Here is a 230686-nt window from a genome sequence, read left to right as displayed (position 1 = left end):
TTTTGTTCAGGTATATCTTGAGTTCCACAGATAAAATATATTTTTAATTGTGACGCTTTAAATTCCACCTAATCAACCTCTTCTTTTTTAACATATTTTTCACAAGTCTTATAATCGAGTAAATACATTTGATCTAATAATTCAGGTAAAAATGAACCCGGACCTTTTACTTTATCTTCACTTGCAGCAATTTCACCTGCTATATTATAAAAGCTTACTGCTTCGACAAGCGTTTCATGTTTAGGTTTAGTATTTCTGAATAAGAAACTCGCAATGATACCACCTAATAAACAACCTGCACCTGTAATTTTAGCTGACATAGATGAGCCATTTGAAAGTTTTGTCATTTTATTATCTTGCATCACAATATCATGTTCACCTGTAATTACTATAGCAGTTTGATATTTTTTATATGCATCATTTGCAATGTCTAATACATTTAATTCACTGTCTCCATCTGTACCTTTCATTGTTGTATTTGAATCGACTAGTGTTAAAATTTCAGAAGCATTTCCTTTGATTACAGATACATCCACTTCGTCTAAAAAGCGTTTACAAAAATCTTTTCTATACTGTGATGCTCCAACTGCGACTGGATCAAAAACAATAGGAGTTTCTAATTCGTTAGCAATTTTACCAATTTTTATTAAATCATCTTCATTATTATGTGTAAGAGTCCCAATATTTATGAGCAAACCACCCGCAACTTGATAGAAATCTCTCGCTTCTTCAGGTGCTTCACTCATTGCTGGACTTGCACCTATACTTAATAACCCATTAGCAGTAAAATTTTTTACAACATCATTGGTATAACAAACGATTAGTGGATTTTCATTTCTAAGTTTTTCTAAATTATTCATCATCTAACCCTTCTTTCTTAAGATATGCGAAGTGATTAACAGGGCCACGACCTTTACCTATCTCTGGTGTGTATTTGATACTTAATGAAATAAATTTTTTAGCTTTTTCTACCGCTTCATATATAGAGCGACCTTTGGCTAATTCTGCTGTTATTACTGCTGAAAATGTACAACCAGTACCATGTGTATGTTTAGTGTCAAAACGTTCATCTTCAAATGTATAAACACCATCTTGCGTAAACAGAAAATCTTTAGCATTATTTAAATCTGCAGAATGCCCGCCTTTAATAACTACGCCCTTACTTCCAATTTCATTAAGAAAGATATTACCTGCTTTACGTATATTTTCTTCTGTATCAATCTTGATACCAGTTATTTCTTCAGCTTCTGGTATATTTGGAGTAACGACATCTGCTAATGGCAATAAAGTATCTTGAAGTTTTTGTTTGGTTTCATCATCCATAAGAGAGTCTCCACTTTTAGCAAGCATAACTGGATCAATAACATATGGAATTTCGGGATATTGTCGTAAGTAACTTTGTACTAAATGCATTGTATCTTCAGTTGCAATCATTCCTGTTTTAATTGCATGAGGTAACTCATCATTAAATATACTTTCTAATTGTTCTTTTACCCATGATGTCTCAAGATTATGAATATGCTGAACCCCTAATGTATTTTGAGCGACAATATTAGTTATTGACGCCATGCCATACACACCACAAGAATGGAATGACTTAAGATCTGCCATAACACCTGCTCCACCTGTTGGGTCTGTACCAGCAATTGTTAAAGCTATTTTAGGCTTATTCATATTTATCACCTCGATAATTCCATTTTTCATCTATATAAGCCATATTGAAAAAGTTTCTCTCATGTAGTGTACTTTGCAAGAAGTTCTCTTTAATTTCATTTTTTTCATTTTCAGTACATTGTTGAGTTAAACGATCCATCAAGTCATCAAAGACACGGACTAATTCATCCATTTCTGTACTATAAAATTCAAACCAATCAACTGTTTTTTCATCACGATTTAAATTTTGATCTTGCATTGCTCTTTTAGCAATAACGGCATAAACATAAGGGCATGGCGCCATTGCAGCAATCGTATAAGCAGCGTTTTCATGTGCATAAGCATTATAATACATATGTTTGATGTAGTGATCTCCACTTGGTGGCCATACTTTTTCTTTAACAATTTCATCATATGGTTCATTTATGAAAGCAGCTAAAGATTCATGAGCGGCCACTTCACCTTCTAACATAAATTCTATTTGATCAACTAAAAATTTCACATCTTCTAATTCTGACATTTTAGGTATCAATAATGCATATAAATTAGCAAATTCCTTTAAATACGAAGCATCTGCACGTAAATACTGTCGAACGGCTTGTTTCGATAATTCACCATGCAATAAATCTTGAATAAAACCATCGTTGTAAATATCTTCAATAATTGGTTCTGCAGCTACCCTTAATTCTTTAGAAAAACTCATCACAAATTGCCTCCTTGAAATAAAAAACTACTTCCCAAATAGGAAAGTAGTTAATATCAAGGTTAATATGCGCCTTTAATAATAAATACTACTTTCCTACGTTGGTGCTAACCAAATCAGGTTGTAAGGGTCTGAATAAAATTCATCTCAGCCATAAGGCTCCCCTAGTAGTTTTCTTTTTAATTACTGTCATATATAACATTAGCAAAATAAATACATGAAATCAATTATCTAAAAGTTTCATTTATTAATTTAATAAAAATTCATAGACAATTGAAATTTCCACGTTTTTAAACTAAGTCATTTTTATGATAAAAAAATTCACCCTATCAAAATAGGGTGAAAGAAATATCTTATATTATGCAGTTACCCATTGGCTTGGGCCAGCTGTATCATATAATTTTTGAGCTGCAGCGTCTTGAACATGTTCAGGAGCACTTGAAGCTGGTTGACCTTGATATTCAGATGGAGCTACTGAATCCCAAGTTGATTGTAAGAATTGATACTTACCTGAAGCACCAGTTGATGGGTTTGTAGCATGAATGTCGCCACCTGATTCACGTTGAGCGATTTGTTTTAAGTGATCATTTACGTTTACTGATGAACCACTTGAAGCTTCGCTTGAGCTTGATTGATTATTTGAAGTAGTTTCTTGTTGTGGTTGTTGAGTTTGCTCAGTTTGTGGTGCTGAAACTTGTTCAGGTTGAGCTGATTTTGATTGTTGTTGATTGCTTACTTCTTGTGCAGAAGTTTCGTTAGTTGATGCTGAAGCTTGTTCACTTACATCTTGTTGTGGTTGAGCTTGAGTATTTGAAGCTTCAGTTGATTGACCAGATTGGTGATAATCCCATGAGAAGTTTGTACCATCTGATTCAAAGTGATAAGTGAAACCATTGTAATCGAATGTATAGTTATAAGCACCTTCTTGGATAGGGCTTTCGTTTAATGTTTGATCGTTTGATTGAGCTTTTTGAGCTAATTCTGCTTCATTAATATTTGCTTCGCTTGCGTGTGCGTCGTGTCCAGCATTACCTGCTACAACGCCTAATCCTACAGCTAGTGATGATGCAATAATTGTTTTTTTCATTATTAAAAAATCCTCCTAAAAGTGATTTGTTTTCTTTAACTAATTTACAAATACTACTGTAACATCCATAAATTCCTTGCAGGTTACAGCCAAATAAAAATGAAAGCTAGTTTTTTACGTGCGAATTACATTATATTTTAGTGTAATTTTAAATTTTATCCTTTATGAAAACTGCCATGACAGTTTATATAATACATGTGTCTGTGATGTGTTTGTAATACAATTGAAATCTATCAGATAATTCTGACGTGAATTGAATCAATTTTCCTGTATAAACTAATAAATAAACGACCTTTTTTAATATTAATTTAAAAAAGGTCGCTCGAGTATAATTGAAAGATGATAATTTATATTAAGATAGGATAAAGTATAAATAATTGGGAGTTATTGAATAATTAATGGATGTCTAACCTATATTAAAGAGTTCATTTGACTCTTCATCATATTCGTTAGAGAGGATATTGGATTCTTTTGCCTTAGAGGACATAAATTTAATTGTTTCTACATATGGTTCTGTTACAAAATGAGTCTGGTTATCTTTTTCATATTTTCGCGATCGCATTTGACCAGTTATTCCTACTAGTGAACCTTGATGTGTATATTTTTCAATGTTACTTGCAGTTTTGCCAAAAGCTTTACAATATAGATAATCGCATGCAATCTCATTATTTTGATCTTTATAATTTCTTTCAGTAGCTACACAAAAAGTTGCTACTTTATTACCGTCCTCCTTTTCATAAATTTGGGCATCTTTAGTAAGTCTGCCAACTATAACTATTTTGTTTAACATGTGTCACCTCCTCTTACCTATTATAATAATTATTTCTCTCATTACCGTCAAAATGCTATTTTTTCAAAATATATAGCTATTTACCCTTAATTTTTGATATATTTAAAGAAAATAATCAAAAATTGTATACTCCAATTAAAAATAAATCATTTTTTGTAAATATAAAACAAATGGGAAGTGACTTTATGAAGACATTTAAAGCTGTACGTTTTCAAATCGTAAGTGAAAACGGTGGTGTGACTGAATATGAGTTAGAAGATGGTGTCATTATTAATAAAGAAGGTAGTGGCACTGGTTGGTTACTAGAAATTGTAATTTCAAATGAACATTATCACACGTTTAAAGACTATATAGATAATGATAAATTATTAGATATTCGTGTCGTAATTACTAGACCTGCAAATGATCCTGCATTATTTGATGCCACTGTTAAAAGTGTTAAGCAATTTGATAAAACAATGTCAGTCGTATTTGAATGCCATATCTATACTTTACGTCAAGTTTATGCCGAAAGTTTATTAGAAGAACTTGTCGATGATGGATTAACTGGTGAAGAATTGAAAAAAACATTCAACCGTATGATGCAATCTAAACCTAAACTTAAAGATGAAAAATTTGAAAGATAATGACGCATATTAAAAGCCTACAGTCAGAATATCCTGATTGTAGGCTTTAGTTTATGATTTATTTTGCATCTTGTATTGCAAATGTTAGTTCACAACTACAAGCCAATTGGCCATCTACAGTTGCTTTTGCAGTTCCTTTACCAATTGGTCCTTTAATTTTAGTTATTTCTACTTCTAACATTAGTGTATCTCCTGGTGTAACCTGTCTTTTAAATCGACATTTATCAATACCTGCGAATAAAGCTATTTTACCTTTATTTTCTTCACTGTTTAACATTGCTACTGCACCAGTTTGAGCTAATGCTTCAGTAATTAATACACCAGGCATAACAGCGTAATCTGGAAAATGCCCTTGGAAGAATGGTTCATTACCTGAAACTTGTTTTAATCCAACGCAACGTTTACCTTCTTCGTATTCAACTACTCTATCTATTAATAAAAATGGTTGTCTATGAGGGATGATTTGTTTTATTTGATTATAATCGAAAATTGTTTCCATGATGTTTAAACCTCCATATTTGAATGAAAAATTAATTAATCATTAATGCGTTCGATATCTGCACCTAATGATTTTAATTTACCATGTAAGTCTACATAGCCTCTGTCTAAGTGTTTTAATTCAGTTACTTGTGTTGTTCCTTCTGCAACTAAACCAGCTAAAATTAATGCAGCAGCCGCTCTTAAATCAGTCGCTTTAACTTGTGCACCTTGAAGATTGCTTTTACCTTCAATTTTAGCACTTCTACCTTCTACATCGATGTTTGCATTCATTCTACGAAACTCAGCAACGTGCATAAATCTATTTTCAAACACTGTTTCTGTGATTACTTTGTGACCATTTGCAGTCAATAGTAAAGCCATCATTTGAGATTGCATATCTGTAGGGAATCCTGGATGTGGTAATGTTTTAACATCTACTGGGTTTAAATCTCCATCAGCAGATACTCGGATACCATCTTCTAAATATTCTAAGTTAACTCCCATTTCTTCAAGTTTATAAACTAAACTAGACATGTGTTCTTTGATTGCGTCACGTACAATGATGTCTCCACGAGTGATTGCGCCAGCGATTAATAATGTACCTGCTTCAATTCTATCTGGAATAATAGAATGTTCTACACCAGTTAAATGATCGACACCATGAATTGTAATCGTATCAGTACCTGCTCCAGTGATTTTACCGCCCATTTCATTGATATAATTAGCTAAGTCAACAATTTCTGGTTCTTTTGCAGCATTTTCTAATACTGTTTTTCCTGAAGCTAATGAAGCAGCCATGATTAGGTTTTGAGTACCGCCTACACTTGGAAAATCTAAATGTATAGAAGCACCTTTTAAACCATCTTTAGCATTTGCATAAATATTTCCATTTTCTAAATGAATTTCTGCACCTAATGCCTCGAATCCTTTAATATGTTGTTCAATTGGACGACTTCCAATTGCACATCCACCTGGTAAAGCCACTATTGCATGGCCTAAACGAGCTAATAAAGGTCCCATTACTAAGATACTTGCACGCATTTTACTCACATATTCATATGGTGCTTCTTCATTTAATGTATTAGTAGCATCAACTACTACCGCATTTTCTTCTTTTTTATACGTAACATCAGCATTTAAAGTTGATAATACGTTGTTTATAGTTTCTACATCGCTTAATGCTGGTACATTTACTAATTTACTAGTACCTTCTGAAGCTAATAATGAAGCTGTTAATACAGGTAAAACTGCATTTTTAGCACCTTCTACTTTAACTTCACCTTTTAGTTGGTTACCACCATTAATTACTATTTTATCCATCTTAAATCCTCCACTTAAATCTCCTAGTTATTTACATTTCCCTACTATATAAAATTTATCATTCAATAATATATTATATCCGTTTTTCATTATGAAAAAACTAAAAAAGAACTATTTCATTATATATTTTAATTGAGTGGAAAACTGTAACAAATCAATTATAAAATTACTAACACTAGTACCTAATAATATAGCAAAAAATATCATGCATATTTGAATTTGTTTCGTATAACCTTTTTTAAAAAATTGATCGAGGCGAATTGCATTTAATGCCCAGTAAGCTATACATATACATATCACATGTAAAATTAAATGTATTATCGCAAATTGTCCTAGATAATCCATATTTTACTCCTTAGAATTGATTACTGTATAACATTGTACATGAAATAACATAATAATGATACTACTATTAACTGCAAAAACAGAAGATTTGTATGTATATTAAAAGGCTTGGAAATACCTTAAATGGTGAATTTCCAAGCCTTTTATAATTTATTTAAGTTCAGCCACACGTAAACGGTTATTTGCACGTTCTAACGCTCTTTTGGCTCTATTTATGTCACTATTATCATCATTATCTAAATGTGATTCTGCTCTTGCTTTCGCTAATTTAGCTCTTTCAACATCGATTTCAGTAGCAGTTTCAGCTGTTTGGACAATAATTGATAGTTGATGTTGTCTAACTTCTACAAACCCATCACTAACAGCTACATATTCATTTCCATTATGAAAATTCACTTTTACGTAGCCAGTTTTTAATGCAGAAACGGTTGGAATGTGTCCATTCATCACACCCATTTCGCCAGCTGTAGTTTGTAAAACAGCTAGTTCTACATCATCTCGTTCATAGATAGAACCATTAGGAGTGACAATTTCTAGGCTTAATGTATTCATTATCCATACCTCCTAATTATTAGACTTCAACACCCATGTCTTTAGCCTTCGCAATTACATCTTGCATGCTACCTACTAAACGGAATGCATCTTCAGGAATATGATCATATTTACCTTCTAAGATATCTTTGAAATCAGCTACAGTTGTTTTAACTGGAACATAAGATCCTTTTTGACCAGTAAATTGTTCAGCAACGTGGAAGTTTTGTGATAAGAAGAATTGAATTCTACGTGCACGTTCTACTGTTTGTCTATCTTCTTCAGATAATTCATCCATACCTAGAATCGCAATAATATCTTGTAATTCTCTGTATTTTTGTAATGTAGATTGTACATCACGTGCAACTTCATAATGCTCTTGTCCAACTATTGAAGGTTCTAATGCTCTAGAAGTTGAAGCTAATGGGTCAACAGCTGGGTAGATACCCATTTCTGTTAATTTACGCTCTAAGTTTGTAGTTGAATCTAAGTGAGCAAATGCTGTTGCTGGTGCTGGGTCAGTATAGTCATCGGCTGGTACGAACACTGCTTGAATAGATGTTACAGAACCTTTATTTGTAGACGTAATACGTTCTTGTAATTGACCCATTTCTGTAGCAAGTGTAGGTTGGTAACCAACGGCTGAAGGCATACGACCTAATAACGCTGATACCTCTGAACCTGCTTGCGTAAATCTGAAAATGTTATCAATGAATAATAAAACGTCTTGTCCTTGTTCATCACGGAAGTATTCTGCCATTGTTAAACCAGATAAAGCAACACGCATACGTGCGCCAGGTGGTTCGTTCATTTGACCAAATACCATTGCTGTTTTCTTAATTACGCCACTATCGCTCATTTCATAGTATAAATCATTACCTTCACGAGTACGTTCACCAACACCCGCGAATACTGAAATACCACCATGTTCTTGAGCAATATTGTTAATTAATTCTTGAATTAATACTGTTTTACCTACTCCGGCACCACCGAATAATCCAACTTTACCACCTTTAATGTAAGGTGCTAATAAATCTACAACTTTAATACCTGTTTCAAGAATTTCTACTTCAGTAGATAATTCATCAAATCCAGGTGATTGTCTATGAATAGGATCACGACGAACTGAATCATCAAGTTTTTCTTCTAAGTCAATCGTGTCGCCTAGTACGTTAAACACTCTTCCTAGTGTTTCGTCACCAACAGGTACACTAATGTCTTTACCTGTATCTTTAACATCCATGCCTCTTTGAACACCATCAGTTGAATCCATTGCGATTGTACGAACAACGTCATCACCTAATTGTAGTGCAACTTCTAGTGTTAAGCTAACTGTTCCTTCTTCTTTTGGAACTTCAATAATAAGGGCATTATTAATATCAGGGACTTCGTTATGTTCAAAACGAACATCAATGACAGGACCCATAACTTGAGTTACACGGCCAATTCCCATGCTATTTTCCTCCTTTTAATTTTATTCAAGTGCTGCCGAACCACCAACAATTTCAGTGATTTGTTGTGTGATTGCTGCTTGTCTAGCTCTGTTATATTCTAATGATAAGTCATCAATAAGTTCTGTAGCATTATCAGAAGCATTTTTCATTGCAGTCATACGTGATGCATGCTCACTTGCTTTAGCATCTAAAATCGTACCATATATTAAACTTTCAACATATTGCGGTAAGATGACGCTTAAGATAGATTCTTTATCGGGTTCAAATTCATATGTAGACATATGACCATGACCTTGACTTGAATCTTCTTGAGATAATGGAAGAACCTTTTTAGTAGTAGGTTTATTTTCTAATACACTGACATAATGACTATAGTAAATATTCAATTCATCAATATTTTCTTCACTATATAAATCAATTGCGTGTTTTGCTAGCGCTTGAACAGATTTAAATGAAGGTTGGTCTGGTAGTTCAACTAATGAATTTTCTATTTCGTAGCCTCGTGTTTTAAGGAAGTCAACACCTTGTTGACCTAAAACAACAATGCTATATTCACTACTATCATTATGCTTTTCTTTGATGTCACTTATTAATTTTTTAAGAACGTTGGCACTATAAGCACCCGCTAATCCTTTATCACTTGTTATGACAAGATAACCACTACGTTTTACATCTCTTTGACGAAGCATAGGATGGTTTGAATTCTTGTTAGAACCAGCTACTGCTGTAATAGCATCTTGCATTTTATCCATATAAGGCTTGAATTGTTTAGTATTGTTTTCAGCTCTACGTAATTTAGAACTTGAAACCATGTTCATCGCCTTAGTGATTTGTTTCATCTTTTTGGTTGATTTTATACGTGTATCTATTTCTTTTAGAGAAGCCACTATCTCACCACCTTTAATTACTATTCTTTATTATTCTGATTTACTAAAGCTTTTTTTGAATTCGGTAATTGCAGAATCAAATTTATCAGCATCTGGTAAAGCACCAGTTTCTCTGATTTCAGAAAGTAATTCTGTCGCATTTGAAGCTGCCCAGTGGTTTAATTCATCCTCAAAACGAGTAATATCTTCAACAGGAATATCGTCTAAATATCCTTTAGTTAATGCAAAGATAATTAATACTTGGTTTTCTACAGGAAGTGGTTTATTTTGATCTTGTTTTAAGATTTCAACAGTACGTTTACCACGTTCTAATTTTTTAGCTGTGAATTCATCTAAATCAGAACCAAATTGAGCAAATGATTCTAATTCTCTATAAGAAGCAAGGTCTAAACGTAAAGTACCTGCTACTTTTTTCATCGCTTTAATTTGAGCAGAACCACCAACACGTGATACTGATTGTCCAGCGTTAATCGCAGGTCTTACACCTGAGAAGAATAAATCAGATTGTAAGAAAATTTGTCCATCAGTAATTGAAATAACGTTTGTTGGAACATAAGCTGAAATGTCTCCTGCTTGAGTTTCAATGATTGGTAACGCAGTAATAGATCCGCCACCTAAATCATCATTTAACTTAGCTGCTCTTTCAAGTAATCTACTATGTAGATAGAACACATCACCAGGGTATGCTTCACGGCCTGGAGGTCTACGTAATAATAATGAAAGTTCACGGTAAGCTGATGCTTGTTTAGTTAAATCATCATAAACGATTAAAACATGTTTACCGTTAAACATGAACTCTTCGCCCATTGTTACACCTGAATATGGCGCGATATATAATAATGGCGCTGGTTCAGCTGCTGATGCAGATACAACGATTGTATAATCTAAAGCGCCAGCTTGTCTTAATTTTTCTACATTGGCTCTTACAGTTGAATCTTTTTGACCAATAGCTACATAGATACAAATTGTATCTTCATTTTTTTGGTTTAAGATTGTATCAATTGCAACAGTTGTTTTACCTGTTTGACGGTCACCAATGATTAACTCACGTTGACCACGTCCAATTGGAACTAATGCATCGATAGCTTTAATACCAGTTTGTAATGGTTCATCAACTGATTTACGATCCATTACTCCAGTTGCTTTTTTCTCAACCGGTCTTGTTTTTGTTGCGTTGATAGGACCTTGTCCATCGATAGGTTGACCTAATGGATTTACTACTCGTCCAATTAGTTCGTCACCTACAGGTACTTCCATAATACGTCCTGTACGTTTAACTTCGTCACCTTCACTAATATCTGTGTATGGTCCTAAGATAACCACACCAACATTAGATTCTTCAAGGTTTTGTGCTAAACCGAGCACGCCGTTTTGGAATTCTACTAGCTCACCAGCCATAACGTCATTTAATCCGTGAATTAATGCGATACCATCACCAATTTGTAATACTGTACCAACATCTGTTACGGACATTTCTGACTCATAATTCTCAATTTGTGAGCGAAGTAATGCACTGATTTCTTCAGCTTTTATGGCCATCTATGTCACTCCTCTTTATTAATTAGTTTGCTCTTTTAAATTTACGTTGTAATTGAATAAGATCATTTTTAACACTGCCATCCATAACAGTCGTGCCGACCTTAACTCTAAAACCACCAATTAAATCTTGATTAATTTTAGTACTAACAATTACTTTAGATAAGTTTGTTTGTTGTTTAACTAGTTCAACGATTTTTGATATTTCTTCATCATTTAAATCATATGTTGATTCTATTAATGCGAAATCTTGATTGTTATGTTGATTATACTGTGATTGAAAAGCTTTAAAGACATCTTCAATGTGTGAAAGATGACGATTTTCCGCTAGCACTTTCAACATATTAACAATGTACTGATTAGCATTACCATAAACCTCATCTACAAAGTTTTGACGCTTTTGTAATGTAAGTTTAGGATTGCTATCAATGGCTTTTAAATCATTAATGTAATCGAATGAAGAATGGCTAATTGTTTCTAATTCTTCATAAATGCTATCCAATTGATTTGTATCTGCAGAAACATCAAACAATGCTTTTGCGTATTTGTCAGCGATTTTTGTCATTATTTATCGCCTGCCTCTTTTAGATAATTTTCAACTAATTCTTTTTGATCTTGCTCTGAAATTTCTTTTCTAAGAACTTTAGAAGCAATAAGAACTGATAATTCAGATACTTGGTTATTAATATCTGCAATGGCACGTTCTTTTTGACTATTAATTTCGCTTTGAGCAGTTTCAATCATGCCATTAGCTCTAACGTTTGCTTCATGAATGATTTCTTCATGTTGTTTACGTGCTTGAACTTTCGCATCTTCTAGAATTTTTTGAACTTCATCTTGAGTTTCTTTAAGTGTCTGTTTATTTTCTTCTTCAAGTTTTTGTGCATTTAACTTAGCTTGTTCCGCATCGTCGATATCTTTGTTGATATCACGTTCACGTTTATCCATTATTTCTTTTAATGGACCCCAAGCAAATTTTTTCAATAACGCTAATAGGATAATGAAAGTAACAATTTGAACTATCACTGTTCCCCATTCAACGCCTGAAGCTGCACCGATAACGAACATATTAGCTGTTGCAGTCACGGGATCATGACACTCCTTTCGTCAAAATAATCATTAAGCAATAAAAAATAAAACGAACGGCGAGAGTCTATTAGACTTCGCCTTAAATAAATGTCTTATCCAGCAAATGTCATGAATGCAATTACAACACCGATGATAGGTAAAGCCTCAACTAAACCAACACCAATGAACATAATACCCATTAATTGACCACGAGCTTCTGGTTGACGTGCTACACCTTCTACTGTTCTAGATACGATAAGACCGTTACCGATACCTGCACCTAATGCTGATAAACCAATTGCGATTGCCGCTGCGATTAAATTCATAATAAATTTTCCTCCTAAGATTGTATATAATTTTTAAATTTAGTGTCCATCTACCACTTTGTGTGACATGTAAACCATTGAAAGCATAATGAAGATATATGCTTGTATTGTACCTACAAAGATTGAGAATCCTTGCCAAACAATTAAACCAGGTATACTAATTATCCAACCCCATGCTGGTTCTTGGAAGAATAATCCAGCTAATAAGCTTAGTAATAGTTCACCTGCAAAGATATTACCATATAAACGTAGTCCAAGTGTTAATGTTGAAGTAAACTCTTCAAACACGTTTATAATTGCAAGTGGCCAAAACGGTTGAACATAACCTTTGAAATAATTCTTTGTACCACGCATTTTAATACCATAATAATGTGTTAATAGAATAACAGTAGTTGACAATGTCAATGTAACTGTTGCATCTGCGGTAGGTGATTTCCACCATAAGTAGTGATCTTTAGTTACTATTGCAAATGGTAAACCTAACATATTAGAAATGAAGATGTATAAAATTAATGTCACTGCTAAGAAGTGAAAATGTCCACCTTTTTTCCATGCCATATTACCTTCGATGATGCCTCTAACAAAGTCAAAAACCCATTCAATAAAGTTCTGTTTACCAGTTGGTCGTTTCTTTAAATTACGTGTACAAATAATTGCTAGTAAAAAAACGAGAACTGCTGTAATTAACACCATCATTACACTTGCCATGTTAAATACAAGGTCAAAACCGAAAATATCCAAACTTACTTTCGGGTCTTTATGATCCATATTCTCACCTCTTTCGTTTTAAATTTTACTCCCTATTAAGTAGAGGGCGACAGATGATTACGATATAAGAAATCATTAGCCCTATTAACACCCCAATGATATTGATGTGATCTTTAAAGAAAAACCATATTATACACACGACAATAGCCACTAAATATCTCCACATATTTCCTGTTGATATATGGTTTGACTCAGCTTTTTGTGCATGAAATAAATAAATCTCAAAGATGTATGTATTAACTAAAGATCCACATGTACCAATAATCAAACCTAATAAAAAAGGATGGGGTGAAAAGAGATACAATATACCTAATAATATCAATAAATAGAGATAATATTGTATATATTGTTTGAAAATGATGTAGAAACGACCCATTTGTTTGCCTCCGAGTGTCTTATACAATCATGTAAACCGTTCCACTCATACAATCTAAATGATAATATAGCGCCTACAACGGTGTCAATTCTATTCAAATTGTTGTTGAATTTTAAGCTAAAATTGTCACAAATTAGCCACATTTAAACGGTATACATCTTTTATTGTTTAAAATCTTTTGGTTTTTCACTTATTAAATCAAAATAATATTTGATATGATTTACAATTCTATCAGAAGCGCTTCCATCTCCATATGGATTATTTGCCTCACTCATACTCTTGTAAAGGTTTTTATCTTCTAACAATTTTTTGGTTTCTTTATAGACATTATTCATCGAAGTACCAACTACTTTTAATGTACCAGCTTCAACACCTTCAGGTCTCTCAGTATTATCTCTTAATACTAATACTGGTTTGTGTAATGAAGGGGCTTCTTCTTGAATCCCTCCAGAGTCTGTCAAAATGAGATGCGCTTGTTTAGCAAAATTGTGAAAATCTAAAACATCTAAAGGTTCAATAAGTTCTATTCTGTCATGGTTGCCTAAAATATGTTGTGCAATATCACGAACTTTAGGATTCATATGCACTGGATAAACAAATACGAGTGACTCATCTTCATCTACAAGCTTTCTAACAGCTTTAAAAATATGTTCCATTGGTTCACCAATGTTTTCGCGACGATGTGCAGTTAATAACAATATTCTTTTATTCTTATGTCTATTTAAAATGTCAGAATGATAATCGTCATTAACTGTATAATTTAATGCGTCAATCGCTGTATTACCAGTTACCACAACTGAGTTTATATCCTTACCTTCGTCAAGCAAATGTTTCCTAGCATTGAAAGTCGGTGCAAAATGAATGTCAGTTAGTACGCCTACCATTTGTCTATTCATTTCTTCTGGATAAGGTGAATATTTATCATAACTTCGTAATCCAGCCTCAACGTGACCTATTGGTACTTGATTATAAAACGCTGCTAGACTTCCTGAAAATGTAGTCGCTGTATCTCCGTGTACCAATACCATATTAGGTTTAACATGTTTGATGATAGATTCCAATTCAATCATTGATTTTGAAGTTATTTCTGAAAGTGTCTGTCCTTCTTTCATAATATTCAAATCATAATCAGGAACAATATCAAAAGTTTTTAATACAGCGTCTAGCATTTCTCTATGTTGAGCCGTAACAACCACACATACTTCCAACTGCTCATCGTTTTCAATTGCTTTAACTAGTGGCGCCATTTTAATAGCTTCCGGCCTAGTTCCAAATATAGTCATAATTTTTTTCTTCAAACGTATCTATCTCCGTTTTCAATATCTATTTCGTACCGAATAATCGATCTCCTGCGTCACCTAATCCAGGTGTAATATAAGCTTTGTCATTAAGTTTCTCATCTAATGCTGCAATATAAATATCAACATCATCATGAGCTTCTTTCATTTTTTCAACACCTTCTGGGGCAGCAATTAAGCACATGAAACGAATATTTTTAGCACCTTTGTTTTTCAATGAAGTAATAGCTTCAATTGCAGATGCTCCTGTTGCCAACATCGGATCCACAACGATGATTTCTCGTTCATCAATATCTTGAGGCATTTTAGAGAAGTATTCTACTGCTTTAAGTGTTTCAGGATCACGATATAAACCGATGTGCCCTACTCTTGCTGCAGGAACTAAACTTAAAATACCTTCAGTCATGCCTAGTCCAGCTCTTAAAATAGGTACAATTGCTAATTTTTTACCTGCTAAGCGTTTAGCTGTCATTTTAGTTACTGGAGTTTCAATTTCAACATCTTGTAACTCTAGATCTCTTGTAACTTCGTATGCCATAAGCATACCAACTTCATCTACTAGTTCTCTAAACTCTTTAGTTCCAGTACGAGCATCACGAATGTAACTCAATTTGTGTTGAATTAATGGATGATCAAATACATGTACTTTACTCATTTTCATTTCCTCCAATATTCTGTATATCCTTGTATTTTATTGATATAAAGGATATTTTTCAGTTAACGCTAAAACACGCGTTTTTGCTTCTTTTAATTTAGCTTCATCTTCATGATTTTTCAAAGCTAAACCAATAATTTTTGCTACTTCTTCAAATGCTTTTTCATCAAAACCACGAGTAGTGGCCGCTGGTGTTCCTAATCTAATACCACTTGTAACAAATGGCTTTTCTTGATCAAATGGAATAGTATTTTTATTGCAAGTAATGCCAACGCTATCAAGTGTTTCTTCTGCAACTTTACCAGTAATATTTACAGAACCTTTAACGTCTACAGCTACTAAGTGATTATCTGTACCACCTGAAACGATTCTAAATCCTTCTTTTGAAAGGGTATCCGCTAATGTTTGTGCATTTTTAATCACTTGCTTTTGATAAACTTTAAAATTATTGTCTAAAGCTTCACCAAATGCTACTGCTTTTGCTGCGATAACATGTTCTAAAGGCCCACCTTGAATACCAGGGAAAATCGTTTTATCAATTGCCTTTTTGTATTCTTCTTTACATAAAATCATGCCACCACGTGGTCCACGTAATGTTTTATGTGTTGTTGTAGTAACAAAGTCAGCATATTCAACTGGGTTTTGGTGTAAACCTGCAGCGACTAAGCCAGCAATATGAGCCATATCCACCATTAATTTAGCGCCAACTTCATCAGCTATTTCTTTAAATTTTTTGAAATCAATTTGACGTGAATAAGCAGATGCACCTGCGACAATTAATTTAGGTTTATGTTCAATTGCTAATCTACGTACTTCGTCATAATTAATAAGTTCTGTATCTTTATCTACACCATATTCGACAAAATTATAAGATTTACCACTAAAATTAACTGGTGAACCATGAGTTAAATGACCACCGTGACTTAAATTCATGCCTAAAACAGTATCTCCATATTCTAATGCTACTAAATAAACTGCCATATTAGCTTGAGAACCAGAGTGAGGCTGAACATTAACATGTTCTGCTCCAAATAATGCTTTAGCACGGTCGATTGCTACTGATTCTGTAACGTCTACAAATTCACAGCCACCATAATAACGACGGCCTGGATAACCTTCCGCATATTTATTAGTTAATACAGATCCTTGTGCTTCCATAACAGCTTCTGAAACAAAGTTTTCAGATGCAATTAACTCAATATTATTATTTTGTCTATTAAACTCTTTCTCAATAGCTTCAAAAATCACTTTATCTTGCTTTTCGATGTAAGACATATAATCCCCTTCTTTCAACTAATTAATTATATTTTGCACGTTCGCCACCAATTTTTTTAGGTCTTGATGTAGCAATAGTAACGATTGCTTCCCCCACTTGCTTAATACTAGTTCTAACTGGCACACAAACATGTTTAATGTGCATGCCTATTAATGTTTGACCAATATCTATACCTTTCGGAACTGAAATATGTTCAACAACAACTGGGTCTTCCATATGTTGATATGCGTATGTAGCTAAGCTACCACCTGCATGAACATCTGGTACAACTGTAACTTCTTCCATTGTTAGTGGATTAAAATCGGATCTTTCAATAGTGATTGCTCTATTAATATGCTCACACCCTTGAAATGCGAATGAAACACCTGTCTGTTGTTTCACTTTTTCTAACTCTTTAAATATTGATTCAGCCACTTCCATTGATCCAACAGAACCAATTCGCTGACCAATAACTTCAGAAGTTGAACAACCAATCAAGCATATCTCATTTTCATTAAAAAAGGACATTGCTTTTAATTCGTCTAACAACATTGAAAAATCTTGCATTTGAAACCCACCCCCTAAAAAAATAAAAAGGAACATAGCAAAATTGCTATACTCCCTTATTATAACGTATTTAAAGCGTAACATATACTAATTATATATAATTCTCTAACAGAACTTTTGGGTCGATTTTCATAATTAAGTCATAAATTTGGTTAAATGTTTGTTGATAAGTAAACTTGTCTCCACCATAAGGATCATAAATATCATCTACTTCCCCTACAAATTCACTCAAAGTAAATACATTTGGAAGAGCATCAGTACCATATTGAGACAATATAATGTCCTTATGCGATTTAGACATTGTTAGAATAATATTAGCATCTATATCTTCTCTAGAAAAACTCTGTGTTAATGAAGGTTGAGGCAAATCATTTTCATTTAATATTTCTTCAGATAACTTTGAAATAGGTTGTTGTTCCATAGCAAATATGCCTCTTGACTCAATGGTAATGTCTAATTTATTAAAAACTGATTGCGCAATACTTTCAGCCATGGGACTACGACAAGTATTACCAGTACATACAAATATTAATTTCATAAAGACACCTCATTAACAATTTGATTTCCAGCAGCTTTTAACATTCTATTCATGATAGCTTCAGTGTTATCACTTTTTTCAAAACCAAAAATATATGCTTGAACAATATCATTCCGCTGATCTATATCATGTAAAATACTATATAATAAATGATTTGCTTGTTTGATATCATCTTTATCTTCACATAATTTAATAAAAATAGATTCTTTAGGTAAATAATGACGTAAACTTTTAGGCACAACGAAAGCTGTTTGATTCCATTTATCATTATCTGAAATTTTCTGGCTTAATCCTTCAAGAATAGTTACCGGAGTATCTGGTGAATAGTGTTTATATTTCATACCAGGCGCGATAGGTTTAGCACTTTCATTAAAATCTGATTGTGCAATACTATGAGGTATAATTGTTTCAATCATAGATTGTGTAACTGATCCTGGACGTGCAATTCTAAAAGGATACTGTGTACAATCTAATACAGTGCTTTCTAATCCTTCTTCACTTTGATCACCATTTATAATGCCATCAATTCTTCCATTTAAATCATTGTATACATGATCAAAGGTTGTAGGAGATGGTCTGCCACTAATATTTGCACTTGGTGCAGCTATAGGCTTATCAATTAATTGTAATAACTCCCTACCAATTAAGTGGCTAGGCATTCTTACAGCAATAGAATTTAAACCTCCTGTTACTTTTTCACATAAATATCCTGATTTTAGAGGTAAGATAAATGATATAGGTCCCGGCCAAAAAGCATCCATTAATTGTCGTACTTTTGGGTCTAATTTATCAATGAAACGATCCATTTGAGAAATATCATGTATGTGTACAATTAACGGATTATCTGATGGTCTTCCTTTAGCTTGATATATTTTACTAACCGCTTCTTGATTAGTAGCATCAGCACCTAAACCATATACTGTCTCTGTTGGTAGTGCTACAAGACCACCATTTAACACGACATCTTTGATCTCTTTTATATATGGATATTGTTCGATATTTTTACTATATTCTCTTAAATCCCATATCTTAGTTTCCAATTTCAAATCACACCTCTTTCCCATAGTTAAATTAAAAATAAAAAGGAGTGGGATAGCTTTATGTCTTTCATTTTATACATGAAAGAATGCTCATTCCCACCCCATTAATAACGACGTTTAATATACATCAAGTTTTGATTAACCTTGCATATTTATATTAAAACGAATAAAAATAACAACGAAACTTATCTATTATCACTTTTATTTACCATTTTATTTCTAAAATTCTATCAAGTTGATTGATATCTTGATAAACTGCTACTTCTTTATCAGGATACATGTTATGAACGATTTCTTTTAAATTTTGCCCTTGGTTATAGCCAATTTCAAAAACAACATGTGCCTTTGGAAGTAACACTTTAGGTAAATCTTCTAATATAGACTTATAAATCGCATAACCTTCACTTTTAGCAAATAAAGCTTGATGCGGTTCATAATCGACAACTGTTTTAGACATATCTTTTACATCTTTCACATCGATGTATGGTGGATTAGAAATAAGGCCGTTTAGTTTAATGTTTTGTTCAATCAACGGTTTTAAAGCATTTCCCTGCATTAAATTAATATACACATCAAATTGTTCTGAGTTACTGCGTGCTACATCTAATGCATCCTCATATAAATCTGTAGCGATAACTTTTAAAGAAGGCTTTAACATTTTCAAACTAATGGCTATAACACCACTACCAGTACCAATATCAGCTATAGTATCGTCATTTTGACATAAATTTAAAAAGTGTAGCATGACTTCTTCTGTTTCTGGTCTTGGGATTAAACATTGATCAGAAACTTTAAAACGTTGTCCATAAAATGATTGAAAACCAACAATATATTGTATTGGTTCACCTAATAACATCCTTTGTAAATTCAATCCGAATTTAGCTTTATCAGCCTCAGACATCTCATCATTCATATGTATGAGATAATCTGTTCGTGTCCAATTAAATGTATCTAATAATAACCACTCAGCTCGTGTCTGTTCAAAACCCTTCTCTTTTGCTAAAGAAATAGCGTTTGCCAAATAATCTTTATAACTCACCATTGTTTAATTCTTTCAATTTATCTGTTTGTTCAGACAATGTTAAAGCATCAATAACTTCATCTAAATTTCCTTCCATGATTTGACTTAATTTTTGTAAAGTTAAGCCAATTCTATGGTCAGTTACACGGCTTTGAGGATAGTTATATGTTCTGATACGTTCTGAACGATCTCCTGTACCTACTGCTGATTTTCTTTGTGAAGCATATTTTTGTTGTTCTTCTTGTAACTTCATGTCATATAATCTTGCTTTTAATACTTTTAAAGCTTTTTCTCTGTTTTGTATTTGTGATTTTTCTGAAGAAGTAGCTATAATACCTGTTGGTAAGTGAGTAATACGTACTGCTGAATCGGTAGTATTGACGTGTTGTCCACCTGCACCACTAGAACGATACGTATCAATTTTCAAATCTTCATTTCTAACTTCAATTTCAACATCTTCTACTTCTGGCAATACTGCAACGGTTGCTGTGGAAGTATGAATTCTACCACCTGATTCTGTTTCAGGTACACGTTGAACACGGTGTGCGCCATTTTCAAATTTTAATTTACTATACGCACCATTACCTGATACTGAAAAACTAACTTCTTTATAACCGCCATGATCACTTTCAGAAGCTTCAACAATTTCAGTTTTGAAGTTATGCATTTCTGCGTACTTAGAATACATTCTCATTAAATCACCAGCAAAAATTGCCGCTTCATCCCCACCAGCTGCTGCTCTAATCTCAACGATAACATCTTTCTCATCATTAGGGTCTTTAGGAATTAGTAATAATTTAAGTTGTTCTTCCATTTCTGGTAATTCATTTTTCAATGTTGCACTTTCTTCTTTTAACATTTCAACTTCTTCTTTATCCGAAGTTTCATTCAACATTTCTTCAATATCACTTAATTCTTCTTTTTTGCTTTTGTAGCTTCTGTAAACATCTACAGTTTTTTGTAAATCTGCTTGTTCTTTAGAATATTTACGTAATTTATCTGAATCATTAACGACATCAGGGTCACTTAACATTTCATTTAATTGTTCATATCTTTCCTCTACAATTTCTAATTGATCAAACACTACATTTCCTCCTTCTCATTTTCACTTGGAGCCACTATGTGATGTGCTCTACATCTAGGTTCGTAACTTTCATTTGCACCGACTAGAATTATTGGATCATCTGCTTTAGCCGGTTGCCCATCTATGAGTCTTTGCGTTCTACTTGAAGGGCTACCACATACTGCACAAACAGCTTGTAATTTAGTCACGTGCTCACTTAAAGATAATAATTTAGGTATAGGTTCAAAGGGTTCTCCTCTAAAATCCATATCTAATCCGGCTACAATAACCCTGTGACCATTATCTGCAAGTTGTTGTATGATACTTACAATATTTTCATCGAAAAATTGAACTTCATCAATCCCTATAACATCTACGTGTGATACATCATGAATGAGTATTTCTCTAGCTGTTGCAATATTGATTGCTTCAATAGCATTTCCATTATGTGAAACTACCTTTTCTTTATGATAACGATCATCTATAGCTGGTTTAAAAACAATGACTTTCTGTTTAGCATAAATACCTCGTCTTAAACGACGAATAAGTTCTTCTGATTTACCACTAAACATACTTCCGGTAATACATTCGATCCATCCGGAATGATAAGTTTCATACATTAAACGTTCCACCTTTTTTCAAAACATAATCGCTTAATTATATCATATTTTGAAATTTCATAAATGCTATTTTAACAATTGATTCGTTAAATCATTTTTGAAAATTTGCTTATAACTTATTTACTGGACTGGCTTATTTAAATGTTATATTAACAATCATACTTTTTCACTCACTTTAAGTTATATATTAATTACGGTAAAAATGCATTATTAACATGATTGATTTCTCACTATAAAATAAAAAAACTGCCTACAAATCCATTACAATGGCGTAGACAGTCTAAACTTAAATTAGTTATTATTTGATTTAAGACCAAATTTTTTGTTGAAGCGTTCCACACGACCATCCGCAGCAGCGAATTTTTGACGTCCAGTATAGAATGGATGTGAATCAGAAGAAATATCTAAACGAATAACTGGGTATTCATTTCCATCTTCCCACTCCATTGTTTCTGAAGATGTTTTAGTAGAACCACTTAAAAATTTAAAATCTGTAGTAGTATCTAAAAAGATAACTTTATGATACTCAGGATGAATTCCTTGTTTCATTGTTTTCAGCTCCTTTGCCCTGAACCATCTGGAACAGAGTTATTTGTGAGTTTTTTACCCAATACTGTGTAATTATAATAGTATTTAATGTAAAACGCAACCCTTTGTAACATTAAATAATAGGTTTACCTGTTTTCGTACTTTCTTCAGCTGATTTTTGTAATTGTTCAAAGAAATCTTTATTATTTTTTGAACGTTTTAACTTACGAATAAATCTTTCTGTAAAATCAGTAGAATCAGTAAATAGATTTCGAAGTTGCCATAATGTATCTAGTTCTGCTTTGCTAATTAATAATTCTTCTTTACGAGTTGAGCTTCTACCAATATCAATGGCAGGGAAAATACGACGTTCAGATAATTTACGGTCTAGATGTAATTCCATATTTCCAGTTCCTTTGAACTCTTCATAAATCATATCGTCCATTCGTGAACCTGTATCTACTAGTGCTGTAGCTAAAATAGTTAAACTACCACCCGCTTCGATATTTCTAGCTGCACCAAAAAAGGCTTTAGGTTTGTGTAGTGAAGCTGGATCAAGACCACCAGATAAAGTACGACCACTTGGAGGAATAACTAAGTTATAAGCTCTAGCTAAACGTGTGATAGAATCCATTAAAATAATAACATCTTCACCAATTTCTACTAGACGCTTTGCTCTTTCTAATAATAGCTCTGCAACTTTAACATGATGTTGAGGTGGTTCATCAAACGTTGAATGTACAACTTCTGCAGATTCTACAGAACGTTCAATATCTGTAACCTCTTCGGGTCTTTCACCTACTAATAAAACAAATAATTTAGCATCTGGTTTATTTGTAATAATTGCGTTAGCTATTTCTTTTAGTAAGGATGTTTTACCAGCTTTTGGTGGCGCTACAATAAGACCACGTTGACCTAAACCAATAGGCGTAACTAAATCCATAATTCGTGTGGAATAATTCTTAGGTTCTGTTTCTAGTAAAATTCTTTCATCTGGATACAAAGGCGTCAACGCTTGGAAGTGAGGACGTTTTTTTACTTCTTCAGCATTATGATCGTTTACAAAGTCGACCTGTAACAAACCATAATATTTTTCATTATCTTTTGGCTTACGGACTTTTCCTGTTACTTTATCGCCTCTTTTTATTTCAAATCGACGAATTTGACTTGCTGAAATGTAGATGTCTTTTTCACCCTTAGAATAGTTTACAGTTCTTAAGAAACCATAACCATCGGGTTGGATATCATCTAAAATACCCTCCATATAATAATTGCCATCTTTCTCCATTTGAGCTTCCATGATAGCTAGTACAAGTTCTTTCTTATTTAATTTGCTGTAATTAGTTAATTTTAAAGATTTCGCTTTTTGAGTGAGTTCTTTTGTAGTGTTGTTCTTGTATAGTTCGTGGAAAGATTCATATTGAGGAGATGTTCGTTCTCTTTCAGGCATAGACTTGCACCCATTTCCTTATTTTTTGTGGTAAAAAGATGATGATAGAACAGTGAACGAAAATGATTTCAAAGTTTTTCGTTAATGTAATTCATTACCTTCTAAATACTAGAATAACTATAGCAAATTTTTAATTTAAATACAAAATGATTTTTTGAAAAGTTAATATAAAAATGCCAATGCACAAATATTCTTCAATATTGTACATTGGCGTAATTGATATTAAACTTTTTTCAGATTAAACTTTATTTATTTATAATAACCTGCGATTGATTTAACTTCTAAGAATTCTTCGATACCATAGTCGCCCCATTCACGACCTAATCCAGATTGTTTATAACCACCGAATGGTAGATCTGGTTTACGACCTGCTTCGTTAATTTCCACTGTACCAGCTTCAATTGAACGAGCCACTTTGTGTAATGTGTCTTTGTCGTTACCAATAACATATCCAGCTAAACCATATTTAGTATCATTTGCAATTTCAATAGCTTCGTCTAAATCGTTATAAGTGATAACTGACATTACTGGTCCAAAGATTTCTTCTTGAGCTATAGTCATATTATTATCTACATTGATGAAAATAGTTGGACGTGCGAAATATCCTTTTTCTAATCCTTCTGGTTTACCAGGACCACCATAGAATAATTCAGCACCTTCTTCAATACCTTTATCAATATATGATTGAACTTGATCAAATTGTTTTTTACTAATAATAGGACCAACTTGAGTACCTTCTTCTCTAGGGTTACCTACTTTAACAGAACTGAATTGTTCTTTAACCGCTTTTAAGAAGTCTTCTTTAATACTATTAGGTACTAAAACACGTGTACCTGCAGTACAAACTTGTCCTGTATTATTAACAACTTTACCAGTAGTTGCTTTAGCTGCGGCTTCAATATCTACATCGTCTAATACGATATATGGTGATTTACCACCAAGTTCTAGTGATACTTTTTTGAAGTCTTTAGCTGCTTTTTCCATAATTTTTGAACCTGTAGGACCAGAACCAGTAAATGACATCATTCTTACTTTTGGATGTTCACTAAGTGGATTACCTACACCTTCACCATCACCATTTACTAAGTTAAATACGCCTTTTGGCATACCTACTTTATCGAAAATTTCAGCTAAAATTACGGCTGCGAATGGTGTTTCTTCAGATGGTTTCAACACTACTGGACTACCTGCTGCAAAAGCTGCAGCTAGTTTAAGTGATGTTTGGTTTGTAGGGAAGTTCCAAGGTGTTACTAATCCTGACACACCAATCGCTTCTTTAACAACTAAATCATCACCACGACGTTCTTCAAATTCGAAATTATCTAAAGCGTCTCTTGCTGCTGTAAAATGGTTAAGACCCATTTGGTAGTGTACATTTTCAGAAACTGATAATGGTGCACCTAATTCATCAGTAATCGCTTGAATGATATCTTCTTTTCTATTTTCATATTCTTTAACGATTTTATCTAATAAATCTCTTCTATATTCAACCGTACTATGACGGAAATCTAAATATACATTATCAGCTGCTTCTACAGCTTTGTTAACATCTTCTTCATTACCTTTGGCTACTGAGCCAATAACTTCTTCAGTTGCAGGGTTAATTACATCTATTGTTTCACCGCTAGTACTATCAACCCATTCACCATTTATATATTGTTTAGTGAATTGTCTCATCAAACTTCACTCCTTAGAATTGTTATACAACTATTCTAACCACTTTTATTAAAAGTTAAACATATCTGCTCATCATATTAAATTGAACTTGATTTGTTTTGTTTTCACTTTTTTTAAAATTAAGTACCAAAAAAAGAGATAGAGACATAAAAGTTCAACACTTCAGACAAACAATCAATGCTTTCCGAAGCAGGATTTTTAACAAACACTTAATAATGTTGTTCTAATCCTAAACGTTTATGTCCCAATCTCTTTCAAAAATCAATCACACCATCAAATACTATATGCAATTAAGTATTTTAATGGTTTAGAAACTATACGTAGTACAATTTATAAGTACTATTTAACAGTTTCAGGTTCTGGTTCAAGATTTATATTATTTTGAGCCCATTCTTCAATTGGTTTTAAAGATGCGGCTAATGAACGTCCTTTATCAGTTAGTTCATAAATAATAGTAACCGGACTAGTAGAAATTATTCTTTTTTCTACTAAACCCCAATCTCCTAATTCAGTCAATTTTATACTTAGTGCACGAGGCGTGATTGTTTTTAAGTCTCTTTTCAAATCGGAAAAATGTGCAGATTGATCTTCACATCTTGATAAATAATTAATAATCAAGCCATTCCAACTGCGTCCTAAAATTTTAAAAGTTTCTTCTAAATAAGGACAAACTTCCATGATACTCACCTCTCACTCTAATATCTTAATACTAATGCACTTAAATAAGTGCTTATAATTTTAAGTATATTAATTATACCACATTTTTTAAATAGTTTCAGTCCAAATATCTGCACCTAATTGTTTTAAATGCTCAACGATTTGTGTATAGCCACGATAAATATGTTTCACATTATAAATAGTCGTTACACCTTCGGCAATTAAACCTGCTACTATTAAGCAAGCCCCTGCTCTTAGGTCACTTGCATATACTTCTGCTCCTTTAAGTTTTGAAGGTTTAATCGTCGCAGTACCATTATCTTTATTAATGTCCGCTCCCATATGTTGTAACTCCTCAACATGCTTAAATCTCTCAGGATAAATCGTATCAGTTACAAAAGATGGCCCTTTAGTCATAAATAATAAAGGTGTGATGGGTTGTTGTAAATCCGTTGCAAAACCAGGATATACTAATGTTTTAATATCAACGCTTTGGTAAGGTTCATTCTTTCTGATAATAACCTTTTCGTCGTTCAACTCAATATCGACACCCATTTCCTTTAATTTAGAAGTTAAAGCTTCTACGTGTCTTGGAACTATATTATTGATGACTACTTCTTCACCAGCAGCTGCTGCCATACACATATATGAGCCTGCTTCTATACGGTCAGGAATCACTTGATATTCAGTACCATGTAATGTATCAACACCAGTTATTTTAATTGTTGTTGTACCTGCTCCTTTAATTTGTGCTCCCATACTAATCAAGAAGTTAGCTACATCCACTACTTCTGGTTCTTTTGCTGCATTTTCTATAACCGTTTGCCCCTCTGCATGTACTGCAGCTAGCATAATATTAATAGTGGCACCAACACTTACCATATCTAAAAAGATATTTGCACCTTTTAATTGTTTAGCTTCAATTTTCATTGATGTATTACTTGATTCATCTATTTCAGCACCTAAAGCTTTAAATCCTTTTATATGCTGATCAATTGGACGGGGACCTAAAGGACATCCACCCGGAAGACCAATAACGCATTTTTTAAAACGGCCGAGCATCGCACCCATCATATAATATGAAGCTCTTAAAGATTCAACTTTGTTATTTGGAAGTGGCGCGTTTTCTATTTCAGTGGTATCAATATCTAATTTTTTACCATTTAATTTAGTTTTAATATTTAAATCTTCTAGCAAGCTTACAAGTGTTTCTACATCAGAGATTTGTGGTAATCCATCTAAATTTACTTGCCCTTGAGCTAATAAAGTAGCCGGAATAATTGCTACTGCACTATTTTTCGCACCACTTATCTCTACTTCACCATTAAGCTTCTTTCCACCTCTAATTTTGATTACTTCTTGAGCCATATTTTTATCTCCTTTGTTTCTATCGTTTATTAAAATTTCACATTATTTGCATTATAAAATAGTTTTACTTTATTTGTAAAATAGTTCATAAATATTAAAACATCATAGCCATTTTATTCAATATACACCAATAAATATGATTAAAATGTTATTTACTTTTACCTCATGCGATTTATTTGTTTTTATTTAAAAATGACGTTTGCCTTATAAAATACGTAATAATTATAGCATAAAAAACAAGCCATTAAACCTAAGTTTAATGGCTTGTTCATTGATATTAATTATTTAGCACGGTTTGAAGTACCGAATTCTTTAATTTTACCTTTAACTGTTGCTTTAATAGCTTCACGAGCAGGTCCTAAATATTTACGTGGATCGTAAACTTCAGAATCATTGTTTAATACATCGCGAACAGCTTTTGCTGAAGCAATTTGGTTTTCAGTGTTTACGTTAATTTTAGCTGTACCGTAAGGAATTGCTTTTTGAATGTCTTTAGTTGGGATACCAGTACCACCATGTAATACTAATGGTAATCCAGTTGATGCACCAATTTCTTCCATTTCTTTGAATCCTAATTTAGGTTCGCCTTTATATGGACCGTGAACTGAACCTAAAGCAGGTGCTAAAGTATCAATTCCAGTTTTTTCAACTAGTTCTTGACATTCTTTAGGGTCTGCGTAGATAACACCGTCAGCTACTACATCGTCTTCTTGTCCTCCAACAGTACCTAATTCAGCTTCTACTGATACGCCTCTTTCGTGAGCATATTCAACCACTTTAGAAGTGATTTCGATATTTTCTTCGAATGCACTATGTGAAGCGTCAATCATAACTGAAGTGAATCCAGCGTCGATAGCTTCTTTACATTTTTCAAAGCTTGAACCGTGGTCTAAATGGATTGCAACTGGTACTGTGATGTTTAAGTCATGCATTAATCCTTCTACCATTTTAACTACAGTGTAGAATCCGCTCATGTAACGAGCAGCACCTTCAGATACACCTAAAATAACTGGTGCATTTTCTTCTTGTGAAGCTTCTAAAATTGCTTGAGTGAATTCTAGGTTATTTAAGTTGTATTGACCAACTGCATAACCATTTTCTTTTGCATCGATTAACATTTCTTTCATTGAAACTAAAGGCATTATAGTTCCTCCTTGAGTGCTTATGCACGTATTTTTCAAACTCATTATAACAAACTTAATCCTTAATTGCATTCGAATAGATGATTTAAAATTTACAATTTTCACAATCCTTACTACATCTCATTTTGCAAACGTATACAATTAAAATTATTTTTAATCATTGCATTCAATGAGACGTTTATTTAAAATATTTTAATGAATAGAATGGAGGTTAATTATGTCAAAAATACTCAATACACAATTAATTGGCATCTTCGATAGGATCGAAAAACAGTCTTTAGATATACAAATGGGAGCTCAATGCTTAGTCCAAGCTATTGGTGGCGAAGGTCATGTATATATTAAAGGATATGAAGATTTAAAATTTTACGAAGACTTTATATTGAATAGTAATGAAAAATTAAAATCCAGTCGTGCATTAGCAGATTTAAAAAATATGAATGATTTAGATACGACTGATAGAGTATTTTTATTTTCTCCTACATACAACGATGACGTTGAAAAAGATGTTCAACAATTAATTGATTTAGATGTTGATTTCGTTCTTATATGTAATCGCCCAAAAAGCGATGACTTTCCAGAGCATTTAATGCATTTCATCAATTTATCTACCCCAAGACCTATCGTTTACACTGAAGACTACGATAAAATTGTTCAACCTCACCCTATCGCGTTTAACTACATTTATTACGACATTTATACACAAATGATCGAAATGACACGTGATTTAGAATTATAAAATATTTATCAAAAAAAACGCTGAACATAAAATTCTTCGACAAGTGAAAAAAGGTAATTTCTATTGAAATAATATAGAAATTACTTTTTTAGTATTTTAAATGTAAAGTTACTTATAAATACGTAGTATTTATGGCAAGACTCCTGAGGGAACAGTACTAGTTGAAGACCTTACAAATTCTCACAGATTTATCTGTGTAGTATTTCTGGCTGAAACTGTACCCTCGGAATGCGAAGCCATACAATACGAAGTATTGGGTATAAAGTAAGCACTAAGATGATTAAAATAAATCATCTTAGTGCTTTTATTTTGAGATTTATGTCCTGGCGTGTTTTTTGTATTATTTTTGTTGATGTTTTAATGATGCTTCAACAAAAGCTTTAAATATTGGTTGAGGTCTGTTAGGTCTTGATAAGAATTCTGGATGGAATTGACAAGCAATAAAGAAATCTTTTTCAGGAATTTCTACCATTTCTATTAATCTACCATCTGGACTAGTACCTGAGAATACCATGCCATTAGCTTCTAATTGTTCTCTATAATTATTGTTAAATTCGTATCTATGACGATGTCTTTCTTCAATATTATTTTCATTGTAAATAGAATGTGCTAACGTACCATCTTTAATTGCACATGGATATAAACCTAATCTTAATGTGCCACCTAAATCTTCAATATCTTTTTGTTCTGGTAATAAATCGATGATTGGATGTGGTGTACTTGGATCTAACTCTGCTGAATGTGCACCTTCTAAACCTAATACATTACGTGCAAATTCTACTGTAGCTAACTGCATACCTAAACAAATACCAAAATAAGGAACATTGTTTTCACGTGCATATTTAATAGCTGAAATTTTACCTTCACTTGCACGGAAACCAAATCCACCTGGTACTAAGATACCGTCTACATCTGATAAATAACTCTCAACATTATCATCTGTTACAAGACTTGAATCAATCCATTTAACAACGACATCTTTTTTGAAAGGATAGCCTGCATGTTTAAGTGATTCAACGACTGATAAATAAGCATCTTGCAAGCTTACGTATTTACCTACTAAACCGATAGTAATTTTACCATCTAAGCTATTTACAGTATCAAGTAAATGCTGCCATTCATCTAATTGAGTTTCATATTTAGCATTTAATTGTAAACGTTTGATGACAATGTCATCCATATCTTGTTTACTCAATTGTAACGGGATTTCATAAAGTGAGTCTGCATCACGACACTCAATAACGCTTTCTTTATTAATATCACAGAATAATGCAATTTTATCTTTTAAATCTTGAGTCATTTCATATTCTGAACGAACTACAATTAAGTCTGGTTGAATACCTAAACCACGCAATTCTTTAACACTATGTTGTGTTGGTTTTGTTTTCATTTCACCGGCAGCTTTAATATATGGTAATAATGTACAATGTACATACATTACATTTTCTCTACCTAAGTCGCTTCTAATTTGACGAATTGCTTCTAAAAATGGAAGAGACTCAATATCACCTGTTGTACCACCAATTTCAGTGATAACTACATCTGCATTTGTACTTTCTCCAGCTAATAATAAACGTTCTTTAATTTCATTTGTAATGTGTGGAATAACTTGCACTGTTCCACCTAAATAATCACCGCGACGTTCTTTTTTCAGCACGTGAGAATATACTTTACCAGCAGTTACGTTTGAATATTTATTTAAATTAATATCAATAAAACGTTCATAGTGACCTAAGTCTAAATCTGTTTCAGCACCGTCATCTGTAACGAATACTTCACCATGTTGATATGGACTCATAGTACCTGGATCAACGTTTAAGTATGGATCAAATTTTTGAATCGTAACTTCAAGACCTCTATCTTTTAATAATCTACCTAATGATGCAGCAGTAATTCCTTTACCTAAAGACGAAACTACGCCACCTGTTACAAATATAAACTTTGTCATAATTTGACCTCCTGAATTTTTAATAAAGCATTTAAATTAAGTATGTATTTAGTTTATGAGGAACGATGTATACGTGCGATTTACTTTGATTCGTTTTATATCATAGTCTATTTAATCATTCGTTTTAAATAATACTTATTCTACAATATTAATTACCTCATTGGAATCTTGTTTAATTAAAAATAAAAAAAGCTCCCTCTCACATATCAGTAAGGGGAGCGTATTACATTTATACACGTGTCCTATTTAAAGGAGCCCAAATAAAATTCTATCATTTTTAGGATAAAAGTCAATTAGAAATTTAACTTTGATATTCTTCGTCATCTTCCTCATCGTCGAAGTCATCTTCGTCTTCATCTTCTTCGTCAATGACAATATCATTTTCATTAATATCATCTTCAACTTGTTCATCTTCAGGATCATTTAATGTTTCTTGATCATCTGTGACTGCTGGAATATCATCATCGTCATCCGCTTCATCTTCACCTAATAATTTAAGGTTTTTATCTTCTTCGTCATCATCATCAAGAATATCAAATTTTTGAATCGTTGGCGCGATTTTTTCTTCAATATCATCTACTGAGTACCAATCACGAATACCCCATTGGTTTTCACCAACATTTAAAAATCGACCATCTGTATTTAAATCAGTATAGAATTGTACTACACGATTCTCGATTTCATCGTATTCATAATTACCTAATTCTCTAAATTTATCGATAATATCGTATAAATTCATTGTGTCGCCTTTTTCATTTAAAAGCGTATAAGCCATATCAATAAATGATTTCTCATCTACCATTTCTTTTGTATAATCTTTAATTTTCATTATAAAATACTTCCTTTCAAAGGATTTTTATCTTAAATAAGTTGGTCAAATTTCATTAATTAATAGTAACAAAAATAAATTATAAATGACAATCGGTGTTTACGCAATCTCTGTTAATAATTTATATACTTTTCAAATAAAATATAATCTTCTGCTTGTTCTACTTCTACAAAATTACTATTAATACATAATGGACTTAATTCGTTATTTTCTCCATATAGTGTAATGAATAATACTTTAATATTATCAAAATGTTTACGTATATAGGTTGGTAATTGTCTTAACGCGCTTTCAGCAATACCTTCATTCCGATGTGTTTTATTTACTTCAATGCCTGAAATACGCATACGGTCTTCAACTTGTTCAATACCTATGAAACCAACTTTTTCATCATCTTTAAGTAAGTTGATTAAATGAATATTCGCCTCTTCTGAAGACTCATTTTCTTCTAGTTTCAAAGAGGATACATGTTTAGAATCCAAGTCCAAATAATATAATCGTTCTTTTCCAATTGGCCCTTCCTCTTTAGTAGCTGCATGCATAAAACCTGCACGTTCATATACATTCCAAGCAGATTGATTTTCAGCATCGACCACTAAATATAAGTGGTTAAAATCTGGGAATAGTGTTTGGACATACTGAGGTAGATACATCATCATTTTAGTACCGTATCCATGCCCTTGATATCGCTCATTTACTGATAATGATCGTACATAGACGACATTTTCTGGCGTATCATAGCCTTCATGTTGATAATATTGATGTAAAACAAAGAAACCGACAACTTCCCCTTCGCTATTTTTAGCTATATTAGCAACTCGGTCTTCATCATTAAGTGCCTCTTCTAATACTGATTTAGGCAAGGAAGAATATATTTGTTGTCTTTCACTCAATTCAAAATTTAATATATCTTCACGGTATCGCTCTTCAAAAACTTGAATTGTAATATCTTCAAATTGCTTTTTTGTAGTCATAAGTCAATCCCCTATTCATTTAATACTCACTTATTATATATTACTTTACCCTATTGTAATACTATTTCTCATATTAATCGAAATTACTTACACTTAAATTATCATTTTAAATATAACTGTCTTAATTAAACAATTCATTTAATAGGCCTAACTTCAACTTAATAAATAATGCAATACGTTTGATAAATTTGTATTTTAAGTTGAATATGAAATAAACTCTTGTATTTCGTTTAATTTATTATACTATTATGGGTGATGCATTTTTGATTTGAGGTGGGAGTAATATGAAAATAGGAATCGATGCTGGTGGAACGTTAATCAAAATCGTTCAAGAATCTGAACACCAACGTGAATATCACACTGAATTAACTGTCAATATTGATAAAGTAATAAAATGGTTAAATGAAATCGATTTTGAAAGTTTAAGCTTAACTGGAGGTCAAGCAAGTATTATTGCAGAACACATCTCCAAACCAACACAAATATATGTTGAGTTTGATGCTGCTTCAAAAGGGCTTGGAATTCTACTAAATGAACAAGGACATGACATCAATCAATATATTTTTGCTAATGTTGGAACAGGTACGTCTCTTCATTATTATGACGGTGAGCAACAACAACGCGTAGGCGGTATCGGTACTGGTGGCGGAATGATACAAGGTTTAGGTTATTTATTAAGCCAAGTAACAGATTATAAACAATTAACAGATTTAGCTCAAAATGGTGACAGGGATTCAATAGACTTGAAAGTAAAACATATCTATAAAGATTGTGAACCCCCTATTCCTGGCGACTTAACTGCAGCTAATTTTGGAAATGTCTTACATCATGTGAATGAAGATTTTTCAATTGAAAATAAACTCGCTTCTGTAGTTGGTGTTGTTGGCGAAGTGATTACCACAATGGCAATTACTGTTGCTCGAGAACATCAAACAGAAAATGTAGTTTACATAGGATCTTCATTTAATAACAACCCATTATTACGTAAAGTCATAGAAGATTATACTGTATTGAGAGGATTTAAACCTTATTATATTGAGCATGGTGCGTTCTCTGGAGCTATAGGTGCTTTACATTTAACATTAGATCATTAACTCATAAAAGGAGTGAATTGAAACTTATTTATTTCAATTCACTCCTTTTTATCTTAGCAAATATACTATTCAATTAGGTTGTCATTTCATTTGATAGTTTTTGTGCGGATACCACTGTACCAATCACACCAGGTTTTAAATCTATGCCTACCGCTTTGTCATCATCGCGTAATTTATCAAGCCAGTCGTCAAATACACTTGTCTCAATCTCAATTAAATCGCATTCTTCAAAATCTTCTTCTTTTACTTTTTGCGCTCTTTTCTTCAAGCTCCATACAGGCATAATTTGAGGTTTATTTTCTCTATCATCTTCAATTAAGATAAAATTCTTTTCACTTTTATTTGTCAGACCATAAACATGGTCATATTTAGCAACATCTTTAACAAATTCTTTAATTCTAATTTTATCAAGTTCAGACATTAACTCTCTCGAAATTTCATAAATATTGACTAGTTTTCCACTCTGTTCATTAGTTATATCTATGAGTACTTTATCTGTTTCATCAAATAATTCATCTAAATCATATGCGACAAAACGGTCTAAATCTATTTTCACTATCTTATCATAACTAATGTCATTATCATTTAAATATTGTTTCGCCGTTTCATCATCAGTCCAAACAGTTACATATAATTGTTCATTTTTCGTTAAACGTACTATTTTTTTATTTTTAGAAGCAAAATATAAATGTTCATTAATTAACATTTCTTTGAAAAATGGTTCTTCTTTGTAAGACATTTTACACCCTCGATTCATATATTATATTTTATCACTTAATAAAAATATTAAATGACTCATTTTCGTTAGTCAACAGAGCGATGATGCTATACCGTACTTATTCATTGATTGGATTAATCATTTATACTAATTAATGATATTATTAGTGTTTCTTTTTTATAAAATACCCTTGAAAATTAAGCTATTATACTTAAAATTCAAGGGTCGCTATTTTATTTAACTTTTAAATCATTTAAAAATGCTTCTTCCATTTGTTGAATATATGCTTTATCTTTACCATGCCATATACATCCAAATCTTGAATTGACTTTATTGACGCCGTACCAGTCACCGTCGTAATAAGATAATGGATATAATACTCCTTTTTTCACGTATTTAAGAATAGTGTTAAAGAAATGGTCATTATTACCATCAGAAAAGTAACTATAAAATTTATGGTATCCATTAGTTAATTCATCAGCTAGTAATAACATACTAGTAGAACCATTTTGTCTAAAGTTTAAATCTATTGCGTAAACATCATTATGTTCATCTAATAACAAGTCAAACCCTGCCACACCGAAGAAGCCTAAACTTACTCCTATTGACATAATCTCTCTACCAGCATCAATGACGTGTTGTGGTACATCTTCAACGTTTTCATTACCATTATAAAAGCCATATTCATTGGTTAATTGTCTAGCTGTTCCTAAATATTGAATCCCTATATCTTCTGAATAAGCAAATTGAACACAGTAATTTTGAACAGCTTCAATTTTTTGTTCAATGATTAATTGTTCTGTAGCTTCAGTTGCATCTTTAATACGTTTTTTAGCCTTAGCTAAATCTTGATTATTATAACAAATCATCACTCCGTATCCACCAGCAGTTGGTAAATCGTCTCCCGGTTTAATAACAAATGGATAATTCCAATGTTCTATAGCTTCATCGAATTGCTCTATAGGTATAATTTCTCTTTGAGGAAGATATTTACCATTCGTCCATTCTGGTATTCTTGCTTTATTATTCAAAGCTACAAATACATCTTTGTTTAAAGCGTAGTATGATTTTTCAAGTACATCTTCGTCATGTATATATTGAAAATATATCTTTTTTCTTTCTTCATGTGCTAATTTTTTAATTAATGATTCATATGTTTGTTGATCACTAAACTTATAAATACTTGGTGGAATACGTTTTCCTACCTCTTCAAATAATTTCTCTAGCTTATCAGTTACACTTGCTTCATGCACTATAACGGGAAACTGATTCGCAATAAGTAATTCTCGCCCTGTTAAAAAATTAGACTGATGTTCATCTGGTTTAAGCCATGGGTTAGAAATGTATGAAGGTCTAGAAGTATATACTACATTATCCTGGTATAAATCACTTAAAGTTAATTTTGGACTATATACATTTTCACTCATTATTTCACATGTCCCTTCATATGATGATGTTCTTCAACAATTTCATTGAATAACGACGTATCATTTATTAATTCTAAACCCATTAATGCCATAATTTTTGCCCCTTTAATTAATGCTTGATCCCCTTGTAAACTTGCTGCCGCTTCTCTAAAACGATGCGTATGACCTACAAGATTTCTAGAACCAATTTTAATATGGGGATGTATTGTTGGAACTACATGGCTGACATTACCAGTATCTGTAGAACCATAACCAAAATCATCATCAATGACCGCTTCTCCCATTTCAGTTGCGTATTTCTCAAATAAATCATCTAATTTAGGAGATTTAATAAGTTCATTCACTCCATTTTGAATAGGACCAAATTCATAGTCGCAACCCGTTTGAATAGCAGCTCCACGTGCAATTTGTTTAACCTTTTCAGTTAATACGTCTAGCTCTTTTCTTGAAGTGGCTCTTGTATAAAATCGTGCATGTGTAAAGTCAGGGATGATATTGGCAGCTTTACCGCCATCTAAAATCACACCATGAACACGCTGACTTTTTTTAATATGTTGTCTAAGTTGCGCTACACCATTGAAATAAGAAATCATTGCATCTAATGCATTAAGTGCTTCATCTGCATTTTCAGATGCATGCGCGCTTTTTCCGTAAAATTTCACATCTAATACATCTACTGCAAGTGTATTAATCGTTCTATAAGTTTCGTTGCCAGGATGTACCATTAAAGCAATATCAATATCATCTATAATGCCTGCTTTAACGTAAGAGGCTTTGGCACTACCATTCTCCCCACCTTCTTCTGCTGGGCAACCTAAAACAACTACAGAACCACCTATATGATCAATAACTTGTTTTAAAGCAATACCACCTAATGTACTTGCAGTTCCTATAATATTGTGACCGCAAGCATGTCCTAAACCGGGTAACGCATCATATTCTGCTAAGAAACCAATCACTGGGCCCTCTTTATCAGATTCATATGTTGCTATAAAACCTGTAGCATGTCCTGCAATATCAGTTTCGATTTCAAAACCATTTGCTTTTAATGTATCAATCAATGTTCTAGATGCAAAAATTTCTTCATTTCCTAGTTCTGGTCTTTCATGTATGCGATGACTCATTTCTACATATTCGTATTTATTATTTTCAATATAATCTAATATATTTTGCTTTTCGCTCATATTACCTAACTCCCATTCTACTAATCCACTATCTTTCTAAAGATACCCATAAACTTTATCGTTCAATTAATTATTACTCATTTTATCGGATTTACTTTTAAATGTCATTACATTTATTAATGTTTACACAATTTTCTTACAATTCAAACTTGTAATTTAACCATTAATCATTCTTACCTTAAAATTGTAAAAACAAAATAGTATTGTTACAATTTAGTTATTCATTAAATGAGTTTGTACGTATATTCAAGGAGGGTAATATAATGGCAAAAATGAACGTAGAAAGTTTCAATTTAGATCACACTAAAGTGGTAGCACCATTTATTAGATTAGCAGGTACTATGGAAGGCTTAAATGGCGATAAAATTAATAAATATGATATTCGCTTCAAACAACCAAATAAAGATCATATGGAAATGCCTGGATTACATTCTTTAGAACATTTAATGGCTGAAAATATTAGAAATCATACAGATAAAGTTGTTGATTTAAGTCCAATGGGTTGTCAAACTGGTTTCTATGTATCATTCATTAATCACGATGATTATGATGATGTATTAAACATAGTTGAAAAAACATTAAACGATGTTTTAAATGCAACTGAAGTTCCTGCATGTAATGAAGTTCAATGTGGTTGGGCAGCAAGCCATTCACTTGAAGGTGCAAAAGAAATTGCACAAGCATTCTTAGATAAACGTGACCAATGGCATGATGTATTTGGAGAAGGTAAATAATAAACTTAATCATAAAGAAAAGACGTTATCCTAAAATGGATAACGTCTTTTTTTATATATTGCTATTATTATAATTTTTTAACTAACCCCATAATAACGAATTGTAGAGGTAGTCTTAACCATAAAGCCCATGCTGGTACTTGTTTATCTCCTAGTGGTAATTTCTTTCTAGCCATATAAACATTAGCTGGTAAAACTGCTAATAGGAATAAATTAATACCTTTTTTCAACCAACTTGCTGGGCGTTTAATTAATAAAGCTACACCAAAGAATATTTCAAATACACCAGTGACAAGAACCGCTGTCTTTTGTAATGGTAAATAATCAGGAACAATCGTTCTAAAATTTCTTTCATGTGTAAAATGTAGTACACCTGCTGATCCAAATACTAAACCTAAAGTCCATCTTAATAATTTCATTCGTGTTCCACTCCCATTTCTTTTAAATAACTTTTTCCATATTCGGGTAATTCTACGTTGAAATTATCTGCAATTGTAGCCCCAATTGAGCTAAATGTTGTATCACCTGGTAATTCATGATAGTCCTTAATTTTTGGACTAAACATTAATACTGGTATATATTCTCTCGTATGGTCTGTGCCGTCTGCTGTTGGGTCATTACCATGATCTGCTGTTATAATAACTAAATCATCTTCATTTAAATTTTCGATGAGTTCAGGTAATCTTTCGTCGAAGTCTTTAATCGCTTGAGCATAACCTGGTTTATCGCGTCGATGTCCATAAAGCGCATCAAAGTCAACTAAATTTAAAAAGCTTATACCATTGAAATCTTTTTTAACTACATTTATTAATTGATCCATACCGTCCATATTACTTTTAGTACGAATAGCTTCTGTAACGCCTTCACCATCATAAATATCATTAATTTTACCGATAGCGATAACATCGTAATTGTTTTCTTTCAATGAATTCATAACAGTTTTACCAAATGGTTTTAATGCATAGTCATGTCGATTAGAGGTACGTGTAAAGTTACCTGGTTCACCAACATATGGACGTGCTATAATTCTACCGATTAAATATTTAGGATCTTTTGTTAATTCTCTAACCTTTTCACAAATATCGTATAGTTCTTCAAGTGGGATAATATCTTCATGTGCAGCAATTTGAAGTACTGGGTCTGCACTAGTATAGACGATTAAATCGCCAGTTTTCATTTGGTGTTCTCCCCACTCATCAATGATTTGTGTACCTGAAGCGGGTCTATTGGCAACAACCTTACGACCAGTCATTCTTTCTATTTCTTCAACTAATTCATCTGGAAATCCATTAGGATATACTTTAAATGGTTGCATAATATTTAATCCCATAATTTCCCAATGACCAGTCATTGTATCTTTTCCAACTGATGCTTCACTTAACTTTGTGTAAAAAGCTTGTGGTTGGTCAACTTTAGAGACAACTGGTAAAGAATCAATATTGCCAAGACCTAATTTTTCTAAGTTAGGTAATGACTGATTAAATCCTTCAAGTGTATGTTTTAAAGTGTGTGAGCCTTCATCATTAAATGCTGCAGCGTCAGGTCCTTCTCCTATACCTACCGAGTCCATTACAATAAGATGAACCCTTTTAAATGGTGTAGTCATTATTTACATCTCCTACTCCGTAATTATTTTGTGAATTAATGTTGGTGTATGACTTTCACTATCAATTCTAATACTTTCATTCAATTTATCAAATATATCATCAATATTTTCTTTATTACTATGAATCGTCAATATAGATTCACCGGCTTTGACTTTGTCGCCAACTTTTTTATTTAATACTATGCCAACACTTAAATCAATCACATCTTCTTTAGTCTGTCTACCGGCACCTAACATCATTGATGCAACACCTATCTCATTTGCAATCATTTCTGTTATATAGCCATCTTGTTTTGCAGCGTAATCAATTTTAAATTTTGCATAAGCAAGATTTTCTGGATGATCGACAATAGAAGCATCGCCACCCTGATTACTAATAAATGATTTAAATTTTTCCAATGCTTTACCGGATTCAATAGATTGTGTTAGATATTCACGTGCTTCATCAAGTGTTGATGCTTGTTTAGCAAGTACTACCATTTGTGATCCTAAAGTAAGTACTAATTCCGTTAAGTCATCTGGACCTTGACCTTTTAATGTTTCAATAGCTTCTTTTAATTCTAAACCATTACCAATAGCATTACCCAGTGGCTGGCTCATGTCTGAAATAATTGCCATCGTATTTCTACCTACATTATTTCCAATTCGTACCATAGCATGGGCTAAAGCTTCTGCATCTTCAATCGTTTTCATAAATGCGCCGCTACCAGTTTTAACATCTAAAACAATTGCATCGGCACCAGCCGCAATTTTCTTACTCATTATAGAAGATGCTATTAAAGGAATAGAGTTGACTGTTCCTGTAACATCTCTTAATGCATATAATTTTTTATCTGCAGGAGTCAAATTACCAGATTGTCCCATAACGGCTACTTGGTTTTCATTAACAAGTTTAACAAATTCATCTTCTGATAATTCAACATGGAAACCTTTTGCTGATTCAAGTTTATCAATTGTACCACCAGTATGTCCTAATCCTCGTCCACTCATTTTCGCGACTGGTACACCTACTGAAGCCACTAAAGGAGCTAATACTAGTGTAGTAGTATCACCAACACCACCTGTTGAATGCTTATCCACTTTAATTCCATCAATATTTGATAAATCAATGACATCGCCTGAATTTACCATTGCCATAGTTAAATTTGCACGTTCTTCTTCAGTCATATCTTGGAAGAAAATAGCCATTGCCAAACTAGATGCTTGATAATCAGGAATATCGCCATTCGTATAACCTTTAATGAAAAAGTCTATTTCTTCTTTTGTTAATGCATACCCGTCACGTTTCTTTTCAATTATATCTATCATTCTCATAAACAAAGCCTCCTTTTAGATGGTTGTTTCTTGATTTAATATGATTTACTTTGCTGAAATGATTTAATAGTTTGAATCAGACTCTAAGCCTTGGATAATTTGTACACCAGCACTAGCTCCAATACGTGTAGCACCAGCTTCTAGCATATTATTAAAATCTTCTAAATTTCGAACACCACCAGATGCTTTTACTTCTAATGCTTCTCCTACAGTATCTTTCATTAATTTAACATCAGAAGCTGTAGCGCCTCCACCAGCAAAACCAGTAGATGTTTTTACAAAGTCTGCACCAGCTTCTTTTGCAATTTTGCAAGCTGTTACTTTTTCTTCATCAGTTAATAATACAGTTTCAATTATGACTTTTACTGTTTTACCATTTGATACTTTTACAACACTTTCAATATCATCCTTTACTTCATCTAATCGACCATCTTTTAATGCACCAATATTAATAACCATGTCTATTTCAGAAGCACCATTTTCAATGGCATTTTTAGTTTCAAACGCTTTTACTTCTTTAGTTGATGCACCAAGTGGAAAGCCAATTACCGTACAAACGAGTACGTCAGTTCCTTTTAATTGTTCAGCTGAATACTTAACATGTGTTGGATTTACACAAATCGATTTGAAGCCATATTCTTTTGCTTCATTAATAATTTTATCAATTTGTTCACGTGTTGATTCAGGCTTTAATTGTGTGTGATCTATAAATTTTACATAATTCATTAAAAGGTCCTCCTCACTTATTTACATTGAATACAAACTCTATATTTTTCTATGTTAAGCGAATGTATTCAATAAACATACCCTTCATATATATAGTACAAAAATTAGCAAAAAAATTAAACAAATGTTATCTTAAATATGATTAAGTAATTAAGGAGAAGATGACAAATGACAAATGGTACACCTCATATTCAACCAAATGGAGTAAAAATCGCTAAAACTGTATTAATGCCCGGAGATCCTCTTCGTGCAAAATATATTGCAGATAACTTTTTAGAAAATGTTGAACAATTTAATGAAGTACGTAATATGTTTGGATACACAGGAACTTATAAAGGAAAAGAAATTTCAGTAATGGGTTCTGGTATGGGTATTCCTAGCATTGGAATTTATTCTTATGAATTATTCAATTTCTTTGATGTTGAAACAATCATTCGTGTAGGTTCATGTGGTGCCTTGCAAGAAAACGTTAATTTATATGATGTCATCATTGCACAAGCCGCTTCAACTAACTCAAATTATGTAGATCAGTATCACATTCCAGGTCATTTTGCGCCGATTGCTGACTTTGATTTAGTTACTAAAGCCAAACAAGCAGCTGACAAAATTGGTGCTGTATCACATGTTGGTAACGTATTATCATCAGACACATTCTATAATGCAGATGATAAATTTAATGATGCATGGAAGAAAATGGGCATTTTAGGTATTGAAATGGAATCAGCAGGTTTATATTTAAATGCTATTCATGCTGGCAAAAAAGCATTAGGCGTATTTACTGTTAGTGACCACATTTTAAGAGATGAAGCTACAACAGCTGAAGAACGTCAAACTTCATTTACTCAAATGATGGAAATAGCACTTGAAATTGCCGAATAATTAAAACATAAAAAAATAGAGATTAAGTGATGTCTTTCATAGATAACACTTAATCTCTTTTTATAACCTCAAGAATATTACTATTATTAGTTTAATATTAAAAAGCATGGTTCATCGTCAAACCATGCTTTTCTTAATCGTCATTATTTACCAAGGTAAGATTGTAACATCCAATTATGTTTATCTACTGATGTTTGCATACCGATAAACATATCTTCAGAAACATCGTCACCAGCTTCGCCAGCAACTTTGATAGCTTTTTCTAATTGATTAGAAATATTTGTAAAGTCTTTAGATAATTCTTCTACCATTTGTTCAGCAGCATAACCTTTTCCTGCTTCATCAATAATTGACATATCTAAACTTTCTTTCATAGTACCAACAGGGTTACCGCCTACTGCTAAAATACGTTCTGCTAAATCGTCAACATATTGTGCTGCTTCATTATATAGTTCTTCAAATTTAACATGTAATGAGAAGAAGTTAGGTCCTTTTACATACCAATGGAAATTGTGAAGTTTAGTATACGCTACAGTCCAGTTTGCAACTTGTTGATTTAATTCTTTTACTACTTCTTGATTATTTGCCATATTAATATACGCTCCTTTGAGTTATCGTTTTATTGATTGCACATACATTATATTAGAATTATTATAATCTGTAAAGGAATATGACACTTTAATTTATAATAATTCTAATCTAGTTCATAAACCTTTCACATTTATATTACCCCAATAAAACATATTTAAAAACTGAAAATACATTTGTTTTTAATTTAACTAATATTTTCATTCTCAATTAGTCATTTATAATTGAGAATGAACTAATTTAATCTTTTGATTATTATCTAAAAAGAATGATGCCTCATAATCATTTGGTTTATGCCAATGTGTCTTCCACATTTTATCTCTATTATTTGCAAATAATTGATAACCGAAATTCCTAATTGGTTTAGGAATAATACGCAATAGTACGCCTAACAATTTATACTGATTTGGTAAAGATGTAATTAATGATGCTATTGCTGTTGATTGATATTCCAAATGATCACCATCTAGAACTATCACACTATTTCTATTTTTTGCTTCTGGATGTTTATCAAATAATTTTTGACCATAGTCACCTTCTAAAGTAGCAAATTCGTATTTATGTGATAATCCATTTTGGATTAGCCATATTGCATAGTTATAACAATATACACAATTGCCATCATAATAAATAATTGCCATATTAAACACCACTCCTTACTTTCTCATTACTCATTTTTCCTATTTGAAAATTTATAAACCAAATTAAGCCTTTCATATACAAAAAATAAGTTGATTTTATGAAAATCTACTAATTACCGTTACATAACTTGAATGGCAATAGTTGAACGACTCCATAAAATCAACTTATTATTAATCTTGGTTAACCTTCACAATTCTAGTATATTTTAAGAATTGTTGTGTATACTTCTCTTGTATTTCTTCTAAAGTGTCGTATGTGACACCTATAATATGCCAATTCGGGTTAAAATGATAAAATGAGTCTTTGTCTTTAGACCATTTAATCATATTACCTTCTTTATTATATCTAGGCAATGTTACTTCATAACCTTCTAGTACGTTAATATATGTTTGGAATATATCTGGATCGATTCTATTAAAGTTATCAATAACAAGGTAACTTTTATCTTTTTTAGGCATATTTTGAGTTATAAAACCTTCACGATAGTATAGAGCGCCACTTTCATTAGGTAAATACTTACCGTATAGCATATCTTCACTAAAATCCGGATGGCCTGTTGTAATGATAGGATTAGCATTTGTTTTTTGTAATAAATCATTAGCGGCTTTTAAGCCTTCTTCTTTTTTATCAACTACTAATAAAATAAATGGTTTAAGTGTATTTTCTTGTTGGTTTTCTTCTAATAAATGAGATTTTTCTACAGTTTCAAATGGATTTTTAATACCATTATTATCGCTCATTTCTAAAATAGCGTCATATTGTACTTGTGACATACTTGCAATAGCTTGTTTTGCATTTTCTTGAAGAAAATATAAGTTTTTAAGTTTAGGGTGTTTATTTAAATAACTCAATGAAATTGGCGTAATATGTTTACCAAACATGATTTCAATTGCCGTACTATTAGTTCTACCAGGAATTGGTGGCTTTTCATGTATGTGTCTAGAAACCTCACCAATACCTATAACAGATTGGTTTTGGTATTTATTGTAAATAATTACATTATCTCCAACTTCTAATTGTGTGTAAAAATGATATCCATTTCTTTTAATGCCATTATATGTGTGAGTAAAAATAGTATAATTTTTACCAGGTTCAATATCTTCAGTTTCAGACATAAAGAAATAACGCGGTATTTTTGTTTCGCCTTTTCCAAGTTGAATGATTAAATCAAATTCTTCTTTTCTAATTTGATTAAATAACGTTTCTTTCATATTACTCATACGAAAATCTAACGCTTCGCTTCGTTTTAAATAATCAGTTGTTAAAGGTTTTAGTACTTCATTAAAACGAAATTCAACTCTAATTTTATTTTGGGCGCCAGCTTGGACACTAATGATTTCACCAAAACCAAGTAGCCCTGTATCAGTTTGAACTTGATAAAAAATGACTTGGTCTCCAGCTTTAGCTTTTTTAAATGCTCTATATCCTTGAGTTGGATTAAATTGCGCACCTGATTCAAATAATGTCGTTTGACCTACTAAAGGTTCATTATGATTCCACCTATTATAACCACAATTTAACCAAAAGTAATTAATTTCTTCTGTCATCACGAATCTCCTCACCTTATTATATGTAAAATAAGTTTTTGTAATTACCTTATTATATCTAACAAAACGACGCTACTACAACTATTTTCACATATTTTATTAAAAAACAGACCAATGACACTTATCATTAGTCTGCGCATGTGTATACTATCAATAAAAATTATTATGCTATTTAATGTGTAGGTAGGAATGAGCCTAATAATGGTAACAAATTAATCATTATGCCGCCTATTGATAGCATAAAACTACTTTCTTTGTCTCGAATTGTAAGAATAGCACTAATAACTCCCACAATAGCAACTATTCTCGGTATTATAAATGATGGATAATGTGGCATATTAAAAAACACACCTGCACCTGAAATGACACCACATAATAAAGAAATATATAAAAATTGTTTCATAATTATGAACATCCTTTGTATTAAATATATAAGTTTATATATAACTAATAATTAAAGAAAAATCTCCTTCAAATATATTATCGAGATCTTCTGAAGTTAATACAAAATGACTTCCTTTTTGTATATTAAATACTTCACCATCTGTAATAAGTTTACCTTCACCTTCAATTACTGAAACTAAGCAAAATTCACGTGGTTTCATATAATTTAATGTGCCAGAAATTTCCCATTTTACTATAGTAAAGAAATCATTAGATACAATATGCGTACATTGGTGACTTTCTATAATTTCTTTTTCTGGAATAATATTAGGTAAATCACTATTAAATTCCATCACATCTAAAGCTTTTTGTATATTTAACTCTCTAGACTCGCCTGTATGTTTGGCTCTTTTATAATCATAAATACGATAGGATATATCGGATGACTGCATCACTTCATATGCAATAATTCCTGATCCTATACTATGAAGTGTTCCAGCTGGTACAAAATAAAATTCGCCAGGCTTAACTGTTACTTTCTTTAAATCATTTTCAAATGTTCCTTGTTCTAGTTGTTGTTGAAAAACTTCTTTAGATTCTGCAGTTGTGCCTAAAACAATTTCAGAGCCTTCTTCCGCATCAATAATGTACCAACACTCTGATTTACCATATTGGCCATTTTCATGTTCATAAGCATATGAATCATCTGGATGTACGTGAATAGATAAAGGCGATTCAGCATCTACTATCTTTGCGAGCAATGGAAAATCTTTACTTGGAAATTCACCGAATAATTCTCGATGCTCTGCCCATACTTTATCTAATGTTTGGCCTGCATAAAGACCATTGGTAATTTCATTGGTACCATTGGGATGTGCTGAAATACCCCAGCATTCTCCAATATGTTTGCTAGGAAGATTGTACCCAAATGATTCTAATTTATTACCACCCCATAATTTTTCATGAAAAATAGGTTTTAAAAACAGCGGCATTACTACACCTCCATTACTCTCGTTGTATATGTTAATCAATTGTTAGTGATATAAAAATCTCCTAACATAGGTTCTAATAATATGTATATGTTACTTTAGTTTGAAATGTTATAAACTCATTTCAACTCACTACATGTGATTGTATCATAATTCATAATTCAATGGTTATGTTGATTTTGATAAATATTTACAAGACAATATTATCTTTATATTTTAATTAACGATTCTATTATAAAATAAATGGTTCTCGTTATTATAACAATATATTGCAATGATGATAAGTTATAAAATTCCTCATTTTAATCATAAAAATATTCCATATTTATTATAAATAAAAAAACTTAGGGGACGATTGAAATATATCCCCTAAGTCATTTTATAATTTGAACTTATAATTAATTATTCATATGCTTTTAGAGCATCTTCAATTGTTGATTCTCCAGATAAAATTTGGAATTCTTGATTACTGAATTTATCTGAAGTTACAACATATTTTAGAACTCGTGCAACATCTTCACGTGGAATTGTGCTATAACTATCGAAATATAAATCCGCTTTAATTTTTCCAGTACCTGCATCATCTTTGAGGCCACCTGGATGTACAATTGTATAATTTAAATCTGAATGTCTTAAATAATCATCAGCATAATGTTTTGCAATCGTATATGGTTTTAAATCCCCACTTGCGTCAAACGCTTCTCTTCTTGAATCATAAGTTGAGACCATAACATAATGTTTGATACCTGCTTTTTCACTTGCTTTGATTGTTTTAACAGCACCATCTAAATCTACATAAAAAGTTTTGTCTGCACCTGTACTTGCACCTGAACCAACAGAGAAAATCACTTTATCAAATGATTGGAATTTGTTTGTTAAGTCTTCGATACTATCATTTTCAACATCAATATTTAGAGCTTTAATGTCATTATTTTCTAATTCTGACACTTGCTCCTCTTTTCTAACACCGGCAGTAAAGTCAACATTATCTTCTTTTAATTGATCTACTAATTTAGAACCTACGCCACCGTTAGCACCAATTACTAATATACTCATTCCAACGTCCTCCTTTTTATTTCTTGTAATAACTCATTTACCACTTAAATATCCAATTAAACTTCCATTATATTATTGACCTTAATTTCAAACCATTGTATATTAATATATGAACAAGTATTCATATATTAAGAGGTGTTCGTATGACTGAAAGTAAACTTGAAACATCCCATCATCAAACATTAGAAAGAGTTACTGATATTTTCAAAGCTTTAAGTGATATAAATCGTATTAGAATCATGGAATTGTTAGCAACTGGTGAATCTAGTGTAGGGCATATTTCACACACATTAGACCTATCACAATCTAATGTTTCTCATCAACTTAAATTATTAAAATCAGTCAACCTAGTTAAATCTAAACGACAAGGTCAAAGTATGATTTATTCTTTAGATGATCAACATGTCTCTACCCTATTAAAGCAAGCTATTCATCATGCGAGTCATCCAATAGAAGGTGAAAAATAATATGACAACACAACATCCTCATGATCATTCTCATGGTCATGTACACACAAATAATAAAAAAGTTCTATTTATCTCGTTTCTTATTATCGGACTATTTATGTTAGTAGAAATCATTGGTGGTTTTTTAGCTAATAGTCTTGCATTACTGTCCGATGGTTTTCATATGTTTAGTGACTCTTTATCACTTTTTGTAGCGTTAATCGCATTTATCTATGCAGAAAAACATGCAACTACATCTAAGACTTATGGCTATAAACGTTTTGAAGTATTAGCAGCACTTTTTAATGGCGTGACGTTGTTTGTCATTAGTATTTTAATAGTAATAGAAGCAATCAAACGATTTTTCGCACCACCTGAAGTACAATCGAAAGAAATGTTTATTATTAGTTTAATTGGTTTAATCGTTAATGTTGCAGTTGCAATTTTAATGTTTAAAAGCGGTGACACGTCACATAACCTTAATATGAGAGGCGCTTTTTTACATGTACTTGGTGACTTATTTGGCTCCATCGGTGCGATTGTAGCAGCCATTTTGATTTGGACATTAGGTTGGACTATCGCTGACCCTATCGCTAGTATTTTAGTGTCCGTCATTATTTTAAAAAGTGCATATGGTATAGCTAAATCTTCAATCAACATTTTAATGGAAGGAACACCTAGCGATGTTGATTTAGATGCAATTATACAGTCGCTAACAAATCATAGCGTTATCCAAAGTGTGCATGATTATCATGTTTGGACTATTTCTAATGATTTAAATGCCTTAAGTTGTCATGCAGTTGTTGCTGATACGTTAACTATCAAAGAAGGAGAACAACTACTTAAGCAAATTGAACATGACTTATTGCATTTAAACATCCAACATATGACGATTCAACTTGAAACAGCAAATCATGATCACGATGACGCGACATTATGTTCAGGCATTCATGGTCAAGAACATCATCATTAAATAAAAAAATTGCCTCTCCATGCTTCAAATTAACTTGTGGAGAGGCAACTTCTATTTTATATAAATTTATCAAATATAAAATCTCTAGCAGGTACTTGTTTAGCTTCAAATCCCTCTAAAAATTCTTCATTATCAAATGCAACTTTAACTCTTTCAATTGAAATATCAGTTTCTGTAATAGTAACAATACCATAAACAGCATTTGAACCGTTATTTAATCCAACAGAACCTGGATTAAAATACATTTTATTTTTATCGTCAAACATATGCAATCTGTGATTATGACCAAAAATAATTAAATCTGCATCTTTATCTGCAAATAATTGTGTCATTTCTTGTTCATCATCTTTGACTATAGGACTAAAAGGTACTTCATCTATAGGAGAAGATAATTTATCATTTTCAATCTCATAGTGTATAAATAACACTTTTTTACCGCAAATTTCTTTTTCGATAAATCGAGGTAATTGATTTAATTCTTCATAATATTCTTCATCTAAATGGCTAGCAATCCATTGATGATGTTCGTAAAACTTATCTTTTAAATCTTCCGGATAAGGAGTGCCGTTTACAACCGACATAATAGCTTCATCATGATTACCTGCAATCATTTCCATATCATCGCGATCGAAAATATGGTCTAATACTTTGTTTGTTTCATGTCCGATTCCGATATTATCTCCAAGATTATAAATTTTTTCAATATCTTCTCTACTATCAATATCATCTAATACAGTTTCTAATGCATCAAAGTTACCATGTACATCAGTTATAATTGCAAATTTCATGATGATATCTCCTTTCATATTAAATTCATTAGAACATTTTAACACTTAATACCCTATTATGTTAGATATTAATTTGAAAAAGTCCAAATTTTTGATATTGTATTTATATTAACAAAAAGGAGTGCTTAAAATTTGTTTAAATATTATAACTTAGCATTTAAGAATGCTAAACCCCAGAATCTTAAAGCAATATTATTTACATTAATAAGCTTTATCGTCATTTTCTTAGTCGGTAGAGTTGCAATGGCTATGATTGGCCAACAAATGATGCAATTACAAATGATGATGCAATTCGGTCAACCAGCAGGACCATTACTTATTCCAATTATTGGTGTAGCTGTATTAGTCATCTTATTATTTATATTTTTAGGTTATCAGTTATTAGCTGGTGCTATAAATGTTATTTCTAGAGCTATCAGAAAAGATAAAGTTAAATTCTCTGATTTATTTATCGCCTTTAAAAAAGGTCACTATGCTAAAAGTTTATTACTAGCATTAATTACAATATTAATGATTGTTATCATGTCAGTCATTTTATATTTTGTAAATAAATTATTAAACTTGGCACTTTCACCATTAGTTAGTGCATTACAAGGTCCTTTAAGCAAAATGGATAATCCAATGCCAGCATATTTAACATTCCAAATTGCTGTAACATTAATCGTTGGATTTATCACATCTATCTTTTATTGGTTCTTCTTTGTTTTAATCATTAATTACACTGCAGCATATACTGAAAATCCAAAACAATCTGCTATGACAAGTGTTAAAGATGGATTTAAAGCAATTAAGAATGGTCATAAAACATGGTTGAAATTCTTTATTGGTATTTTATTAATTAATTTACTAATAACAATTATTACTCGTGTACTAGTAACGTTAGTACAAATGGCAACTGGTAGTATGTCACAAACTGTTGCTCAAATCTTATTAGTAACACTTCAAATCATTGTTATTTTAGTAACACTATTTATCTACTATGCTTTACTTATGGGTATCGTTCAATACTTTATTCGCCGTGGCGAAAAAGTTACAACTAACTCTAAAAAGAATAAAGCTAATAAAGCAGTTGCAAATAAAGACACAAATAATAAAACTACAAAAACACAAGATTTACAAGATACAACTAAAGATAAAGTTGATCAACATTCATCTGATTTAAAAGATAACGCAAAATCTACTACTCAAGATTCTAAAAAAGAATTAAACGATAAAGCTACTCAACACAAAGATGATTTATCAAATTCTACAACATCTCATAAAGATAATTTAGAAGAAACAGCTAAAGATACAATTGATAAAAATAATCCTAATAATAAATAATTAATAATAAAGGTCGAAGTACAAATATTTAAAATTGTACTTCGACCTTTTTATTATATCTATTTCAATCAATATCTTAACTTAGAAAATGTTTTTTTAAGTATTTGGCTGCGCCATCTTCTTCATTAGTATATTCAGTTACATCGTCTGTTAATGATTGAATTTCTGTACGAGCATTTTTCATTGCAACTGTATAATGTCCAAATTCAAACATAGCTCTATCGTTATCACTGTCACCTATCACAAGTGTTTCTTCTTGTTTAATATTAAAGTATTCAATCATTTCTTTGATACCTGTACCTTTATCAGTATTATAAGCCATTGTTTCAGCGTTATAACGTGAAGAGTTAGATACACTAATATTTAGTAATACTTTATTTTGTTGAAGTTCATCACGAAAACGACTAATTTTATCTAAGTTTGTATTAAATAGATATATTTTTGAATAATCCTTTTCAGGAAATTGATCTACCCATTGAATTTTATCTTTTATGGCTTCTCGTCTTGATGCCCATTCGCTTTGTCCTACATTATTAGGAGGCGTTTCACTGCCACTCACCATTTCACTCATCCAAGATTGATCTTCTTTTAATACTAGGCGTTGTTCACCAAATGGGAATACTTCATAATAAATGTGATGTTGTTGTGCTAATTTCACAATTTGATTCACAGAATCTAAAGACATACTATGCTTAAATATATTTTTATCATTGACTTCACCAGTTGTACCGTTGGAACTTATAATACCATCAACTAAAAAACCTTCTGGTACTAGTTGATGAATTTCAGAATATGAACGCCCAGTCGCTAAGAATACTTTGAATTCATTATCTTTTAGTGAATTAATGACGTCTCTAGTATATTCAGATGCTCTATTATCTTCATGTAAAATTGTACCATCCATATCTAAAAATATCGCTTTTATGTTGTCCATATAATCCTCCAATATGTTAAGTTCTATATTACTTAAAATTTTGTCACTTATTTGAGAAAAGTGCAATAAAAATAATCCCTTTTTAGTCAACTCATAACTAAAAGGGATTATCCTTATATCAACATGTTAAAGTTTCTTAATACCAAAATTATGGTATTCATCACTTTTAATTTTTAAATTTATTCAACTGTAACTGATTTTGCTAAGTTACGTGGTTTATCAACATCAAGATCTCTGTGTAGCGCTGCATAATAAGAAATTAATTGTAGTGCTACTACTGAAACTAATGGTGTTAATAATTCATGAACATGAGGAATGACATACGTATCTCCCTCTTTTTCTAAACCTTCCATTGAGATAATACAAGTACTAGCACCACGTGCAGCAACTTCTTTAACATTACCACGAATAGATAAGTTTACATTGTCTTGAGTAGCTAAAGCAATAACTGGTGTACGATCTTCAATTAATGCAATCGTACCATGTTTTAATTCACCGCCAGCAAATCCTTCAGCTTGAATATATGATATCTCTTTAAGTTTTAATGCACCTTCTTGACTGACATTATAATCAATAGTACGACCAATAAAGAATGCATTATGTGTTGTCTCAAGGAAATCAGTAGCAATTTGTTCCATTACAGGTGCATCGTCTACGATAGATTCGATTGCAGTAGTAACTTTCGCTAATTCTCTTAATAAATCAATGTCTGCTTCACGACCATGTGTTTTAGCAACTATTTGAGCTAAAATAGATAATACAGCAATTTGTGCTGTATATGCTTTAGTAGAAGCTACGGCAATTTCTGGACCTGCGTGTAATAATAATGTGTGATCCGCTTCACGTGATAATGTTGAACCAGATACGTTAGTTATTGTTAGCGCTTTATGACCTAATTTTTTAGTTTCAACCAATACGGCACGACTATCTGCAGTTTCACCAGATTGTGAAATATAAATGAATAATGGTTTTTCAGATAATAAAGGCATGTTATAAACAAATTCAGAAGCTACGTGTACTTCTGTTGGTACACCTGCCCATTTTTCTAAGAATTCTTTACCAACTAAACCAGCATGATAGCTAGTACCAGCAGCGATAATATAGATACGATCAGCTTGTGCAACATCATCTACTATGTCTTTATCAATTTTTAGATTACCTTCGTCATCTTGATATTCTTGTATAATTCGACGCATAACAGCTGGTTGTTCGTGAATCTCTTTTAACATGTAGTGATCGTAAACACCTTTTTCAGCATCTGATGCATCAATTTCAGCAGTATAAGCGTCACGTTCTTGAACTTGACCGTTAATATCCTTGATAATAACTTCATCACGTTTAACGATAACAATTTCATGGTCATGAATTTCTTTATATTGATTAGTTACTTGTAACATAGCTAATGCATCTGATGCAATGACATTAAAACCATCACCAACACCGATTAAAAGTGGTGATTTATTCTTAGCTACATACATAGTATCTTTATCTTCTTCATCTAATAAACCTAAAGCGTATGAACCATGTAATAATGAAACAACTTTAGTAAATGCATCTTCTGTTTCAAAACCTTGTTTAGAGAAGTATTCAATTAATTGAACGATAACTTCTGTATCTGTTTCAGAAACAAATTTAACATCATTTAAATATTCATTTCTTAATTCTTCATAGTTTTCAATTACACCATTATGTACTAGTGTAAAACGACCAGTAGTTGATTGATGTGGATGTGAGTTTTCATAGTTAGGTACACCATGTGTTGCCCAACGAGTGTGACCGATTCCAACAGTGCCATCAATATCACTACTATCCGCTACTTTGCGTAATTCTGCAATACGACCTTTTTCTTTAAATACTTTAGTGCCTTCGTCGTTTGCTACAGCAACACCAGCTGAATCATAACCTCTATATTCTAATTTTTCTAAACCTTTTAATAATAATTCTTTGGCATTATCATAGCCAATATATCCTACTATTCCGCACATATTTACTTTTCCTCCAGTTATTGAAATAACGTTAGTAGCAATGATTTATTACTTATAATTTAGTTTAGTAATCTACTATCATTAGCGTTCATATTTGTAGTAACTTTTATCTTAGTTTAACCACACTTGAAAATAAGCGTGATAAATTATCACACTTAAACTTCTAACGTTTTTCATTTTATATAATATTAATTGGCGATCTTATTAACTTTGTCCAATAGGTTACCCTACTGTTTTACTTAATAAGCTAACGAATGAGCCACATCCGGGATAGCATCCGCCGATCTATTCGATCACTATCCTCCTCGTCTACAAGTTATAAATGTACGCTATAGAAATTTATACAAATAGATTTAATTTCTAATCCTCACATGTCATTAATAGCTTGCACAGGCGCTTTGTAATATTGTTTTACTATCCTCCCTTCCATTAGAACCTATTGTACAATGTAGTTTGTCTTAATTGCAAATATTTTCACAAGGTTTTTGTAAAAAATATGTACTACCGTTTCCATTTAAAATTCATTGTAATAAAGCTTTTAATTTACATTATCTTTACCTATATATTATAGAATGATTGTTGTCATGATTATTATGACAAATTTGAATTTTGTTCTTGTTGTAGTAATTGTCTACTTAGATTTACAATAAATATAGTCAAATACTAATTAAAAAAGAGGTGTAGATATGGCTCAGAAACAAGAAAACAAAGGTTTTGGCCGTAAAGTTCAAGCATTCGGTTCTTTTCTTAGTAGTATGATCATGCCAAACATTGGCGCGTTCATCGCTTGGGGATTTATCGCTGCTATATTTATAGACAATGGATGGATGCCTAATAAAGATTTATCTCAATTAGCTGATCCTATGATTAAATTTTTAATCCCATTATTAATCGCATTTAGTGGTGGACGTTTAATCCACGGATTACGTGGTGGTATCATTGCTGCTACATCAACTATGGGGGTTATCGTAGCATTACCTGACACACCAATGTTACTTGGTGCAATGATTATGGGACCATTAGTTGGTTGGTTAATGAAAAAAACTGACGAATTTGTTCAACCTAGAACACCACAAGGTTTCGAGATGTTATTCAATAACTTCTCTGCTGGTATCCTAGGTTTCATCATGACAATTTTAAGTTTTGAAATTTTAGCTCCAATCATGAAATTCATCATGCATATATTATCAGTTGCAGTTGAGGCTTTAGTTCATGCTCATTTACTTCCAATCGTAAGTATTTTAGTTGAACCAGCTAAAATTGTATTCTTAAATAACGCTATCAACCATGGTGTATTCACACCACTTGGTGCTGACCAAGCTGCTACAGCAGGTCAATCAATACTTTATACAATTGAATCAAACCCTGGACCTGGTTTTGGTATTTTACTTGCATATATGTTCTTTGGTAAAGGAACTGCAAAAGCTACTTCTTACGGTGCAGGAATCATCCACTTCTTAGGTGGAATTCATGAAATTTATTTCCCTTACGTATTAATGAGACCAATGTTATTTATCTCAGTTATTTTAGGTGGTATGACTGGCGTTGCTACTTATCAAGCAACTGGATTTGGATTTAGAAGTCCAGCGTCACCAGGATCATTTATCACTTATTGTATTAACGCACCTAAAGGTGAATTCCTTCATATGTTATTAGGTGTAGTATTAGCGACATTAGTTTCTTTCGCTGTTTCAGCAATTATTCTTAAGTTCACTAAAGAACCTAAACAAGATTTAGAAGCTGCTACTGCTCAAATGGAAGCAACTAAAGGTAAAAAATCAAGTGTGTCTTCAAAATTAACTAATAAAGATAATAATGACTCACCAGCTAAAGCTACTACTGCTGGTGCTGCAACAGGTGCTGGCGCTGCAGGTGCTGCTACTTCAACAGAACAATCTGATGATGAAGATAATGCTGATCAATTATTAGATAATTATAATACTGAAGATGTTGATGCCCACGATTACAGTAATGTTGACCATGTTATCTTTGCATGTGATGCGGGTATGGGTTCTAGTGCAATGGGTGCTAGTATGTTACGTAATAAATTCAAAAAAGCTGGCATCTCAGATGTAAATGTTACAAACACAGCAATTAACCAATTACCAAGTGATGCTCAATTAGTTATCACTCAAAAAACATTAACTGACCGTGCAATTAAACAAGTACCAAATGCAATTCACATTTCAGTTGATAACTTCTTAAACTCACCAAGATATGAAGAATTACTAAATAACCTTAAAAAAGAAGAACAATAATTTTTAAATATTAATATTAATGGAGGATACCGCCATGTTATTGAGTACACGTGAAAAAGAGATTATAGAACTTTTAATCAAGTATCACGGACAATATGTCACTATATATGACATTGCTCAACAACTGGCAGTGTCCTCTCGTACTATTCATAGAGAATTAAAGCACGTTGAATCATATATAGATACCTTTTCAATTCAACTTGACCGAGTTAACAAAAAAGGTATTCGTTTAAATGGGGATCAACAAGCTATTCAAAGCTTAAAATATGAAATGACGCAACAACAAACTATAGACTTATCAGTTGAAGAACAAAAGGTCATTATTTTATATGCTCTTATTCAATCTAAACATGCCGTTAAACAGTATAGTCTTGCTCAAGAAATCAGCGTTTCTATCCAATCATTAGCTAAATTATTGGATGAATTAGAACATGATTTAGAATCATATCAATTATCCTTAACACGAAAACGTGGCGAAGGTGTTATGTTAAATGGTACTGAATCTAAAAAAAGAGAGTTCTTAAGTCAGCTAATGGTAAATAATTTAAATAGTACAAGTGTTTATTCAGTTATTGAAAATCATTTTGTCTATCAATCATTACATCAATCTCAACAATCACTTGTGGATTTAGACCGAATATTTAAAGTTGAGAGAATTCTAATGGATTATTTAGGAGAGCTTCCCTATTCACTAACAGAATCTAGCTATCTCACGTTAACCGTTCATATTGTACTAAGTATTACTCGTATGCAAAACAATGAATATGTATCACTTAATGAAGATATTTATCAATCGGTAAAACATACATTTGAACATGAAGTAGCTAGTGAAATTGCTAAACGTCTAGAAGATTTATATGATGTCCAATTCAACCAAGCTGAAGTCACATTTATTACCATTCACTTGCGGGGTTCAAAACGTAAAGATACTAAAGATACTTTATTTGAAGATAAGAAAAATGAACAAAAAATAAAATCTTTCGTGCAAAACGTAGAAGAAATTTCGGGTCAATACTTTGATGAAAAAACTACTCTAATTAATGGATTATCATTGCATATTAATCCAGCAATTAATCGTTTAGAATCAAATATTGAAACATATAATCCTTTGACCGATATGATTAAGTACAAATATCCAAGACTATTTGATAATGTGAGCAAAGCATTGCATGTTGTTTGGCCAGAGTTAATCTTTCCTGATAGCGAGATTGCTTTTATTGTCCTTCATTTTGGAGGATCAATTAAAAACCAAGGACATCAATTTTTAAATATTTTAGTCGTCTGTAGTAGTGGCATAGGTACAAGCCGTCTATTAGCAACTAGACTTGAACAAGTGTTTAGTGAAATTGAACGAATTACACAGGCTTCTGTAAGTGATCTAAACGTGCTTGATTTATCTCAATACGATGGTATTATATCCACCGTAAATTTGGATATAGATAGACCATTTTTAACAGTTAATCCTTTACTCCCTGATTCTGACATAGGATATGTCGCTTCATTTTTAAATACTAAAGAAGCACACCATATGAATCAAAATGAAGGAAAAGAATTAATTAATTATTCACCTGAAGATATTATGGAAACAATACGTCAAGGTTTAAAGTTAGTTGATTCCGTGAAAATAGAATATAAATCAGTAGATAATTGGAATCAATATTTATCTGATTACCTAGTAAGTCATCGTATTATTGATGATGGTCAGTCATTCGCTGAATTATTACAACATCGGTTGGAGGAAAATCCTAATTGGATACTAAGCCCCTACCCTATAGCTATTCCTCATATGAGAGATTCAATGTTTAAAGAACCATGTATCCTCATAACTATTTTGGAGGAACCTATAAAGATGAGTAATATTCAAAATGACAATGACTACATTAATTATATGTTAAGTATGTTTATTCCAGATAATGCAATCATGGTAGATCTTGTTAGTACAATTTCCGAAACACTAAGCAACCATTTGGAAAACTTAGATGATTTTATGAAAAATCCACATGACTTTAAAATTATACTGGAAAAGCAATTTTTAAAACGAATTAAAAAACAATTAATTTAGGAGTGTATTTATAATGAGCGAATTATTCAGTAATGAAAACATTTTTATTAACGTATCAGTAGCAAGCCAAAACGATGCAATCGAGAAAGCAGGACAAGCTCTAGTTGATAGCGGAGCTGTAACTGAAAATTATATTCAAGCAATGAAAGATCGTGAAGATGTTGTTTCAACATTTATGGGTAACGGTTTAGCAATTCCTCACGGTACTGAAGAAGCTAAAGGAAATGTCATTCAATCAGGCTTAAGTTTATTACAAATTCCTGAAGGTGTTGATTGGAATGGCGAAGAAGTTAAAGTTGTCGTTGGTATCGCTGGTAAAGACGGAGAACACTTAGACTTATTATCTAAAATTGCGATTACTTTCAGTGAAGAAGAAAATGTAGAACGTATTATCAACGCTAAATCTGCTGACGAAATTAAACAAGTCTTTGAGGAGGCTGATGCATAATGAAAGCAGTACATTTTGGTGCCGGTAATATTGGTCGTGGATTTATTGGATATATTTTAGCTGATAATAATATTAAAGTTACATTTGCAGATGTAAATGATGAAATTATTAATGCATTACAAACGGAACATGAATACGATGTTATTTTAGCAGATGAAGCTAAAACTACTACAAGAGTAAACAATGTAGATGCGATTAATTCTGCTAAACCTTCAGATGAATTGAAACAAGCTATTTTAGAAGCTGATTTAATTACAACTGCTGTTGGTGTTAACATTTTACCTATTATTGCAAAATCATTTGCTCCATATTTAAAAGAAAAAGAAAACCATGTTAATATCGTTGCTTGTGAAAATGCTATTATGGCTACAGATACACTTAAAAAAGCTATTTTAGATATTACTGGTCCTTTAGGCGACAATATTCATTTTGCAAACTCTGCAGTTGATAGAATTGTTCCATTACAAAAAAATGAAAATATTTTAGATGTTATGGTAGAACCTTTCTATGAATGGGTTGTTGAAAAAGATGCTTGGTATGGCGAAGAATTAGACCATATTAAATATGTTGATGATTTAACACCTTATATTGAAAGAAAATTATTAACTGTTAATACAGGACATGCTTTCTTAGCATATGCTGGTTATAACGATAATAAAGCAACTGTTTTAGATGCAGTTCAAGATAGCACTATCGAAGCTGGTTTAAGACGTGTACTAGCTGAAACAAGTGATTATATCACACGTGAATTTGATTTTTCTAAATCAGAACAATCTCAATATGTAGAAAAAATTATTGAACGTTTCAATAACTCTTATCTATCTGATGAAGTAACACGTGTTGGTCGCGGAACTCTACGTAAAATTGGTCCTAAAGATCGTATTATTAAACCATTAAATTATTTATATGAACATAATTTAGAAAGAGATGGCTTAGTTAAAGCAGCTGCCCTACTTTTAAAATATGATGATAAAGCTGACCAAGAAACTGTTGAAAAGAATAATTATATTCAAGAACATGGTGTAAAATCATTCTTACAAACGTATGCTAAAGTTGAAGGACCATTAGCAGAAGAAATTGAAAAAGAATATAATGAACTTATTTCAAAATAATATTTGTTGAATCAAAAATGGACCAGATGTAAGCTTCTGGTCCATTTTTATTATATATATTTAAAGAACGTGCCTTTTCATTTATGGCACGTTCTTTATTTGAATTATTTATCTAAACCCATTTTGTCTTCTACGACATCAGCAATTTGTTGGGCATATCTTTTTGCATCTTCATCTGTTGAAGCTTCAACCATTACTCTTACTAATGGCTCTGTTCCAGAAGGACGTACTAAAATTCTACCTTCTCCATTCATTTCAACTTCAACTTTAGTCATTACTTCTTTAACATCAATATTTTCTTCAACGCGATATTTATCTGTTACTCTTACATTTATTAATGATTGAGGATATGTTTTCATTTGTGAAGCTAACTCACTTAATGATTTACCTGACATTTTGATGATAGCTGCTAATTGTACACCAGTTAATAAGCCATCACCTGTTGTATTATAATCCATTAATACGATATGACCTGATTGCTCACCACCAAGATTATAATTTCCTCTTCTCATTTCTTCTACAACGTAACGGTCTCCAACTTTAGTTTTATTAGATTGAATGCCTTCATTTTCTAAAGCTTTATAAAAACCTAAATTACTCATTACAGTTGAAACTATCATATTATTATTTAATTCTTGGTTTTTATGCATTTCTTGACCAATAATAAACATAATTTGGTCTCCATCAACGATTTTACCATTTTCATCAACAGCAATAATTCTATCTCCATCTCCGTCAAATGCTAAACCAAAGTCACTTCCAGTTTCAAGAACTTTTTTTGCAAGAGCTTCAGGATGTGTAGAACCACAATTTTCATTAATGTTGTATCCATCTGGACTACAACCCACTGTTTCAGTATCAGCTTCTAAATCGCCGAATAAAAATGGTGCTAAAGAAGATGTAGAACCATTTGCACCATCTAAAACAATTTTCATACCTTCTAAATTAACATCTACAGTAGATTTTAAATAACTTAAATATTTTTGTGCACCTTCAAAGTAATCTGAATAATGAACGATTTCTGTACCAGTTGGTCTTGGTAAACTTGGATTTTCTTGATCAAGTAATTCTTCGATTTCATTTTCTTGATCATCTGATAATTTGAAACCATCAGAACCAAAGAATTTAATACCATTATCTGCAACTGGATTATGTGATGCAGAAATCATTACACCTAATTCTGCGTCCATTTCTCTCGTTAAATATGCTACACCTGGCGTTGAAATAATACCCAATCGCATGACTTCAGCTCCAATAGATATAAGTCCTGCAATGAGTGCTGATTCTAACATTTCTCCTGAAACTCTTGTATCTCTACCAACAAGGACTCTAGGGTGATTTTCCCCTTTATTATGTGCTAATACATAACCACCATATCTACCTAGCTTAAACGCTAGTTCAGGTGTTAATTCTTCATTTGCTACACCTCTGACACCGTCAGTACCAAAATATTTTCCCATGTTTTACTCTCCTTTTATTTCTTTCAATTATTTAACTGTGATATAAGCTTTTGTTTCTTCAGGGTTAACCCTACTTACACTTTTAGGTAAATCAAATTTTACAGTTTTCTCAGTGGACTCTGAAATATCATCTAAGTCTATTTCAGCTGTAATATTATTTATACCCTGTATATCTTCTCTACTACCATAAATTTCAACTTCATCGTCATCTAATTTAACATTATCTACCTTTTTATTGTCTTTTAATTTTCCAGTCGTCTTTGTGTTAACTTTAACCTTTTTACTATAAGGTTTAACAGACACTTTCAAATCAACTTCATCTGGGTTAATAGAAACATTCATTTTATTTAAATCTTTGTCATAAGCATTTACTGTAGCAATATCTTTAGTATCTTTACTTATTTTACTAGAATTTTTGAATGTTGCTTTTAAGTAAGCAATTTGTTTTAATTGTTCTTCTCCACCAGTTACTTTAACTGTTTCAGGTGAAATTTTTTGATTATCAATTTGGTAACCATCTGCAATATCACTTTGACTTACATCAGGCTCTACATGCATTGTTTTAGTTATTTTCTTTTCTAATGTGATGTTGGCTGATTTAGGTTTAACATTATAATTAATGCTATTATTTAAACCTTTAACTTGAAATTTCTTTTGATATTTACCAGCTTTTTCACCTGATAAATCTACAACAACTTTTAAATCATCGGGATCTTCAATTTTTATTAACTTTGATTGTGGACCAGAAATATTTACATCTACTGTGTCTGGTACATGTGTAGCGTGTAAATCTTTATGGTTATATATCGCTTCTACTGGAACATCTTGTATTGTTTTTGTTGATTTCTGTGATATATCATCAGAGTTAAAGATATTCCCAAATACATTATTCACTGATAAGAAGAAAAATATAGCTAATATCAGTGCAACGAATCTTAATCCCCATTTACTTTCTAACATATTAATTCACACCTTTCTTTTGAAAGTGTGTGCCAAACCAATGTTCAGATAATAGCTCTTCAAACACTTCATTTGAAATATCTCTTCTTAACTTACCATCAAAAGTAACTGAAATATCACCAGTTTCTTCTGACACAATAACTGTAAAAGCATCAGATACTTCTGAAATACCTACAGCTGCTCTATGTCTTGTACCTAAACTTTTAGATATTTTAACACTATCTGATAATGGTAAATAACTTGCTGCTGCTGCTATTTTAGTTCCTTGAATTATCATTGCACCATCATGTAATGGTGTATTAGGTATAAACACATTGGTTAATAATTCTTGAGAAATTTTAGAATCCATAGGAATACCTGTTTCAATATAATCTTGAAGACCAGTTTCCTTTTCAAAAACTATAAGTGCTCCAATACGACGTTTAGCCATATATTGAACCGCTTTTGATACAGATTGAATTAATTTCTCTTCATCTTTAGTATAGGCGTTGGTATAACGTTTTAAGAAACTACCTCTACCTAATTGTTCCAAAGCTCTTCGAATTTCTGGTTGGAATATTACAATTAATGCCAATACTCCCCATTGAATCACAATGTCAAACAATTTTGAAGTTGCAGTCAAATTTAGTATTTTACTGATTTGTTGACCGATTACTATTACAACAATACCTTTTAATAATTGTATTGCTTTTGTACCTTTAAAAACTGTAATCAGTAAATAAAGAACATACCACACAATCAATAAATCGAGGACACTAGTTATGACTTTTAAAGTACTAAAATTTTGAAAAAAATTGGAAAAATCCATAACATCTCCTCCGATAACATTTTCCATATTATTCATTATATCAATCATTAGAACACGTGTCATATGAACACTAATAAAAATGAAAAAAACTTGCATGTCGATTAACATGCAAGTTACATAAATTAAATTATAGTAGTGTTTCTCCAAAAAATGTACCAAGTAATGAAACAGCTTGTTCCGCTGTATTGTTATGTAAATCAATTAATGGGTTAACTTCAACTAAATCCATAGATGTAATCATTTTGCTTTCATGAAGTAATTCAAGCGCAAAATGACTTTCCCTATAACTTAAACCACCTAACACTCTTGTACCGGTTCCTGGTGTTTCTGTAGGGTCTAATGCATCAACATCTAAAGATAAATGTAATCCATCGACATTTCTATTTTTTAAATATTGTACAGACTCATTTATTACAGACTCAATACCTAACTTATCAATATCAGCCATTGTATAAGTTTTAATATTTTGTTCTTTAATATAATGACGTTCCCCTTTATCTAAATCTCGCATACCAATAAGAACAACATTTTCAGGTTTTAGTTTAGGTTGAAAATCATTTAAATTCACAAGTTCACTTGGCCCTTCTCCAAGTAATATTCTTAATGGCATACCATGTATATTACCAGATGGAGATTCATCAGGAATATTTAAATCACCATGTGCATCATACCAAATTACCCCTAAATTAGAGTAGTGTTTACTTATTCCAGAAATAGAGCCTACTGCAATAGAATGATCGCCACCTATCACTAGAGGAAAACTATTATTGGATATAGTTTGATCAACTTTATCACTTAAAGTGTTTGAAACTTGAACAATTTCATCATAGTTTCTTAAACCTTCTTGCTCAGAGTTGAATTTTTTTAAATCTATTGTCGGTACATCAATATTACCTCTATCACTGACATTTAGACCAATATTTTCTAATCTATCTTGTAAACCAGCATACCTTATTGCATCTGGACCAAGATTGACTCCTAATTTTCTTTGACCAAATGTTGAAGGTACCCCAATAATATCTATATTTTTCATCTTATTCTCCACCTCTTTTAAGTATTAGTTATAGAATAATGTATTCGTTTACATAAAACAATAAAAAAAACATCTTTCCTAAGAAAGATGTTTTGAGTGAGCCATAGAGGATTCGAACCTCTGACCCTCTGATTAAAAGTCAGATGCTCTACCAACTGAGCTAATGGCTCTTATGGCTGGGCTAGCTGGATTCGAACCAGCGCGTGACGGAGTCAAAGTCCGTTGCCTTACCGCTTGGCTATAGCCCATTAAGATGGTGGAGGGGGGCAGATTCGAACTGCCGAACCCGAAGGAGCGGATTTACAGTCCGCCGCGTTTAGCCACTTCGCTACCCCTCCGACATATTTATTTAAACAAAATAAATGGTGGAGAATGACGGGTTCGAACCGCCGACCCTCTGCTTGTAAGGCAGATGCTCTCCCAGCTGAGCTAATTCTCCATTAAGATGACTCCTACGGGACTCGAACCCGTGTTACCGCCGTGAAAGGGCGGTGTCTTAACCGCTTGACCAAGGAGCCATGGCTCCACAGGTAGGACTCGAACCTACGACCGATCGGTTAACAGCCGATAGCTCTACCACTGAGCTACTGTGGAATAATTATATATTTGCCTGGCAACGTCCTACTCTAGCGGAACGTTAGTCCGACTACCATCGGCGCTAAGGAGCTTAACTTCTGTGTTCGGCATGGGAACAGGTGTGACCTCCTTGCCATTGTCACCAGACAAATGGAATGTATTATACATTCAAAACTAGATAGTAAGTAAAATGATTTTGCGTCGCAAAACATAAAATTGATTAAGTCTTCGATCGATTAGTATTCGTCAGCTCCACGTGTCACCACGCTTCCACCTCGAACCTATTAACCTCATCATCTTTGAGGGATCTTATAACCGAAGTTGGGAAATCTCATCTTGAGGGGGGCTTCATGCTTAGATGCTTTCAGCACTTATCCCGTCCATACATAGCTACCCAGCTATGCCGTTGGCACGACAACTGGTACACCAGAGGTATGTCCATCCCGGTCCTCTCGTACTAAGGACAGCTCCTCTCAAATTTCCTACGCCCACGACGGATAGGGACCGAACTGTCTCACGACGTTCTGAACCCAGCTCGCGTACCGCTTTAATGGGCGAACAGCCCAACCCTTGGGACCGACTACAGCCCCAGGATGCGATGAGCCGACATCGAGGTGCCAAACCTCCCCGTCGATGTGAACTCTTGGGGGAGATAAGCCTGTTATCCCCGGGGTAGCTTTTATCCGTTGAGCGATGGCCCTTCCATGCGGAACCACCGGATCACTAAGTCCGTCTTTCGACCCTGCTCGACTTGTAAGTCTCGCAGTCAAGCTCCCTTATGCCTTTACACTCTATGAATGATTTCCAACCATTCTGAGGGAACCTTTGAGCGCCTCCGTTACCTTTTAGGAGGCGACCGCCCCAGTCAAACTGCCCACCTGACACTGTCTCCCACCACGATAAGTGGTGCGGGTTAGAAAGCCAACACAGCTAGGGTAGTATCCCACCAATGCCTCCACGTAAGCTAGCGCTCACGTTTCAAAGGCTCCTACCTATCCTGTACAAGCTGTGCCGAATTTCAATATCAGGCTACAGTAAAGCTCCACGGGGTCTTTCCGTCCTGTCGCGGGTAACCTGCATCTTCACAGGTACTATGATTTCACCGAGTCTCTCGTTGAGACAGTGCCCAAATCGTTACGCCTTTCGTGCGGGTCGGAACTTACCCGACAAGGAATTTCGCTACCTTAGGACCGTTATAGTTACGGCCGCCGTTTACTGGGGCTTCGATTCGTAGCTTCGCAGAAGCTAACTACTCCTCTTAACCTTCCAGCACCGGGCAGGCGTCAGCCCCTATACATCACCTTACGGTTTAGCAGAGACCTGTGTTTTTGATAAACAGTCGCTTGGGCCTATTCACTGCGGCTCTTCTGGGCGTTAACCCTAAAGAGCACCCCTTCTCCCGAAGTTACGGGGTCATTTTGCCGAGTTCCTTAACGAGAGTTCGCTCGCTCACCTTAGAATTCTCATCTTGACTACCTGTGTCGGTTTGCGGTACGGGCACCTGTTATCTATCTAGAGGCTTTTCTTGGCAGTGTGAAATCAACGACTCGAGGAAACAATTTCCTCTCCCCATCACAGCTTGACCTTATGAGCGCCGGATTTGCCTAACACTCAGTCTTACTGCTTGGACGTGCAATCCAATAGCACGCTTCGCCTATCCTACTGCGTCCCCCCATCGATTAAAACGATACTAGGTGGTACAGGAATATCAACCTGTTATCCATCGCCTACGCCTGTCGGCCTCAGCTTAGGACCCGACTAACCCAGAGCGGACGAGCCTTCCTCTGGAAACCTTAGTCAATCGGTGGACGGGATTCTCACCCGTCTTTCGCTACTCACACCGGCATTCTCACTTCTAAGCGCTCCACATGTCCTTGCGATCATGCTTCAACGCCCTTAGAACGCTCTCCTACCATTGTCCTACGGACAATCCACAGCTTCGGTAATATGTTTAGCCCCGGTACATTTTCGGCGCAGTGTCACTCGACTAGTGAGCTATTACGCACTCTTTAAATGATGGCTGCTTCTAAGCCAACATCCTAGTTGTCTGGGCAACGCCACATCCTTTTCCACTTAACATATATTTTGGGACCTTAGCTGGTGGTCTGGGCTGTTTCCCTTTCGAACACGGACCTTATCACCCATGTTCTGACTCCCAAGTTAAATTGATTGGCATTCGGAGTTTGTCTGAATTCGGTAACCCGAGAAGGGCCCCTCGTCCAAACAGTGCTCTACCTCCAATAATCATCACTTGAGGCTAGCCCTAAAGCTATTTCGGAGAGAACCAGCTATCTCCAGGTTCGATTGGAATTTCTCCGCTACCCTCAGTTCATCCGCTCACTTTTCAACGTAAGTCGGTTCGGTCCTCCATTCAGTGTTACCTGAACTTCAACCTGACCAAGGGTAGATCACCTGGTTTCGGGTCTACGACCAAATACTCAACGCCCTATTCAGACTCGCTTTCGCTACGGCTCCACATTCACTGCTTAACCTTGCATCAAATCGTAACTCGCCGGTTCATTCTACAAAAGGCACGCCATCACCCATTAACGGGCTCTGACTACTTGTAAGCACACGGTTTCAAGTTCTCTTTCACTCCCCTTCCGGGGTACTTTTCACCTTTCCCTCACGGTACTGGTTCACTATCGGTCACTAGAGAGTATTTAGCCTTAGGAGATGGTCCTCCCAGATTCCGACGGAATTTCACGTGCTCCGTCGTACTCAGGATCCACTCAAGAGAGTATATATTTTCGACTACAGGATTATTACCTTCTTTGATTCAACTTTCCAGATGATTCGTCTAATATATACTTTTGTAACTCCGTATAGAGTGTCCTACAACCCCAACAAGCAAGCTTGTTGGTTTGGGCTCTTCCCGTTTCGCTCGCCGCTACTCAGGGAATCGATTTTTCTTTCTCTTCCTCCGGGTACTAAGATGTTTCAGTTCTCCGGGTCTGCCTTCTGATATGCTATGTATTCACATATCGATAACATGACATAACTCATGTTGGGTTTCCCCATTCGGAAATCTCTGGATCAACGCTTACTTACAGCTCCCCAAAGCATATCGTCGTTAGTAACGTCCTTCTTCGGCTTCTAGTGCCAAGGCATCCACCGTGCGCCCTTAATAACTTAATCTATGTTTCCATCCTACAGGAAACGCGTTATTAATCTTGTGAGTGTTCTTTCGAACACTAGCGATTATTTCTTATGAATTCAAGCTTTAAAACTCTAATTCACTCGGTTTTGCTTGGTAAAATCTATATTTTACTTACTTATCTAGTTTTCAATGTACAATATCCTATTTTCAGTCAAGCGTTTGCATTCGGCTTTGTTTTCATCATTTTAAATACTCATTTGCAAAAGTAAACTCCGTTTTAAAATGACTCAACGCATTGCCTGCGAATCGCTTTCTTTGAAAAAGGCTGATTTGAATGTTATATGAACATTCAAAACTGAATACAATATGTCAATGTTATTCCTTCATCTTCTACGAAGATGTTCCGAATATATCCTTAGAAAGGAGGTGATCCAGCCGCACCTTCCGATACGGCTACCTTGTTACGACTTCACCCCAATCATTTGTCCCACCTTCGACGGCTAGCTCCATAAATGGTTACTCCACCGGCTTCGGGTGTTACAAACTCTCGTGGTGTGACGGGCGGTGTGTACAAGACCCGGGAACGTATTCACCGTAGCATGCTGATCTACGATTACTAGCGATTCCAGCTTCATGTAGTCGAGTTGCAGACTACAATCCGAACTGAGAACAACTTTATGGGATTTGCTTGACCTCGCGGTTTAGCTGCCCTTTGTATTGTCCATTGTAGCACGTGTGTAGCCCAAATCATAAGGGGCATGATGATTTGACGTCATCCCCACCTTCCTCCGGTTTGTCACCGGCAGTCAACTTAGAGTGCCCAACTTAATGATGGCAACTAAGCTTAAGGGTTGCGCTCGTTGCGGGACTTAACCCAACATCTCACGACACGAGCTGACGACAACCATGCACCACCTGTCACTTTGTCCCCCGAAGGGGAAAACTCTATCTCTAGAGCGGTCAAAGGATGTCAAGATTTGGTAAGGTTCTTCGCGTTGCTTCGAATTAAACCACATGCTCCACCGCTTGTGCGGGTCCCCGTCAATTCCTTTGAGTTTCAACCTTGCGGTCGTACTCCCCAGGCGGAGTGCTTAATGCGTTAGCTGCAGCACTAAGGGGCGGAAACCCCCTAACACTTAGCACTCATCGTTTACGGCGTGGACTACCAGGGTATCTAATCCTGTTTGATCCCCACGCTTTCGCACATCAGCGTCAGTTACAGACCAGAAAGTCGCCTTCGCCACTGGTGTTCCTCCATATCTCTGCGCATTTCACCGCTACACATGGAATTCCACTTTCCTCTTCTGCACTCAAGTTTTCCAGTTTCCAATGACCCTCCACGGTTGAGCCGTGGGCTTTCACATCAGACTTAAAAAACCGCCTACGCGCGCTTTACGCCCAATAATTCCGGATAACGCTTGCCACCTACGTATTACCGCGGCTGCTGGCACGTAGTTAGCCGTGGCTTTCTGATCAGGTACCGTCAAGACGTGCACAGTTACTTACACGTTTGTTCTTCCCTGATAACAGAGTTTTACGATCCGAAGACCTTCATCACTCACGCGGCGTTGCTCCGTCAGGCTTTCGCCCATTGCGGAAGATTCCCTACTGCTGCCTCCCGTAGGAGTCTGGACCGTGTCTCAGTTCCAGTGTGGCCGATCACCCTCTCAGGTCGGCTACGTATCGTTGCCTTGGTAAGCCGTTACCTTACCAACTAGCTAATACGGCGCGGATCCATCTATAAGTGACAGCAAGGCCGTCTTTCACTATTGAACCATGCGGTTCAAAATCTTATCCGGTATTAGCTCCGGTTTCCCGAAGTTATCCCAGTCTTATAGGTAGGTTATCCACGTGTTACTCACCCGTCCGCCGCTAACGTCAAAGGAGCAAGCTCCTTATCTGTTCGCTCGACTTGCATGTATTAGGCACGCCGCCAGCGTTCATCCTGAGCCAGGATCAAACTCTCCATAAAAAATTATGATGTTTGATTAGCTCATAAAAACTAAATTAATTGTTGTAACTTTCGTTACATTATTGGAATTAACGTTGACATATTGTCATTCAGTTTTCAATGTTCATTTTGTCGCAATCTCTTACATTGTATTACTTTCAAAATCGAAAGTCAACATTTAATTAAGATTACTTTTATAAGTTTAATTGATTTAATTCATCTTCGCAATAGTAAGTTTTACACTTTTTTAACGAAGTTTTAATAAACTTAACTTGCCGTTTTTGACGACTTTTATATAATATCAACTTTAAGATTTAAAGTCAATAATTAATTTAAATCTTTTTGAATTGCTATATGTGAATTAATAACTCACAAGAAATTATTCTAACAGGATTTTTCTAAAATGCAATAGAAAAAGCGCATAAAATCTTTATTAATTTTATACGCCTTTTTACAATTGATTATTTTTGTGTAGTTGCTATTACTTTTTGTGCTATAGTTTGGTAAATTTTACCTAAACGATCTTCAGGTTGATAAATAGATGGAGAAAAGTCATTTGGATTCCAGGTTGGCTGTTCTAAAGGTAACTCTCCGAACAATTGTGTATTTAGCTCATCAGCTAATTTAGTACCTCCGCCTTTACCAAATACGTATTCTCTGTTACCTGTTTCTTTACTTTCGAAGTAACTCATATTTTCAATCACGCCTAAAATTGAGTGATCAGTGTGTTTAGCCATAGCACCTGCTCTTGCGGCTACGAATGCTGCTGTTGGGTGTGGAGTTGTTACTATTATTTCTTTACTTGACGGTAACATCGAATGAACATCTAACGCTACATCTCCTGTACCAGGTGGTAAATCAAGTATTAAATAATCTAAATCTCCCCATCTTACTTCAGTGAAAAAGTTAGTAAGCATTTTACCAAGCATAGGTCCTCTCCAAATAACTGGAGCATTTTCTTCAACAAAGAATGCCATTGATATAACTTTAACGCCATATCTTTCTACAGGAATCACTTCTTTACCTTCTATACCTGGTTTTTCATCAATACCCATCATATCTGGAACACTAAATCCATAAATGTCAGCATCTACTAAACCTACTTTTTTACCTTCTCTTGCTAAAGCAACAGCTAAGTTAACGGCAACCGTAGATTTACCAACGCCGCCCTTACCAGAAGCAATTGCAATAAATTCTACTGGGTTATTTTTAGATAATAGTCCTTCTATTGTTTTTGGTTTCTCTGTGCCTTTGCCTCTATATTGTTCTACTGTATCAGCAGGTAATTCTTCAAATCTAATTCCAACAGTTTTAGCGCCGTTTTCTTTTAATACTTTAACTATTGCCATTTGAAGGTCTAATTGAGGTTGACCTCCTAATTGAGCCATAGCAATTTTGACACTTACATGTTCAATTTCTTCTTTAATAGAAACATCTACTATACCGTCTGTTTCTTTTAAAGGTACATCAATAATTGGATCTTTTAACTCTCCAACTAATTCTTTGACTTGATTTACCGTTAACAAAGTAAATCCCCCTTATTTATATTGTCTTAACTAAATAAACATATTTTGTCATTACCTAGTCTATCTTTTTTAGTATAAGACTTTTTTTTAAATAAAAAAAGAAGTTAGCTTAATTTAATAACTAACTTCTTAATAAAACTAATCCTATTAAATATCTCTAATATTTTTTGACTTATTTCTTGATTCTTTAATGAATAAAGCAAAACAGAATGCAATAACTACAAAGACTGTAACAAGTGCAAATGACACATCTACACCAGCAGCAACAGTTTGACGTTGTATCATTTCTTTACTACCTGATGTAGCAATTGTTGATCCTAGCCATTTTGAACCCATGCTCATAAAGGTTACCATTAAAGCCGTACCTAAAGAACCTGCCATAACTCGTCCAAAGTTCATGATAGCTGTACCATGTGAAATGTCGCTGTTTTTTAACGCATTTATACCAGCAGTATTAATAGGCATCATAAGTAATGAAACTGCAAACATTCTAATAGCATAAATCACAATCAAATACGTATATGATGTGTCCGCTTTTAGGAAGCACAATAAGAATGTACATATAGTTAATATTATAAATCCTGTAATAATTAATGGTCTTGGTCCATATTTATCATAAAAACTACCAGTAAATACAGACATTAACCCATTAATAATTGCACCAGGCATAATCACTAATCCTGATAATAATGCAGATAATGCTAATGCGTTTTGTACATATAATGGAATAAGTAATGCTGGGCCAACCATGGACATCATCACAATCATTGAAGTAATTGTACTAAAACAAAATACTTTGTTACTAAATACTTTCAAATTTAATAATGGATTAGATATAGATAATTGTCTTCTAACAAATACTAATATAATTAAAACACTAATGATTAATGTACAAATAATAACCGGGCTACTAAAGCCTAAACTACCTGCACTACTAAATGCATATAACATCATACCGAATCCTAATGTTGAATATACAATTGAGCGTTTATCAAGTTTCGTTTTCTTAGTATTGTTATAGCTTGAGATAAAAATAAAACCAAAGATAAGTGCAACTAAAGCAATACCTACAATAATAATGAATGGTACTCTCCAACTCACATGATCAATAATCAAACCTGTAAATGTAGGTCCAATCGCTGGCGCAAACTGAATAACTAATCCAGCAAGCCCCATTGCAAATCCACGTCTTTCTCTTGTGAATAACGTAAATAATGTAAATTGCATTAATGGCATTAATACGCCAGCACCTATAGCTTGAATTACTCTTGCAGTCATTAAAACACCAAAGTTAGGTGCTATAGCAGCTACTATTGAACCAATCAAGAAAGTTCCCATTGCTGACAAATATAATGGTCTCGTTTTGATTCGATCCATTAAATATGCAGTTAAAGGAATCATGACCCCATTAACTAGCATAAAACCAGTAATCAACCATTGTGATGTATTCTCATCAACTTTTAACCCTCTCATAATATGGGGTAATGCTGTATTAAGTAATGTTTGGTTAAGGATTGCCACAAAAGCACTAATCAGCATTACAGAAACAATTAAATTCCTACGTCTTTTACTAATTTCTATATTGCTCACGTACATAATCTCCTTTATTCAGTAATAGTATACAATTCAACCAAACTTTAAATAATTATTCAAATATACTGCTTACTATTTTTTATTATTTAGATTAGTACTATCAGGATAAAATATTTCCTTACATATATATAAGAAGCCTATTATAATCATAATTACCCAAAATTTAATATCAATATAAGTGTAATGCACGTGAATAATGAAATAAAACAATACTGTAGTAACTGAATAAGCAATTAAATGATATGTTATTCCTTGAAAATACGGATTTTGTGGGAGACGTTTTCTAAAATAGTCCATTAGATGTTCGACTGCAAATAGCGTGAAATATCCTAATACGATATAACTACCATAATAAAAAATATTGTCATAAAAGCTTTTATTATATCCAAAGTAGCCTAACTTGAAATATATGAGTAACCTACTTAACCCATATAACTCAAATCCTAAAAACATTAAAAATATCGTTCCAGAAATTATAAAAATAGTTAGAACAATAAGTGTAGATATTAAATTATAAAATTTATCTTTAAAAAACTTCATTACACTTATCCCCCTAATTTATTCAATACAAATGTATTTTACCACTAATTAATGACCTTATAAAATTATAAAAAATGAGAAGCTAACATGAAGTAAATATAAAGTATCACAAAATCATGAATTAGTCTTACCGTCGTTGAATACAAATATATGTTTAGAGCCTAAGGCACTTAAATATGCCCTAGGCTCTTTTATAGTTTAATTGCTTTGTTTTTTATATATTAATGCCCAGCTAATAATTAAAATTATTTCTACAGCAATTACAAAACTTAATATATTTTGTAGATCTGACCCAAACCAACCTGCTTTGATTGCATATAAATAGCCCATTAAAGTTGAACCTATTGATGAACCTAAATTTTTAGTTAGAGAGTAAAATGACATCATTTTCTTCATTTGATTTGGAGTCGTTTCTTCCTGAACTATAACACTGTCTTTTGTGTAAATATAACCAAAACCTACACCAGCTAAAATAACACTAAGTGCAATGAGTAATGGTAATTTTAAACCGAATAATATGATAATACTTGATACAATAATTAAAGTAAAAGCCGATAAATATAAAGTCTTTCTTGTTAAGCTTTCTTCGACTTTACCCAAATAAAAATTAAATATTGTCCAAGCTACTGAAAGTGGGAATATAACTAGGCCACTTTGTAATGGGCTTATACCTACTTTTTCTTGTAGATAAACCGGTATATAAATATTGAATCCCATAAGACATAACGCAGTTAATAAATCCGTAATAAAGACTAAAGATATTGATTTATTAAACTCGATTACTGGTAAAAATGGGTTATCACTTTTCTTTTCAACTTTATATAATAAAACAGCTACACACACTGCTAAAATCAAACTGACTATATTTAAAATGAACATCGTTTGATTTAATAAACCGTACATTAATAAACCAATAAAAATATAAAATAATGTTAAACCTTTAGCATCAAAATTAATATTTTTATTAACCTCTTCCTCTTTAAAGTTAAAGGTAAAAATAATTAAAACAATAGCAATAATAGCTATAGGTAAGTTAATAAAAAATAACCAGTGCCATGTGGCAACTTCTAATATACCTCCACCAACGAGTGGCCCTACTATACTAGAAATTCCCCAAACACTACCAACAATACCCATTACTTTATATCTTAAAGGAATTTCAAAAGCTAATTTAGGTACAATTTGTGATAGAGACATAATCACTCCAGCGCCAAAGCCTTGTATAATTCTTGAAATAATTAATAATGTAAACTTATCGCTTAAACCAGACATCAAACTCCCAATACCAAATAAAATCACACCGCATATCGCAACAAACATGATTTTAAAACGTGATATAAATTCACCAACTATTGGGTTAGCAATAACTAACGCAATAAAGTAAACAGTAACTACCAACGAAATATGTTTACCTGCATTTAAATCACGATTAATACTAGGAAGTCCTAGAGATATAATAGATGTTTCAATTGCAGCCATGAACATAATCATAATTAATGCAATGACTGTAACAATAGATCTTAATTTCATTATTTTACTCCCTTTCGTTTTCTTTCAACTCAAACAATAATATAGACTTTATGCTGATAAAACAATCATATATTAGTATGAATTTTTGAAAATAAAAATGACGAGGCCAATCCCCGTCATTTTTGTCATACTTTTATTTCATAAAAAATAGAATGCCAATCAAATGGAAAAAAGAAGCTACCACTATAAATATGTGCCAAATCATATGGAAGTATGGACGGTTTTTCTGGGCATAAAACCAAGCTCCAATAGTATATGAAAGGCCACCTAAAACAATAAATAAAATAAATAACCATGATGTTCTTAATATGATGATAGGTGCAAAGATTACACCTACCCACCCCATTACTAAATATACAATTAAACTCAGTTTGTGATTAACATGAGTAGCCAGTGATTTATATAAAATCCCCCATACTGTAGTACCCCATAATAGTAAAAACACTAACCAACCGAGCCAACCACCAATCACATTTAATAATATAGGTGTATAAGTTCCTGAAATTGCTATATAAATCATACTATGATCAATAATTCTCAACACATATTTTTGCAATGTGTGATTAGCCATAGCATGATATATAGTTGAAGATATAAACATTAAAAATATACTAATTACAAATATAGATATACTTGTTGATAAAAGCGCGCCACCCTTATTATAACTATGAACAGCAGCATAAGGTAATATTATCATTGTAATCAGTGAGGCAACACCGTGAGATATAGAATTACCTATTTCTTCACCGAATGACAGTGGCATGATGTCTCTAAATGAACTTTTATTAGTGTTATTTTGATGTGTTTCTGAATTTGCCATTTGCTTATCCACCTTAATTTAGATCATGTTCATTCTTTTTAAATCAGCAGTAGCTGTTTCTACGCTATCTTTACCTTCTTTGTTTTTTAAAGGTGAAAATTCTTCTTCTCTAGGAACTTGTAGTGTGATAAAACTTGTACCATAACGGAATATATCAAAATAAAATAGTTCAAATTTTAAAGTTGGTTGTTCTATTACACCAAAATCTTCATCTAGTTGTTTCAGATTTTTTATAGCTATATGATACGGTAATTCTCTATCTACTGCACTCATAATAAATCCTAATTTAAAAGCATGTATTCCGATATTAGCATTTTCAAATTGATTAGCTATATTTGGGTCTAGTTCAGAGTATTCAAGTATAGTATCTTTACTATCTTTGTTTACAAGTCTTCCTACACTTTCGCCATGTTTAGGTTGAATCGTTTTAGATGTAATATCTTTATTGTTAGCAACAGTGAATCCTGCAAACATAGGATCTAATACTTTTACTAACACATTATCAATATTATTTAAGAATACATATTTCACATTATCTTGTTTCATCTTGTCAAGATAACCCGCTTTTTTAAGCGATTTAAATATACCACCATTACCATTTGGCGTTTCCATGATATGTCCAGTTTCATTTAATACAAGTTGACCCGCTTCACTTAAAGCTACAATATTATCTTGTTTAAAGAAATGAATCTTTTCAGGGTCATATTTAAAATAGTTATGTTGAGCAAAGTAATCTTTAGTTGCTTCATGATTAATATCACTTGTCATGATGTACCAATCTATCGTATGACCACTTTGTTCTTTTAAATCAATTAATTGACGTGCCTGTAGTTCAAATAAACTAACACCTTCTATTTCAAATGAACCTTTTGGTCCAGAATAACCTAATCGAGTTCCTTGACCTCCAGCCATCAACACAACAGCAAACTGCCCATTTCTAATTGCTTCAATGCCTTGTTCTTTATATGTATTTATCGTTTCATTATCCATATTAGACTTTACTGAATACTTAACTTCTGAAACATCCGAAGTATCATCAATTGTTTGTCTATTAACATATAAGTTGTTATACATTTTTTGAATGTCTTCTAAATCTAGTGTTTCAATTTTCTCTTCAAGTGCTTGTTTTTCATTAGTGCTCATTAATTTTTCATATTCATATATATGCTGTTGATTAAATTTCTCTAATTTGTTTTTGTCTAACATCAATTAGTCTCCTTATGTAAAATATAAATTTTCGCTCGATAACCTTATCATAAATACACTATACAATTTTTAATCATTCGCAAAAAAGTATCTCCAATAATGTATGATATCATTTACTCCAATTTGAAAAAACACATAAACAGCACCAACTGTTAATGCAGTAGCAAGAGATAAATCTACAAGCCCACCTGTTTTAAAGTTAATCGGCATTTTAATTGTGATTGGTAAAGGATATAAAAACTTTACTCCTTTAGGCGTAATCATATCTAGTATAACATGTGAAACCAGTCCAATGATAATAGCTACCCCATAATACTTAGGCGTATCGATGAGATATAATAAAAAACCTATAATACCAATAAATAATAAGGAATGGGTGAATGTTCGATGTCCAAAAATAAGTCGAATGAAAAAACTAAGTAATTTAAATTTCTGTCCAATTTTACTTTGTGTATGACAAATATCTGGTAACAAACTAGAAATCACTGATAAGACAACCACTGTTACTGATGAAAATAAGTCTGTATGAAAATACTGAGTTGTTAATGCGCCTACTAATAAACCACACGATGCATGTGTCTTTCCAGTCATAATTACCTCTCCTTTAATAGCAATATTTTATCATATTTAACCATTTTATACGAACGTATTTTCGGTTACTATTCACCAAAACAACATCATTCCAATTAGTATGACTTAATTTATAAAAAGTATCACATTATGTGTTGAAAACGTTTCCAAAATAATATATGATATATGTACAAAAATAATTAAAGGATGTGTATTGAATCATGGCAATGACAGTAAAAAAAGATAATAACGAAGTAAGAATTCAATGGAGAGTTGCAGATATTAAAATACCTACAAACGAAATTAAAAATATTTATCAAGACCAAGACATCCATGCTGTTCCAAACGCTGAAGGTAGAGAAATCTCTAGAATCGGTTCTACTTTTGGCAAAACAAATCGAGTTGTAATTGATACAGCTGACCATGAATACATTATTTATACTCAAAATGATCAAAAAGTTTATAATGAGCTAACTAAGTAAACTCTAAAAATAGGTTTACTTCTGTATATATCGGGGCAATAACTTAGCATTTCATAATGTTTTAAGTTATTGTCCCCTTTTGTTTTTATTAATGCTGTAACAAGTATTATAATTTATATAAACTTAAGTAATAATAATAGTATTTAATATTAATAGAGGAGTGATATAAATGTTCGTAGTAACTAATCGTATTACTGTCAAACAGGGATTTGCTGAAAAAATGGCACCAAGATTTACAAAAGGTGGGAAAATCGAATCGTTAAAAGGATTTAACAAGATTGAAGTTTGGCAAGTAGAGAAAGATGATGACACTGAAGATATGTATGTTAACACATGGTGGGATACTGAAGAAGATTTCAAAAATTGGTTAAATAGCGATGCATTTAAAGAAGCACATCAACGTCCTAAACAATCAGATAATAAAGAAGCTTCCCCAGTTATAAAAAGTGAAATTGTAAAAGCGAATGTTCTTTCTGTTCTTAATCCTTAAACTTTAATTTATAATAAAAACCAAGTAGCTGCATTTTAAAATGTATATGTTAAGTTTTGTTACTAACACTTATACACTTATATTAAATGACTACTTGGCTTTTTTAATTATAGAAATAGATGTGCAATTAAAGCTATGATAGGTAAAGTGATAACCGTTCTGATTAAGAAGATAATAAATAATTTCCCTATATTGACCGGTATTTTAGAACCTAGAATAACGCCACCTACTTCAGATAAATAAATCAATTGTGTAATACTCAACGCCCCGATAACAAAACGAGTTATTTCGCTGTGTGCACTTTCAATTAAAATTGATGGTAAAAACATGTCAGCAAAACCAATTAATATGGTTTGAGATGCATGTGTCGCCTCTGGAATTTGAAGTAATTGTAAAAATGGAACAAAAGGTTTTCCAATATATTCAAATAGAGGTGTGTAATTAGCTATTATTGTTGCTATTGTTCCTATACTCATAACTACAGGTAAAATAACAAACCACATATCTATAACCGTTTTAAATCCTGATTTAAAAAAGTCTTTTAAACCTGGTGCTTTGATTCCAACTTCAGTTGCCATATCGAAGCCATGACCAATTGCTGTTTTACCTTCTGGCAACTGTTCAGTTCTAGCATCACTTGAAACTTCTTTTGCATATTCATCAGGAATTTTATTTAATGGCCAAATTCTAGGCATAATCATTGCCGCAATTAAACATGATATAATCACGCTTAAATAGAATAAGAAAAATTTATCTTGCATTTTAACTGTGTCAGCTATAATTATCGCAAATGTAATTGAAACAACACTAAATGTCGTGGATATCACAGTTGCTTCTCTTCTAGAGTAAAACCCTTCTTCATATTGACGGCTTGTAATTAATACTCCTACTGTACCATCACCTATAAATGAAGCTAAATTATCTACTGTTGATCTTCCCGGTAATGTGAACAATGGACGCATAATGGGTCTAAATAATGGTCCCAATAGTTCTAGTAATCCATACTCCATTAACAATGGTAAAAATAATGCTGCAAATAAAAACACAGCAACTAATGTAGGTAATAGACTTGAAAATACAAGACCTCCAGTGTCTTCTGAATATATCATCTTAGGACCTATTTTCAAGAAAGTAACCCAGGCAAATATCACTGCTAACAATCTTAAAATCATCCAGCTGATATTAACATTGAATGCATTATACATTAAACCTGTTGGATTCAATTTACTTTTTAAAACTGTAGAACAAAGTAGTGTTAATATTGCTGATAATGTAATAATTGTGACGATAATAATAGGCATAGCATCACCGACAACATCTTTTAACCAATTGGCTAAAAATGCGACAGGTAATGTTGTTTGCTTTTTGCCATCTTGTTCAACTGGTATAGGAATTAAAAATAGTATAATTCCGATAAGCGACATTGTAATAAATTTTATTCTACCTTTAATAATCTCTTGCTTAGTGTGTCCATTCATTTTATGTCATCCATTTCTCTCTATTTATAATTGCAATTTTATGTATTCATCCATTTCAATAAAATCATTGAATGTTTTATTAATATATATACACTTTTATGAATAATTAAGTATTTATAACTATACTCGATTTATGTTCAAAGTGCAATGACATTCCGCTAATTATTATTATTATTTATCCATTAACAATCAACGTATGATTAACTTTAAATTGAAAATGCACCAAGCAACATCATACGATGCTGCTTGGTGCATCTTATTAATTTATGCTGTACTGTTCGTTCATTATTACATATTTCTTAATAGGAATAAGAAATATGGCGCACCGATGATTGCGATAATGACACCCACAGGAATATCTAACGGTGGATGTATACCTCGTGCTAAACCATCGCCAAATGTTAATAATATTGCTCCAATAAAACCTGACATAATAACAACATGCATATTTTTATGTCCGACTAGTTGTCTAGCAATATGTGGTGAAATTAAACCTAAGAAGCTAATACCACCCACAACTGCAATAGAAGCTCCTGCTAACATTACAGATAAAATAAGTAACACCATTTTTAGCAGTTTGACTCTTGCACCTAAAGCTAAAGCAACGTTATCTCCTAAACCTAAAATATCTAATTGATAACTAAGAATTAGAATAATTGGAAGTGTAATTACAAACCAAGGAACAATAGATAAAAAGTTCGAAATATTATGTCCATATAAACTTCCTGTTAACCATACTAATGCATTATTTGCATCCATAGGATTTCTAATTAAAAAAAATTGTACGATAGCTGTACAAATGGCACCAATAGCTAAACCAATTAAAGTTAAGTTAGAACCTTTGACATCAAATTTAGAAATCAAGAATGATAAAATCAAACTAATGATTAATGCGCCAAAGAACGATCCGATTGGCAATACTGCTAAGGGTGCTGATGGAAATAGCATAATGATAATGACTGCTGCTAAACTTGCACCTTTAGATATACCTATTACATCAGGAGAAGCAAGAGGGTTTCTAACAACGCCTTGAATTACTGCACCTGATATCGCTAAACTACATCCGATAATCAATCCCAATAAAGTTCTTGGAATTCTATACTCATTCAAAATAAAATTATCTTGTGTAAATATACCTTGTATTGCTTCAATAGGATTAACGATTACTGAACCCACACACAAACTAAATAAAGTACTTAGTATTAATAGTATAAATACAATGCTATATCTAATCATATGCTTCTTTTTTGTCATATGCGTTTCACCCCTCTAACAGTAATTAATAAGAAGTAAAATGCACCAACGAAAGAAGTTACTATACCTACAGGTGACTCAAATGGATAAGTGACTAGTCTTGATAACACATCTGAGAATAATAATAAATCTGCACCAATGATTATAGTGAGCGGAATCATTAAAATATAGTTATTATTGATATAACGTTTTACTATGTGTGGCACAATTAACCCTACAAAACCTATTGGACCAGCAATTGATACTGATAAACCTGCTAATATAACAACTAATAAACCTAATATTAATCTAACGATTTGAATTTTCTGACCTAGTCCTTTAGCAATATCATCACCTAATTCCATGATTGTTAATTGACGTCCCATAAGCATAGTGATAATCATTGCTACAATTAACCATGGTGAAATGACAATAATTTCTGGCCATTTCACGCCAGACAATGAACCTACTAACCAAAACATAACAGATGAGTTTGAATCTTCATTTAATAAGATAATACCTTGTGTCATACTACTAAAAAATAGATGGACTGCCATACCAGCTAGTGCAAGTTTGACTGGTGTCATAGATCTAGTTGAACCTGACAAAGTATACACGGTTAAACCACCTAGAAATGCACCAATCATTGCTAATATCATTGAATAATTTTCAAGAGCTGGCATAAGAACAGTGATTAGTACAATGACAAAAGATGCCCCACCATTAACACCAAATATTTGTGGTGATGCTAAGGGATTTCGAGTTATAGATTGCATTAATAGTCCTGCTAGACCTAAAGCGCCACCTATTAATAATCCTGCTAACATACGAGGCATTCTTGAATTATGTATTAAAAATGTCTGTTCCGTATCCGTATGTCCTGTAATATAATGAACAATATCTTTAAATAATATATGAGAAGAACCAATCGCTAAATTTAAATAAATACAAATAAAAAGAAAGCACACACTCACAATATATGTGAGTGTAGTGCGTTTTCTTTTATTTTGTAATATAGCGGATTGACTACTTTGATGCTTCATAGTCATAATTTTCCACCTTACTTATCTTCTTTATTTTGATCCTTTTTAGAAATTTCTACTAATTCTTTAGCCATTTCTTCAGAAGAAATTAAACCACGCGCTCTTGCCCATAGGTCTCTGTCTACAACACTTACTCGATCATGTTTAACTGCATCTAATTTTTTCCAAACTGGATCTTTTTGCATTTTTTTGAATGTTGGTTCATCTGGACTTGCTTTATCAGTCATAACAAACATACGTCCAGGATTAACATCTAATAATGTTTCAGAACTCATTTCAAGATAAGGTCCTTTTAAGTATTTACTTAAACCTTTAGTTACTTTAGGAGTTAAGGCTTCTTTGAATCCTAATTCTTTTAAGAACTGACCTACATATGATTCACTTGGATGTCCTAAGAAACTTGATTTTGCTGCTACAGCTGGTAATACTTTTTCATCTTTGTTGAATTTAATTTCTTTTTTGTACTTAGCAATTTTCTTGTCATGTTCTTCTAAACGTTTGTCACCTTGTTTTTCTTTACCTAGTGCTTTAGCGATTGTTTTGAAAGCATCTATATTATCATCGTAGTCACCATCAAAGCTTTTCAATTCTATTGTCGGCGCAATTTTACTTAAATCTTTGTAGATACCTTTATGTCTGTTGCTATCTGCAATGATTAAATCTGGTTTTAATTTACTAATTTTTTCTAAGTTAGGTTGTTTACGTGTACCTACTGAAGTATAATTTCCAATTTTATCTCTAAGTGGTTTGATAATACGTTCTTTTTTATTATCATCAGCAATACCCACTGGTTTTACATTCAATGCTGCTAATGCATCAACAAATGAGTATTCAAGTACAACTACTCGTTTAGGATGCTTAGGTACTTTAGTAGTGCCCTCAGCGTGTTTAATTTTCACACCATCTTTAGGTTCTTTACTACTAGAGCTATTTGAACTGTCGTTATTTCCACAGGCAGTAACTAAAATTAAAGCAAATAATATGCCAATTATGCTAAAAATCTTTATTCCCTTCATGATTCCACTCCTTATTGTATGTATATGCTTTCATATAACAGTTTATTGATAACGATTATCATTGTCAACATACTTTTTATAATTTTTGAAATTAATTTGAGTCCTCTGAATACATTTAAAATATATATTACTTTTCGTATTAATAATTTGATGGAATTGGATTTTTTAGGAGAATAAAAAAAGAGTAATCAACACTGTGTGCAAATTTAACTAAGTTTGCATGTGTCGGTACTCTTAATTATTAAAATTTATATTTAATTATGATTTATGCATTGAACATAAAGACTGATTAAAACTTTCTATGAGGGTTTCTACTTTTGAATCTAGTATATAAACTTTTTCAAGATTTTTATTATACATTGAGCGTGATAATGCTTCATAACTTAATTCGAATTGAATCATATCACCTACTTGATAATGATCCTGATTATTTAAATCAATCATTAAATGGTCACTAGACGCACCTAATATATGAATATCATTTGCTATCGGAGTAATGTGAGTAGTATCTGTATCTATATATCCAATATCAACAATAGCTTGTAAATATGATTGATTTGTTATGTGATTTAAACGTGGTTTAATTTCTATAACTTCCGCTTCGAGTACAATGGTATTTTGATATAAATGTGCTACTGCTCTATCTGTAGTAGTATCGACACCTCTAAATAGTGTTTCTCCTATTCGTAATTCATTTATTTTACCTAAATCATTATACATTGTTAACGGTAACATACTTGAGTTGCCACCTGAAACTATGGTCATACGGTAACCTAATTCTCGTTCTATAGCACTAACAAATTTATTAATCATAAACACATCATCTTCAATTGGTAATTTTGATTTGAAACACATGAAGTTAAATGATACTCCTACCAATTGAATATGAGATAGTTGTAAAATTTGTTCAATATATTTTACGACATCATAAGTTAATATGCCTTCTCTACCATCTTTCCAATCAACCATTAAAATCACTTGATGTTTTATATTTAGTTTTTTAGCAATACGATTGATTTCAAAAATAGTGTTTAATTCAGTTTGTATACTTATTTTTGTACATTGAATCATGTCAGCTAACTTAGATTGTTTTGTGGATCGCAATATAGTATAAGAACAATTAAAATCATTTAATTGACTGATATTTTCTAATCTGGAATCTGCGAAATGTGTGATTCCTAAATCAATTAATTTTTGTACAATTTGTCTATCTCCAGCTATAGATTTAATCACTGGTGTAAAATGTATTTGCTTAGAATCTAAAATTGTTTGAAGTACTTTGGCATTATATTGTATTTTTGATAAATTTATTTTTAAATTTGCCATGTACTACACCTCTTTTTTTATTGGATTGTCTAATTCTGTATTTAAATACTTTTTAACTTTATTTTCCATTCTCATACTTAATAATGCTTTAACTGAAATCGTTGAACCAAATAGTACTTGATATAATGCATGCGCATGATTTTTATTACTATCAATAGCTGATTCTACTTCTTGTTGCACAATCTTAAATAAGATATTCTCATTAACAAAATCATATTGATTAAAATGATGGATTAATTCAGCCAATTGATTTTGAATCACTGCATGTTGGAATTTAGCTATAACCGCTTCAATATTTTCAGCTATTAAACTTTCATTTGTTATTTCAATGTGCGGTAATTTTTGCTGAAGCGTTTTGATATCTATACGTGATCCACCTAGATCTCTTACTAAAAATGTAATTTGATAGTCAGGCCCAAGATTAACTATTGTATTTTGCATATGAGCTTCTAATGCAATACCGTAATCTTGAATATACGCAATGAGTGGTTTCACTAAAGTACGTGTATATTCACGCATAAAACGTTTAATATTATCTTTAGTAAGTTCATTGTCCAGCCATTTAATATAACTATCTACAACCACTTCAAGATCAACTGGATTACGATTAACTAAACTCGCACTGACAATCGTTGAACCTACTTGATTTAATTCTGGTTTTTCTCGAATAATACAAGCGAGTTGTCGAGCTAAATCAGGATCTGTATTAATATATTCTCCAAATGGTTCTGCAGCTACTTTTAACTCAGGATAAATATTCAGCATATCTTGTAATGCATAACTTAATTTCGGACCATCTACAGTTGTTACAGTAGATACAGTTCGTACAGCACTAGTAGCTTGAACATTTACTGGAAGCTTAACATGGAAAGGTCGTTTTAATAATTCCATAGTTCTAAATGATAATGTTGCTTTTGAATCTACTGTAAATGGAGTTGGGATTAATATTTTTTCACTTATCCACGTTTTAAATTTATCTCCAATCACATGGTCATACTGCCAAGGGTGGACAAATATTGCTCTATAGTCATCCACATTCAAATCAAAAGGATTTAAAAAATGTTGTATTTTATCTTTTAATTCTGGGATGACATTATTTATTATAAATTGGTCATCCCCTTCCATGGATGTCGTAACCATTTTCGAAGAAGAAACTAGCATAATATGTAATGGTATAATTTTTTCGAATTCCGGTGAATATCTACGAACCTCATCCTTAGTCAGCGGTAATTTCGTTTTAGTTAGAGGGTGAGTTGGATGTCCTTCAATAACTAAACTTTCTGAATAACTTAAATCATCAGTAGTATCATTAGCATTTAAATGTTGTAACCAAGTAAAAAAGTTTATAGTATCTGGTAACATAGAAAATTTCATACTCTGATGTATAAGTGATTTTCTATTATTGAATTGTTTATATGTTTCGACAAAACTGTCTCTACTATGAATTAATTCTCGGTATAAACGATCAGATATTTTGATATCAAATTGGTCATTTAATATTTTTAGTAGCTGTTCTAGGTTACTAATTTGGATTTTTTGTTCAGCACATTGATATGTAAACTGTCCATCAAATACATATCTTTCCAACATACTTTTTCTTAAAATACGGCCAGTTAATACACGGCCATGATATTGTAACTCAATGTTTTCAAATGATTTATTTATTTTGGCATCTTCTGGACATATCTGTTCTTTGATGATTGCATTCAATATCCGATGCTGAATATTTTCATCCGCAAGTAACCATTCATTGCGCTCCATTATGAAATTCCTCCAATTTTAGTAATTCGTTGCATTAAGTAAAAGATGACTGAAATAGCTACAGTACTAATGCTCATAATTAAAAATGTATTTAATACACCGAATTGATCCGCAAAGAAGCTCATAATTAAACTTCCTAAAGGTATCATGCCGCGATCCATCATCACAATACTTAATACCTTACCCCTTTCGTTATCCTTAACACTATTTTGGAAGTAAACTCTATTGGTTGTTCTTGCCCATTGACTAAACAATCCAATTAACGAAATACAAATAAACATCACAACTAAATTGTGAATAATAATTCCTAATAATGCTAAGCCAAATAGAAAAGAACTCAAATAATACATTTTGACTGCATTAATATGATCAAGTATTTTAGGTAAAATAATAGTGGCAACAATACCGCCTACCGCACAACAAGTCATAGCTATACCAAATATTTCAGATTGACCTGGAAATACATGATTAGTAAGAACAGGTAAAATTGTCGTATAACAAAAACCAGTTGCCATAATTAATAGAGATGTGATAAAGATTTTACTTGCTTCTAAATTGTGTTTGAAATAATTCATCACTACTTTAAGTGACATCTCTTTATTATTTTTACCTAATTCTGTTGCTTTAATATGAATCGGTATACATAGACCAACTGCTAAGAGATAGCAAAGTGCTTGGGCTAAAAACGTTGTTGGTGCATGATAAGCTGCTAATATAACACCAGCAATTGCAGGACCAATTGAACGGCAAATATTGATAATAAATGAGTGGAATGAGACAGCTTGTGTTGTTGTAATTTTATTAGATAACTCTGGTAAAACGGCTTGTCTAACCGGTGTTTCAACAGCACTTAACATTCCACGTAACGTAGCATATATTAAGATAAAATACACAGGAATATTATCGATGGTATAAGTTAATACACATAATATTGCTGTAACTAAAAATGATGAAGATATTGTAATACGTAATAAATTTCCTTTATCATATTTATCAGCAATAGAACCAGCCCATACACTTAATATCAAAATCGGTACGAGTCGGCAAAAATTAACTAAACCTAAATAAACTGCGTTATGATATGTAGTAAGCACAAACCAGTTGAGACCGATTTGCCCAATCCAATTCCCCAAAAACAGAAGAAATGAACTGGAAAAGAAAAATTTTGCCATAAATTTCACCTGTCTTTTTAATTGATAATAATAATCATTATCATTAATATGGATTATACAAATCTTATTAATTTTTGTAAAATATTTTTTTAGAGGTGAAATATGAATTCAATTAAAAACACAAATAAAAATAATTTATATATGACTAAGGATGAGCAAGATGCATATGATTTCTTAAGTCAATCACATCCAGAATGGGCAAACCATTTTATTAATCAAATTGCTAATGGTCGCGATAAGGTTACACAGCGATTAGTTACATCTATACATAGAGAAAATCTTGTTCATGGTAATGATCATAGTAGAATACTTAATTCTGATAAAATTGAATCCTTACCTTGCGAAACTACTAATGTTTTAGAAATAGAATTTAAGTCTGCACAAAAATTACTATATGCCCCTATTAGTGGTCAGCATGCTTTCAATCGTGTAGATGTGAAAGGTCCATTTTTTTATAAATCTAATACAGAATCAAATCAGACATTTCATCGCGTAGAACATCCAAATGATATTCTAGATTGGATATTAATTGAAGCACCAGAATTAAATAATGAGGCAAGTAATCAATTTAAAGATGATTTAAATAATAGTGCGGCTAATATGATATTCGCAATGAGCTACCAGTCGTATTCAATGCAAGACGAGTCAAGAACTTTATTCGACATTATAAAAAGTGATGAGGACAGCTATTTACGATCTGAACAAGCTGTTATAGAAGGTCACCCACTACATCCCGGTGCTAAATTGAGAAAAGGTATGAATTCAAATGAAACATTTATGTATTCATCAGAATTCTCACAACCTATTTCGCTTAAAGTAATACTGATACATCATCGTTTTTGTAATGTTCAATCATTATCAATGTCATATAACGACACTATTAAGCAATTGTTCCCAAGTATGTATCAAAAACTTCAAGAGGAAATGCAACAACATCATCAGCTTAATATAGATGATTATCAAGTTATGATTGTCCACCCTTGGCAATATGATGAAGTTCTAGACCGAGATTATCACGATGAAATTGCTCAACAAATGATTATCAAATCACAATATACTTTACCTTATTATGCCGGTTTATCATTTAGAACTTTAATGCCTAAAGCGCCTAATAGTGATCCACATATCAAACTATCAACCAATGTTCATATCACAGGCGAGATTCGTACATTGTCTGAACAAACAACACATAACGGTCCTCTTATGACAAAAATTTTAAATCAAATTTTAAATACTGATGCAACATTCAAACCGTATGATTCATCAATTGTTGATGAAATTGCTGGCATTCACTTTTATAATTCTCATGATCAAGATCCGTTACAAACAGAACGTAGCGAACAACTAGGTACATTATTCAGAACAAATATTAATAGTCAACTTAAAAATGGAATAATATCTATGATTCCATCTAGTTTAGTATCTTATTATCCATACAATACAGAAGCACCAATCGTATCTCTGATAAAGTTATATCAAACTCATTATCAACATACGTCATATGAAAGTGCTGCTCGAGCATGGATGAAAGAATATAGTAAAGCGCTTTTAGGTATTGTAATGCCGCTATTAACCAAATATGGAATTGCGCTTGAAGCACATTTACAAAATTCAATTGTTCATTTTAATGAAGATGGTTCTTTAAATCACTTATATGTAAGAGATTTTGAAGGATTACGCATTGATAAAGCATATTTAAATGATATGGGATATTCAACAGATGATTTTCATGAAAAATCTCGCATTTTAACTAACTCTAAAACAACTGTATTTAATAAAGCATTCTATTCAACAGTACAAAATCATTTAGGTGAGTTAGTATTAACTGTTGCACAATCATCAAATTCTAATGATTTAGAAGCAAATATTTGGAAAGATATTGCAACTATCATAGAGCAAATTTTAAACGATATTACTCATATTTCAGAAGAAAGAATTTCAGAAATTAAAGACGTTATGTTTGCCAAAACGATTGATTATAAATGTGTTACAACAATGCGCTTAGAAGATGAAGCACATGAATATACTTATATCAAAGTGAACAATCCATTACATGTTTAATATATAGAATGTATAACGGTTATCAGATTGTTATTAATAAACCATATAACAAATAAAAAAATCCGAGAGACACTCATATGAAGGTCTCTCGGATTCTTTTATTTAATGATTGTTCAACCAACTAACTTGAATGACAGATTATTGTAAACCTTGTCTGTCGTTATTGTTGTTGTTTTGGTTGTTATCTTTTTCATGTTTTTGTTGCCATTCTTTTTTAGTCATTACATCGTCAACTTGCATGTTAACTTCTACAACTTCTAAACCAGTAATATATTTAACTTGTTCTTTAACTAAGTCTGTTACTTTACGGAAGATTTTAGGTGCTGATTCACCATATTCTAAGATTACTTTTAAGTCGATTGCAGCTTGTTTTTCGCCAACTTCAACAGAAACACCTGTTGTAACGTTATTACCACTTGAGAAAGCGTTAGTAAAGCTATCAGTGAATCCGCCTTTCATGTCTAAGATACCTTTAACTTCACGAGCTGCGATACCAGCGATTTTTTCAACAACTTCATCAGAGAAAGTTAATTTATTTTCAAATTGTGGTTGTTGATTTTCTTGTTGTTGTTTTTGTTGTTCTTGTTTTTCTTTTTCGTTAACACCTGTTTGGTTATCGTATGCTTGTTTTGCTTTATTGTTATCTACTGCCATTTTGCATTCTCCTTTATCAATAAAATGTTTAATTGTTAGTTTTATAAAAAGTTAATATGAATATCTTAAATGTCTAGAGTTACGTTAACTCCATCTATTTAGAAAATTCAAAAAGTCTTGTGTACGGTCTTTAATATACCCAATACCAATTCCTATTAAACATAAAACAATTATTAAGATTGTTTTCCAAAAACCTAAAGTTAGGAATAATATAGCTATAAGTAAAAATGCTAAAAATCCAATGATTCTCCATTTAAAAGTTTTCAATATGTTAATAAGTTGTTGCGTAGAGTCTTGTCCATTTTGGTTATTATTGTTAGCCATGATATCCCTCCCTTACAACACTCTTGGACCAGAAGTTTTCTGATCTTTGACGTTTACTTCTAATTTTCTTACAGGCATTTCAGTAAAGTGTTCAACATTCTGTTTAATATCTGAACGAATACTTTCTGTTAAAGATGTAGCTTGTACATTGTTTGGAACAAAGAAATCTGCTTTTATATCAATAAATGATTTCTTTTTCTTATTGTACATTTTTGAGACAACATTAGGTTGTCTAACTTGATCGTATTTTGCAATAGTATCGTAAACAGTTTTTTCAACAGCTTTTCTTGATACATATACATGTCCATCATCAAATTCTTTATACAATCCAGGTTTTCGATACGTAGGTTTGAATATGCTTAATACTAATATTAAACCGATTAATATTAATAATCCTGCTAGCCCAATCAATAGTGGTTGGAACCAATTGAATTGTAAGAAGTAGTCTTGGTATTGAGAAATACGACTGTCTTTAACATACATAAACAATAAGAAACCAACAATGACTACGATAAGTAAGCCAAGGATAAAGTTTTTAAGTCTTTTCACCTCGTATGACACCTCCTCAATTAATATTTTACTTTTTAGTATCACACAAAATGAGTACCCTATCATAAATAAAGTAAAACCAATAATTTAAAACTAATTTATCAGTTTTAATATTTAATTAAGTACTACTTATATGCTTTATTCCCAATTAATTGTTATTGAAAACGTTTATTTCAAAAAATCTTAAAATATTTTTTATCTTTAGTATTATTAATTACTAATAGAACAAATACGTTTTACTATTATTTCATAATATAATCTTTAAACCATATATTAACTAAAGAAGTCGATTGAATACTCGTGATATTCAATCGACTTTCCTTTAGTCAACTTATTTTTATTCAATTTAAATATTAATGACTAACTTACCTATCATTGATTGACTCTCTAATATTTGATGCGCTTTATATAAATTATCTTCAGTTAGACCATTTAATACTTGTGTCGTAGTTGGTTGATAATGTCCCTGTTCTACTTTAATAGCTATATCTTTTAAATATTCATGATGTTTAATCATGTCGTTTGTTTGATGAATAGGTCTAGCAAACATAAATTCATGTGAGAACGTAATGCTTTTAGGCTTAAGTAAGTTTAAATCTTGTTTATCATTAAAGGCTACTATAGTTGCAATATGACCTCGTGGTTTAATCATATCAATCATTTTTTCATAATACATATCAGTATTAAATGTACAGAAGATATAATCTACTTCATTAATATCATGTTCTATCAGTTGTTGTTTTAAATCTTCTTTATGATTTAAAACAATATCAGCGCCCAAATCATAACACCATTTTTGGGTTTCTTCTCTAGATGCAGTTGTTATCACATGTAATCCGTAATATTTAGCTATTTGTATAGTGATACTTCCAACTCCACCTGCACCATTAATAATCAATAAAGACTTATCTTTATTATCGTCTGGATTATATGAGATATTAAAGCAGTCAAATAATGTTTCTGATGCAGTGAGCCCTGTTAAAGGCAAACTCGTTGATTGTTCAGCTGAAATATTATTAGGTGCGTGTGCAACTAAGTTTTCTTGTATCAATTGATATTCAGCATTAGAACCATGTTGATTCGGTGAACCAGAATACATTAAAGTGTCTCCTACTTTGAACATTGTGACCTCATTTCCAACAGCTTCAACGGTGCCAACTGCATCAAAGCCTAGTATTCTAGGTGATTGTTCGACAGGCAACAGTCTTTGTTTCGTATCAACTGGGTTGACACTTATACTTTGTACTTTCACTAAAATATCATGTCCTGAAGGTGAGGGTGTATTCAACTGAAAAGTTTTAAACTGATTACCTTGATCTAAAGTAAATGGTTTTTCAAATCCTATTGCTTTCATATTAAGCCACCTCTATCAATATTTATAAATAAATATGAGTTTTGTTTTCTTTTAATTTTAAAGAATTTATTCAACATCTGCTACTTTAATTACTTGCTTACCGAAGTTATCTCCAGTAAATAAGTTTCTGAAAGCATTAGGAACTTTATCAAAACCTTCTTCAACTGATGTTTGTGTTTTAATTTTACCTTGTTGTACCAACTCTGCTAATTGTTCACTTGCATTTTTGAAATCATCGGCAAATTCGGCTACTAAGAATCCTCTCATCATAGCTTGTTTTTTCACTAATGTTCCTTGAATTCTTGGACCAATGTCTTCCTCAGGATGATTATATGCAGATATAGAACCACATACAGGTATACGCGCATGACGATTTAAATGTTTGAATACTTCATCACTAATTTGGCCGCCAACGTTTTCATAATATACATCAACGCCATCAGGTAATATTTGTTCTAGATTACTTGAAAATTGATTGTCTTTATAATCAATACCTGCATCAAATCCTAATGTGTCTGTTAGGTAAGATACTTTTTCTGATCCACCAGCAATACCAACAACGCGGCATCCTTTAATTTTAGCAATTTGACCTACAACAGAACCGACCGCTCCAGATGCCGCTGATACAACAACGGTTTCACCTTCTTGTGGACGACCGATATCTAATAACCCATGATAACCAGTTTGTCCTGGCATACCTAATACACTTAAATATAATTCTAGCGGTACCTCTGTAGATGGTACAACTCGTACTTTATCACTAGTTACAGTATTATATTTTTTCCATGGTAATACGCCGGTAACAATATCACCTTGTTTAAATCCATCTACTTGTGATGCAGTTACTTGTGCTACAACATGACTTTCTATAGTTTGTCCTATTTCAAATGGTTGAACATAAGAATCTCCTTTAGACATTCTTCCACGCATATATGGATCCACTGAAATATATAATGTTTTTAGTTGTACTTCACCATTTTTAGGCTCAGTAATATCTATGTCTTCATATTTGAATGTATCATCTTGTGGCATACCTTCAGGGTATTTATTAAAAATAATTTGTTTATTATCCATGAAATCATCCTTTTTAATTATTGATAATATTTAAATACCTCAATTCAAGATGTCTAAATCATGCCAACTTAATTGTATAAGAAAATAAAATTTTAAATTAAGAATGAATCGTGTTACTGATTTCTTAAAAAATATAAAAAAGTACAATCTCTAGCTGTTTTCGACTTAACCGTTTAATTCTAACAATTAAGTACGAATTCATATCAGTTAGAAACTGTACCTTTTTTTATTTAGCCCATAAAAATTCTACGATTTCATCGGCAACTTTTTTATTTTCGTGTAATTGACTATGTTGAGCAGATTTACCTGTATATTTAGATTCTTTATAACTTTTAACACTATTACCAATTAAGTATTGAAGTGACTTTGATGAACTATTAGAGACACGTCCATCCGAATGTGTGCCGTCTTTTAAATCTCCATATATATTCAATACCTTGATATCTTTATTTTTATAAATATTTTTCAGCGGTAATAATTCTTTAAAATTATCAGTCATTTTGTTTGGCTTACCATTTTTATCAACGCTAATTTCATTTACTTTTTCATTTAGATTTAATACGCCGTTAAAAGTACCTGCTATATTAACCTCTTTATTTAATTGTGGTAACTTTTTATCTGTACCATACATTTTCATGAAATATGCAAAGGATAAGTTGCCCATTGAATGACCTACGAAATTGTATTTCTTTATTTCATATTTTGACTTTAATTGGGATAAAACATTTTTAATATTTTTTGCGTTTTGTGATGTGTCCCCATTTTTATTATCTTCCAATTCTATTTTAATAATAGGGTTTATAGCTTTTGACTTCATATGTCCTTTGAAGTTAACTTCACCATTGCTATCTACCTTAGCTGTAATTACATTTTGGGTTACACCCTGTTGAGTTGCTTGTTTTACCATAAACGTTTCAGACTTTTCGCTTCCACCATATCCATGTAAAAAGATAGTAGCCGTATGACTTTTTATAAAACGTTGATCGTTTACTTTAGTAGAATGATGTTGACGTGTAATCATCACTGTAGCAATTGCAATGAATGCGATGATTAAAATACTTATAATTAATAGCCATTTTGCTTTCATTAGATTACCTCTTCTATTTTATATATTCTATTAGTATATAGTATTTTTACAACCACCGCACATAAAAACAAGGCGTATTATTTTAAATACACCTTGTTCTTATAGGTTATTTTATTTCTCTTGTTTCAGCTACTTGTTTATACCAATATGCGCTTTTCTTCGGATAACGTTCTTGTGTGTCAAAATCTACATAGAATAATCCATATCGTTTTTCATAACCATTTGACCATGAGAATACATCCATTAATGACCATAAGAAATAACCTTTTACATTAGCGCCATCTTTAATTGCATCAGCAATAACATTTAGATGTTGCTTAATGTAGTCAATTCTAGCATCATCATAAACTGTTTTTTCAGATTCAATAAATTCATCTTTATAGCCTAATCCATTTTCAGTGATATAGATTTTATGATAATTCGGATAATCTTTTACAACTCTCATAATTTGATCATATAAACCTTGAGGATAAATCATCCAATCCCAGTCCGTTCTAGGTACATCGACATCAAATTCTCTTTGACCAACACCTTTTAATTGGTATTTTGATCCACCTTTATCTCCAGTTGAATTATGTGTGATGAGACATTCACCATCATAAGCTTTCATCCAGTCACTCATGTAGTAATTGATACCTAAAAAGTCATTTAAATCTTTAGCAGCGTCTAAGATTTGATAATCTTCTTTAATATCTAATTTACCACCATTAACAGCTAAAATATGTTGAACACCTTCCATAGTTTCTCTTGAATATTTACCTAAATATGTTGCATCTAAAATAAATTTATTGTGAATGATGTCTTCTAATTCTGCTGCTCTAACGTCTTCTGGGTTGTTAGGATTTAATGGATATTTAGTCGGCAATGCATGTACAACACCAATTTCTCCTTTATAACCACCATCTTTAAATAACTTTACTGCTTTAGCATGTGCAACCATCATATTATGATGTGATTGAAATACTTTTCCGAAATCGTATGTAATTCCTGGTGGGAATTTTCCAACTAAGTATTGTCCATCACCAATAGGTCCAATTTCATTAAAAGTAGTCCAGTATTTTACTTCTGGAAACTCTTTGAAACAATATTCAGCATAATCTACAAAATATTCAATGGTTTTACGGTTTAAAAAATCACCATCTTTATGCAATACTTCTGGCGTATCAAAATGATGTAACGTAACAAATGGCTCTACATGACGTTTATGGCATTCTTTGAATAAATTATGATAGTATTCTACTCCTTTTGGATTAACTTCGCCAAATCCTTTAGGAAAAATTCTTGACCATGCAATTGATATACGGATACCATTAACACCAAACTTTTCACTTAATTCTAAATCAATTGGGTATCGATGATAAAAATCACTTGCTGGTTCAGCAGTATACCAGTAATTTTCTTCTAGATAAGTATCCCATGCAACACGTCCTTTACCATCAGTTTGAGTTGCTCCTTCTGCTTGATATGCGGCAGTCGCTCCACCAAAAATAAAATCTTCAGGTAATTGTTTAGTCATTATGAAAAACGCTCCTATCTAATTTTCAAATTGTTTTTATACAAATGCTAATGCTGCTTGTCCATCACGTGTTAAATTAATGTATTCGACACCTTGAGTTTTAACTAATTTAATACCTAATTTATCAGTGTCTTGTTTAATATCTTCAAAATTGGATGCTACTTGAGGTGCTAAAATGATTAATTGATAATCTTTCATAATATCGTTATGTGCACCATATCCTCCAGCAGCTGCTTTAACTGGAACATGATATTCTTCTGCTGCTTTATTAAGTGCATTAGCTAGTAATCCACTTGTTCCTCCCCCAGCACAAAGGACTAATACATTCGTTTGTTCTGTAATATTATTAGTTAAGTCAGGTGTTGACTCTGCTTCTCTATTAGAATGTGAAGCTAATATTGCATCTGCTTTTTTAGTATCAAAGTTAGCTGCTACTTTATCTTGTAATTCGCTATTACTTTCTTTATTACCAGCTTCTTCTTCTAAAATTTCATTATCATAAACTTTTAAGAATGGATAATAAATAATAATATCCACAATAATTAATACTAATGCTAAGACAAATGATAATAATGCAAATTGTGTACCCATGACGATACCTAAAGGTGCCGGTGTAGTCCACGGTAAATTAACAGAAAAACTATTCATCCCTAATACATCTACGAAAAATTTAAAGATCCATACGTTAACAATTGGTGTTAAAACAAAAGGAATAAAGAATACAGGGTTTAATACTAAAGGTGCACCAAATAAAATTGGTTCGTTAACACCAAAGAATGTAGGTACCACTGACGCACGACCAATAGCTCTGTTTCGTTTAGATTTTGCTATCCACATAAACATAAATGGAACTACTAATGTTGCACCTGTACCACCCATAGTTACGATAAACATTTGAGTACCAGAGGTAATAACATTGTCTGCGTGTTCACCCGCTTGAATTAACTTAAAGTTTGCTTCAATGTTTGCATATGTAATAGCTGCAATAGCTGGTTCTACAATAGATGGACCATGTATACCAACAAACCAGAACAAAGCAAATGCACCAAAGATAATTGTGATTCCAATCCATCCGTTTGCTGCAGTAAATAATGGTTCGAATACTTTAAGAACCGCTGCTGCAACATTAGTTTCGATTGTTGCTCTAACAGTTAAATCAAATCCATAAAGAATTAAAATGACTGCTGAAAATGGAAAAATATCTTTAAATACTTGAGATATGTTTGGAGGTACTTCTTTAGGCATTTTGATAGTAATATTACGTTTAATAAAGAAGTTATAAACAATAACAGTTACAAATGCAGAAATAAACGCTGTTAATAAACCTTTTGTTCCTAAAAATGCGTTTAAGAATCCACCTTCTTTAGCAGGATCTGCTGCTAAGAATAAAAATCCACAAATTGACGCAAGCATAGTAGAAATAAAGTTAATTTGATTCGTACTTTCTAACTTGCGGTTATATGAATCTGTTAAAGATTTGGCAGTTGTTCCAGCAACTAATAATGCTACAAGACCCATTGTGTAGTTATAAGGCTTCATTAAAATGCCTTCCATCTCTTTATCCCACTTAAAGCCAAATACATTCGGTACAAATGCAATCAATAGGAATAAACTTGAAAATAAAATAACAGGCATTGCTGATATAAAGCCATCACGAATGGCTCTTAAATAAATATTTCTCGATAACTTTTCAAAAAATGGTTTACCCTTTTCAATTTGAGCAATTAACTTTTTCATCAAGGTCTTCACCCTCTTTTATATAATTCAATTAAATGTGACATCACATCTTTTAATAATATAGTTGTCATTAAATGGTCTTGACCATGCATCATTGTCACACTATATGCGATATCCTCTCCTTGGGCTTCTTTAGCCAAAAGACTTGTTTGTGCTTTGTGCGCGTCTGCAATAAGACCTTTTCCTTCTTCAATTAAAGCTTCAGCTTTATCGAAGTCTTTATTTTGTGCAGCAGTCAATGCTTCTAAAAATTTAGACCGTGCATCTCCTGCAAAAGCAACTATTTCAAAACCAATTAATTGTACTTCTTCTCTATTCATGAGCGATATACTCCCCTCAATTTAAATTATGTTATTTCCAAGATGTCGCTGTTTGAGTTAGTACTTTGTTAAGATCATCTATATTTTTAAATCCTGTTGTTCTTAACCATTCACGTGCAGCGGCTTCACCTTGTTCAATATATACTTGAACTGCACCAGCCCATGTTGCACGGCCGCATAGTACACCATTAAATTTAGCCCCTGATTCATGTGCAAATTTTAATGTTTCTTGGAATAATTCTGCAGAAACACCTGCACTTAAATAAATGTATGGAAGATTCGTTGATGCTTCTTGATTTCTAAAATGTTGAGCCGCTTCTTCTTTGCTATAAACAACTTCTCCATCAGCAAATCCTTCAACATATTTCATATTTACTGGTACTTCAACTTTTAGTACGTCCACGTTAAAACGTGGTTCAGAGAACAATTTCATAGCTTCGTTAACCTTTCTAGGTTTAACTTTTGCGTATTCAACACTGCTATTATCTGAAATATTGTCATCATATGATAAAACTTCTAAGAAAAATGGGATGTCTTCTGCAACGCATTCAGAACCAATTCTTTCAATATATGCTTGTTTTTGAACATTGATATACTCATCATCATCAACGTCGTAGTAAAGTAAGAATTTGACTGCATCCGCGCCTTGTTCTTTTAAACGTTTAGCTGACCATTCAACTAAACAGTCAGGTAAGCGACCTTTAGCATTTACGTCATAACCTGTTTTTTCATATGCTAATAATAATCCGCAGTTTTTATTTCTAGCTTCAGTAGCTGGTAAACCATATTCTGGGTCTAATAAAATAGATGATGCATATTGTGTAAGTTCTTCAGCTACAAGTACTTTTAATTTTTCAATTTGTTCAACTGTTGGTTCAGTTGTTTGGAATTTAGACATCATTCGCTTTAAAGCACCACGTTGGTCAAATGCTAATGCTGAAATAACACCATTTTCATTACTTAATTGTGAAATTGCTGTCGTTTTATTTTGAGTTTTTACCATTATTTACACCTCTAATAATTCAATTTGATGATATAATTCGTCATAGTTTTTGATATTGACATATCCTGTACGTGATTCTTGAGCATTGAGCATACCTAAGGTGTTAGCTTTTTTGAGAAGTTCATCATCACTTTCATTGTTTAACAATGCAGAAGCTATACCGGCAACTGTAGAATCTCCAGAACCAACTGGATTTAATACTTTAATAGAAGGTATGTTGACTTTGTAATATTGATTATGATGCTTAGCGAACATACCCTTTGCTCCTAATGAAACAATGACCCATTCTATATCTTTGAATAATGAATCATTTACTGCTTGTTTTAGCCCATCTATACTTTCATCAACAGGTTGACCTAATAACTGATATAGTTCATCAATATTGGGTTTTATAACAGTTGGCTTATGTAATCCTTTTAAAGAAGATACTAATGTTTCTCCAGAGCTATCTAGTATTAATGGAACCTGTTCATCATGACATTTTCCAATAATCTTCAAATAGTAATTGTTATTTAAACCTTTAGGTAGACTTCCTGAAATAACAACCACTTTAGTTTGTCGAATCAATTCATCAACGTGTTCTAAGAAGTTTTGTCCTTCTTTTTTACTAATAGTTGGCCCTTTTTCCAAAATTTCCGTTTGCTTACCTTGATGTAAAATAGCAATACAATTTCTAGTAACATCTTTAATTTTGAAAAAAGAATGTTTAATATGTGAGTCTTCTAATTGTTGTTCAATAAATTCGCCCAGTTGACCACCGATTAATCCACTAGCTATAACTGATTCGTTTAGTTGATTCAATACTCGAGTTACATTGAGTCCTTTTCCGCCAGCAGTTTTATCAATGTTCGATACTCGATTCACAGTATCAAGCTGAAAATCTTCAATAGCATATGAAATATCTACAGACGGATTTAAAGTTAGTGTTAATATCATATGTGTCTTCCTTTAATCGTGATATTCGCCTTTATCCCATTTTTCTAAAAATTCATTAAAGAAATTAGGGTTCGTTTGGTCTTCGTTATGTGTTTCTAAATGTTTAATTTTCGCAATTAATTTTTCATTTTTTTCAGAAGGTTTATACTCTGCTTCAATGAAGGCTTCGATAATGTCACACATTAAAAGTTCACCAATGATTTTACCTCCAAAACCAATGACATTTGCATTTAGCTCTTCCTTGGCATAAAGGGCAGAAGTCATATCTCTTACAAGTGCGGCTCTAACACCTGGTACTTTATTAACTGCATTGTTTATACCAACACCAGTTCCACAAATACAAATACCTAGATCCGCATTCCCACTTGTTACTTGTTCACCCACTTTTTTACCAAAAATTGGGTAATGAGTTCGCGCGAAATCATATGTTCCTACATCGATAACTTCGTGACCTTTTGATTTCAAAAACTGTGAAACTTCCATTTTTGTATCAGTTACAATATGATCGCAACCTAATGCTATTTTCATTGTTAATCCTCCTCTAATTAGCACATTTTATTAAGCATATCTACGCGTATTTAGTGACGCCCGCCATCGTAGTGTCCATTAACAAAACCTTTAACTACATTTTGTGCCAATGTGTCCCCTACGATTTCTGAACCTAACGTAATCATTTTTGAGTTATTATGACCTCTTGTCATATATGCAGATCTTTCATCTGACACTTCCGCAGCGATCATACCTTTAATTTTTGTAGCAACCATAAAGCTCCCAACTCCGAACGCATCAATTGCGATTCCTAAATTGTCATCATTCTTTTGTACTTCTTTAGCAATGGCAAGTGTAGAATCTACAAAATCTAAATCTTTACCTTCAGTAACGTCTAAAATATCAAAATTACTTTCTACTAAATATGTTTTAATTAAATCTTTTAAACGCTTACCATCCACATCTGATCCAATTATGATTGTCATAGCAATTCTCCTTATCAAATATAGTCATTAAAAGCATCTTATATATATTTAAAGAAAAGGCTTTCAAATCTTTACGTTTAAATTATAAACTTAAACCAACATAAATTCAACATAATATGTTTGTATTTTGTTTGAATTAAACACTTTTCCAAACATTTGTAGCTAAATATTCGATTTTTCACAGAAAAATGTTTTATTATGTTGAAATTCGTTTAATAAGTAATTATTTCAAACAAAAAACCTCGAATCGTTTGATTCGAGGTCATTTATTCTGAAAGTAATATATTATTCTACTACTTCTATATATGTTTTAATTTGTTCTAGCTTCTCTTGTTCTTGATTATCCATTATAACTGCGGTCAGATCATCCAAGTGACAAATTGAAGTAAAATCATTTTTTCCTATTTTGGTATGATCTACTAGTAAATATTTTTCAACTGAATGTTCTACTGCAAGTTGCTGTGTGTAGGCTTCATCTAAAGAAGACGTCATAACACTACCTTTATTAACACCATTACTACTAAAAAACATTTTACAAAAACGAAGCTTCTCTAATACTGAGTTTGCCATTTCACCTACAAACGCTTCTGTTAAATGTCTCATTTCTCCACCTAGTAAATAAACTCTGAAATTGGTTGTTTGTTTCTCTAATAATATCTTATAAACGGGCAAACAATTTGTTATCACCGTTAAAGAATGATGGTTTATTTCTTCGGCAAGAACTTCAATCGTCGTTCCTGGTCCAAAAAATAATGTATCACCATCTTCAATTAAACTGGCTGCTTTTTTAGCAATATATCTTTTTTCTTCAATTTGGTGTGTGTGCTTTTCTTTATGTGACATTTCTTTATATTGAAAATTTGAATTACTACGTGCTCCACCATGTATTTTCGTTAAAACACCTTGGTTTTCTAATTCAACTAAATCTCTTCTTACTGTCATATCAGAAACATTTAAACCTTCAACGATTTCATTGGTCCTCACTGTTCCTTTTTTATTGACTAGCTTAGCAATCTCATCTAAACGTTCGTGCTTATTCACTAAATAAATACCTCCTTACATTAGGCCAGTGTCATCATTCAATTTCCATCTTTTATCAATATTCATGATTATTCAATAGTAAAAATACTGAATCTACCTAATCATTTACTAATTTTAATTGTATGCAAAATACATTGTTCAACTGTATTTTAATAGTATGTATAAAATCACTTCAATATCTTTAACATTATTACTATAATATATAAATGTAAAGAAGTCATATGTTAAAAGTGATATGCTGTATAATCTATTTTTTACAAGAAGGTGTATTTTTGAATAATAAAATTGAAAGTTTAAAACAACTAATTGATAACTCTGAGAAAATTGTATTCTTTACGGGTGCTGGTGTATCTGTAGCAAGTGGCGTTCCAGATTTCAGATCTATGGGAGGCCTATTTGATGAAATTTCAAAAGACGGCTATTCACCAGAATATCTATTAAGCCATGATTATTTTGAAGACGATCCTGATGGATTTATCAATTTTTGTCATAAAAGATTAATTTATGCTGATAAATTACCTAATAGTGTACATGAATGGATTGCTCATTTAGAACACAACGGTCAATCTCTAGGGGTTATTACTCAAAATATTGATGGATTTCATTCAGATGCAGGCAGTAAGCATGTTGATGAATTACATGGAACATTAAACAGATTCTATTGTCCTAAATGTCATAAGTCATACACTAAAAAAGACGTGCTTGATAGACAGTTAAAACAATGTGACGCATGTGGTAGTACTATTAGACCTGACATTGTTCTGTATGGTGAAATGTTGGACCAATCAGTGATTATGAATGCATTACAAAAAATCGAAAATGCAGATGCGTTGGTTGTACTTGGTACTTCACTAGTTGTGCAACCTGCTGCTGGATTAGTATCAAATTTTAAAGGTGACAATCTAGTTATTATCAATAAAGATGCAACTCCTTATGACAATGATGCCTCACTTGTCATCAATGAGGATATGGTTGAAGTCATTGACCAACTGAATAGTTAAAATTAACAAGCACTTCCCGACTTTTTCGAGAAGTGCTTTTATTTTATTATTGAACTTGCGATAAATGATAATTGACGGCTTTAGATATGAAACGGGTAAGCTGAGGATTATTAAATTTCTTGAAATAATTTTTGAATCTCACATCGTTATGATAAGTGTCAGCAATCAAACATAGTAATTCATTATCAAAATGAGTATATAGATTCATCAGTTCTTTCCACTCATATACAACATCTTTCATTTCACTAATATTAACTTTATTTAATGCTAAGCCATTAAACTTTTCAAAAATTTGATCTAATCTTTCTATATTTTCTTTATTTGAAAGTAATTGATCATTATGTTTATTAGTATACGTTTTGTAAACATCTAAATTTTCATATTTTATCTTTGCTTCTTCTTGATATTGTTTGTAAGGTACATGATTCAATTCTTCAATTTCTACAATTGGTATATTATTAATGAATTTTTCAATTGCTATTCTCGAATTTTCTAAATTATTTATTTTTTGAGTTAGACTCACTTTTTGATTTTCTAATACAGATTTTAATTGTTCATCATTATAATCAATAACTTCATATATTTCTTTTATACTCATATCTAAATTTTTAAGTAATAATATTTTTTGAAGTCTAACTAAATCATTTTGATTATAAACCCTATAATTATTTTCGTTCTTTTGTACTTTTAATAAACCAATCTCATCATAATAATGTAATGTTCGCTTTGTTACTCCAGTAATATCCATAATTTGTTTTAAACTATATTGAAATTCCAAAATTTCTCACCTCGCTTAAAAATTTTATTTTCTTTTCCTTTAAACTAACTAAATAACTCATAACTTGATTAGTACTATTCATCTTAATCCCTCCATAAATTAAACATAAGGGATAACGTAACATCACTTTCAAGTATTAATTTAAAATTTATTTTATCCCAACAAAAAAAGCACTTCTCGAAGATTCGAGAAGTGCTTGATTTATCGTTCTTATTAATTGTAAACAAATCTGATAGCGAAAAACTTCGCAATAATTTGTATATATTAACGTTTTGAGAATTGAGGAGAACGACGAGCTTTTTTAAGACCTGGTTTTTTACGTTCTTTCATACGTGGGTCACGTGTTAATAATCCAGCGCGTTTTAAAGAACCTCTGTATTCAGGATCTGCTTCTAATAATGCACGAGCGATTCCGTGACGGATAGCTTGTGCTTGTCCTGTGAATCCACCACCGTGAACGTTAACTAAAACGTCATAGTTACCTTTAGTTTCAGTAACATCGAATGGTTGGTTTAAGTCTAAGATTAATGATTCAAATGGTAAGTAGTCACGTACGTCACGGTTGTTAACTTTGATGTTACCTTCACCTGGTACTAAACGTACACGTGCTACTGAGTTTTTACGACGGCCTGTGCCTTTATATTCAACTTGTGCCAATGTAATTTCCTCCTTCTAATTAACCACGTAACTCGTAGTTTTCTGGTTGTTGTGCAGCGTGTGGATGTTCAGCGCCACCATATACAAATAATTTTTTACCTTGTTTTTCACCTAAACGGCTGCTTGGTAGCATACCTTTAATTGAAGTTTCAAGTAAACGTTCTGGGTTTGTTCTTCTTAATTCACCAGCAGAGATTGATTTTAAACCACCTGGGTGATTTGAGTGACGGTAATACATTTTGTCTTGCTCTTTGTTACCAGTGAATTCGATTTTTGAAGCGTTGATGATGATTACATAATCACCTGTATCAACGTGTGGTGTATAAGTTACTTTATTTTTACCGCGTAAGATAGATGCTACTTCTGATGATAAACGACCTAATGTTTGGCCTTCAGCATCGATAACATACCATTTGCGCTCAATGTTTGATTCATTTGCCATAAATGTTTGACGCATAATAATTGTCCTCCTAAAAATAAATGCTTCGTTTTAGTCTCTAGACAAAATTGCTTAACCTAAGTTACTTTGTATTGTCTAAATTCTATTTGTTTGAATTAAAAATTTGTTACGATTTAAAGCGTAGATTTCATTTATTTTGTTAACTGTTGTTCTATTTTGCTTATATATCTTGTAACACAATAAGATTCCGGGGCTTATCGTGGGGTGGATATAAAACAATACCGTTAATAATCTTATAATTTCATAGACCTTTTGTCAATGCAATTCAATCATTTTGTAATGATTTTTTATAATGGATTTTAATATGATTACCAAATTCATCCATTAATTCACAATCAGATAGATATATTTTCTCTAAATATAGACCATCAGATGGTGCAGTAAAAGGAATTTTATTGCGGTTTTTCTCTTCAAGTAATACCGGTATTTCGTCAGGTTTTCTTTTACCTTTTCCAACTTCTATTAAAAATGCCACTAATACACGAACCATATTATACAGAAATCCTGAACCAGTTACTATATAATCAAAACCATCTTCTGTTTTAATAATTTTACTTTCATATAATGTTCTTACTTTACTTTGAACTTCAGTTTTTTGGGAACAAAAACCAGTAAAGTCGTGAGTTCCAATAAATAATTGTGCTGCTTTATTCATGCTATCTAGATCTAATGTTTCAGATACATACGTTTTTAATCCACTTTCAAATGGATTCCGATGTTCGGCTTGATATACTTTATATCTATACTTTTTACCTACACAATCATAACGACAATGAAAATCTTCATCTACATGTTGAACGCTTTTAACATATATATCATCCGGCAATGCACTATTCATTGCATATTGCCATTTATTATTTTCAATATTTAAGTCAGTATCAAAATGAAAATACTGTTGATAAGCATGCACTCCTCTATCCGTTCGACTAGAAGGATGTATTCTTACATGACGTTTATGCATTCTTTTAAGAATTTTTTCAAATTGTTGTTGTATTGTGCGACCTTGTTGTTGAATTTGAAATCCTAAAAATTGATTACCTTGATATTCTATTTCTACTAATATACGCAATGCTTTTACACTCCAAAATATTTAATTAACAATAGGATAGCTAATATAGGAATGAGTAATAATAATGTACATGTATCTCTCAGACGCCATTGGAGCATTCTATAGCTAGTTCTCTCAGCATGAGCATCGTACCCTCTCACTTCCATAGCTATCGCTAATTCTTCGGCTCTCTGGAACGCAGAAATAAACAATGGAATCAGTAACGGTACAAATGCCTGAATTCTTGCTACTAATCCACCTGAACTTATCTCTGAACCTCTAGATTTTTGAGCTAAAATAATCTTATCTAATTCGTCCATTAATGTAGGTATAAACCTTAATGCAATAGACATCATCATACTTAATTGATGTACAGGTATTTTAAGCCATTTGAGTGGCGTTAATAACTTTTCAAATGCGTCAGTTAAATCTATTGGACTAGTCGATAAAGTCATTATTGTAGCTATCATTACAATAAATATCAATCTTAAAGAGATAAAAATACCTTCCAATATCCCCTTACTTTCAATAGTTATAAAGTTCCATTGAAAAAGAATGATACCACCTTTAGTAAAGAATACATGCATTAAAAATGTAAAAATTAGAAAGATAAATATAGGTGTTAAACCTTTAATCAAAAACATAAAATTAATTTTAGCCATTTTCATAATGATTAAAATAAGAACAAAAAGCCATGCATATGTTCCGAAAGAGTGACATAGAAAAATAAATATAATAAAAGCAAATACAAATATCAATTTTGCTCTTGGGTCTAACTGATGTATAAATGAATTGCTAGGGAGATAACGTCCAATAATTAATTTATTTTTCATTTTGCCACTCCCTATATAAATCAACAAATTCTTCTTCAGTTAACGCGGTTGAAGATAGTTTAGTTTGATATTTAGTTTCAAAATCTTGCTGTAAGCGGACAACATCAGGCATAGTTATATTCCACTTTTTTAGATTATCTGGTTCACTAAATAACTTGCGAGGACTTGTTTTAACCTTGATTTCACCTTTTTGCATCACAATGACCTCATCAGCATATCTTGCTACATCATTCATATCATGCGTAACTAAAATAATAGTTTTATTTTGTTCATTTTGTAATTTTTTAAGCAATGACATTACTTGATGTCTACTTTTAGGGTCTAAACCAGCTGTTGGTTCATCGACTACTATAATATCTGGATCCATAGCTAATATTGAAACTAAAGCTATTTTTCTCATTTGACCTCCAGACATTTGAAATGGTGATAACGACATCACATTTCTTGAAAACCCTAAATCAAGTAACATATCAAATGCTTTTTCTTTAACTTGCTGAATATTCATATTAAAATTTTTAGGCCCAAATTCAATTTCTTTTTCAACAGTATCTTCAAAAAGCTGTGATTCAGGAAATTGAAAAACCATTCCAACATTCTGGCGTATTGGTCTCAAAACTTTATCCTTTGATTTGTGATTAATATAAATACCATTAAAATTTATATCACCACTAGTCGGTTTTAATAAAGCATTAATATGTTGAATTAACGTTGACTTACCACTACCAGTTTGACCGACAATCGTATAATAATGACCTTTTTCAAATTCAACTGAAATATTTTTTATAGCAGTATATTCATAAGGTGTACCAACTTGATAAGTATAACTCACATTATTCATTTTAAAACTCATAATAAATCAACCAACCCTTCATATGTAACGAATGTTGATTTTCCAGTTAACAGTTGATTCATCTTCATTGAAAACGGTAATTCAAGACCAATTTTATTTAAATTAACTATATCATCATATATTTTATTAGGTTTACCTTGTTTATACACTTTACCCTGATTCATAACTATAATATTATCAGCACTCATTGTTTCTGATAAATCATGTGTAATAGAAATAATAGTTATGTGTTGTTCACGTTGTAATGCTCTTACTAAATCAAGTAAAGATTTCTTTGCCACTGGGTCTAACATTGAAGTAGCTTCATCTAAAATAATTATAGAAGGATTTAAAGCTAACACACTAGCTATAGCTACTCTTTGTTTCTGACCACCAGATAATGAGTGAGGTTCGTAATCAGCTAAATCAAACATATCAACTTGTTTTAAAACTTTGTCTACTTTTTCATGCATCTCATTATATGGTATAGACAGATTCTCTAAACCAAATGCAACATCATATTTAACAGTTGAACCAACAAACTGATTATCTGGATTTTGGAAGACAATGCCTATTTGTTTTCTTACTTGTGTAATCGTTTCTTTAGTCACACGTTGGTTATTTAGAATAATATGACCTTCATCACAGTTTTCAATTCCTACCATGAGTTTAGTAACTGTTGATTTACCAGATCCATTATGCCCTACTATACTTGTCCATTGGCCACGAGGAATATTAAATGATACATCGTTTAACGTGAAGGCAGAATCACTTTGATATTTAAATGATACATTACTAAATTCAATAATATTATCTTGATCCATCACATTTATTCCTCCCCAATGTAGTAATTACCTTTAATATTTTACATGATTTATAAACATATGTATACTTCCACAATTTGTTTATTAACATTTTCATTTTCTTATTTAAATGATTAAAGACCAATTAAAATAATTTTATAATTAAAAAAGCTGAGAAATAGTATCTCAGCTTAAAATAAAAAAGCGCGCACCCCATCAGTTTTGTTGAGTTCACGCTTTAATTTAATATTTAGTTTGATGGGGTACTCTGAGCTAGACAAAATCTGTATGTGGCAGATTTTATCGTTGCACTCATTTGCTTTATATATAAGTAGTTAGTGTATTTATAATTAAATTATACTAATTCGATAATTACTGATTCAGCACCGTCACCACGACGAGGGCCTACTTTAAGAATACGAGTGTAACCACCTTGACGATCTGTATAACGTTCAGCGATTTCACCGAATAATTTTTGAAGAGCAGTTTGAGTTGATTCATCTTCATTTAAGATTTCAACATTTTGTAATGTTTTAGCTGCATTACGACGAGAAGCTAAATCTCCTTTTTTACCTAAAGTGATTAATTTCTCTACTACACTGCGAACTTCTTTTGCACGAGCTTCTGTTGTTTCAATACGTTCACTTACAATAAGTGCTGTAGCTAAGTTACGTAACATAGCTTTACGTTGATCAGAAGTACGACCTAATTTTCTGTAACCCATGAGTTAACCTCCTTTATCAATCTTCTTTTCTTAATCCTAATCCTAAATCTTCTAATTTGTATTTAACTTCTTCAAGAGATTTACGACCTAAATTACGCACTTTCATCATGTCAGCTTCAGATTTATCAGCTAACTCTTGTACAGAATTGATTCCTGCGCGTTTCAAACAGTTATATGAACGTACAGATAAGTCTAATTCTTCGATAGACATTTCTAATACTTTTTCTTTTTGATCTTCTTCTTTTTCGATCATGATTTCAGCATTTTGAGCTTCATCAGTTAGACCTACAAAGATATTCAAGTGTTCAGTCATTATTTTTGCTGCTAATGAAACTGATTCTTGAGGAGTGATTGAACCATTAGTCCAAACATCTAAAGTTAATTTATCAAAATCACTACTTTGACCTACACGTGTATTTTCAACTGTATAGTTTACACGTTCAACAGGTGAATATAGTGAGTCTACTGGAATTACACCAATTGGTAAATCACTAGTATTATTTGTTTCAGCTAATGCGTAACCTCTACCCTTATTAGCAACAAGACGAACTTTTAAATGTCCACCTTTAGAAACAGTAGCAATTTTTAGTTCTGGATTTAGAATTTCTACATCACTGTCGTGAGTAATATCACTTGCAGTAACTTCGCCTTCATCCTTAACATCGATTTCTAAAGTTTTATCTTCTTCAGAATAGATTTTTAATGCTAATTTTTTGATGTTCATAATAATTGTAGAAACATCTTCAACTACATTATCTACTGCTGAGAATTCGTGTAACACGCCTTCAATTTCGATGTACTTTACTGCTGATCCTGGTAATGAAGATAGTAGGATACGACGTAAGGAGTTTCCTAGTGTAGTACCGTAGCCACGTTCAAGTGGTTCAACAACGAACTTACCGAATTTAGCATCTTCACTAATTTCAATTGTCTCAATTCTAGGTTTTTCGATTTCTATCATTTACAAATATCCTCCTTATATACGTCGACTAGATTTATAATGTTTGCTCAGTGACCTGTAACAACACAACAATAAATTAAACGCGACGACGTTTTGGTGGACGACAACCATTATGAGGTACTGGAGTAACGTCTCTAATTGCTGTTACTTCTAGTCCTGCTGATTGTAACGCACGGATAGCAGATTCACGGCCTGGTCCAGGTCCTTTAACTGTTACTTCTACAGTTTTCAAGCCATGTTCCATAGCTGTTTTTGAAGCTGTTTCAGACGCCATTTGCGCTGCGAATGGTGTTGATTTTTTAGATCCTTTGAATCCTAATGCACCAGCTGATGACCAAGATAATGCATTACCAAACTCATCAGTAATCGTTACAATTGTATTATTGAATGTTGAACGGATGTGTGCAACACCACTTTCAATATTCTTTTTCACTTTACGTTTACGAGATACTTGTTTACGTGCCATTTATTTTTTGCCTCCTTTACCGATTATTTTTTCTTGTTCGCTACAGTTTTAACTGGGCCTTTACGCGTACGAGCGTTGTTTTTAGTTTTTTGACCGCGAACTGGTAAGCCACGACGGTGACGAATACCACGGTATGATGAAATTTCCATTAATCGTTTAATGTTTAAGTTTTGCTCACGACGTAAGTCACCTTCAACTTTGTAGCTATCTACTACTTCACGGATGCGACCTAATTCATCGTCAGTTAAATCTTTTACGCGAGTGTCTGCTGATACGTTAGCTTCTTCAACGATTTTTTTCGCAGTAGAAGTACCGATACCATATACATAAGTTAAAGAAATAACAACGCGTTTTTCACGTGGAATATCCACTCCTGCAATACGTGCCATATACATTTACACCTCTCTTTTATTAACCTTGTCTTTGTTTGTGTTTAGGATTTTCACAAATTACCATTACTTTACCTTTACGTTTAATGACTTTACATTTTTCGCAAATTGGTTTTACTGATGGTCTTACTTTCATTTTAATACCTCCCTATATTATGGAGTGACGATTATTTATAACGATAAGTAATTCTACCGCGTGATAAATCATACGGAGACATCTCAACAGTTACTTTGTCGCCAGGTAGAATTCGAATGTAGTTCATTCTAATTTTACCACTTACATGTGCTAAAATTTCATGACCATTTTCTAATTCTACTTTAAACATTGCGTTTGGTAAAGTATCTAATACAGTACCTTCTAATTCAATAACATCTTGTTTAGCCATTGATTAACTTCCCCCTTTTTGCAATAGTAAGGTTATCGTCAATAGACAACTTCAACGATACGAATCTATTTGTGACTAGTTTTAATAAGTTTAACAAAAATTACGGGAATTATTATCGTCATTTGTCACTCATATTAAATTTTATACTACAGTTTAATTAAACATTCACATCATCATAGATCGTAAAAGCTGATCTATTGTAATTGATCTAAGATATCAATGACATCAGTAGTAACCTCTTCAATATCTTTTGAACCATCAATGTTATTCAATACACCTTTATTATCGTAATACTCTAATATTGGTTTAGATTGTTTAACATTAACTTTCAAACGATTTGAAACAGTTTCCGGATTATCATCTTCACGTTGATATAATTTACCACCATCAAGATCACAAATACCTTCAACTTTTGGAGGATTAAATACAAGATGATAAGTCGTACCACATTTCTCACAGATACGACGACCTGTAAGACGATTCATTAGTTCTTCCTCTGGGACTTCAATATTGATGACAGCATCAATACTTCTATCAAGTTCAGCCATAATTGAATTTAAAGCTTCTGCTTGATCAATAGTTCTAGGGAAACCGTCTAATAAGAATCCTTTTTTTGCATCGTCTTCAGAAATTCTTTCTTTAACGATACCCACAGTAACTTCATCAGGGACTAATTCTCCACGATCCATGTATGATTTAGCTTCTTTACCTAAATCAGTCTCATCTTTAATCGCTTTTCTGAACATGTCACCAGTCGATATATGTGGTATTGGGAATTTCTTAACAATTTCACTCGCTTGAGTACCTTTACCTGCACCAGGTAAGCCCATTAAAATGATATTCATAAGTGCCCTCCTACAAATTATCTACCACCAAAGCCTTTATATTCTTTTTGATTTACTTGTGCTTCTAAAGATTTCATAGTTTCAATAGCAACACCGATAACGATAAGAAGACTAGTACCACCAATTTGAATAGATCTTGGTAAGCCCATGAACTTCGTAGCTAAGATCGGTAAAATCGCAATGACTGCTAAGAAAATAGAACCAACAAACGTTAAGCGATAAAGAACTTTAGTAATATATTTTTTCGTTTGTTCACCAGGTCTGATACCTGGGACATAACTACCTTGTTTTTTAAGGTTGTCAGCCATTTTTTCTGGATTAACTTGTACAAATGCATAAAAGTATGCAAACGCAATAATTAATACAATATAGATTACCATTCCTATGTTACTTGATGGATTTGCAGTATCTGCAACTTGTTGAGCCCATTCAGCTTTAGGGAAGAATAGCGTCAACGTTCTTGGTAATAAGAAAAATGCCATCGCAAAAATAACAGGAATAACACCAGCTGAGTTAACTTTTAAAGGTAGATAAGTTGCTTGTGAACCTAATCGTTGAGCTGTTTGTTTCTTCGCATATTGGATAGGAATTTTACGTTTTGCTTCAAGTACAAATATAGCACCTACTGTTAACAATACTAATGCTACAATTAATGCTACTATTTTTAACCAAGCTAATGAAGTATCTTCTTGACCAACAAATGCTTGTTGACCTGCTTGAATAATACTTGAAGGTAAAGTTGATAAAATACCTGCAAAGATGATAAGTGAAATACCATTACCAACACCAAACTGAGTGATTTGGTCACCAAGCCATATCAAGAATGCAGTTCCTGCTGTTAAAGTAAGTGCAATCAATAAATAAGTTAGTACAGATTGGCTTACAATTAAGCGTCCTCCGTATAAATTATTAAATTGAAATGACATACCAATTGACTGAATGAATGCTAATATTATAGCGAAATAACGTGTTACATTGTTGATTTTCCTTCTACCTACATCACCTTGTTTCGCCCATTCTGAGAACTTAGGAACGATATCCATCTGTAATAATTGCATTACGATAGATGCAGTAATATAAGGCATAATACCCATCGCAAATATTGAAAAGTTCTTCAAGGCTCCTCCACCGAATGTATTAAGTAAATCAGTGACACCTTGAGAACCTTTTGCTGCTTGATCAAAAGCATTAGGATTTACTCCAGGAGCTGGAATGTAAGTCCCAATCTTGAATATAACTAACATTGCTAGAGTAAAGAAAATCTTGTTTCGAACTTCTTTAGTTGTAAAGAAGCTCACAAGCGTTTGAAACATTAGATCACCTCGTGTGCTCCACCTTTAGCATCAATAGCTTCTGCTGCTGAAGTTGAGAACTTATGAGCTTTCACTGTTAATTTTTTATCTAGTGAGCCATTACCTAGTATTTTAATACCAGATTTTTCATTCTTAACAACACCAGATTCTACTAATAAAGCTGGAGTTACTTCAGTACCATCTTCGAATTGATTAAGTTGGTCTAAGTTAACAATAGCATATTCTTTACGATTTATGTTAGTGAAACCGCGTTTTGGTAAACGACGGAATAATGGTAATTGTCCACCTTCAAATCCAGGTCTTACTTTACCACCTGAACGTGCTTTTTGACCTTTATGTCCACGGCCACTTGTTTTACCATTACCAGTTGCTGCACCACGACCTACACGGTTACGTTCTTTACGAGAACCTTCTGCTGGTTTTAACTCATGTAATTTCATGTCGGCACCTCCTTAATTATTTTTCTTCTATAGTTAATAAATGTTTAACTTTGTTGATTTGCCCACGAATAGCAGGGTTATCTTCAACAACTACTGAACTGTTAGTCTTTTTAAGACCTAAAGCTTCAACAGTTTTACGTTGTGTTTCAGGACGACCAATAACACTACGAGTGAGGGTAATTTGTAATTTAGCCATAACTTATTTTCCCTCCTTAATTATATAATTCTTCAACTGTTTTGCCGCGTAATTTCGCAACATCTTCAGCGTTTTTAAGGTTTTGTAAACCATTTAAAGTTGCACGAACCATGTTAATTGGTGTGTTAGAACCTAATGATTTACTTAAGATATCAGTGATACCTGCTAATTCTAATACCGCACGAACTGGACCACCAGCGATTACACCAGTACCAGGAGCTGCAGGTTTCATAAATACGCTACCTGAGCCATAACGGCCAGTGATTGTGTGAGGTGTAGTACCTTCAACACGTGGAACTACAACTAAATCTTTTTTAGCTGCTTCAACAGCTTTTTTGATTGCTTCAGGTACCTCTTGAGCTTTACCAGTACCGAAACCTACACGACCATTTTTGTCTCCAACTACTACTAATGCAGTGAAACGGAAACGACGTCCACCTTTAACAACTTTAGCAACACGATTGATTGTAACAACGCGTTCTTCAAATTCTTTCGTTTCTTCTTCTCTACGAGCCATGTATTTGTCCCTCCTTTAAATTAAAATTCTAAACCGTTTTCTCTAGCAGCTTCTGCTAATGCTTTAACGCGTCCGTGGTATAAGTAACCTCCACGATCGAATACGATTTCTTTAATTCCTTTATCATTTGCTTTTTTAGCAATTGTTTCGCCAACTTTTGTTGATAAATCAACTTTAGTTGCTGTTTCGCTAGCGATATCTTTATCTTTAGATGAAGCTTGAGCTAATGTTTCGCCTTTAACATCATCGATGATTTGTGCGTAAATGTGTTTGTTTGATCTATATACATTTAAACGTGGCTTTTCAGCTGTACCTGATAATTTAGTACGAACACGTGAATGTCTTTTCAAACGCACTTTATTTTTATCAATTTTACTGATCATTTTAATACTCCTTTCTTTAGAGTGTTATCTATTATTTACCAGTTTTACCTTCTTTACGGCGTACGTATTCACCTTGGTAACGAATACCTTTACCTTTATAAGGTTCTGGAGGTCTTACTGAACGGATGTTAGAAGCGATAGCTCCAACTTGCTCTTTAGATACACCAGAAACTTTAACAGTTGTATTTTTCTCAACAGCGAAAGTAATGCCGTCTTCAGCTTTAATTTCTACTGGGTGAGAGTATCCAACGTTAAGTACTAAATCATTACCTTGCATTTGAGCACGGTAACCTACACCAACAAGTTCAAGTGTTTTTTCGAAACCTTGAGAAACACCTTGTACCATATTATTTAATAAAGCACGAGTTGTACCATGATCTGTTCTGTCATCTTTAGAATCAGATGGTCTTACAACTTCAATTGTGTTTTCTTCTTGTTTAAATGTCATTCTTTCATTTAATGTTTTTGATAATTCACCTTTTGGACCTTTAACAGTGACATGATTATTGTCAAAAGTTACTGTTACGTCACTAGGGATGTCAATAATTTTCTTACCAACACGACTCATGTTATGGCACCTCCTTATTATTTATTACCAAACGTATGCGATAATTTCTCCACCAACATTACGTTTTCTTGCTTCTTTATCAGTGATTACACCTTCAGAAGTTGATACTAATGCAATACCTAAACCATTAAGTACTTTAGGTACTTCGTTAGCTTTAGCATATACGCGTAAACCTGGTTTTGAAATACGTTTTAATCCTGTGATAACACGTTCATTGTTTTGACCATATTTTAAGAATAAACGAATAACACCTTGTTTATCGTATTCTACGTATTCAACATTTTTAATGAAACCTTCATTTTTTAAGATTTCGGCAATTTCTTTTTTGATATTAGATGCAGGTAATTCTAATTTATCGTGACGAACCATGTTAGCGTTTCTTACACGAGTTAGCATATCTGCGATTGGATCTGTCATTGTCATTGATTGTTGCCTCCTTTCAGACTCTTTTTATTACCAGCTAGCTTTACGTACGCCAGGAATTTGGCCTTTATAAGCTAATTCACGGAAACAAATACGGCATAATTTGAATTTACGATATACAGAATGTGGACGACCACAGCGTTCACAACGAGTGTATTCACGAACTGCGAATTTTTGTTTTTTTTGTTGCTTAGCAACCATTGAAGTTTTAGCCACTTAATTAGCCTCCTTTTAGAGATTATTTACGAAATGGCATACCGAAGTTTGATAACAATTCACGAGCTTCCTCGTCAGTGTTAGCAGTAGTTACGATAACAATATCCATTCCTCTTACTTTGCTTACTTTATCATAATCGATTTCAGGGAAAATTAATTGTTCTTTAACACCTAATGTGTAGTTACCGCGACCATCGAATGCTTTTTTAGAAACACCTTGGAAGTCACGTACACGTGGTAATGATACTGAAATTAGTTTGTCTAAGAATTCATACATTCTTTCTCCGCGAAGTGTAACTTTCGCACCGATAGGCATACCTTCACGTAAACGGAATGTTGCAACTGATTTTTTAGCTTTAGTTACTAATGGTTTTTGACCAGTGATTTGTTCTAATTCTTCTACAGCGTTATCTAACACTTTAGAGTTTTGAACAGCGTCACCGACACCCATGTTCACTACGATTTTGTCAATTTTAGGTACTTCCATTACTGAACTATAGTTGAATTTTTTTACTAAGTTCTCAGTAACTTCAGAATTAAATTTTTCTTTTAAACGGTTCAAAGTGGATCCTCCTTTCAACTAGTAATTAATTATTAGATTTGATTTCTTCGCCAGATTTTTTTGCAATACGAACTTTTTTACCATCAACAAATTTGTAACCTACACGAGTTGGTTCGTTTGTTTTAGGGTCTAATAATTGTACGTTAGAAACATGGATAGCTGCCTCTGTTTCTAAAATTCCACCTTCAGGGTTTAATTGAGTTGGTTTTTGGTGTTTTTTAATAACATTAACACCTTCCACAACGACACGGTCACGTTTAGGTTCAGTAGCAACTACTTTACCTTCTTTACCTTTGTCTTTACCTGCGATAACTTTTACGTTGTCACCTTTTTTGATATGCATGTGGGCACCTCCTTATATATTTTGGTTAATTGATTTTATAGTACTTCTGGTGCTAATGATACGATCTTCATGAAGTTACCTTCACGTAATTCACGAGCAACCGGACCAAAGATACGAGTACCACGTGGGCCTTTGTCATCACGAATGATAACACATGCATTTTCATCAAATTTGATATATGAACCATCGTTACGGCGTACACCTGATTTAGTACGTACTACAACAGCTTTGACAACTTCGCCTTTTTTGACAACGCCACCTGGTGTTGCATTTTTAACAGTACATACGATAACATCGCCGATGTTCGCTGTTTTGCGACCAGATCCACCTAATACTTTGATTGTAAGAACTTCACGAGCACCAGAGTTGTCTGCTACTTTTAAACGTGTCTCTTGTTGGATCATTAGTTAAACCTCCCTTATCTCTAATCTTGTATTAAATAATTACTGACTCTTCAACAATTTCTACTAAACGAAAACGTTTTGTTGCTGATAAAGGACGAGTTTCTTGAATTTTAACAATGTCTCCTAATTTAGCTGAATTGTTTTCATCATGAGTTTTGTATTTTTTTGAGTATTTTACTCGTTTACCGTATAATTTGTGTGTTTTGTAAGTTTCAACAAGTACAGTAATAGTCTTGTCCATTTTGTCAGAAACAACTCTACCTACATAAACTTTACGATCATTTCTTTCGCTCACTTTTGTAACCTCCTCTTTCAATTAATTATTGATTAGCCTTACTTTGTTCAATTTCTCTTTCACGAGCAACAGTTTTTAGACGAGCAATCGTTTTTCTTACTGTGCGAATACGTGCCGTTTCTTCTAATTGACCTGTAGCTAACTGAAAGCGTAGGTTAAAAAGCTCTTCTTTTGAAGATTTGATTTGTTCTTCGATTTCTGAAGTGGTTAAGTCTCTAATTTCCTTAGCTTTCATTTGTTTCACCACCCAATTCTTCACGTTTTACAAACTTAGTTTTTACTGGAAGTTTGTGACTTGCTAAACGTAGTGCTTCGCGGGCAACTTCTTCTTGTACCCCAGCGACTTCAAATAAGATTCTACCAGGTTTAACGACTGCAATCCAGCCTTCAACCGCACCTTTACCAGCACCCATACGTACTTCTAAAGGTTTTTTAGTGTATGGTGTATGAGGGAAGATTTTGATCCAAACTTTCCCACCACGTTTCATATAACGAGTCATTGCAATACGAGCTGATTCGATTTGACGAGATGTGATCCAAGACGTTGTAGTAGCTTGTAAACCATACTCACCAAATGTTACATAGTTACCGCCTTTAGAACGACCAGTTGTTTTAGGACGATGTTGACGACGATATTTAACACGTTTTGGTAGTAACATGATTATTTTCCTCCTTCACTAGTGTTCTTAGTAGTAGGAAGAACTTCTCCACGATAGATCCATACTTTAACGCCTAATTTACCATAAGTAGTATCTGCTTCAGCGTGTGCATAATCGATGTCAGCACGTAATGTATGAAGTGGAACAGTTCCTTCAGAATATTGTTCAGCACGAGCAATATCTGCTCCGCCTAAACGACCTGATACTTGAGTTTTGATACCTTTAGCACCAAGTTTCATAGCTCTTGTAATAGCTTGTTTTTGTACACGACGGAATGAAGCACGGTTTTCTAATTGACGTGCGATATTTTCAGCAACTAATCTTGCATCAATATCAATTTTCTTGATTTCAATTACGTTGATGTGTACTTTTTTATCTGTTAAAGCATTTAATTTGTTACGAAGTTTGTCAATTTCTGAACCGCCTTTACCAATTACCATACCTGGTTTACCAGTATGAATAGCGATATTAATACGGTTAGCTGCACGTTCGATATCTACGTGAGAAACTGATGCTTCTTTTAATTCATTATCAATAAACTTACGGATTCTTAAATCTTCGTGTAATAATGAAGCGAAATCTTTTTCAGCATACCATTTTGCTTCCCAATCACGGATGATACCAACACGAAGTCCGATTGGATTAATTTTTTGACCCACAGTATTCCCTCCTTAGAAAGTTATTAAGCTTCTTTAGCTTCTTCTTTACCGTCACTTACGACGATTGTAATGTGGCTTGTACGTTTGTTTATCGCACTTGCACGTCCTTGCGCACGTGGGCGGAAACGTTTTAAAGTTGGTCCTTCATTAGCATAAGCTTCTTTTACTACTAATTCATCTGTGTTCATGTCGTAGTTATGTTCAGCATTTGCTAAAGCGGACATTAATACTTTTTCGATCACTGGTGATGAAGCTTTGTTTGCTAATTTTAAAATTGCAATAGCTTCTCCAGCATTTTTACCTCTAATTAAGTCAAGAACTAGTCTTACTTTACGAGGTGCGATTCTTATTGTTCTAGCAACCGCTTTTGCTTCCATTAGGATTTCCTCCTCTACTTTTTAAAAATTATCTTCTTGTTTTTTTATCGTCAACAGCATGACCTTTAAATGTACGAGTTGGTGCGAATTCACCTAATTTGTGACCTACCATATCTTCTGTTACATATACAGGTACATGTTTACGTCCATCGTATACTGCGAAAGTATGACCAATGAAATTTGGGAAAACTGTAGAACGACGAGACCATGTTTTAATTACTTGTTTTTTTTCACTTCCGTCTTGTGCTTCCACTTTTTTCATTAAGTGGTCATCAACGAAAGGTCCTTTTTTAATACTACGAGCCATTTGGGCGCCTCCCTTCTTATTCTGTGCGTGCAGCAATTAAGCCGCACACCCAAATAAGTTAATTTTATTATTTTTTCTTACGTCCACGAACGATAAGTTTGTCTGAAGATTTTTTACCACGACGAGTTTTCTTACCAAGCGTAGGTTTACCCCAAGGTGACATTGGAGATGGTCTACCGATTGGAGCACGTCCTTCACCACCACCGTGTGGGTGATCGTTAGGGTTCATTACAGAACCACGAACTGTTGGACGGATACCTTTCCATCTTGAACGACCTGCTTTACCAACATTTACTAGTTCGTGTTGGATATTACCAACTTGTCCAATTGTAGCACGGCAAGTTGAAAGAATCATACGAACTTCACCAGAGCGTAATCTGATTAATACGTATTTACCTTCTTTACCTAACACTTGTGAACTAGCACCAGCTGAACGAGCGATTTGTCCACCTTTACCAGGTTTTAACTCAATATTATGAATTACAGTACCTACAGGAATGTTTTGTAATGGTAAAGCATTACCAATTTTGATATCTGCTTCAGCACCACTTTCAACTACTTGTCCTACTTGTAATCCTTTAGGTGCGATAATATAACGTTTTTCTCCGTCAGCATATACTAATAAAGCAATGTTAGCTGAACGGTTTGGATCGTATTGGATTGAATCAACTTTAGCGTTGATACCATCTTTGTTACGTTTGAAATCGATAACTCGGTATTGACGTTTATGTCCTCCACCGTGATGGCGAACAGTCAATTTACCTTGGTTGTTACGTCCCGCTCTTTTCGGTAGCGGTTGTAATAATGACTTTTCTGGTGTAGTTTTCGTAATTTCAGCGAAATCTAATGAAGTCATATTACGACGACCATTAGTTATTGGCTTATATTTTTTAAGAGCCATTGTCGTTTACCTCCTTATTGGTAATGTTTTAGTTGAATAAGTCGATTGAACCTTCTTTTAGTTTAACAATCGCTTTTCTTCTTTTATTTGTGTAGCCTTGGTAACGGCCCATACGTTTTTTCTTAGGTTTATAGTTGATGATGTTTACATTATCAACTTTTACGTCGAAGATTTCTTCAACAGCAATTTTAACTTGTGTTTTGTTAGCACGAGTATCAACATCGAAAGTATATTTATCTTCCGCCATTGCTTCTGAAGATTTTTCAGTGATTACGGGGCGCTTAAGAATATCTCTAGCTTCCATTATCCGAGCACCTCCTCAACTTTTTTAGCAGCAGCTTCAGTAATTACTAAACTGTCAGCACTTGTGATATCTAATACATTTAAACCTTGAGCAGTTGTTACTTGAACACCAGGGATGTTACGTGCTGATAATTCAACGTTAACATCTTCGTTTTCAACAACAACTAATACTTTTTTAGGTTGTTCTAATGTAGTTAAAACATTTTTGAATTCTTTTGTTTTTGGTGCATCAAATCCGAATGCATCAACAACTGTAAATCCATTTTCTTTAACTTTAAATGACAATGCAGAACGTAATGCTAAACGACGCATTTTCTTAGGCATTTTATATCCGTAACTTCTTGGAGTTGGTCCGAATACAATACCACCACCGCGCCATTGAGGTGCACGAATTGTACCTTGACGAGCACGACCTGTTCCTTTTTGTCTCCATGGTTTACGTCCACCGCCGCGTACTGCTGAACGGTTTTTAACTGAATGTGTACCTTGACGTAATGAAGCACGTTGTAAATTGATAGCTTCGAAAAGGACACTATTGTTTGGTTCGATTGCAAAGACTGCATCGCTTAATTCAACTGAACCACTTTTTGATCCGTCTACTTTTAAAACATCATAATTAGCCATTATGCATTTTCCTCCTTTCGCTTATTGATTATTTATTACCTTTTTTAATTGATTTAATTGAAGTTGAAATTTCTACTAAACCTTTTTTAGGTCCAGGTACATTACCTTTTACTAAGATTACACTGTTTTCAGTGTCAACTTGTACTACTTCAAGGTTTTGTACAGTAACTGTGTTTCCACCCATACGGCCTGGCATTTTTTGACCTTTAAATACTCTTGAAGCATCTGAAGCCATACCTACAGAACCTGGTGCTCTGTGGAAATGAGAACCGTGAGCCATTGGTCCACGAGATTGTCCGTGGCGTTTAATAGCACCTTGGAAACCTTTACCTTTTGAAACACCTGTAACATCAATGATGTCACCAGTTTCGAATTTATCAACTGAGACTTCTTGACCTACTTCGTATTCATCAACATTAACGTTTCTGAATTCACGAATGAAGCGCTTAGGTGCTGTGTCAGCATTTTTAGCATGACCTTCAGCTGGTTTATTAGCATATTTGTTAGTTTTTGAACCTTTTTTATATGCTTTTTTATCTTCAAATCCTACTTGGATTGCGTTGTAACCGTCAACTTCTTCAGTTTTCTTTTGTAATACAACGTTTTGTCCTGCTTCTACTACTGTTACTGGGATTAATTCACCGTTTTCTCCAAACACTTGTGTCATCCCGATTTTTCTTCCTAAGATTCCTTTGGTCATCGAAAGTCCACCTCCTAATTTTTTCTATTATAATTTAATTTCGATGTCTACACCAGATGGTAAGTTTAAGCCCATTAGAGCATCAACTGTTTTTGGTGTTGGGTTAACAATATCGATTAAACGTTTATGTGTACGTTGTTCGAATTGTTCACGTGAATCTTTGTACTTATGCACGGCACGGATGATTGTATAAACTGATTTTTCAGTTGGTAACGGAATTGGTCCAGAAACATCTGCACCAGAACGTTTAGCAGTTTCAACAATTTTTTCTGCTGATTGATCAATCACACGGTGATCATAAGCTTTTAATCTGATTCTGATTTTTTGTTTTGCCATAATTTTCCCTCCTTATTCGTCTACATTTAAGTGATAGACTTCTCCACGAAAACTATCTCACACAACGCCATGGCAAAGCGGCCGGGTGTGTCAGTAACCTTTCGCTTCATCGCGTTATTTAAAGTCCAACATTAGATATGTTACATGAAAAACAATGATAAATCAATTGTTTTCATTAACTTTTTTCTGTTTTGTCTAACACATACTTTGTTATTGTACTTTAAATGTATCTCTTGTTCAACCTTTTTAGGGAAATTTTTATATTTAAATATGTAATTACAAGACTAAATTTAATCATATTAATATTAACCTTAATCATTTTCTATTATAATAGTAGAGAACGGGGGTGAATCATTTGAAAAACGGTATTAAGCTTGCCCTATCCATTATTGGCGTCTTCCTAGTTATATGTGAGTTCTTTTATGGGATTCCTTTTTTAGGTGGCAGTGTAATTTTAAGTTTTGGTTGGCAACCTCTATTATTTAACGCTTTTCTCTATTTGGTTTTAACGATTATTCTATTAGTTGATAAACAAAACACAATTAAACCAATGGTCATTATACCTATTTTAGGTATTATTGTTTCGTTTGTCGCATTCATTCCATTTATTGGTATGATTATACATTGGGCTTTATTCGTATTAATGATTTTCTTTGTATTTATAGTCTTAGCTGCTCCAACTTATGTTCCTAATAAAAATGCTCGCGTTATTTATACTCAATATAAAGATGGTCATAAGTCTAAATAAACTTGTATTCATTTCACAACTAAAAAAAGACGTTCGTACTATTTTAAGTACGAGCGTCTTATTTTTTATTTAGCCATGTACGAATACAAAGTATAAGATAAATAATACCATTAATACATACATAATTGGATGTACTTCTTTATGTCTTTTACTAATAATCATTGTTATTGGATAAAAGATAAATCCACAAGCTATACCTGTTGCAATTGAATAAGATAAAGGCATCATGATGATTGTTATAAAAGCAGGTACAGCGACTTCGAATTTTTTCCAATTGATTTCCGCAAAGTTTGCAGCCATTAGTACACCTACCACTACCAATGCCGGTGTAGTTACAGCACTTGTTACAACTGCAATTAGTGGACTAAAGAATAAAGCTAGTAAGAAACAGCAACCTGTAACAATACTTGCGAATCCTGTTCTTGCACCAACTGCAACACCTGACGTAGATTCTATATAAGAAGTAGTCGTTGTTGTACCGAATATAGAACCAACAATTGTAGCTAATGAATCTGAAAATAACGCTCTACCTGCTCTAGGAAGTTTATTATCTTTCATAATTCCTGCTTGAGTTGCAACAGCTACTAATGTTCCTGCAGTATCAAAGAAATCAATAAATAGGAATGTTAGAATAACAATTAAAAATTGAATAGTAAATAATTGACCTGGATCCTTAAATGATTCAAATGCAGCTCCGAAAGTTGGTTTAATACTTGGAACGTGACCTACAATGCCAGTTGGCGTATGTATTTGTCCAGTTATCATTCCTACTATTGCAGTAATTATCATACCTATAAATATAGAACCCGGTACTTTTTTAGTGTATAAAATAACGGTAATAACAATACCAAATATTGCTAATAATACTGGTGCTTTCGTTAAATGCCCTAGGGTAACTAATGTTGAATCATTTTTCACAATAATTCCTGAACTTTGTAAACCTACAAAGGTTATAAACAACCCTATTCCAGCAGAAACAGCCATCTTCATTTGATAAGGTATTGCGTTAATAATTATTTCCCTTAATCCGGTTACTGTTAATATTGCAAAGAATATACCTGAGAATAGAACGCCAGTTAATCCGACTTTCCATGGTATCCCCATTGTAAGAACTACTGTAAATGCGAAAAATGCATTTAATCCCATGCCAGGTGCTAATGCTATAGGGTATTTTGCTATGAGTCCCATAAATAGCGAACCTACAAACGCAGCTAAAGCAGTCGCAACAAAAATGGCTCCCTGATCCATTTTCATATCTTCAGATACACCTTTGACTCCTGCTAGGCTTAATACTTGAGGGTTTACAGCTAGTATGTACGCCATTGATAAAAACGTAGTGATACCACCTAAAATTTCTTTTTTAAAGTTAGTACCATGTTCATCGAACTTGAAGTATTTTTTCACGGCTAATGCTCCTTTTTTTGAAATACTTAATAAGTTTAATACCAAATCTCTAAAATGACAATACTAAATACGAACTTTAGTTATATTATTTTTCCTTTTGTTCGAATTTATTTATAATTTTAGATTTTTCAAAGCATCTTTGAACGGATTATTGTCTAATTCTTCTTGTTGATTCATGTATTTCTTCATTTCTTTTTTAGAAACTTTACCGCTTGATTTTTCTTTCATACGTTTATCCATTTGAGCTTGCGTTTCTGAATGACCACATGTACATCTATATGTCGCATCCTTACCTTTACCAAATAAAGTCATTTTCTTTTTACAGTTAGGACAACGTGCATTTGTTTTTCTTTGGACATTTTTCTTTGTTTTACAAGATGGATCTTGGCATACCAACATTTGTCCATTTTTAGTTTTAACTTTAATCATAAATTTGCCACAAGTAGGACATTCTGTTGTAGTTAAATTATCATGTTTATATTTTTGTTCGCTATTCTTAATTGTGTTCACTACTTCTGTTGTTAATTCTTTCATTTCTTTTATAAACTGCTGTTTATTATATTTACCTTTTTCAATAAGCAATAATTTTTCTTCCCATTCAGCAGTTAATAATGGTGATGTTAATTTTTGAGGTGCTAATTCTAAGATTTGTTTACCTTTTGAAGTTACTTTAATTTTACCATCTCTTGATTCTATTGCATTCATATTAAATAGTTTTTCAATGATATCCGCACGTGTCGCAACAGTTCCAATACCGCCTGTTTCCTTCAGAGTATGTGCATGTTTTTTATCCTTAAGTTGAATATAGTTTTGAGGATTTTCCATCGCTTTTAATAATGTTCCTTCATTAAAGTAGTCAGGTGGTGTTGTTTGATGATCATTAATTTTAGAATTTGAGACAGTGACGACTTGATTGTTTTTAAAAGGATGTTGAGTAACAACTGATTGCTCATTTTCTTTTAAAGCCTTATACCCTAATTGTTTTGTAACTTTTTCTTGTAATACAAATTGATAACCATTAACAGTTAAGTATACTTTAATACTTTCATATTCATAAGGAGGCATTAAACTTTCTAGAAATCTTTCTACAATAAGCATATATATTTTACTTTCTCTATTACTTAATTGTGAAAAATCAGGTCTTATCTCAGTAGGTATAATAGCATGGTGATCTGAAACCTTTTGATCATTAAATATATGCATTTTAGCGGAATATGACTTTCCTATTAAATTACGAACACTTTCTTTATAGTCTGTAGCTAATAAGGCTTGTAATCTTTCTTTTATTGTAGAAACCATATCTGCAGTTAAATAATTGGAATCTGTACGTGGATACGTTACTAATTTATGTCTTTCATATAAATTTTGTAACGTATTTAGTGTCTCTTTGGTCCCCATTTTAAATCGATTATAAGCGTCTTGTTGTAGATCAGTTAAATTATAAAGTGGCTTAGGAAATGTTTTCTTAATTTTAGATTTAACTTTTTCTATATTACCTTGCTGTTTATTTATTTGATTCATAACATTTTTTAATTTTTGTTGGTCAGTAATTCTTTGTTGTGTTGAAACATAATTAAATTCAAAACCATCCACTATAGCTGTAAGAGTGTAATAGGTTTGTGGTTTAAATTGATTAATTTCATTTTGACGAGATTGTACTAGTTGAATTGTTGGCGTCTGTACGCGTCCAAGTGATAACTGAGCATCATATTTTGTTGTTAATGCTCTTGTTGCATTAATACCAACCACCCAATCCGCTTCACTTCTAGCTAAAGCAGCTTCGTATAAATGCTGATATTGTCTTCCATCTTTCAAGTGGTTAAATCCATCTTTGATTGCTTTTTTAGTTACTGAACTAATCCATAATCGTTTGATTGGCTTTTTATTTCCCACTTTATCTAAAATCAATCTTGCTACAAGCTCTCCTTCTCTTCCTGCATCAGTAGCAATTATAATTTTATTCACATTCTGGTTAAGTATTAGTGATTTTACAGTCTTAAACTGTTTTCTAGTTTTACCTATAACTATTGTTTTCATATGTTTTGGAATTATTGGTAAGTCTTCAAGTTTCCATTCTTGATATTTCTTATCATATTGTTCTGGCGTTGCATTAGTCACTAAATGTCCTAATGCCCAAGTAACAATATATTGATTATTTTCATAATAGCCATTTCTTTTTTGATTGATATTGAGTGCATTTGCAATATCTCGAGCTACTGATGGTTTTTCCGCTAAAATTAATGATTGCATGAGTTATAGTTCCCTTTCTATATTTAATACATTTTAAGTTTATGTTTGATTAATTTGCTTTAAGAATAGTTACCTTAATTGTAACATGTACGTATATATATTAACTTTCATTTCAATGCAATTACTCATATAATTAAATTAATAAATACGGTACGGAGGTAAGAACATGGATATTATTCAGTTGAAGGACCCTAAAAAAATAAAAGCTTTTATTGAAACTGCTGATTACCAAGTAACTTCCTATTTATATAAAATACCTCAACAATTTGCAGAATTTGATCATTTATTAGAAGAAGCAATTAAAACTCCTGGCGCTTTTGCCATTTCTGATAATAATCAAATAAAAGCATTAATCATTGCGATTTCTTATGAAACACATAAGTTTAAGATAATTGGCCCTTTTATAGAGCCAAATTTTGACGTCACTCCACAGTTATTTCAAAACCTATTCAATGCAATGACAGAAAATCAACCTGAAAATGCTATATATAACTTTTCATTTGAAGAAGGCGTTCAAACTTATAAACCTTTTATTAAGCAAATAAAAGCAAGTTATAATTTTACTGACTATTATTTAGAGGCACATCAAGATATTGGGGAATTAGAAAATGAACAAAATATTATAGAATATCAAAAAGGTTTCCATAGAGCATTGGCAAAAATGCATCATAAGACATTTAAACATGATGCAATGAAAGCAGATGATATTGTTAATACATTAGATGAAAATAATAAGCTATTTCTTTTTGTAAGCGAAGGACTTTTAAAAGGTTATTTATATCTACATGTTAATCCTCAAAAATCTAAAGCAGAAATTAAATATTTCAGTTCTCACATAGATTATCGAATGAAAGGAATTGCTTTTGATTTATTGGAGTATGCTTTGCATTACGCTTTTTCTCATTATGAACTGCATAAAGTTTATTTTAAAATTCGAAACAAAAATAGTAAGCTCGTAGAACGTTTTAATGAACTTGGATTTACTACTAATTATGAATATAAAAAGTATAAATTAGAACCACAATACATTCATGAAAATGCTACTAATCCAGAAACTTAATTATTGATTAAACTTGGGAGTAGGACTGAAATAATAATTTTCCAAAATTTATTTCGGTCCTACTCCCCTTTTTACTTTTCTAAAATAAGCCGATGTTTTTTACTATTCAACTTAATTGTTTTAGAATTAACTTCAAGTGTTATTAAAGGGGAAGCACTTAATTCGTTTATTTAGGAGAGTGAGAAACATATGCAGTTTCTTGATATTTTAATAGCATTATTACCTGCACTATTTTGGGGTAGTGTTGTAATAATCAATGTATTCGTAGGTGGAGGCCCCTATAATCAAATTAGAGGTACTACTTTAGGTGCACTCATTGTTGGTATTATTTTATTACTAACAGGTAATGCAGCATTTGATGATTTAACTGTTATTATTGTTGGATTATTCTCAGGTGCATTATGGGCATTTGGTCAAGGTAACCAATTAAAATCTGTTAATTTAATTGGTGTTTCAAAAACAATGCCAATTTCTACTGGTATGCAATTAGTTGGTACTACTTTATTTAGTGTTATATTCCTAGGCGAATGGAGCACAATGATACAAGTCGTATTCGGACTGATTTCTATGGTCTTATTAGTTTCAGGTATCGCATTAACATCATTAAAAGCTAAAAATGAAGGTAAATCAAATGATCCTGAATTTAAAAAAGCAATGGGTATCCTTCTAATTTCAACAGTAGGTTATGTTGGCTATGTCGTGTTAGGAGACATTTTCAATGTAAGTGGTACAAAAGCACTATTCTTCCAATCTGTTGGTATGGCTATTGGCGGTTTCATTCTTTCAATGAATCACAAAACGTCTATCAAGTCTACTGCCCTCAATTTAATTCCTGGTATTGTATGGGCAATTGGTAACTTATTTATGTTCTATTCTCAACCTAAAGTAGGTGTTGCAACTAGTTTTTCATTATCTCAATTATTAGTTATCATATCTACACTTGGTGGCATTTTTATTTTAGGAGAGAAAAAAGACCGTCGTCAGATGATGGGTATTTGGTCAGGTATCATACTCATCATTATTGCAGCAATTATTTTAGGTAACCTAAAATAAAACATTTTTAGGAGGCATTTCCATGTTTAAAGAATTAGAAAATAAAGTTGTTATCATTACAGGTGCTGGTAGTGGTATTGGTAAGTCTTTTGCAGAAAATTTTGGTAAAGCCAAAGCAAAAGTCGTACTTAACTATCGTTCAGATAAACACGATGAATCATTACAAGAATCTGTAAATATCATCAAACAAGCTGGTGGAGATGCGTTACTCGTTCAAGGAGATATGGCTAAAGAAGAAGATGTCATTAATTTAATCAATCAATCTGTAGACCATTTCGGTACTTTAGATATCATGATTAACAATGCTGGTTTTGAAAAAGCAACACCATCGCATGAAATGACGATTGAAGAATGGCAAAAAGTGATAGATATCAACTTAACAGGTGCGTTTATAGGTTCACGTGAAGCAGTAAAACACTTCAGAAAAGAAGATAAAAAAGGTGTTATTATTAATACTTCAAGTGTTCATGATACTATTCCATGGCCAAATTATGTTCACTATGCTTCAAGTAAAGGTGGATTAAAATTAATGATGGAAACCATGTCAATGGAATATGCACAATATGGAATTCGTATTAATAATATATCCCCTGGAGCTGTTGTTACTGAACATACTAAAGAAAAATTCTCTGATCCAAAAACTCGTGAGGAAACATTAGAAATGATTCCAGCTAGAGAAATTGGAGATGCTCAAGATATCGCTAATGCTGCATTATTCTTAGCATCAGACTTAGCTAGTTATATCCACGGAACTACTATTTATGTAGATGGTGGTATGACAAACTATCCAGCTTTCATGGGAGGTAAAGGCTAAGTCAAACAATAAACCATGCAATTTTCATGTGTAACATACATTAAATTAATGTAGTGTGTACTCATGAATTGCATGGCTTTTTATATATAAATAACTATTTCTATTTATTATGAAACAAAGAACGCTTGATAAACATATATAATAACAATACTTATAACAATTGATAAATTAGTTACCATCCCTATTAAGGGTAGTGTTTTATATTTGAATTGTATTGAATAAGGAATAATTGCCACACCAACTGGTAATAACCATGTGATAAGCAATGTCGTTTTAATCATCTGATCTGAAACTGGTAAGAAGAAATATACAATTAATCCAGCAATAAGACCTATTCCATAATGAAGAGAAAGATATTTGATTGCTGCAGGTAAATAAGCTTTTTCAATAGTAAAGTTCAATATAACGCCTAATAAAATCATAGATAGTGGCATATTAGCTTTTCCTAAAATTGAAAAGAAATCAATAGACACTTTAGGTAAATGAATGTTCGCCATATTAAGTATAAACATAACAATATAAGTAACCAGTGGTACAGATTGAATTAATTTCTTAACTAAGAATTTAAAATTGAATTGGTCACTTCCCTCACTAAAGTAACTTCCAACAAAGTAAGTGAGACCAAACATAATAACTGCGCCACCAATATCAACCATGCCAAAATAAACCATTCCCTTACTTGGCCATATAGCATCTACTAATGGATAAGCAAATAATCCAATATTCATAGCTCCAATCATCATACCAACAGAACCACGCATTTGATTATCGTATTTACGGAAACTCCAAATAACAATTATTTTTGAGACCACACCGTAGATAATCATCATAATAGGCAAAATAGAAAATGATAGGTTTAAATCAGCTTTATTTAAATTCACGATAACTAAAGAAGGTAAAGTTACATTTAATACTATTGTTGAAAGCACTTGGCTATCTGTTGCTTTCAAATAATTAATACGCTTTAAAAAATAGCCTAAAGCAATTAAAAGAATGATCATTACAAATTGTTCTGTCATATTAGCCCTTCTTTCACGTATCTCAACACTTTCAATTGATAACTTTAACACATTTGCTATAAATTTTAGAACTAGTTTGTTTCATGCTATAATTTAATCATACTTTAATTTAAGGAGCGATTGTATAATGGATTTAGAAAGTAAATTAACAGAACTAAAATATGATTATACTAGACTACAAGGTGACTTAGAAAAGCGCGAGTCATTAAATCAAAATATCGATCCTTTAGTCAATCAGCTTGAAGAAATTGAGAAAGAAATGGCCAATGTAAGAAAGCAAATAAATGAACAATAATTAATTACATGTCACAATTTAACTACATTTCTTTAGACATCCTAGTCATAAGTATGTGAACGTGCTAATATATATTCGGAAAAGAAAGGATGTCAACTCATGAAATTATACTTAATTTTATTGCCTTTACTATACTTAATTGTAAGTTACATAAGTATATTCAAGATGAATTCAATTTTCACTAGAATTTTAAGAATCATAATGGGTATATTATTGTTATTTGTTGTAGCAATTACAACGATGCAGTTCCCTAGTGAGAACTGGTGGGTATTTATAGTGTTGCTACTTTTAGTTGGAAATGTAGAAGTTACTGCATTTAAAACACTTAAGAATGATGATAAAGGCGTTAATATTTTAAATATATTATCAATCGGTTTGTTCGTGATTTATATCATTCTAACTTTAATTTTATACTAAAGTAAAAAGCATCATTCCTTTTTGGAGGAATGATGCTTTTTTTATTATTTTCTGTTTAGTTTACGATAAATTTTATCTTTAATTGTGAATAAAATTTCGTAAATTACTGGAACAACAACAAGCGTTAATATTGTTGAAGATATTAGTCCTCCAATAACAGTTGCTGCCATTCCTTTAGATATTAAGATAGAACTATCTTCACCAAATAACAACGGTACTAAAGCACCTATAGTTGCTATTGCTGTCATTAAGATAGGACGAATTCTCGTTCCTCCTGCTTCAATTAAAGCAGCTTTCATATCCATACCTGATTTTTCATTATTAATAACTCTATCTATCAATACAATAGCATTTGTAACAACAATACCAATTAACATCAACATACCAATTAAACTAGGTACTGAGATAGTTTCGCCTGTAATCACAAGTGATAATACAACACCTATTATTGTAAATGGTAATGAGAATAAAATAGTGAATGGAGCTAATCCACCTTTAAATGTAATTACTAAAATAAGATACACTATAATTATTGCTGCTAACATAGCTATTGCAAGTTGAGATATAGCAGAGTTGATGTCATCAGTTGCGCCTCCAACATTCACTTTTACGCTATGTGGTTTATCAATTTTATTAATTTTAGACATTACTTTTTGTGAAGTACCACCTACATCACTTGTCGTAATCTTACCTGAAACTGTAGTTGAATAGTCACCATCTTCTTGAGTCAATTTACTTGGTGTAGTTGATTTTTTAAGACTAGCAATTTCACTTAATTTAATTGAACCACCTGCTGGTTTTTTCAATTTAATATTTTCTAATTTACTTTGTGACCAATCAGTTTGCTTGTTTTGTTTTACTTTAACATCTATTTTCTTACCGTTTTCTTTAACTGTCGTAATTGTTTTTTCTGGTAAGTTTTCATTTAAATTCATCGCAAGCTGACTAGCTGATATTCCATTATCTGCCGCTTTATTTTGATCGACTTTTACTTCATATTGATCGTATGTTTGTGATAAATCTGATTTAACATTATTGATACCTTTAACATCTTTCATAGTGCTTTCAATTTTATGAACAGTACCTTTAATAGCATCCGTTGATGGACCTTTAACTGTCACTTCAATAGAATCATTTCCAGCACCAGTACCTAAATCTTGGTTCTTCCATTGACCAGGATGTTTAAATGAATCAACATGTTTTAATACTTTATCTGGCTCTTCTTCAAAGTTTGGCGTATCTTTATCATAATCTACCATCAACGCCATACTATTTGTACTACCAGTAGGATCAGATGGTGTTGGCCCTCCTACAGAATATTGAACAGTGTTAACTTTATCTTTAGATTTTAAATACTTTTGAACTTGTTCACCATGTTCGAGCACTGATTTTTCAGTTTCACCTGGTTTAGGCGTATAAGTTAACGCCATGAATTTATTATCTCCTGATGAAATATAACTTGTGCCTAATTTTGCAGCACCTAAGCCAATACTTCCAGCTAGTAATACAATACTAATTATAATGACGATCCACTTATGATTAAGTGACCAATTTAATACCTTTTTATACCCCTCACTAACTACCCCATGCTTTTGTTTTTGAGGTTTAGTTTGGATTCCTTTTCTAAATAGCGTAGAACCTAGCGCTGGAACTACTGTGATTGATACTAATAATGAAGCTAATAAACTGAATGTAATTGCGAGTGCGAATGGTCTGAACATTTCACCAACAGACCCTGACACAAATGCTAATGGTAAGAACACAATAATAGTAACCAATGTTGAAGATAGTATTGGTTTAAACACTTCAGTTGTTGCGTTTATGATTAATGAATCACCTTTGAGTTGTTCATTTTTATCAGATAAACGTCTATATATATTCTCAACCACAACGATAGAATCATCTATCACTCGTCCAATAGCTACTGTTAATGCCCCTAAAGTCAATATATTTAGTGACACATTAGATAATTTCAATGCTACGAGTGCAATTAATATTGACATTGGTATTGAAATGACTGAAATAGCTGTTGTTCGTATATTTCTTAAGAATAACAATATAACTACGATAGCTACGATTGTTCCTAATGCTGCTTTTTCAATCATTGTATATAAAGAATCTTCAATTGGTTTAGCAGTATCCATCGTTTTAATAGCTTTCATTTCACTATTATTTTTTTCAAATTCATCTACTTTTTTCTGTACATCTTTTGCAACTTGAACGGTATTAGCATCTTGAGCTTTTGTTATTTGTAAATTTACTGCATCTTTTCCATTCGTTTTCGAAATGGATGTACGTTCATCACCAACCGTAATATTAGCTACGTCTTTTAATTTAAATGTAGGCATAGAGCCTGATGAACTTTGTTTAGAACTACCAGCGGACGCTGATGATTGATCAGATGGCATTAAGCTGTCGCTCTCTCCATCGTCGCTGCTATCACTACTTTGTCCTTGTCCGGCAATCGTTGCAGGGATTTTTAAGTTTTTCAGTGCATTGACTGATGTAAACTGTCCATCGACAACGATAGATTTGTCAGTATCTCCAAATTGGAAAAGCCCTAGCGGCGTTTCTCGAGTCGCTGTTTTTAAATAGTTTTCGACATCATCTGCTGTAACACCTTTTTCATCAAGTTCTTTTTGCTTGAACTTTAATGTTACTTCACGATTTGTTTGGCCATTTAATTGAGCATTTTGAACACCATCGATTGTTTGTAATTTTGGAATAAGTTGCTGGTTTAATTTTTTAGTTACTGATTTTAAATCATTATCTTTATCTGTTAAAGAATAAGCTACGATAGGAAATGCATCCATAGAATTTCTTGTTAATTCAGGATCACTGACCCCGTCTTTGAATTTAATTTTATCAATTTCTTTTTTTAACTGTTCCTCAGCTTTATCCATGTCTGTATCATTATTATATTCTACAGTTACAATTGAAGCATTTTGGATAGATTCAGTTTTAACGCTTTTAACATATGCCATCGATCTAACTTGACTATCTATTTTACTGTTAATCTCATCTTGAGTAGTTTGTGGTGTGGCACCAGGCATTGTTGTTTGAACTGAGATCATAGGATTCTCTACGTCCGGTAATAATTCAAGTTTTAACTTGGCACTAGCATACACTCCACCTAAAATAACGAGTAATACCATCAAGAATATTGCGAACTTATTGCCTAAAGAAAATTGCAATAGCTTTTTGATCATATAATTAGTGTCCCCTTTTATCAATTTATATATAGTGCTATATTCTATTATTTTAAAAAATGATTCTAAAAAAATCTGAACGTTCTTTATTTATAGAATCGTTCAGATAATAAAAAATCTATTTACGCTTTAATTTTCGTGATAGTTTAATTTTAGCTTTTGTTAATTTTGGTTTAACTTGTTCAATAAGTTGGTAAAGTGGTTGATTTAAAACATAATCAAATTCACCAATTTTTTCACTTAAGTAAGTTCCCCATACTTTTTTAAATGTCCATAATCCATAATGGTCTGAATCTTTGTCTGGATTATTATCAGTTCCACCAAAATCATATGTTTTAGCTCCGTGATCACGAGCATATTTCATCATAGTATATTGCATATGATGATTAGGTAAGAAATCTCGGAAGTCATTAGATGAAGCGCCATATAAGTAATAAGATTTACTACCTGCAAACATTAATAATGCACCTGATAAATAAATACCTTCTGGATGTTCTTTTTCAAGTCTTAATAAATCATCTTTTAAATCTTGAGATTTTTTAATTTTATTATTAGCATCATTGATTTTATTTAGTGTTTTTTTATCTTGCTTTTTATTTTGAAGTTTTTCAATTTCATTTTCTAATTCTTTAATTTCTGAATTCACTGTTTCAAGCACTGGTTTTGGTTCTAATTTAACTAAGAACAATTCTGCATCGCCATCTTCATGTAATGCATCATATATATTTTCAAAGTAACTAATATCTCTAGTTAAGAATCCATCACGTTCCCCTGTGATTTGCATTAAATGTGCGAATGTTTTTAATCCTTCTCTACCAGCTCTTTCAACTTTCGTACCTCTTTTTAATGCTAATCTCACTTTAGAGCGATTTCGTCTTTCAAAACTTTGAATAATGTCTTCATCAGATTTATCAATTGGTGTGATCATTGTCATTCTTGGTTGAATATAATCTTTAGATAAACCTTCTTTAAATCCTTTATGCTTAAATCCTAAATTACGTAAATTTTTCAATGCTTCAGCACCGTGTTCTACTTCAACGTCTGGATCTATTTTAATTGCGTAAGCTTTTTCTTCTTTAGCTACTTTTTTCGCTTCTTCTAATAATTGTGATAATGCTTCTTTATTATCGTAATCAGTTACAAATCCTCTAGATACATAACATAATGTAAATGGTAGTTTCGGAATTTTTTTGAATAATAATTGTCCAACGCCCTTAATTTCACCATTTTCACCTATCGCAATTCTTCTTGAATACCATCCAGTCAATTTCTTTGTTTCTGCCCATTTCGTAAGTTGCAGTAAATCGCCATTTGGATGAGATTTTACAAATGCGTCATGTTCTTGATTAGTGATATTCATCTTTTCCATGGTTTATAATATCTCCTTTTTATTAACAATAACTATAATTATACAACGTCTATCTATGAGTGTCGATAAAACACATAAATGAATCTACAACAACATTAAAAACATGTTCTTTAATTCCTATAAGTTATTTTATTTCAGCTAAATAATTTTTAAAGCAGTTTTAAAATTGGTATAATAAAACACTAAAATTCTTACGAAAGAGGTGTTCAAATTGCGTCCAACGCTATTAATTTTATTTATCATCTTAAACGCTCTTATCATTGTCATTAGTTTGAATAATGATTTAACAGTCCAATATTTTAGCTTAAGAGTCATACTGGCTGCATTTAGTTTCGTTTTATCATTGTTCTTTTTACTTATTAGAACAACTCAATTTAGCATGTATTTAAGTATTACTTCGATTATTATTGCAGTTGTCCATATCGCCATTATCATACAAAGTGCTTATACTTATCTATATTAATTATTAGGTTCAAAACGATATTTTGCACCTCTTATATATATTGAATATGGTGATGTTGCCTCAGCGTCTTTAAACACGACAGTGTGATAACCAGATTCTTTACCATCTTCAATTCTAAAGTACATTTGATCTTCCTTTAAAATTAAATCAGTGTATTTATCAGTTTCATTTACAACTTGCATATCAAACCAATTTTGCCAGTTTTGTACTGTCTTTTCTCGTTGACTAGTAGTAACTATTATCATCTCTATAGAGAATTGGGTTTGATATAAAGGTTCTAACTGTGCATCTCGATTAGCTTCACCTTGATCCCATTGTATGAAAAATGGTGGTTTAACCATATAACTAGGATCAGCAATATATAAAAGTCGCCAAGTTATTTTTTCATCTTTTTTAGTTTCTCTCTCCATATTTACTGGACCAATAACTTCTATATTACGTTCTTCCAGTGTTTGCTTAATAGCGTCTATATTATTTGTTCTTAAACAAATGGTTTTGAATCCTTGTTTAAAATGATCTTGAGCTATTTTAGTAGCAAATGATACTCTTCCCTCTTCAGTTTTAGCTAATTTCTGCAATTTTTCTTGATCTTCTACATCTAAAAATTCTATGTAGTTTCCATTTATATACGATAACTTATTAAATGTTCCAAATTTATTGTGTTTTCCACCTGAATGCAACGTGATAAGGTTACCTGGAAACTTAAATTGCTCTAATTGATCAATATAATGAATGATATGATCAAATTTCAAATCCATCTTTTTGTCCCCTTTTTATTCATTTCTCAGTTCTTATTTTAACAAAATACGAAGTATTATACTTCTAAAAACTTACTTTAAATTGGTATTGAAAAATATTGCTTTTAGTTTTATAATGAATCTTGCGTTTCAAAAAGGTTAGCTAAGCTAACTAAATTATAAATTTTGAGGTGTGCTCATGATTAACAACAAATTTTTCAATAGTTTTATTAGTATTTATCGACCTTATATTAAATTAACTCAGCCTATATTAGAACGACATAACATTCATACTGGCCAATGGCTCGTTTTAAAGGATATTGCGCAATTTCAACCAACGACCTTAGTTAATATATCTTATCGTCGTGCTATAGAAAAACCGACTGCTAGAAAATTTATTAAAGTTTTACTAGAAAGAGAATTAATTTCTTATACTACTGGAAATGATAAACGACAAAAATGGTTAAGTTTAACTGAAGAAGGTCGACAATTTTTTGAAACTATCAATAAAGAGGTAAATGAAATACAGGATGAAATTATTGAAAAATCTGGTATAAATGAGCAACAACTGACAGAAATTACTAATTCAATGTCAATTATTTATGAAACAATACTAAAGGAGAGTCAAGAATGAGTGAAACTTCATCTATTAAAGCACCTATCTTTACTAAACGCTTCAATCTTAATTTCATCATAAATTTTTTCGTGTACTTATGTATGTATTTATTGATTGTAGTCATCGCAGGCTATAGTAAATCTGAATATCATGCATCTGATAGTTTAGCTGGACTAGTCGTGGGGTTATTTATTGTCGGATCATTAATTGGTCGTTTTGGAACGGGTAAATATGTAAATACATTTGGTCCTAAAAAGATTTTAATGTTTGGTCTTTTCTGTCTTGTGATAACTCAAGCATTGTATTTTATTCCTGGTAATATTTATTTCTTAATGTTTGTACGTTTAATCAACGGTATTGCAACTGCAATTGCTACAACCGCAACAGGTACTATCGCAGCTTATGTCACACCACAAACACGTAAAAGTGAAGGCATTAGCTTATTTTCATTAAGTTTAGTATTAGGTACTGCTGTTGGTCCTTTCTTTGGTATTTTATTACTAAATACATTTTCTATCACATTACTATTCACGTTATGTATTGTGTTAGGTATTTTAGGACTTATCTTATCGTTCTTTATTAATATTGATTTTAACCCTACGAATAAAGAACAAAATTCCACAAATTCAAATGGCTTTAGTATTCACAATTTCATCGCTATAGAAGCTGTACCAGTTGCAATTGTTATGTTACTAGTTGGTGTTACTTATGCAGCGATATTAACGTACTTACAAGCTTTTGCTGAGCAACGTGATTTAGTCAGTGCGGCTAGTTACTTCTTTATTTTCTACGCAGTGGCTTCTTTAGTTACACGCCCTATTGCCGGTCGTTTAATGGATAGTAAAAATGAAAATGTAGTCGTTTACCCTTCATTTATTGCTCTTATACTAAGTTTCATTTGTTTAATGTTTAGTTTTAATAGTGGATTATTATTACTTTCTGGTGTATTACTAGGTATTGGTTACGGTAACCTTTCTTCATCAATGCAAGCTATTTCAATTAAAGTATCACCTTCATTTAAGTATGGCTTAGCTACATCAACTTACTTTATCGGATTAGATGTTGGTATTGGCTTCGGTCCTTCATTCTTAGGTTTATTTACACATATGATTTCATATAGTCAAATTTATGGAGCAATGGCTATTTTAGGCATTCTAACTACAATTGTATATTTCTTTGTTCATGGTAAAAAAGTTAAAAACACATATTCATATGAATAGTAGTTACTACAAATAAATTAAAAAGCTAGAGACATCACATTAAAGATGATGTCTCTAGCTTTTATTTTTTATATTTAGTTTGCAATACTAATTGCTTCGATTTCGTTTATCATTTTATCCATTAATTTCTTTTGCTTTGCGTTAAAGAAGTAGTAAACTTGTCGCTCATCTGTTTCTGAACGTAATTTTGAAATAAGTTCTTTTTTATAAATCTTACGGATAATCACATCAATTTTACTTGTGTCCCATAACATTTCAAAATGTAACGTATCTCTTAATTCTTTACCACTAATCTTCTCACCTTCAAAGACTTTGTATAAAACGACAAATTCTTCAATTGAAGTGCGATAAGATGTTTTTAACCAGTGCTTAAGTTGACTTAGTTCTCTTTCAGATGCAATAAACCCTTGTACTTTATTATTCATATTAAAATGCCTCCTATGTTGATTCTTAGATGTTATGTTTGTATTATACAATTAAATTGCTTAACTTTATTATATAACATAGTAAGCATTTTATCTATTACAAATATTAAATTTAAGTCTAAATTTTGTTTAGAAATTCAACATTTTAAAGTACATGTTTAATAGTGAAAAGTATATAAAAGTTATTGTATTGAAATTACGAGACACATATAATCTATAAAAGATTTTATGATTGTATAAATATGACTCTATTTTTCCACTTATTTAAATTAAAATTTAATACTATCCACCAATATAGTTCATATTAATCTTATTACGTTTTCTATTTTTTACTGTTTGTTCTGTTCGTTCATCTGAATATCGATCATCTCTAATGTGCCAAAGTGCTTTAAATTGCTCTAATAATTCCTCATCTGTTGCACCAGAGCGCATAAAGTTCTTAACATCAAATCCTTCTACATCTGCAAATAAACATCCGTAAAATTTACCATCTGAGGATAAACGGGCTCTCGTACATGTTGAACAAAATGATTGAGATACACTAGTTATAAGTCCAAACTTCACTTGATTATCTTTGTGACGATAGTATTTAGCTACCTCTCCAAAATATTTAGGTTCTACAGGCTCAACTTCAAAATGTTGTTCAACCATATTTAACATTTCATCTTTACTCACTACTTTGCTAAAGTCCCAGCCATTGTCATTACCGACATCCATAAATTCAATAAATCTTATTTCAATAGCTTTATCTTTAAAATATTCAATCATAGGTATGATTTGATCATCATTCACGCCTTTTTGAATAACGACATTCACTTTAACTTGTAAACCAATCGAAATCGCATAATCAATCTGTTCTAATATTGTAGAAGCTTTAATATTTCTATTATTAATTGCTTGAAAGACTTCATCGTCAATAGCATCTAAACTCACATTAATACGTCTTAGGCCTGCATTATATAAATTTTGACCATGTTTTTTTAAAAGTAATCCATTAGTAGTCATACCTATATCTTCAATGCCTTCTATTTGATTCAGTTGCTCAATGAGTTGATAAAGATTTCTTCTTAATAATGGTTCTCCACCTGTTATTCTTATCTTTTTAACCCCTAATTGAGCATACAATCTAGCAATTCTGACCATTTCATCAAAAGACAATAATTCATCTTTAGGTAAAAAGACAAAATCATCGCCAAATATTTCTTTTGGCATGCAATAATCACATCTGAAATTACATCTATCTGTGACTGATAATCTTAAGTCTCTTATCGGTCGACCAAGTTTATCTTTAATTTGCTCCACCATAATGGACCCTCCTTATTGATCTAACTGTTGTTTTAAAGTGTCCAAATCTTGTTGAGAGTTAATATTATAATACCAATATGACGGTGCATCGATGTCTTCTACATTAATCCAATCTACATTCATTTCTTCATATAATTGCTTAAAACTATAATCATCAGAACTCAATATTTCTTCAATAACATTTTTCGTCTTAGGACTATAAAAGCCAATCGTCGGAATCATATATCCATTTGACTTAACCGTTGCTATATCTATTTGATCTTCAATAAGATGAGACATCATAAATTGATATAGTTGATTTATGGCTTTTTCGTTTATCATCGGTGTATCAACTGATACTACGAAAAATAATTCTTCATCCGGGTATTGTTCCATCACTGACAATATGCCTGCTAGCGGTCCTTTTCCTTTATAATTGTCTTTATCTACAACTATATTTTGATATTTAAATTCATTTTTAAGTTGACTATTCGTACTAATAATAATGTCATTAAACATATTTGTTGATTTAAGTACATTCACTATTCGCTGATAAAACATTTGTCCGTCAACTGAAGCAAATGCTTTAGGACGCCCAAAACGACTTGATTGGCCTCCAGCGAGTATAATTGCTTTCATTTATTTATCCTCCACTCACTGGTGGAATGAGTGCTACAGTATCACCAGGTTCAATCTTATCAGTTAATTTAACGAATTCTTCATTAACTGCAATTTGAAATTGCTTATGTGCCATTTCTGGATAATGTTCAACAATCATCACTTTAAACGCTTCTACAGTTAAAGGATCTGAAACATCTATTGTTTCTGACTGTTTATTAGCTATATCTTTTAATTCTGCAAAGTAAAGTACTTCCAATTTATTTCCTCCCATTAGCTTCATCATAGTCGCCTTTTTGATGGCCTTGCCATTCAGCACCATCTTCCCATATCTCTTTTTTCCATATTGGTACTATTTCTTTAATTCGTTCTATGGCATATTCATTCGCACGATATGCATTTTTACGATGAGGAGATGATACCACAATTAAGACAGCTATATCTGATATCTCAAGAGGACCAATTCTGTGTACTATAGTTGTTATAGTACCTGGCCATTTTTGTTCTATTTCTTGACCTATTTGAGCCATTTTCTTTTCAGCCATTGGAATATAAGCTTCATATTCTAAATACTCAGTTTTTACTCCTTTAGTCCATTCACGAACATGTCCAGTGAACGTCACCATTGCACCTTGATGTTCGTTTAGTGTAAATGCACGATATGGCTCTATTTGAATTGGTTCTTTAACGATTTCAAATTGTTTCATTGCACTCAATCCTTATGTGTCACTTTATTTATTAACCATTCATCAAATAATTGATAAGCATTAGGTTCATTTAATTTTATCTTATAACATACATTGTTTAAATGATTTAGCTTTTGCAATTGTGATTCACTGTTATAAACTATGATTTTTTCATATTTTTCATCCTTAAAACCTTCAACTAAAATGATGTCATAATCAATTGTAACAGAGTCTTTAATAATCTTTGAAAGGCTTTGTTCATTAATTCTAGTTACAGTTTGTCTATATTCATGCCCTTGTATAATGCTTTGGTCCGCTCCTGATTCAAAGTGTTTCATATGGTCCACATGGTGTCCTTGTAACTCAATATCCGAACCAGTATGCCCATGATGTTTTATTGTCGCAACTTTTAACTTTAGAGATTTTAATTTATTAATTGTATGCATCATGAGTGTTGTTTTTCCAGAATTTTTAAATCCGACTATTTGAAGAATCATATATTCAATTCCTCTTCATAAGCAGATGATTCTGTAAGTATAACGTCTACTAGGTGTCCTTTTTTAAACCCTCGTGTTCCTCCTGGCAACATAATCATTGAATTTGAATGAGCAATAGCGACTACTGCACCTGATTTATTAAATCCAGATGGAACAACTGTAGCGCCAGCAGATGTAAATGTAGCTTTAGCGCGTATAAATCTAGTAAATGGATTAGCTTTAGTAAAATCTTCCATTAATGTAGCTTTAACAATTTGAGGATAAACTGCATTAGCGTTCATCATTTGATTAATTGCTGGTTTTACAAACAATTCAAATCCTGTGAAACATGCTGAAGGATTACCAGACAAACCAAATAAGTATTTATTATTAGCAACTGCAACAGTTGTTACACTTCCTGGTCTCATTGCAACTTTATTAAATAATACTTCTGCATGTAGTGCTTGATAAATTTCAGGTAAGTAGTCAAAATCTCCGACAGATACGCCACCTGTAGTAATAACAATGTCATGTTCATCCATCGCTTTTTTAACGACTTCAATACTACTTTGTAAATCATCTTGCTGAATTTGATAAGTACCTACTTTTAATCCAAACTTTTCAGCTAATGCTTTAATCATCGGACCGTTTGAGTTTCTAATTTTACCAGGTTGAAGCTCATCTTCCACTTCTAGTAACTCACTACCTGTCGCAATAACAGCTATACTTGGTTTCTTCCATACTTCAATATCTGTATAACCATATGTTGCTAATACAGCTATAGCTCCTGGATTGATTTGTTGTCCTGCTTTCAAAACAATGTCTCCAGTCTGTGTTTCTTCACCTTTCAATGAAACATTTTCATGTTGTTCAAACGTCTTTCTAATTGAAAACGTATCTTCTTGTTGTACAGTTTGTTCAAACATGACAACTGCATCTGTTCCTTCAGGTAATTGTGCACCAGTCATAATTCTTACCGCTTCATGTTCACCAACTTTTTTATCAGACACGGAACCAGCACCAATATGATCAATCACTTTAAAATGTACTCGATTATCACCACTTGCTCCTATAGAGTCTTGACTTCTAATCGCAAATCCATCGTACGGTGATTTATTAAATCTTGGTATATCATAAGTAGCTACAACGTCACTTGCTAAAATATGGCCAGTACTTTGATTTAAAGGAACTGAAATTTTGCTAGAATTTATATCTTGTTTTACAACACGTTGAATTGCTTCTTTAACGGGAATTGGACTTCTTTTTTCAAATGTCATATGATCATCTCCAAAATATTTATTTCGTGATATACTTGTATCGATAAGGAGGGTTAATATGTCAGATTTCACACACATTAACCAACAGGGTAATGCGAAAATGGTTGATGTTTCAAATAAAGAAATTACAAAACGAACAGCAATCGCTTATTCCAGTATTATAGTAAACGAAACTATTTATCAACAAATTGTTCAAAATACTAATGCTAAAGGTAACGTATTAAATACTGCACAAATTGCTGGCATCATGGCAGCTAAAAATACTTCTACAATAATACCAATGTGTCATCCGCTTCCATTAACTGGTATAGACGTCGCTTTTGAATGGGATACTCATCAATCTAATCAATACGAATTGCATATAAAAGCGACTGTATCAACAACTGGAAAAACAGGTGTAGAAATGGAAGCACTAACTGCTGCATCGGTAACAGCTTTAACAATATATGATATGACGAAAGCAGTTGATAAAGGAATGACAATAGGTCAAACTTATTTAGCTGCTAAATCTGGTGGTAAATCAGGCGATTACAAGCGTCCAGAATAATAAATAAAATAACTGTATACTTAAATGGGATTGAAGCAATGAAACTTTGACTTCAGTCCTCTTTTATATTATTTTGTTAATTCATGAACTAGATGATTTAATTCTGGCTTAATAAGTTTATCCATAGCTAATTTAACTGCACCAGTTGATCCTGGAAGTGAAAATAACAGTTTATCCTGATGTGTACCTGCAATTGCTCTAGATAAAATAGCTCTCGTGCCTACATCTTCTGTATAACTTAAATAACGAAACATTTCTCCAAATCCTTCAATTTCTTTATCTAATAAAGGACGTACAACCTCAATTGTCACATCTCTTTGTGCTATACCTGTCCCACCAGTCGTTATAATGACATCTATATCATTCTGTTTTAACCATGTAGAAAGTTGTTCATGAATATCTTGCTGATTGTCTTTTACAATCTTATAATAGTCATCTTTCACATTAACATTTTCATTTTCTAATAATGTTTGAATAAGTTGTCCACCTTTATCAGTATTATAATCTCTTGTGTCCGATACAGTTAAAATTGCCACTTCAATGTCTCTATCCAGTTTAATATGTTGATGCATGATTTCTCCTCCTTAAATGTTTACCCAAATAATTGATTGATTAGTTTAGTAGCTTCGTTAGGACTAGTTAATCCATGTATTAATAATCGACCTCCATTAAATGCTACGATTCTATAACCTTTAAATGAAAATACAATCATATATGGATTTTGTTTATATTGAATATGGTGAGAATTTAAAAATGATATAAGCATTTCCTGGGTAATATCTTTATTAATATATTGCACTGTATCTCTGCCACATAATGTTGCATACTGACGTTGACTATTATTCAAATAAGGATAAGTAGGTGATTGTCCGCAGGTAGAACATGAGTCATTTTGCATATTTTTAAAACCAATGGCATGATGATATCCTTCCCACACATCACCATATTTTAATTTAATATCGGTAGCTTGATGCGTGAGTATTTTCAATGCATCAGTGATTTGAAAACTAGTTGTCATTGTTACAGCCGGTTGTATCACACCTACAGTATCGCAAGTTAAATTAATTGAAGGTAAATGTGGTAATAAGCAATTAAAACATGGTGTCTTTCCTGGAACAAAGGTAGTTTGAGCATAAGTACTTTGTACAACTCCCCCATAAATCCATGGAATTGAATTTTGATAAGCAAAATCATTAATAAGCTGTCTTGTATCAAAATTATCAGTTGCATCAATGATTAAATCAATTCCAGATGTATGTTTATCTAAAAAGTAAGCATCTACGTGTGAGACAAATTCATTGATTGTCACATCATGTCGAATTGATTCTAGATGTTTCTTGGCAGCAATGACTTTAGGGAGCATATCAAGTGCATCTTGCTCAGTAAATAAAGTTTGCCGTTGCAAATTACTATATTCAATATAATCTCTGTCAACAATCGTAAGTTGTTGTATGCCGGCTCTTACTAAGCCTTCTGAAACATGTGTGCCTAAAGCACCCATACCAACAATCATCACACGTTTTTGACTAATACTGCGTTGACCTTCAACACCTATATGTTTATATAACATTTGTCTTGAATATCTATCCTGATTCATTTCCTGACTCATTTTTGAATCTCCCTTGAAGTATGTTATCTCTATTATAAATCTTGTGTCTCAAAGTGACAAAACCTCAACATAAAAAGTTCCTATCAAAGTCCTCATTTTTCAATGTTTACTCTGATAGGAACTTATTAAAATTGACTCTCATTAATTTTGATTAATAATTAAAGTTTTATTATGGTTAAGAAATCATAATCATTTCGTCTGCAAGTTCTTTGGCTTCTTCATTCGAATGTGTAACAAATATAATAGGAATTTGCCACTCATTAAAAATCTTTCGAACTAAGGCTATGCTTTCACGTTTAGTCTGATCGTCTAAACTAGAAAATGGTTCATCGAGTAGTATTAAATCTGGTTTTATACTTAAAGCTCTTGCTAAAGCAACACGTTGAGCTTCCCCACCTGATAAGGTGATTGGGTAATGATTCATTAAATGTTTTATATTTAGTGTTTCTAATAAATTATCAATATGCTCCGATGAAGATGTCATAAATGTAATATTCTGTTTCACTGTGAGATGCGGAAACAATTGATAATCTTGAAATAAATAACCAATTTGTCTTTGTTGAATTTTTATATCAATATGCTTTTCAGTTTCGGTTAGTACACGATCATTAATTTGAATCATTCCATCATCTGGTTTTTTTAAACCGGCTATCATATTTAATATAGTCGTTTTGCCTATTCCAGAAGGTCCTTGGATTGCATATATTTTGGGAACCTGATCTTCAATGTGAATATGAATTGGACGTTGATTAATTTGATGTGTTATATCAATATTCAACATTTAATCACGCTCCCTAAACTTATCATAATTTAATAAATTGATTGTCATAATAACAACAATAGAGAATGCTACTAGAACTAACACCCACAACCAAGCTTGATTTTCTTTTCCTTCAACAACTAAGAAATAAATTTCTAGTGGTAGAGTATTTGTTTTATTAGGAATATAGCCGGCAACCATTAAAGTTGCTCCGAATTCACCGATAGCTCTAGCGAAACTCATCATAATTCCTGATAATATATAACGTTTAGATAAAGGTAATACTATTCTATAGAAAATCTTTCCTTCACTTGCTCCCATTGTTCTAGCAGTATCCAACATACGTTTATCAATGCTATTAAAACCTTGAATTGTATGTTGATACATCAGTGGAAAACTAACAATAACAGATGCAATAACAGCCCCAGTCAATGTAAATACTACTGGTAAATGCAATATATTACTGAAGAATTTTCCTACAATACCTCGTGGTGAAAATATAATTAATAATATGAACCCCATTACTGTGGGCGGAAGAACAATAGGTAATAATATAAAACTTTCAATGATTTTAACCCATCGTTTCTTACGATGATATAACCATCTTGATACAATAATTCCAAGTACCATTACAATCAATGTACTCAAAGTTGCTACTCGAATCGATAGCCAAAATGCAGTTAAGTCAGGCATTAAAAACAACCCCTATGCTGAGAACTGATAATCTTTGATGATTTGTTTAGCTTTGTCTGATTTTAAGAATTCCATCCATTCTTTAGCTAATTTTTTATCAGAAGTCGCTCCTGCTTCATAAGTAATTGGTTTTGATAATTTTACTTCTTTAATTTCTTTTACTGAATCAATTTTCTTTTTATTTTTATATAAATCTGTTTTATAAACAAATCCTTGTTGTGCGTTACCTTTTTGTACATAGTTTAATACTTGTTTAACGTCTTTTGCGTAAACTACTTTGTCTTTTGTTGCATCCCACAAATTATTTTCTTGTAAGTATTGTTTACCATATTTACCTGCAGGTACTGTTTTGATTTGACCTAAAGCTAATTTTTCATTATCTTTTAAATCTTTAACAGATTTATAATTTTTATCTTTGTCGCCTATAAGTACTAATTTATTTTTGGCATAATTATATGTATCATGCGCTTTCTTTTTATCTTTTAAGATGTCAACATCTTTAGTGTTAGCTGACATAATAACGTCTACTGGTGCACCTGATTCAACTTGTTGTCTTAAAGCACCTGAACCACCATAGTTGAAATCAACTTTAGCATCTTTATGATCTTTTTCAAATTCTTTTTTCAATTCTTTACTAACATCTGTCAAACTTGCTGCTGCTGAAATTTGTAATTCTTGTTTCTTATCTTTACTGTTAGATTTTTCACTTTTCTTTCCATTATCTGATGATGAATTCGAACATCCGGCTGGAACCAAAAGTCCCATTAACAAAATCACAAATAAACTTTTAATCTTCATAACAATTCCTCCTTAAAGTACATTATACTTCAAATTTAATAGATTTATATTTTATTTGAAGTTAATATCTATATGTAGATTATATACTTTACTTTTTAAAATTGAAATAACTATCAAAGCAAATTTATTTATATTTTATGAAAAACGCACTAATATAGTATTTATAGTGATATAAAGGAGTTACAAAATGAATAAAGATGTTTCATCCAATCAGCACATTATTAGATTTGAAAATGGTGAATTAAAGGATACAGTAGATACTTATGTAACAGAATTTCCATTAACTATCATGGTCAATGGTGAAGAGTTTGCAACTGTTATTTGTAGTCCTACTAATATTGAAGAATTAGTACTGGGTTTCTTAGCATCAGAAGGTGCATTATTAAAAAAAGCAGAATTAAAATCATTACAAATAGATGATAGTAGAGGGTTTGCTCATGTTGAACTGACAAAATCGCTAAATGATCGTTTCGAATATTCTAGTAAACGAATGATTGCATCCTGTTGTGGTAAAAGTCGTGAATTTTACTTTCATAACGATGCTGCTACTGCTAAAACATCCTTATCTAACATCACTATTACTCCTCAACAAGTTTTAAATATGATGACTCGCTTACAAACTGCCAGTACTATATTTAAGCAGACAGGCGGATTGCACAATGCGGCTATTAGTGATGGTGATAATTTCTTTGAACATCGTCAAGATATTGGTCGTCATAATGCATTAGATAAATTATTTGGGTTCTGTATACAAAATGATATTCCAGTAAGAAATAAAATTTTAATATTTAGTGGTCGTATTTCCTCGGAAATTTTAATTAAAGCTGCCAAAATTGGCGTAGGCGTTATTTTATCTAAATCAGCTCCAACGACGTTAGCTGTACAATTAGCAGACGATTTAAATATTACTGCAGTTGGTTTTATTAGAGACGGTAACTTTAATATATATAGCCATCCAGAACGTATAAAAAGCTGCTGGTGATTTCAATTAGTGGTTGAAATCATCAGCAGCTCTTTTTATATATTTTCTTTTAATATTTGATACCTGAAACTTCTATATACATAACCTTGTTTCAAATACATATCTTTAACTGTATCTTCACCATCTGCAACTAAAATAACTGGGCGTTGCCCTGCTAATTCCCCTATATAAGATTGCATCGTTCGACCGATACCAGTTCTTTGATAATTTTCAAGTACACCAAATCCATCTATTTCTACAGAGTTTTTATTTTCTATCACATCGACAATACCTACTGGCTTATTTTCTAAATATCCAATCATAGGTATTGCTTTCATGTTATCAAAATTTTGTCTAATCTTTTCAACATTTTTTTTAGCATATTTTTTGCCATATGGTAATGAAAATTGATAGTAAATATCAAGATAATCATTTAAGTTAGTACGATTTACTTTGATTAATCTTACATCTTTATTTCTACTTAATTGGTCTAAGTCATTTGCTTCAATGATATAGAATTCTAATACACCAAGTTCAAATCCTAATTCCTTAAACAGTTCAAACCACTGTTCATTAAGTTGATCGTTCTCAGGAAAGTAAAAAGATAAGTGATTGGAACCTTGTGCAACATGCATTTCCTTTTGGGTTTCAATATCTTTCAACCATTGAACTTGTGATGGGCACTGATGATATAACCAAGTATTGTTGGCAAATTGAAGTGCATCTGATGGTGTTAAATAAACGGTCTTCATTGAATCTTCTAAAAAAATGTTACCTTCCAAATATATATCAGACATCGTCAAATGCTTCATAAATATTACCCCATCTCAGTAGATAATTAGAATTGTTATGATTCTATATATGAAACATTGTCTTACACTGATTTTATTTTATCAACTGTTTGAATCGAGAGTGATTAAGTAAAGTCGCTCCTATTAAGCTTGCAATAATTGCTTTAACTACATCCCCAGGCATAAAAGTTAATGATAATACGATGGATTTAGAAATAGGTATATTTATAATGAATCCCATTATAATGGTACCTAGTATATCTAATCCAAGTACACCAATGATAATAGTAGCAACTATTAGCGTTATAAAGTTTACTTTATGTAAATATTTGTCTCTTATCCATCCGATAAAGAAAGCTACAATTGGATATAAGAATAAAAATCCTGCTGAAGGACCTGCGAAAACACCGATACCCCCTCTACCACCTGATAACACTGGTAGTCCTACTGCAGCTAACAGTAAAAATACAACAACACTTATAGTTCCTAACTTTCTTCCTAACATTATTCCTGCTAAAAATATCCCTATATTTTGCAATACAATTGGTACTGGCATAATTGGTAAAGGTACTGGTGGTACCAAACCTAAAATACAAATGATGGCTGCCATCAAAGCTGTAAATACTAATTCTTTTGTACTCATCATTTCATCCTCCTTACATGAGAATGATTATACCATTAATGTAAACTTAATGGAATATAAAGTTTACATTAATTGACGCGTTTTGCCAAATCACTTATATAATTAAAGAAATTATTTCGCTCTACATAATTAATCACATTAACCTCTCGACCATCATTACATTTAAATGTTCTACCTTGACTTGGGCCATGTGCTATAACATCTACATTCAATTTAACTGATTTAGTTAATTTAGGATTACCTACATAAGCTGTTGTTAACACATCCCATAAAAAGTAAGTCGAATTTGTTATAAAATGTGTTAATGGTGGTACAGCTGCATAACTAACACCTAAGAAATCAATACCTGTATACTGACGTTCATCTGCCCAACGTTGTCTCACTTCTAAAGTTAAAGGAACTTGATTGGTGCTTTCTAAAGCTACCATATCTATCTTGATGTCACTATCAAATACTGTTTTCACCGCTTCTGGATCCCAAAATGCATTCCATTCTGCCGTGCCGTCATGCTCTGGTTCTTCAACATTACCTTTTTCTAAAAATGTTCCTCCCATCCAAACTAATTTATCTACTTTGTTCACTATAGTTGGTTGTATTTTTAATGCTTTAGCTAAGTCAGTTAAAGGACCAGTAAATAACAATGTAATTTTTTCTTCAGTATTTTGAAGAATGTTAATGATATCTTCATAAGCCTCAAGATGATTTTCTTTTGAATTTGTTAAAGTAACTTTTTCATTTAAAATTGGTAACGCGTCCATGAAAAATGCATGCATTCTCCAATCCTTAGGAAATGGATTTTTCCCTCTTTCAAATGATGGTGCAACATCAAGTTTTTGATTGGAAAAGCGGTTGATAATCTTGATAGACGCACTTAAAGATGGTTCTAAATAGCAATCTGCTCCAATCGTGCTTACACCTACAAGTTCTATTTCTTCCATTTGTAAAAGTAAGAATAAAGATATAAGATCATCAACGCCACCATCATGATTAAAATAAACTTTTTTCATTGTTTTTCTCCTTTTTATTATTTTATTTCTTTCAATTTATATGTAATTATATCGAAATCACAAACAAAATTCATAATTTACTACTACATAAAAGAAGTTGAGACACAATTTGCGTCTCAACTTCTAAGTTATTAATATCGTTTTTTTATTATCTTTTTATTTAGTATCCATTAATTTTTTCTTCAAATCTTTACGCATGAAGTCTAAGCTATATGGATCATTATACCAGTATGTTTCTGCTTTAACTTTAATCACATTACCATTTTTAACTGCAGGTAAGTTTTTCCACATATTTGTTTTTTCATATGCAGGTGTTGCTTTACCTTCACTTGTAGATACAATGTAATCGCCAGCGTATTGATCAACTTTTTCTTGTTTAACTTCAGCAAATCCAGCTTTTTTAGTTAAATCATCAACTGATTTTGGCATTTTAAGACCGAATGCTTGATATAAAATTTCTCCGCCACGGCCCCAATGGTCGCCGTAAGTGTATAATTTTTTATCAAATTCATCAAAGATAGTTACAGTTTTATCTTTACCAATTTTATCTTTAATCTCTTTGCCGTCTTTAGAAGTTTGATCTTTCCATTCTTTTTCCCAATTTTTAACTGCATCTTCTTTACCTAGTAATTTACCTAGTTCTTCTTGTTGTTCTAAGTAACTATGTTTCGCATAGTTAAATGGTACAGTTGCTGCGATTTTTTTATATTTTTTAATGTTTTTATTTTGATCTAAGACAATAATTAAATCTGGTTTTTCTTTTGCAACTTTTTCGACATCATCGTCTCCAACTTTAGTTACACCTTTAAATTTGTCTTTCAAAATATCACTTTGATCGACTTGATTACTTACTGCTACTACATTTCCACCTAATTTTTTCACGCCACCAGCATATGATGGAGCTACAACAGCAATTCTTTTTGGATCCTTAGGAACTTTTATTGTTTTCCCATCATCCGTTTTGTAAGATTTCTTCTCAGAACTCTTTGAACTATCGTCTGAGTTGTTACCACATGCAGCTAAAACTAACACTAGTGCTATTAAAGGTAATAATAATTTCTTCATTTTTTCCTCCCATTGAAAACGATTATCAATTTCATTAAAATTATACAACTTTACATATATTTTTACAATAAGCAATTTCACCAGTTTTTTTAAATTTTAATAAATTTATTTCAATAAAGTAACTTATTACTATATTAATCCTGTAATGCTTTTTGCAATATTAGTATATGCCATATCTTCCATCGGAGGATTATGAAGACCTGCGCGCATATCTCGATAATATCTTTGTAATGGTCTTTCCATCTCAAGACTTTTTGCTCCTACAATTCTCATTGCTAAATCTACAACTTCCAATCCTTGATTTAATACAAGTACTTTACTTGCAGAAGTCTCATTCCAAATTTCTGTGTCTTTCTCATATAATTGATAACCGTGGGCAGTACTCCATAAAAAATGTCTTGCCGATAATAATAGAGATTCCATTTTACCTAAATTTTGTTGAACTGTAGGTAATTCTGCAATAGTTCCTTCTATACTATTCGGACTATACGTTTTAGTGAAATCTACTGCGTAATTTCTAGCTGCTTGTGCGATTCCTAAATAGACACTAGGAATATGCAAAATCCAACCATTTGCTCCAGGTTTACGTTTCTGTTCAACAAAATATTTATGAGGAATTTTTACATTATTTAACACTAAATCATGACTTTCAGTAGCACGCATACCAATCATGTTCCAATTATCGGCGATGTCCACGCCTTCAACATTTCTTGGAACTAAAAAGAATCCTACTTGATCTAATTCTTCTACATATGCTCCTACAATAAAGTGTGTTAATGCCTTACTCATTGAAGTAAATGTTTTGACACCATTTAAAATATAGCCGTCTTTTTCTCTTACTGCATGAGTTGCCGGACGTCCTCCGCGTGTAGGGCTACCAGTTTCAGCTTCACTTACTGCACGATTAACGAGTGCGCCTTTTTTCACTTCTTCGGCAAATTCTTCTAATAATTCAGGCTCCCACAATTGTTGTTCAAATAATTGACCCACTACACTTAAATGCCAACCTATTGATAAGGCAGTTGCGCCATCTATTTCTGCTAAATAAGTTTGCAAAATAACCATATCTTCAATCGTAGCGCCTTCACCGCCGTATGCTTTTGGTAATGTTAATAAAGTATATCCTTCATTAATTAACCACTCTATATTTTCAAATGGAAAGCGTGAGGCAATATCATTTTGCTCCGCATACGATTTAAACTGCTCTTCTATTGTTTTAAACTTTTTTATCCATTTATGTTGTATCTCTGATTGCACCAAGAATGACTGTGTCATTATTTTCACCTCATCATAGTATTAATAGCTTGTTAATTATCCTTAGTTTAACACTCAACATTATTAAATAAAAGGACTGATATTTCACAATTCCTACTTTACCGATAAGAATTAATGTGATAAATTTACTTTAATATATTTGGGAGGCTGATACCTTGATACAAGTAGAACATTTATCTCATTTTTATCATTCAAATCAGGTTTTAAAAGATATTAATTTTTCACAAGAACAGGGAACCGTGACAGCTATTATTGGACCTAGTGGTTCAGGAAAAACAACTTTACTTCGTACTCTCAACGCACTCGCAACTCCTTCTAAAGGTTCGATAACGATTGATGATTATCAATTTAATGCTGAACAACATACTAAAAAAGATATTTATCATCTTCGACAACAATCAGCAATGGTTTTTCAAAATTATAATTTATTTAAAAACAAAACCGTATTAGAGAATATTACTGAGGGCTTAATTTATGGGCAAGGTAAAGGAAAAAGAGAAGCGATACATATTGCTGAAGATCACTTAAATATGGTGAATTTATTAGAACATAAAGATAAGTACCCTATCCAACTATCAGGAGGTCAAAGTCAACGTGTTGGTATAGTACGTGCACTTGCATTAAATCCTAAAGTACTATTATTAGATGAACCTACATCTGCATTAGACCCTGAATCAATCCAAAGTGTATTAAATCTTATACAACGTATTGCACAACAAGGAATGACAATGGTTATAGTAACTCACGAAATTAGCTTTGCTGAAGCTATTGCTGATCAAATTTTATTTATTGATAACGGAGAACTAGTCGTACATGGTTCACCAAGTGATGTTTTATATAATCAAGATAATGACCGTATCCAACGTTTTATACAACGTATTAGAACGGAGGTAGATGTAAATTGAAACGATTCTTCCCTTGGTTAGTATTAATGAGCGTATTTATATCTACTATAGCTTTATCTGCATGCTCAAATGATCAATCACAACGTGCTACTAAAGCTCATCCAAAAGAAATCAAAGTAGCGTTATCGGCAGAAGTAAATCCTCCATATTTATATACTAATAAAAAGAATGAATTTGTAGGACTTGATATGGATTATATGAAATTATTAGAGAAGAAATTACCACAATATCATTTTAAATATGAAGTTGGTGAAGAAGAGTCTAACCTAGTAGGTATAGGTTCTAAAAAATTTGATATGGGAATTAATTGGTTCTTTAAAACACCCGAACGCGAAAAACAATTTTTATATCAAGATGTTCCTTACAGTTATGCATTACCTATGCTTGCAGTTAATAAAAATAATCATGATATACATCAGCTTAGCGATTTAACTAATAAGAGATTAACTCCAATGGCACCAAGTGGTGGTTTATTTTCTATATTAAAACAATATAACAAGTCACATAAAGAACCTATCAATATAGATACGATTCAAGCACCTTCTAATGGAGATAATTTAAAAATGGTTGGTAATCATCGACGTGATGCAATGTTTTTAAATTGGAATACATATAAAGCGATTCAAGAAAAAGTAAATGAAGATGTTAAAATTGGTGGCATTGTTAAAAAAGAACCGCTTCACATCGTTTATAACAAAGATAATCAACAATTACATGATGATATTGATCAAGCTACTCAAGAATTAAAAAAAGAAGGTAAACTTCAAAAATTATCTAAAAAATATTTTGATATTGATGTGTTTGATGATTTAGAAAATATCAATAAGCATAAGAAACAATTGGAGGTGCAATAATATGTCTGCCACACAATGGTTAGATTTATTTAATCAAGTATTACAACAACTTCCTATTACTCTAGTAATGATTATAAGTGCTTTAATCTTTGCCATTATATTAGGACTATTATTAACAATGATTCGTATTAAACAAACGCCTATATTGGCGCCTTGCGTCAGAATATACCAATCATTTATGAGAAGTACCCCACTTCTACTTCAATTGTTTTTAGTATATTTTGCATTACCTCAATTTTTATTAATATTTCATATAAACATTAATCACTTTGACAGATTATTTTTCATAATATTAGCTTTTAGTCTTCATAGTGCTGCTTATTTATCAGAAGTCTTTCGAGCTGGTTATTTATCTGTTGAATATAGTCAGATTGAAGCTGGATTATCAGTAGGTTTAAGCTATCCGAGAATACTAAAAAATATTATCGTTCCACAAGCTTTACGTAACAGTATTCCTAATTTAACGACTCAGATTATAGAATTAATTAAAGATACATCGTTAGCATTTACTATTGGAATTATAGACATGATGGGACAAGTTCAACTTATTATTGGCAATAATTATGGTTTAGGAATGTTAGAAGTATATATTGTTATTTCTATTATATATTGGATGCTCGCTTTGATTGTTCAAGGTGTGTTTACATTAATTAATAAAGTTTCAGAAAAACCATATCAAGCATAGGAGGCAATCAAATGTCATTCATTTTACATACCTTCATTGAAGTTTTAAAGGGTGTACCAAATACAATTGCAATTACACTTATAGCTATGTTGATTGGTATTATTATAGGTACAGTATTTGCGATTATTCGATTGCAACGAATACCTGTACTATCTCAATTAGTAATCGTTTATAATTCATTTTTCAGAAGTACACCGCTCATAGTTCAATTATTCATTTTCTATTATGATTTGCCAGCACTTATTCTATGGTTCAACTCAATTTTTCATACTTCACTTAATCCAGATATGGCACATCCATTGATGATTGCTGCAATCACCTTTGCATTGCATGCGACGGCCTATTTATCAGAATCTATTAAAGGTGGTTTACTTTCTGTTGATCCTAAACAAATTGAAGCTGCTCAAACTGTAGGTTTATCTAAATGGAATGTTTATAGACGCATTGTTTTCCCTCAAGCGTTTGGCTATGCATTACCTAATATTGAAAATCAATTTATTATGTTATTAAAAGGAACATCACTTGCTTTTGCTGTACAAGTAACAGAAATTATGGCGATAAGTACTGAAATTGCTAATGAAGGTTATCAATTTGTACCAGTATATACAGTAGCAGCGATATTTTACTGGGCATTGGCAATTGTTATTGAGTATGTGTTCCATAAAATTGAACATCGCACAACACACTATTTAACATCTTAATAAAAAATTGAGTCTGGGACATAAACCCTAGAGAAATAGCCAGTAAATGAGTTTTAACAAATTCATTTACTGGCTTCTTTATTTACAATACTCCGTATTGTTGGCTCGCTTTCTTAGGGGACAGCTTCAGCCTGTAGTCTTCAGCTTGTCCTGTTCCCTCAAGAGTCTCGCCAAAATACTTTGTATTTATATGTAATTTTACATTGTAATACTTTAAAAAAATAAAGCACTTTCGTATAATTTAATAAACATCACTAAACTAAATTAACGAGGTGCCTTATGTATAAAAATTATAACATGACTCAACTTACTCTACCAATGGAAACTTCAGTTCTTATCCCCACAAATGATATTTCACGACATGTAAATGATATTGTTGAAACAATTCATGACAATGAATTCGACGAATTCAGACATCACCGTGGTGCAACTTCGTACCATCCTAAAATGATGTTAAAAGTGATTCTATATGCCTACACACAATCTGTATTCTCAGGTCGTAAAATAGAAAAAATGCTTAATGATAGCATCCGAATGATGTGGCTATCACAAAATCAAAAACCTTCTTATAAAACAATTAATCGATTTAGAGTAAATCCAAAAGTAGATGCTTTATTAGAATCTTTATTTATTCAATTTTACAGTCAGTGTGTAAAACAAAATCTTATAGATGATAAAGCTATTTTTATTGATGGTACAAAAATTGAAGCAAATGCCAATCGATATACATTTGTATGGAAAAAGAGTATTCAAAACCATGAATCAAAGATGAATGAGGATTCTAAAGCCCTCTACCATGAATTGGTAACCAATAAAATCATACCGGAAATTAAAAAAGATCATGATAATGAATTAACAAAAGAAGAAATAGATTTGATTGGTAGTCACTTAGATAAAGAAATCGAAGATTTAAACCAACATATCAACAATGAAAAATGTACTAAAACAAGAAAACAAATACGTCTCAAAAGAACTAAAATCAAAAAATACAAAAAGCAAATCAATGATTATTTTGAGCGAAAGTATCGATACGAATTTCAAAAATCTATTTTAAAGGATAGAAATAGTTATTCTAAGACAGATCATGATGCGACATTTATGAGAATGAAAGAAGATCACATGAAAAATGGACAACTTAAGCCAGGGTATAATTTACAAATAGCGACAAATTCCCAATTTGTTTTATCTTATAATGTGTATCAAAATCCAACGGATACTAGAACGATGATTCCATTTTTAAATTCAATTCAAGAGACCTACGGTCATTTACCTGAATATATTGTAGCTGATGCAGGTTATGGTAGTGAATCAAATTATAAGGCAATTATAGATGACTTTAATCGAACGCCACTCATAACATATGGAATGTTTATAAAAGATAAAACTAAAAAATATAAAAGTGACATCTTTAATACTCAAAATTGGAACTATGACGAAATTAATGACGAATTCATTTGTCCGAATAATAAACGGCTAGGTTTTAAAAGATATGCCTATCGTCATGATAAGTATGGTTATAAGCGAGACTTCAAATTATATGAATGTGATGATTGTTCAGAATGTCCTCTGAAAAATCAATGTATGAACTTCAATTCAAAAACAAACAAAAAAATAATGAAGAATTATAACTGGGAATATTTTAAATCCCAAATTAACAAAAAGCTTTCAGAACCAGAAACAAAAAATATCTACAGTCAAAGAAAAATTGATGTGGAACCTGTTTTTGGATTTATGAAGGCTATTTTGGGTTTCACTCGGATGTCTGTCCGAGGACTCAATAAAGTCAAAAGAGAACTTGGTTTTGTATTAATGGCACTTAATATAAGAAAAGTAGTAGCTCAACGAGCTGAAAATAATCAAAAAATTTATAAAAAAGACAATTTCTATATTATTTCAATAGAAATTGTCTTTTTTTCACTTATCCAAGAACTTTATGTCCCGGACTCAATTTTTAATTAATTTCTACTTCCTATATCTCTATTTTGACGGCCTGCAAATAACATAATCCATGTTGCTAATATAAATGGCATTGTTAATGAAGGTAACCCAAGAGGTTCAAGCATTGTGTTCAAACCTAGATTTAATAGTACTGCTAGTAATAACCCTAAAAAGGCAGAAAGATATGTATTAATTGACGTTTTAAATGTTGAGCCTAAAGCTATTGCAGTTAAAATTAAATTATATCCAAATAGTCCTTGGTTGATGTTATCAGTGTTACCACCTAATAAACCAACAATTAAATAACCAATAATACTTCCTACAATTGCAAAAACAAACGCTTTTCTTGAGCCAATTAAAATTCCAATAAGTATTAATAATCCAGCCCATACACTAGGTATTAAAAATACTTCACTAAACCCATCTAAAATGGAATGTAGTAAATTTAAATGATGACCAGAATTACTTGTCACTGGTTTAATGGTGTTTGGTAATAAATTTAATGGTGTTTTCACAGCTTTTACTTGTTCAGATATAGAAACTGCAAACCACGTCACAATGACAAAGGGTGCTGTAAGCATTGCTATTCCGTATGGCTTTAACCATTCTCTTATTGCTGATCCAACAGGTAATGTTAATATTGTTGCCATCAATGTAATTAGAATACCTGCCCAGTTTTCATTTAAAAATAATGTCAAAGCTATTGCAGTTAATACAGGATTAAAACCTGCTAATCCATTATCTATTTCTTCTTGAGAATAGTTAATATATGGCGCAAGTATGTATGCAATGATACTTCCAATTAATGCACTTATACCGACTTTCCAATTACCAACAAATAATGCAATTAATATAAAAAGCCCTGTGTAATGATTATTAATTAATAAAACTTGTGAAATGTTTTTCAAAATGATTTGAATGGATTTCATGAACTTTTCCCCCAATTCGACAATGAATATGATACAACAATTTAATATTAATGTGTATTAATTTGATATAAAGAATGTAAATGTTTTACTAATTAAAAAATTCAAATAATATTAGTAAACGCGCTGTAATCATTAAAAGTTTTGCCCATTTTAATTAAATTTTTAAATTTATGGAATCGTTATACTTGTTTAAAATTAAAAATCGTCCTAATATAAAATTTGCAAGTTTATTGCGAACTTTATTTCGGGAAAGAAGGGATTATTTTGCACTTTACACAACGTGAACAAGATAAACTAATGATAGTTGTAGCTGCAGAAGTTGCTCGTCGCAGAAAAGCGCGAGGACTTAAATTAAATCATCCAGAAGCACTTGCATTAATTAGCGATGAATTATTAGAAGGTGCTCGTGACGGTAAAACTGTAGCTGAATTGATGAGTTATGGTAAAACAATTTTAAATGAAGAAGATGTTATGGATGGGGTTGCAAGTATGATTACTGAAATTGAAATTGAAGCAACATTCCCAGATGGAACTAAATTAATCACTGTCCATCATCCAATTGTCTAAGGAGGACATAAATATGATTCCTGGAGAAATTAGAGTAAAAAAAACAGATATTGAAATTAATCCAAATTCACCTGAAACAGTTATTGAAGTTAAGAATGTTGGAGATCGTCCTATTCAAATTGGCTCACATTTCCACTTTTTTGAAGCTAACTTAGGTTTAGAATTTGAAAGAGACAAAGCATATGGTAAACATTTAGATATTCCAGCTGGTGCCGCTGTCAGATTTGAACCTGGCGATGTAAAACACGTGCAACTAGTAGAGTATTCTGGTAACCGTAGAATTTATGGTTTCCGTGGATTCGTTAATGGTCCAATTGATGGCTCCCGTGTTTATCGCCCTACTGGTGAAGACGACGAGTACGCTGGTGTTTATAATGACGAAGGTCATGAAAATACCAATAAAAAAGGTGGTAAAAGATAATGAGCTTTAAAATGACTCAATCACAATATACAAGTTTATATGGTCCAACAGTTGGAGATGCAATTAGATTAGGCGACACTAACCTATTCGCAGAAGTTGAAAAAGATTATGCCAATTATGGTGACGAAGCAACTTTCGGTGGCGGAAAATCTATCCGTGATGGTATGGCTCAAAATCCTAACGTGACTCGTGATGATAAAAATGTAGCCGATTTAGTTATAACTAATGCAGTCATTATTGACTATGACAAGGTAATTAAAGGCGATATCGGTATTAAAAACGGCTATATTTTTGCAATCGGTAAAGCGGGTAATCCAGATATTATGGATAACGTCAATATAATCATCGGAAGTACAACAGATATTATTTCTGCTGAAGGTAAAATTGTTACAGCGGGTGGTATTGATACACACGTTCACTTTATTAACCCAGAACAAGCTGAAGTTGCTTTAGAAAGTGGTATCACTACTCATATTGGTGGCGGAACTGGTGCATCTGAAGGTGCAAAAGCAACTACAGTTACACCTGGACCTTGGCATATACATCGTATGTTAGAAGCTGCTGAAGCATTACCTATCAATGTAGGTTTCACAGGTAAAGGGCAAGCTGTCAATCATACAGCACTTATTGAACAAATTCACGCTGGGGTTATTGGTTTAAAAGTACACGAAGACTGGGGTGCAACGCCTTCAGCTTTAAGTCATGCTTTAGATGTTGCAGATGAATTCGATGTCCAAATCGCTTTACATGCTGATACATTGAATGAAGCTGGATTTATGGAAGACACTATGAAAGCAATTAAGAACCGTGTGTTACACATGTACCATACTGAGGGTGCTGGTGGTGGTCACGCACCTGACTTAATTAAGTCCGCTTCATATTCAAATATTTTACCTTCATCTACAAACCCAACTCTACCTTATACACATAATACTGTAGACGAACATTTAGACATGGTAATGATTACTCACCATTTAAATGCTTCTATTCCTGAAGATATTGCATTCGCGGATTCTCGTATTCGTAAAGAAACAATTGCTGCAGAAGACGTATTACAAGATATGGGAGTATTCAGTATGATTAGTTCTGACTCTCAAGCTATGGGTCGTGTAGGTGAAGTGATTACACGTACTTGGCAAACTGCTCATCGTATGAAAGAACAACGTGGTGCTTTAGAAGGCGACTCAGAATATAATGATAACAATCGTATTAAACGTTATATCGCTAAATATACTATTAACCCTGCGATTACACATGGTATTTCAGAATATGTTGGCTCAATTGAATCAGGTAAATTAGCTGACCTTGTATTATGGGATCCTGCGTTCTTTGGCGTTAAACCTGAACTTGTAGTTAAAGGTGGTTTAATCAATGTAGCAGTTAACGGTGATGCTAATGGCTCTATTCCAACTTCAGAACCTATGAAATATCGTAAAATGTATGGTCAATATGGTGGTAATATCACTCATACAGCAATGACTTTCGTTTCTAACACTGCATTTGAAAATGGTATTTATAGACAACTTAACTTACAACGTATGGTAAGACCTGTTAAAAACATTCGTAACTTATCTAAAGCAGATATGAAAAATAACAGTGCAACACCTAAATTAGACGTTGATCCACAAACATATGAAGTATTTGTTGACGGTGAAAAAATTACAAGTGAAGCTGCTACTGAGTTACCATTAACTCAAAGATACTTCTTGTTCTAGGAGGAAAATTGTTAATGATTATAGAAGAAATTCAAGGCAATATTGCTAATTTATCAGCTGATGAAAAAAATAAACATGTAGAAAAAGTTTATCTAGAAAATTCTGACTTAGTTAAACGTATCCAACGCGTAAAAACGGATCATGGTAATGAAATTGGTATTCGTTTGAAACAACCTATCGATTTACAGTACGGTGATATTTTATATAAAGATGATACAAACATGATTATCGTTGATGTAAATTCTGAAGATTTACTTGTTATCAAACCACGTACATTAAAAGAAATGGGAGATATTGCCCATCAACTTGGTAATCGTCATTTACCTGCACAGTTCACAGAAACTGAGATGTTAGTACAATATGACTATCTCGTTGAAGATTTACTTAAATCTTTAGGTATTCCTTATAGTCATGAAGATAGAAAAGTAAACCAAGCGTTTAGACATATAGGACATTCTCATGATTGATCATCAAAATTTACGCTTATTTCAGTTCTGTGATTCACAGTTTCCAACCGGTGCATTTAGTCATTCATTCGGCTTGGAAACATATATTCAACATGAAGCGGTACATGATGATTTAACATTTGTTCAATGGTTAAAATTATTTTTAAATGAACAGCTAACTTATTCTGATGGTTTAGCAATGAAAATTGTATACGAAGCCTTAGACAATAATGATGTTGATAAAATCTTACGTATGGATCGACTTATCTTTGTTCAAAGTTTACCTAAAGAAACTCGTGTCGGGGCTAAACAAATGGGCACTCGAATGGTGAAATTAGCTATGGAATTATACGATAGTGAATGGATTCAATGGTATCATGAACAAATGAAAAATAAAAAAGCTAAGTTACATCCAGCAATTTGTTTTACTATGCTTGGTCATTATTTAGGCGTTGATATTAGTACAATTATTGATTATTATCTCTATCAAAATGTATCTAGTCTCACGCAAAATGCAGTAAGAGCTATTCCCTTAGGTCAAACTGCCGGTCAAAAAGTAGTAACTCAAATGATTCCTTATATAGAAGAAACACGAAATCATGTTTTATCTCTTGATGAAAGTGACTTTGGTATGACTGCGCCTGGATTAGAATTAAATCAAATGGAACACGAAAATGTAAATGTAAGAATATTTATTTCATAGGAGGTCAAATATATGACTGAACCAATTAAAATTGGAATTGGTGGACCTGTTGGTGCAGGTAAAACTCAATTAATAGAAAAAGTTGTTAGACGTCTAGCTAAAGATATGAGCATTGGCGTTATAACAAACGATATATATACAAAAGAAGACGAAAAAATCTTAGTCAATACAGGTGTCTTACCAGAAGATAGAATTATCGGTGTTGAAACTGGTGGTTGTCCGCATACAGCAATTCGTGAAGATGCTTCTATGAACTTTGCTGCTATTGATGAATTGTTAGAAAGAAATGATGACATCGAACTTATTTTCATTGAATCTGGTGGCGATAATTTAGCTGCAACATTTAGTCCTGAACTTGTTGACTTTTCAATTTATATTATCGACGTTGCCCAAGGTGAAAAAATTCCACGTAAAGGTGGACAAGGTATGATTAAATCTGATTTCTTTATCATTAATAAGACAGACTTAGCACCTCACGTTGGCGCTTCTTTAGACCAAATGACTGAAGATACAAAAGTATTTCGTGGTGACAGACCATTCGCATTTACAAACTTAAAAACAGATGAAGGCCTAGATGAAGTTATTGAGTGGATTGAACGAGATACGTTACTTAAAGGATTATCATAATGTCTCAACAATCTTGGACAGGTCAACTTGATTTAACGGTTTTTAACAATGGTAAACGTTCTGTAGCACGTGACATCTTTTTTGAAAAGGCATTAAAAGTCATACGTCCTGTTTACCTAAATGGGTCAACTACCCCTACTTTCTATATTATTAATGTAGGTGGTGGTTACCTTGATGGTGACCGTTATTCTATGAATTTCAATATTGAAGATAATGCTAGTGTCACATTAACGTCTCAAGGTGCAACAAAAATTTATAAAACTTTAAAAGATCATGTTGAACAATATCAAACTTTCCAATTAAAACCTAATGCTTATATGGAATACGTAGCTGATCCAATCATTGCTTATGAAAATGCTAAATTTTATCAACACAATCGTTTTGATTTAGATGAAACAAGTGCGATGTTTTATACCGATATTCTCACACCTGGTTACTCATCAGATGATAAAAACTTTTCATATAAATATATGCATTTAGTTAATGAAATTTATATCAATAATGAACTCGTAACATACGACAATCTTATGTTAAATCCTGAAAAAAATTCAATTGATTCTTTAGGTTACATGGAAAATTATACACACTTAGGCTCAGCATATTTTATTCATCCTAGTGTAAATCAAAAATTCATTGATGAAATTTATAATCAAATTAAACACTTTGATAAAGAATTAAACTGTCGATTAGGTATAACTCAATTACCTACTCATGGACTTTCAATTAGAATTTTGTCTAACCGTACGCAGTATATAGAATCCATACTTGAAAAAGCCCAATCTTATATTGCTAATGAACTGTATGATAGAGAAATTAACTTTTTAAGAAAATATTAAATTAAAAGGCATGCTTACAAATGTAACCATGCCTTTTTCAAGCTAAAAAATAAGGATGAAGCTATATTATGTAGTTTAGATGCTATTCAATTTGTGATCAATGGATACTCTTTATCGTATTAACAATAAAAACACATTCACTAACCATTAAATAAATCTCTTTTCTATTTAATAAACTTTCTTACTGATCAACATCTATCATTTCCTAGCTACCCTATTAAATGGAGCATATCATATAAATTTATATACTCCATTCCACTTCTCAATTCCAAAACCTACTTTTCCATTACATCAATCACCTGAATTTGAACCCTTAATATAAGAAATACAATATAATAAAACGAGTTACTTAGATATATTGTTCTAATTCATCAATGAGCTTTTTAATTTTATCTTTTTGTTCTTTAGTTACATATACTATAACTGTACGTTCATCATGAACACTTCTTTTTTTCGATAATAAATCTAACTCTTTTAGTTTTTGTAATGCTTTTGTTAAGTAATATGGTTTAAATTCAGAACATGTCGCAATTTCTTTAGAAGAAATCTCAGTAGAACCACTTTTTAAGATATAATTCAAAATATAAATTTCCTCATAATTCAAATTATATTTCTTTTTAGTGTCTCTAAAGAACTTTTTCACTTGAAATGTAGCTTCTACTAAATCATTAATATTTTTTATTTTTGCCATTTTAAAAACCACTCCTCTGATGCACATCTTGTTGTAGCAAGGCTCACATAATTTCATCTAACTGAATTGAACTCCACCCATGTTACAAAGTTCATTTTAAACAAACAAGTATAAAAATTCAATAATTTTATTACTCGAATTTGCATTTATATATTTATTACTTTTCACAAACATTTATTTAACTTTATTCAAGGTTATTAAAATATGCATATCAAAATTTTAATACTTTTAATTATTGGTTATATTTTAATTATTTTATAATAACTATCTGATTAATTGACTTTTTAGAAGTAATTCTACATGTTTAAACTTTTAAAATAAAAAAGCGATAAGCCAGAAAAAATTAAGAATTAATTTATTCACGGTTTATCGCTATATTAATAATTTTAATTCAGCTGATTTTGAAACTCTAAATTACTTTGATTGTAATTTTTCTTTAACAAAATCAACAAAACTTTGTACATCGTTAGATTTAAAATCGTGCATTGGAATTTTACCAATATTGAAATCAAAAGTGATTGTTTTACCATCATATTGTATATCATTAACTTCATCATACCCAATACTTCTATAATAAAATTGTCCATTCATATCTACATTCATTATAATTCTTTCTGAAGTAGCTATAAATGCACCTTCAAATTGTGACTGTCCCCTAACTTCGTAATCCATAATGCCTAATACAGAAGGCCCTTTTTTCTCTGTTGGAAATAAATCATTGGGATTTACATTATCTAAAATCATATGTTAACTCCTTCTATCACTTACTAATTTACAAGTTCTTCATTCCTTGTTTTAAAGTATTGTAACATGATTCAATAATAGAAAGTATTAAGGATGCTTTACAATCGTTCAATTTTAATATAATCGTTCTTTCATCTTCTAAACTACGTTCTTTGATTATATAGCCTTTTTGATTTAACTTTTTTATTATAGAACTTAAAGAAACTATACCTACTTGAGTTTTATATCTCATATACTTAACTGTCATTTTATTATCATTATTAAGTAATATTGCTAACAAATACACCTCTTCCAAAGAGAGATTATTAATCATTAATTGCTCATCCATATCATCAAGTACCTCACCACATTTAATAAAATATAAAATGTGGTTACTTACTCTCTGATTTATAACTATCTTTCGAGATTCTAGCATCTCATCAATTTCATTAAATAATAAATGAATTTTATTCTTCTGTTGTTCTTACATAGTAATAACCAATTTTCGTTGATCTTTGTCATCACGTTCTTTTGATATCCAATTGTTTTGATACAAATATTGCAACATTTTTAAAATTGAAAATTTCGATCGCTTATTATACATTTCGAGTTGGCTAATATCTATATGCTTATTTTCATCATATAAATATAATATAAAGTAGAGTAATTTAACATGATTTATAGTTAAATGGTATGAATATTTTAAATAATCATTAGCTAATTTAACTAACATATAGTGTGCTACAAAACAGTTCATTTTCACATATGACATGACATATCTTCCTCTCTACTAATCAGTCATGCATAATTAACTAAATCAATATTTTAATATGTGCTATTGTCATACTTGGTAATCGAATTAAGCTTTCTTCTATGTCTTTTTTAGTCATTTCGCCAATCCAATAAAGGTTCTCTATTTTCATTTCACTTACAATTGATTCATTATCGTTTTTCATTGGTTTCATAAATGTTTGATAATTAATCATGTTAATTTCAGCATGAGTGATTTTATTAATACTTGAGAAATTTAATTGAACTTGCTCAACATTTGGATTTTTGGAAATAGGTAAATCAAATTGTGTAATACATTGATATTCATTTTTATAATTAGTAACTAATAATTGTGTATCTAGATAAACTATATCCCCTCGTAGTTGATTAAAAATATTTAGCATAAATAAAATGGAATCTGACAATGAAATTTGAGATGACTGTTTTTCTTTCAAATCTAAATGTTGCCAATATAAATGAATAGATCTCATATTACATAGATGTTTAAATATATTTTTCAAATTTTTTAAATCAACTATATCAATAAGTTCTTTTGTTGTATTTGTAAATAAATTACTTATCATTAACTTATTTGGTTGCGCTAATTTGATTTTATCTGTCTGATTTATTGGAAGAATAATATAGTCAACGAATGTTTCAACTTGTTCAACTATTGCTAATTGTTCTTCATTAGGTCTCCATAGCAAAATGTGATTATCAAAATATGAATTTAAAATTTGCTTAAGTTCTTTTATTTCAAATAAACTTAATTCATGCATTAAAAATTCAATATTTTCATTTCTAAAGCGTCTTGATACTTGAAACAACGTATTCATTAATTGTTGTAATGCTATTCTTTCTTGCGCTGTAAAATACTTAGATTGTTTAGTTTTGATTTTATAAACAGGCGTCATATGTACATCGTCCATTAATGTCAACAATTGAGTTATGTTATCTTCAAATATTTTTATATTTTGCATAATTAAGTCAAAATCAATGTCAATAATAAGATGTATCTCATTACTTCTATAATTCAATTTATTTTTTAATTTTAATAAATCAAAATGACTCAACGTCATTAATTTATTCATTTCTATATAAAGTTGATATGGAAAAATACAATTCTGTTTGTCTTGCGCAGAAAATTGAATATCACATTGTATAGATGTGTTATTAGAACCTTTCTCTATATTACGTATAAGTTTAAACACATTTTCGTCCAATTTAATTTCTTCAGTTTCATTATTTGAGATAGATGTTCCTATGTATTTCTTTCTAATTAATTTAGGAGTTTGTCCATAAGCTTCTTTAAAAAGTTGTATAAATCGAGAATAGTGATTAAACCCATGCTTACCAGCTATATCTTCAATAGGAAGATTCGTTGAAATAATATCTAATAAACAAAATCTAAGTCTAATATGATTTAAATATTGATTAAAACTATTGAATGGCGTATGACGAAACATTTCTGTTAATAATTGGCTAGGTATTTTTGTAGCAGACACGAGATCACTTTTAATAATTTTTTGTGAATGATTCTTAACTAAGTATTCATGAACTGGTTCAGCAATAAAAGATAATTTTTCATTATCATTAATATTTGAATCAACTGAACATAGTTCGATACACAAGTATTTAATAACTTTATCTATCGTCATGTATTGAGTTTGATTGATACATCTTAATTCAATTAGTTTCTTTAATAACCAAGATATTCTTGTATGATTTTCTGAATTAATTTCTCCACCTAATAAACTCGTCCCAGGAGTCATAAATCTCATAAAATCCTTTGCCGAAATTTCTATTAGACTAGTTATAGCTTGTTCTTCACTATTAATTTGATACACATCATTAATCATAATAAGTGCAATGCTACCGGTTTGCATTTTATATCTTTTTAAGTTGATTAATATATCTCCATTCCCTTTCAACCAATAAACAAGTTTAACATTTGTCTCTTTACTATTATTAATAATTAAATTCTTGAAAACACGAATTGAATAATTTTCTATCATTTAAATTCCTCACGTTGCATATAGACATATTTCTAATCTTTATTTTGTCCCCATTTCTTTTAAATCTTTAAATTAGATAACATCTATCTTCTTACTTAATTGTATAATGATTCAAAAATTTATAGTAGCAATTTATTTTAATATTATATCAATTTTTAATTATATTTAAATAGCATGTTTTGAACTATATGTTACTTTATCCATATTTCTTAATATTTTATCACTGCTCATTCATCTTACTTTGATTTTAAAATATGCACGTTAGTCAACGTATGATTAAAAGAGGTTGTCTCACACTTAAAAATTTTGTTTATACTTTTCATCTATATTCAATTTAAATTTTCTGTAAATTTACAGATATGTAACACATCATTTTGTAACTTTTTTAATATATTTGATAAATAGCTTAACCACCATATTTATGTGCCTTTCATGTACTATTATATTAATTTTAAATTGTGTAACAATATTAGCATAAAATTACAAATCAATAACAAGGCACACAAATTCACTTTTTTTTGGTAAAGTATGTCTTGTCGTTAACAAACGAAATAAAACTTACATAAACTATAGCATTAATGCTATTTAAACTTTTTAAACATATTTTAGGAGGATATTTATCAAATGAAAAAAATCGCTACAGCTACAATCGCAACTGCAGGAATCGCTACTTTCGCTTTTGCAAGTCATGATGCTCAAGCAGCAGAAAATAATAACGGGGGCTACAACCCAAATGACCCAAGTTCATATAGTTACTCATACACAATCGATCAACAAGGTAACTACCACTACACTTGGAAAGGTAACTGGAGTCCAAATCAAGTAAACCAAAATAATAGCTACGATTATGGTTACAATACTCAAGCTTACAATTACAACAATAATAATTACAATAGTTATAACAATAATTACAATAGCTACAAAAATAGTTATGATTACGGCTATAATACACAAGCTTATAATCAAAACAACCAACGTACAGGTGGTCTTGGTGCTAGTTACTCAACTTCAAGCAGCAATGTACATGTAACTACTACTACTGCACCATCATCAAACGGTGTATCATTATCTCAAGCATCTTCAAATGGTGGTAACTTATATACTGCTGGTCAATGTACTTATTACGTATATGATCGCGTAGGTGGTAAAGTTGGATCAACTTGGGGCAATGCTAATAACTGGGCAAATGCTGCTGCAGCTGCAGGTTATACAGTAAATAATAAACCAGCTGCTGGTTCTATTTTACAAACAACTCAAGGTGGATATGGTCACGTTGCATATGTTGAAAGTGTAAATAGTAATGGTTCAGTACGTGTATCTGAAATGAATTATGGTCATGGTGCTGGTGTTGTTACTTCACGTACAATCTCAGCTAGTCAAGCCGCTTCATATAACTACATTCACTAATCAATTTTAAATATTAATAAAAAGAAGACCGAACTATAAGTCACTTTCTAGTGATTTCATAGCTCGGTCTTCTTATATTATATTAGTGCAACTATTATTTACTCATCAAAAATGTCGTAACTTATCATTCGACATAGTCAATAACCAAACGAACCAGGTAATATCAATATATCTCACCTGGTTCTTTGATTATAAACAAATTCAAATAAATTTCTTGATTAGTCTTTCTCATAATAATTGGCAATTTATTAATATGTTGTTTAAAAGAATTCGTTTAGTCTAATATTTCACGGTTAAATTCCGCTACAAAACTTAACCCCTACTCTAATTAGAAGGATAGTTATCATAGTTAAAACATAATGAAGATATAATCGCTACAATTTATACCTATGTAATTGTTTTAACGTATTTACTATTTTCCACTTATTTATTAATTTAAACTTCATTTTTATTAATTTTTTTAATTCCTATTCCTGTAAAGCCATATATCACTGCTATAATTGCGCAAATGTAACAAGGAACTGTCCAAATAAAGAAGTCATTAACATTTACATTTAATTGTTGTGCATAGTATATACCTGAAGTACCCCAAGGAATTAAAGGTAACACCATTGTACTTGAATCTTCTAACGTTCTTGATAACACAGTTTGCGATAATTGTCTTTCCTCAAACATTTCTTTCATTAAAACGCCAACCATAATGATGACGATAGAAGCTACACCTGCTGCAAAAACTAACATAAGACAACATACAACTGTTATTAAAATCAGTGTCCCTACTGAATTAACACCTTTAGAGACAGTTTTTAACAATACGTCTAAACAACCTGTTCTTTCTACTATCCCCGCAAATGCATAACCGCAAAATATCGTAACAATAATTTCGGTCATACTCATCATACCGCCTTGCTCAATAAGTGCTTTAACATTATTCGACACATGGCTATGATTCGTCATTGTATGGCTAAAGCCATTAAATGTCGCTTTAAATCCATCAACGATATTGAAATGATTATTAAATGTACCGACTAATAATGCACTTAAACTTGATATTAACATCGCAGGTACTGTAGATATTTTACATAGTAAACAAATGATTATAACAATTAAAGGAATCCATACAAATACATTGATATGATATATCTTTGCAAGTTCATGTAGTAATTGTTCAATTTGTTTAGGATTAGTTTGACTATGGTAGCGTAATCCAGCAAAAAACCAAACAATTAAACCTATGATTGATGCAGGAATTGTTGTCCACATCATCGATTTGATATGTGCAAAGATATTCACCTTTGTAACTAAAGCTGCTAAATTGGTAGTATCAGAAAGTGGCGACATTTTATCACCAAAAACAGCTCCAGCAATAATTGCACCGGCAGCCATACCACTATCAATGCCTAATTGATTTCCTATTGATATTAAAGCAATCCCTGCAGTGGATGCAGATCCCCAAGCAGTCCCTGTTGCTACTGAAGTAATTGCACTAATTATAAAAGCTGATACTAAATAATAACTCGGATTTAAGAAATTAAGACCATAATAAATGAGTGCCGGAACTGTACCTGAAAACATCCAGCTACCAACTATAATACCTACTGCTAAAATGATAAATATAGCTGGCATTGCTGTATTTAAACGTTTAGAAATTCCTTCTTCCAAATCTTCCCATCGTAAGCCTACACGGTATGCAATACAAGCTGCATACGCAGAAGAGATCAATAACAATACTTGAATAGGTATGTTAAATATTACAAAACCAGTAGTTACTACTATTACCATAACTATAATAGTAGATATCGATTCTAAAAAAGTTGGTTGTCTTTTCATATATTTTCCCCTTATCTATACTTTTCTTTTTGAAACAAGACCTCTTTCCTTTCAATATTTTTGACATGTAATTATTCTAAATCTAATTTATCTAATCCTAATTCTTCTACAGTTAAACCATCTTCAAAGAAATCACGTTCTAATATAGTAGAAGCAATGACAATGACTGCATCTATATTAGGTGTAGGTACATCTATGACACGGCCTAAACTTGACCATAGCACTAGACCATATGCAATATCCTCTGTCAGATATCTATTTTCCACATGATTAGGACCTGGAATTTGAGAAAATACTGGACTGGTATTAAATAATCTATTTAATGGTTCGTCTTCATCTTTACGTTCTAAATACCCTCTTTGAATTCTTGATTCTTTAGCGGTTTCTAACTCAAAACCTAATTTACGTCCTAAATTTAAACGTTCTAATTCAATGCCATGAAGTAAACGTACCGTATGTTTTGTTATTCCTTCTTTATATAATGAGAACTCTTCTGCATAATCTATACGACCTACATTTAATAAAGTTGGCCCTGGATGAACTTCGGGGTTACCATTTTCTAAATTAGTTTTAAGTAAACTTTCTTCTTTAACTAGGTTTGGATAAATTTCTGATACTTTATCATAACTATCATTCAATTCTTCTCTGTTAAATGTTGAGAAATAAACTCTACGTACGTTTAAAGATAAATCAACACGTGCTTCATTAAAGTCAACACGAGTCCCATATGTTAATGTATTCGCTTCTGCAAAATTAGGCATAACATCAATATGTCTGTCTTCTAATACATTCATAAAACGAATAGAAGCCATAGAAGCTGCAATGTTAAAGAATATTAATTGATCATTTGTCACATGATAAGACATCACTTTTGCATAATATTCTATAAATGAAGAAGGAATAATAACTTGAATAATTTCTGTATCTTTCATTACATCTTCAATATCATCACTAATATTAGTGAATTCTATAAATTTTTCTTCGCCTTCATTATTAAATTCAAACCCACCACGTTCAAATGCTTTATTGAACTTTTCAATAGATTGATTTCGGCAATATAATTTAACATCATGCCCTTTGTCTACCATATCTAAAGCAGCTGTTACTGCACCATTACCTGATCCAATAATTGCAATTTTCATATAAAAACCTCTTTCTTATTTATATTTCATTAAAAAGGTGGAACTAAAATGGCTTTATAAAAAGTTATCCTAGTCCCACTCTATACCTTCGTAAATCATTAATAATTTTACATTTCTACATTATAATTGTTAATACAATATGATTAAACTATTTATTTAGTTTAGTCACCATTTACATATTAAATTTATATATAAACTTAGGTTACAGAATACTTAATGACGAAACTAATAATTTTATATATCCTATTTTAAAATAAATAAACCTGTTGATAGACGATAAGACAAAACATGTTATTATATAAACTAAAAACTTATTTATTAATTTATAAACATTTGATATAGTAAAGATGTAATAAATTTAATTTACATATAAGATGGAGGTATTCCTATGGCAGAACAATTTCAAGATAATGAAATATCTGATCAACCGTCTCAAATGGTTGATTCGAACGATGAAGATTCACGTCTTATGTCTATGCTAATATATCTACTAAGTTTATTTAGTGGCATTATTGGACCGATTATTATTTGGGTTATTAAACGTAAAGAATCTAAACTTGTTGATAAAGCTGGTAAGAACTATTTTAATTTTGCTATTTCGTATACTATTTGGACAATCATTCTTACAGTAATTATGTTAATACCTTTTATTATCGGTTTAAGTATGAATAATGATACTGCCGCAATGATTGGCATCATCTTCTATATTGTTGGCGTAATTGCATTATTAGTTTTATGTTTACTATCATTTATTTTTACTATCATTGCATGTGTAAAATATTATGGTGGTAAAGAATATTTAATTCCTTTAAGCATAAGATTTTTCAAATAATTTCTGGATAGTTTATTACAACCTCTTGTAATATATGTTTTTTAGAAATGTTACTTATATTAAAAAAATAGATTAACAACGCCATTGTAAGCGTTAACTATATTTATTACCATGATTTTTGTTTATTACAACAAGAGTCATGGTTTTTTTAATTTAATTACGATAGTGTAACAACACACACAAAGTCATTGATATCTGTTAAAGTTACTCTTGTCGTAAAACGATTAAAACTTAAATTGGTAAATGAAGATGATATTTGGATCGCTACACCATATCACTTTACATATTAATACCAAACAAATTCGGGAGGATATTTATCATGAAAAAAATTGCAACTATTACTACATTAACAGCAGGCATTGGCGCTGCATATTTCGGTACAACATCTCATCATGCAGATGCTGCTGAATTTAATCAACCAAATAATCAATCATATAATACAACACAGACTTCAACTACAACTACTACAACATCTACTACTACACAGAATTCTTCATCTGGTAATTTATATACTGCTGGTCAATGTACTTGGTACGTATATGACAAAGTCGGTGGAAAAATTGGTTCAACTTGGGGAGATGCTAGAAATTGGGCATCAGCAGCACAACAAGCTGGTTATACATTAAACAACACACCTAAAACAGGATCAATTTTACAATCATCAGCTGGCGGCTACGGTCACGTTGCTTATGTTGAAAATGTTAGCAGCGATGGATCAGTTACAGTTTCAGAAATGAACTATAATGGTGGACCTTTCTCTGTTAGTACACGTACTATCTCAGCAAGTGAAGCTGGTTCATACAACTATATCCATATCTAGTATTGATAGTAATTTGAATAATGAATACAAACTTGTAAATGATTAATTAATCATTTACAAGTTTTTTATGTTATAACACTTACATTTTGCCTCTTATCACCGATTTTGAGAGAATAGATTTATTGTTATTTTATTAGGAGGAATACGATATTGAAATGGTTAAAAGTCATTTTAGCAGGATTAGTAGAAATCATATGGGTTACTGGTTTGAATAACGCTGATTCATTTATTAGTTGGTTAGTAACACTTATTTTTATATTTTTAAGCTTCTATCTTGTGATTGATACTACTAAAAGCTTACCTGTAGGTACTGTATACGCTTTTTTTGTTGGTATAGGAGCTGCAGGTACAGTTATTGTTGATATGGTCTTTTTCAATCAACCTTTTACATTTATTAAATTATTTCTAATTATATTATTAATATTAGGAATTGTCGGTTTAAAACTTTCAACGAATGAAGATGTTGAAGGAGGTCATCAATAATGTCATGGATATATCTCATCATCGCTGGTTGTTTAGAAATTACTGGCGTTGTATTTATGAATGAATGGTCTCGAACTAAAAATAAAATATTTATGATTTTAATTGGGATAGCTTTTGTCTGTAGTTTTAGCACATTGAAGCTTTCAATGACTGAAATACCTATGGGTACTGCTTATGCTATTTGGACAGGCATTGGTACAGCGGGAGGTACTATTATAGGTATGATTTTTTATAATGAATCTAAAAATGTATTTCGTATTATATGTATTGCAATGATATTAGCTGCTGTAATCGGATTACGATTAATAAGTTAATTTGACCTATTCTTATAGTTGAATTAATTGTTAAGACTCGTATCTTTTTATATACTGTTGATAAAAGGAGTGATTAGGATGGAAAAGGTATTTATCGCAGGTGCAATTCCAGAAGTTGGATTAGAACTTTTGAAAAAGCATTTTGAAGTAGAAATGTATGATGACGAAGGTTTAATAAGTAAAGAGGCATTGATAAATGGTGTTAAAGATGCAACAGCATTAATAAGTTTACTATCAACAAACGTTGATAAAGAAGTTATTGATAGTGGTAAAAACTTAAAAATCATTGCAAATTATGGTGCTGGCTTCAACAATGTCGATATTGACTATGCACGTGAAAAAAATATCGATGTTACAAATACGCCGAAAGCTTCAACTAACGCAACAGCTGATTTAACAATTGGTCTTATCTTAAGTGTTGCGCGTCGTATCGTTGAAGGTGATGAATTATCTCGTACTAAAGGATTTGATGGTTGGGCACCTTTATTCTTTAGAGGACGAGAAGTATCTGAAAAAACTATTGGTATTATAGGTTTAGGTGAAATTGGTGGTGCAGTTGCAAAACGTGCCCGTGCATTTGATATGGACGTGTTATACACTGGGCCTCACCGTAAAGAAGAAAAAGAAAGAGATATCGGAGCTAAATACGTAGACTTAGATACTTTATTGGAAAATGCAGACTTCATTACTATAAATGCTGCATACAATCCTGATTTACACCATTTAATTGATACTGATCAATTTAAGAAAATGAAATCAACGGCTTACTTAGTAAATGCAGGACGTGGTCCTATCGTCAACGAACAATCATTAGTACAAGCACTAAAAGATAAAGAAATTGAAGGCGCTGCTTTAGACGTTTATGAATTTGAGCCTCAAATCACTGATGAATTAAAAACATTAAAAAATGTAGTACTAACACCTCATATTGGTAATGCAACATTTGAAGCAAGAGATATGATGGCTAAAATTGTTGCTAACGACACTATTAAAAAACTTAATGGCGAAACGCCTCAATTTATTGTGAATAATAAATAATGGTAATTAAAAACAGCAATCAAGCTCATCAAAGAGCTTGATTGCTGTTTCTCTTTTCTTAATAACTTTATGTCTCTGACACAAGTACTGCTAATCTAATAAAATTCTGAAGTAACTCTTTATTTTTCTTTAGATTTATAAAGAAATTTAGTTTGATTAGAGGCAATTTTATTAGGTAATATCTTCATAACAGTATTTCTAGCCTTAACCATTAATCTATTTTGATATTGAGCTATTTTACCGATTTTGCGTGATTTTTTAATCACTTTAGATGTATGATTGACTCTTAATTTATCATAACGTTCTAGTGCTTTAGTAAAATCATATTCTTTTAGACAATTAGCTAATACAATTGCGTCTTCCATTGCTTGGCCTGCACCTTGTCCCATATTTGGAGTTGTAGCATGTGCAGCGTCACCTAATAAAATAGTACGTTCTTTTACAAAGGATTTGAGTGGTTTCATATCATAAATATTGTTTAATATAATACCAGTTTCACTTTGTTTATCTAGAATATGTCTTACTTCATTTGGGTAATGGTTAAAACGCGCTTGTAAATGTGGTTTACCAAATGATTTGTATTTAAGATCATTTTCTTTGGTATTAATTGTTATAAACCAATACGCTTGATTGCCTACAAGAGGAACAATACCTACTCGACCTTTTCTACCCCAAAATTCTTTTGCTACAAATGGATCTTCTAATTGGACATCATCCACTAAACCACGAAAACATGTATAACCTTGATATTGTACTTTACTTTGTTCATCAATAGTATTTCTCACAGTGGAATGAATACCATCTGCACCAATACACAAATCAAATGCTTCACTTTCCTGTTTAATAAAATGTAACGTCACCTTTGAGTTATTATTATCTATTTTAGTTACATTATGATTTAAGTAAATACTGTCAGGTTCAACGTACGATTGAATAATATTAATTAATTTTTGACGAGATAATGTCACATTAAGTGTATCTTGTTTAAGAAAAGCAGTCATTAATGGATTATTTTGTTCATCAAATGTTTTCATTGCAGTTAAATTTTGACCTGCGTTTTTAATACCTTTAGCTAAATCGTGATTATGTAATTTTTTAATCACATTATCGCCAATACCTATCCCAGCACCTATTTCTCTAATAGCGTCGTTCTTTTCATATACTTTAACTTGATGACCTTGTTCTTGTAAAAGTGCAGCAGCAGTTAATCCACCAATACCTGCACCGACGATTGCGATTTTCATATGATTCCACCTCATCATTGTGATTCTAATATATTTTATCACATCTCAAACTTTAAAAAAATTCGGTCCTTACAACTTAAATTTCAAATTTCACAAAAAAGGAAGTATACTACATCATTACAGATGAATAGTAACTTCCTATCTAACGTTAATCTTTTGTATTTGAAACCGACTATAAGTAAAAATCTTTTCTAACTTTATCTTTTTTTATACCAAATTGTTCGTAATATTTTTTCATAAACTTGGCAATATTATCTGCCCAATGTATATCACTAGCATATTGATTTTGTCCGGGTTCTTGTGGATTCCATCTCATTTGATACAAAGAAATTTGCTGATTTTCAAAATATTGCTTTCTAACAAATTTTGCACCACCTAAAATAGCCTTTCTAGGTGAATTCCAATCTTGCTTTTTAGCATAACTTTTACCAGTATGCACTGCATTTTCATCGAAAGCACCTATACCATAAAAGTTATAATAATGATGTTTACCATCTTTAATGCCATGAGCTAAATCTGATTGTCCATTACCTGTTTCAATAATAGCATGACTGATTAAATAAATAATATTTACTTCGTATTTATCTTGGGCATCTAAAAAGCTTTTTCCTTGTTTTTCTAATATACCTTTACCTTTTAGTATCTTATTTACTTCCGCTTCTGACATAGGAACCTTTTCAGATATGTCCATGTATTTTAGTTTATTGTCACCACGGTGAATTGACATTGCTTTTTTAATATCAGATTCATTCGCCTTTTTAAATTCACCATTTTCTTCTTTTGTATTTAGAACACCTTTATTTTGTTGTCTTGATACTGCTTCATTAAATGAAACACGTTTATCATTGTTAAATAAATTAGTATCGAAAATAATATACAAAATACCAAAAATAATAATTAGTACAATGATAACTAATGTACTCAAGCGGGCTTTACTCATATTTTTCATTTATTCAAAGCTCCTATTTATAACTATTTAGATAATACGAAATAAGCAACGACAATTGCCACGACAACTATAAAGAAAGAAACATTAATAGCAATCTTCATTCCTGTTTTATCTCTGAAGAGTACATTAAATATAACTAAGCTAATAGCTAATGACACTGCAAAAAAAGTAATTGCTAAAACTAATTTCAACATAATTAAAAAGATAATACCTATCACTAATAACACGTTGGATACAATTGCCATTGCTTTTAATATATTAGGATTTATCATACGACACCTCTATTCTTTAAAATAATATTTAATATACATGATACATGATTTTTTAAATTTCTGTCGACATAAAGAAAAGAGATCAGAACATCATAGGAGAATATGCTTATCCTAGATAAAATGTTCTGACCTCAAATGTTAATTAGTCTTCTCGAGACATGCCTTTTAATAAGTTTAGCATGTATGTAAGACTACGATTCATATCATCATCTTTTAATACACCCATTAAGCTTCTAATCGTTGTTTTAGAGTTAGGGCTTGCTTGATTTGCAACATGCATACCTCTATTAAGTTTATTAAGCATTTCACTTAAATCTTTAACATTTAAGTCTCCTAATAAGAATACTAATGATGCCATATTTGAAAGTAATCCTGTATAAATGTCTTTATTAAGTTCAACAGCAAATTTATTAATAATTACTTGTCTACCTTTAATACCACCATTTAATGCATCTAATATTTTCGCTTCATCTAATACTTTAACTAATCGTATGGCTTTTAAGATACTGTCTTTGTTTTCAGATATAGCATCCAATACTTCGTTAAGACTTTCTGCTTTAACTTGTTCGGGTGACTTTTGCATACGTTTGATTTCAGTTATTCTTTCTGCCATTAGTCATTCACCTGATTTCCCGGGAAAACATAGTCCTCACGATCCCATTTTTTATCAACTCTAACACTGTATTGTGGATTACGTTGTTTATCTACACGGAAGTTAGTTGGATTCAATGGTGACTTACCACGTTTAGAAATCACTTCCATGCGAGCGCTAGTGCGTTTATATGATGGTGTATCTGTTTCAGGATCCACATCACTATTCGTAAGTGCATTGATCGCACCCATAGCCCCATTTTCAAGGGCGTCATTATTTAATGGAATATAAATTTGTTTGCCGCTTACTCTATCAGTAATATGTGCTAATAAAGTAGCTTCACCTGATTCAGAAATGAATTTTAATTCTGCACCTTCATGAATACCTCGATCTTTAGCAAGTTCTGGTGAGATTTCAACAAATGCGTTAGGCATTTTATATTTAATCATTTCAGTTTGATACGTCATATTTCCTTCATGGAAATGTTCTAATAATCGACCGTTATTAACGTGAAGGTCATAAACTTCATCTTCTTTAAAGAAATTATCAAACGTTAATGGATAAAGTTTAGCTTTACCATTATCAAAATTAAATCCTTCTAAATAAAGTAATGGTTCATCTGTGCCATCTTCATGAACTGGCCATTGTAAACTATTGAACCCTTCTAAACGCTCATAACTTACACCTGAATATAAAGGTGTTAAACGCGCAATTTCATCCATAATTTCGCTAGGATGTTGATAATTCCAATTAAAACCTAAGCGATTAGCAATAAGTTGGAAAATTTCCCAGTCAGGTTTAGAATCGCCTTTAGGTTCTAAAGCTTTATATAAACGTTGGATACGACGTTCTGTATTTGTGAATGTGCCATCTTTTTCTAATGATGGGCTTGCAGGTAGTACAACATCAGCATATGTTGCTGTATATGTTAAAAATTCATCTTGAACTACCATAAAGTCTAATTTTTCGAAAGCTGCTTGCACGAAATTGATATTTGAATCAACAATACCAGTATCTTCACCGTATAAATATAGTGAATTGATTTCACCATTATGAATACCTTCAATCATTTGGTGGTTATCACGACCTGGTTTTTTATTTAATTCTACGCCATATTCTCTTTCGAATTTAGCACGAACATCATCCGCTTCAACACTTTGATAACCTGTAATTTTGTCTGGCATACTACCCATATCACTACATCCTTGAACATTATTATGTCCACGTAATGGATAAGCACCTGTACCTGGTTTACGATAGTTACCTGTAACTAATAATAAATTAGAAATAGCAGTACTTGAATCACTACCGATATCTTGTTGCGTAATACCCATTGCCCAACAAATAGATACTGATTCAGCTTTGGCTACTTCATTAGCAAATTTAATTAAACGTTCTTTTGAAATTCCAGTTGTCTCTTCTGCAAATTCCATAGTGAATGTTGACAATGATTCATAATACTTATCAAAATCATCTACCCATTCATCTAAAAAGTCTTTGTCATGTAAATCATGGTCGATAATATATTTTGTTACTGCACTTAACCAAACTAAGTCAGTTCCTGGTTTAGGTTGGTAGAATTCATCAGCACGTTCAGCCATTTCATGTTTTCTAATATCAAACACATGAGATTTTTGGCCAAATAGTTTTTGTGCACGTTTCATACGTGACGCGATAACTGGATGTGCCTCGGCAGTATTTGTACCAATAAGTACAGTCATAGCTGCTTTTTCTAAATCTTCAATACTACCAGAATCTCCACCGTGTCCAACAGTTCTAAACAACCCTTTTGTTGCTGGTGCTTGGCAATATCTTGAGCAATTATCAACATTGTTTGTACCAATAACTTGTCGTGATAATTTTTGCATTAAATAAGATTCTTCATTAGTTGCCTTAGACGAAGAAATAAATGCTAAATGATCTGCATCATATTTTTCTTTAATTTTAGTAAAGTTGTCAGCGATTACATTTAACGCTTCATCCCACTCTACTTCATGGAATTGTCCATCTTTACGTACTAAAGGTTTAGTCAAACGTTGATCTGAATTAATATGGCCCCATGAGAATTTACCTTTAACACATGATGCAATTTTATTTGCTGGTGAATCGTGTGAAGGTTGTACTTTTAATACTTCTCTATCTTTAGTCCATACTTCAAATGAACATCCAACACCACAATATGTACATACAGTTTTAGTCTTATTGATACGTTCTTTTCGCATTTCTGCTTCAGAATCTGAAATGGCAAATAATGGGCCATATCCTGGCTCAGCCTTTTTAGTTAAATCAATCATAGCAGCTAATGAACCTGGCTCTGTATCAGTCATATAACCAGCATTACCTTCCATATTGACTTCCATCATTGCATTACATGGACATACTGTTGCACATTGACCACAAGATACACATGAAGATTCATTAATAGGAACATCATTATCCCAAATTACTCTTGGATGTTCTCTGTCCCAATCAATACTAATTGTTTCATTAACTTCTATATCTTGGCATGCCTCTACACAGCGTCCACATAAAATACATTGGTTCGGATCGTAACGATAAAATGGGCCATAATCTTTTTCATATGGCTTTTCTTTATATTCATAAGTTTGATGCTGGAGCCCCCACTCATCCATCGTATTATGAATTTCACAATCACCGTTGTTATAGTCACAAACTGTACAGTACAACATATGTTTTTCTAAAATACGATCTAGTGCTTCTTTTTGAGAAGCTTGAACATGGTCAGTTGTTGTATTAACTGTCATTGGTCTATCGATTGATGTTCCACATGCTCTTTCAATTTTGCCATCTATTTCTACTGTACAAGTATCACATGTTTGAATTGGTCCCATTGATTCGTTATAACAAATCGCTGGTACAAATGTATCTCTTGAACGTATGAATTCTAATAAATTGGTACCTGGTTCAACTAAATAATCAGTTCCGTCAAGGGTAACGATTAAATGTTCTTTCATACTTTCACCCCATTATATATATTTCCGTAATTGCTAACGTCATTTTCTTTTATTCCTATCCAACTACATGCCCCACATATATGAATAGATAGAATCATATTAATTGTATAACTTAAAACATACAATGTTAAGGACTTTTTACATTTTAATATAAAATTAAAGCTTTTGAGAATTGCAAAAAAAGAACAATGGTATTAACTATTAACACCATTGTTCTTTATTAATTGAAATTATGAACTTTTATTACATATTTAGATTTTCTTTTAATAAATTAGCATTTTCTTGAAGAGAGCTATCGCTTGGCACAAAATAATATAATCCATCGTCTTGTATACCACCTTGTCCATCTAGTTGATGACGATTAACTGTATCATTTGCATCTTTATATTTACTTCTAATAGTATTCAGTTCACCTAATGATAAATCTGTCTTCACATTTTTTTGGATTTCATTCATTAAAGATGGGAAGTGTGCAATAGAAGATGCGCTAGTCATTTTATTTGCCATAGCTTCTAATATCAGTTGCTGACGTTCTTGACGTCCGAAGTCACCACCAGCACCTTCTTCTTTACGACTTCGAATAAAGCTCATTGCTTCTTTTCCATTTACGTGTGTTTTCTTTCCTTTTTCAAAATGAACGCCATTAGTTGTAAAAGTATCATTGCTGACAACATCTATACCGCCAAGTGTATCAATCATATCGTGTAATCCATCCATATCAATGGTTGCATAATGATCAATAGGTACATTCATTAATTTTTCTAATGAATTGATAGACATACTAGGCCCACCATAAGCATAAGCGTGCGCTATTTTCTCTGTTGTACCCTTTCCTACAATTTTAGCTTGTGTATCTCTAGGAACACTAACTATTTCAGTTTTTTTCTTTTCTGGGTTAATTGATAATATCATAATCGTATCACTACGAGAGCCGCCACCCTGTGCCTTACGTTCAGCATCTGAATCTACACCAAATAGTGCAATCGTAAATGGATCACCATTTTTTAAATTAACCTTTCCATCTCTCAAGTGAGAATGGTCTCTATCTAAAGGATTATGTATTTTATCGCCAGTGATAAAAATTTTAGCAACGACATAAATCACTGCTACTAAGGCTAAAATAAATAAAATTCCAATAAACCAAACTAAAATTTTTGCGGGTAGACTCATTTTATTTTTTTCTGATCTGCGCACACCCATCACTCCTTTTCCTTAACTGTGTCACATACTACATACCTTAATTATTATATAATAGAAAATTAATTTTACTATACTTCTAAAGTCTTATTATACAAAAATTAATTTAAAAGAATAATCTAAGTGTCAAATATGGACATCATATAGTGATGAGGCAATATATTTATAATATTACTTTCCGTATCCAGAACCACTATTTAAAATTTCAAGGACTTCTTTATAACATCCTTCATTACTTATAATAAATGGCGCTGCAGTTGATAAGTCTATTTGTTTGCCATCCAATGAACTCATTTTTAAACCAAGTTCTTTTGCAAATAAGAATTGAGCTGCGATATCCCAAGGTTTAGGATTAGTATTGATATGTGCACCAAATTGACCTTTAATCACTCTTAATGAATCTAAACCATATGATCCTATAATTCTATGTCCAAAGGATGCATCATATAATTCATGCATTGTTTCATCATTCAACACTTGAGTATTAAATGATAGAATGGCATCTTTTATCTCTATGATTGGCGGCGCTAAAAATATTTGATTGTTATCATATGCACCTTTATTTTCAATCGCTTTATATAAATGTCCATGTGGATAATCATAGATATATGATAATTTAGGTTCTCCATCTATGAAATAACCTAAAATTATACAATAATCTTCCTGCTGTTTAACTAAATTCGCTGTACCATCTATAGGATCCATAATCCATACACGTCCTTGCCTAGGATCAATCCCTTCATTGCTCTTTTCTTCAGCAAACAATTGATGGTCTGGTAAGTGGTTACTTAAAAATTGTTGAAATTCATTTTAGATTTGCTGATCAACATTTGTCACTAAATCAAATCGATTTAATTTTGTTTCAGTATGCATATCAAAAATTAATTTAGGGATAATATCGTCTATATTTTCCAACCATTCTGTAACCATTTGATCTATTTCATTTAGTTGATAATTAGTCATCCATAACACCTCTTTATTTTTCTATTTATCATTGTATGTTCAAATTTTATTTAAAAACTATAATTTATTAAAATCTACTCTAACACAATCACAATATGTTTTACTTAAATACTTTATATTTTAGTCCTAAATTAACATTTTTGACATAAAAAAATCGGCTAGTCTTATGCTAGCCGACAAATAGAAAGGAAAGTAAGTAATAAATATTGAAGATGTTTTAGTGTAACTCGAACGATTATCAGCTACCTGTTATATAGCTCTACCCCTTTGTTAATCGCTCCCCCTGTTACAAATAATATATTAACATAAACTTTTTCCGTTTGTAAGCGTTTTCTAAAATTTTTTTGAGATATTTTTCACTTTTTATTTCTAAAATAAGCTACAAATGTCATCATTGTCGCTTATATGATATAATTATTGTAATATGTAATGTTTATTGGAGGTGACTTTCATTGAATAAATTAGAACGTCAAAATCGACTGATACAAGAAATCCAGCAAAGTAATAAGATTACTGCTTCTGAATTAGCAAAAAGATTTAAAGTTTCAAAACGTACAATACTAAGAGATATAGATGATTTAGAAAATCAAGGTGTGCAAATACATGCATCACATGGCAGTCAAGGCGGCTATAAAATTCAAGAATCACAATCAAAAATTGCGCTAACTTTAACAGATGCTCAACTTTCTGCATTATTTCTTACATTAAATGAAAGTCAATCTTATTCAACTTTGCCCTATTCAAAAGAAATACAGGCTATTTTGAAACAATGTTTAAGTTTACCGCAAACACGTATACGCAAATTATTAAAAAAGATGGATTATTATATAAAATTTGAAGACACTACTCAGGTGACATTACCCAATATTTTTTCTGATATTTTAATATACTGTTCTGAGCGTAAAGTGATGCTAGTAGATTTTTACGAAGAAGATCGTACTGTTGCTGAGAATGTAATCTTTATTGGATTGTTGTGTAAAGATGGTCAATGGCATGCTGTTGTATTTGAAATCGGCTTAGGTTCCACAAGAGAACTTTTAATAAAAGATATACAAGACATTTCTTATTCATTCGAAAAAACAATTAAAACACAAGATATAACAATTGATAACTATCAGCAATTTTTATCAGACCCCACCAGAAATATAAAGAACCACTCCTAATTCATTAGGCTAGTGGTTCTTATGCACTAGCTATAGCTAGTGTAATCCTTTATTTCACTCCTAATTCATTAGAGGTACTTGCACTTTAGTGCGTAGTAACTCTCATGCATGAACTCTTTAGTTCATGCGAACCTTCTGTTCTTAATAGCTTATTACTATTAAGTAAGTCATACTAATTTGTTACACAAAAAGTATGACTTTAAATGATTTCTATAACTATCTCACTAGGCGACAATATACATATAGCCTGTGACATCTTTTATGTCACAGGCTATACTTCGTTTTTCTAATAAACAATAAATAGCGTCCATATAAATGATATGAGGTTATTTAATATGTGAATGGTCATTGAGGCCGCTAAATTTCTTTTAGCTTTTAAATAACTAACTACCAATATAATTGCTAATATAAAGTATGCCCCAAATTCAAATGGTGATTTCGCACCACTAACATGTATTAAAGTAAACGTTACTGCTGAAATAATCCCCATAAAAATAAAATTAAACTTCTTACCTAACTCTCCAATAAGAATATGTCTAAACACCAATTCTTCAACAATAGGTGCAACAAAGACAATTAAAAGAAACGCTATAGGTAAAAATAAAGGTATTTTGAATAATTGATCAAGTGCTAATTCATTTTGCGTTTCACTATACTGTAATGATTTCGGTAAAAATTGCATCAACCACTCATAAAGCGATGATACTCCAAGCGCTATAAGCAACATGGCAATTAATAATATCCAATGCTTTTTTACATAATTAATTCCATTACTAAATCTTTTGGAAAATGATTTTAAATGCATTAGGTAAAAACTTAAAATTGCAATAATATAACTCATCACTTGTGCAACAGTCGCCATCATTGACTGCATTAATTTATCTGGGTGAGTATAATGTATATTTAATATCCCAAAACCTACCATAGAAAATATTATCAAACCAATAAAGATAATTGGTATTAATAACAAATCTCTCCACGCAATATCTTTAAAACGATACCCTTTGTTCGAAAGTTTCATATTATGTATCCTTTCTTTTTATCATTATATCTAAACGGAGGCTTTATGAATTCACAAGAAACATTTACCCACATAGAATTAAAATTAACTCAACTCATTATGATAACTGAAAAATTAAAGTATTATATACTTTTTAATCATAACAAAATCGAGACTATATTAAACGAATTTACCACTTTACTCATTGAAGAATCTCACTGGATTACCTCACAATTATCAAATCAATTTAAATCTACTGATCCAAATTTAAACAATTATAAAAACTTAATCACCTTTCTCAACGAACATCCTTTTAACATTACAAAAAATGGAGACAGTTGCCAAACCATCAATCATTATCAATTAATGATTTTCGACAGTTTAACTTATTATAAATCTTATACCAATTAAAAAACTTCTTTCTCTACAATATTTAATGAATACACATTAACCTCTAAACAACTATTTATTTTAATTTTTATTGTTTTTTAATTTTTTTGTAAAAATTTTATACTTTATTCTAATATGCAAATTGTAAATTAATAATATTAGCGTTATAATCGGATATGATTAAGCAATTATTTGAGGAGGATGATCATGCTTGGTTTCTCGGTATCTATAGGACAAAGATTGAATGAATCTTATATTCTATCAATGGTATCTCAGGGATACGATACCATTTTTACTTCTCTTCAAATACCAGAAGAAGATGATCAATTTAAACTGTCGCATTTGGGAGAATTGTGCCAGTTATTATCGCAATATTCAATCACTTTTATTATTGATGTAAATCCTTCTTTACTTAATCACCACTTTTACAGTTTATTAGATCAATTCTCAAACGGGGAATTTGTTATTAGAATTGATGATCAACTTAATGTGAATCTTATTCTTGATATTCAAAAAAGAGGATATCAATGTTGTATTAATGCTAGTACAATAACGCATCATATATTATCTACTATTTATAGTAATCCAAATATTCGAACACTTATTTATTGTCATAATTATTATCCTAGACCTGATACAGGATTAAGTTTGTCATCACTTCAACAGCAAAATAATCTTATTCATTTGTTCGATCCAAATGCTAAGATATTTGCCTTTATTCCTGGAACAAACTTAAGAGGTCCTCTATACAAAGGCTTACCTACAATAGAAAATCATAGGCATGAACATGCTTTTCAAGCTGTACATGAACTACAACTAACTGGTATTAATACTATCGTTATTGCTGACAATGGTTTGGAAATCAATTTAGCTAAACAACTTTATCAAATATTTGTTCAACATCACTTTGTATTGCATATCAATAATGTCGAAAATAATGATAATCATTTATTAAATCTATTATATGCAAAACACCATGTAAGAATTGATTCGCCCGAACATGTCTTACGTTCTCAAACATCTAGATTAATGGTGAATCAGAAAATTACACCTATTGGTATCGAACAACGTTTGCCTGGAGATATTACTATCGATAACCACCTCAATGGTCGTTATGAAGGTGAACTTCAAATTATTAAAACATCTCTTCCAGGACATTCAAATATCAATCGTCTTGCACGTATTTGTAAACAAGATCTTCCTTTTCTTAAGATCATGCAGCCAGGCGATACTTTTGAATTTATATGTTTAAAGGAGACATAAGCATTGAATGATTTAACAACTGAATCACGTAACGCACAAACAATGCATTTAGATGAAATGTCAATTCAAGATGCACTTAAAACAATGAATCAAGAGGATCAATTAGTTCCTAAAGCTATAGAATCTATTATTCCAAAGTTAACAAACGTTATTAATGAGTCAATTGCAAAATTTAGTCAGCACGGTAGATTGATATACATTGGTGCAGGAACAAGCGGTAGATTAGGTGTACTAGATGCTGCTGAATGTGTACCCACTTTTAACACTTCACCAAATGAAGTAATAGGTATTATTGCTGGAGGCCCTAAAGCGATGACAAAAGCTGTTGAAGGTGCCGAAGATAATGAAGCGCTAGGTCAAAAAGATTTAGAGAATATTGGTTTAACTGAAAATGATATGGTTATAGGTATTTCTGCAAGTGGGCGCACACCTTATGTTAAAGGTGCTTTAACTTATGCTAACAAAGTGGGTGCTACTAGTGTTTCAATCTCATGTAATACAGACAGTAAAATGAGTAAAGTAGCGCAATATGCATTAGAAATACCTGTAGGTCCGGAAGTACTAACAGGATCAACACGTTTAAAATCAGGAACGGCACAAAAACTCGTTCTCAATATGATTTCTACAATGACAATGATAGGTGTTGGCAAAGTTTATGATAATTTAATGGTAGATTTAAAACCAACCAATCAGAAATTAATACACCGTTCAATACGCATCATTAAAGAAATATGTGATTTAAATGACGAAGAAGCAAAGTTACTCTATGAAAAAGCCGATAAAGATATTAAAACTGCTATTGTCATGAATTTAAGTGACATAACCAAAGATGAAGCACAACAAAAATTACTACAACATAATGGAGTGATTAAGCAAGCCATCAAAGGTTAAAGGAGGCTAATTCCATGAGTAAAGAAGAACGACTTGCTCAAGAAATTATAAAAGCTGTAGGTGGCATCGAAAATATACAGCGAATAATGCATTGTATGACTAGAGTTCGATTAACTATCATTGATTCAAGTATTGTAAATTACGATAATCTACATCAAATTGAAGGTGTCATGGGTATTGTCGAAGATGATCACCTTCAAATTATTGTTGGCCCAGGTATTGTTAATAAGGTCGCTAATAAAATGGCTGAATACAGTCATGTACCATTGGGTGAAGACATCAATCATTCAGAAAATCAAAGCTATAAATCACAAGCTGAACAACTTGCTAACGAAAATAAAAAGCATTATCAAAATTCAAGAAAGCAAAGTAAATGGCAACGTATTTTAAAGTCCATTTCTAACATCTTTATCCCCTTAATCCCGGCATTTATAGGGGCAGGTTTAATCGGTGGTATAGCTGCAGTATTAAACAATATGTTAACTGCGCACATGATATCTGGAGATTTCATGAAACAACTTGTTACCGTATTAAATGTTATTAAAGATGGTATGTTAGCTTACTTAGCCATTTTCACTGGGATTAATAGTGCTAAAGTTTTTGGTGCTACACCAGGTTTAGGTGGTGTTATAGGAGGTACAACATTATTAACAGGTCTAACCGATGAAAATCCTATAAAAAATATTTTCACAGGAGAACCTCTTGTTGCTGGTCAAGGTGGAATTATAGGTGTTATATTTGCCGTTTGGATCTTAAGTATGATTGAGAAGAAACTACATAAAGCAGTACCAGAATCAATAGATATTATTATCACACCCACCCTATCACTACTTACCATTGGTTTATTGACGATATTTATAATCATGCCAATTGCTGGTTTTATATCAGATGGTTTAGTACATGTTGTGAATTGGGTAATTGACGTTGGTGGTATCTTTAGCGGATTTATTATTGGTGCCTTTTTCCTTCCATTAGTCATGTTAGGACTTCATCACGTTTTCACACCAATCCATATCGAGCTTATTAATAGTACTGGCGCAACCTATTTACTACCTATCGCTGCAATGTCTGGTGCTGGTCAAGTTGGTGCTGCCCTTGCTTTATGGGTTCGCTGTCGTCATAATCAACCGCTTAGAAATACTTTAAAAGGCGCATTACCTGTAGGTTTCTTAGGTATAGGAGAACCATTGATTTATGGTGTAACGTTGCCACTCGGCAGACCTTTTTTCACTGCATGTCTTGGTGGTGGTATTGGCGGCGCTGTTATTGGAGGAATTGGTCATATAGGCGCTAAAGCTGTTGGACCTAGTGGCTTATCTTTATTACCTTTAATCTCAGACAATATGTATCTAGGTTATATTGCTGGTTTAATTTCAGCATATATAGGTGGCTTTATCATGACATTTTTATTTGGAACTACAAAAAAAATGAGAAACTCTAACAAACTGGGTGATTAAAATGACGAACATTTTATATGAAATAGATAACCAGTATCCCTATTTAACAAAAAACGAGAAAAAAATAGCAAATTATATTCAAAATGCACCACACGAAGTCATAAAAATGAATTCTCAAGATCTTGCACAAGAACTTGATACGAGTCCATCATCTATTATCCGATTTAGTAAAAAATTGATAGACGGTGGGTTTCAAGAATTAAAAATCGAACTATCAAAGTACATGCCTAAAGAAACAACTGTTTATAATGTTGAATTAGTTGATAATGAAAGCACCTCATCACTTAAAAGGAAGATGCTTGCTCGTGCAAATGGTGCATTAACTAAAGCAAATAATCAACTGAACGATAAAACCGTAGATCTCATTTGCGATCAATTCAAACATTCTAATAGAATATTCATTTATGGATATGGTGCATCTTTTGTCGTAGCGACCGACTTATATCAAAAGCTTTCACGGATTGGTATGAATGCACAACTTGCACAAGAAACACATATTTTCACTACGATGCTTGCTTCTTGTGATAGTCGAGATTGCGTTATTTTTATCACAAACAATGGAACACAAAGTGAAATGCAATCTATTGCTAAAGTAGTTGAAGATTATCATATTCCAATTGTGACAATAACTAGTTCGCCCAACAATACCATTTCTCAAATGTCAGATATCGTACTAGATTATGGTGAAACTGATGAAAATGAAATGCGCATGGGCGCTACAACATCTTTATTAGCACAAATGTTTACGATTGATGTTCTTTATTATCGATATATTGCTTTAAACTATCAATCTTCTTTAGACTTTATTACACAATCTAAAATGGCATTAGATAATTATAGAAAGCATCTTTCTAATATTGACTTTAAGCATTAATTAAATAGGATTAAGTTTAGACTAAAATATTGTCTAAGCTCAATCCTATTGTTAATTATATACATTTCAAATATAGAAAAGCAGCACTAACGCAAGTTTAATGACGTTAATGCTGCTTTTTAAATTGATTTTATTTTAATGAATTATCTTTTTTTAAATTTTTCTCTGCTTTATTATATCTAATAAAGTAATAAATAGTTACAGCAGTTAAGAATACGATACCAATTACTACTGATACTACAGTTTCTTTATTAAATAACATACCGATTAAAACAATAATTAGAAACGCTATTGTTAAGTAACTTGCAACTATACCACCTGGCATTTTAAATGGATGGTTTTTAGTTTCACCAGGATGTAATTTTCTAAAACGAATATGACTGATTAAAATCATAAACCAAGGAATCATACCAGGTAAAATTGAAGCACTATACACATATACAAATATACTATCTGCACCTTTAATAAACAGTGGTAAAATAACGTTTAATAAAGCTCCAATTAAGATTCCTATAGAAATTGCTAATACCGTATAAATTGGTACACCATTTTTCATAACTTTAGTAAAAATCTTAGGTAGTTGACCTTTACGTGCTAATGTATAAATCATACGACTCGCACTAAAGATTCCTGAGTTACAACCAGACATTGCTGCTGTTAATACTACAAAGTTAATTAAACCAGCTGCGAATGTGATACCGACTTTAGCAAATGTTGCTACAAACGGACTTCCGATGCTTCCTAACTCATCCCATGGATAAACTGTAACGATAACAAAGATGGCACCAAGATAAAAAATAAGTATACGCCAGATAACACCGTTAACTGCTTTTACAATATTTTTATGTGGATCTTTAGTTTCACCTGCTGAAATACCAATTAATTCAACACCTTGATATGAACCTATAACGATTGATAGTGCAAAGAAGAAACCGACTATACCATTTGGCATAAATCCACCATGTGACCATAAGTTAGAAAAACCAACTGGATGTCCACCATTACCTAAGCCAAATAATATTAAACCAAAACCTGCTATAATCATTAAAACAATTGTTATAACTTTAATTAAAGCGAACCAAAATTCAAATTCTCCAAAGGCTTTTACTGATACTAAGTTAGCAGCTGCTAATAATAAAATAGCTATAACCCCTGGAATCCATTGAGGTAAATTCGGGAACCAATAATTCATATATTCTCCGACAGCTATAACTTCACTCATACCTACGACTACCCACTGGAATATATTACTCCATGCTGTCATATATCCAGCTGCTGGGTGTATGTAATCACTAGCAAATGTAGCAAAAGAACCAGTTGTTGGATTAATATAAATCATTTCTCCCATAGCACGCATGATTAAAAATAAAAATATACCCGCAATTAAATACGCAAATATTACTGACGGTCCTGTCCATTTGATTGTACTTGTTGCTCCCATAAACAAGCCAACACCAATCGTACCGCCTAGTGCAATCATCTGCATTTGACGTGCACTTAATCCCCTTTGTAATTCGTTATTCTCCATGTTAATAACACACCTCTTTTTTACTAGGATAAAATAATAATAAACTTATTGACGCAATTATACTATAAAATGACAAAATTGAAACAATATTTTAACAATTTATTGAAATCGCTTACAAAACTATTATGACAGTCTTTTGCAAACCCGCAATTTTACTGGATTTGCAATAATTAATTAATTTCAACTTTTTTAAAAATTTCTTTAAAGAGATTTACTTTATGGTTCATTTTAGGTTTATGATATACTTTTCATATATTTATTAAGGAGTACATTATGAGTAAAACATTAATTCAAAAAGCATTAAAAATATCAATCATATTTTTAATTATCTTTTTCTTACTCAATTATTTTTCTGTTAAAAACCCAAATCTACTACCATTAATTGGTAAGTCACTACTGGCAGCAATTGTTTTCTTTATCATATATGTAGTTGCGTTTACCATTTTAAATTCTCCTGAGAGAAAAATGAAATTTGGAACTACTTTGCCAATAGCCATTATTATTGGATTAATTATTGGTGCCATGATTTCACATATAAAAATAGGCGTTTTAATAGGGATTGTAGTGGGTATTATCGCAGGATTTATTTGGGAATATATTGAAAATAGGAACGGAGGACAAAGTTAATGTCTGTCATTATTGGCGTAATTATTCTTATCTTATTAATTATTAGTTTAATACCAAATTATAACGCTTTAAAATTAGCTAAGTCTCAAGGTCAAAAAACCACTCGTTTTGCTATTATGGTTGGTATTGATGCGATATTAATTGTATTGATTTTAGTTACCTTGTTATTAAAAATTATGTAATGAAATATTTTAATCAGTAAAAATCCGCTTCAAACTGAGTAAGATCTACTCATAATTGAAGCGGATTTTTTATAATCTACCTTGTAATAATAAGAAATATCCAATTGTAGCTAATATTAAATATATCATCGTACCAACAAAAAAAGATCGCACATGTATGTGTAAAGGAATACGTTTATTAAACATAGGACCTAATATCAAGTTTCCAATACCGATAATGATAGGTCCAGCTATGAAAAACAGGATAGTATAAAACATACCATACCTCCTATTTACGACTAAAGAAGCGCTGAACAATATTATCGAAATCAATATCTTTAGCTACATAATTAACAGTAGAAAAGTCTTGTTCTTCAGTCATAACATTTGTATTTACAATAACATCCAAACCGGCACTATTTGCAGCCGTTGCACCATTTACTGAATCCTCAATCGCTAAGCAGTTTGTCGGATTATAATTTAGTTGTTGTACTGCTGTTAAATAAGGTTCAGGATTGGGCTTAACATTTTCAACATCTTCTCTACCTACTATCACTTCTATATATTTATCTAAACCTAGTTTATGAAATGTAGGTAATATATCTTCTCTATGACTACTAGTCGCAATTGCCATCGGTATATGGCGTTGCTTTAAATATTCCATTAATTGTTGAATTGTTTCTATTATTGGTAAATGTCCACTTGTATCATTATGTTCTTTATAAATAGCTGCTTTTTTCTCTGGGCCAATAAGTGATTCAAGATAATTATGAAGTTCAGTTGCTGCCCCACCTATTGATCTTCTATAAAATTCTAAAGTAATTGGTGATTCATTATGTTTAGTTAAATGTTTATTAATGACATCAAAAAGATGTTTTTCTGTATCGATTATAGTTCCATCAAAATCAAAAACAACTGCTCTATACATATGCGTACTCCTTTATCTTTTTATAATAAAAATTAAATCTCAATGTCTCATATTTTAACATAATCTAGATACTATCTTAGTTAAAAATGGGATTTAATCTTCAGATAAATGAGTCAATTAAATATCTTTACTTCTAGAAGACCAATATTTTGCAAGAATAGGTCCTGAAATATTATGAACTAAGCTAAATACAGCCCCTGGCACAGCAGCTAAAGGACTAAAATGAACTGTTGCAAGTGATACTGCTAAACCAGAATTTTGCATACCTACTTCTATCGTTACGGCTTTTTTATCTTTATAATCCATTCGGAATACTTTAGCTAATACATAACCGATTGTATAACCAAGAATATTGTGTAAGATAACAACTACAAAAATTAACAATCCTGTTTTCAAAATTTGTGTTTTACTACCTGCGACTACAGCTGCCAAAATAAGAGAAATGGCAATAACAGAAATTAATGGTAATGCTGTAGCTGTCTTTTGAGCAAAACGTCTTGCTACCTTTTGGAATACAAATCCTATAATAATTGGAATCAATACTACTTGAACGACTGACCATAACATACTGGCAAATGAGACCTTCAACCATTCATGTGCAAAAATATAGATTAATGCTGGTGTAACAAAAGGCGCAATTAAAGTTGATACACTCGTTATCGCTACAGATAATGCTACATTTGCTTTAGCTAAATAACTCATTACATTACTAGATGTTCCACCTGGACAGCATCCAACTAAAATCACACCTATGGCAATTTCAGGAGGTAATTGAAAGCCTTTAGCAATAAGAAATGCTAAGGTAGGCATAATCGTAAACTGTAAAATAACGCCAATAATGACAGGTTTTGGTGATTGTAAAACAATTTTAAAGTCTTTAGGATCTATAGTCATCCCCATTCCTAACATAACAATCCCAAGCAGGTATGGTACGAAACCACCTAATATTGAGATGTGTGAAGGAAAAATAAATCCAAGCACAGCAGCAAATAACATCCAAAATATAAATGTTTTTGTCGCAAATTGACTGATTCGATTTAACATATAAACACACCCTTAATAGTTAATAATGACAAATATTATCATAACTATTTATAATGGACAATGTTATTTTCAGAATTTTCTTATATTTTAAGTTATTTACGGTCCCTGTAATTAGATTTTAATAAAGTCCTTTAATCCATGATTCTCATAGTATTGACTAATGAAATATTCTTTTTTTACTAGTCTTCATTCAAAAGTCCTAGTGAATATCAAAAAGAAGCATGGTACAATCATTTTAAAGCAACAAAAACTATTACCCTACTTAACAATAAATTTCTAAACCATGAATGTTAGCAATCGGGAGGCATAACATGTTGATAGACAAATTTGAAACTTACATTATAAATATCGCAGATTTAAAATCTCGATCATCTCGCAAATCATTATCAAAGCTATGTAAGCAGATTAAATTTTGCGAATCCTTTCAATATCAAATATTTAAACAACAAGGTATGTATGCTTTAGAAGTGAGCTTACCAAAACAACAATTACCTTATTTTATTAGCTTTTTAAGTTTTCATAATTTCACTATTTATCAAATACTATCACCAAAACAACTTGATGAACTACTTGATTCAGATCATTTATATCAATCTGCTAAACGATTCGAATTATGTATTGACGGATTGCAAGATGCTTTTATTAAAGACAAAGTGATAGATATAATGAATATGTTTATGAATCATTATGATATTAGTTATACATTAAATAAAAATTGTGCAAGTATCATTTGTCCACCTGAAGTTTTTTCTAAATTATTACATACAGTAGCAACACGTAATATAGATATCCTATCAGCTGGTTATAAATCTAAAATGATTCATAAAGCCAGAATTTCCTAATTCAATTAACTATAAAAGGGATTCCAAAATGATATGTTTTGGAATCCCTTATTTTTATTTTTTATTTATCATTTTCATCATAAACAAGATGTTCAAATGATTCTCTAACCTGTGGTACAGACATTCCAACTACCACTTGAACACTTTTACCACTTTTAACTAGCCCGTGAGCCATTTGATTATGTGTAAAATAACTACTATCTTCTACTTTATTTTCATCTTTCACAGTCAAACGTAATCGAGTTGTACAGTTAGTTACATCTTTAATATTCTCTTTACCGCCTAAACCATCTAAATAATATGCTGCTTTATCATCATACTCATTTCCAGTTGACGTATGTTTTGTAGCATCTTCTTGTCCTTTTTTCTCTTTATAATCTTGTTTAGAGAATAGTTTAACTTCTTCTTCATTTTTGCGTCGTCCAGGTAATGGAATATCAAATTTTAATATTAAGAATCTGAATAAAACATAATATATACCTACGAATATAAGTCCTATTACCACTTGAATCACATACGTCATCCAGTGTTCTTTACCAAGTGGTATCCAGTTAGTAGCTAAGAAATCTAGGACGCCACCACCCATATTACCAACTAAACCGAAACCGTACATAATTGTATCCATTGTTGCAGCTAACAATGCGTGTAATACGAATAAGAATGGTGCGATAAATAAGAATGTAAATTCTAAAGGTTCAGTAATACCTGCTACAACAGCTGTTAATGTTGCAGGTATTAATAAAGCTGCTACTTTTTTACGGTTTTCTTTAGGTGTTGTTGAATACATAGCTAATGCAATACCTAAACAACCAAATACTTTACCATTTCCTTGTAGCATAAAGCCATATGGAAATTGTTCTTTTAATGGTTTACTGCTTTCGACAAATTGATTTAAATGTTGTAACCATTCCGCTTTAAGTCCATGATTCACGACTACTGGTCCAACTTCAATTGGTGCATAAATAAAGTGATGTAAGCCAGTAGGTATTAATACCCTTTCTAAGAAGTGGTATAACCATACTCCTACATAGCCTGAACCAATAATAAAATGTTGGATAGATGCAATACCATTTTGAATAGTTGGCCATACTACGCAAGTAATTGCAGCAACAGGTAACATCACAAAGAAAGAAATCGTTACTACAAATGTTAGACCTTGGAACACACCTAACATTTCTGGTAAACGTTTACTATAGTAGCGATTATGTATCCAAGTAATGATCCCTGAAATGATAATACCACCTAAAATATTAGTATCTAATGTCTCGATACCCGCTATTGCTTTTAATCCAGTAACATTTTCTACACCTTTTTCCAAGTTAGCACCAAATGTATGTGGCCACTGCGTTAATATCGCATTGATAAATGTATTAAACATTAAATAGCCCATTAATGCTGCTAGTGCGGCATGACCTGGTGCTTTTTTAGCTAATGATAGTGGTAATCCTACTACAAATACGATTTCCATATGATTGAAAATAACCCAACCACCAGATTCTATCACTGACCAAAATTTAAACCAAAACGTATGTTGATCTGCTAAACCACCCATTATAGTAGGATTTTTAAATAAAGTTGCAAATCCAAGGACAATACCAAAGAAAGCAAACATTAATACCGGCACAATCATTGCGCTACCAAATCGTTTGATTGCATTCATTATAATAACCTCCACATCCCAATGTCGTTTTATTCGTATCAAACCTCGTATTTATAAACAAGGTGTCACCGAAATATCTTATATCTAATATATAGTAAACGCTTACATACTCTCAATGTCATTGACGAATTTTGAAAGTATTTTGTATAATCAGATTATGTTTTCATATGATGAAAATTTTTTCAACATTAATAAACGAGGTGTCATCATGATTTTAGATGAACGAGTTAATATGAATTTTAATCAACTTAATGACAACGATTTGCAAATTGCACATTTCGTTAATAACCATATAGATTTATGTAAAAATTTAAAAATACAAGACTTATCTCAACACACACATGCATCTAATGCGACTATTCACCGCTTCACGCGTAAATTGGGGTTTGATGGTTATAGTGATTTCAAATCATTTTTGAAGTTTGAAAGTGAAAAGAAAAATCAGTTACCATCTGACTCTATTGAATCTTTTAGACAAGAAATTGAAAATACATTTAATTATTTAGATAGAATTGATTATGAGTTATTAACAAATAAAATGAACGAGGCTGGAACAATATACTTATATGGTACAGGGCGAGCACAAATGAATGTGGCTGAAGAAGCACAACGTATCTTATTAACTATGCACAAAAATATTATTATTCTCCATGATGTTCATGAATTAAAAATGGTTTTAAACAAAACAGTGCCTCAAGACCTGTTCTTCATCATTTCTTTATCAGGCGAAACATTTCAACTTAAAGAAGTAACTCAACTATTAAAATTACGTCAAAAATACTTTATATCAGTAACAACGATGAAAGATAATACATTAGCCCAGCAAGCCGATTATAATGTTTATGTCTCTAGTAATACTTTCTATTTAAATGATGGCACTGATTATTCTAGTTTTATCAGTTATCATATTTTCTTTGAAACATTACTTCGAAAATATAATGAACGTAAGGAAAAAGAAGAACTCAAATAAAAAACGCAAGCATCGGTAACCTAAATGTTTAGGTTAAACCAATTTGCTTGCGTCTTTTTAATTATTTTTTTGTTCTTCAATTTCTTCCAATACAGTATTCATTTTATCAAACATTAATTCGAAACCATGTGCTGTAGAGTCATGATATTCTTTCTTTTTCTGTTTGTACTCAAGATTAGTCAATCTTCTTTCACGTTCAATATAAGATTGGTAATAGAAAAACATTTGTGTGCCGCCTGATTCGCGTTCGAAGAATTCAACTTCAATAATATCTTCTTCGTTACTTAATCCAGGCATACCAATAGTCATTTTGACAAATTCATCCATCACTAATTCTTCATAAGTACCTTCAATAATATTTTGCTTACCATTTCTACTATCTACAATACGGTACTTACCGCCTTCTTGAACGTCAGCTTCAAATGATTTATTCGTACGTTTAGACGTCATAAACCATTGTTTTAAAATATCTTCTTTTGTCCAAGCTTCATAAATAGTTTCAGGTGAATATTTAAATAAACGTTCAATATCAATTTCTACATATTCATTTTCCACATTATACTTTGCCACTATATGTCACCTACTTTCACTCTTATTTCTATTCTAACGTATTTACTCAAACTTCCAAACATTTATCCTTAAAAATGCTTAATCTTTGATACATTTAATCTAATTTACCATTAAACCCTATTATTTAAACATCTCTATATAGAAACTAAAGATAACATTATTTTCATATCAATCATTTAAAAAATCCGAGACTTAGTTTAGTCTCAGATTTATATTAAAATATGATTCATTAGTCAACATTTACGCTATCTTTTTTTTAATTTCGGATAACCAAAGATGATTGCTATTAATCCACAAATACCTAACATAATCGGATAAATACTATAAGGTACTAGTAAAAATGGTGAAATGCCTGCTACACCAGCAGCAGAAATAACTTGTGGACTATATGGTAATAACCCTTGGAAACAACCTCCAAATATATCTAATATACTTGCTGATTTACGTGGATCAACATCATATTCATCAGCAATATTTTTGGCTAATGGTCCTGACATAATAATTGAAATCGTATTATTAGCAGTTGATATATCTGCAACACTGACTAAACTAGCAATACCTAATTCCGCGCCTCGTTTAGATCTTACTCTGCCTCTAACGAAATTGAGCAACCAATCAATCCCGCCATTATGTTGTATAAGACCGACTAAACCACCAATAAGTAAAGCAATCATTGCAATATCTTCCATTCCGATAATACCTTTGGATACTGCATTCAATAAACCTTTCCATCCGAAAGAGCCGTCGATAAGGCCAATCATTCCAGATAAAACTGTCCCACCAATCAGAACGATAATAACATTAACGCCCAATAGTGCTAATATCAACACTAGTAAATATGGGATCACTTTAACTAATTGGTAATCATAACTTTTAGTATGATCCATAGAAATTCCATTCGTTAATAAAAATAGAATAATAATTGTTAAAATCGCACCTGGTAATACAATTCTAAAATTGACTTTAAATTTATCTTTCATCTTTGTATGTTGCGTACGTACTGCTGCAATCGTTGTATCTGAAATCATAGAAAGGTTATCTCCGAACATCGCACCGCCAACTACTGTTGCCATTGCTAAGGCTGCTGATACGTCAGTAGCTTGTGCAAAACCAAATCCAACAGGTGCAATCGCTGCAACTGTTCCAACTGAAGTACCCATAGAAATAGAAACAAACATACAAATGATAAATAAACCTACAATGATTAAGTTTTCAGGAATAAGTGACAAACCAAGATTAACAGTTGAACTCACGCCTCCCATTTTCTCTGTAGTCGTTGAGAAAGCGCCTGCCAAAATAAATATAAGCATCATCAAAATAATATTTGAATGTCCTGCGCCTTTAGTAAACACTTCAACTTTTGTAGCAAATTTTTCTTTACGATTCATTAACAAAGCTACGATAACAGTTATTGTAATCGCTACATTTAAAGGCATAGTGGTAAAATCTCCTGATATAATACCTACACCTAAAAATAACAACATAAATAATAATAAAGGAAATAACGCCCAAGCATTACCCTTCTTAGTTTTTTCCATAATTAGACCTACTTCCTATATTAATAAAAAATACCTCTTTTCTAATTATTTAAGAAAAGAGGTTTGCCTTCAATTACTATCCCCTTATCTTCAAACCTCAATTGGTTTCTGGAATTGGCACATTATTATATGTTGCCGAAGCTTCATAGGGCCAGTCCCTCCACTTCTCTAGATAAGTGATTTGCATTTAAATTTTACGTTACAAGATAATTCCAATAACGTCAATCATAAATTATAATTTCGTCGTAAAGTATTTATCATAGATAATTAATCCTATTGCTACTAATAATAGTAATCCAACGGCTATACCAAAGACAATCCACCATTTTAGATAAAGTGAGATTATCATAGCTATAATAGAAATAATGGTAACGATTATGGCTACTATTTTAAGTTGACGTTCAAGTTTTTCAGAAATGACTTTATACTCATGATTAGATTTTTTTAACGTTTGTTCATCGATTTTTAATTTAGTTTCTAAAAAGTAAATGAATGAAGATGCTAATAATAATAGTAAAAACCCAATCCAAGGGTTTGCGCTTTGTAATAAAGCTACTTAAGCAAAACCTATATAAAAAATCCCTGCAATACAACCTAATAATCGATCTATGATTGGACTAATCCATATCTTGTTATGTTTAATATTTCGATTTACAAAATATAAATTCTTCAATATATTGCTAATAACGAATATTGGTACTACTAAAAAGAAAAACCATTTAAATGATGGGAAGAATGGAATAAAACTTATACCTATAACTAATGCAATAAAAGGAATTAATCTAATGATTTGATCTTTATTCATATAGTGTGCTCCTTTATATTTAAAAGATATTTATACAACTAACTAATCACTTTCCCTTATTATTTCTGATTACTGTAATTAAAGTTAAAGCACTTTACATAATTTTATTATTTATTTTGTATTGTAATTATACATTATTCGCATTTAATTTCCAAATTCATTTTGAATTTATTTAATTTAAACTATATGTTAAACATAAAAAAGTCGATAAAGCATCTTAGCTTTATCGACTTAAATTTCAATTATCCATTTAAAATTTCTAATCTATTTGAATGCCGCCTGTGACACCAAATACTTGTCCAGTTGTATAACTAGATTCTTCTGCAGCTAGTAAAACATAAGTACCAGATAATTCAACTGGTTGACCTGCTCTACCTAATGGGGTTTGTTGACCAAATTCAGGAATATTAGATTGTGGTTGGCCTCCTGTAATTTGTAATGGAGACCAGAATGGACCAGGTGCGACGCAGTTAACTCGGATACCTTTAGGACCAAGTTCTTCAGATAAACTTTTAGTTAGTGAAATAATCGCTGCTTTTGAAGCGGCATAGTCGTGTAATATTGGGCTTGGATTATATCCTTGTACAGATGATGTTGTAGTAATTGATGCACCTGGTTGTAAATAATCAAGTGCTTTTTGAACTGTCCAAAAGATTGGGTATACGTTAGTTTCAAATGTTTCTGCGAATGATTGTGTATCAAATCCTTTAATGTCATCATGATATTGTTGATGACCTGCCACTAAAGTTACATTATCCAATCCACCTAATTGTTCATAGGCTTCTGCGACCATGTCATAGTTAAATTGTTCATTTCTAACATCACCAGGGATAAGCACTGCTTGTTGTCCTGCTTCTTCAATGACGTGTTTAACTTCTTGTGCATCTTTCTCTTCATTTGGAAGATAATTAATTGCGACATCTGCACCTTCTTTAGCATAGGCTATAGCTGCTGCACGTCCAATAGCTGAGTCGCCACCTGTGACTAACACTTTAAATCCTTTTAATCTGTCATGACCTATATATGATGTTTCACCACAATCTGGCTCTGGTGTTAAATCACTTTGCAAACCAGGGAGTGATTGTTCTTGTTTTTCATATTCAGTTGTTTTAAATTTATTTCTTGGATCTTGTGCTGACATTTCAAAATCATCTCCTAATATCTATATGTTCTGTTTATACCCAAGTATATCTACTCTCTAATCATTTTTAATTTTTCTAAAATTTAATTTAATAAAAAACACAGTTACTATTGATTTCTTTTTAAAATACAATAGCAACTGTGTTAATTTTATTGATTTAGTAATTTTTTAACTAACTCTACAAAATATGAAGGAACCTTTTCCAATATACGTTCATCCGGATCAAATAGAGGATGATGTAAATCATATTCACTGTTTGAACCAATAAATGCAAATACACCAGGATAACTTTCAGTGTAGCCTGAGAAATCTTCTCCGATTGTCAGTGGCAAGTCCATAATTGAAACATTATAACCAACTGTTTCTGCCACTTCAATTGCGGTCTCTGTTAACTGATCATCATTAATAACAGTACCAGGCAATCTAGTATATTGGCATTCTACTTCTATATTAAATGTCTTCGCTAGGCCACTCGCTATATCTTTCATTCTTTGTTCAATATAATCTCGATGTTCAGGTTTAAATGATCGCACAGTTCCTTGTACATATGCATGATCTGCAATAACGTTCCATGTATTCCCACATGAAATTTCTCCAATAGTAACAACTGCGCTATCAAACGCAGATAAATTTCTACTTACAATTGTTTGTAGACTATTGATAAGCTGTCCTAATGCTACAGTTGGATCATTTCCTTGTTCAGGTTTAGCAGCATGTGCCCCTTTACCTTTAATTTTAAATTCAAATCGGTCGACAGCAGAAGTAATTGCTCCTTTTTTAATAGCAAATTCGCCTATATCCATTGTAGGATAATTATGAAAACCTAAGACCGCTATGACTCCATCTAATGCTCCTGTTTTAACTATTTTTCGAGCACCATAACCTAATTCTTCAGCAGGTTGAAATATAATTCTTACACGTCCGTTTAATTCATTTTCTTGTGCTTTTAATTGAGTTGCCACACCTAAAATACTAGCCATATGTATATCATGACCACAAGCGTGCATAACGCCTTCATTAGTAGAAGTAAATTCATGTTCTACTTGTTCATTAATTGGTAGCGCATCTATGTCTGTTCTGACAGCTATTAATTGCTCGCCTTGACCTACTTCAGCAACTAATCCAGTATCTAATGGTAAATCTAATATGGTAATGTCGTCTGCTTCTAAAATACGTTTAAGTCGTTGTGTCGTTTCATATTCCTTTTCTGATAGTTCCGGAAATTGGTGAAAAGTCCTTCTCCAATTCACATAATCAGTATAATTAGTCATTTGTAACATCACCCTTCTTAAAGAGATAAAATATAATAAATAATCGTGCCCACTATTACACCTATAGCTAAATTATTAGTCATAAGAATAAGTATGATAGTTAATAACATAATACTACTATGCATAATCGGCGCTTCTTTAATATGACTCACTGTACGTCTATCGAATGTATTAAGAGAAACTGTTACTAATACAACAGCTAGCACTACCATTGGAATTAAACCAACTATTGGCCCTAATAACACCATACATAATACTAATAAAATACCAGTCATTAATGTAGATAGCCGAGTTGTTGCGCCCATTTTATAATTAAATTTAGATTGTCCTACTAACCCACTAGAACCATAACCACCGACAATACCTACGATAATGTTAGAAATTCCTTGTCCTCTTATTTCTTTATCTTTATTAGATGTTGTGTTACTGATTGCATCCATCATATTCGCAGTTAAATTAGTTTGAATGACTGAAATCACTGACATCGTAAATGCATACTTAAATATAATCAACCAATCAAAAATTGTCATTGATGAATTTAGGGATGTTAATTGTGGCATTTTAAATTTAATATTAGCTAAATCGTGAACATACTGTAAATGTGGGTGAATCATTGTCGTTAATAACGTAATGATGATAATAGCTACTAATGGTGCAGGTATGGTTTGAATCCATTTTCCAGATAGATAAATCACTATAAAGGTTAAACACGCAACGATATATGTAGATAATGATACACCGAATATATATTTAATTTGAGTAGTTAATAGTAATATCCCCAATGCATTCATAAAGCCAATGACTACTGTTCTAGGGATATAATTAAGCAATTTATCTATATGACAAAAGCTATATATAATTAATAGGATACCCATCATTATTGTTGCTAAAAATAAATAATGTGTGCCATATTGATTAACTAAAGGTGCACCTATAATAGATATGCCACTACTTGGCCCTGAAACCATTGCAATTCTTTTTCCCAGTATACTCATTAAGCACATCATTAACCCACAACTCATTAATCCAATTGAAGGTGGAACATGAACAATAAAAGAAAATGCTATAGTTACAGGTAATAAAGCTAACCCCATTAAAATACCGGAAAGTATGTTTTGTCGATATTGGCCTTGCCATTGTTTTAAGTATTGCGTTCGTACCAACATCATGTGTAGCCAACTCCTTATAAATTCATGTTAACACAATTGTCAAACTATTCTAATAAATGTACATTTTTTCTCTTATATATAAAAAGAACCGTGTCTTCATATCGACACGGTTCCACATGGTTAAATTATGAATGAATTAATCTAATGAAAATTCGTTATCAACAATGACTCTACCATCTTTGATAACTTTTTGTGCATGGTTAATACCAAAGTGATAAGGAATATATTCGTGGTTAGGTGCATTCCAAATAACGATATTGGCTTTGTCACCTTCATTAATTGTACCTGCATCTAAATCAATCGCTTTTGCTGCATTAACTGTAACAGCATTCCAAACTTCATTTGGAGATAGTTTTAATTTTAATGCAGCAATCGCCATAGCTAATTGTAAGTTATTCGTTACACTACTACCTGGATTGTAATCCGTTGCAATAGCAATTGCACCGTTATTATCTAACATGCCTCTTGCATCAGCATAGTCATTTTTATCTAAATAAAATGTTGTAGCTGGTAATAGTACTGCTACTGTATCACTGTTTTTTAATTTTGCTTTACCTTCAGCGCTTGAAGCAACAAGGTGATCTGCAGAAATGGCATTTTCATCAATTGCTAATTCTAAGCCACCTAATGGGTCTATTTCATCAGCATGAATTTTCACTTTGAATCCTGCTTCTTTAGCTTTTTGCATATAATGTCTAGATTCTTCAACTGAGAATACACCTGTTTCACAGAAGATATCTGCAAAATCAGCATATTCCTTAACTTCTGGAAGTAATTCAATCATTTCATTTAAGAATGCTTCATTTGATTCTGCTTCCTCAGGTACTGCATGTGGTCCTAAGAAAGTATGTTTCATATCTAATCCATATTTCTCAGCTAAACGATTAGATACTCTTAATTGTTTAAGTTCATTTTCTTTATCTAAACCATAACCACTTTTACTTTCAACACCTAATACACCATGTTGAACCATAGTTAATAAGTCATGTTCTGCTTTTTTGAATAAGTCATCTTCGCTAATTTCACGTGTAGCTTTTACTGTTGAAAGAATGCCACCGCCAGATTCTAATATTTCTAAATAAGATTTCCCTTGACGTTTAAGTGACATTTCGTGTTCTCTTGAGCCACCGAATATTAAATGCGTATGTGCATCAATTAAGGATGGAGATACTACTTTACCAGTAGCATCTATGATTTGTTCTGCTTCATATTTATCTGTATAAGGGCCAGAATAAACAATCTTTCCATCTTTTACTACAACTGTACCATTTTCAATAACATCTAATTCATCAAGTTCTGCACCTTTTAATGGACGATCAGTAGATTTTGGTAAAATAAGTTCTTTGATATTTTGAATAATTAAATCATTCATTATTTATCCTCCGTTTCATCGATCATAGGAATTTTGATGCCTTTGTCTTTCGCAGTTTGAATTGCGATATCATAACCAGCATCTGCGTGTCTCACTACTCCCATACCCGGATCTGTAGTTAATACACGTCCTAAACGACGATCTGCACGTTCTGAACCATCAGCTACAACAACCATACCAGCGTGTAGAGAATAACCCATACCTACACCGCCACCGTGATGGAATGAAATCCAAGAACCACCAGCTGCAGTGTTAATTAAGGCATTTAATACCGCCCAGTCACCAACTGCGTCACTGCCATCTCTCATACCTTCTGTTTCACGGTTTGGACTAGCTACTGAACCTGAATCTAAGTGATCTCGACCGATAACGATTGGTGCTGAAATTTCACCGTCACGAACTAATTTGTTTAGTGCTAATCCCATTTTCGCACGTTCTTCATAGCCTAACCAAGCAATTCTTGATGGTAAGCCTTGATAAGCAATTTTTTCTTCAGCTAAATCTAACCAACGAATTAATTTTTCATTGTCTTGGAATAATTTTCTCATTTCTTCATCTGCACGTTCGATATCTTTTGGATCTCCACTTAATGCAGCAAAACGGAATGGTCCTTTACCTTCACAGAATAATGGTCTAATGTATGCTGGCACAAATCCTGGGAAGTTAAATGCATTTTCTACACCATTGTCGTAAGCAACTTGACGGATATTATTACCATAGTCAAATGCTACTGCACCTTGTTTTTGGAATTCTAACATTAATTCTACATGTTTAGCCATTGAGTCTTTAGATAATTCAACGTATTTCTTAGGATCTTCTTTACGTAATTGTTTAGCTTCTTCTACTGAATAACCTTGAGGTACATAACCATTTAATGGGTCATGTGCACTTGTTTGGTCAGTAATGATATCAATTTTGAATCCTTTGTCTAAAATAGCTTTGTGTAAATCTACTGCATTACCAACTAGACCGATTGATAAAGCTTCCCCTTTTTGTCTAGCATCTTCAGCTAATTTTAATGCTTCATCTAAATCTTTAGTTTTTACATCACAATATTTTGTTTCTACACGTTTATCAACACGTGTTTCATCGACTTCAACACAAATTGCTACACCATTATTCATTGTTACAGCAAGAGGTTGAGCGCCGCCCATACCACCTAATCCTGCAGTTAATGTCACTGTACCAGTTAAATCACTGTTATATTCTTGGTTACCAAGTTCTGCGAAAGTTTCATATGTTCCTTGAACAATACCTTGTGAACCAATATAAATCCAACTACCTGCAGTCATTTGTCCATACATGATTAAACCTTTTTTATCTAATTCATGGAAGTGATCCCAGTTTGCCCATTTAGGTACTAAAACTGAATTTGAGATTAACACACGTGGTGCTTCTTCATGAGTTTTAAATACTGCTACTGGTTTACCAGATTGTACGAGCATTGTTTCATCTGCTTCTAAGTCTCTTAATGTATTTTCAATTGCTTCAAATGCTTTCAAGTTACGTGCCGCTTTACCGATACCTCCATAAACAACAAGTTCTTCAGGATGTTCAGCTACCTCTGGATCTAAATTATTATAAAGCATTCGTAATACCGCTTCTTGTTCCCAACCTTTACACTCGATATCTAAACCTTTTTTTGCATGAATTTCTCTCATTACTATCTCTCCCATCCGAAATAATATCTATAAATTCAAAGTTTTTAATATGTACACTTATAGAATAACCTAAATAATCAAATAATTTAGACTATTGAACATGTACTAAATTAAGTTCTTACACGCCCATTATATTATGCTAAAATATAGATAACAAATATAAATAAACTAATTATTTATAGATATAAACTATAACTAACTGGAGATGACTTATGAAAATCATTCAATTAGAGTACTTTTTAGCCGTTGTTAAATATAATAGTTTTACAAAAGCTGCCAATTTTTTACATATTAGCCAGCCCTCTTTAACAGCTGCTATTAAAAAGATGGAATCAGATTTAGGCTATGATTTATTCATGCGCACAACAAAGGATATTAAAATAACCGAAAAAGGTATTCAATTCTATAAATATGCGGAACAATTAGTTCAACAATATCGATCAACAATAGAAAAGATGTATGATTTAAATATTTCATCTGAACCGAGAATTAAAATTGGTATTTTAGAATCAACAAGCCAATGGATGGCAAATGTTATTCACGCTCATCATACTCAATATCCAAATCAACAATATCGTATTAATGAGGTACATGATCAACATCAATCAATTGAACAACTTATTAACTTTGATGTGCATTTTGCTTTAACAAATGAAGAAATTAGGCACCAAGATATTACTTCAATTGCACTTTACAAAGAATCCTATATTTTACTAACACCTAAAGATGCTTTTCCTAAACAAAAGACAATTCAACTAGATAATCTACCTTTAATATTACCTAATAAAAGCTCACAAGTTCGTAAACATTTAGATGATTATTTTAATAGAATGAGTATACATCCTAATATTATTATGGAATCTGATCGTTTTGAGTCAGCTACTAATTTTGTACATTTAGGTATAGGATATGCTGTTATTCCACGATTTTATTATCAATCGTTTAATACTAGTAATTTAGACTATATTAAAATACGTCCTAATTTAGGTCGCAAAATTTATATCAACTATTTAAAAAAGAGAAAGCACTCTGAACAAGTACTTTCTCTCATCGAACAATGTATTGAATATTGGAATTTATAATAAGAAATGGTGTACTAAGTTAGCAATCAGTTTCGCAGTTCTATTATCTTGATCATACTTAGGATTCATTTCTGCGATACTAACTGATTTAACCTTATCACTTGGTACAATACGTTTAGCTAATTCAAAAACTGTGTGTGGATAGATACCTAATACTGCTGATGCGCTGACACCTGGTGCAAAGGCACTATCTACAACATCCATACAAATTGTAAACATAATCACGTCATGATCATGAATAATGCGTTCAATCATATCTTTAATTGGTGGGGATACTTGATGTAGCAATTCATCAGCATAAACAAATGAAATGCCTTTTTCCTCTGCGTAGTCAAATAACCCTTGTGTATTGCCACCTTGAGATATACCTAGAACCATATAGTCGGCATTATCATCTTGTTCAAGAATCTGTCTAAAACTAGTTCCTGACGTTGATTCTCCTTCATCACGTGTATCAAAATGGGCATCAATATTAATAACACCAATGGATTGATTAGGATAAACTTTTCTAGTAGCTAAATATTGAGCATAAGCAATATCATGGCCGCCACCTAGAAGAAATGTTTGTTTGTGATTGTGAATAGATTTCGCTGCTAACTCTGCAAATTCTTTTTGTGTATCAATTAGTTGTTCGTTATCGTGCTCTACATTTCCGTAATCAACAATTTGTTCACATTGATTTAAATCTGGTAATCCTGCAAATGATTGTTTAATCGCATTAGGGCCTTCTTTAGCTCCAACTCGACCTTTATTTAGTTCTACGCCTTTATCAACGGCATAGCCTAACATACCTACACCTTTTTGTTCATTACTATACTCCACATTTCTTAAATCATTAAATTGAATCGTTTGAAAATGTCTAAATTGTTTAGAATCTGTTTCACTATCAAGTCTTCCTGTCCATAAGCTTGGTTCGGCTTGTTGATACATTGCTCTTCCCCCTTGATTTCATTCACTAACATTATATTTTAAGTATAACTTTAGCTTATTTTTTATTCAATGTAGTTATTTTATTCCCGATTCACTGAAATTTAATTACGTTTATAATTCATTCCTATTACATTTTGATGATAATTGAAATAGACAATTTATCTAACATCTTATAACATGTATAATTGTAAATAAAAATAATAATTGCTTGTTTCCGTAATGGAGGTTACATAAAATGAAAAACAATCGAATTTCTGGGTTTCAATGGGCAATGACAATATTCGTATTTTTTGTCATTACGATGGCCTTATTCGTAATACTTAGAGATTTTCAATCGGCAATTGGAGTAAAAAGATTTGTCTTCGATATTACTGATCTTTCTCCTTTTATCGCTGCAATCATATGTCTACTCGTCTTTAGATATAAAAAAGATCAGATGGCGAGTTTAAAACTATCATTGAGCCTTAAAGTTGTGGAGCGTATATTACTCGCTTTAATCATACCTTTATTTATATTTATCATAGGTATGTTCTGTTTCAACACGTTTGCAGATAGTTTCATACTTTTACAGGCATCAGATTTATCAGTTTCAATAACTGCTATTATAATTGGCCATTTAATTATGGCATTTGTAGTAGAATTTGGTTTTCGTTCATATTTACAACATATTGTAGAAGTTAAAATGAATACTTTCTTTGCAAGTATCGTAGTTGGTATCATTTACTCAATCTTCAATGCCAATACTACATATGGAATAGAGTTTGCTGGTTATCATTTCTTATATACATTCGCATTCTCTATGATTGTAGGTGAATTGATTCGCGCAACTAAAGGTAGAACAATTTATATAGCTACTATTTTCCATGCTGCTATGTCATTTGGTTTAGTATTCTTGTTCAGTGAAGAAGTTGGTGACTTATTCTCTATGAAAGTCATCGCATTGGCTACTACTGCAGTAGGTTTAATCTATATTATTTTAAGCTTAATTATACGTGCCATCTTCTATAAAAAGACAAAACAAAGTTTAGACGAAGTTGAACCTAATAATTATTTAGATCACGTTAATGACCATTCTAATGATAGTGAAACTAATAATGAAAATAATCATAATGATATTCAAGAAGATGACGCATCTGATTCTCGTAAACATGATCAATCCTCTGATAATGAACAACATTCTAAAACGTCTATTGATGATGAACAAGAACATGACAATGATTCTTCTGATTATTTAAGAGAACATACTTCTTATAAACAAACACGCCGTTCATCACGTCGTTCATCAGTTGTATCTGAAGCACAGGATGAAATCAAGGACTCTGAAAATTCTAGCCCTAATAACAAATACTAATTATATTAAACTCGTCTTATTCAATTTATTGAATGGATGAGTTTTTTGTTTTAAATATAGATATTTGGGGGTAAACTCTTTCAGTAATAATTTAATTATAACTATGAGTTTAAAAGGAGTAATACAATGAATATAAAAGATAGTAACAACCCTATTACAATTATCGGTGGTGGCATTGGTGGGCTGACTTTAGCTAGAGTGCTATATGTAAATGGTATTCCTGCTAAAGTTTATGAATCTGATGCCTCTCGTGATGCAAGAACTCAAGGTGGACAATTAGATATACATGAATATAATGGACAAGTTGCCTTAGAAAAAGCTAACTTATTGGACGAATTCCAATCAATTATACAAAAAGGCGCTGATGCCTCTCGCATCGTTAACCATAATGGTGACATACTTTTAGATTTACCGGATGATGAATCAAATGGACGACCTGAAGTATTACGTGGTGATTTAAGAGATATATTAATAGACTCATTGCCACATGATATGATTGTTTGGAATAAAAAAGTGGATCATGTTGAAAAATTGGATACTACGCAATATAAAGTGGTATTTAGAGATGAGACATCTGTAACTACAGACAAACTTATTGGTGCTGACGGTGCTTGGTCTAAAGTTCGTAACATCTTAACAGATATTAAACCATATTATTCAGGTTATACATTTATTGAAACATATCTATATGATGTAGATAATCAATATCCTAAGACTGCTCAAAAAGTAGGAAAAGGTGCAATGTATGCTTTATCACCTAGTAAAGGTATTGTTGCACTTAGAGAAGCAGGAGATATCCTTCACACATATGTAGAAATGAAATGTGATAGTGAATGGATCGATAGTATAGACTTTGCAAATGGTGAAATAGCGACAAAAACAATTGCTGCAGAATTTGAAGGTTGGTCACCAGAAATAACTGCCTTAATTACTGAAGCGGATAGTTCAATTACACCTCGTAAAATTAATGCGTTACCTGATACACATCGTTGGGAACGTCAATCAGGGGTTACTTTAATTGGTGATGCTGCACACCTAATGGCTCCTTCTGGGGAGGGTGCTAATTTAGCCATGTTAGATGGAGCTGAGTTAGCGGAATTGATAGCTGAACATAGTAATAATTTTGATAAAGCAATCGAATTATATGAAGCAAAAATGTTCCCAAGAAGTGAAGCCGAAGCAAAAGAATCTCATGAATTATTAGATATTTGTCTTGGAGAGAATAGTCCTCAAAGTTTAGTTGATTTATTCAAAAGTGCTCAATAAGAATAAAATTTAGAAAAATAGCCTTAAGATGTTCTAACAAACACCTTAAGGCTATTATCTATATAATATAAAAGTAAAAATTTTATTATTGACGGTACATCTTTTTAACACCTTGTTGTGTGCCTATAATGGCTTCGTCAGTAATATCAAGGAAATAACCTGTTTCTAGCACACCCGTAAGATGTATTAAAAACTCATGCATTTCATAAGGGTCAATCCCTTTTGGTAAGGCACAGTCTAAAATATAGTTACCATTGTCTGTAGTTACCGGCACATCTTCAGTAACACGACGTTGCACGATTACTCCCTCAATCGTTTCTATTTTTCTAGCAACCTGATACCAATTAAATTTATCTACTTCTACTGGTAATTTAAATGTTTCTCCTAAATAATTGACTACTTTATTTTCATCAGCAATGACCACAAAACGGTCTGCCATTTCATCAATGACCTTTTCTCTAAATAAGGCACCGCCACCGCCTTTAATTAAGTTGAGGTTTGGATCGACTTCATCTGCCCCATCAATAGCTAAATCGATTTTTTCAACATCATTTACATCAACAATTTCAATATTTAGTTCTTTAGCTAAAAAAGCAGTCTTATTTGAAGTACAAACACCTTTGATGTCGTAATTCTTTTCTTCAACAAGTTGTGCTATTTTAGGAACTAACAATTCAATTGTACTACCTGTACCAATTCCTAGTGTCATACCGTCTTCAATTTGATTCAAAACATCATTCAATGTCATCATTTTAAGTTGTTTTACATCATTCATTACGTCATGAGCCTCTTTTCTAAATCGTTTACATTTCCTATTTTACATGACTTTTTTGATTTAACATACCTTATTTATCGTTTAATTTTTAATATATTTTAAAATTTTACATAAAAGCCTTGAGATATAGTAAACTATCATTTAAATACTTTAAGAGGGAGAATAGAAATGATACCTGTTTACGCTATTTCAACTGGGAAAATAGAATTGCTACAATATAAAGACTCAAAACCAATGCAATCAGCTATTAATAAGCGCCCTTTCGAAGGAGATATGTGGTTATCTAAACTAGGTTTTGTTGATGATGAACAAGCCTATAAAGACCACGGTGGACCAGATAAAGCAGTCTGTTGCTTTAGTAAATCAAACTATGACATGTATAAAGATGATTTAGAAAAACTGCCTGATTATGCAATGTTTGGGGAAAACTTAACTATTAAAAATTTAGATGAAAATGAAGTTTATTTTGGTAATCAATATCGTTTGGGTGAAGCAATTATAGAAGTATCGGAAATCAGAGAACCTTGTTGGAAAATACAAGCAAAATATGGTTTACCCAATTTAGTGAAGCGCATGTCTAAATCAGGAAAAACAGGATTTTATTGTCGCGTAATTAAAGAAGGATCTGTCAGTCAAAATCAACATTTAGTATTAATTAAAGAAGCAGACCCGAAGACTCAATTATCGGTTCAAGAATTAAACGATATTTATTATAATAACAGAAAAAATACTAAGAGAATTTCACAGGCTTTAAAAAATCCATATTTATCTATGAAAAGATATGAAAAATTAGAAAAGATGTACCAACGTGCAACAAAATCATCATAATTAAAATACTTTCTAAGTATAAAGAAAGAGTGAAACCAATGGAATCAAAACCGTAGGCTTCACTCTTAATAATTACTTTTCATTTATTTCATAACTTGTTTGAGAATAAAATGTATCATTGGCTTTTAAGATAGACGAAGCGTCTTCACCATACATATTAATATCATTTGGTAAAAATTGAGATTCAATAGCTAAGCCAGAATGTGCCTTATAAATATTAGAATCACTATTCCAATCTTTTGGTTGATTAAATGTATATAATACATAATTTGGCATATCAGTTTTTACATCTAATTGAAACTCACCGTTATCTATTGATAATTGATGACCTCCAACTTTGAATGGATGATCCAAGCCATTCAAAGTGTCAATTTGTTGTGCTAGTTGTGCATGTTTACTTTCAAATATATCTTTAAAGTATATATCATTACCATTAAAAATTTGATGTAAATCTAGTGTTTCATCTGTATTTATTAAATGTTGTTCATTAAGTTGATACATATTCAATTCAGAACTATATAGACGGTGATTATCGATAACATTATTATCTCTGTTCAAATTAAAATAAACATGATTCATCGGATTAAATAATGTTGTCTTCGTTGATGTAGCCTCATATTCAACTGTCCAACAATGATCGACATCATAAGTATGGGTAACTTTAACATCCATATTTCCTGGGTAATTATCATCTGTTTCCTTTATCGTTGTCTTAAAAATAATTTTTACTTGTCCCAATTCTTCGACTACTTCATAGTCAAATAACTTTGTATCTAACCCGTGACCTCCGCCATGGATATGATGATTACCATCATTCGCTTCTAATTGGTATTTTTTTCCATCTAATGTAAACGAAGCATCGGAAATTCGACCACCGTATCTTCCTATAGTCGCTCCAAATTTAAATGGATTATCAAAATAAAATTCGTCCGCTTCAACAACATTCCCTAGTACAATATTATTATCATGATATTTCCATGATACTATTCTTGCACCAAAATTTGTAAATACAATTTTCGTTTCTTCATTATCAATTTTAATTAAATCAACACCATATCTTTGATGCTCAATTTCAACATTCATTACTTATTTCTCCCTTTCAAACACGTTTTATTAAGCCCTATGTGGTAATAACATTATTAAAACGCCAATTACACATACTACAGCACCCAATACATCGTATTTATCTGGCATATTTTTATCAATGAACATAGACCATACTAAGCTCATGACAATAAATATACCGCCATATGCGGCATAAACTCGTCCAAACGTTGGAAATGATTGTAACATCGCAATCACACCATATAGGATGAGTATGATACCACCAATAATACCTAGCCACGATGGCTGACCTTCTCTAAGCCATAACCATATTAAGTAGCCGCCTCCTATTTCACAAAGACCTGCTAATATAAAAATCATCGTTGAATATAACATCGTTCTATCTACTCCATCCTAATAAGGGGTTATATTAATCAATTATGGTTGATGATGTGTATCAATCAGTTATTATTTTATATTAACTTCTTTGCTAACTCATACACATTGTTACACTTTTTCACCTAATATTCCATAGATAATTACAATTTAAAGAGGAAGAATGTTATGTAAGCTTTTTCAAAATGACATTAACACTCTTCCCCCTCTTTTATTTATTTTTTCATTACTTTTTTAATTGAGTTAATAAGACCTTTTTCAAATGTTAAAACTGAATCTTTGTATGTTTTAATAGCAATCCATAACAAGATCACCATAACTACTAATGAAATCAACATACTTAATACAATTTCCCAAATTTGTAATTCCGTCGATTGAGCGCGCACCAACATTTCAAATGGGGCTAAAAATGGAATAAAGCTTGTAATTTTAGCCAATAAAATATCAGGTTTATATATACTGAAAATAGCTATATAAAATGCAATCATTGCAAATAAAGTTAAAGGCATTAAGGTTTGATTAATGTCTTCTATTCTGGATGCTAAAGAACCTAAAATGGCTGCTAATAAAACATAAGTTAATATACCGATAATCACACTTAAAATGCCTACTATAATAATTTGCCATGATATGTCACTCATTGATAAATCAAAACCTTTGAGCATACGCTTTAAATCAAAAGCATATATACAAATGATTGCAACCACAATTATCATAGCTATTTGTGTAAACGCTACTGCTATGACACCTGTTATCTTAGCCATAATATGTGTTATCGGAGACACACTCGTAATAATCATTTCTATAACTCTTGATGTTTTTTCAGTTGCAATTTCCATAGCCACTTGTGTTGCATAATTGAAAATAATAAAAAACATTAGCATTAAAATGGCATAAACAAGAATCATATTAAATACTTTTTGGCTTTCACTTAATTGTTGTCCTTTATCATCTGATAAGATGTGGCTATCTACTTTACTTTGAGATTGTAATTTTTTTAAATCATTATCGCTAAGATGCAATTTCGATGCTATTAGTTTTGACTGAAGATTTGTAAGTAAACCAGTCACTTTTTGTTGTTTTTCTTGTGAAACGTTATCTTTACTCAAAATGGTCGCTGAAAGTTGATGGTCTTTATCCATTTTGATGATATAAGCTTCCTTTAATTTTTCACTTTTGACTTGATATTTCGCTTCTTTTTGACTCACTCTTTCAAACGTTGCTTCCTCATCAATCACATGGCTCTGTTGTTTAATTGCTTTATATAATGGTTCATTATTGGTTACGACACCTATATGGTCATCATCACCTTTGAACATATCTATAATTTTGTCAGCATTTGATAAAGCTACCATCAAAATAATGACAATAACCATAAATATCATAAAGGATTTAGATTTAACCTTACTTTTATATGTTAATCCAAATGTAGCCCAGAATTTATTCATGAAGATCACCTACCTTATCAATAAAAATATCTTTCAGTGATGGTTCTAACACTTGAAATCGACGCACATAACCATGTGTTATAACTTGATTGTATATAGATTCAGCTACAGCCTCATTTTCTATTGTTAGTTTAATGTCATGCTTATTCACTTCTACATCAATAACACCTTGAATGTCTGTTAATTCTGGCATTGATTTATTAGTTTCGATAATTACCTGTTTATATCCATGAGAAGATTTCACTTGTTGTATATCACCTGAAACTACTAGTTCTCCATGGTTTAAAATACATACGTCGTCACATAATTCCTCGACATGCTCCATACGATGTGAACTATAAATAATCGTCGAACCTTGGTTATTTAAATCTTTAACCGCTTCTTTAAGTAATTCAACATTGACTGGATCTAATCCACTAAAAGGTTCATCTAAAATAAGTAATTCAGGTTGATGAATCATACTTGCTAATAACTGAATTTTTTGTTGGTTACCTTTGGAAAGTGAATCAATACGTTTATGACGATTTTCAGTAATTGCAAATCGATTTAACCAATAATCTATATTTTTCTTAATAGCTTTTTTAGACATACCCTTCAAAGTAGCAAGATAAGTTAATTCGTCTTCAACAGTCATTTTTGAATGCAAACCCCGCTCTTCTGGTAAATAACCTATACGATTGTACATCGACTTATCTATAGTATGCCCCTCATATGTAATGTGACCTTCTGTTGGTTCACTTAATCCTAAAATCATTCTAAATGTAGTTGTTTTGCCAGCACCATTACGTCCTAAAAACCCAAGCATTTTTCCTTTCTCAAGTTCAATCGATATATCATTAACTGCTGTAAATTGATTAAATTTCTTTGTCACGTGTTCAATATTTAATGACATGGTTACCTCCCAAATTAATGACTTAATTCTACATAAATATAACATTAATAAACTAATTAATGAATTTAGAATTTACAATATGTCACACTTTACATTCATTTATGTAAGCACTATCATTAATCATATCGTAGAACATTATTTTATTGATAACTTCTTTAAGATAAAACATTACATAAAGGGGATAGACATAATGAGTTATAGTATTGGTATCGATTATGGCACAGCATCTGGACGTGTTATTTTAGTAGATACTTCAGATGGAAAAATTATTTCTAGTTATGAAGAAATATACCAACATGGGACAATTGCTGAAGAATTAGGTGGAGAAACTTTACCTCATAATTACTTCTTACAACATGCTGGCGATTATCACAATGTTTTAGAAAATGGTGTTAAACATGTATTAGAAGAAAGTCAAATTAATAAAGATGAAGTAATCGGAATTGGCGTCGACTTCACAAGTTGTACTATTGTCTTTTTAGATGAAAACTTCAAACCTTTACATATGAATGAAGATTTAAAAAATCACCCTCATGCTTATGTTAAATTATGGAAACATCACGGTGCCCAAGATGAAGCAACACAAATGGTCGAAGCTAATGAAAAAGCAAATCAAAATTGGTTAGACTATTATGGTCACAGTGTTAATAGTGAATGGATGATACCTAAAATTCTTGAGGTAAAACATAAAGCACCTGAATTATTAGAACGTGCTCATTATATTATGGAAGCCGGAGACTATATGACAAGCTTGCTTGTTAATCAAAATATCCGATCAAATTGTGGTATAGGATTTAAAGGATTTTACGATGAAGTCAATGGATTTAATTACGATTTCTTTGAAACTGTAGATTCAGAATTACCTCAAATTGTAAAAGATAAATGTGAAGCACCGGTTATTCAAATTGGAGATAGTGCAGGTTCATTATCAGAATACTACCAAAATTTATGGGGATTATCTTCAAATGTTCAAATATCACCTTATATGATTGATGCACATTCTGGCGTATTAGGTGCAGGTGCCATTGAAAAAGGAGAATTCACTCCAGTCATTGGTACAAGTACTTGTCACTTAATGTTAGACCCTAAACAAGAACCCATTCCATCAATTACAGGTTCAGTTAAAGATGCTATTATACCTGGATTATATGCATATGAAGCTGGGCAAGCTGCTGTAGGAGACTTGTTTAGTTACTCTGAACGCATGGCTCCACATGAAATTGTTGAAGCCGCGAAGAACAAAGATATGGATGTATTACAATACTTAGAAACACTAGCAGAGCAAATCCCTGTTGAAGAACAACATGTAGTCGTGCTAGATTGGCATAATGGTAATAGAAGTATTTTAAGCGATAGCCATTTAACTGGTAGCGTCTTTGGTTTAACATTACAAACACCATTCGAAATGGTACACCGTGCTTATTTAGAATCAACTGCATTTGGAACTAAAATGATCATGAAACAATTCGAAGATAATGACATTCCAGTTCATACAGTATATGCGTCAGGTGGTATACCTAAAAAAAGTAAATTACTCGTAGATATTTATGCCAATGTATTAAATAAAAAAGTAGTTGTATTAGAGTCCTCTAATGCTACTGCTCTAGGTGCTGCTATGTTAGGAGCTAACGTCGGCTGTGCTTACGAAACATTACGAGATACTGTACAACATATGAAACAACCAGTTTATTATGAAAAACAACCAGATCCTGAAAAAGTAAAACATTACGAAAAATTATTTAATAAATACCGACAACTTCATGATTTATTAGGTAGAGAACATGCTGAACTATCTTATATTCATGAAACTGAATAAGCAACTTTAAAAACAGCTATCCTTGCCTTTGTTTATCAACATGGCAAGAATAGCTGTTTTTAATTTTTAATACTTTTATATTTAAATGTAATGACTAATGAAATAATAACAATGAACAGGATTGAAATATAACTAGATATTGGCCAATGCCTCATTATTACTTCAATAACTATATCAACAATACTGACTACCATTAAAGCAATTAATTGCCAAATTGTATTACTCGCATATGCATTAACAATTCTACGTCTCTCATATTCATCACTGAAGTTATAATTAGGCAACATATTTAAAGAACGTTCTTGTGTATTAATCTTTTCTTTTGCTGAAACTGTCGGTGTATCAGATATTTGAATACGACTGTCTTTCATCAATATCATCATTATAATTGGAATAAGCAATCCTAAACTAGACCAACTATTAACCATCCCCTCACTGCTTACCACTAAAGGGATAATTACATTATTAATGACGATTAAATAAATCATGAGCACTATAAAAAATATAATGTGTTTCTTTCTGGCTTTACGATTTAAATAGTTTTTCTCATTTTTATTATTTACGTAAATTATTGTAGTATCCGTTGTTTCTTTATTTAAAGATAGTTTACAGACTGTCACGATTAATATAAGTAAACTACCTATCAAATATGGAGACAAATATTCACGTTGAATATCAAACATTGCTTGGAAATAAAATATACAGGCAATTACAAATATAGATATCGCACTCGTTTTTGCTAAATGATTTTTGAATAAATTATTTTTGAATTCATCTTTAAATTCTAATTTATTAAAAATAACTATTCATCCTCCCAAAATAAGTCGTTTAGTGTGACTGACAATGTTTTAGCTATATTTATACATAATTTTAATGACGGATTATATTTATCATTTTCAATCATATTAATTGTTTGTCTGGAAACTCCTATTCGTCTTGCTAGTTCTAATTGCGACATCTTTTGATATGCTCGATATTGTTTCACTCTATTCAACGCATTCATCCGCTTCTTTCAATAAGTATTATCTTAATTTTACTAAATCATTTATCTATAAGTCAAATATATACGACATTAACTAGAATAAATGATGATTTCTTATATAAAAAGCTAAGGTCTCACTATGACCCTAGCTTTACATTACTATTTTAAATTTCATTATTATCATAATTATGTTTCTTATTTGCTTTGTCTACTGGATTATAATTATTATCGCTTATCATTTCAGACCCTGCATATTTTGGACTTGGCCCATAAATATTAGTTTCTCTCTGACTGTTTAAACAACAAATAACGATATTATAAATACCAAAAATCCAAGAGATGATTGTAATTAACCAATAGATTAGTAATAACCATCCATTTTCAGAATGTCCAGTTGCATTGACCACCCAATTAAATATATTTAAAAATACTGCAATACCAAATCCGATCATAGGTATCCACATTGTGCGTGATGTGTCATGGAATCGACGAGCTAATATAGCTAAATTCGGAATAATTGTCACTAGTGAGTAAATGGCTAAATATAAAACGGATATCACTAGACTAAAGGCACCAATACTAAGTGCAGTCGTACTTTGACCTGAAGAGATACCTATAGTCAGCCCTATTGCACCAATAATCAATAAAATAATACCAGGACACATAAATATTAAATGCCATAATTGCATAAACCAATATTCACTACGTCTTGATCTACCTTTAAAATTAAAATAATTTGACCAATATAATTTAAATGATGCTTTAAAACCAACTTTCTCTCTCATCTTAGCTGCTCCTTTCAAATCATCAATTCAATTTATTTTATTACTCATATCAATTTTGATACATTAATTAAGTAATAATATTGTTAATACGGTCATTGTATCAAATAGATAGACTTTAAAAAATATAAATCAAATATTTTTTAAGAATTTCCAAAATAAATTATAAAAACAAATATTTTTATAGAGGAGTTCCATTATGGATTTTAAAGAACGTAATACAACAGATATTGCAAAATCATTATTAGGAGTCCGTGTTATTTATCAGGATAATCATCAAACTTATAGCGGTTATATTGTCGAAACTGAGGCTTATTTAGGTTTTGAAGATCGCGCAGCTCATGGCTTTGGCGGTAAACAAACACCTAAAGTTACTTCATTATATAAGACTGGTGGAACAATTTATGCACATGTCATGCATACACATTTATTAATTAACTTTGTTACTAAAGATAGTGGTGTTCCTGAAGGTGTGCTTATTCGCGCAGTAGAACCAGAAGACGGGATTGAAGCTATGAGAATCAATAGAGGTAAAGATGGATTTGAATTGACTAATGGACCAGGAAAATGGACGAAAGCATTTAATATTCCGCGTGCCATTGATGGATCTACTATCAATCAATGTCGCCTATCAATTGACATAAAAAATCGGAAACATCCTAAATCGATAGTTGAAAGTGGTCGTATTGGTATTCCAAATAAAGGAGAATGGACAAATAAACCACTTCGCTATACAGTCAAAGGTAATCCATATGTATCTCGCATGAAAAAATCAGATTTTCAAAACCCTGATGATACATGGAAATAAAGGAGAGGATAGCATTAAAAATAGTGCCATCCTCTCTTTTAATAAATTTTATTTTACTGTAATATCACCGGAATCATTAGATAAATTGACTTTGTTGTCTCCTTTACCTATTTGATGTTGTTTTAATTCTTTATCATATATATTCGTATCTCCAGAATCGTTTAAGACAGTAAATGATGTGTTTTTGGCTTTGTTTTTATAATTTATATGAATATCTCCACTATCATTTGATACATTTAATGGTTGATCAGGAATACTTTGTTTCATTTCTATATCTCCTGAATCATTTTTTATTTTACCTTTTGTGAAATGAATGTGTTTCATTAAAATATCACCCGAATCATTATTGACTTTCAAATCACCTAATTTACTATCTGTCAAAGTGATATCTCCAGAATCAACATTGATATGCGTTTTCTTACTAACAACATTATCAACTTTGATATCCCCCGCGTCATCTTTTATTGTTAGTTCATTCATTTCTTTTGGTAAGGTAATAATAATTTTATTAGTGAACATAGTGCCTATTCTAAAATTGATATTAGATTGATTATGTTGGTCATTAATATGCCATGTTCCTTTTTCGACTTTACTATCTACTTTAGCGTCTGAACTACCAATTGATTTTATCGAAAATGTCTTACCATGCTTTATTTCAACATCACTATTCTCAACATCCAATTGAATAGATTTTATATTGTCTTTATATTCTTTATTTAATTGCGTTTCATGATATGCTGAAGATAACTTCTTACCTTGAGAAATAAGACCTATACCAAAACCAATGCTCAATATTAAACCAATTATAAAAAGTGTGATGATTAACTTTCTCATGGATGAACACTTCCTTTCACGAATGAGACATTCCATTTAAGATACATTACTGTTAATTTTAAGAACCATTTAATGAGAAGAATAGTAATTGCTAATAACATTAAACTAACACCAAACATTAATCCCGCCATATAAACATCATATAAAATAATTGAATTTGAGCCTTCAGTTGCAAATTTGATAATTAAAAATATAGGTGCACTGAAAAGTATTAATGTAAAAATAATTAATGTGAAAAAAATCATTAAAATGAAGAATGCTGGTACTAATACAATAAAGAAATTAAAAAGTCCTAATCCCATCACTGCTAATATAGCTTTAAATATACTTTTTAAATTAGACTTCTCATCTACCTTTTCGATAGCCATAGTGGCGTTCAATTCTTTAGCAATCATTTTAGGATCTCCTAATTGTTTAGCTATATCTTCTTCAGATTTCCCTTCATTTTTACCACTTATAAAATGAGTTTCATATTCGTTATAAATATCTTGCTTGTCAGTATTATCCATATGCTTTAAATTAGCGACCAATTGCTTTAAATATCTTTCTTTATTCATTTGATTCACTCTCCTCAATAAACGTATTTACAGCATTAGAAAACAACTGCCATTCCTCTTTTAACGTCGCCAATCTTCCTTGGCCCTGTTCTGTAAGACGATAATATTTTCTCGCTGGACCTTCTGTTGATGGCTGATAATACGTAGATAGTTCACCGTTTTTAACTAATCTTCGTAATAATGGATATACAGTTCCTTCTGCAATTGTCATATAACGTGAGATATTTTGAACTAATGAATAACCATATTGATCTTCTCTTTTAATAATGAGCAAGACAATTAGTTCTAACGCACCCTTCTTAAATTGCGTATTCATAGGCATTCCTCCATATTTCATTTTAGGTATTAAACATTACACAGTAGTGATTATCTATAATATAGCACTCACTACTGTACATTGCAAGGTACTAAATAATAAATCCTCCACATAGGATATTCTTTTTTAATAATTTTAATATTATTTCTGATAATATCTATTGAAAATTAATACTTTCATGTATAAATATAAATAATATTTATTCTAAAACTAGATTTAATGGATTTATACGTGTATACTAGGTATAGTGGCTTTTTATAACGCTTACATATTTTAATTGAATAACACTTAAACATAGGTTTTGGGGTAACTTCTAAGGGGGAGTTAAAATGTTAGAATTAGATGCTATTACCACATTATGTTTAGCATGTATTTTATATCTGATTGGTCAAACAATCATAAACCATGTCTCGTTTTTAAGAAGAATTTGTATTCCAGCACCAGTGATTGGTGGCTTAATTTTTGCAATTTTAGTTGCGATTTTAGATTCCTTTAATATAGTTAAAATTAAATTAGACTCATCATTTATACAAAATTTCTTTATGTTAGCCTTTTTCACAACAATTGGATTAGGAGCATCATTGAAATTATTTAAAGTTGGTGGAAAAGTCATGTTATTATACTTTATGTTTTGTGGTATTATGGCTTTCTGTCAAAACGTCATTGGTGTTTCCTTAGCTAAAGTATTAAATATCAAACCATTATTAGGTTTAACAGCAGGTTCTATGTCAATGGAGGGTGGTCACGGTAATGCCGCTGCCTATGGTAAAACAATTCAAGATATGGGCATTGATTCCGCTGTAACTGCTGCTCTTGCTGCCGCAACATTAGGCTTAGTATTTGGCGGTTTGATTGGCGGACCTGTAGTTAAATTTTTAATCAAACGTTATAACCTCAAACCTGAACATAGTGATGATTCATTTAAAAACTATGGTGAAGTTGAATATAATCAAGCACTTCACGAAAAATATAAACCAACACAAATTTTCTTTATACAGTTTACAATTCTTGTATTCTGTATGGCACTCGGTACATACATAGGAAATACGTTTACTGATTTAACAAATGTTAATATACCAATGTATGTCGGCTCAATGTTCGTCGCTGTTTTTGTACGTAACATTTCTGAAGCATTTGGCTTTAACATTGTTGATTTAAAAATTAACGAAGAAATCGGTGATATCTCATTAGGTATCTTCCTATCTCTCGCGTTAATGAGTATTCAATTAACTGAAATCTACTCATTAGCATTACCATTAATTATCATAGTTCTTGTTCAAGTTGTATTCATGATCTTGTTCTCTATCTTCATTTTATTCAGAGGCTTAGGCAAAGACTATGATGCTGCAGTAATGGTTGGTGGCTTTATTGGTCATGGGTTAGGTGCAACACCTAATGCAATGGCTAATTTAGATGTCATTACTAAAAAATACGGTAACTCACCAAAAGCTTATTTAGTTGTTCCTATTGTCGGTGCATTCTTAATCGACTTAATAGGCGTGATTATTGTTATGGGCTTTATACAATTTTTCCAATAATTAAAAAACAGTACACATGATGGAACTAAGACATAAAGTGTTTTTGCTTATGTCCTGACAGTTTCTCATGTGTACTGTTTTATTTTGAATTTATTTTGGCAACTATAGTTAGGCCAATTATCCTCTATGAATATCTAAACCTCTTTGGTCTATCCACGATAATAAATCTTGGCTAAATATCATATCTTTATGAGTTAATTCATCAATATTTTTAGCGTCTAACATAGTCATTATTTTCTTCATATGATCTAAAAATGACTCTACATATTCAATCGTTTGCGTAATACCTGATTGTTCAACTTGATTTAAAAATGGTCGTGACATTCCAACTGCTTTAGCACCTAATGCTAAGCATTTCACTGCGTCTAATGGTGTACGTAAACCACCACTTGCAAAGACATTAAGCTTATCTTGATAATCGGTACTTTCTAATAGAGATTCAACTGTTGATTGTCCCCAATTTGATAAATAATCCATATCTTTATTTGAACGTCTCTCATTTTCAATATCAACAAAGTTTGTACCACCACGCCCGCTTACGTCAACATAAGCTACTCCAACGTTAAGCAGTGATTTGTACGTTTCTTTACTCATACCAAATCCTACTTCTTTTACAATCACTGGAACATCAACTGCTTTAACAATAGCTTCGATATTTTCCATCCAATTGGCAAATTCACGATTACCTTCTGGCATAACTAGTTCTTGTGGTGAATTAACATGTATTTGTAATGCTTGCGCATCTAATAATTCAACGGCTTTTACGGCTTTATCTACAGGCACATCAGCACCCACATTACTGAATATAATACCATCTGGATTAGTTTCTCTTACAATAGTGAATGACTCCGCCATTTTGGGATTTCGTAAAGCAGCATGTGTTGAACCAACCGCCATTGCTAATCCTGTTTCTCTTGCAACAATCGCAAGTTTTTCATTAATTTGTTTCGTCCATTCACTACCACCCGTCATTGCATTGATATAAACAGGATACTTTAAGTCAAAATGTGATGTACGCGTAGTTAAATCAACATCATCTACATCTATATTAGGAATTGAATGGTGTACAAACCTTACTTTGTCAAAATCTGACAATGCAGCATCTTGTTGTGCCATCGCGATTTCAACATGTTCATTTTTTCTCTGTTCTCTTTGAAAATCACTCATTGCTATACCGCCCTTTCCAACTCATTCTTATTTTAAAATGCACAATTTAAAACCATTTCTTTTTTTTGAAAAAAATTATTAACACAATAGTGATGATTAACATAATAATTAAGCAAACAAAATAGCTATAATGCCATTTAAGTTCAGGCATATATTCAAAGTTCATTCCGTATATACCTGCAATAAAGGTAAGTGGAGAAAATATAACTGAAACTAATGTTAAAATTTGCATAATATTATTCATTCTAAATGATGTATAAGATTCATAGTTTTCTCTAATTTCATTCGTCATTTCTTGAGAAGTCTTAATGACGTTACTTTGTTTAATTAAGTGGTCATCTATATGTTGTATATACATTGAATGCTTATTATCTTTAATTAAATTACCTTCAGTTTTAATCGTATCAACTAACTCTTGCATTGGAAATAAAACACGTTTGATTTTAATTAAGTCAGAACGTAATTTAAATACGTTGTCCATTACATCTTTACTAAAGCGATCATCAACATGTCTATCCTCAAATGTATATACCTTATCTTCAATATCGTAAACAAAATTAAAGTATTTATCTACCATACTATCTAATATAAGAATAACAATATCTGCACAATCTAGTTCTGGATCATGGTGTTGTTCATTTACTTTAGCCACTCTTTTAAGCGATTCAAAACTTTGATGATGGTATGTGACTAATAATTTATCCCCTAAAAATACATTTAACGCTATTGCAGAATAATTGCGTACTAATATACTATGAAGAACTAAATATTGATAATCATCATACGATTTATATTTTGCTCGAGGAATACCATTAATGGCATCATCTAT

246 protein-coding genes, 6 tRNA genes, 3 rRNA genes, 2 pseudogenes and 2 riboswitches (2 of these 259 only partly in view) are annotated in these 230686 nt (G+C 31.9%); of the genes and pseudogenes, 62 read left to right on the top strand and 195 right to left on the bottom strand.

Features of this window, described 5'->3' with window-relative positions:
* From thiE to NSQ15_RS03840, 6 genes are all read right to left on the bottom strand, one after another.
* A protein-coding gene (gene thiE, locus NSQ15_RS03865) for a thiamine phosphate synthase (protein ID WP_017636757.1) crosses the window boundary here: on the bottom strand, positions 1 to 68 show its beginning. The gene continues 574 nt to the left of window position 1, outside the view; the window shows 68 of its 642 coding nt (coding positions 1-68); the start codon lies at positions 66 to 68; its stop codon lies off the left edge, out of view.
* Entirely contained in the window at positions 69 to 860 is a 792-nt protein-coding gene (gene thiM / locus NSQ15_RS03860; protein ID WP_070452950.1) for a hydroxyethylthiazole kinase, read from the bottom strand.
* Positions 853 to 1674 carry a bifunctional hydroxymethylpyrimidine kinase/phosphomethylpyrimidine kinase gene (thiD, locus tag NSQ15_RS03855; protein ID WP_340746952.1) on the bottom strand — a complete coding sequence of 274 codons (822 nt, stop codon included), beginning with the start codon at positions 1672 to 1674 and terminating at the stop codon, positions 853 to 855. The genes thiM and thiD overlap by 8 nt, the downstream gene beginning before the upstream one ends.
* A complete protein-coding gene (tenA, locus tag NSQ15_RS03850) occupies positions 1667 to 2356 on the bottom strand; it encodes a thiaminase II (RefSeq protein WP_017636760.1) in 690 nt (229 codons plus the stop codon). Before tenA ends, thiD begins: the two co-directional genes overlap by 8 nt.
* 76 nt (positions 2357 to 2432) lie before the next feature.
* Positions 2433 to 2532, bottom strand: a riboswitch (TPP riboswitch).
* A 182-nt stretch (positions 2533 to 2714) separates the two neighbouring features.
* Positions 2715 to 3443 carry a transglycosylase family protein gene (locus tag NSQ15_RS03845; protein WP_029056185.1) on the bottom strand — a complete coding sequence of 243 codons (729 nt, stop codon included), beginning with the start codon at positions 3441 to 3443 and terminating at the stop codon, positions 2715 to 2717.
* A 406-nt stretch (positions 3444 to 3849) separates the two neighbouring features.
* Positions 3850 to 4233 (bottom strand): single-stranded DNA-binding protein, encoded by a 384-nt coding sequence (locus tag NSQ15_RS03840; protein ID WP_340746951.1) that lies wholly within the window; start codon positions 4231 to 4233, stop codon positions 3850 to 3852.
* Positions 4234 to 4418: 185 nt separating this feature from the next.
* Between NSQ15_RS03840 and NSQ15_RS03835 the strand changes: the two genes are divergently transcribed.
* On the top strand, positions 4419 to 4859 hold the full coding sequence (locus NSQ15_RS03835; protein ID WP_017636763.1) for a YwpF-like family protein: 441 nt from the start codon (positions 4419 to 4421) through the stop codon (positions 4857 to 4859).
* A 58-nt stretch (positions 4860 to 4917) separates the two neighbouring features.
* Here the strand turns inward: NSQ15_RS03835 and fabZ are convergent, their stop codons facing one another.
* From fabZ to fdaB, 27 genes are all read right to left on the bottom strand, one after another.
* The gene (gene fabZ / locus NSQ15_RS03830; protein ID WP_002451649.1) at positions 4918 to 5358 is read right to left on the bottom strand and encodes a 3-hydroxyacyl-ACP dehydratase FabZ; all 441 of its coding nucleotides are present in this window, start codon (positions 5356 to 5358) and stop codon (positions 4918 to 4920) included.
* 35 nt (positions 5359 to 5393) lie between these two features.
* On the bottom strand, positions 5394 to 6659 hold the full coding sequence (gene murA, locus NSQ15_RS03825; RefSeq protein WP_017636764.1) for a UDP-N-acetylglucosamine 1-carboxyvinyltransferase: 1266 nt from the start codon (positions 6657 to 6659) through the stop codon (positions 5394 to 5396).
* 111 nt (positions 6660 to 6770) lie between these two features.
* Complete coding sequence (locus tag NSQ15_RS03820; protein WP_017636765.1) at positions 6771 to 7004, bottom strand: DUF1146 family protein; 234 nt, start codon at positions 7002 to 7004, stop codon at positions 6771 to 6773.
* 150 nt (positions 7005 to 7154) lie between these two features.
* Positions 7155 to 7556: a F0F1 ATP synthase subunit epsilon gene (locus NSQ15_RS03815; RefSeq protein ID WP_017636766.1), complete on the bottom strand. Its 402-nt coding sequence runs from the start codon at positions 7554 to 7556 to the stop codon at positions 7155 to 7157.
* A 19-nt stretch (positions 7557 to 7575) separates the two neighbouring features.
* Entirely contained in the window at positions 7576 to 8988 is a 1413-nt protein-coding gene (gene atpD / locus NSQ15_RS03810) for a F0F1 ATP synthase subunit beta (RefSeq protein ID WP_017636767.1), read from the bottom strand.
* A gap of 21 nt (positions 8989 to 9009) precedes the next feature.
* Positions 9010 to 9876, bottom strand: a complete 867-nt coding sequence (gene atpG / locus NSQ15_RS03805) for an ATP synthase F1 subunit gamma (protein ID WP_017636768.1) — start codon at positions 9874 to 9876, stop codon at positions 9010 to 9012.
* 30 nt (positions 9877 to 9906) lie between these two features.
* Positions 9907 to 11415 (bottom strand): F0F1 ATP synthase subunit alpha, encoded by a 1509-nt coding sequence (gene atpA, locus NSQ15_RS03800; protein WP_017636769.1) that lies wholly within the window; start codon positions 11413 to 11415, stop codon positions 9907 to 9909.
* 22 nt (positions 11416 to 11437) lie between these two features.
* The gene (locus NSQ15_RS03795; protein ID WP_124760864.1) at positions 11438 to 11977 is read right to left on the bottom strand and encodes a F0F1 ATP synthase subunit delta; all 540 of its coding nucleotides are present in this window, start codon (positions 11975 to 11977) and stop codon (positions 11438 to 11440) included.
* Positions 11977 to 12498: a F0F1 ATP synthase subunit B gene (locus tag NSQ15_RS03790; protein WP_340746950.1), complete on the bottom strand. Its 522-nt coding sequence runs from the start codon at positions 12496 to 12498 to the stop codon at positions 11977 to 11979. The genes NSQ15_RS03795 and NSQ15_RS03790 overlap by 1 nt, the downstream gene beginning before the upstream one ends.
* 95 nt (positions 12499 to 12593) lie before the next feature.
* The gene (gene atpE, locus NSQ15_RS03785; RefSeq protein ID WP_001048816.1) at positions 12594 to 12806 is read right to left on the bottom strand and encodes a F0F1 ATP synthase subunit C; all 213 of its coding nucleotides are present in this window, start codon (positions 12804 to 12806) and stop codon (positions 12594 to 12596) included.
* A 39-nt stretch (positions 12807 to 12845) separates the two neighbouring features.
* A complete protein-coding gene (gene atpB, locus NSQ15_RS03780) occupies positions 12846 to 13574 on the bottom strand; it encodes a F0F1 ATP synthase subunit A (RefSeq protein WP_340746949.1) in 729 nt (242 codons plus the stop codon).
* 25 nt (positions 13575 to 13599) lie between these two features.
* Entirely contained in the window at positions 13600 to 13950 is a 351-nt protein-coding gene (locus tag NSQ15_RS03775; RefSeq protein WP_081581205.1) for an ATP synthase subunit I, read from the bottom strand.
* Between the two features lie 161 nt (positions 13951 to 14111).
* Positions 14112 to 15248, bottom strand: a complete 1137-nt coding sequence (gene wecB, locus NSQ15_RS03770; protein ID WP_083279982.1) for a non-hydrolyzing UDP-N-acetylglucosamine 2-epimerase — start codon at positions 15246 to 15248, stop codon at positions 14112 to 14114.
* A 25-nt stretch (positions 15249 to 15273) separates the two neighbouring features.
* Complete coding sequence (gene upp / locus NSQ15_RS03765; protein WP_017636774.1) at positions 15274 to 15903, bottom strand: uracil phosphoribosyltransferase; 630 nt, start codon at positions 15901 to 15903, stop codon at positions 15274 to 15276.
* A gap of 36 nt (positions 15904 to 15939) precedes the next feature.
* Positions 15940 to 17178, bottom strand: coding sequence for a serine hydroxymethyltransferase (glyA, locus tag NSQ15_RS03760; RefSeq protein WP_017636775.1), 1239 nt, complete (start codon positions 17176 to 17178; stop codon positions 15940 to 15942).
* Between the two features lie 22 nt (positions 17179 to 17200).
* On the bottom strand, positions 17201 to 17725 hold the full coding sequence (locus NSQ15_RS03755; RefSeq protein ID WP_017636776.1) for a TIGR01440 family protein: 525 nt from the start codon (positions 17723 to 17725) through the stop codon (positions 17201 to 17203).
* Positions 17726 to 17816: 91 nt separating this feature from the next.
* Positions 17817 to 18263: a low molecular weight protein arginine phosphatase gene (locus NSQ15_RS03750; RefSeq protein ID WP_029056179.1), complete on the bottom strand. Its 447-nt coding sequence runs from the start codon at positions 18261 to 18263 to the stop codon at positions 17817 to 17819.
* Positions 18260 to 19303, bottom strand: a complete 1044-nt coding sequence (locus NSQ15_RS03745; RefSeq protein ID WP_070453011.1) for an L-threonylcarbamoyladenylate synthase — start codon at positions 19301 to 19303, stop codon at positions 18260 to 18262. The genes NSQ15_RS03750 and NSQ15_RS03745 overlap by 4 nt, the downstream gene beginning before the upstream one ends.
* 205 nt (positions 19304 to 19508) lie before the next feature.
* Positions 19509 to 20345 carry a peptide chain release factor N(5)-glutamine methyltransferase gene (gene prmC / locus NSQ15_RS03740; RefSeq protein WP_029056177.1) on the bottom strand — a complete coding sequence of 279 codons (837 nt, stop codon included), beginning with the start codon at positions 20343 to 20345 and terminating at the stop codon, positions 19509 to 19511.
* Positions 20332 to 21408, bottom strand: a complete 1077-nt coding sequence (gene prfA, locus NSQ15_RS03735) for a peptide chain release factor 1 (protein ID WP_017636780.1) — start codon at positions 21406 to 21408, stop codon at positions 20332 to 20334. The genes prmC and prfA overlap by 14 nt, the downstream gene beginning before the upstream one ends.
* Entirely contained in the window at positions 21408 to 22007 is a 600-nt protein-coding gene (locus NSQ15_RS03730) for a thymidine kinase (RefSeq protein WP_017636781.1), read from the bottom strand. The genes prfA and NSQ15_RS03730 overlap by 1 nt, the downstream gene beginning before the upstream one ends.
* A gap of 291 nt (positions 22008 to 22298) precedes the next feature.
* Positions 22299 to 22556, bottom strand: coding sequence for a type B 50S ribosomal protein L31 (locus tag NSQ15_RS03725; protein ID WP_017636782.1), 258 nt, complete (start codon positions 22554 to 22556; stop codon positions 22299 to 22301).
* 112 nt (positions 22557 to 22668) lie between these two features.
* Complete coding sequence (gene rho / locus NSQ15_RS03720) at positions 22669 to 23985, bottom strand: transcription termination factor Rho (protein WP_017636783.1); 1317 nt, start codon at positions 23983 to 23985, stop codon at positions 22669 to 22671.
* 249 nt (positions 23986 to 24234) lie between these two features.
* Positions 24235 to 25662: an aldehyde dehydrogenase family protein gene (locus NSQ15_RS03715; protein WP_029056175.1), complete on the bottom strand. Its 1428-nt coding sequence runs from the start codon at positions 25660 to 25662 to the stop codon at positions 24235 to 24237.
* 339 nt (positions 25663 to 26001) lie between these two features.
* Entirely contained in the window at positions 26002 to 26340 is a 339-nt protein-coding gene (locus NSQ15_RS03710) for a winged helix-turn-helix transcriptional regulator (RefSeq protein ID WP_017636785.1), read from the bottom strand.
* Positions 26341 to 26427: 87 nt separating this feature from the next.
* Positions 26428 to 27687 (bottom strand): UDP-N-acetylglucosamine 1-carboxyvinyltransferase, encoded by a 1260-nt coding sequence (locus NSQ15_RS03705; RefSeq protein ID WP_017636786.1) that lies wholly within the window; start codon positions 27685 to 27687, stop codon positions 26428 to 26430.
* 281 nt (positions 27688 to 27968) lie between these two features.
* Entirely contained in the window at positions 27969 to 28829 is an 861-nt protein-coding gene (gene fdaB, locus NSQ15_RS03700) for a class IIb fructose-bisphosphate aldolase FdaB (protein WP_017636787.1), read from the bottom strand.
* Between the two features lie 217 nt (positions 28830 to 29046).
* On the opposite strand from fdaB, the gene NSQ15_RS03695 reads away from it, so the two are divergent.
* On the top strand, positions 29047 to 29568 hold the full coding sequence (locus NSQ15_RS03695; RefSeq protein ID WP_070452967.1) for a DUF2529 domain-containing protein: 522 nt from the start codon (positions 29047 to 29049) through the stop codon (positions 29566 to 29568).
* 340 nt (positions 29569 to 29908) lie between these two features.
* Here NSQ15_RS03695 and NSQ15_RS03690 read toward each other — a convergent pair whose 3' ends face one another.
* The 3 genes from NSQ15_RS03690 to NSQ15_RS03680 form a co-directional block, all read right to left on the bottom strand.
* Positions 29909 to 31516 (bottom strand): CTP synthase, encoded by a 1608-nt coding sequence (locus NSQ15_RS03690; protein WP_017636789.1) that lies wholly within the window; start codon positions 31514 to 31516, stop codon positions 29909 to 29911.
* A 301-nt stretch (positions 31517 to 31817) separates the two neighbouring features.
* On the bottom strand, positions 31818 to 32345 hold the full coding sequence (gene rpoE / locus NSQ15_RS03685; RefSeq protein ID WP_017636790.1) for a DNA-directed RNA polymerase subunit delta: 528 nt from the start codon (positions 32343 to 32345) through the stop codon (positions 31818 to 31820).
* 113 nt (positions 32346 to 32458) lie between these two features.
* Positions 32459 to 33319: a GNAT family N-acetyltransferase gene (locus NSQ15_RS03680; protein WP_340746948.1), complete on the bottom strand. Its 861-nt coding sequence runs from the start codon at positions 33317 to 33319 to the stop codon at positions 32459 to 32461.
* Between the two features lie 284 nt (positions 33320 to 33603).
* Here NSQ15_RS03680 and coaW point away from each other — a divergent pair, with 284 nt between their 5' ends.
* Entirely contained in the window at positions 33604 to 34413 is an 810-nt protein-coding gene (gene coaW / locus NSQ15_RS03675; RefSeq protein ID WP_017636792.1) for a type II pantothenate kinase, read from the top strand.
* A gap of 73 nt (positions 34414 to 34486) precedes the next feature.
* On the opposite strand, the gene NSQ15_RS03670 is transcribed toward coaW, so the two are convergent.
* From NSQ15_RS03670 to NSQ15_RS03660, 3 genes are all read right to left on the bottom strand, one after another.
* Positions 34487 to 35152, bottom strand: a complete 666-nt coding sequence (locus NSQ15_RS03670) for a DUF2750 domain-containing protein (protein ID WP_017636793.1) — start codon at positions 35150 to 35152, stop codon at positions 34487 to 34489.
* A 212-nt stretch (positions 35153 to 35364) separates the two neighbouring features.
* The gene (gene ldmS, locus NSQ15_RS03665; RefSeq protein WP_017636794.1) at positions 35365 to 36558 is read right to left on the bottom strand and encodes an L-aspartate--L-methionine ligase LdmS; all 1194 of its coding nucleotides are present in this window, start codon (positions 36556 to 36558) and stop codon (positions 35365 to 35367) included.
* Positions 36558 to 37742 carry a M20 family metallopeptidase gene (locus NSQ15_RS03660; protein ID WP_017636795.1) on the bottom strand — a complete coding sequence of 395 codons (1185 nt, stop codon included), beginning with the start codon at positions 37740 to 37742 and terminating at the stop codon, positions 36558 to 36560. Before NSQ15_RS03660 ends, ldmS begins: the two co-directional genes overlap by 1 nt.
* Before the next feature lie 263 nt (positions 37743 to 38005).
* Between NSQ15_RS03660 and NSQ15_RS03655 the strand changes: the two genes are divergently transcribed.
* Positions 38006 to 38476: an S-ribosylhomocysteine lyase gene (locus tag NSQ15_RS03655; RefSeq protein WP_017636796.1), complete on the top strand. Its 471-nt coding sequence runs from the start codon at positions 38006 to 38008 to the stop codon at positions 38474 to 38476.
* Between the two features lie 68 nt (positions 38477 to 38544).
* On the opposite strand, the gene NSQ15_RS03650 is transcribed toward NSQ15_RS03655, so the two are convergent.
* The 4 genes from NSQ15_RS03650 to deoC all read right to left on the bottom strand — a co-directional run bounded on the left by NSQ15_RS03650 (position 38545) and on the right by deoC (position 42122).
* The gene (locus NSQ15_RS03650) at positions 38545 to 38895 is read right to left on the bottom strand and encodes a DoxX family protein (protein ID WP_017636797.1); all 351 of its coding nucleotides are present in this window, start codon (positions 38893 to 38895) and stop codon (positions 38545 to 38547) included.
* Positions 38892 to 40082, bottom strand: a complete 1191-nt coding sequence (gene deoB / locus NSQ15_RS03645) for a phosphopentomutase (RefSeq protein ID WP_017636798.1) — start codon at positions 40080 to 40082, stop codon at positions 38892 to 38894. The genes NSQ15_RS03650 and deoB overlap by 4 nt, the downstream gene beginning before the upstream one ends.
* A 12-nt stretch (positions 40083 to 40094) precedes the next feature.
* Complete coding sequence (locus NSQ15_RS03640) at positions 40095 to 41396, bottom strand: pyrimidine-nucleoside phosphorylase (RefSeq protein ID WP_070452973.1); 1302 nt, start codon at positions 41394 to 41396, stop codon at positions 40095 to 40097.
* A 63-nt stretch (positions 41397 to 41459) separates the two neighbouring features.
* The gene (gene deoC, locus NSQ15_RS03635; RefSeq protein ID WP_340746947.1) at positions 41460 to 42122 is read right to left on the bottom strand and encodes a deoxyribose-phosphate aldolase; all 663 of its coding nucleotides are present in this window, start codon (positions 42120 to 42122) and stop codon (positions 41460 to 41462) included.
* A 168-nt stretch (positions 42123 to 42290) separates the two neighbouring features.
* On the opposite strand from deoC, the gene deoD reads away from it, so the two are divergent.
* A complete protein-coding gene (gene deoD / locus NSQ15_RS03630; protein ID WP_017636801.1) occupies positions 42291 to 43001 on the top strand; it encodes a purine-nucleoside phosphorylase in 711 nt (236 codons plus the stop codon).
* Between the two features lie 143 nt (positions 43002 to 43144).
* Here the strand turns inward: deoD and NSQ15_RS03625 are convergent, their stop codons facing one another.
* From NSQ15_RS03625 to NSQ15_RS03600, 6 genes are all read right to left on the bottom strand, one after another.
* On the bottom strand, positions 43145 to 43591 hold the full coding sequence (locus NSQ15_RS03625) for a Dps family protein (RefSeq protein ID WP_017636802.1): 447 nt from the start codon (positions 43589 to 43591) through the stop codon (positions 43145 to 43147).
* A 216-nt stretch (positions 43592 to 43807) separates the two neighbouring features.
* Positions 43808 to 44230, bottom strand: coding sequence for a thiol-disulfide oxidoreductase DCC family protein (locus NSQ15_RS03620; protein WP_046466894.1), 423 nt, complete (start codon positions 44228 to 44230; stop codon positions 43808 to 43810).
* A gap of 171 nt (positions 44231 to 44401) precedes the next feature.
* Complete coding sequence (locus NSQ15_RS03615) at positions 44402 to 45778, bottom strand: EVE domain-containing protein (RefSeq protein ID WP_340746946.1); 1377 nt, start codon at positions 45776 to 45778, stop codon at positions 44402 to 44404.
* Positions 45779 to 45950: 172 nt separating this feature from the next.
* Entirely contained in the window at positions 45951 to 46181 is a 231-nt protein-coding gene (locus NSQ15_RS03610; protein WP_017637005.1) for a hypothetical protein, read from the bottom strand.
* Positions 46182 to 46215: 34 nt separating this feature from the next.
* The gene (locus tag NSQ15_RS03605) at positions 46216 to 47154 is read right to left on the bottom strand and encodes a type I phosphomannose isomerase catalytic subunit (protein ID WP_117239481.1); all 939 of its coding nucleotides are present in this window, start codon (positions 47152 to 47154) and stop codon (positions 46216 to 46218) included.
* Between the two features lie 399 nt (positions 47155 to 47553).
* Entirely contained in the window at positions 47554 to 48207 is a 654-nt protein-coding gene (locus NSQ15_RS03600) for an NAD(P)-binding oxidoreductase (RefSeq protein ID WP_340746945.1), read from the bottom strand.
* 143 nt (positions 48208 to 48350) lie between these two features.
* Between NSQ15_RS03600 and NSQ15_RS03595 the strand changes: the two genes are divergently transcribed.
* Both NSQ15_RS03595 and czrB read left to right on the top strand, forming a co-directional pair.
* Complete coding sequence (locus NSQ15_RS03595) at positions 48351 to 48674, top strand: ArsR/SmtB family transcription factor (protein WP_029056162.1); 324 nt, start codon at positions 48351 to 48353, stop codon at positions 48672 to 48674.
* Between the two features lies 1 nt (position 48675).
* Positions 48676 to 49626, top strand: coding sequence for a CDF family zinc efflux transporter CzrB (gene czrB, locus NSQ15_RS03590; RefSeq protein ID WP_070452990.1), 951 nt, complete (start codon positions 48676 to 48678; stop codon positions 49624 to 49626).
* 56 nt (positions 49627 to 49682) lie between these two features.
* Here the strand turns inward: czrB and NSQ15_RS03585 are convergent, their stop codons facing one another.
* Positions 49683 to 50414 carry a metallophosphoesterase family protein gene (locus tag NSQ15_RS03585; protein ID WP_017637000.1) on the bottom strand — a complete coding sequence of 244 codons (732 nt, stop codon included), beginning with the start codon at positions 50412 to 50414 and terminating at the stop codon, positions 49683 to 49685.
* Positions 50415 to 50546: 132 nt separating this feature from the next.
* Between NSQ15_RS03585 and NSQ15_RS03580 the strand changes: the two genes are divergently transcribed.
* Complete coding sequence (locus NSQ15_RS03580; RefSeq protein ID WP_046466889.1) at positions 50547 to 51737, top strand: lytic transglycosylase; 1191 nt, start codon at positions 50547 to 50549, stop codon at positions 51735 to 51737.
* A gap of 76 nt (positions 51738 to 51813) precedes the next feature.
* Here NSQ15_RS03580 and NSQ15_RS03575 read toward each other — a convergent pair whose 3' ends face one another.
* Entirely contained in the window at positions 51814 to 52671 is an 858-nt protein-coding gene (locus NSQ15_RS03575) for an HAD family hydrolase (RefSeq protein WP_070452993.1), read from the bottom strand.
* Between the two features lie 179 nt (positions 52672 to 52850).
* Positions 52851 to 54656 (bottom strand): glutamine--fructose-6-phosphate transaminase (isomerizing), encoded by a 1806-nt coding sequence (glmS, locus tag NSQ15_RS03570; protein ID WP_029056158.1) that lies wholly within the window; start codon positions 54654 to 54656, stop codon positions 52851 to 52853.
* Positions 54657 to 55342: 686 nt separating this feature from the next.
* Between glmS and NSQ15_RS03565 the strand changes: the two genes are divergently transcribed.
* Genes NSQ15_RS03565 through NSQ15_RS03550 form a run of 4 tightly spaced genes read left to right on the top strand, consistent with a single transcriptional unit; the run spans position 55343 to position 60536 of the window.
* The gene (locus NSQ15_RS03565) at positions 55343 to 56914 is read left to right on the top strand and encodes a PTS mannitol transporter subunit IICB (protein WP_070452999.1); all 1572 of its coding nucleotides are present in this window, start codon (positions 55343 to 55345) and stop codon (positions 56912 to 56914) included.
* 34 nt (positions 56915 to 56948) lie between these two features.
* A complete protein-coding gene (locus NSQ15_RS03560) occupies positions 56949 to 58976 on the top strand; it encodes a BglG family transcription antiterminator (protein WP_017636995.1) in 2028 nt (675 codons plus the stop codon).
* Between the two features lie 13 nt (positions 58977 to 58989).
* Entirely contained in the window at positions 58990 to 59424 is a 435-nt protein-coding gene (locus NSQ15_RS03555) for a PTS sugar transporter subunit IIA (protein WP_017636994.1), read from the top strand.
* The gene (locus NSQ15_RS03550; protein WP_017636993.1) at positions 59424 to 60536 is read left to right on the top strand and encodes a mannitol-1-phosphate 5-dehydrogenase; all 1113 of its coding nucleotides are present in this window, start codon (positions 59424 to 59426) and stop codon (positions 60534 to 60536) included. The genes NSQ15_RS03555 and NSQ15_RS03550 overlap by 1 nt, the downstream gene beginning before the upstream one ends.
* Before the next feature lie 104 nt (positions 60537 to 60640).
* Here NSQ15_RS03550 and glmM read toward each other — a convergent pair whose 3' ends face one another.
* The 20 genes from glmM to NSQ15_RS03450 all read right to left on the bottom strand — a co-directional run bounded on the left by glmM (position 60641) and on the right by NSQ15_RS03450 (position 78230).
* Positions 60641 to 61996: a phosphoglucosamine mutase gene (gene glmM, locus NSQ15_RS03545; RefSeq protein ID WP_017636992.1), complete on the bottom strand. Its 1356-nt coding sequence runs from the start codon at positions 61994 to 61996 to the stop codon at positions 60641 to 60643.
* A 27-nt stretch (positions 61997 to 62023) separates the two neighbouring features.
* Positions 62024 to 62956, bottom strand: coding sequence for a CdaR family protein (locus NSQ15_RS03540; protein ID WP_117239480.1), 933 nt, complete (start codon positions 62954 to 62956; stop codon positions 62024 to 62026).
* 1 nt (position 62957) lies between these two features.
* Positions 62958 to 63764, bottom strand: a complete 807-nt coding sequence (gene cdaA / locus NSQ15_RS03535; protein WP_026083467.1) for a diadenylate cyclase CdaA — start codon at positions 63762 to 63764, stop codon at positions 62958 to 62960.
* 127 nt (positions 63765 to 63891) lie between these two features.
* Entirely contained in the window at positions 63892 to 64797 is a 906-nt protein-coding gene (gene rocF / locus NSQ15_RS03530; RefSeq protein WP_046466886.1) for an arginase, read from the bottom strand.
* Between the two features lie 97 nt (positions 64798 to 64894).
* Positions 64895 to 64967 (bottom strand) — tRNA-Lys (locus NSQ15_RS03525).
* Positions 64968 to 64970: 3 nt separating this feature from the next.
* A tRNA-Gln gene (locus NSQ15_RS03520) sits at positions 64971 to 65045 on the bottom strand.
* Between the two features lie 6 nt (positions 65046 to 65051).
* A tRNA-Tyr gene (locus tag NSQ15_RS03515) sits at positions 65052 to 65135 on the bottom strand.
* A gap of 25 nt (positions 65136 to 65160) precedes the next feature.
* Positions 65161 to 65236: transfer RNA gene (locus NSQ15_RS03510), tRNA-Val, on the bottom strand.
* Positions 65237 to 65243: 7 nt separating this feature from the next.
* Positions 65244 to 65315, bottom strand: a tRNA-Glu gene (locus NSQ15_RS03505).
* A gap of 1 nt (position 65316) precedes the next feature.
* Positions 65317 to 65391: transfer RNA gene (locus tag NSQ15_RS03500), tRNA-Asn, on the bottom strand.
* A gap of 14 nt (positions 65392 to 65405) precedes the next feature.
* Positions 65406 to 65520: ribosomal RNA gene (rrf, locus tag NSQ15_RS03495) — 5S ribosomal RNA — on the bottom strand.
* A 69-nt stretch (positions 65521 to 65589) separates the two neighbouring features.
* Positions 65590 to 68511: ribosomal RNA gene (locus NSQ15_RS03490) — 23S ribosomal RNA — on the bottom strand.
* 381 nt (positions 68512 to 68892) lie between these two features.
* A 16S ribosomal RNA gene (locus NSQ15_RS03485) occupies positions 68893 to 70445 on the bottom strand.
* Together the 16S, 23S and 5S rRNA genes with 6 tRNA genes alongside form the textbook arrangement of a ribosomal RNA operon.
* Positions 70446 to 70885: 440 nt before the next feature.
* A complete protein-coding gene (locus NSQ15_RS03480) occupies positions 70886 to 71950 on the bottom strand; it encodes a P-loop NTPase (RefSeq protein WP_017638499.1) in 1065 nt (354 codons plus the stop codon).
* Between the two features lie 147 nt (positions 71951 to 72097).
* Positions 72098 to 73546 (bottom strand): MDR family MFS transporter, encoded by a 1449-nt coding sequence (locus NSQ15_RS03475; protein WP_254388047.1) that lies wholly within the window; start codon positions 73544 to 73546, stop codon positions 72098 to 72100.
* Between the two features lie 69 nt (positions 73547 to 73615).
* Positions 73616 to 74083, bottom strand: coding sequence for a SepA family multidrug efflux transporter (locus NSQ15_RS03470; protein WP_340746944.1), 468 nt, complete (start codon positions 74081 to 74083; stop codon positions 73616 to 73618).
* Between the two features lie 198 nt (positions 74084 to 74281).
* Positions 74282 to 75613 carry a multidrug efflux MFS transporter SdrM gene (sdrM, locus tag NSQ15_RS03465; RefSeq protein ID WP_340746943.1) on the bottom strand — a complete coding sequence of 444 codons (1332 nt, stop codon included), beginning with the start codon at positions 75611 to 75613 and terminating at the stop codon, positions 74282 to 74284.
* 133 nt (positions 75614 to 75746) lie between these two features.
* The gene (gene trhA, locus NSQ15_RS03460) at positions 75747 to 76433 is read right to left on the bottom strand and encodes a PAQR family membrane homeostasis protein TrhA (protein WP_070453743.1); all 687 of its coding nucleotides are present in this window, start codon (positions 76431 to 76433) and stop codon (positions 75747 to 75749) included.
* Between the two features lie 18 nt (positions 76434 to 76451).
* The gene (locus NSQ15_RS03455; RefSeq protein ID WP_070453741.1) at positions 76452 to 77639 is read right to left on the bottom strand and encodes a UTP--glucose-1-phosphate uridylyltransferase; all 1188 of its coding nucleotides are present in this window, start codon (positions 77637 to 77639) and stop codon (positions 76452 to 76454) included.
* Between the two features lie 69 nt (positions 77640 to 77708).
* Entirely contained in the window at positions 77709 to 78230 is a 522-nt protein-coding gene (locus tag NSQ15_RS03450) for a metal-dependent hydrolase (RefSeq protein ID WP_046467176.1), read from the bottom strand.
* A 200-nt stretch (positions 78231 to 78430) separates the two neighbouring features.
* Between NSQ15_RS03450 and NSQ15_RS03445 the strand changes: the two genes are divergently transcribed.
* Together NSQ15_RS03445 and NSQ15_RS03440 are read left to right on the top strand one after the other, a co-directional pair.
* Positions 78431 to 78691 (top strand): SunI/YnzG family protein, encoded by a 261-nt coding sequence (locus tag NSQ15_RS03445; RefSeq protein WP_017638492.1) that lies wholly within the window; start codon positions 78431 to 78433, stop codon positions 78689 to 78691.
* Between the two features lie 169 nt (positions 78692 to 78860).
* Positions 78861 to 79181 carry a heme oxygenase gene (locus NSQ15_RS03440; protein ID WP_017638491.1) on the top strand — a complete coding sequence of 107 codons (321 nt, stop codon included), beginning with the start codon at positions 78861 to 78863 and terminating at the stop codon, positions 79179 to 79181.
* Positions 79182 to 79288: 107 nt separating this feature from the next.
* On the opposite strand, the gene NSQ15_RS03435 is transcribed toward NSQ15_RS03440, so the two are convergent.
* From NSQ15_RS03435 to NSQ15_RS03405, 7 genes are all read right to left on the bottom strand, one after another.
* Positions 79289 to 80659: a YjiH family protein gene (locus tag NSQ15_RS03435; RefSeq protein ID WP_017638490.1), complete on the bottom strand. Its 1371-nt coding sequence runs from the start codon at positions 80657 to 80659 to the stop codon at positions 79289 to 79291.
* A 288-nt stretch (positions 80660 to 80947) separates the two neighbouring features.
* The gene (locus NSQ15_RS03430; RefSeq protein WP_340746942.1) at positions 80948 to 81913 is read right to left on the bottom strand and encodes a FecCD family ABC transporter permease; all 966 of its coding nucleotides are present in this window, start codon (positions 81911 to 81913) and stop codon (positions 80948 to 80950) included.
* Positions 81910 to 82941 (bottom strand): FecCD family ABC transporter permease, encoded by a 1032-nt coding sequence (locus tag NSQ15_RS03425; protein ID WP_340746941.1) that lies wholly within the window; start codon positions 82939 to 82941, stop codon positions 81910 to 81912. The genes NSQ15_RS03430 and NSQ15_RS03425 overlap by 4 nt, the downstream gene beginning before the upstream one ends.
* Before the next feature lie 11 nt (positions 82942 to 82952).
* Positions 82953 to 83951, bottom strand: a complete 999-nt coding sequence (locus NSQ15_RS03420) for an ABC transporter substrate-binding protein (protein ID WP_070453731.1) — start codon at positions 83949 to 83951, stop codon at positions 82953 to 82955.
* A 258-nt stretch (positions 83952 to 84209) separates the two neighbouring features.
* Positions 84210 to 85277, bottom strand: coding sequence for an alanine/ornithine racemase family PLP-dependent enzyme (locus NSQ15_RS03415; protein WP_046467174.1), 1068 nt, complete (start codon positions 85275 to 85277; stop codon positions 84210 to 84212).
* 3 nt (positions 85278 to 85280) lie between these two features.
* Positions 85281 to 87038, bottom strand: a complete 1758-nt coding sequence (locus NSQ15_RS03410; protein ID WP_340746940.1) for an IucA/IucC family protein — start codon at positions 87036 to 87038, stop codon at positions 85281 to 85283.
* Positions 87038 to 88210, bottom strand: a complete 1173-nt coding sequence (locus NSQ15_RS03405; protein WP_070453725.1) for an MFS transporter — start codon at positions 88208 to 88210, stop codon at positions 87038 to 87040. The genes NSQ15_RS03410 and NSQ15_RS03405 overlap by 1 nt, the downstream gene beginning before the upstream one ends.
* A gap of 102 nt (positions 88211 to 88312) precedes the next feature.
* Between NSQ15_RS03405 and NSQ15_RS03400 the strand changes: the two genes are divergently transcribed.
* Positions 88313 to 90271, top strand: a complete 1959-nt coding sequence (locus tag NSQ15_RS03400) for an IucA/IucC family protein (RefSeq protein ID WP_124760854.1) — start codon at positions 88313 to 88315, stop codon at positions 90269 to 90271.
* A 138-nt stretch (positions 90272 to 90409) separates the two neighbouring features.
* Here NSQ15_RS03400 and NSQ15_RS03395 read toward each other — a convergent pair whose 3' ends face one another.
* From NSQ15_RS03395 to NSQ15_RS03330, 14 genes are all read right to left on the bottom strand, one after another.
* The gene (locus NSQ15_RS03395; protein WP_017638482.1) at positions 90410 to 90925 is read right to left on the bottom strand and encodes an Asp23/Gls24 family envelope stress response protein; all 516 of its coding nucleotides are present in this window, start codon (positions 90923 to 90925) and stop codon (positions 90410 to 90412) included.
* An 84-nt stretch (positions 90926 to 91009) separates the two neighbouring features.
* Positions 91010 to 91249, bottom strand: coding sequence for a DUF2273 domain-containing protein (locus NSQ15_RS03390; protein ID WP_002450482.1), 240 nt, complete (start codon positions 91247 to 91249; stop codon positions 91010 to 91012).
* 12 nt (positions 91250 to 91261) lie between these two features.
* Positions 91262 to 91798: an alkaline shock response membrane anchor protein AmaP gene (amaP, locus tag NSQ15_RS03385; protein WP_017638481.1), complete on the bottom strand. Its 537-nt coding sequence runs from the start codon at positions 91796 to 91798 to the stop codon at positions 91262 to 91264.
* A gap of 346 nt (positions 91799 to 92144) precedes the next feature.
* Complete coding sequence (locus tag NSQ15_RS03380) at positions 92145 to 93152, bottom strand: zinc-binding alcohol dehydrogenase family protein (protein ID WP_070453718.1); 1008 nt, start codon at positions 93150 to 93152, stop codon at positions 92145 to 92147.
* A 66-nt stretch (positions 93153 to 93218) separates the two neighbouring features.
* Positions 93219 to 94226: an NADP-dependent oxidoreductase gene (locus NSQ15_RS03375; RefSeq protein ID WP_340746939.1), complete on the bottom strand. Its 1008-nt coding sequence runs from the start codon at positions 94224 to 94226 to the stop codon at positions 93219 to 93221.
* A 226-nt stretch (positions 94227 to 94452) separates the two neighbouring features.
* Positions 94453 to 95313: an alpha/beta hydrolase gene (locus NSQ15_RS03370; protein WP_070453712.1), complete on the bottom strand. Its 861-nt coding sequence runs from the start codon at positions 95311 to 95313 to the stop codon at positions 94453 to 94455.
* Positions 95314 to 95419: 106 nt separating this feature from the next.
* A complete protein-coding gene (gene lacG, locus NSQ15_RS03365) occupies positions 95420 to 96829 on the bottom strand; it encodes a 6-phospho-beta-galactosidase (protein ID WP_340746938.1) in 1410 nt (469 codons plus the stop codon).
* Positions 96830 to 96865: 36 nt separating this feature from the next.
* Complete coding sequence (locus NSQ15_RS03360; RefSeq protein ID WP_340746937.1) at positions 96866 to 98569, bottom strand: lactose-specific PTS transporter subunit EIIC; 1704 nt, start codon at positions 98567 to 98569, stop codon at positions 96866 to 96868.
* A 5-nt stretch (positions 98570 to 98574) separates the two neighbouring features.
* Positions 98575 to 98886: a PTS lactose/cellobiose transporter subunit IIA gene (locus tag NSQ15_RS03355; protein WP_023373578.1), complete on the bottom strand. Its 312-nt coding sequence runs from the start codon at positions 98884 to 98886 to the stop codon at positions 98575 to 98577.
* 31 nt (positions 98887 to 98917) lie between these two features.
* Positions 98918 to 99889, bottom strand: a complete 972-nt coding sequence (gene lacD / locus NSQ15_RS03350; RefSeq protein ID WP_029055871.1) for a tagatose-bisphosphate aldolase — start codon at positions 99887 to 99889, stop codon at positions 98918 to 98920.
* A 3-nt stretch (positions 99890 to 99892) separates the two neighbouring features.
* Entirely contained in the window at positions 99893 to 100825 is a 933-nt protein-coding gene (gene lacC, locus NSQ15_RS03345) for a tagatose-6-phosphate kinase (protein WP_017638474.1), read from the bottom strand.
* A 12-nt stretch (positions 100826 to 100837) separates the two neighbouring features.
* Positions 100838 to 101353, bottom strand: coding sequence for a galactose-6-phosphate isomerase subunit LacB (gene lacB / locus NSQ15_RS03340; protein ID WP_017638473.1), 516 nt, complete (start codon positions 101351 to 101353; stop codon positions 100838 to 100840).
* A 50-nt stretch (positions 101354 to 101403) separates the two neighbouring features.
* The gene (gene lacA / locus NSQ15_RS03335; RefSeq protein ID WP_340746936.1) at positions 101404 to 101799 is read right to left on the bottom strand and encodes a galactose-6-phosphate isomerase subunit LacA; all 396 of its coding nucleotides are present in this window, start codon (positions 101797 to 101799) and stop codon (positions 101404 to 101406) included.
* 285 nt (positions 101800 to 102084) lie between these two features.
* Positions 102085 to 102840 (bottom strand): DeoR/GlpR family DNA-binding transcription regulator, encoded by a 756-nt coding sequence (locus tag NSQ15_RS03330; RefSeq protein WP_340746935.1) that lies wholly within the window; start codon positions 102838 to 102840, stop codon positions 102085 to 102087.
* Positions 102841 to 103112: 272 nt separating this feature from the next.
* Here NSQ15_RS03330 and NSQ15_RS03325 point away from each other — a divergent pair, with 272 nt between their 5' ends.
* Positions 103113 to 103841 (top strand): NAD-dependent protein deacylase, encoded by a 729-nt coding sequence (locus tag NSQ15_RS03325; RefSeq protein WP_070453695.1) that lies wholly within the window; start codon positions 103113 to 103115, stop codon positions 103839 to 103841.
* Between the two features lie 46 nt (positions 103842 to 103887).
* On the opposite strand, the gene NSQ15_RS03320 is transcribed toward NSQ15_RS03325, so the two are convergent.
* The 36 genes from NSQ15_RS03320 to rpsJ all read right to left on the bottom strand — a co-directional run bounded on the left by NSQ15_RS03320 (position 103888) and on the right by rpsJ (position 123546).
* Positions 103888 to 104619: a MerR family transcriptional regulator gene (locus NSQ15_RS03320; RefSeq protein ID WP_070453692.1), complete on the bottom strand. Its 732-nt coding sequence runs from the start codon at positions 104617 to 104619 to the stop codon at positions 103888 to 103890.
* A 264-nt stretch (positions 104620 to 104883) separates the two neighbouring features.
* The gene (gene rpsI, locus NSQ15_RS03315) at positions 104884 to 105276 is read right to left on the bottom strand and encodes a 30S ribosomal protein S9 (protein ID WP_002450501.1); all 393 of its coding nucleotides are present in this window, start codon (positions 105274 to 105276) and stop codon (positions 104884 to 104886) included.
* A 19-nt stretch (positions 105277 to 105295) separates the two neighbouring features.
* Positions 105296 to 105733 carry a 50S ribosomal protein L13 gene (gene rplM / locus NSQ15_RS03310; protein ID WP_029055868.1) on the bottom strand — a complete coding sequence of 146 codons (438 nt, stop codon included), beginning with the start codon at positions 105731 to 105733 and terminating at the stop codon, positions 105296 to 105298.
* Between the two features lie 268 nt (positions 105734 to 106001).
* Complete coding sequence (gene truA, locus NSQ15_RS03305) at positions 106002 to 106805, bottom strand: tRNA pseudouridine(38-40) synthase TruA (protein WP_070453689.1); 804 nt, start codon at positions 106803 to 106805, stop codon at positions 106002 to 106004.
* Positions 106806 to 106810: 5 nt separating this feature from the next.
* Positions 106811 to 107617 carry an energy-coupling factor transporter transmembrane component T family protein gene (locus NSQ15_RS03300; protein ID WP_017638503.1) on the bottom strand — a complete coding sequence of 269 codons (807 nt, stop codon included), beginning with the start codon at positions 107615 to 107617 and terminating at the stop codon, positions 106811 to 106813.
* Positions 107607 to 108467, bottom strand: a complete 861-nt coding sequence (locus tag NSQ15_RS03295; RefSeq protein ID WP_070453685.1) for an energy-coupling factor transporter ATPase — start codon at positions 108465 to 108467, stop codon at positions 107607 to 107609. Before NSQ15_RS03295 ends, NSQ15_RS03300 begins: the two co-directional genes overlap by 11 nt.
* Positions 108464 to 109273: an energy-coupling factor transporter ATPase gene (locus NSQ15_RS03290; protein ID WP_070453681.1), complete on the bottom strand. Its 810-nt coding sequence runs from the start codon at positions 109271 to 109273 to the stop codon at positions 108464 to 108466. Before NSQ15_RS03290 ends, NSQ15_RS03295 begins: the two co-directional genes overlap by 4 nt.
* Before the next feature lie 331 nt (positions 109274 to 109604).
* Complete coding sequence (gene rplQ, locus NSQ15_RS03285) at positions 109605 to 109973, bottom strand: 50S ribosomal protein L17 (protein ID WP_017638506.1); 369 nt, start codon at positions 109971 to 109973, stop codon at positions 109605 to 109607.
* A 16-nt stretch (positions 109974 to 109989) separates the two neighbouring features.
* Positions 109990 to 110934, bottom strand: a complete 945-nt coding sequence (locus tag NSQ15_RS03280; RefSeq protein WP_002450508.1) for a DNA-directed RNA polymerase subunit alpha — start codon at positions 110932 to 110934, stop codon at positions 109990 to 109992.
* A gap of 76 nt (positions 110935 to 111010) precedes the next feature.
* Complete coding sequence (gene rpsK / locus NSQ15_RS03275) at positions 111011 to 111400, bottom strand: 30S ribosomal protein S11 (RefSeq protein WP_002450509.1); 390 nt, start codon at positions 111398 to 111400, stop codon at positions 111011 to 111013.
* Between the two features lie 23 nt (positions 111401 to 111423).
* Positions 111424 to 111789, bottom strand: coding sequence for a 30S ribosomal protein S13 (gene rpsM, locus NSQ15_RS03270; protein WP_002450510.1), 366 nt, complete (start codon positions 111787 to 111789; stop codon positions 111424 to 111426).
* A gap of 22 nt (positions 111790 to 111811) precedes the next feature.
* Positions 111812 to 111925: a 50S ribosomal protein L36 gene (gene rpmJ, locus NSQ15_RS03265; protein ID WP_000868342.1), complete on the bottom strand. Its 114-nt coding sequence runs from the start codon at positions 111923 to 111925 to the stop codon at positions 111812 to 111814.
* Between the two features lie 31 nt (positions 111926 to 111956).
* Positions 111957 to 112175, bottom strand: coding sequence for a translation initiation factor IF-1 (gene infA, locus NSQ15_RS03260; protein WP_001829792.1), 219 nt, complete (start codon positions 112173 to 112175; stop codon positions 111957 to 111959).
* Between the two features lie 194 nt (positions 112176 to 112369).
* Positions 112370 to 113020, bottom strand: coding sequence for an adenylate kinase (locus tag NSQ15_RS03255; RefSeq protein WP_029055863.1), 651 nt, complete (start codon positions 113018 to 113020; stop codon positions 112370 to 112372).
* Between the two features lie 17 nt (positions 113021 to 113037).
* The gene (secY, locus tag NSQ15_RS03250) at positions 113038 to 114333 is read right to left on the bottom strand and encodes a preprotein translocase subunit SecY (RefSeq protein WP_017638508.1); all 1296 of its coding nucleotides are present in this window, start codon (positions 114331 to 114333) and stop codon (positions 113038 to 113040) included.
* Complete coding sequence (gene rplO / locus NSQ15_RS03245) at positions 114333 to 114773, bottom strand: 50S ribosomal protein L15 (protein ID WP_070453674.1); 441 nt, start codon at positions 114771 to 114773, stop codon at positions 114333 to 114335. Before rplO ends, secY begins: the two co-directional genes overlap by 1 nt.
* Before the next feature lie 16 nt (positions 114774 to 114789).
* Positions 114790 to 114969 (bottom strand): 50S ribosomal protein L30, encoded by a 180-nt coding sequence (gene rpmD, locus NSQ15_RS03240; protein ID WP_002432330.1) that lies wholly within the window; start codon positions 114967 to 114969, stop codon positions 114790 to 114792.
* Positions 114970 to 114985: 16 nt separating this feature from the next.
* Positions 114986 to 115486, bottom strand: a complete 501-nt coding sequence (gene rpsE / locus NSQ15_RS03235) for a 30S ribosomal protein S5 (RefSeq protein WP_002450514.1) — start codon at positions 115484 to 115486, stop codon at positions 114986 to 114988.
* 20 nt (positions 115487 to 115506) lie between these two features.
* Positions 115507 to 115869: a 50S ribosomal protein L18 gene (gene rplR / locus NSQ15_RS03230; protein WP_070453671.1), complete on the bottom strand. Its 363-nt coding sequence runs from the start codon at positions 115867 to 115869 to the stop codon at positions 115507 to 115509.
* A gap of 31 nt (positions 115870 to 115900) precedes the next feature.
* Positions 115901 to 116437, bottom strand: a complete 537-nt coding sequence (gene rplF, locus NSQ15_RS03225) for a 50S ribosomal protein L6 (RefSeq protein WP_017638511.1) — start codon at positions 116435 to 116437, stop codon at positions 115901 to 115903.
* Positions 116438 to 116461: 24 nt separating this feature from the next.
* The gene (gene rpsH / locus NSQ15_RS03220; protein WP_340746934.1) at positions 116462 to 116860 is read right to left on the bottom strand and encodes a 30S ribosomal protein S8; all 399 of its coding nucleotides are present in this window, start codon (positions 116858 to 116860) and stop codon (positions 116462 to 116464) included.
* Between the two features lie 30 nt (positions 116861 to 116890).
* Positions 116891 to 117076 (bottom strand): type Z 30S ribosomal protein S14, encoded by a 186-nt coding sequence (locus NSQ15_RS03215; RefSeq protein WP_001829713.1) that lies wholly within the window; start codon positions 117074 to 117076, stop codon positions 116891 to 116893.
* A 22-nt stretch (positions 117077 to 117098) separates the two neighbouring features.
* Entirely contained in the window at positions 117099 to 117638 is a 540-nt protein-coding gene (gene rplE / locus NSQ15_RS03210) for a 50S ribosomal protein L5 (protein WP_026083545.1), read from the bottom strand.
* A gap of 25 nt (positions 117639 to 117663) precedes the next feature.
* Positions 117664 to 117981, bottom strand: a complete 318-nt coding sequence (gene rplX, locus NSQ15_RS03205) for a 50S ribosomal protein L24 (protein WP_002466469.1) — start codon at positions 117979 to 117981, stop codon at positions 117664 to 117666.
* Positions 117982 to 118016: 35 nt separating this feature from the next.
* A complete protein-coding gene (rplN, locus tag NSQ15_RS03200) occupies positions 118017 to 118385 on the bottom strand; it encodes a 50S ribosomal protein L14 (protein WP_017638514.1) in 369 nt (122 codons plus the stop codon).
* Between the two features lie 31 nt (positions 118386 to 118416).
* Positions 118417 to 118680, bottom strand: coding sequence for a 30S ribosomal protein S17 (gene rpsQ, locus NSQ15_RS03195; protein WP_002432741.1), 264 nt, complete (start codon positions 118678 to 118680; stop codon positions 118417 to 118419).
* Between the two features lie 25 nt (positions 118681 to 118705).
* Positions 118706 to 118915, bottom strand: a complete 210-nt coding sequence (gene rpmC, locus NSQ15_RS03190; protein ID WP_000644737.1) for a 50S ribosomal protein L29 — start codon at positions 118913 to 118915, stop codon at positions 118706 to 118708.
* Positions 118905 to 119339, bottom strand: coding sequence for a 50S ribosomal protein L16 (gene rplP, locus NSQ15_RS03185; RefSeq protein WP_002450520.1), 435 nt, complete (start codon positions 119337 to 119339; stop codon positions 118905 to 118907). The genes rpmC and rplP overlap by 11 nt, the downstream gene beginning before the upstream one ends.
* Before the next feature lie 2 nt (positions 119340 to 119341).
* Positions 119342 to 119998: a 30S ribosomal protein S3 gene (rpsC, locus tag NSQ15_RS03180; RefSeq protein ID WP_017638515.1), complete on the bottom strand. Its 657-nt coding sequence runs from the start codon at positions 119996 to 119998 to the stop codon at positions 119342 to 119344.
* Positions 119999 to 120021: 23 nt separating this feature from the next.
* The gene (gene rplV, locus NSQ15_RS03175) at positions 120022 to 120375 is read right to left on the bottom strand and encodes a 50S ribosomal protein L22 (RefSeq protein WP_029055861.1); all 354 of its coding nucleotides are present in this window, start codon (positions 120373 to 120375) and stop codon (positions 120022 to 120024) included.
* Between the two features lie 28 nt (positions 120376 to 120403).
* On the bottom strand, positions 120404 to 120682 hold the full coding sequence (rpsS, locus tag NSQ15_RS03170) for a 30S ribosomal protein S19 (protein WP_002450522.1): 279 nt from the start codon (positions 120680 to 120682) through the stop codon (positions 120404 to 120406).
* A gap of 67 nt (positions 120683 to 120749) precedes the next feature.
* Entirely contained in the window at positions 120750 to 121583 is an 834-nt protein-coding gene (gene rplB / locus NSQ15_RS03165) for a 50S ribosomal protein L2 (protein WP_017638517.1), read from the bottom strand.
* 28 nt (positions 121584 to 121611) lie between these two features.
* Complete coding sequence (gene rplW / locus NSQ15_RS03160; RefSeq protein ID WP_002450524.1) at positions 121612 to 121887, bottom strand: 50S ribosomal protein L23; 276 nt, start codon at positions 121885 to 121887, stop codon at positions 121612 to 121614.
* Positions 121887 to 122510 (bottom strand): 50S ribosomal protein L4, encoded by a 624-nt coding sequence (gene rplD / locus NSQ15_RS03155; protein WP_017638518.1) that lies wholly within the window; start codon positions 122508 to 122510, stop codon positions 121887 to 121889. The genes rplW and rplD overlap by 1 nt, the downstream gene beginning before the upstream one ends.
* A 28-nt stretch (positions 122511 to 122538) precedes the next feature.
* Complete coding sequence (rplC, locus tag NSQ15_RS03150) at positions 122539 to 123210, bottom strand: 50S ribosomal protein L3 (protein ID WP_340746933.1); 672 nt, start codon at positions 123208 to 123210, stop codon at positions 122539 to 122541.
* A gap of 27 nt (positions 123211 to 123237) precedes the next feature.
* Positions 123238 to 123546 carry a 30S ribosomal protein S10 gene (gene rpsJ, locus NSQ15_RS03145; RefSeq protein WP_001118667.1) on the bottom strand — a complete coding sequence of 103 codons (309 nt, stop codon included), beginning with the start codon at positions 123544 to 123546 and terminating at the stop codon, positions 123238 to 123240.
* Between the two features lie 355 nt (positions 123547 to 123901).
* Here rpsJ and NSQ15_RS03140 point away from each other — a divergent pair, with 355 nt between their 5' ends.
* Positions 123902 to 124294: a hypothetical protein gene (locus tag NSQ15_RS03140; RefSeq protein WP_340746932.1), complete on the top strand. Its 393-nt coding sequence runs from the start codon at positions 123902 to 123904 to the stop codon at positions 124292 to 124294.
* Positions 124295 to 124363: 69 nt separating this feature from the next.
* On the opposite strand, the gene NSQ15_RS03135 is transcribed toward NSQ15_RS03140, so the two are convergent.
* Entirely contained in the window at positions 124364 to 125698 is a 1335-nt protein-coding gene (locus NSQ15_RS03135; RefSeq protein WP_017638521.1) for an NCS2 family permease, read from the bottom strand.
* Between the two features lie 111 nt (positions 125699 to 125809).
* The gene (locus NSQ15_RS03130) at positions 125810 to 127948 is read right to left on the bottom strand and encodes a DNA topoisomerase III (protein WP_070453652.1); all 2139 of its coding nucleotides are present in this window, start codon (positions 127946 to 127948) and stop codon (positions 125810 to 125812) included.
* Positions 127949 to 128114: 166 nt separating this feature from the next.
* Here NSQ15_RS03130 and NSQ15_RS03125 point away from each other — a divergent pair, with 166 nt between their 5' ends.
* The 3 genes from NSQ15_RS03125 to NSQ15_RS03115 all read left to right on the top strand — a co-directional run bounded on the left by NSQ15_RS03125 (position 128115) and on the right by NSQ15_RS03115 (position 130875).
* The gene (locus tag NSQ15_RS03125; RefSeq protein ID WP_217194127.1) at positions 128115 to 129008 is read left to right on the top strand and encodes a GNAT family N-acetyltransferase; all 894 of its coding nucleotides are present in this window, start codon (positions 128115 to 128117) and stop codon (positions 129006 to 129008) included.
* 189 nt (positions 129009 to 129197) lie between these two features.
* Positions 129198 to 130061 (top strand): GRP family sugar transporter, encoded by an 864-nt coding sequence (locus NSQ15_RS03120; protein ID WP_340746931.1) that lies wholly within the window; start codon positions 129198 to 129200, stop codon positions 130059 to 130061.
* A gap of 22 nt (positions 130062 to 130083) precedes the next feature.
* Positions 130084 to 130875, top strand: a complete 792-nt coding sequence (locus NSQ15_RS03115; protein WP_046467156.1) for a glucose 1-dehydrogenase — start codon at positions 130084 to 130086, stop codon at positions 130873 to 130875.
* Between the two features lie 107 nt (positions 130876 to 130982).
* Here NSQ15_RS03115 and NSQ15_RS03110 read toward each other — a convergent pair whose 3' ends face one another.
* Positions 130983 to 131894 carry an AEC family transporter gene (locus NSQ15_RS03110; RefSeq protein WP_217194126.1) on the bottom strand — a complete coding sequence of 304 codons (912 nt, stop codon included), beginning with the start codon at positions 131892 to 131894 and terminating at the stop codon, positions 130983 to 130985.
* A gap of 127 nt (positions 131895 to 132021) precedes the next feature.
* Here NSQ15_RS03110 and NSQ15_RS03105 point away from each other — a divergent pair, with 127 nt between their 5' ends.
* The gene (locus NSQ15_RS03105) at positions 132022 to 132189 is read left to right on the top strand and encodes an SE1832 family protein (protein WP_017638527.1); all 168 of its coding nucleotides are present in this window, start codon (positions 132022 to 132024) and stop codon (positions 132187 to 132189) included.
* Positions 132190 to 132288: 99 nt separating this feature from the next.
* Complete coding sequence (mspA, locus tag NSQ15_RS03100) at positions 132289 to 132606, top strand: membrane stabilizing protein MspA (protein WP_017638528.1); 318 nt, start codon at positions 132289 to 132291, stop codon at positions 132604 to 132606.
* 44 nt (positions 132607 to 132650) lie between these two features.
* Here mspA and NSQ15_RS03095 read toward each other — a convergent pair whose 3' ends face one another.
* Together NSQ15_RS03095 and NSQ15_RS03090 are read right to left on the bottom strand one after the other, a co-directional pair.
* Positions 132651 to 135815, bottom strand: a complete 3165-nt coding sequence (locus NSQ15_RS03095) for an efflux RND transporter permease subunit (RefSeq protein WP_217194125.1) — start codon at positions 135813 to 135815, stop codon at positions 132651 to 132653.
* A 118-nt stretch (positions 135816 to 135933) separates the two neighbouring features.
* Positions 135934 to 137184: a lipid II:glycine glycyltransferase FemX gene (locus NSQ15_RS03090; RefSeq protein WP_017638530.1), complete on the bottom strand. Its 1251-nt coding sequence runs from the start codon at positions 137182 to 137184 to the stop codon at positions 135934 to 135936.
* A 211-nt stretch (positions 137185 to 137395) separates the two neighbouring features.
* On the opposite strand from NSQ15_RS03090, the gene NSQ15_RS03085 reads away from it, so the two are divergent.
* Positions 137396 to 137647 carry a hypothetical protein gene (locus tag NSQ15_RS03085; RefSeq protein ID WP_070453644.1) on the top strand — a complete coding sequence of 84 codons (252 nt, stop codon included), beginning with the start codon at positions 137396 to 137398 and terminating at the stop codon, positions 137645 to 137647.
* Here the strand turns inward: NSQ15_RS03085 and NSQ15_RS03080 are convergent.
* Positions 137644 to 138405: a VOC family protein gene (locus NSQ15_RS03080; RefSeq protein ID WP_070453641.1), complete on the bottom strand. Its 762-nt coding sequence runs from the start codon at positions 138403 to 138405 to the stop codon at positions 137644 to 137646. The two genes, NSQ15_RS03085 and NSQ15_RS03080, sit on opposite strands and share 4 nt — an antisense overlap.
* Before the next feature lie 178 nt (positions 138406 to 138583).
* Here NSQ15_RS03080 and NSQ15_RS03075 point away from each other — a divergent pair, with 178 nt between their 5' ends.
* Together NSQ15_RS03075 and NSQ15_RS03070 are read left to right on the top strand one after the other, a co-directional pair.
* Positions 138584 to 139018 carry a MarR family winged helix-turn-helix transcriptional regulator gene (locus NSQ15_RS03075; protein ID WP_017638533.1) on the top strand — a complete coding sequence of 145 codons (435 nt, stop codon included), beginning with the start codon at positions 138584 to 138586 and terminating at the stop codon, positions 139016 to 139018.
* The gene (locus NSQ15_RS03070; protein WP_340746930.1) at positions 139015 to 140220 is read left to right on the top strand and encodes an MFS transporter; all 1206 of its coding nucleotides are present in this window, start codon (positions 139015 to 139017) and stop codon (positions 140218 to 140220) included. Before NSQ15_RS03075 ends, NSQ15_RS03070 begins: the two co-directional genes overlap by 4 nt.
* Before the next feature lie 74 nt (positions 140221 to 140294).
* On the opposite strand, the gene NSQ15_RS03065 is transcribed toward NSQ15_RS03070, so the two are convergent.
* From NSQ15_RS03065 to NSQ15_RS03035, 7 genes are all read right to left on the bottom strand, one after another.
* Entirely contained in the window at positions 140295 to 140645 is a 351-nt protein-coding gene (locus NSQ15_RS03065; protein ID WP_017638535.1) for a SarA family transcriptional regulator, read from the bottom strand.
* A 282-nt stretch (positions 140646 to 140927) separates the two neighbouring features.
* Positions 140928 to 141950 (bottom strand): GTP 3',8-cyclase MoaA, encoded by a 1023-nt coding sequence (gene moaA, locus NSQ15_RS03060; protein WP_017638536.1) that lies wholly within the window; start codon positions 141948 to 141950, stop codon positions 140928 to 140930.
* 12 nt (positions 141951 to 141962) lie between these two features.
* Entirely contained in the window at positions 141963 to 142568 is a 606-nt protein-coding gene (mobA, locus tag NSQ15_RS03055) for a molybdenum cofactor guanylyltransferase MobA (protein ID WP_070453631.1), read from the bottom strand.
* Positions 142569 to 142572: 4 nt separating this feature from the next.
* Positions 142573 to 142806, bottom strand: a complete 234-nt coding sequence (moaD, locus tag NSQ15_RS03050) for a molybdopterin converting factor subunit 1 (protein WP_017638538.1) — start codon at positions 142804 to 142806, stop codon at positions 142573 to 142575.
* Position 142807: 1 nt separating this feature from the next.
* Positions 142808 to 143254, bottom strand: coding sequence for a molybdenum cofactor biosynthesis protein MoaE (locus NSQ15_RS03045; RefSeq protein ID WP_017638539.1), 447 nt, complete (start codon positions 143252 to 143254; stop codon positions 142808 to 142810).
* Positions 143255 to 143259: 5 nt separating this feature from the next.
* On the bottom strand, positions 143260 to 143730 hold the full coding sequence (mobB, locus tag NSQ15_RS03040) for a molybdopterin-guanine dinucleotide biosynthesis protein B (RefSeq protein ID WP_070453628.1): 471 nt from the start codon (positions 143728 to 143730) through the stop codon (positions 143260 to 143262).
* Complete coding sequence (locus tag NSQ15_RS03035; protein WP_070453624.1) at positions 143727 to 144986, bottom strand: molybdopterin molybdotransferase MoeA; 1260 nt, start codon at positions 144984 to 144986, stop codon at positions 143727 to 143729. The genes mobB and NSQ15_RS03035 overlap by 4 nt, the downstream gene beginning before the upstream one ends.
* 58 nt (positions 144987 to 145044) lie before the next feature.
* Between NSQ15_RS03035 and moaC the strand changes: the two genes are divergently transcribed.
* Entirely contained in the window at positions 145045 to 145533 is a 489-nt protein-coding gene (moaC, locus tag NSQ15_RS03030; RefSeq protein WP_046467145.1) for a cyclic pyranopterin monophosphate synthase MoaC, read from the top strand.
* 68 nt (positions 145534 to 145601) lie between these two features.
* On the opposite strand, the gene NSQ15_RS03025 is transcribed toward moaC, so the two are convergent.
* The 5 genes from NSQ15_RS03025 to modA all read right to left on the bottom strand — a co-directional run bounded on the left by NSQ15_RS03025 (position 145602) and on the right by modA (position 149393).
* Positions 145602 to 146105 carry a MogA/MoaB family molybdenum cofactor biosynthesis protein gene (locus tag NSQ15_RS03025; RefSeq protein WP_017638543.1) on the bottom strand — a complete coding sequence of 168 codons (504 nt, stop codon included), beginning with the start codon at positions 146103 to 146105 and terminating at the stop codon, positions 145602 to 145604.
* A 20-nt stretch (positions 146106 to 146125) separates the two neighbouring features.
* Positions 146126 to 147130, bottom strand: coding sequence for a ThiF family adenylyltransferase (locus NSQ15_RS03020; protein ID WP_070453749.1), 1005 nt, complete (start codon positions 147128 to 147130; stop codon positions 146126 to 146128).
* Positions 147131 to 147317: 187 nt separating this feature from the next.
* Positions 147318 to 147923 (bottom strand): ATP-binding cassette domain-containing protein, encoded by a 606-nt coding sequence (locus NSQ15_RS03015; RefSeq protein WP_017638545.1) that lies wholly within the window; start codon positions 147921 to 147923, stop codon positions 147318 to 147320.
* Positions 147924 to 148595: a molybdate ABC transporter permease subunit gene (modB, locus tag NSQ15_RS03010; RefSeq protein WP_017638546.1), complete on the bottom strand. Its 672-nt coding sequence runs from the start codon at positions 148593 to 148595 to the stop codon at positions 147924 to 147926.
* A 12-nt stretch (positions 148596 to 148607) separates the two neighbouring features.
* Positions 148608 to 149393, bottom strand: coding sequence for a molybdate ABC transporter substrate-binding protein (gene modA / locus NSQ15_RS03005; protein WP_340746929.1), 786 nt, complete (start codon positions 149391 to 149393; stop codon positions 148608 to 148610).
* Positions 149394 to 149580: 187 nt separating this feature from the next.
* Here modA and fdhD point away from each other — a divergent pair, with 187 nt between their 5' ends.
* Positions 149581 to 150375, top strand: coding sequence for a formate dehydrogenase accessory sulfurtransferase FdhD (gene fdhD, locus NSQ15_RS03000; protein ID WP_070453613.1), 795 nt, complete (start codon positions 149581 to 149583; stop codon positions 150373 to 150375).
* A 35-nt stretch (positions 150376 to 150410) separates the two neighbouring features.
* On the opposite strand, the gene NSQ15_RS02995 is transcribed toward fdhD, so the two are convergent.
* From NSQ15_RS02995 to NSQ15_RS02975, 5 genes are all read right to left on the bottom strand, one after another.
* Positions 150411 to 151166 carry a GNAT family N-acetyltransferase gene (locus NSQ15_RS02995; protein ID WP_340746928.1) on the bottom strand — a complete coding sequence of 252 codons (756 nt, stop codon included), beginning with the start codon at positions 151164 to 151166 and terminating at the stop codon, positions 150411 to 150413.
* 73 nt (positions 151167 to 151239) lie between these two features.
* Positions 151240 to 151788, bottom strand: a complete 549-nt coding sequence (locus NSQ15_RS02990; RefSeq protein WP_070453607.1) for a biotin transporter BioY — start codon at positions 151786 to 151788, stop codon at positions 151240 to 151242.
* Positions 151789 to 151856: 68 nt separating this feature from the next.
* The gene (locus tag NSQ15_RS02985) at positions 151857 to 152795 is read right to left on the bottom strand and encodes a nucleoside hydrolase (RefSeq protein ID WP_070453604.1); all 939 of its coding nucleotides are present in this window, start codon (positions 152793 to 152795) and stop codon (positions 151857 to 151859) included.
* 156 nt (positions 152796 to 152951) lie between these two features.
* The gene (locus NSQ15_RS02980; RefSeq protein WP_070453601.1) at positions 152952 to 153860 is read right to left on the bottom strand and encodes an ABC transporter substrate-binding protein; all 909 of its coding nucleotides are present in this window, start codon (positions 153858 to 153860) and stop codon (positions 152952 to 152954) included.
* Between the two features lie 129 nt (positions 153861 to 153989).
* Positions 153990 to 155135 (bottom strand): acyl-CoA dehydrogenase family protein, encoded by a 1146-nt coding sequence (locus tag NSQ15_RS02975; protein ID WP_117239516.1) that lies wholly within the window; start codon positions 155133 to 155135, stop codon positions 153990 to 153992.
* Positions 155136 to 155290: 155 nt separating this feature from the next.
* Here NSQ15_RS02975 and NSQ15_RS02970 point away from each other — a divergent pair, with 155 nt between their 5' ends.
* From NSQ15_RS02970 to NSQ15_RS02950, 5 genes and pseudogenes are all read left to right on the top strand, one after another.
* On the top strand, positions 155291 to 156040 hold the full coding sequence (locus NSQ15_RS02970) for an amino acid ABC transporter ATP-binding protein (RefSeq protein ID WP_017638554.1): 750 nt from the start codon (positions 155291 to 155293) through the stop codon (positions 156038 to 156040).
* Positions 156041 to 156066: 26 nt separating this feature from the next.
* Positions 156067 to 156894 carry an amino acid ABC transporter substrate-binding protein gene (locus tag NSQ15_RS02965; RefSeq protein ID WP_070453748.1) on the top strand — a complete coding sequence of 276 codons (828 nt, stop codon included), beginning with the start codon at positions 156067 to 156069 and terminating at the stop codon, positions 156892 to 156894.
* 1 nt (position 156895) lies between these two features.
* Positions 156896 to 157579 (top strand): amino acid ABC transporter permease, encoded by a 684-nt coding sequence (locus NSQ15_RS02960; RefSeq protein ID WP_029055842.1) that lies wholly within the window; start codon positions 156896 to 156898, stop codon positions 157577 to 157579.
* A gap of 11 nt (positions 157580 to 157590) precedes the next feature.
* Entirely contained in the window at positions 157591 to 158280 is a 690-nt protein-coding gene (locus NSQ15_RS02955; RefSeq protein WP_340746927.1) for an amino acid ABC transporter permease, read from the top strand.
* A gap of 279 nt (positions 158281 to 158559) precedes the next feature.
* A pseudogene (locus NSQ15_RS02950) lies at positions 158560 to 160285 on the top strand (IS1182 family transposase).
* On the opposite strand, the gene yut reads toward NSQ15_RS02950, so the two are convergent.
* Positions 160236 to 161147 carry an urea transporter gene (gene yut, locus NSQ15_RS02945; RefSeq protein ID WP_017638558.1) on the bottom strand — a complete coding sequence of 304 codons (912 nt, stop codon included), beginning with the start codon at positions 161145 to 161147 and terminating at the stop codon, positions 160236 to 160238. The pseudogene NSQ15_RS02950 and the gene yut overlap by 50 nt on opposite strands.
* Positions 161148 to 161411: 264 nt before the next feature.
* Here yut and NSQ15_RS02940 point away from each other — a divergent pair, with 264 nt between their 5' ends.
* From NSQ15_RS02940 to NSQ15_RS02910, 7 genes are read left to right on the top strand one after another with little or no spacing between them, the layout of a single operon-like run.
* A complete protein-coding gene (locus NSQ15_RS02940) occupies positions 161412 to 161714 on the top strand; it encodes an urease subunit gamma (protein WP_017638559.1) in 303 nt (100 codons plus the stop codon).
* A 13-nt stretch (positions 161715 to 161727) separates the two neighbouring features.
* Complete coding sequence (locus tag NSQ15_RS02935; RefSeq protein WP_017638560.1) at positions 161728 to 162135, top strand: urease subunit beta; 408 nt, start codon at positions 161728 to 161730, stop codon at positions 162133 to 162135.
* A complete protein-coding gene (gene ureC, locus NSQ15_RS02930) occupies positions 162135 to 163850 on the top strand; it encodes an urease subunit alpha (protein ID WP_046467140.1) in 1716 nt (571 codons plus the stop codon). Before NSQ15_RS02935 ends, ureC begins: the two co-directional genes overlap by 1 nt.
* Positions 163851 to 163864: 14 nt before the next feature.
* Entirely contained in the window at positions 163865 to 164317 is a 453-nt protein-coding gene (ureE, locus tag NSQ15_RS02925) for an urease accessory protein UreE (RefSeq protein ID WP_017638562.1), read from the top strand.
* Complete coding sequence (locus NSQ15_RS02920) at positions 164310 to 164999, top strand: urease accessory protein UreF (RefSeq protein WP_046467139.1); 690 nt, start codon at positions 164310 to 164312, stop codon at positions 164997 to 164999. Before ureE ends, NSQ15_RS02920 begins: the two co-directional genes overlap by 8 nt.
* A 12-nt stretch (positions 165000 to 165011) precedes the next feature.
* Positions 165012 to 165626: an urease accessory protein UreG gene (gene ureG / locus NSQ15_RS02915; protein WP_070453588.1), complete on the top strand. Its 615-nt coding sequence runs from the start codon at positions 165012 to 165014 to the stop codon at positions 165624 to 165626.
* Positions 165626 to 166462, top strand: a complete 837-nt coding sequence (locus tag NSQ15_RS02910) for an urease accessory protein UreD (RefSeq protein WP_340746925.1) — start codon at positions 165626 to 165628, stop codon at positions 166460 to 166462. The genes ureG and NSQ15_RS02910 overlap by 1 nt, the downstream gene beginning before the upstream one ends.
* A gap of 349 nt (positions 166463 to 166811) precedes the next feature.
* Here NSQ15_RS02910 and NSQ15_RS02905 read toward each other — a convergent pair whose 3' ends face one another.
* From NSQ15_RS02905 to NSQ15_RS02885, 5 genes are all read right to left on the bottom strand, one after another.
* Positions 166812 to 167153 (bottom strand): transcriptional regulator, SarA/Rot family, encoded by a 342-nt coding sequence (locus NSQ15_RS02905; protein WP_029055839.1) that lies wholly within the window; start codon positions 167151 to 167153, stop codon positions 166812 to 166814.
* Positions 167154 to 167567: 414 nt separating this feature from the next.
* Complete coding sequence (locus tag NSQ15_RS02900; protein ID WP_046467138.1) at positions 167568 to 167897, bottom strand: PH domain-containing protein; 330 nt, start codon at positions 167895 to 167897, stop codon at positions 167568 to 167570.
* A gap of 28 nt (positions 167898 to 167925) precedes the next feature.
* Positions 167926 to 168312, bottom strand: a complete 387-nt coding sequence (locus NSQ15_RS02895) for a transcriptional regulator, SarA/Rot family (RefSeq protein ID WP_340746924.1) — start codon at positions 168310 to 168312, stop codon at positions 167926 to 167928.
* A 48-nt stretch (positions 168313 to 168360) separates the two neighbouring features.
* Complete coding sequence (locus tag NSQ15_RS02890) at positions 168361 to 168648, bottom strand: transcriptional regulator, SarA/Rot family (RefSeq protein WP_340746923.1); 288 nt, start codon at positions 168646 to 168648, stop codon at positions 168361 to 168363.
* A gap of 40 nt (positions 168649 to 168688) precedes the next feature.
* Complete coding sequence (locus NSQ15_RS02885) at positions 168689 to 170662, bottom strand: helix-turn-helix transcriptional regulator (RefSeq protein ID WP_340746922.1); 1974 nt, start codon at positions 170660 to 170662, stop codon at positions 168689 to 168691.
* 624 nt (positions 170663 to 171286) lie between these two features.
* Here NSQ15_RS02885 and NSQ15_RS02880 point away from each other — a divergent pair.
* On the top strand, positions 171287 to 172069 hold the full coding sequence (locus tag NSQ15_RS02880; RefSeq protein WP_017636248.1) for a CHAP domain-containing protein: 783 nt from the start codon (positions 171287 to 171289) through the stop codon (positions 172067 to 172069).
* Positions 172070 to 172504: 435 nt separating this feature from the next.
* Here the strand turns inward: NSQ15_RS02880 and nhaC are convergent, their stop codons facing one another.
* Together nhaC and NSQ15_RS02870 are read right to left on the bottom strand one after the other, a co-directional pair.
* Entirely contained in the window at positions 172505 to 173899 is a 1395-nt protein-coding gene (gene nhaC / locus NSQ15_RS02875; protein ID WP_029055835.1) for a Na+/H+ antiporter NhaC, read from the bottom strand.
* Between the two features lie 71 nt (positions 173900 to 173970).
* Positions 173971 to 175041 carry an NAD/NADP-dependent octopine/nopaline dehydrogenase family protein gene (locus NSQ15_RS02870; protein WP_340746921.1) on the bottom strand — a complete coding sequence of 357 codons (1071 nt, stop codon included), beginning with the start codon at positions 175039 to 175041 and terminating at the stop codon, positions 173971 to 173973.
* Between the two features lie 436 nt (positions 175042 to 175477).
* Between NSQ15_RS02870 and NSQ15_RS02865 the strand changes: the two genes are divergently transcribed.
* From NSQ15_RS02865 to NSQ15_RS02845, 5 genes are all read left to right on the top strand, one after another.
* On the top strand, positions 175478 to 175873 hold the full coding sequence (locus tag NSQ15_RS02865) for a DUF4870 domain-containing protein (RefSeq protein ID WP_375543613.1): 396 nt from the start codon (positions 175478 to 175480) through the stop codon (positions 175871 to 175873).
* A 319-nt stretch (positions 175874 to 176192) separates the two neighbouring features.
* Positions 176193 to 176693, top strand: coding sequence for a CHAP domain-containing protein (locus tag NSQ15_RS02860; RefSeq protein ID WP_340746920.1), 501 nt, complete (start codon positions 176193 to 176195; stop codon positions 176691 to 176693).
* Positions 176694 to 176843: 150 nt separating this feature from the next.
* Positions 176844 to 177176: a DMT family transporter gene (locus NSQ15_RS02855; protein WP_029055832.1), complete on the top strand. Its 333-nt coding sequence runs from the start codon at positions 176844 to 176846 to the stop codon at positions 177174 to 177176.
* The gene (locus tag NSQ15_RS02850; protein WP_029055831.1) at positions 177176 to 177490 is read left to right on the top strand and encodes a DMT family transporter; all 315 of its coding nucleotides are present in this window, start codon (positions 177176 to 177178) and stop codon (positions 177488 to 177490) included. The genes NSQ15_RS02855 and NSQ15_RS02850 overlap by 1 nt, the downstream gene beginning before the upstream one ends.
* A gap of 78 nt (positions 177491 to 177568) precedes the next feature.
* The gene (locus NSQ15_RS02845) at positions 177569 to 178528 is read left to right on the top strand and encodes a 2-hydroxyacid dehydrogenase family protein (protein ID WP_217232370.1); all 960 of its coding nucleotides are present in this window, start codon (positions 177569 to 177571) and stop codon (positions 178526 to 178528) included.
* 119 nt (positions 178529 to 178647) lie between these two features.
* Here NSQ15_RS02845 and NSQ15_RS02840 read toward each other — a convergent pair whose 3' ends face one another.
* The 7 genes and pseudogenes from NSQ15_RS02840 to NSQ15_RS02810 form a co-directional block, all read right to left on the bottom strand.
* A complete protein-coding gene (locus NSQ15_RS02840) occupies positions 178648 to 179772 on the bottom strand; it encodes an FAD-dependent monooxygenase (RefSeq protein ID WP_029055829.1) in 1125 nt (374 codons plus the stop codon).
* Between the two features lie 172 nt (positions 179773 to 179944).
* Complete coding sequence (locus NSQ15_RS02835; protein WP_046467130.1) at positions 179945 to 180721, bottom strand: N-acetylglucosaminidase; 777 nt, start codon at positions 180719 to 180721, stop codon at positions 179945 to 179947.
* 23 nt (positions 180722 to 180744) lie between these two features.
* Positions 180745 to 180993 carry a hypothetical protein gene (locus NSQ15_RS02830; RefSeq protein ID WP_017636451.1) on the bottom strand — a complete coding sequence of 83 codons (249 nt, stop codon included), beginning with the start codon at positions 180991 to 180993 and terminating at the stop codon, positions 180745 to 180747.
* 142 nt (positions 180994 to 181135) lie between these two features.
* Positions 181136 to 181606, bottom strand: coding sequence for a DUF1641 domain-containing protein (locus NSQ15_RS02825; RefSeq protein WP_124760718.1), 471 nt, complete (start codon positions 181604 to 181606; stop codon positions 181136 to 181138).
* Positions 181606 to 184560, bottom strand: a complete 2955-nt coding sequence (gene fdhF, locus NSQ15_RS02820) for a formate dehydrogenase subunit alpha (RefSeq protein ID WP_154835203.1) — start codon at positions 184558 to 184560, stop codon at positions 181606 to 181608. The genes NSQ15_RS02825 and fdhF overlap by 1 nt, the downstream gene beginning before the upstream one ends.
* Positions 184561 to 184803: 243 nt before the next feature.
* Positions 184804 to 185754 (bottom strand): LCP family glycopolymer transferase, encoded by a 951-nt coding sequence (locus tag NSQ15_RS02815; protein ID WP_029055824.1) that lies wholly within the window; start codon positions 185752 to 185754, stop codon positions 184804 to 184806.
* A 174-nt stretch (positions 185755 to 185928) separates the two neighbouring features.
* A pseudogene (locus tag NSQ15_RS02810) lies at positions 185929 to 186720 on the bottom strand (inositol monophosphatase family protein).
* A gap of 452 nt (positions 186721 to 187172) precedes the next feature.
* On the opposite strand from NSQ15_RS02810, the gene NSQ15_RS02805 reads away from it, so the two are divergent.
* Positions 187173 to 187883 carry a helix-turn-helix transcriptional regulator gene (locus NSQ15_RS02805; RefSeq protein WP_107999887.1) on the top strand — a complete coding sequence of 237 codons (711 nt, stop codon included), beginning with the start codon at positions 187173 to 187175 and terminating at the stop codon, positions 187881 to 187883.
* Positions 187884 to 188169: 286 nt separating this feature from the next.
* On the opposite strand, the gene NSQ15_RS02800 is transcribed toward NSQ15_RS02805, so the two are convergent.
* Positions 188170 to 188904, bottom strand: coding sequence for a CPBP family intramembrane glutamic endopeptidase (locus NSQ15_RS02800; RefSeq protein WP_217194117.1), 735 nt, complete (start codon positions 188902 to 188904; stop codon positions 188170 to 188172).
* Between the two features lie 45 nt (positions 188905 to 188949).
* Between NSQ15_RS02800 and NSQ15_RS02795 the strand changes: the two genes are divergently transcribed.
* The 5 genes from NSQ15_RS02795 to NSQ15_RS02775 all read left to right on the top strand — a co-directional run bounded on the left by NSQ15_RS02795 (position 188950) and on the right by NSQ15_RS02775 (position 193758).
* Positions 188950 to 189294, top strand: a complete 345-nt coding sequence (locus tag NSQ15_RS02795; RefSeq protein ID WP_107999885.1) for a hypothetical protein — start codon at positions 188950 to 188952, stop codon at positions 189292 to 189294.
* A gap of 186 nt (positions 189295 to 189480) precedes the next feature.
* Positions 189481 to 190536: a MupG family TIM beta-alpha barrel fold protein gene (locus NSQ15_RS02790; protein ID WP_070453552.1), complete on the top strand. Its 1056-nt coding sequence runs from the start codon at positions 189481 to 189483 to the stop codon at positions 190534 to 190536.
* Positions 190537 to 190539: 3 nt separating this feature from the next.
* A complete protein-coding gene (gene murQ, locus NSQ15_RS02785; protein WP_017636460.1) occupies positions 190540 to 191427 on the top strand; it encodes an N-acetylmuramic acid 6-phosphate etherase in 888 nt (295 codons plus the stop codon).
* A 14-nt stretch (positions 191428 to 191441) separates the two neighbouring features.
* Positions 191442 to 192884, top strand: a complete 1443-nt coding sequence (locus NSQ15_RS02780) for a PTS transporter subunit EIIC (protein WP_124760710.1) — start codon at positions 191442 to 191444, stop codon at positions 192882 to 192884.
* A gap of 1 nt (position 192885) precedes the next feature.
* Positions 192886 to 193758 carry a MurR/RpiR family transcriptional regulator gene (locus tag NSQ15_RS02775; protein WP_124760708.1) on the top strand — a complete coding sequence of 291 codons (873 nt, stop codon included), beginning with the start codon at positions 192886 to 192888 and terminating at the stop codon, positions 193756 to 193758.
* Between the two features lie 130 nt (positions 193759 to 193888).
* Here NSQ15_RS02775 and NSQ15_RS02770 read toward each other — a convergent pair whose 3' ends face one another.
* Positions 193889 to 195286, bottom strand: coding sequence for an amino acid permease (locus NSQ15_RS02770; protein ID WP_107999881.1), 1398 nt, complete (start codon positions 195284 to 195286; stop codon positions 193889 to 193891).
* A gap of 273 nt (positions 195287 to 195559) precedes the next feature.
* On the opposite strand from NSQ15_RS02770, the gene NSQ15_RS02765 reads away from it, so the two are divergent.
* Together NSQ15_RS02765 and NSQ15_RS02760 are read left to right on the top strand one after the other, a co-directional pair.
* Entirely contained in the window at positions 195560 to 195913 is a 354-nt protein-coding gene (locus NSQ15_RS02765) for a hypothetical protein (RefSeq protein ID WP_029055818.1), read from the top strand.
* Positions 195913 to 196095: a hypothetical protein gene (locus tag NSQ15_RS02760; protein ID WP_017636465.1), complete on the top strand. Its 183-nt coding sequence runs from the start codon at positions 195913 to 195915 to the stop codon at positions 196093 to 196095. The genes NSQ15_RS02765 and NSQ15_RS02760 overlap by 1 nt, the downstream gene beginning before the upstream one ends.
* Before the next feature lie 69 nt (positions 196096 to 196164).
* On the opposite strand, the gene NSQ15_RS02755 is transcribed toward NSQ15_RS02760, so the two are convergent.
* From NSQ15_RS02755 to NSQ15_RS02745, 3 genes are all read right to left on the bottom strand, one after another.
* Positions 196165 to 196353, bottom strand: coding sequence for a hypothetical protein (locus NSQ15_RS02755; protein WP_046467120.1), 189 nt, complete (start codon positions 196351 to 196353; stop codon positions 196165 to 196167).
* Between the two features lie 10 nt (positions 196354 to 196363).
* Positions 196364 to 197002: an HAD family hydrolase gene (locus NSQ15_RS02750; RefSeq protein ID WP_107999879.1), complete on the bottom strand. Its 639-nt coding sequence runs from the start codon at positions 197000 to 197002 to the stop codon at positions 196364 to 196366.
* A 117-nt stretch (positions 197003 to 197119) separates the two neighbouring features.
* Positions 197120 to 198046: a bile acid:sodium symporter family protein gene (locus tag NSQ15_RS02745; RefSeq protein ID WP_340746919.1), complete on the bottom strand. Its 927-nt coding sequence runs from the start codon at positions 198044 to 198046 to the stop codon at positions 197120 to 197122.
* A 311-nt stretch (positions 198047 to 198357) separates the two neighbouring features.
* Here NSQ15_RS02745 and NSQ15_RS02740 point away from each other — a divergent pair, with 311 nt between their 5' ends.
* Positions 198358 to 198888 carry a hypothetical protein gene (locus NSQ15_RS02740; protein WP_124760704.1) on the top strand — a complete coding sequence of 177 codons (531 nt, stop codon included), beginning with the start codon at positions 198358 to 198360 and terminating at the stop codon, positions 198886 to 198888.
* A 61-nt stretch (positions 198889 to 198949) separates the two neighbouring features.
* Here NSQ15_RS02740 and NSQ15_RS02735 read toward each other — a convergent pair whose 3' ends face one another.
* On the bottom strand, positions 198950 to 200548 hold the full coding sequence (locus tag NSQ15_RS02735) for an alpha-glucoside-specific PTS transporter subunit IIBC (RefSeq protein WP_217194112.1): 1599 nt from the start codon (positions 200546 to 200548) through the stop codon (positions 198950 to 198952).
* Positions 200549 to 200756: 208 nt separating this feature from the next.
* Between NSQ15_RS02735 and NSQ15_RS02730 the strand changes: the two genes are divergently transcribed.
* Complete coding sequence (locus NSQ15_RS02730) at positions 200757 to 201518, top strand: MurR/RpiR family transcriptional regulator (protein WP_340746918.1); 762 nt, start codon at positions 200757 to 200759, stop codon at positions 201516 to 201518.
* A gap of 57 nt (positions 201519 to 201575) precedes the next feature.
* On the opposite strand, the gene NSQ15_RS02725 is transcribed toward NSQ15_RS02730, so the two are convergent.
* The 8 genes from NSQ15_RS02725 to hutU all read right to left on the bottom strand — a co-directional run bounded on the left by NSQ15_RS02725 (position 201576) and on the right by hutU (position 211045).
* Positions 201576 to 202088 (bottom strand): SRPBCC family protein, encoded by a 513-nt coding sequence (locus NSQ15_RS02725; RefSeq protein WP_017636472.1) that lies wholly within the window; start codon positions 202086 to 202088, stop codon positions 201576 to 201578.
* Between the two features lie 245 nt (positions 202089 to 202333).
* Entirely contained in the window at positions 202334 to 203626 is a 1293-nt protein-coding gene (locus NSQ15_RS02720; protein WP_154835212.1) for a Na+/H+ antiporter NhaC family protein, read from the bottom strand.
* An 81-nt stretch (positions 203627 to 203707) separates the two neighbouring features.
* A riboswitch (SAM riboswitch) is annotated at positions 203708 to 203805 on the bottom strand.
* A gap of 377 nt (positions 203806 to 204182) precedes the next feature.
* On the bottom strand, positions 204183 to 204431 hold the full coding sequence (locus tag NSQ15_RS02715) for a hypothetical protein (RefSeq protein ID WP_252458078.1): 249 nt from the start codon (positions 204429 to 204431) through the stop codon (positions 204183 to 204185).
* A 259-nt stretch (positions 204432 to 204690) separates the two neighbouring features.
* Positions 204691 to 205572, bottom strand: coding sequence for an SDR family oxidoreductase (locus NSQ15_RS02710; protein ID WP_340746917.1), 882 nt, complete (start codon positions 205570 to 205572; stop codon positions 204691 to 204693).
* 149 nt (positions 205573 to 205721) lie between these two features.
* Positions 205722 to 206843: an amidohydrolase gene (locus NSQ15_RS02705; RefSeq protein WP_217194110.1), complete on the bottom strand. Its 1122-nt coding sequence runs from the start codon at positions 206841 to 206843 to the stop codon at positions 205722 to 205724.
* Between the two features lie 17 nt (positions 206844 to 206860).
* Positions 206861 to 208012 (bottom strand): SulP family inorganic anion transporter, encoded by a 1152-nt coding sequence (locus NSQ15_RS02700; RefSeq protein ID WP_154835216.1) that lies wholly within the window; start codon positions 208010 to 208012, stop codon positions 206861 to 206863.
* A 136-nt stretch (positions 208013 to 208148) separates the two neighbouring features.
* On the bottom strand, positions 208149 to 209384 hold the full coding sequence (gene hutI, locus NSQ15_RS02695) for an imidazolonepropionase (RefSeq protein WP_029055811.1): 1236 nt from the start codon (positions 209382 to 209384) through the stop codon (positions 208149 to 208151).
* Positions 209384 to 211045, bottom strand: coding sequence for a urocanate hydratase (hutU, locus tag NSQ15_RS02690; RefSeq protein ID WP_340746916.1), 1662 nt, complete (start codon positions 211043 to 211045; stop codon positions 209384 to 209386). The genes hutI and hutU overlap by 1 nt, the downstream gene beginning before the upstream one ends.
* Positions 211046 to 211257: 212 nt before the next feature.
* On the opposite strand from hutU, the gene NSQ15_RS02685 reads away from it, so the two are divergent.
* A complete protein-coding gene (locus tag NSQ15_RS02685) occupies positions 211258 to 212127 on the top strand; it encodes a LysR family transcriptional regulator (protein WP_017636481.1) in 870 nt (289 codons plus the stop codon).
* Here NSQ15_RS02685 and hutG read toward each other — a convergent pair.
* Positions 212122 to 213057, bottom strand: a complete 936-nt coding sequence (gene hutG / locus NSQ15_RS02680) for a formimidoylglutamase (protein ID WP_217232373.1) — start codon at positions 213055 to 213057, stop codon at positions 212122 to 212124. The two genes, NSQ15_RS02685 and hutG, sit on opposite strands and share 6 nt — an antisense overlap.
* Positions 213058 to 213292: 235 nt before the next feature.
* Here hutG and NSQ15_RS02675 point away from each other — a divergent pair, with 235 nt between their 5' ends.
* Both NSQ15_RS02675 and NSQ15_RS02670 read left to right on the top strand, forming a co-directional pair.
* Positions 213293 to 214408 carry a CPBP family intramembrane glutamic endopeptidase gene (locus tag NSQ15_RS02675; RefSeq protein ID WP_017636483.1) on the top strand — a complete coding sequence of 372 codons (1116 nt, stop codon included), beginning with the start codon at positions 213293 to 213295 and terminating at the stop codon, positions 214406 to 214408.
* Between the two features lie 126 nt (positions 214409 to 214534).
* Positions 214535 to 215674, top strand: coding sequence for an FAD-dependent oxidoreductase (locus NSQ15_RS02670; RefSeq protein ID WP_340746915.1), 1140 nt, complete (start codon positions 214535 to 214537; stop codon positions 215672 to 215674).
* Between the two features lie 85 nt (positions 215675 to 215759).
* On the opposite strand, the gene NSQ15_RS02665 is transcribed toward NSQ15_RS02670, so the two are convergent.
* Positions 215760 to 216449: a ribose 5-phosphate isomerase A gene (locus tag NSQ15_RS02665; protein ID WP_029055808.1), complete on the bottom strand. Its 690-nt coding sequence runs from the start codon at positions 216447 to 216449 to the stop codon at positions 215760 to 215762.
* 168 nt (positions 216450 to 216617) lie between these two features.
* On the opposite strand from NSQ15_RS02665, the gene NSQ15_RS02660 reads away from it, so the two are divergent.
* Complete coding sequence (locus NSQ15_RS02660; protein WP_340746914.1) at positions 216618 to 217277, top strand: MOSC domain-containing protein; 660 nt, start codon at positions 216618 to 216620, stop codon at positions 217275 to 217277.
* A gap of 72 nt (positions 217278 to 217349) precedes the next feature.
* Here the strand turns inward: NSQ15_RS02660 and NSQ15_RS02655 are convergent, their stop codons facing one another.
* The 4 genes from NSQ15_RS02655 to NSQ15_RS02640 all read right to left on the bottom strand — a co-directional run bounded on the left by NSQ15_RS02655 (position 217350) and on the right by NSQ15_RS02640 (position 221057).
* Positions 217350 to 218360: an aldose epimerase family protein gene (locus tag NSQ15_RS02655; RefSeq protein ID WP_340746913.1), complete on the bottom strand. Its 1011-nt coding sequence runs from the start codon at positions 218358 to 218360 to the stop codon at positions 217350 to 217352.
* 30 nt (positions 218361 to 218390) lie between these two features.
* Positions 218391 to 218717, bottom strand: coding sequence for a YnfA family protein (locus NSQ15_RS02650; RefSeq protein ID WP_340746912.1), 327 nt, complete (start codon positions 218715 to 218717; stop codon positions 218391 to 218393).
* Positions 218718 to 218932: 215 nt separating this feature from the next.
* A complete protein-coding gene (locus tag NSQ15_RS02645; protein ID WP_154835226.1) occupies positions 218933 to 220165 on the bottom strand; it encodes an ABC transporter permease in 1233 nt (410 codons plus the stop codon).
* The gene (locus NSQ15_RS02640; RefSeq protein ID WP_154835228.1) at positions 220158 to 221057 is read right to left on the bottom strand and encodes an ABC transporter ATP-binding protein; all 900 of its coding nucleotides are present in this window, start codon (positions 221055 to 221057) and stop codon (positions 220158 to 220160) included. The genes NSQ15_RS02645 and NSQ15_RS02640 overlap by 8 nt, the downstream gene beginning before the upstream one ends.
* A gap of 190 nt (positions 221058 to 221247) precedes the next feature.
* Between NSQ15_RS02640 and NSQ15_RS02635 the strand changes: the two genes are divergently transcribed.
* Complete coding sequence (locus NSQ15_RS02635) at positions 221248 to 222873, top strand: ribulokinase (RefSeq protein WP_217194105.1); 1626 nt, start codon at positions 221248 to 221250, stop codon at positions 222871 to 222873.
* Positions 222874 to 222932: 59 nt separating this feature from the next.
* On the opposite strand, the gene NSQ15_RS02630 is transcribed toward NSQ15_RS02635, so the two are convergent.
* The 3 genes from NSQ15_RS02630 to NSQ15_RS02620 all read right to left on the bottom strand — a co-directional run bounded on the left by NSQ15_RS02630 (position 222933) and on the right by NSQ15_RS02620 (position 224640).
* On the bottom strand, positions 222933 to 223301 hold the full coding sequence (locus NSQ15_RS02630; RefSeq protein ID WP_340746911.1) for a hypothetical protein: 369 nt from the start codon (positions 223299 to 223301) through the stop codon (positions 222933 to 222935).
* A gap of 374 nt (positions 223302 to 223675) precedes the next feature.
* Positions 223676 to 223876, bottom strand: a complete 201-nt coding sequence (locus tag NSQ15_RS02625; RefSeq protein ID WP_217194104.1) for a helix-turn-helix transcriptional regulator — start codon at positions 223874 to 223876, stop codon at positions 223676 to 223678.
* A gap of 143 nt (positions 223877 to 224019) precedes the next feature.
* Positions 224020 to 224640: a DUF805 domain-containing protein gene (locus tag NSQ15_RS02620; protein WP_154835232.1), complete on the bottom strand. Its 621-nt coding sequence runs from the start codon at positions 224638 to 224640 to the stop codon at positions 224020 to 224022.
* Between the two features lie 196 nt (positions 224641 to 224836).
* Between NSQ15_RS02620 and NSQ15_RS02615 the strand changes: the two genes are divergently transcribed.
* A complete protein-coding gene (locus NSQ15_RS02615) occupies positions 224837 to 225445 on the top strand; it encodes a DNA-3-methyladenine glycosylase (protein ID WP_017636495.1) in 609 nt (202 codons plus the stop codon).
* 48 nt (positions 225446 to 225493) lie between these two features.
* On the opposite strand, the gene NSQ15_RS02610 is transcribed toward NSQ15_RS02615, so the two are convergent.
* From NSQ15_RS02610 to NSQ15_RS02600, 3 genes are read right to left on the bottom strand one after another with little or no spacing between them, the layout of a single operon-like run.
* The gene (locus tag NSQ15_RS02610; protein WP_340746910.1) at positions 225494 to 226279 is read right to left on the bottom strand and encodes a DUF4097 family beta strand repeat-containing protein; all 786 of its coding nucleotides are present in this window, start codon (positions 226277 to 226279) and stop codon (positions 225494 to 225496) included.
* The gene (locus NSQ15_RS02605; RefSeq protein ID WP_154835236.1) at positions 226276 to 226836 is read right to left on the bottom strand and encodes an HAAS signaling domain-containing protein; all 561 of its coding nucleotides are present in this window, start codon (positions 226834 to 226836) and stop codon (positions 226276 to 226278) included. Before NSQ15_RS02605 ends, NSQ15_RS02610 begins: the two co-directional genes overlap by 4 nt.
* Entirely contained in the window at positions 226829 to 227152 is a 324-nt protein-coding gene (locus tag NSQ15_RS02600; RefSeq protein ID WP_070453479.1) for a PadR family transcriptional regulator, read from the bottom strand. The genes NSQ15_RS02605 and NSQ15_RS02600 overlap by 8 nt, the downstream gene beginning before the upstream one ends.
* Before the next feature lie 329 nt (positions 227153 to 227481).
* On the opposite strand from NSQ15_RS02600, the gene gltS reads away from it, so the two are divergent.
* A complete protein-coding gene (gene gltS, locus NSQ15_RS02595) occupies positions 227482 to 228690 on the top strand; it encodes a sodium/glutamate symporter (RefSeq protein ID WP_017636499.1) in 1209 nt (402 codons plus the stop codon).
* A 117-nt stretch (positions 228691 to 228807) separates the two neighbouring features.
* Here the strand turns inward: gltS and fni are convergent, their stop codons facing one another.
* Together fni and corA are read right to left on the bottom strand one after the other, a co-directional pair.
* A complete protein-coding gene (gene fni, locus NSQ15_RS02590) occupies positions 228808 to 229857 on the bottom strand; it encodes a type 2 isopentenyl-diphosphate Delta-isomerase (RefSeq protein ID WP_117238898.1) in 1050 nt (349 codons plus the stop codon).
* 46 nt (positions 229858 to 229903) lie between these two features.
* Positions 229904 to 230686: the 3' portion of a magnesium/cobalt transporter CorA gene (corA, locus tag NSQ15_RS02585; RefSeq protein WP_126568236.1), read on the bottom strand. The gene runs 165 nt beyond the window's last position; 783 of the gene's 948 nt are visible here — the last part of the coding sequence; its start codon lies beyond the right edge, outside the window — the gene reads right to left on this strand; its stop codon occupies positions 229904 to 229906.

The sequence above is a fragment of the Staphylococcus sp. FSL W8-0774 genome (assembly GCF_038006785.1).
Taxonomy (GTDB): Bacteria; Bacillota; Bacilli; order Staphylococcales; family Staphylococcaceae; genus Staphylococcus; species Staphylococcus pasteuri.
Note: the sequence above shows the minus strand (reverse complement) of the source record. Positions and strands in the feature narration are given on the sequence as shown.

Excerpts from the sequence above, each read along its gene's own strand:
- NSQ15_RS03375 (WP_340746939.1), bottom strand. The coding sequence starts at position 94,226 with ATGGATAATAAACAAATTATTTTTAATAAATACCCTGAAGGTATGCCA.
- mspA (WP_017638528.1), top strand. The coding sequence starts at position 132,289 with ATGAAATTATACTTAATTTTATTGCCTTTACTATACTTAATTGTAAGT.
- NSQ15_RS02845 (WP_217232370.1), top strand. The coding sequence starts at position 177,569 with ATGGAAAAGGTATTTATCGCAGGTGCAATTCCAGAAGTTGGATTAGAA.
- rplN (WP_017638514.1), bottom strand. The coding sequence starts at position 118,385 with ATGATCCAACAAGAGACACGTTTAAAAGTAGCAGACAACTCTGGTGCT.
- rplF (WP_017638511.1), bottom strand. The coding sequence starts at position 116,437 with ATGAGTCGTGTTGGTAAGAAAATTATTGACATCCCTAGTGACGTAACA.
- rplD (WP_017638518.1), bottom strand. The coding sequence starts at position 122,510 with ATGGCTAATTATGATGTTTTAAAAGTAGACGGATCAAAAAGTGGTTCA.
- NSQ15_RS02625 (WP_217194104.1), bottom strand. The coding sequence starts at position 223,876 with ATGAATGCGTTGAATAGAGTGAAACAATATCGAGCATATCAAAAGATG.
- NSQ15_RS02645 (WP_154835226.1), bottom strand. The coding sequence starts at position 220,165 with ATGAATAAATTCTGGGCTACATTTGGATTAACATATAAAAGTAAGGTT.
- NSQ15_RS03670 (WP_017636793.1), bottom strand. The coding sequence starts at position 35,152 with ATGTCTTACAAAGAAGAACCATTTTTCAAAGAAATGTTAATTAATGAA.
- fabZ (WP_002451649.1), bottom strand. The coding sequence starts at position 5,358 with ATGGAAACAATTTTCGATTATAATCAAATAAAACAAATCATCCCTCAT.
- NSQ15_RS03475 (WP_254388047.1), bottom strand. The coding sequence starts at position 73,546 with ATGTACGTGAGCAATATAGAAATTAGTAAAAGACGTAGGAATTTAATT.
- czrB (WP_070452990.1), top strand. The coding sequence starts at position 48,676 with ATGACAACACAACATCCTCATGATCATTCTCATGGTCATGTACACACA.
- NSQ15_RS03555 (WP_017636994.1), top strand. The coding sequence starts at position 58,990 with ATGAGCGAATTATTCAGTAATGAAAACATTTTTATTAACGTATCAGTA.
- NSQ15_RS02675 (WP_017636483.1), top strand. The coding sequence starts at position 213,293 with ATGAAAAACAATCGAATTTCTGGGTTTCAATGGGCAATGACAATATTC.
- NSQ15_RS02955 (WP_340746927.1), top strand. The coding sequence starts at position 157,591 with ATGTCATTCATTTTACATACCTTCATTGAAGTTTTAAAGGGTGTACCA.
- nhaC (WP_029055835.1), bottom strand. The coding sequence starts at position 173,899 with ATGAAAAGACAACCAACTTTTTTAGAATCGATATCTACTATTATAGTT.
- rpsJ (WP_001118667.1), bottom strand. The coding sequence starts at position 123,546 with ATGGCAAAACAAAAAATCAGAATCAGATTAAAAGCTTATGATCACCGT.
- ldmS (WP_017636794.1), bottom strand. The coding sequence starts at position 36,558 with ATGAGTGAAAATGTATATAGTCCAAAATTAACTTTAAGTGATTTATAC.
- NSQ15_RS02660 (WP_340746914.1), top strand. The coding sequence starts at position 216,618 with ATGATACCTGTTTACGCTATTTCAACTGGGAAAATAGAATTGCTACAA.
- NSQ15_RS02605 (WP_154835236.1), bottom strand. The coding sequence starts at position 226,836 with ATGAATAAAGAAAGATATTTAAAGCAATTGGTCGCTAATTTAAAGCAT.
- NSQ15_RS02935 (WP_017638560.1), top strand. The coding sequence starts at position 161,728 with ATGATTCCTGGAGAAATTAGAGTAAAAAAAACAGATATTGAAATTAAT.
- rpsE (WP_002450514.1), bottom strand. The coding sequence starts at position 115,486 with ATGGCTCGTAGAGAAGAAGAAACGAAAGAATTTGAAGAACGCGTTGTT.
- ureG (WP_070453588.1), top strand. The coding sequence starts at position 165,012 with ATGACTGAACCAATTAAAATTGGAATTGGTGGACCTGTTGGTGCAGGT.
- glmS (WP_029056158.1), bottom strand. The coding sequence starts at position 54,656 with ATGTGCGGAATAGTAGGATATATTGGCTATGATAATGCCAAAGAATTA.
- NSQ15_RS03025 (WP_017638543.1), bottom strand. The coding sequence starts at position 146,105 with ATGCATCAACATATTAAACTGGATAGAGACATTGAAGTGGCAATTTTA.
- NSQ15_RS02850 (WP_029055831.1), top strand. The coding sequence starts at position 177,176 with ATGTCATGGATATATCTCATCATCGCTGGTTGTTTAGAAATTACTGGC.
- modA (WP_340746929.1), bottom strand. The coding sequence starts at position 149,393 with ATGAAGATTAAAAGTTTATTTGTGATTTTGTTAATGGGACTTTTGGTT.
- rpsH (WP_340746934.1), bottom strand. The coding sequence starts at position 116,860 with ATGACAATGACAGATCCAATCGCAGATATGCTAACTCGTGTAAGAAAC.
- glmM (WP_017636992.1), bottom strand. The coding sequence starts at position 61,996 with ATGGGAAAATATTTTGGTACTGACGGTGTCAGAGGTGTAGCAAATGAA.
- rplX (WP_002466469.1), bottom strand. The coding sequence starts at position 117,981 with ATGCATATCAAAAAAGGTGACAACGTAAAAGTTATCGCAGGTAAAGAC.
- NSQ15_RS02890 (WP_340746923.1), bottom strand. The coding sequence starts at position 168,648 with ATGTCATATGTGAAAATGAACTGTTTTGTAGCACACTATATGTTAGTT.
- NSQ15_RS02920 (WP_046467139.1), top strand. The coding sequence starts at position 164,310 with ATGATTGATCATCAAAATTTACGCTTATTTCAGTTCTGTGATTCACAG.
- rplW (WP_002450524.1), bottom strand. The coding sequence starts at position 121,887 with ATGGAAGCTAGAGATATTCTTAAGCGCCCCGTAATCACTGAAAAATCT.
- glyA (WP_017636775.1), bottom strand. The coding sequence starts at position 17,178 with ATGTCTTACATCGAAAAGCAAGATAAAGTGATTTTTGAAGCTATTGAG.
- NSQ15_RS03450 (WP_046467176.1), bottom strand. The coding sequence starts at position 78,230 with ATGACTGGAAAGACACATGCATCGTGTGGTTTATTAGTAGGCGCATTA.
- NSQ15_RS03455 (WP_070453741.1), bottom strand. The coding sequence starts at position 77,639 with ATGTTAGACAAAAACAAATTAGAGAAATTTAATCAACAGCATATATAT.
- rplR (WP_070453671.1), bottom strand. The coding sequence starts at position 115,869 with ATGATCAGTAAAATTGATAAAAATAAAGTGCGTTTGAAAAGACATTCA.
- atpD (WP_017636767.1), bottom strand. The coding sequence starts at position 8,988 with ATGGGAATTGGCCGTGTAACTCAAGTTATGGGTCCTGTCATTGATGTT.
- NSQ15_RS03470 (WP_340746944.1), bottom strand. The coding sequence starts at position 74,083 with ATGAAGTTTTTTAAAGATAAATTTTATAATTTAATATCTACACTTATT.
- tenA (WP_017636760.1), bottom strand. The coding sequence starts at position 2,356 with ATGAGTTTTTCTAAAGAATTAAGGGTAGCTGCAGAACCAATTATTGAA.
- NSQ15_RS03585 (WP_017637000.1), bottom strand. The coding sequence starts at position 50,414 with ATGAAATTTGCAATTATAACTGATGTACATGGTAACTTTGATGCATTA.
- rpmD (WP_002432330.1), bottom strand. The coding sequence starts at position 114,969 with ATGGCTAAATTACAAATTACCCTCACTCGTAGTGTTATTGGTCGTCCT.
- NSQ15_RS03640 (WP_070452973.1), bottom strand. The coding sequence starts at position 41,396 with ATGAGAATGATAGATATAATTGAAAAGAAACGTGACGGGTATGCATTA.
- NSQ15_RS02830 (WP_017636451.1), bottom strand. The coding sequence starts at position 180,993 with ATGATAAATCCTAATATATTAAAAGCAATGGCAATTGTATCCAACGTG.
- NSQ15_RS03115 (WP_046467156.1), top strand. The coding sequence starts at position 130,084 with ATGTTTAAAGAATTAGAAAATAAAGTTGTTATCATTACAGGTGCTGGT.
- rplB (WP_017638517.1), bottom strand. The coding sequence starts at position 121,583 with ATGGCTCTTAAAAAATATAAGCCAATAACTAATGGTCGTCGTAATATG.
- gltS (WP_017636499.1), top strand. The coding sequence starts at position 227,482 with ATGTTAGAATTAGATGCTATTACCACATTATGTTTAGCATGTATTTTA.
- NSQ15_RS03020 (WP_070453749.1), bottom strand. The coding sequence starts at position 147,130 with ATGAATCAGGATAGATATTCAAGACAAATGTTATATAAACATATAGGT.
- ureE (WP_017638562.1), top strand. The coding sequence starts at position 163,865 with ATGATTATAGAAGAAATTCAAGGCAATATTGCTAATTTATCAGCTGAT.
- NSQ15_RS03415 (WP_046467174.1), bottom strand. The coding sequence starts at position 85,277 with ATGGCAAATTTAAAAATAAATTTATCAAAAATACAATATAATGCCAAA.
- NSQ15_RS02960 (WP_029055842.1), top strand. The coding sequence starts at position 156,896 with ATGTCTGCCACACAATGGTTAGATTTATTTAATCAAGTATTACAACAA.
- NSQ15_RS03400 (WP_124760854.1), top strand. The coding sequence starts at position 88,313 with ATGAATTCAATTAAAAACACAAATAAAAATAATTTATATATGACTAAG.
- NSQ15_RS03540 (WP_117239480.1), bottom strand. The coding sequence starts at position 62,956 with ATGTTAGAAAGTAAATGGGGATTAAGATTCGTTGCACTGATATTAGCT.
- infA (WP_001829792.1), bottom strand. The coding sequence starts at position 112,175 with ATGGCTAAACAAGATGTTATTGAATTAGAAGGTACTGTATTAGATACT.
- NSQ15_RS02975 (WP_117239516.1), bottom strand. The coding sequence starts at position 155,135 with ATGACACAGTCATTCTTGGTGCAATCAGAGATACAACATAAATGGATA.
- NSQ15_RS03835 (WP_017636763.1), top strand. The coding sequence starts at position 4,419 with ATGAAGACATTTAAAGCTGTACGTTTTCAAATCGTAAGTGAAAACGGT.
- NSQ15_RS02745 (WP_340746919.1), bottom strand. The coding sequence starts at position 198,046 with ATGTTAAATCGAATCAGTCAATTTGCGACAAAAACATTTATATTTTGG.
- NSQ15_RS03710 (WP_017636785.1), bottom strand. The coding sequence starts at position 26,340 with ATGGAAGTTTGTCCTTATTTAGAAGAAACTTTTAAAATTTTAGGACGC.
- NSQ15_RS03600 (WP_340746945.1), bottom strand. The coding sequence starts at position 48,207 with ATGAGTATATTAGTAATTGGTGCTAACGGTGGCGTAGGTTCTAAATTA.
- NSQ15_RS03705 (WP_017636786.1), bottom strand. The coding sequence starts at position 27,687 with ATGGCTCAAGAAGTAATCAAAATTAGAGGTGGAAAGAAGCTTAATGGT.
- NSQ15_RS03435 (WP_017638490.1), bottom strand. The coding sequence starts at position 80,659 with ATGAATGGACACACTAAGCAAGAGATTATTAAAGGTAGAATAAAATTT.
- NSQ15_RS03355 (WP_023373578.1), bottom strand. The coding sequence starts at position 98,886 with ATGAATAGAGAAGAAGTACAATTAATTGGTTTTGAAATAGTTGCTTTT.
- NSQ15_RS03120 (WP_340746931.1), top strand. The coding sequence starts at position 129,198 with ATGCAGTTTCTTGATATTTTAATAGCATTATTACCTGCACTATTTTGG.
- NSQ15_RS03690 (WP_017636789.1), bottom strand. The coding sequence starts at position 31,516 with ATGACAAAGTTTATATTTGTAACAGGTGGCGTAGTTTCGTCTTTAGGT.
- NSQ15_RS02705 (WP_217194110.1), bottom strand. The coding sequence starts at position 206,843 with ATGACTAATTATACTGATTATGTGAATTGGAGAAGGACTTTTCACCAA.
- NSQ15_RS03605 (WP_117239481.1), bottom strand. The coding sequence starts at position 47,154 with ATGCCGCTGTTTTTAAAACCTATTTTTCATGAAAAATTATGGGGTGGT.
- NSQ15_RS03300 (WP_017638503.1), bottom strand. The coding sequence starts at position 107,617 with ATGAAAAATAAATTAATTATTGGACGTTATCTCCCTAGCAATTCATTT.
- NSQ15_RS02650 (WP_340746912.1), bottom strand. The coding sequence starts at position 218,717 with ATGTTATATTCAACGATGATTTTTATATTAGCAGGTCTTTGTGAAATA.
- thiM (WP_070452950.1), bottom strand. The coding sequence starts at position 860 with ATGAATAATTTAGAAAAACTTAGAAATGAAAATCCACTAATCGTTTGT.
- NSQ15_RS03105 (WP_017638527.1), top strand. The coding sequence starts at position 132,022 with ATGGATTTAGAAAGTAAATTAACAGAACTAAAATATGATTATACTAGA.
- upp (WP_017636774.1), bottom strand. The coding sequence starts at position 15,903 with ATGAGTAAAGTACATGTATTTGATCATCCATTAATTCAACACAAATTG.
- NSQ15_RS02825 (WP_124760718.1), bottom strand. The coding sequence starts at position 181,606 with ATGGCAGAAAGAATAACTGAAATCAAACGTATGCAAAAGTCACCCGAA.
- NSQ15_RS02795 (WP_107999885.1), top strand. The coding sequence starts at position 188,950 with ATGAATTCACAAGAAACATTTACCCACATAGAATTAAAATTAACTCAA.
- lacA (WP_340746936.1), bottom strand. The coding sequence starts at position 101,799 with ATGACAATCATAATTGGATCAGATGTGGATGGTAAGCGTTTAAAAGAT.
- NSQ15_RS02870 (WP_340746921.1), bottom strand. The coding sequence starts at position 175,041 with ATGAAAATTGCAATTATTGGATCAGGTAATGGTGCAGTAACAGCTGCT.
- atpE (WP_001048816.1), bottom strand. The coding sequence starts at position 12,806 with ATGAATTTAATCGCAGCGGCAATCGCAATTGGTTTATCAGCATTAGGT.
- NSQ15_RS03255 (WP_029055863.1), bottom strand. The coding sequence starts at position 113,020 with ATGAATATCATTTTAATGGGCTTACCTGGTGCAGGTAAAGGTACTCAA.
- NSQ15_RS03715 (WP_029056175.1), bottom strand. The coding sequence starts at position 25,662 with ATGAGACAATTCACTAAACAATATATAAATGGTGAATGGGTTGATAGT.
- rho (WP_017636783.1), bottom strand. The coding sequence starts at position 23,985 with ATGCCTGAAAGAGAACGAACATCTCCTCAATATGAATCTTTCCACGAA.
- NSQ15_RS02835 (WP_046467130.1), bottom strand. The coding sequence starts at position 180,721 with ATGAAAAATATGAGTAAAGCCCGCTTGAGTACATTAGTTATCATTGTA.
- NSQ15_RS03610 (WP_017637005.1), bottom strand. The coding sequence starts at position 46,181 with ATGAAACAATTTTTATATATTTCTTTATTATGTGGTGTCATTTCAGGT.
- NSQ15_RS02965 (WP_070453748.1), top strand. The coding sequence starts at position 156,067 with ATGAGCGTATTTATATCTACTATAGCTTTATCTGCATGCTCAAATGAT.
- NSQ15_RS02885 (WP_340746922.1), bottom strand. The coding sequence starts at position 170,662 with ATGATAGAAAATTATTCAATTCGTGTTTTCAAGAATTTAATTATTAAT.
- NSQ15_RS02770 (WP_107999881.1), bottom strand. The coding sequence starts at position 195,286 with ATGGAGAATAACGAATTACAAAGGGGATTAAGTGCACGTCAAATGCAG.
- NSQ15_RS02615 (WP_017636495.1), top strand. The coding sequence starts at position 224,837 with ATGGATTTTAAAGAACGTAATACAACAGATATTGCAAAATCATTATTA.
- NSQ15_RS03295 (WP_070453685.1), bottom strand. The coding sequence starts at position 108,467 with ATGAGTTTTAAAATGAATAATGTGAGTTATACTTATCAAGTTGGTACA.
- NSQ15_RS02800 (WP_217194117.1), bottom strand. The coding sequence starts at position 188,904 with ATGAAACTTTCGAACAAAGGGTATCGTTTTAAAGATATTGCGTGGAGA.
- rpsK (WP_002450509.1), bottom strand. The coding sequence starts at position 111,400 with ATGGCACGTAAACAAGTATCTCGTAAACGTAAAGTGAAAAAGAATATT.
- NSQ15_RS02840 (WP_029055829.1), bottom strand. The coding sequence starts at position 179,772 with ATGAAAATCGCAATCGTCGGTGCAGGTATTGGTGGATTAACTGCTGCT.
- NSQ15_RS02740 (WP_124760704.1), top strand. The coding sequence starts at position 198,358 with ATGTTGATAGACAAATTTGAAACTTACATTATAAATATCGCAGATTTA.
- NSQ15_RS03680 (WP_340746948.1), bottom strand. The coding sequence starts at position 33,319 with ATGACTACAAAAAAGCAATTTGAAGATATTACAATTCAAGTTTTTGAA.
- fni (WP_117238898.1), bottom strand. The coding sequence starts at position 229,857 with ATGAGTGATTTTCAAAGAGAACAGAGAAAAAATGAACATGTTGAAATC.
- moaA (WP_017638536.1), bottom strand. The coding sequence starts at position 141,950 with ATGGTGGAGCAAATTAAAGATAAACTTGGTCGACCGATAAGAGACTTA.
- NSQ15_RS03080 (WP_070453641.1), bottom strand. The coding sequence starts at position 138,405 with ATGGATTTGAAATTTGATCATATCATTCATTATATTGATCAATTAGAG.
- NSQ15_RS02865 (WP_375543613.1), top strand. The coding sequence starts at position 175,478 with ATGGTTGATTCGAACGATGAAGATTCACGTCTTATGTCTATGCTAATA.
- deoD (WP_017636801.1), top strand. The coding sequence starts at position 42,291 with ATGACAAATGGTACACCTCATATTCAACCAAATGGAGTAAAAATCGCT.
- sdrM (WP_340746943.1), bottom strand. The coding sequence starts at position 75,613 with ATGAAATTAAGATCTATTGTTACAGTCATTGCATTAATTATGATTATG.
- NSQ15_RS02755 (WP_046467120.1), bottom strand. The coding sequence starts at position 196,353 with ATGTTTTATACTATCCTGTTTTTCATAGCTGGACCTATCATTATCGGT.
- NSQ15_RS02600 (WP_070453479.1), bottom strand. The coding sequence starts at position 227,152 with ATGAATACGCAATTTAAGAAGGGTGCGTTAGAACTAATTGTCTTGCTC.
- lacG (WP_340746938.1), bottom strand. The coding sequence starts at position 96,829 with ATGACTAAACAATTACCTGAAGATTTTATTTTTGGTGGAGCGACTGCC.
- NSQ15_RS03845 (WP_029056185.1), bottom strand. The coding sequence starts at position 3,443 with ATGAAAAAAACAATTATTGCATCATCACTAGCTGTAGGATTAGGCGTT.
- yut (WP_017638558.1), bottom strand. The coding sequence starts at position 161,147 with ATGAAATCCATTCAAATCATTTTGAAAAACATTTCACAAGTTTTATTA.
- NSQ15_RS02905 (WP_029055839.1), bottom strand. The coding sequence starts at position 167,153 with ATGGCAAAAATAAAAAATATTAATGATTTAGTAGAAGCTACATTTCAA.
- NSQ15_RS03595 (WP_029056162.1), top strand. The coding sequence starts at position 48,351 with ATGACTGAAAGTAAACTTGAAACATCCCATCATCAAACATTAGAAAGA.
- secY (WP_017638508.1), bottom strand. The coding sequence starts at position 114,333 with ATGTTTCAAACGCTTGTGAGCTTCTTTACAACTAAAGAAGTTCGAAAC.
- NSQ15_RS02640 (WP_154835228.1), bottom strand. The coding sequence starts at position 221,057 with ATGTCATTAAATATTGAACACGTGACAAAGAAATTTAATCAATTTACA.
- NSQ15_RS03405 (WP_070453725.1), bottom strand. The coding sequence starts at position 88,210 with ATGGCAAAATTTTTCTTTTCCAGTTCATTTCTTCTGTTTTTGGGGAAT.
- NSQ15_RS03035 (WP_070453624.1), bottom strand. The coding sequence starts at position 144,986 with ATGACATTTGAAAAAAGAAGTCCAATTCCCGTTAAAGAAGCAATTCAA.
- thiD (WP_340746952.1), bottom strand. The coding sequence starts at position 1,674 with ATGAATAAGCCTAAAATAGCTTTAACAATTGCTGGTACAGACCCAACA.
- mobB (WP_070453628.1), bottom strand. The coding sequence starts at position 143,730 with ATGATTCTTCAAATAGTCGGATTTAAAAATTCTGGAAAAACAACACTC.
- NSQ15_RS03125 (WP_217194127.1), top strand. The coding sequence starts at position 128,115 with ATGGATATTATTCAGTTGAAGGACCCTAAAAAAATAAAAGCTTTTATT.
- prmC (WP_029056177.1), bottom strand. The coding sequence starts at position 20,345 with ATGGTGAGTTATAAAGATTATTTGGCAAACGCTATTTCTTTAGCAAAA.
- NSQ15_RS03820 (WP_017636765.1), bottom strand. The coding sequence starts at position 7,004 with ATGGATTATCTAGGACAATTTGCGATAATACATTTAATTTTACATGTG.
- NSQ15_RS03440 (WP_017638491.1), top strand. The coding sequence starts at position 78,861 with ATGTTCGTAGTAACTAATCGTATTACTGTCAAACAGGGATTTGCTGAA.
- lacC (WP_017638474.1), bottom strand. The coding sequence starts at position 100,825 with ATGATATTAACACTAACTTTAAATCCGTCTGTAGATATTTCATATGCT.
- NSQ15_RS02665 (WP_029055808.1), bottom strand. The coding sequence starts at position 216,449 with ATGAATGATGTAAAACAACTTAAAATGATGACATTGAATGATGTTTTG.
- deoC (WP_340746947.1), bottom strand. The coding sequence starts at position 42,122 with ATGAATTATGTAAAATTTATAGATCACACACAATTAAAGCCTGAATCA.
- atpA (WP_017636769.1), bottom strand. The coding sequence starts at position 11,415 with ATGGCCATAAAAGCTGAAGAAATCAGTGCATTACTTCGCTCACAAATT.
- NSQ15_RS03755 (WP_017636776.1), bottom strand. The coding sequence starts at position 17,725 with ATGCAAGATTTTTCAATGTTGTTAGACGAATTAAAAGCAATGTCCTTT.
- NSQ15_RS03410 (WP_340746940.1), bottom strand. The coding sequence starts at position 87,038 with ATGGAGCGCAATGAATGGTTACTTGCGGATGAAAATATTCAGCATCGG.
- NSQ15_RS03370 (WP_070453712.1), bottom strand. The coding sequence starts at position 95,313 with ATGAAAGCAAAATGGCTATTAATTATAAGTATTTTAATCATCGCATTC.
- hutI (WP_029055811.1), bottom strand. The coding sequence starts at position 209,384 with ATGAATGATTTAATTATTCAAAATATCAAAGAACTTATTTTACCAAAA.
- fdhD (WP_070453613.1), top strand. The coding sequence starts at position 149,581 with ATGAATAAAGATGTTTCATCCAATCAGCACATTATTAGATTTGAAAAT.
- NSQ15_RS02910 (WP_340746925.1), top strand. The coding sequence starts at position 165,626 with ATGTCTCAACAATCTTGGACAGGTCAACTTGATTTAACGGTTTTTAAC.
- rpoE (WP_017636790.1), bottom strand. The coding sequence starts at position 32,345 with ATGAAAATTAAAGATTATACAAAAGAAATGGTAGATGAGAAATCATTT.
- NSQ15_RS02880 (WP_017636248.1), top strand. The coding sequence starts at position 171,287 with ATGAAAAAAATCGCTACAGCTACAATCGCAACTGCAGGAATCGCTACT.
- cdaA (WP_026083467.1), bottom strand. The coding sequence starts at position 63,764 with ATGGATTTTTCCAATTTTTTTCAAAATTTTAGTACTTTAAAAGTCATA.
- NSQ15_RS02775 (WP_124760708.1), top strand. The coding sequence starts at position 192,886 with ATGACGAACATTTTATATGAAATAGATAACCAGTATCCCTATTTAACA.
- NSQ15_RS03430 (WP_340746942.1), bottom strand. The coding sequence starts at position 81,913 with ATGACAAAAAAGAAGCATATGATTAGATATAGCATTGTATTTATACTA.
- NSQ15_RS02990 (WP_070453607.1), bottom strand. The coding sequence starts at position 151,788 with ATGAGTACAAAAGAATTAGTATTTACAGCTTTGATGGCAGCCATCATT.
- NSQ15_RS03425 (WP_340746941.1), bottom strand. The coding sequence starts at position 82,941 with ATGACTATGAAGCATCAAAGTAGTCAATCCGCTATATTACAAAATAAA.
- NSQ15_RS02980 (WP_070453601.1), bottom strand. The coding sequence starts at position 153,860 with ATGAAGAAATTATTATTACCTTTAATAGCACTAGTGTTAGTTTTAGCT.
- NSQ15_RS02900 (WP_046467138.1), bottom strand. The coding sequence starts at position 167,897 with ATGATTTTAGATAATGTAAATCCCAATGATTTATTTCCAACAGAGAAA.
- NSQ15_RS02635 (WP_217194105.1), top strand. The coding sequence starts at position 221,248 with ATGAGTTATAGTATTGGTATCGATTATGGCACAGCATCTGGACGTGTT.
- NSQ15_RS02860 (WP_340746920.1), top strand. The coding sequence starts at position 176,193 with ATGAAAAAAATTGCAACTATTACTACATTAACAGCAGGCATTGGCGCT.
- rpmJ (WP_000868342.1), bottom strand. The coding sequence starts at position 111,925 with ATGAAAGTAAGACCATCAGTAAAACCAATTTGCGAAAAATGTAAAGTC.
- NSQ15_RS03095 (WP_217194125.1), bottom strand. The coding sequence starts at position 135,815 with ATGATCAAAAAGCTATTGCAATTTTCTTTAGGCAATAAGTTCGCAATA.
- rpsM (WP_002450510.1), bottom strand. The coding sequence starts at position 111,789 with ATGGCACGTATTGCAGGAGTGGATATTCCACGTGAAAAACGCGTTGTT.
- atpB (WP_340746949.1), bottom strand. The coding sequence starts at position 13,574 with ATGGATCATAAAGACCCGAAAGTAAGTTTGGATATTTTCGGTTTTGAC.
- rpsS (WP_002450522.1), bottom strand. The coding sequence starts at position 120,682 with ATGGCTCGTAGTATTAAAAAAGGACCTTTCGTTGATGACCACTTAATG.
- NSQ15_RS03775 (WP_081581205.1), bottom strand. The coding sequence starts at position 13,950 with ATGGGTCGTTTCTACATCATTTTCAAACAATATATACAATATTATCTC.
- NSQ15_RS03695 (WP_070452967.1), top strand. The coding sequence starts at position 29,047 with ATGTCAAAAATACTCAATACACAATTAATTGGCATCTTCGATAGGATC.
- NSQ15_RS02750 (WP_107999879.1), bottom strand. The coding sequence starts at position 197,002 with ATGTATAGAGCAGTTGTTTTTGATTTTGATGGAACTATAATCGATACA.
- NSQ15_RS02730 (WP_340746918.1), top strand. The coding sequence starts at position 200,757 with ATGATTTTAGATGAACGAGTTAATATGAATTTTAATCAACTTAATGAC.
- NSQ15_RS02610 (WP_340746910.1), bottom strand. The coding sequence starts at position 226,279 with ATGAGAAAGTTAATCATCACACTTTTTATAATTGGTTTAATATTGAGC.
- NSQ15_RS02790 (WP_070453552.1), top strand. The coding sequence starts at position 189,481 with ATGCTTGGTTTCTCGGTATCTATAGGACAAAGATTGAATGAATCTTAT.
- NSQ15_RS02620 (WP_154835232.1), bottom strand. The coding sequence starts at position 224,640 with ATGAGAGAGAAAGTTGGTTTTAAAGCATCATTTAAATTATATTGGTCA.
- lacD (WP_029055871.1), bottom strand. The coding sequence starts at position 99,889 with ATGGTAAAAACTCAAAATAAAACGACAGCAATTTCACAATTAAGTAAT.
- fdhF (WP_154835203.1), bottom strand. The coding sequence starts at position 184,560 with ATGAAAGAACATTTAATCGTTACCCTTGACGGAACTGATTATTTAGTT.
- NSQ15_RS03380 (WP_070453718.1), bottom strand. The coding sequence starts at position 93,152 with ATGAAAGCAATAGGATTTGAAAAACCATTTACTTTAGATCAAGGTAAT.
- NSQ15_RS02765 (WP_029055818.1), top strand. The coding sequence starts at position 195,560 with ATGAGTAAAACATTAATTCAAAAAGCATTAAAAATATCAATCATATTT.
- NSQ15_RS02985 (WP_070453604.1), bottom strand. The coding sequence starts at position 152,795 with ATGAAAAAAGTTTATTTTAATCATGATGGTGGCGTTGATGATCTTATA.
- NSQ15_RS02655 (WP_340746913.1), bottom strand. The coding sequence starts at position 218,360 with ATGAATGTTGAAATTGAGCATCAAAGATATGGTGTTGATTTAATTAAA.
- NSQ15_RS03650 (WP_017636797.1), bottom strand. The coding sequence starts at position 38,895 with ATGAAATTATTAAGATGGACTTTAGGTTTAGTATTTGGATCAGCAGGT.
- NSQ15_RS03660 (WP_017636795.1), bottom strand. The coding sequence starts at position 37,742 with ATGAGCGAAAAGCAAAATATATTAGATTATATTGAAAATAATAAATAC.
- lacB (WP_017638473.1), bottom strand. The coding sequence starts at position 101,353 with ATGAAAATAGCATTAGGTTGCGATCATATTGTAACTGATACAAAAATG.
- ureC (WP_046467140.1), top strand. The coding sequence starts at position 162,135 with ATGAGCTTTAAAATGACTCAATCACAATATACAAGTTTATATGGTCCA.
- NSQ15_RS02715 (WP_252458078.1), bottom strand. The coding sequence starts at position 204,431 with ATGAATAAAGATCAAATCATTAGATTAATTCCTTTTATTGCATTAGTT.
- NSQ15_RS03015 (WP_017638545.1), bottom strand. The coding sequence starts at position 147,923 with ATGTTGAATATTGATATAACACATCAAATTAATCAACGTCCAATTCAT.
- hutU (WP_340746916.1), bottom strand. The coding sequence starts at position 211,045 with ATGAGAGAAATTCATGCAAAAAAAGGTTTAGATATCGAGTGTAAAGGT.
- fdaB (WP_017636787.1), bottom strand. The coding sequence starts at position 28,829 with ATGCCTTTAGTTTCAATGAAAGAAATGTTAATCGATGCAAAAGAAAAT.
- NSQ15_RS03815 (WP_017636766.1), bottom strand. The coding sequence starts at position 7,556 with ATGAATACATTAAGCCTAGAAATTGTCACTCCTAATGGTTCTATCTAT.
- mobA (WP_070453631.1), bottom strand. The coding sequence starts at position 142,568 with ATGAAAGCAATTATACTCGCTGGAGGCCAATCAAGTCGTTTTGGGCGT.
- NSQ15_RS03070 (WP_340746930.1), top strand. The coding sequence starts at position 139,015 with ATGAGTGAAACTTCATCTATTAAAGCACCTATCTTTACTAAACGCTTC.
- coaW (WP_017636792.1), top strand. The coding sequence starts at position 33,604 with ATGAAAATAGGAATCGATGCTGGTGGAACGTTAATCAAAATCGTTCAA.
- rpmC (WP_000644737.1), bottom strand. The coding sequence starts at position 118,915 with ATGAAAGCTAAGGAAATTAGAGACTTAACCACTTCAGAAATCGAAGAA.
- NSQ15_RS03560 (WP_017636995.1), top strand. The coding sequence starts at position 56,949 with ATGTTATTGAGTACACGTGAAAAAGAGATTATAGAACTTTTAATCAAG.
- NSQ15_RS03575 (WP_070452993.1), bottom strand. The coding sequence starts at position 52,671 with ATGGACAACATAAAAGCGATATTTTTAGATATGGATGGTACAATTTTA.
- NSQ15_RS03420 (WP_070453731.1), bottom strand. The coding sequence starts at position 83,951 with ATGAAGGGAATAAAGATTTTTAGCATAATTGGCATATTATTTGCTTTA.
- NSQ15_RS02735 (WP_217194112.1), bottom strand. The coding sequence starts at position 200,548 with ATGAATGCAATCAAACGATTTGGTAGCGCAATGATTGTGCCGGTATTA.
- NSQ15_RS02760 (WP_017636465.1), top strand. The coding sequence starts at position 195,913 with ATGTCTGTCATTATTGGCGTAATTATTCTTATCTTATTAATTATTAGT.
- NSQ15_RS03620 (WP_046466894.1), bottom strand. The coding sequence starts at position 44,230 with ATGGCAATTATTTATTATGATGGCAATTGTGTATATTGTTATAACTAT.
- NSQ15_RS03045 (WP_017638539.1), bottom strand. The coding sequence starts at position 143,254 with ATGAAACAATTTGAAATCGTTAAAGAACCAATTCAAATAGAGCCATAT.
- NSQ15_RS03130 (WP_070453652.1), bottom strand. The coding sequence starts at position 127,948 with ATGCAATCATTAATTTTAGCGGAAAAACCATCAGTAGCTCGAGATATT.
- rocF (WP_046466886.1), bottom strand. The coding sequence starts at position 64,797 with ATGAAAAATATAGATATTATTGGGGTACCTTCAACATTTGGTCAAAGA.
- NSQ15_RS02630 (WP_340746911.1), bottom strand. The coding sequence starts at position 223,301 with ATGGTTAATAGTTGGTCTAGTTTAGGATTGCTTATTCCAATTATAATG.
- NSQ15_RS03795 (WP_124760864.1), bottom strand. The coding sequence starts at position 11,977 with ATGACAAAAATCGCTGACAAATACGCAAAAGCATTGTTTGATGTTTCT.
- trhA (WP_070453743.1), bottom strand. The coding sequence starts at position 76,433 with ATGGCAAATTCAGAAACACATCAAAATAACACTAATAAAAGTTCATTT.
- NSQ15_RS03565 (WP_070452999.1), top strand. The coding sequence starts at position 55,343 with ATGGCTCAGAAACAAGAAAACAAAGGTTTTGGCCGTAAAGTTCAAGCA.
- moaC (WP_046467145.1), top strand. The coding sequence starts at position 145,045 with ATGTCAGATTTCACACACATTAACCAACAGGGTAATGCGAAAATGGTT.
- NSQ15_RS03075 (WP_017638533.1), top strand. The coding sequence starts at position 138,584 with ATGATTAACAACAAATTTTTCAATAGTTTTATTAGTATTTATCGACCT.
- NSQ15_RS02895 (WP_340746924.1), bottom strand. The coding sequence starts at position 168,312 with ATGCTAGAATCTCGAAAGATAGTTATAAATCAGAGAGTAAGTAACCAC.
- modB (WP_017638546.1), bottom strand. The coding sequence starts at position 148,595 with ATGCCTGACTTAACTGCATTTTGGCTATCGATTCGAGTAGCAACTTTG.
- NSQ15_RS02710 (WP_340746917.1), bottom strand. The coding sequence starts at position 205,572 with ATGTCAGCACAAGATCCAAGAAATAAATTTAAAACAACTGAATATGAA.
- deoB (WP_017636798.1), bottom strand. The coding sequence starts at position 40,082 with ATGACTACACCATTTAAAAGGGTTCATCTTATTGTAATGGACTCGGTA.
- NSQ15_RS03090 (WP_017638530.1), bottom strand. The coding sequence starts at position 137,184 with ATGGAAAAGATGAATATCACTAATCAAGAACATGACGCATTTGTAAAA.
- NSQ15_RS02720 (WP_154835212.1), bottom strand. The coding sequence starts at position 203,626 with ATGGAAAAAACTAAGAAGGGTAATGCTTGGGCGTTATTTCCTTTATTA.
- rplV (WP_029055861.1), bottom strand. The coding sequence starts at position 120,375 with ATGGAAGCAAAAGCGGTTGCTAGAACAATAAGAATCGCACCTCGTAAA.
- murA (WP_017636764.1), bottom strand. The coding sequence starts at position 6,659 with ATGGATAAAATAGTAATTAATGGTGGTAACCAACTAAAAGGTGAAGTT.
- NSQ15_RS03840 (WP_340746951.1), bottom strand. The coding sequence starts at position 4,233 with ATGTTAAACAAAATAGTTATAGTTGGCAGACTTACTAAAGATGCCCAA.
- rplO (WP_070453674.1), bottom strand. The coding sequence starts at position 114,773 with ATGAAATTACATGAGTTAAAACCAGCAGAAGGTTCTCGTAAAGAACGT.
- NSQ15_RS03615 (WP_340746946.1), bottom strand. The coding sequence starts at position 45,778 with ATGACAGAAGAAATTAATTACTTTTGGTTAAATTGTGGTTATAATAGG.
- NSQ15_RS03730 (WP_017636781.1), bottom strand. The coding sequence starts at position 22,007 with ATGTATGAAACTTATCATTCCGGATGGATCGAATGTATTACCGGAAGT.
- NSQ15_RS03390 (WP_002450482.1), bottom strand. The coding sequence starts at position 91,249 with ATGGCTAACAATAATAACCAAAATGGACAAGACTCTACGCAACAACTT.
- NSQ15_RS03655 (WP_017636796.1), top strand. The coding sequence starts at position 38,006 with ATGGCAAAAATGAACGTAGAAAGTTTCAATTTAGATCACACTAAAGTG.
- hutG (WP_217232373.1), bottom strand. The coding sequence starts at position 213,057 with ATGTATCAACAAGCCGAACCAAGCTTATGGACAGGAAGACTTGATAGT.
- NSQ15_RS02685 (WP_017636481.1), top strand. The coding sequence starts at position 211,258 with ATGAAAATCATTCAATTAGAGTACTTTTTAGCCGTTGTTAAATATAAT.
- rplP (WP_002450520.1), bottom strand. The coding sequence starts at position 119,339 with ATGTTACTACCAAAACGTGTTAAATATCGTCGTCAACATCGTCCTAAA.
- NSQ15_RS03625 (WP_017636802.1), bottom strand. The coding sequence starts at position 43,591 with ATGGCAAATAATCAAGAAGTAGTAAAAGAATTAAATCAACAAGTTGCA.
- NSQ15_RS03750 (WP_029056179.1), bottom strand. The coding sequence starts at position 18,263 with ATGAAATTAATATTTGTATGTACTGGTAATACTTGTCGTAGTCCCATG.
- rplM (WP_029055868.1), bottom strand. The coding sequence starts at position 105,733 with ATGCGTCAAACATTTATGGCAAATGAATCAAACATTGAGCGCAAATGG.
- NSQ15_RS03445 (WP_017638492.1), top strand. The coding sequence starts at position 78,431 with ATGGCAATGACAGTAAAAAAAGATAATAACGAAGTAAGAATTCAATGG.
- rplQ (WP_017638506.1), bottom strand. The coding sequence starts at position 109,973 with ATGGGTTACAGAAAATTAGGTCGTACTTCTGATCAACGTAAAGCTATG.
- NSQ15_RS02700 (WP_154835216.1), bottom strand. The coding sequence starts at position 208,012 with ATGATGTTGGTACGAACGCAATACTTAAAACAATGGCAAGGCCAATAT.
- NSQ15_RS03550 (WP_017636993.1), top strand. The coding sequence starts at position 59,424 with ATGAAAGCAGTACATTTTGGTGCCGGTAATATTGGTCGTGGATTTATT.
- NSQ15_RS02670 (WP_340746915.1), top strand. The coding sequence starts at position 214,535 with ATGAATATAAAAGATAGTAACAACCCTATTACAATTATCGGTGGTGGC.
- NSQ15_RS03395 (WP_017638482.1), bottom strand. The coding sequence starts at position 90,925 with ATGGCAGTAGATAACAATAAAGCAAAACAAGCATACGATAACCAAACA.
- NSQ15_RS03280 (WP_002450508.1), bottom strand. The coding sequence starts at position 110,934 with ATGATAGAAATCGAAAAACCTAGAATTGAGACAATTGAAATTAGTGAA.
- NSQ15_RS03725 (WP_017636782.1), bottom strand. The coding sequence starts at position 22,556 with ATGAAACAAGGAATTCATCCTGAGTATCATAAAGTTATCTTTTTAGAT.
- NSQ15_RS02780 (WP_124760710.1), top strand. The coding sequence starts at position 191,442 with ATGAGTAAAGAAGAACGACTTGCTCAAGAAATTATAAAAGCTGTAGGT.
- NSQ15_RS03110 (WP_217194126.1), bottom strand. The coding sequence starts at position 131,894 with ATGACAGAACAATTTGTAATGATCATTCTTTTAATTGCTTTAGGCTAT.
- NSQ15_RS02995 (WP_340746928.1), bottom strand. The coding sequence starts at position 151,166 with ATGAAGCATTTGACGATGTCTGATATATATTTGGAAGGTAACATTTTT.
- rplC (WP_340746933.1), bottom strand. The coding sequence starts at position 123,210 with ATGACCAAAGGAATCTTAGGAAGAAAAATCGGGATGACACAAGTGTTT.
- NSQ15_RS03065 (WP_017638535.1), bottom strand. The coding sequence starts at position 140,645 with ATGAATAATAAAGTACAAGGGTTTATTGCATCTGAAAGAGAACTAAGT.